At 70.1% G+C, this 227,088-nt stretch carries 202 protein-coding genes, 3 tRNA genes and 2 riboswitches (2 of these 207 running past the window's edge); of the genes, 98 read left to right on the top strand and 107 right to left on the bottom strand.

What is annotated here, in order from left to right:
* Positions 1-282: the 3' end of a tripartite tricarboxylate transporter substrate binding protein gene (locus ASF45_RS22370; RefSeq protein WP_056668119.1), read on the top strand. Its footprint begins 696 nt before the window's first position; the window shows 282 of its 978 coding nt (coding positions 697-978); its start codon lies beyond the left edge, outside the window; its stop codon occupies positions 280-282.
* A gap of 24 nt (positions 283-306) precedes the next feature.
* On the opposite strand, the gene ASF45_RS22375 is transcribed toward ASF45_RS22370, so the two are convergent.
* Positions 307-1,332 (bottom strand): sensor domain-containing diguanylate cyclase, encoded by a 1,026-nt coding sequence (locus ASF45_RS22375; protein WP_056668122.1) that lies wholly within the window; start codon positions 1,330-1,332, stop codon positions 307-309.
* A gap of 208 nt (positions 1,333-1,540) precedes the next feature.
* Positions 1,541-2,026: an Lrp/AsnC family transcriptional regulator gene (locus tag ASF45_RS22380; protein WP_056668125.1), complete on the bottom strand. Its 486-nt coding sequence runs from the start codon at positions 2,024-2,026 to the stop codon at positions 1,541-1,543.
* 76 nt (positions 2,027-2,102) lie between these two features.
* Between ASF45_RS22380 and ASF45_RS22385 the strand changes: the two genes are divergently transcribed.
* Positions 2,103-3,011, top strand: coding sequence for a DMT family transporter (locus ASF45_RS22385; protein ID WP_056668128.1), 909 nt, complete (start codon positions 2,103-2,105; stop codon positions 3,009-3,011).
* Positions 3,012-3,291: 280 nt separating this feature from the next.
* Here the strand turns inward: ASF45_RS22385 and ASF45_RS22390 are convergent, their stop codons facing one another.
* Entirely contained in the window at positions 3,292-4,230 is a 939-nt protein-coding gene (locus tag ASF45_RS22390; RefSeq protein WP_056668134.1) for a LysR family transcriptional regulator, read from the bottom strand.
* A 107-nt stretch (positions 4,231-4,337) separates the two neighbouring features.
* Between ASF45_RS22390 and ASF45_RS22395 the strand changes: the two genes are divergently transcribed.
* Positions 4,338-5,099: a sulfite exporter TauE/SafE family protein gene (locus ASF45_RS22395; RefSeq protein WP_056668136.1), complete on the top strand. Its 762-nt coding sequence runs from the start codon at positions 4,338-4,340 to the stop codon at positions 5,097-5,099.
* A gap of 10 nt (positions 5,100-5,109) precedes the next feature.
* On the opposite strand, the gene ASF45_RS22400 is transcribed toward ASF45_RS22395, so the two are convergent.
* From ASF45_RS22400 to ASF45_RS22420, 5 genes are all read right to left on the bottom strand, one after another.
* Positions 5,110-5,952 (bottom strand): dienelactone hydrolase family protein, encoded by an 843-nt coding sequence (locus tag ASF45_RS22400; protein WP_056668140.1) that lies wholly within the window; start codon positions 5,950-5,952, stop codon positions 5,110-5,112.
* A gap of 78 nt (positions 5,953-6,030) precedes the next feature.
* The gene (locus ASF45_RS22405; RefSeq protein ID WP_056668141.1) at positions 6,031-6,741 is read right to left on the bottom strand and encodes a DUF502 domain-containing protein; all 711 of its coding nucleotides are present in this window, start codon (positions 6,739-6,741) and stop codon (positions 6,031-6,033) included.
* Entirely contained in the window at positions 6,690-8,384 is a 1,695-nt protein-coding gene (locus ASF45_RS22410; protein ID WP_056668144.1) for a hypothetical protein, read from the bottom strand. The genes ASF45_RS22405 and ASF45_RS22410 overlap by 52 nt, the downstream gene beginning before the upstream one ends.
* Positions 8,381-8,974, bottom strand: coding sequence for a YceI family protein (locus tag ASF45_RS22415; protein ID WP_056668147.1), 594 nt, complete (start codon positions 8,972-8,974; stop codon positions 8,381-8,383). The genes ASF45_RS22410 and ASF45_RS22415 overlap by 4 nt, the downstream gene beginning before the upstream one ends.
* Positions 8,971-9,735, bottom strand: a complete 765-nt coding sequence (locus ASF45_RS22420) for a CDP-alcohol phosphatidyltransferase family protein (protein ID WP_200932191.1) — start codon at positions 9,733-9,735, stop codon at positions 8,971-8,973. Before ASF45_RS22420 ends, ASF45_RS22415 begins: the two co-directional genes overlap by 4 nt.
* 30 nt (positions 9,736-9,765) lie before the next feature.
* Between ASF45_RS22420 and ASF45_RS22425 the strand changes: the two genes are divergently transcribed.
* From ASF45_RS22425 to ASF45_RS22450, 6 genes are read left to right on the top strand one after another with little or no spacing between them, the layout of a single operon-like run.
* Positions 9,766-10,770 (top strand): zinc-binding alcohol dehydrogenase, encoded by a 1,005-nt coding sequence (locus ASF45_RS22425; protein WP_056668150.1) that lies wholly within the window; start codon positions 9,766-9,768, stop codon positions 10,768-10,770.
* On the top strand, positions 10,767-11,408 hold the full coding sequence (locus ASF45_RS22430; RefSeq protein WP_056668153.1) for a DUF938 domain-containing protein: 642 nt from the start codon (positions 10,767-10,769) through the stop codon (positions 11,406-11,408). The genes ASF45_RS22425 and ASF45_RS22430 overlap by 4 nt, the downstream gene beginning before the upstream one ends.
* A 4-nt stretch (positions 11,409-11,412) precedes the next feature.
* The gene (locus ASF45_RS22435) at positions 11,413-11,820 is read left to right on the top strand and encodes a 6-carboxytetrahydropterin synthase (protein ID WP_056668156.1); all 408 of its coding nucleotides are present in this window, start codon (positions 11,413-11,415) and stop codon (positions 11,818-11,820) included.
* Positions 11,820-12,866 (top strand): glycosyltransferase family 4 protein, encoded by a 1,047-nt coding sequence (locus ASF45_RS22440; RefSeq protein WP_056668159.1) that lies wholly within the window; start codon positions 11,820-11,822, stop codon positions 12,864-12,866. Before ASF45_RS22435 ends, ASF45_RS22440 begins: the two co-directional genes overlap by 1 nt.
* A complete protein-coding gene (locus ASF45_RS22445; RefSeq protein WP_056668162.1) occupies positions 12,863-13,732 on the top strand; it encodes a class I SAM-dependent methyltransferase in 870 nt (289 codons plus the stop codon). Before ASF45_RS22440 ends, ASF45_RS22445 begins: the two co-directional genes overlap by 4 nt.
* 5 nt (positions 13,733-13,737) lie before the next feature.
* A complete protein-coding gene (locus ASF45_RS22450; protein WP_056668165.1) occupies positions 13,738-14,307 on the top strand; it encodes an N-acetyltransferase in 570 nt (189 codons plus the stop codon).
* A 1-nt stretch (position 14,308) separates the two neighbouring features.
* Here ASF45_RS22450 and ASF45_RS22455 read toward each other — a convergent pair whose 3' ends face one another.
* Positions 14,309-15,241, bottom strand: coding sequence for a RibD family protein (locus ASF45_RS22455; protein ID WP_200932192.1), 933 nt, complete (start codon positions 15,239-15,241; stop codon positions 14,309-14,311).
* A 93-nt stretch (positions 15,242-15,334) separates the two neighbouring features.
* Between ASF45_RS22455 and ASF45_RS22460 the strand changes: the two genes are divergently transcribed.
* Positions 15,335-16,657, top strand: a complete 1,323-nt coding sequence (locus tag ASF45_RS22460) for a DUF4010 domain-containing protein (RefSeq protein WP_056668168.1) — start codon at positions 15,335-15,337, stop codon at positions 16,655-16,657.
* On the opposite strand, the gene ASF45_RS22465 is transcribed toward ASF45_RS22460, so the two are convergent.
* The 11 genes from ASF45_RS22465 to ASF45_RS22515 all read right to left on the bottom strand — a co-directional run bounded on the left by ASF45_RS22465 (position 16,654) and on the right by ASF45_RS22515 (position 31,640).
* On the bottom strand, positions 16,654-17,886 hold the full coding sequence (locus ASF45_RS22465) for an MFS transporter (protein WP_056668170.1): 1,233 nt from the start codon (positions 17,884-17,886) through the stop codon (positions 16,654-16,656). The two genes, ASF45_RS22460 and ASF45_RS22465, sit on opposite strands and share 4 nt — an antisense overlap.
* Positions 17,887-17,976: 90 nt before the next feature.
* The gene (locus ASF45_RS22470; RefSeq protein WP_082551213.1) at positions 17,977-18,621 is read right to left on the bottom strand and encodes an RluA family pseudouridine synthase; all 645 of its coding nucleotides are present in this window, start codon (positions 18,619-18,621) and stop codon (positions 17,977-17,979) included.
* The gene (locus ASF45_RS22475; RefSeq protein WP_056668176.1) at positions 18,618-20,705 is read right to left on the bottom strand and encodes an ATP-binding protein; all 2,088 of its coding nucleotides are present in this window, start codon (positions 20,703-20,705) and stop codon (positions 18,618-18,620) included. Before ASF45_RS22475 ends, ASF45_RS22470 begins: the two co-directional genes overlap by 4 nt.
* Before the next feature lie 22 nt (positions 20,706-20,727).
* Positions 20,728-23,604, bottom strand: a complete 2,877-nt coding sequence (gcvP, locus tag ASF45_RS22480; protein ID WP_056668179.1) for an aminomethyl-transferring glycine dehydrogenase — start codon at positions 23,602-23,604, stop codon at positions 20,728-20,730.
* 22 nt (positions 23,605-23,626) lie between these two features.
* Positions 23,627-23,995: a glycine cleavage system protein GcvH gene (gene gcvH / locus ASF45_RS22485; protein ID WP_056668182.1), complete on the bottom strand. Its 369-nt coding sequence runs from the start codon at positions 23,993-23,995 to the stop codon at positions 23,627-23,629.
* A gap of 28 nt (positions 23,996-24,023) precedes the next feature.
* The gene (gcvT, locus tag ASF45_RS22490) at positions 24,024-25,148 is read right to left on the bottom strand and encodes a glycine cleavage system aminomethyltransferase GcvT (RefSeq protein ID WP_056668185.1); all 1,125 of its coding nucleotides are present in this window, start codon (positions 25,146-25,148) and stop codon (positions 24,024-24,026) included.
* Between the two features lie 50 nt (positions 25,149-25,198).
* Positions 25,199-25,299, bottom strand: a riboswitch (glycine riboswitch).
* 7 nt (positions 25,300-25,306) lie between these two features.
* Positions 25,307-25,398, bottom strand: a riboswitch (glycine riboswitch).
* 20 nt (positions 25,399-25,418) lie between these two features.
* The gene (locus ASF45_RS22495) at positions 25,419-26,696 is read right to left on the bottom strand and encodes a TRAP transporter large permease (RefSeq protein ID WP_056668188.1); all 1,278 of its coding nucleotides are present in this window, start codon (positions 26,694-26,696) and stop codon (positions 25,419-25,421) included.
* A 25-nt stretch (positions 26,697-26,721) separates the two neighbouring features.
* Entirely contained in the window at positions 26,722-27,216 is a 495-nt protein-coding gene (locus ASF45_RS22500) for a TRAP transporter small permease (RefSeq protein ID WP_056668189.1), read from the bottom strand.
* A gap of 59 nt (positions 27,217-27,275) precedes the next feature.
* Positions 27,276-28,247: a TRAP transporter substrate-binding protein gene (locus ASF45_RS22505; protein ID WP_056668192.1), complete on the bottom strand. Its 972-nt coding sequence runs from the start codon at positions 28,245-28,247 to the stop codon at positions 27,276-27,278.
* Positions 28,248-28,356: 109 nt separating this feature from the next.
* Complete coding sequence (locus ASF45_RS22510) at positions 28,357-29,823, bottom strand: sodium:alanine symporter family protein (protein ID WP_056668195.1); 1,467 nt, start codon at positions 29,821-29,823, stop codon at positions 28,357-28,359.
* A gap of 116 nt (positions 29,824-29,939) precedes the next feature.
* A complete protein-coding gene (locus ASF45_RS22515) occupies positions 29,940-31,640 on the bottom strand; it encodes an electron transfer flavoprotein-ubiquinone oxidoreductase (RefSeq protein ID WP_056668198.1) in 1,701 nt (566 codons plus the stop codon).
* Positions 31,641-31,793: 153 nt separating this feature from the next.
* Here ASF45_RS22515 and ASF45_RS22520 point away from each other — a divergent pair, with 153 nt between their 5' ends.
* Positions 31,794-32,576, top strand: coding sequence for an SDR family oxidoreductase (locus tag ASF45_RS22520; protein WP_056668201.1), 783 nt, complete (start codon positions 31,794-31,796; stop codon positions 32,574-32,576).
* Positions 32,573-32,995: a thioesterase family protein gene (locus tag ASF45_RS22525; protein WP_056668204.1), complete on the top strand. Its 423-nt coding sequence runs from the start codon at positions 32,573-32,575 to the stop codon at positions 32,993-32,995. Before ASF45_RS22520 ends, ASF45_RS22525 begins: the two co-directional genes overlap by 4 nt.
* A 1-nt stretch (position 32,996) precedes the next feature.
* On the opposite strand, the gene ASF45_RS22530 is transcribed toward ASF45_RS22525, so the two are convergent.
* From ASF45_RS22530 to eat, 5 genes are all read right to left on the bottom strand, one after another.
* Positions 32,997-33,587, bottom strand: a complete 591-nt coding sequence (locus tag ASF45_RS22530; RefSeq protein ID WP_056668205.1) for a peroxidase-related enzyme — start codon at positions 33,585-33,587, stop codon at positions 32,997-32,999.
* Positions 33,588-33,659: 72 nt separating this feature from the next.
* Positions 33,660-34,922 (bottom strand): HAD family hydrolase, encoded by a 1,263-nt coding sequence (locus ASF45_RS22535; protein ID WP_056668211.1) that lies wholly within the window; start codon positions 34,920-34,922, stop codon positions 33,660-33,662.
* Positions 34,923-35,026: 104 nt separating this feature from the next.
* Positions 35,027-35,821, bottom strand: coding sequence for an ethanolamine ammonia-lyase subunit EutC (eutC, locus tag ASF45_RS22540; RefSeq protein ID WP_056668214.1), 795 nt, complete (start codon positions 35,819-35,821; stop codon positions 35,027-35,029).
* Positions 35,818-37,218, bottom strand: coding sequence for an ethanolamine ammonia-lyase subunit EutB (locus ASF45_RS22545; RefSeq protein WP_056668217.1), 1,401 nt, complete (start codon positions 37,216-37,218; stop codon positions 35,818-35,820). The genes eutC and ASF45_RS22545 overlap by 4 nt, the downstream gene beginning before the upstream one ends.
* A gap of 1 nt (position 37,219) precedes the next feature.
* Positions 37,220-38,629, bottom strand: coding sequence for an ethanolamine permease (gene eat, locus ASF45_RS22550; protein ID WP_056668221.1), 1,410 nt, complete (start codon positions 38,627-38,629; stop codon positions 37,220-37,222).
* A gap of 194 nt (positions 38,630-38,823) precedes the next feature.
* On the opposite strand from eat, the gene ASF45_RS36965 reads away from it, so the two are divergent.
* Positions 38,824-39,816, top strand: a complete 993-nt coding sequence (locus tag ASF45_RS36965; RefSeq protein ID WP_304440570.1) for a helix-turn-helix domain-containing protein — start codon at positions 38,824-38,826, stop codon at positions 39,814-39,816.
* Here ASF45_RS36965 and ASF45_RS22560 read toward each other — a convergent pair.
* Positions 39,806-40,360, bottom strand: coding sequence for a PAS and helix-turn-helix domain-containing protein (locus tag ASF45_RS22560; RefSeq protein ID WP_056668233.1), 555 nt, complete (start codon positions 40,358-40,360; stop codon positions 39,806-39,808). The genes ASF45_RS36965 and ASF45_RS22560 overlap by 11 nt on opposite strands.
* Positions 40,361-40,436: 76 nt before the next feature.
* Between ASF45_RS22560 and ASF45_RS22565 the strand changes: the two genes are divergently transcribed.
* From ASF45_RS22565 to ASF45_RS22585, 5 genes are all read left to right on the top strand, one after another.
* A complete protein-coding gene (locus ASF45_RS22565) occupies positions 40,437-41,234 on the top strand; it encodes a CoA transferase subunit A (protein WP_056668235.1) in 798 nt (265 codons plus the stop codon).
* 1 nt (position 41,235) lies between these two features.
* Entirely contained in the window at positions 41,236-41,874 is a 639-nt protein-coding gene (locus ASF45_RS22570; RefSeq protein ID WP_056668238.1) for a CoA transferase subunit B, read from the top strand.
* Positions 41,875-41,876: 2 nt separating this feature from the next.
* Positions 41,877-42,830, top strand: coding sequence for a tRNA lysidine(34) synthetase TilS (gene tilS / locus ASF45_RS22575; protein WP_369802157.1), 954 nt, complete (start codon positions 41,877-41,879; stop codon positions 42,828-42,830).
* Positions 42,831-42,893: 63 nt separating this feature from the next.
* Positions 42,894-44,165 (top strand): aspartate kinase, encoded by a 1,272-nt coding sequence (locus ASF45_RS22580; RefSeq protein WP_056668239.1) that lies wholly within the window; start codon positions 42,894-42,896, stop codon positions 44,163-44,165.
* Between the two features lie 38 nt (positions 44,166-44,203).
* Positions 44,204-44,296 (top strand) — tRNA-Ser (locus ASF45_RS22585).
* A 258-nt stretch (positions 44,297-44,554) separates the two neighbouring features.
* Here ASF45_RS22585 and ASF45_RS22590 read toward each other — a convergent pair.
* From ASF45_RS22590 to ASF45_RS22600, 3 genes are all read right to left on the bottom strand, one after another.
* A tRNA-Gly gene (locus ASF45_RS22590) sits at positions 44,555-44,628 on the bottom strand.
* A 279-nt stretch (positions 44,629-44,907) separates the two neighbouring features.
* Positions 44,908-45,216, bottom strand: coding sequence for an AzlD domain-containing protein (locus ASF45_RS22595; RefSeq protein ID WP_056668242.1), 309 nt, complete (start codon positions 45,214-45,216; stop codon positions 44,908-44,910).
* Positions 45,213-45,896 (bottom strand): AzlC family ABC transporter permease, encoded by a 684-nt coding sequence (locus ASF45_RS22600; protein WP_056668245.1) that lies wholly within the window; start codon positions 45,894-45,896, stop codon positions 45,213-45,215. The genes ASF45_RS22595 and ASF45_RS22600 overlap by 4 nt, the downstream gene beginning before the upstream one ends.
* Positions 45,897-46,004: 108 nt before the next feature.
* On the opposite strand from ASF45_RS22600, the gene ASF45_RS22605 reads away from it, so the two are divergent.
* Positions 46,005-47,573 (top strand): AMP-binding protein, encoded by a 1,569-nt coding sequence (locus ASF45_RS22605; protein WP_056668249.1) that lies wholly within the window; start codon positions 46,005-46,007, stop codon positions 47,571-47,573.
* A 20-nt stretch (positions 47,574-47,593) separates the two neighbouring features.
* Here the strand turns inward: ASF45_RS22605 and ASF45_RS22610 are convergent, their stop codons facing one another.
* Positions 47,594-48,499 carry a LysR family transcriptional regulator gene (locus ASF45_RS22610; RefSeq protein WP_056668252.1) on the bottom strand — a complete coding sequence of 302 codons (906 nt, stop codon included), beginning with the start codon at positions 48,497-48,499 and terminating at the stop codon, positions 47,594-47,596.
* 173 nt (positions 48,500-48,672) lie between these two features.
* Here ASF45_RS22610 and ASF45_RS22615 point away from each other — a divergent pair, with 173 nt between their 5' ends.
* Positions 48,673-49,767, top strand: coding sequence for an amidohydrolase (locus ASF45_RS22615; protein WP_056668255.1), 1,095 nt, complete (start codon positions 48,673-48,675; stop codon positions 49,765-49,767).
* Here the strand turns inward: ASF45_RS22615 and bktB are convergent, their stop codons facing one another.
* Together bktB and cadR are read right to left on the bottom strand one after the other, a co-directional pair.
* Entirely contained in the window at positions 49,768-50,952 is a 1,185-nt protein-coding gene (bktB, locus tag ASF45_RS22620) for a beta-ketothiolase BktB (protein WP_056668258.1), read from the bottom strand.
* 91 nt (positions 50,953-51,043) lie between these two features.
* Positions 51,044-51,484, bottom strand: a complete 441-nt coding sequence (gene cadR, locus ASF45_RS22625; RefSeq protein WP_056668262.1) for a Cd(II)/Pb(II)-responsive transcriptional regulator — start codon at positions 51,482-51,484, stop codon at positions 51,044-51,046.
* Between the two features lie 61 nt (positions 51,485-51,545).
* On the opposite strand from cadR, the gene ASF45_RS22630 reads away from it, so the two are divergent.
* Positions 51,546-53,558 (top strand): cation-translocating P-type ATPase, encoded by a 2,013-nt coding sequence (locus ASF45_RS22630; protein WP_235581002.1) that lies wholly within the window; start codon positions 51,546-51,548, stop codon positions 53,556-53,558.
* A 239-nt stretch (positions 53,559-53,797) separates the two neighbouring features.
* On the opposite strand, the gene ASF45_RS22635 is transcribed toward ASF45_RS22630, so the two are convergent.
* Entirely contained in the window at positions 53,798-54,601 is an 804-nt protein-coding gene (locus tag ASF45_RS22635) for a helix-turn-helix transcriptional regulator (protein ID WP_235581003.1), read from the bottom strand.
* 99 nt (positions 54,602-54,700) lie between these two features.
* Between ASF45_RS22635 and ASF45_RS22640 the strand changes: the two genes are divergently transcribed.
* From ASF45_RS22640 to ASF45_RS22665, 6 genes are all read left to right on the top strand, one after another.
* Positions 54,701-55,174 (top strand): DUF3237 domain-containing protein, encoded by a 474-nt coding sequence (locus tag ASF45_RS22640; RefSeq protein WP_056668265.1) that lies wholly within the window; start codon positions 54,701-54,703, stop codon positions 55,172-55,174.
* Positions 55,175-55,201: 27 nt separating this feature from the next.
* The gene (locus tag ASF45_RS22645) at positions 55,202-56,176 is read left to right on the top strand and encodes a tripartite tricarboxylate transporter substrate binding protein (protein WP_056668268.1); all 975 of its coding nucleotides are present in this window, start codon (positions 55,202-55,204) and stop codon (positions 56,174-56,176) included.
* A gap of 25 nt (positions 56,177-56,201) precedes the next feature.
* On the top strand, positions 56,202-57,860 hold the full coding sequence (locus ASF45_RS22650; protein ID WP_056668271.1) for a DUF6351 family protein: 1,659 nt from the start codon (positions 56,202-56,204) through the stop codon (positions 57,858-57,860).
* Between the two features lie 38 nt (positions 57,861-57,898).
* On the top strand, positions 57,899-58,585 hold the full coding sequence (locus ASF45_RS22655) for a TetR/AcrR family transcriptional regulator (protein ID WP_056668275.1): 687 nt from the start codon (positions 57,899-57,901) through the stop codon (positions 58,583-58,585).
* 85 nt (positions 58,586-58,670) lie between these two features.
* Complete coding sequence (locus ASF45_RS22660; protein WP_056668278.1) at positions 58,671-60,167, top strand: AMP-binding protein; 1,497 nt, start codon at positions 58,671-58,673, stop codon at positions 60,165-60,167.
* A 34-nt stretch (positions 60,168-60,201) separates the two neighbouring features.
* Positions 60,202-61,191, top strand: coding sequence for a nitronate monooxygenase family protein (locus tag ASF45_RS22665; protein WP_056668281.1), 990 nt, complete (start codon positions 60,202-60,204; stop codon positions 61,189-61,191).
* A 5-nt stretch (positions 61,192-61,196) separates the two neighbouring features.
* On the opposite strand, the gene ASF45_RS22670 is transcribed toward ASF45_RS22665, so the two are convergent.
* On the bottom strand, positions 61,197-61,742 hold the full coding sequence (locus tag ASF45_RS22670) for a hemerythrin domain-containing protein (protein WP_056668801.1): 546 nt from the start codon (positions 61,740-61,742) through the stop codon (positions 61,197-61,199).
* A 96-nt stretch (positions 61,743-61,838) separates the two neighbouring features.
* Positions 61,839-62,858 (bottom strand): zinc-binding alcohol dehydrogenase family protein, encoded by a 1,020-nt coding sequence (locus tag ASF45_RS22675; RefSeq protein ID WP_056668285.1) that lies wholly within the window; start codon positions 62,856-62,858, stop codon positions 61,839-61,841.
* Between the two features lie 101 nt (positions 62,859-62,959).
* Between ASF45_RS22675 and ASF45_RS22680 the strand changes: the two genes are divergently transcribed.
* Positions 62,960-63,874, top strand: coding sequence for a LysR family transcriptional regulator (locus tag ASF45_RS22680; RefSeq protein ID WP_056668288.1), 915 nt, complete (start codon positions 62,960-62,962; stop codon positions 63,872-63,874).
* On the opposite strand, the gene ASF45_RS22685 is transcribed toward ASF45_RS22680, so the two are convergent.
* Positions 63,864-64,316 (bottom strand): DUF192 domain-containing protein, encoded by a 453-nt coding sequence (locus ASF45_RS22685; protein ID WP_056668291.1) that lies wholly within the window; start codon positions 64,314-64,316, stop codon positions 63,864-63,866. The genes ASF45_RS22680 and ASF45_RS22685 overlap by 11 nt on opposite strands.
* Positions 64,317-64,492: 176 nt before the next feature.
* Here ASF45_RS22685 and icd point away from each other — a divergent pair, with 176 nt between their 5' ends.
* The 15 genes from icd (at position 64,493) to ASF45_RS22760 (ending at position 98,210) form a co-directional block, all read left to right on the top strand.
* Positions 64,493-65,746, top strand: a complete 1,254-nt coding sequence (gene icd / locus ASF45_RS22690) for an NADP-dependent isocitrate dehydrogenase (protein ID WP_056668294.1) — start codon at positions 64,493-64,495, stop codon at positions 65,744-65,746.
* Positions 65,747-66,419: 673 nt separating this feature from the next.
* The gene (locus tag ASF45_RS22695; protein WP_162244047.1) at positions 66,420-69,482 is read left to right on the top strand and encodes an EAL domain-containing protein; all 3,063 of its coding nucleotides are present in this window, start codon (positions 66,420-66,422) and stop codon (positions 69,480-69,482) included.
* A 4-nt stretch (positions 69,483-69,486) separates the two neighbouring features.
* Positions 69,487-69,810: a hypothetical protein gene (locus tag ASF45_RS22700; protein WP_056668300.1), complete on the top strand. Its 324-nt coding sequence runs from the start codon at positions 69,487-69,489 to the stop codon at positions 69,808-69,810.
* A 5-nt stretch (positions 69,811-69,815) separates the two neighbouring features.
* Positions 69,816-70,649: an HDOD domain-containing protein gene (locus tag ASF45_RS22705; protein WP_235581004.1), complete on the top strand. Its 834-nt coding sequence runs from the start codon at positions 69,816-69,818 to the stop codon at positions 70,647-70,649.
* A gap of 9 nt (positions 70,650-70,658) precedes the next feature.
* Entirely contained in the window at positions 70,659-71,618 is a 960-nt protein-coding gene (locus ASF45_RS22710) for an ATP-binding protein (RefSeq protein ID WP_235581005.1), read from the top strand.
* A 3-nt stretch (positions 71,619-71,621) separates the two neighbouring features.
* Positions 71,622-72,974 (top strand): HD domain-containing phosphohydrolase, encoded by a 1,353-nt coding sequence (locus ASF45_RS22715; RefSeq protein WP_063887747.1) that lies wholly within the window; start codon positions 71,622-71,624, stop codon positions 72,972-72,974.
* A 298-nt stretch (positions 72,975-73,272) separates the two neighbouring features.
* Positions 73,273-76,302 (top strand): EAL domain-containing protein, encoded by a 3,030-nt coding sequence (locus tag ASF45_RS22720; protein WP_056668312.1) that lies wholly within the window; start codon positions 73,273-73,275, stop codon positions 76,300-76,302.
* 55 nt (positions 76,303-76,357) lie between these two features.
* On the top strand, positions 76,358-77,791 hold the full coding sequence (locus ASF45_RS22725) for an ATP-binding protein (RefSeq protein ID WP_056668315.1): 1,434 nt from the start codon (positions 76,358-76,360) through the stop codon (positions 77,789-77,791).
* Between the two features lie 55 nt (positions 77,792-77,846).
* Positions 77,847-78,872, top strand: coding sequence for a cytochrome-c peroxidase (locus ASF45_RS22730; RefSeq protein ID WP_235581006.1), 1,026 nt, complete (start codon positions 77,847-77,849; stop codon positions 78,870-78,872).
* Positions 78,873-78,934: 62 nt separating this feature from the next.
* Positions 78,935-80,692: a DAHL domain-containing protein gene (locus tag ASF45_RS22735; RefSeq protein WP_235581007.1), complete on the top strand. Its 1,758-nt coding sequence runs from the start codon at positions 78,935-78,937 to the stop codon at positions 80,690-80,692.
* A 680-nt stretch (positions 80,693-81,372) separates the two neighbouring features.
* Positions 81,373-81,987, top strand: a complete 615-nt coding sequence (locus tag ASF45_RS22740; protein ID WP_056668321.1) for an STN domain-containing protein — start codon at positions 81,373-81,375, stop codon at positions 81,985-81,987.
* Positions 81,988-81,997: 10 nt separating this feature from the next.
* Positions 81,998-82,516: an RNA polymerase sigma factor gene (locus tag ASF45_RS22745; RefSeq protein ID WP_056668323.1), complete on the top strand. Its 519-nt coding sequence runs from the start codon at positions 81,998-82,000 to the stop codon at positions 82,514-82,516.
* Positions 82,517-82,602: 86 nt separating this feature from the next.
* Positions 82,603-83,577, top strand: a complete 975-nt coding sequence (locus ASF45_RS22750) for a FecR domain-containing protein (protein WP_056668326.1) — start codon at positions 82,603-82,605, stop codon at positions 83,575-83,577.
* Between the two features lie 185 nt (positions 83,578-83,762).
* Positions 83,763-97,358, top strand: coding sequence for a filamentous haemagglutinin family protein (locus tag ASF45_RS22755; protein ID WP_056668330.1), 13,596 nt, complete (start codon positions 83,763-83,765; stop codon positions 97,356-97,358).
* A 372-nt stretch (positions 97,359-97,730) separates the two neighbouring features.
* Entirely contained in the window at positions 97,731-98,210 is a 480-nt protein-coding gene (locus tag ASF45_RS22760) for a hypothetical protein (RefSeq protein WP_056668333.1), read from the top strand.
* An 88-nt stretch (positions 98,211-98,298) separates the two neighbouring features.
* On the opposite strand, the gene ASF45_RS22765 is transcribed toward ASF45_RS22760, so the two are convergent.
* Positions 98,299-99,246 carry a tripartite tricarboxylate transporter substrate binding protein gene (locus ASF45_RS22765; RefSeq protein ID WP_056668336.1) on the bottom strand — a complete coding sequence of 316 codons (948 nt, stop codon included), beginning with the start codon at positions 99,244-99,246 and terminating at the stop codon, positions 98,299-98,301.
* 157 nt (positions 99,247-99,403) lie between these two features.
* On the opposite strand from ASF45_RS22765, the gene ASF45_RS22770 reads away from it, so the two are divergent.
* The 4 genes from ASF45_RS22770 to ASF45_RS22785 all read left to right on the top strand — a co-directional run bounded on the left by ASF45_RS22770 (position 99,404) and on the right by ASF45_RS22785 (position 103,014).
* Complete coding sequence (locus ASF45_RS22770) at positions 99,404-100,375, top strand: LysR substrate-binding domain-containing protein (protein WP_056668339.1); 972 nt, start codon at positions 99,404-99,406, stop codon at positions 100,373-100,375.
* 61 nt (positions 100,376-100,436) lie between these two features.
* The gene (locus tag ASF45_RS22775) at positions 100,437-101,189 is read left to right on the top strand and encodes a glutaredoxin domain-containing protein (protein ID WP_056668342.1); all 753 of its coding nucleotides are present in this window, start codon (positions 100,437-100,439) and stop codon (positions 101,187-101,189) included.
* Positions 101,190-101,235: 46 nt separating this feature from the next.
* Complete coding sequence (gene trxB / locus ASF45_RS22780; protein ID WP_056668345.1) at positions 101,236-102,174, top strand: thioredoxin-disulfide reductase; 939 nt, start codon at positions 101,236-101,238, stop codon at positions 102,172-102,174.
* A 399-nt stretch (positions 102,175-102,573) separates the two neighbouring features.
* A complete protein-coding gene (locus ASF45_RS22785) occupies positions 102,574-103,014 on the top strand; it encodes a hypothetical protein (protein WP_056668348.1) in 441 nt (146 codons plus the stop codon).
* Positions 103,015-103,190: 176 nt separating this feature from the next.
* On the opposite strand, the gene ASF45_RS22790 is transcribed toward ASF45_RS22785, so the two are convergent.
* Entirely contained in the window at positions 103,191-103,541 is a 351-nt protein-coding gene (locus ASF45_RS22790; protein ID WP_063887748.1) for a hypothetical protein, read from the bottom strand.
* Positions 103,542-103,735: 194 nt separating this feature from the next.
* On the opposite strand from ASF45_RS22790, the gene ASF45_RS22795 reads away from it, so the two are divergent.
* The 9 genes from ASF45_RS22795 to ASF45_RS22835 are packed head-to-tail and all read left to right on the top strand — an operon-like array spanning position 103,736 to position 112,766.
* Positions 103,736-105,376, top strand: coding sequence for a ShlB/FhaC/HecB family hemolysin secretion/activation protein (locus tag ASF45_RS22795; RefSeq protein WP_056668351.1), 1,641 nt, complete (start codon positions 103,736-103,738; stop codon positions 105,374-105,376).
* Between the two features lie 59 nt (positions 105,377-105,435).
* Positions 105,436-107,214 carry a DUF2341 domain-containing protein gene (locus tag ASF45_RS22800; protein ID WP_056668355.1) on the top strand — a complete coding sequence of 593 codons (1,779 nt, stop codon included), beginning with the start codon at positions 105,436-105,438 and terminating at the stop codon, positions 107,212-107,214.
* Between the two features lie 3 nt (positions 107,215-107,217).
* A complete protein-coding gene (locus ASF45_RS22805) occupies positions 107,218-107,631 on the top strand; it encodes a biopolymer transporter ExbD (protein WP_056668358.1) in 414 nt (137 codons plus the stop codon).
* A 10-nt stretch (positions 107,632-107,641) separates the two neighbouring features.
* On the top strand, positions 107,642-108,367 hold the full coding sequence (locus tag ASF45_RS22810; protein ID WP_235581008.1) for a hypothetical protein: 726 nt from the start codon (positions 107,642-107,644) through the stop codon (positions 108,365-108,367).
* A gap of 39 nt (positions 108,368-108,406) precedes the next feature.
* Complete coding sequence (locus ASF45_RS22815) at positions 108,407-110,149, top strand: putative porin (RefSeq protein ID WP_200932194.1); 1,743 nt, start codon at positions 108,407-108,409, stop codon at positions 110,147-110,149.
* 10 nt (positions 110,150-110,159) lie between these two features.
* Positions 110,160-110,867, top strand: a complete 708-nt coding sequence (locus tag ASF45_RS22820) for a hypothetical protein (protein WP_056668363.1) — start codon at positions 110,160-110,162, stop codon at positions 110,865-110,867.
* 44 nt (positions 110,868-110,911) lie between these two features.
* Entirely contained in the window at positions 110,912-111,784 is an 873-nt protein-coding gene (locus tag ASF45_RS22825) for a peptidyl-prolyl cis-trans isomerase (RefSeq protein ID WP_235581009.1), read from the top strand.
* A gap of 17 nt (positions 111,785-111,801) precedes the next feature.
* Positions 111,802-112,317, top strand: a complete 516-nt coding sequence (locus ASF45_RS22830) for a YbjN domain-containing protein (protein WP_082551220.1) — start codon at positions 111,802-111,804, stop codon at positions 112,315-112,317.
* On the top strand, positions 112,314-112,766 hold the full coding sequence (locus ASF45_RS22835; RefSeq protein ID WP_056668367.1) for a hypothetical protein: 453 nt from the start codon (positions 112,314-112,316) through the stop codon (positions 112,764-112,766). Before ASF45_RS22830 ends, ASF45_RS22835 begins: the two co-directional genes overlap by 4 nt.
* A gap of 397 nt (positions 112,767-113,163) precedes the next feature.
* Here the strand turns inward: ASF45_RS22835 and ASF45_RS22845 are convergent, their stop codons facing one another.
* Positions 113,164-114,057 (bottom strand): LysR family transcriptional regulator, encoded by an 894-nt coding sequence (locus ASF45_RS22845; protein WP_056668372.1) that lies wholly within the window; start codon positions 114,055-114,057, stop codon positions 113,164-113,166.
* 137 nt (positions 114,058-114,194) lie between these two features.
* On the opposite strand from ASF45_RS22845, the gene ASF45_RS22850 reads away from it, so the two are divergent.
* Both ASF45_RS22850 and ASF45_RS22855 read left to right on the top strand, forming a co-directional pair.
* Positions 114,195-115,136 carry a tripartite tricarboxylate transporter substrate binding protein gene (locus tag ASF45_RS22850; protein WP_056668375.1) on the top strand — a complete coding sequence of 314 codons (942 nt, stop codon included), beginning with the start codon at positions 114,195-114,197 and terminating at the stop codon, positions 115,134-115,136.
* Positions 115,136-116,632 (top strand): amidase, encoded by a 1,497-nt coding sequence (locus tag ASF45_RS22855; RefSeq protein WP_063887752.1) that lies wholly within the window; start codon positions 115,136-115,138, stop codon positions 116,630-116,632. Before ASF45_RS22850 ends, ASF45_RS22855 begins: the two co-directional genes overlap by 1 nt.
* A 60-nt stretch (positions 116,633-116,692) precedes the next feature.
* Here ASF45_RS22855 and ASF45_RS22860 read toward each other — a convergent pair whose 3' ends face one another.
* The 11 genes from ASF45_RS22860 to ASF45_RS22910 all read right to left on the bottom strand — a co-directional run bounded on the left by ASF45_RS22860 (position 116,693) and on the right by ASF45_RS22910 (position 127,789).
* Positions 116,693-117,706: an AraC family transcriptional regulator gene (locus ASF45_RS22860; protein ID WP_056668381.1), complete on the bottom strand. Its 1,014-nt coding sequence runs from the start codon at positions 117,704-117,706 to the stop codon at positions 116,693-116,695.
* Positions 117,703-119,850, bottom strand: a complete 2,148-nt coding sequence (locus ASF45_RS22865; RefSeq protein ID WP_056668384.1) for a xanthine dehydrogenase family protein molybdopterin-binding subunit — start codon at positions 119,848-119,850, stop codon at positions 117,703-117,705. The genes ASF45_RS22860 and ASF45_RS22865 overlap by 4 nt, the downstream gene beginning before the upstream one ends.
* The gene (locus tag ASF45_RS22870) at positions 119,847-120,821 is read right to left on the bottom strand and encodes a xanthine dehydrogenase family protein subunit M (protein ID WP_056668386.1); all 975 of its coding nucleotides are present in this window, start codon (positions 120,819-120,821) and stop codon (positions 119,847-119,849) included. The genes ASF45_RS22865 and ASF45_RS22870 overlap by 4 nt, the downstream gene beginning before the upstream one ends.
* On the bottom strand, positions 120,818-121,453 hold the full coding sequence (gene paoA, locus ASF45_RS22875; protein ID WP_082551221.1) for an aldehyde dehydrogenase iron-sulfur subunit PaoA: 636 nt from the start codon (positions 121,451-121,453) through the stop codon (positions 120,818-120,820). Before paoA ends, ASF45_RS22870 begins: the two co-directional genes overlap by 4 nt.
* Before the next feature lie 133 nt (positions 121,454-121,586).
* Positions 121,587-122,276, bottom strand: coding sequence for an extensin family protein (locus ASF45_RS22880; protein WP_056668389.1), 690 nt, complete (start codon positions 122,274-122,276; stop codon positions 121,587-121,589).
* A 16-nt stretch (positions 122,277-122,292) separates the two neighbouring features.
* On the bottom strand, positions 122,293-122,877 hold the full coding sequence (locus ASF45_RS22885) for a rhomboid family intramembrane serine protease (protein WP_369802158.1): 585 nt from the start codon (positions 122,875-122,877) through the stop codon (positions 122,293-122,295).
* Between the two features lie 56 nt (positions 122,878-122,933).
* The gene (locus tag ASF45_RS22890; protein WP_056668395.1) at positions 122,934-123,755 is read right to left on the bottom strand and encodes an HpcH/HpaI aldolase/citrate lyase family protein; all 822 of its coding nucleotides are present in this window, start codon (positions 123,753-123,755) and stop codon (positions 122,934-122,936) included.
* A gap of 73 nt (positions 123,756-123,828) precedes the next feature.
* Positions 123,829-124,818 carry a tripartite tricarboxylate transporter substrate binding protein gene (locus tag ASF45_RS22895; protein WP_056668398.1) on the bottom strand — a complete coding sequence of 330 codons (990 nt, stop codon included), beginning with the start codon at positions 124,816-124,818 and terminating at the stop codon, positions 123,829-123,831.
* A 61-nt stretch (positions 124,819-124,879) separates the two neighbouring features.
* Positions 124,880-125,692 carry a TlpA disulfide reductase family protein gene (locus ASF45_RS22900; protein WP_056668401.1) on the bottom strand — a complete coding sequence of 271 codons (813 nt, stop codon included), beginning with the start codon at positions 125,690-125,692 and terminating at the stop codon, positions 124,880-124,882.
* Positions 125,683-127,062 (bottom strand): CoA transferase, encoded by a 1,380-nt coding sequence (locus ASF45_RS22905; protein ID WP_056668404.1) that lies wholly within the window; start codon positions 127,060-127,062, stop codon positions 125,683-125,685. The genes ASF45_RS22900 and ASF45_RS22905 overlap by 10 nt, the downstream gene beginning before the upstream one ends.
* Before the next feature lie 7 nt (positions 127,063-127,069).
* Positions 127,070-127,789, bottom strand: a complete 720-nt coding sequence (locus tag ASF45_RS22910; RefSeq protein WP_056668823.1) for an aldolase — start codon at positions 127,787-127,789, stop codon at positions 127,070-127,072.
* A 159-nt stretch (positions 127,790-127,948) separates the two neighbouring features.
* Here ASF45_RS22910 and ASF45_RS22915 point away from each other — a divergent pair, with 159 nt between their 5' ends.
* Together ASF45_RS22915 and ASF45_RS22920 are read left to right on the top strand one after the other, a co-directional pair.
* The gene (locus ASF45_RS22915) at positions 127,949-128,185 is read left to right on the top strand and encodes a hypothetical protein (RefSeq protein ID WP_056668407.1); all 237 of its coding nucleotides are present in this window, start codon (positions 127,949-127,951) and stop codon (positions 128,183-128,185) included.
* Positions 128,163-128,516, top strand: coding sequence for a hypothetical protein (locus ASF45_RS22920; protein WP_056668410.1), 354 nt, complete (start codon positions 128,163-128,165; stop codon positions 128,514-128,516). The genes ASF45_RS22915 and ASF45_RS22920 overlap by 23 nt, the downstream gene beginning before the upstream one ends.
* An 84-nt stretch (positions 128,517-128,600) precedes the next feature.
* Here ASF45_RS22920 and ASF45_RS35555 read toward each other — a convergent pair whose 3' ends face one another.
* Positions 128,601-128,777: a hypothetical protein gene (locus ASF45_RS35555; RefSeq protein ID WP_156473147.1), complete on the bottom strand. Its 177-nt coding sequence runs from the start codon at positions 128,775-128,777 to the stop codon at positions 128,601-128,603.
* Positions 128,778-128,780: 3 nt separating this feature from the next.
* Positions 128,781-128,984, bottom strand: coding sequence for a hypothetical protein (locus ASF45_RS35560; RefSeq protein WP_156473148.1), 204 nt, complete (start codon positions 128,982-128,984; stop codon positions 128,781-128,783).
* 276 nt (positions 128,985-129,260) lie between these two features.
* On the opposite strand from ASF45_RS35560, the gene ASF45_RS22925 reads away from it, so the two are divergent.
* Positions 129,261-131,633 (top strand): DNA polymerase II, encoded by a 2,373-nt coding sequence (locus ASF45_RS22925; RefSeq protein WP_056668413.1) that lies wholly within the window; start codon positions 129,261-129,263, stop codon positions 131,631-131,633.
* 84 nt (positions 131,634-131,717) lie between these two features.
* On the opposite strand, the gene ASF45_RS22930 is transcribed toward ASF45_RS22925, so the two are convergent.
* The 4 genes from ASF45_RS22930 to ASF45_RS22945 all read right to left on the bottom strand — a co-directional run bounded on the left by ASF45_RS22930 (position 131,718) and on the right by ASF45_RS22945 (position 133,602).
* Positions 131,718-131,808: transfer RNA gene (locus ASF45_RS22930), tRNA-Ser, on the bottom strand.
* 24 nt (positions 131,809-131,832) lie between these two features.
* Positions 131,833-132,222 (bottom strand): DUF2237 family protein, encoded by a 390-nt coding sequence (locus ASF45_RS22935; RefSeq protein WP_056668417.1) that lies wholly within the window; start codon positions 132,220-132,222, stop codon positions 131,833-131,835.
* A complete protein-coding gene (locus ASF45_RS22940; RefSeq protein WP_056668420.1) occupies positions 132,219-133,136 on the bottom strand; it encodes an SPFH domain-containing protein in 918 nt (305 codons plus the stop codon). Before ASF45_RS22940 ends, ASF45_RS22935 begins: the two co-directional genes overlap by 4 nt.
* A 34-nt stretch (positions 133,137-133,170) precedes the next feature.
* Positions 133,171-133,602, bottom strand: coding sequence for an NfeD family protein (locus ASF45_RS22945; protein WP_369802159.1), 432 nt, complete (start codon positions 133,600-133,602; stop codon positions 133,171-133,173).
* Positions 133,603-133,721: 119 nt separating this feature from the next.
* Here ASF45_RS22945 and ASF45_RS22950 point away from each other — a divergent pair, with 119 nt between their 5' ends.
* Positions 133,722-136,067, top strand: a complete 2,346-nt coding sequence (locus tag ASF45_RS22950) for an arginine/lysine/ornithine decarboxylase (RefSeq protein ID WP_056668423.1) — start codon at positions 133,722-133,724, stop codon at positions 136,065-136,067.
* A 3-nt stretch (positions 136,068-136,070) separates the two neighbouring features.
* On the opposite strand, the gene ASF45_RS22955 is transcribed toward ASF45_RS22950, so the two are convergent.
* Together ASF45_RS22955 and fabI are read right to left on the bottom strand one after the other, a co-directional pair.
* The gene (locus ASF45_RS22955; protein ID WP_235581010.1) at positions 136,071-136,829 is read right to left on the bottom strand and encodes a DNA ligase; all 759 of its coding nucleotides are present in this window, start codon (positions 136,827-136,829) and stop codon (positions 136,071-136,073) included.
* A gap of 70 nt (positions 136,830-136,899) precedes the next feature.
* Positions 136,900-137,685, bottom strand: a complete 786-nt coding sequence (gene fabI / locus ASF45_RS22960; RefSeq protein WP_056668830.1) for an enoyl-ACP reductase FabI — start codon at positions 137,683-137,685, stop codon at positions 136,900-136,902.
* 92 nt (positions 137,686-137,777) lie between these two features.
* On the opposite strand from fabI, the gene ASF45_RS22965 reads away from it, so the two are divergent.
* The 15 genes from ASF45_RS22965 to ASF45_RS23035 all read left to right on the top strand — a co-directional run bounded on the left by ASF45_RS22965 (position 137,778) and on the right by ASF45_RS23035 (position 159,222).
* Positions 137,778-139,619, top strand: a complete 1,842-nt coding sequence (locus ASF45_RS22965; RefSeq protein ID WP_056668428.1) for an extracellular solute-binding protein — start codon at positions 137,778-137,780, stop codon at positions 139,617-139,619.
* A 73-nt stretch (positions 139,620-139,692) separates the two neighbouring features.
* Positions 139,693-141,519, top strand: coding sequence for an extracellular solute-binding protein (locus ASF45_RS22970; protein WP_082551222.1), 1,827 nt, complete (start codon positions 139,693-139,695; stop codon positions 141,517-141,519).
* Positions 141,520-141,536: 17 nt separating this feature from the next.
* Positions 141,537-142,568, top strand: a complete 1,032-nt coding sequence (locus tag ASF45_RS22975) for a microcin C ABC transporter permease YejB (RefSeq protein ID WP_056668435.1) — start codon at positions 141,537-141,539, stop codon at positions 142,566-142,568.
* 7 nt (positions 142,569-142,575) lie between these two features.
* Positions 142,576-143,643 (top strand): ABC transporter permease, encoded by a 1,068-nt coding sequence (locus ASF45_RS22980; RefSeq protein WP_056668438.1) that lies wholly within the window; start codon positions 142,576-142,578, stop codon positions 143,641-143,643.
* On the top strand, positions 143,640-145,274 hold the full coding sequence (locus ASF45_RS22985) for an ABC transporter ATP-binding protein (protein WP_056668441.1): 1,635 nt from the start codon (positions 143,640-143,642) through the stop codon (positions 145,272-145,274). The genes ASF45_RS22980 and ASF45_RS22985 overlap by 4 nt, the downstream gene beginning before the upstream one ends.
* A gap of 145 nt (positions 145,275-145,419) precedes the next feature.
* Positions 145,420-146,019: a ribosome maturation factor RimP gene (gene rimP / locus ASF45_RS22990; protein WP_056668444.1), complete on the top strand. Its 600-nt coding sequence runs from the start codon at positions 145,420-145,422 to the stop codon at positions 146,017-146,019.
* 54 nt (positions 146,020-146,073) lie between these two features.
* On the top strand, positions 146,074-147,570 hold the full coding sequence (nusA, locus tag ASF45_RS22995; protein ID WP_056668448.1) for a transcription termination factor NusA: 1,497 nt from the start codon (positions 146,074-146,076) through the stop codon (positions 147,568-147,570).
* 24 nt (positions 147,571-147,594) lie between these two features.
* On the top strand, positions 147,595-150,546 hold the full coding sequence (gene infB, locus ASF45_RS23000) for a translation initiation factor IF-2 (protein ID WP_056668452.1): 2,952 nt from the start codon (positions 147,595-147,597) through the stop codon (positions 150,544-150,546).
* 21 nt (positions 150,547-150,567) lie between these two features.
* The gene (gene rbfA / locus ASF45_RS23005) at positions 150,568-150,939 is read left to right on the top strand and encodes a 30S ribosome-binding factor RbfA (RefSeq protein WP_056668454.1); all 372 of its coding nucleotides are present in this window, start codon (positions 150,568-150,570) and stop codon (positions 150,937-150,939) included.
* A gap of 3 nt (positions 150,940-150,942) precedes the next feature.
* A complete protein-coding gene (truB, locus tag ASF45_RS23010; protein WP_056668456.1) occupies positions 150,943-151,893 on the top strand; it encodes a tRNA pseudouridine(55) synthase TruB in 951 nt (316 codons plus the stop codon).
* Entirely contained in the window at positions 151,890-153,716 is a 1,827-nt protein-coding gene (typA, locus tag ASF45_RS23015) for a translational GTPase TypA (protein WP_056668459.1), read from the top strand. The genes truB and typA overlap by 4 nt, the downstream gene beginning before the upstream one ends.
* A gap of 191 nt (positions 153,717-153,907) precedes the next feature.
* A complete protein-coding gene (locus ASF45_RS23020; protein WP_056668463.1) occupies positions 153,908-155,269 on the top strand; it encodes a dicarboxylate/amino acid:cation symporter in 1,362 nt (453 codons plus the stop codon).
* 89 nt (positions 155,270-155,358) lie between these two features.
* Positions 155,359-156,057, top strand: a complete 699-nt coding sequence (locus tag ASF45_RS23025) for a DUF6781 family protein (protein ID WP_056668466.1) — start codon at positions 155,359-155,361, stop codon at positions 156,055-156,057.
* Between the two features lie 10 nt (positions 156,058-156,067).
* Positions 156,068-157,864, top strand: a complete 1,797-nt coding sequence (locus ASF45_RS23030; RefSeq protein ID WP_056668468.1) for an ATP-binding protein — start codon at positions 156,068-156,070, stop codon at positions 157,862-157,864.
* Positions 157,861-159,222, top strand: coding sequence for a sigma-54 dependent transcriptional regulator (locus ASF45_RS23035; RefSeq protein ID WP_056668471.1), 1,362 nt, complete (start codon positions 157,861-157,863; stop codon positions 159,220-159,222). Before ASF45_RS23030 ends, ASF45_RS23035 begins: the two co-directional genes overlap by 4 nt.
* A gap of 6 nt (positions 159,223-159,228) precedes the next feature.
* On the opposite strand, the gene ASF45_RS23040 is transcribed toward ASF45_RS23035, so the two are convergent.
* From ASF45_RS23040 to ASF45_RS23055, 4 genes are read right to left on the bottom strand one after another with little or no spacing between them, the layout of a single operon-like run.
* Entirely contained in the window at positions 159,229-160,041 is an 813-nt protein-coding gene (locus tag ASF45_RS23040) for an SDR family NAD(P)-dependent oxidoreductase (protein WP_056668474.1), read from the bottom strand.
* Positions 160,038-160,817 (bottom strand): citryl-CoA lyase, encoded by a 780-nt coding sequence (locus ASF45_RS23045; protein ID WP_056668477.1) that lies wholly within the window; start codon positions 160,815-160,817, stop codon positions 160,038-160,040. The genes ASF45_RS23040 and ASF45_RS23045 overlap by 4 nt, the downstream gene beginning before the upstream one ends.
* Before the next feature lie 21 nt (positions 160,818-160,838).
* Positions 160,839-162,344, bottom strand: coding sequence for a class I adenylate-forming enzyme family protein (locus ASF45_RS23050; RefSeq protein ID WP_056668480.1), 1,506 nt, complete (start codon positions 162,342-162,344; stop codon positions 160,839-160,841).
* A 27-nt stretch (positions 162,345-162,371) separates the two neighbouring features.
* Positions 162,372-163,355: a tripartite tricarboxylate transporter substrate binding protein gene (locus ASF45_RS23055; protein ID WP_056668483.1), complete on the bottom strand. Its 984-nt coding sequence runs from the start codon at positions 163,353-163,355 to the stop codon at positions 162,372-162,374.
* A gap of 80 nt (positions 163,356-163,435) precedes the next feature.
* On the opposite strand from ASF45_RS23055, the gene ASF45_RS23060 reads away from it, so the two are divergent.
* A complete protein-coding gene (locus ASF45_RS23060) occupies positions 163,436-164,230 on the top strand; it encodes an IclR family transcriptional regulator (RefSeq protein WP_056668485.1) in 795 nt (264 codons plus the stop codon).
* 9 nt (positions 164,231-164,239) lie between these two features.
* Here the strand turns inward: ASF45_RS23060 and ASF45_RS23065 are convergent, their stop codons facing one another.
* Positions 164,240-165,331, bottom strand: coding sequence for a DUF2855 family protein (locus tag ASF45_RS23065; RefSeq protein ID WP_056668488.1), 1,092 nt, complete (start codon positions 165,329-165,331; stop codon positions 164,240-164,242).
* A 163-nt stretch (positions 165,332-165,494) separates the two neighbouring features.
* On the opposite strand from ASF45_RS23065, the gene ASF45_RS23070 reads away from it, so the two are divergent.
* Positions 165,495-166,373: a DMT family transporter gene (locus tag ASF45_RS23070; protein ID WP_056668491.1), complete on the top strand. Its 879-nt coding sequence runs from the start codon at positions 165,495-165,497 to the stop codon at positions 166,371-166,373.
* A 23-nt stretch (positions 166,374-166,396) separates the two neighbouring features.
* Positions 166,397-166,780 carry a DUF2845 domain-containing protein gene (locus tag ASF45_RS23075; protein WP_082551235.1) on the top strand — a complete coding sequence of 128 codons (384 nt, stop codon included), beginning with the start codon at positions 166,397-166,399 and terminating at the stop codon, positions 166,778-166,780.
* On the opposite strand, the gene ASF45_RS23080 is transcribed toward ASF45_RS23075, so the two are convergent.
* Genes ASF45_RS23080 through ASF45_RS23090 form a run of 3 tightly spaced genes read right to left on the bottom strand, consistent with a single transcriptional unit; the run spans position 166,777 to position 169,222 of the window.
* Complete coding sequence (locus ASF45_RS23080; protein ID WP_056668494.1) at positions 166,777-167,187, bottom strand: diacylglycerol kinase; 411 nt, start codon at positions 167,185-167,187, stop codon at positions 166,777-166,779. The two genes, ASF45_RS23075 and ASF45_RS23080, sit on opposite strands and share 4 nt — an antisense overlap.
* Entirely contained in the window at positions 167,184-168,539 is a 1,356-nt protein-coding gene (locus ASF45_RS23085; protein ID WP_056668497.1) for a histidine kinase dimerization/phospho-acceptor domain-containing protein, read from the bottom strand. The genes ASF45_RS23080 and ASF45_RS23085 overlap by 4 nt, the downstream gene beginning before the upstream one ends.
* Positions 168,536-169,222, bottom strand: coding sequence for a response regulator transcription factor (locus ASF45_RS23090; RefSeq protein ID WP_056668837.1), 687 nt, complete (start codon positions 169,220-169,222; stop codon positions 168,536-168,538). Before ASF45_RS23090 ends, ASF45_RS23085 begins: the two co-directional genes overlap by 4 nt.
* 62 nt (positions 169,223-169,284) lie before the next feature.
* On the opposite strand from ASF45_RS23090, the gene ASF45_RS23095 reads away from it, so the two are divergent.
* The 3 genes from ASF45_RS23095 to ASF45_RS23105 are packed head-to-tail and all read left to right on the top strand — an operon-like array spanning position 169,285 to position 173,682.
* Positions 169,285-169,977 carry a phosphatase PAP2 family protein gene (locus ASF45_RS23095; RefSeq protein ID WP_082551223.1) on the top strand — a complete coding sequence of 231 codons (693 nt, stop codon included), beginning with the start codon at positions 169,285-169,287 and terminating at the stop codon, positions 169,975-169,977.
* A complete protein-coding gene (locus ASF45_RS23100) occupies positions 169,974-171,677 on the top strand; it encodes a phosphoethanolamine transferase (protein WP_063887753.1) in 1,704 nt (567 codons plus the stop codon). Before ASF45_RS23095 ends, ASF45_RS23100 begins: the two co-directional genes overlap by 4 nt.
* Before the next feature lie 49 nt (positions 171,678-171,726).
* Positions 171,727-173,682: a methyl-accepting chemotaxis protein gene (locus ASF45_RS23105; protein ID WP_056668503.1), complete on the top strand. Its 1,956-nt coding sequence runs from the start codon at positions 171,727-171,729 to the stop codon at positions 173,680-173,682.
* Between the two features lie 26 nt (positions 173,683-173,708).
* On the opposite strand, the gene argC is transcribed toward ASF45_RS23105, so the two are convergent.
* Positions 173,709-174,686, bottom strand: coding sequence for an N-acetyl-gamma-glutamyl-phosphate reductase (gene argC, locus ASF45_RS23110; RefSeq protein WP_056668505.1), 978 nt, complete (start codon positions 174,684-174,686; stop codon positions 173,709-173,711).
* 120 nt (positions 174,687-174,806) lie between these two features.
* Here argC and ASF45_RS23115 point away from each other — a divergent pair, with 120 nt between their 5' ends.
* Entirely contained in the window at positions 174,807-175,691 is an 885-nt protein-coding gene (locus tag ASF45_RS23115) for a LysR family transcriptional regulator (protein ID WP_056668508.1), read from the top strand.
* Between the two features lie 78 nt (positions 175,692-175,769).
* Here ASF45_RS23115 and ASF45_RS23120 read toward each other — a convergent pair whose 3' ends face one another.
* From ASF45_RS23120 to ASF45_RS23135, 4 genes are all read right to left on the bottom strand, one after another.
* Positions 175,770-177,731, bottom strand: coding sequence for a gamma-glutamyltransferase family protein (locus ASF45_RS23120; protein ID WP_056668510.1), 1,962 nt, complete (start codon positions 177,729-177,731; stop codon positions 175,770-175,772).
* Between the two features lie 150 nt (positions 177,732-177,881).
* A complete protein-coding gene (locus tag ASF45_RS23125) occupies positions 177,882-178,778 on the bottom strand; it encodes a DMT family transporter (protein WP_056668513.1) in 897 nt (298 codons plus the stop codon).
* Positions 178,775-179,284 (bottom strand): methylated-DNA--[protein]-cysteine S-methyltransferase, encoded by a 510-nt coding sequence (locus ASF45_RS23130; protein WP_056668516.1) that lies wholly within the window; start codon positions 179,282-179,284, stop codon positions 178,775-178,777. The genes ASF45_RS23125 and ASF45_RS23130 overlap by 4 nt, the downstream gene beginning before the upstream one ends.
* 2 nt (positions 179,285-179,286) lie before the next feature.
* Positions 179,287-180,822 carry a DNA-3-methyladenine glycosylase 2 family protein gene (locus tag ASF45_RS23135; RefSeq protein WP_156473150.1) on the bottom strand — a complete coding sequence of 512 codons (1,536 nt, stop codon included), beginning with the start codon at positions 180,820-180,822 and terminating at the stop codon, positions 179,287-179,289.
* Positions 180,823-180,969: 147 nt separating this feature from the next.
* On the opposite strand from ASF45_RS23135, the gene ASF45_RS23140 reads away from it, so the two are divergent.
* The 4 genes from ASF45_RS23140 to ASF45_RS23155 all read left to right on the top strand — a co-directional run bounded on the left by ASF45_RS23140 (position 180,970) and on the right by ASF45_RS23155 (position 182,521).
* Entirely contained in the window at positions 180,970-181,275 is a 306-nt protein-coding gene (locus ASF45_RS23140) for a hypothetical protein (protein WP_056668522.1), read from the top strand.
* A 2-nt stretch (positions 181,276-181,277) separates the two neighbouring features.
* Entirely contained in the window at positions 181,278-181,538 is a 261-nt protein-coding gene (locus tag ASF45_RS23145; protein ID WP_056668525.1) for a hypothetical protein, read from the top strand.
* Between the two features lie 65 nt (positions 181,539-181,603).
* A complete protein-coding gene (locus tag ASF45_RS23150; RefSeq protein ID WP_056668528.1) occupies positions 181,604-182,050 on the top strand; it encodes a universal stress protein in 447 nt (148 codons plus the stop codon).
* Positions 182,051-182,113: 63 nt separating this feature from the next.
* Positions 182,114-182,521, top strand: a complete 408-nt coding sequence (locus ASF45_RS23155; RefSeq protein WP_056668531.1) for an OsmC family protein — start codon at positions 182,114-182,116, stop codon at positions 182,519-182,521.
* A gap of 29 nt (positions 182,522-182,550) precedes the next feature.
* Here the strand turns inward: ASF45_RS23155 and ASF45_RS23160 are convergent, their stop codons facing one another.
* Entirely contained in the window at positions 182,551-183,465 is a 915-nt protein-coding gene (locus ASF45_RS23160) for a LysR family transcriptional regulator (RefSeq protein WP_056668534.1), read from the bottom strand.
* Positions 183,466-183,569: 104 nt separating this feature from the next.
* On the opposite strand from ASF45_RS23160, the gene ASF45_RS23165 reads away from it, so the two are divergent.
* From ASF45_RS23165 to ASF45_RS23175, 3 genes are all read left to right on the top strand, one after another.
* Positions 183,570-184,661 (top strand): alkene reductase, encoded by a 1,092-nt coding sequence (locus ASF45_RS23165; protein WP_056668537.1) that lies wholly within the window; start codon positions 183,570-183,572, stop codon positions 184,659-184,661.
* 26 nt (positions 184,662-184,687) lie between these two features.
* Positions 184,688-185,701, top strand: coding sequence for an aldo/keto reductase (locus ASF45_RS23170; RefSeq protein WP_056668540.1), 1,014 nt, complete (start codon positions 184,688-184,690; stop codon positions 185,699-185,701).
* Positions 185,702-185,951: 250 nt separating this feature from the next.
* Positions 185,952-186,179, top strand: a complete 228-nt coding sequence (locus ASF45_RS23175; RefSeq protein ID WP_056668545.1) for a DUF2934 domain-containing protein — start codon at positions 185,952-185,954, stop codon at positions 186,177-186,179.
* Between the two features lie 52 nt (positions 186,180-186,231).
* Here ASF45_RS23175 and ASF45_RS23180 read toward each other — a convergent pair whose 3' ends face one another.
* The 21 genes from ASF45_RS23180 to ASF45_RS35565 all read right to left on the bottom strand — a co-directional run bounded on the left by ASF45_RS23180 (position 186,232) and on the right by ASF45_RS35565 (position 205,856).
* On the bottom strand, positions 186,232-186,576 hold the full coding sequence (locus ASF45_RS23180; RefSeq protein WP_056668548.1) for a DUF3088 domain-containing protein: 345 nt from the start codon (positions 186,574-186,576) through the stop codon (positions 186,232-186,234).
* 10 nt (positions 186,577-186,586) lie between these two features.
* Positions 186,587-187,228 (bottom strand): peroxiredoxin, encoded by a 642-nt coding sequence (locus ASF45_RS23185; protein WP_056668551.1) that lies wholly within the window; start codon positions 187,226-187,228, stop codon positions 186,587-186,589.
* Positions 187,229-187,372: 144 nt separating this feature from the next.
* Positions 187,373-187,837, bottom strand: a complete 465-nt coding sequence (locus tag ASF45_RS23190) for a DUF2846 domain-containing protein (protein ID WP_056668554.1) — start codon at positions 187,835-187,837, stop codon at positions 187,373-187,375.
* 378 nt (positions 187,838-188,215) lie between these two features.
* The gene (locus ASF45_RS23195; protein ID WP_056668558.1) at positions 188,216-188,575 is read right to left on the bottom strand and encodes a DUF3325 domain-containing protein; all 360 of its coding nucleotides are present in this window, start codon (positions 188,573-188,575) and stop codon (positions 188,216-188,218) included.
* Positions 188,572-190,251, bottom strand: a complete 1,680-nt coding sequence (locus ASF45_RS23200; protein ID WP_056668561.1) for a PepSY-associated TM helix domain-containing protein — start codon at positions 190,249-190,251, stop codon at positions 188,572-188,574. Before ASF45_RS23200 ends, ASF45_RS23195 begins: the two co-directional genes overlap by 4 nt.
* On the bottom strand, positions 190,248-190,550 hold the full coding sequence (locus ASF45_RS23205) for a DUF3649 domain-containing protein (RefSeq protein ID WP_056668563.1): 303 nt from the start codon (positions 190,548-190,550) through the stop codon (positions 190,248-190,250). The genes ASF45_RS23200 and ASF45_RS23205 overlap by 4 nt, the downstream gene beginning before the upstream one ends.
* Positions 190,551-190,687: 137 nt before the next feature.
* Positions 190,688-192,154 (bottom strand): GGDEF domain-containing protein, encoded by a 1,467-nt coding sequence (locus ASF45_RS23210; protein WP_156473151.1) that lies wholly within the window; start codon positions 192,152-192,154, stop codon positions 190,688-190,690.
* A 197-nt stretch (positions 192,155-192,351) separates the two neighbouring features.
* The gene (locus tag ASF45_RS23215) at positions 192,352-193,320 is read right to left on the bottom strand and encodes a tripartite tricarboxylate transporter substrate binding protein (RefSeq protein ID WP_056668569.1); all 969 of its coding nucleotides are present in this window, start codon (positions 193,318-193,320) and stop codon (positions 192,352-192,354) included.
* 25 nt (positions 193,321-193,345) lie between these two features.
* Entirely contained in the window at positions 193,346-194,518 is a 1,173-nt protein-coding gene (locus ASF45_RS23220) for a CaiB/BaiF CoA-transferase family protein (protein WP_162244048.1), read from the bottom strand.
* Positions 194,518-195,483: a tripartite tricarboxylate transporter substrate binding protein gene (locus tag ASF45_RS23225; protein ID WP_056668575.1), complete on the bottom strand. Its 966-nt coding sequence runs from the start codon at positions 195,481-195,483 to the stop codon at positions 194,518-194,520. Before ASF45_RS23225 ends, ASF45_RS23220 begins: the two co-directional genes overlap by 1 nt.
* Positions 195,480-195,842, bottom strand: a complete 363-nt coding sequence (locus ASF45_RS23230) for a hypothetical protein (protein WP_056668578.1) — start codon at positions 195,840-195,842, stop codon at positions 195,480-195,482. The genes ASF45_RS23225 and ASF45_RS23230 overlap by 4 nt, the downstream gene beginning before the upstream one ends.
* Before the next feature lie 2 nt (positions 195,843-195,844).
* The gene (locus ASF45_RS23235) at positions 195,845-197,200 is read right to left on the bottom strand and encodes an acyclic terpene utilization AtuA family protein (RefSeq protein ID WP_056668582.1); all 1,356 of its coding nucleotides are present in this window, start codon (positions 197,198-197,200) and stop codon (positions 195,845-195,847) included.
* The gene (locus ASF45_RS23240) at positions 197,197-199,284 is read right to left on the bottom strand and encodes an acetate--CoA ligase family protein (RefSeq protein ID WP_056668586.1); all 2,088 of its coding nucleotides are present in this window, start codon (positions 199,282-199,284) and stop codon (positions 197,197-197,199) included. The genes ASF45_RS23235 and ASF45_RS23240 overlap by 4 nt, the downstream gene beginning before the upstream one ends.
* Positions 199,281-200,060: an oxepin-CoA hydrolase, alternative type gene (locus ASF45_RS23245; RefSeq protein WP_056668589.1), complete on the bottom strand. Its 780-nt coding sequence runs from the start codon at positions 200,058-200,060 to the stop codon at positions 199,281-199,283. Before ASF45_RS23245 ends, ASF45_RS23240 begins: the two co-directional genes overlap by 4 nt.
* 89 nt (positions 200,061-200,149) lie before the next feature.
* Positions 200,150-201,133, bottom strand: coding sequence for a tripartite tricarboxylate transporter substrate binding protein (locus ASF45_RS23250; RefSeq protein ID WP_056668592.1), 984 nt, complete (start codon positions 201,131-201,133; stop codon positions 200,150-200,152).
* A 23-nt stretch (positions 201,134-201,156) separates the two neighbouring features.
* Positions 201,157-202,041: a MaoC/PaaZ C-terminal domain-containing protein gene (locus ASF45_RS23255; RefSeq protein ID WP_056668595.1), complete on the bottom strand. Its 885-nt coding sequence runs from the start codon at positions 202,039-202,041 to the stop codon at positions 201,157-201,159.
* A 185-nt stretch (positions 202,042-202,226) separates the two neighbouring features.
* Complete coding sequence (locus ASF45_RS23260; RefSeq protein ID WP_082551226.1) at positions 202,227-203,201, bottom strand: tripartite tricarboxylate transporter substrate binding protein; 975 nt, start codon at positions 203,199-203,201, stop codon at positions 202,227-202,229.
* A gap of 26 nt (positions 203,202-203,227) precedes the next feature.
* Complete coding sequence (locus tag ASF45_RS23265; protein WP_056668598.1) at positions 203,228-203,587, bottom strand: Zn-ribbon domain-containing OB-fold protein; 360 nt, start codon at positions 203,585-203,587, stop codon at positions 203,228-203,230.
* A gap of 3 nt (positions 203,588-203,590) precedes the next feature.
* Entirely contained in the window at positions 203,591-204,733 is a 1,143-nt protein-coding gene (locus tag ASF45_RS23270; protein WP_056668601.1) for a thiolase family protein, read from the bottom strand.
* Positions 204,730-205,530, bottom strand: coding sequence for an IclR family transcriptional regulator (locus ASF45_RS23275; RefSeq protein WP_063887754.1), 801 nt, complete (start codon positions 205,528-205,530; stop codon positions 204,730-204,732). Before ASF45_RS23275 ends, ASF45_RS23270 begins: the two co-directional genes overlap by 4 nt.
* A gap of 167 nt (positions 205,531-205,697) precedes the next feature.
* Complete coding sequence (locus ASF45_RS35565) at positions 205,698-205,856, bottom strand: hypothetical protein (protein ID WP_156473152.1); 159 nt, start codon at positions 205,854-205,856, stop codon at positions 205,698-205,700.
* 342 nt (positions 205,857-206,198) lie between these two features.
* Here ASF45_RS35565 and alaS point away from each other — a divergent pair, with 342 nt between their 5' ends.
* Positions 206,199-208,832, top strand: a complete 2,634-nt coding sequence (gene alaS, locus ASF45_RS23280) for an alanine--tRNA ligase (RefSeq protein ID WP_056668604.1) — start codon at positions 206,199-206,201, stop codon at positions 208,830-208,832.
* A gap of 118 nt (positions 208,833-208,950) precedes the next feature.
* Here alaS and ASF45_RS23285 read toward each other — a convergent pair whose 3' ends face one another.
* On the bottom strand, positions 208,951-209,718 hold the full coding sequence (locus tag ASF45_RS23285) for a GntR family transcriptional regulator (RefSeq protein ID WP_063887755.1): 768 nt from the start codon (positions 209,716-209,718) through the stop codon (positions 208,951-208,953).
* A gap of 170 nt (positions 209,719-209,888) precedes the next feature.
* Here ASF45_RS23285 and ASF45_RS23290 point away from each other — a divergent pair, with 170 nt between their 5' ends.
* The 3 genes from ASF45_RS23290 to ASF45_RS23300 all read left to right on the top strand — a co-directional run bounded on the left by ASF45_RS23290 (position 209,889) and on the right by ASF45_RS23300 (position 213,052).
* Positions 209,889-210,668 carry an SDR family oxidoreductase gene (locus ASF45_RS23290; RefSeq protein WP_056668607.1) on the top strand — a complete coding sequence of 260 codons (780 nt, stop codon included), beginning with the start codon at positions 209,889-209,891 and terminating at the stop codon, positions 210,666-210,668.
* Positions 210,669-210,709: 41 nt separating this feature from the next.
* Complete coding sequence (locus tag ASF45_RS23295; protein WP_056668611.1) at positions 210,710-211,642, top strand: 3-keto-5-aminohexanoate cleavage protein; 933 nt, start codon at positions 210,710-210,712, stop codon at positions 211,640-211,642.
* Positions 211,643-211,744: 102 nt separating this feature from the next.
* Positions 211,745-213,052: an MFS transporter gene (locus ASF45_RS23300; RefSeq protein WP_056668614.1), complete on the top strand. Its 1,308-nt coding sequence runs from the start codon at positions 211,745-211,747 to the stop codon at positions 213,050-213,052.
* A 2-nt stretch (positions 213,053-213,054) separates the two neighbouring features.
* Here ASF45_RS23300 and ASF45_RS23305 read toward each other — a convergent pair whose 3' ends face one another.
* On the bottom strand, positions 213,055-213,927 hold the full coding sequence (locus ASF45_RS23305; RefSeq protein ID WP_056668617.1) for an alpha/beta fold hydrolase: 873 nt from the start codon (positions 213,925-213,927) through the stop codon (positions 213,055-213,057).
* A gap of 129 nt (positions 213,928-214,056) precedes the next feature.
* Between ASF45_RS23305 and ASF45_RS23310 the strand changes: the two genes are divergently transcribed.
* Entirely contained in the window at positions 214,057-214,581 is a 525-nt protein-coding gene (locus tag ASF45_RS23310; RefSeq protein ID WP_056668620.1) for a TlpA disulfide reductase family protein, read from the top strand.
* 32 nt (positions 214,582-214,613) lie between these two features.
* A complete protein-coding gene (locus ASF45_RS23315; protein WP_056668623.1) occupies positions 214,614-215,726 on the top strand; it encodes a transglutaminase-like domain-containing protein in 1,113 nt (370 codons plus the stop codon).
* On the opposite strand, the gene ASF45_RS23320 is transcribed toward ASF45_RS23315, so the two are convergent.
* On the bottom strand, positions 215,701-216,624 hold the full coding sequence (locus ASF45_RS23320; protein WP_056668625.1) for a pseudouridine synthase: 924 nt from the start codon (positions 216,622-216,624) through the stop codon (positions 215,701-215,703). The genes ASF45_RS23315 and ASF45_RS23320 overlap by 26 nt on opposite strands.
* Positions 216,625-216,772: 148 nt before the next feature.
* Here ASF45_RS23320 and ASF45_RS23325 point away from each other — a divergent pair, with 148 nt between their 5' ends.
* Positions 216,773-217,609, top strand: coding sequence for an undecaprenyl-diphosphate phosphatase (locus ASF45_RS23325; RefSeq protein WP_056668628.1), 837 nt, complete (start codon positions 216,773-216,775; stop codon positions 217,607-217,609).
* Positions 217,610-217,612: 3 nt separating this feature from the next.
* Here the strand turns inward: ASF45_RS23325 and trmB are convergent, their stop codons facing one another.
* The 11 genes in view from trmB to ASF45_RS23380 are tightly spaced (at most 34 nt apart) and all read right to left on the bottom strand, a layout consistent with a single transcriptional unit that may run on beyond the window.
* Complete coding sequence (trmB, locus tag ASF45_RS23330; protein WP_056668631.1) at positions 217,613-218,371, bottom strand: tRNA (guanosine(46)-N7)-methyltransferase TrmB; 759 nt, start codon at positions 218,369-218,371, stop codon at positions 217,613-217,615.
* 11 nt (positions 218,372-218,382) lie between these two features.
* Entirely contained in the window at positions 218,383-218,922 is a 540-nt protein-coding gene (locus ASF45_RS23335) for a nucleoside 2-deoxyribosyltransferase (protein ID WP_056668634.1), read from the bottom strand.
* 31 nt (positions 218,923-218,953) lie between these two features.
* Entirely contained in the window at positions 218,954-219,997 is a 1,044-nt protein-coding gene (locus ASF45_RS23340; protein WP_056668637.1) for a hypothetical protein, read from the bottom strand.
* Between the two features lie 17 nt (positions 219,998-220,014).
* Positions 220,015-220,926, bottom strand: a complete 912-nt coding sequence (gene flgL, locus ASF45_RS23345; protein ID WP_056668641.1) for a flagellar hook-associated protein FlgL — start codon at positions 220,924-220,926, stop codon at positions 220,015-220,017.
* 19 nt (positions 220,927-220,945) lie between these two features.
* Entirely contained in the window at positions 220,946-222,322 is a 1,377-nt protein-coding gene (flgK, locus tag ASF45_RS23350) for a flagellar hook-associated protein FlgK (RefSeq protein WP_056668644.1), read from the bottom strand.
* Positions 222,319-222,684 (bottom strand): hypothetical protein, encoded by a 366-nt coding sequence (locus ASF45_RS23355; RefSeq protein WP_056668647.1) that lies wholly within the window; start codon positions 222,682-222,684, stop codon positions 222,319-222,321. The genes flgK and ASF45_RS23355 overlap by 4 nt, the downstream gene beginning before the upstream one ends.
* Positions 222,684-223,799, bottom strand: coding sequence for a flagellar basal body P-ring protein FlgI (locus ASF45_RS23360; protein ID WP_056668650.1), 1,116 nt, complete (start codon positions 223,797-223,799; stop codon positions 222,684-222,686). Before ASF45_RS23360 ends, ASF45_RS23355 begins: the two co-directional genes overlap by 1 nt.
* 7 nt (positions 223,800-223,806) lie before the next feature.
* On the bottom strand, positions 223,807-224,475 hold the full coding sequence (locus ASF45_RS23365; protein ID WP_056668653.1) for a flagellar basal body L-ring protein FlgH: 669 nt from the start codon (positions 224,473-224,475) through the stop codon (positions 223,807-223,809).
* Positions 224,476-224,502: 27 nt separating this feature from the next.
* The gene (gene flgG / locus ASF45_RS23370; RefSeq protein WP_056668656.1) at positions 224,503-225,291 is read right to left on the bottom strand and encodes a flagellar basal-body rod protein FlgG; all 789 of its coding nucleotides are present in this window, start codon (positions 225,289-225,291) and stop codon (positions 224,503-224,505) included.
* A gap of 34 nt (positions 225,292-225,325) precedes the next feature.
* Entirely contained in the window at positions 225,326-226,051 is a 726-nt protein-coding gene (locus ASF45_RS23375; RefSeq protein WP_056668658.1) for a flagellar basal body rod protein FlgF, read from the bottom strand.
* Positions 226,052-226,058: 7 nt separating this feature from the next.
* Positions 226,059-227,088: the 3' portion of a flagellar hook protein FlgE gene (locus ASF45_RS23380; RefSeq protein WP_056668660.1), read on the bottom strand. 170 nt of this gene lie beyond the right edge of the window; 1,030 of the gene's 1,200 nt are visible here — the last part of the coding sequence; its start codon lies beyond the right edge, outside the window; its stop codon occupies positions 226,059-226,061.

Consider the following 227,088-nt stretch of genomic DNA (forward strand, 5'->3'; position numbering starts at 1 on the left):
ATGCTGCCGGAGGTGCCGACCATGCAGGAGCTCGGCGTGCCCCACTTCGTGGTGAACGGCTGGTACGCCATCCTCGCGCCAGCGGGCACGCCGGCCGAGATCACCGAGCGGCTGAGCCGCGAGATCGCCACCGTGGTGGCCCAGCCCGAGATCCGCGCCCAGCTGGAGGCCAGCGGTTACCAGCTGGTCGGGTCCACGCCAGCCGCGCTGGGCGCGCACATCGACGCCGAACTCACGCGCTGGGCGAAGGTGGTCAAGGACTCGGGCGCGCGTGTGGATTGAGGCCCGCGGCGGACAGGGGCAGGCTCAGCCCGGCCTCTTCTGCGCCGCGCCCCGGCGCGCCTGCTTGACCTCGTACATCAGCGCGTCGGCAGCCTGCAACGCTGCCTCGACATCCAGCGTGCCCGGCAGCACACCCAGCACGCCCACGCTGGCGCCGGGGTAGTGCAGCTTGAGCTTGTCGAGCCGGTACTCGCCCGCCGTGGCCTGCAGCACGCGCAGCTGGAAGGCGTCGCGCGCGGCGGGCAGGTCCTCGGGCCGGTCCGGCCCCAGGCCGACGACCACGAACTCGTCGCCGCCCCAGCGCGCGGCCAGGTCTTCCTTGCGCTGCACCGCGCGCAAACGGTCCGCCAGCGCCACGAGGAACTGGTCGCCGGCGTCGTGGCCATGCCGGTCGTTGATGGCCTTGAAGCCGTCCAGGTCGATGAAGGCCACCAGCACCGGCGTGCCCTGCCGTACGCCCAGCGCCAGCAGGCGCTTGAGTTCCTGCTTGAGCGCACGCCGGTTGGCCAGCTGGGTCAGCGGGTCGGTGGTGGCCAGCGCGGTCAGGCGGGCGTTGGCATGCAGGAGCTTTTGCAGCAGTTCCTCGCGTTCCACCTGCTGCGCGATCAGCTTGGAAAACAGTGCCAGCATGCGCTGCGCCTGGGGCGGCAGCTCGTGCCGTGTCGCGCTGGCGGCGCACAGGGTGCCGTACAGCGCCCCGTCGGCCTTGTGCACGGGCGTGCTGAGGTAGGTCTGGATGCCGAGCTCGCGCGCCGCGGCGGAGTCGCCCCAGCGTTGGTCCACGTCGTTGGCGAAGGGCTGGTTCGCGTCCAGCGCGCGCTTGCACAGCGTGTCGCCCCACGGCACGGACAGTCCCTCGGGCAGCTGCATCGTGCCGACGTTGCGCGCGTACAGGATCTCCTGCACGCTGTGCTGCAGGTCCACCGTCGTGAGGTAGGTCGACTCCATGCCCGTGACCGACTCCAGCATTTCCAGCAGCGGCCGCGTGAGCTCTTCCAGCGTGCGGGCCGAGGTGACGGTGACGGAAAGCTGGTCGATCAGGTTGTCCATGGGAACGTTCTTGGTTTGTTGTTGCGCACGGGCGCAGAGTCTAGACAAGCATGCCGGCGGCACGGAAACCGTGTGTGTCCATTCCTGTCAGCTTCTACAGGTGGATCGCCGCGGGCCTGCGCAACAGTTCCGTGCGACGGGAAGCCGGGGGCGGCGCATCGCAGCGCGTGCGCCCCTTCGCGCGGCCGTTCGGGTTGCCGGCCGGGTCTCAATCCTGCAGCACCGGCACCTGCAGCCCGAGCTTGAGGCACCCCAGTGCCACCGAGGTGCGAAAGCGGCGCACGTTCTCGTCGCCGCGCAGCAACCGCTCGACCAGCGCGTCGTAGTCGGCCATCGAGGCCGCGGTGACGACCAGCAGGTAGTCGGCCTCGCCCGTGATGGCGTAGCACTGCTGCACGGCGGGTTCGGCCGCGATGCGCGCATGCAAGCCGGCCGTGCGCCGCGGGTGCTCGTCGTGCACATGCACCTCCACCAGCAGCGTGAGCGGGCGGCCGAGCCTGGCGGCGTCGAGCTGGGCCGCCTCTGTGCGGATCACGCCGGTCTCGCGCAGGCGCTGGATGCGCCGCTGCACGGCCGGGGCCGACAGGTGCACCGCCTGCGCGATGAGGCGCTGCGGCACGGTGTTGTCGCGCTGCAGGATGTCCAGGATCGCGAGGTCGAAGCTGTCCAGGGCGTTGGCTGCTTTTGCGGGCATGGGTGTGAGCGAAAGTTGCGTTCGACGGGCCAAATCCAAGTCAGAACCAGAGGCCTGGCGCAATACATTCTCGCGAATGTCTTCGCACCGCCCCCTTGCCGCTTCCTCTTTCTGGTTTCCCTTCCTGGCCATCCTTGGCGCCGTCGGTTTCCTGGGCATCGGCACCTCCTGGGCCAAGACCAGCCTGTTCCCGCTGGTGGGCGCGCAGGGCACGACGGCCGTGCGCGTGGGCCTGTCGGCCGTGGTGCTGCTGCTGTTGTGGCGGCCCTGGCGGCGCCTGCCCGGCCGCGCCGACCTGCGCGTGATCGCTTGCTACGGCGTGGCGCTGGGCCTCATGAACCTGGCGTTCTACATGGCGCTGCGCACGCTGCCCTTCGGCGTGGCCGTGGCCATCGAGTTCTCGGGTCCGTTGGCGGTGGCGCTCTACGGCTCGCGCCGGCCGGTGGATTTCATCTGGGTGGCGCTGGCCGTGGCCGGGCTGGCGCTGCTGCTGCCGCTGGGGCACGGCGTCGACACGCTCGACCCGGTGGGGGTGGGCTTCGCGCTGCTGGCGGCGCTGTGCTGGGCCACCTACATCGTGTTCGGCAAGCGCGTGGGCCATGTGCCGGCGGGCCTGTCGGTGTCCCTGGGCCTGGCCGTGGCCGCACTGGTGGTGCTGCCGGTGGGCGTGGCGCATGCGGGCACGGCGCTGCTTTCGCTGCCGGTGCTGGGCATCGGCCTGGGCGTGGCCATCCTGTCCAGCGCGGTGCCGATCTCGCTGGAGATGCTGGCGCTGCAGCGGCTGCCCAAGCAGGCCTTCGGCATCATGATCAGCATGGAGCCGGCCGTGGCCGCCGTGCTGGCGCTGGTGCTCCTTGGCGAGCGGCTCAGCGCGGCGCAGTGGCTGGCGATCGCGCTGATCATGGCGGCCTCGATGGGCAGCGCCGCCACGGCCAGGCCGGCCGGCGCCAGGCGGGGAGCCCTGGCCGCGGCCAGCGCCCCGTGAACAGCGGCACGCGCCGTGACGCCATCGCAGCCACGCCTTCCTGGAAGTCCTCGGTGCCGAACTGGCGGTGCTGCTCGGCGCTCTCGGTCGCCACGGCCTGGCGGATCGCCTCGACCAGGCCGCTTCCTGCGCCATCAGCTGGTCGACCAGGCCCATGGCCAGCGCCTCCTCGCCGCCGACGCGCCCAAGCCCGGGTGGAAGCCGAGCCGGTGGGGGTGGGCCGAGATGGTGATGGCGCTGGGCACGCTGGGCGACTTCCAGCGCCGCGAGTCCGAGCGCTTCAGGCGGGTGGCCGACGCCGCCGGGATGGCGCCGCGCTGAGCGCGCCGGGGGCCACGCCGGCCAGCAGGTGCTGCACGAACAGCTGCGCGGCCGGTGCCAGCGCCTCGCCCGCCCGCAGGCACAGCACGAGCTGGCGCGCCGCCCAGTCCTCGGCCAGCGGCACGCGCTGCACGCCCGCGCTGCGGGCGCAGCGCACGGCCACCGCGCCCGGCACGATGCCCAGGCCGATGCCCTGGCCGACCAGCCGGCAGACCGATTCGAAGCTGCGCAGGCGCACGCGGTAGTCCAGGCGCCGGCCGATGCGGCGCGCATGCCGCGCCAGGTGGGCGTGGAAGGCGCTGTGCTCGGACAGGCCGACCAGCGGCGTGGCCGCCACCTCGGCCAGCGTGACACCGACCCGCCCGGCCCATGCATGGCCGCGCGGCACCACCAGCACCAACGGATCGGGCCACAGCGGATGCACCGAGAGCCCGACGAGGTCGGCCGCGTCCGAGGCCAGGCCGATGTCGCACAGGCCCAGGCGCAGCGCGTCGGCGATTTCCTCGCTGGGGCGCTCCTCCAGGTCCACCGAGATGCCGGGGTGGGCGGCCAGGAAGCCGCTCAGCACGCCGGGCAGGTGCTCGGCCATGGCCGAGGTGTTGCACAGCAGCCGCACCTGGCCCTGCAGGCCGGTGCCGTAGCGGCCCATGTCGGCCTGCAGCCGCTCGACCTGCAGCAGCAGCTGGCGCGCATGCAGCAGCAGGCTGTGGCCGGCCGGCGTGGGCTGCACGCCGCGCGGCACGCGCACCAGCAGTGGCACGCCCAGCGAATCCTCCATGGCGCGGATGCGCTCGCTGGCCGAGGCCAGCGTCATGTGGCTCGCCGCGGCGCCGCCCGTGATGGAGCCGGCCGCGTGCACGTGGGCGAACAGGCGCAGGTCGGTCAGGTCGAAGCGCATGCCCGCACGCTAGCACGCGGGCGCGGCCCGCGCCTCAGGCATTGCCTGAGCCGGGCTGCGCGCATGCCGGCTGGTGGGGCAGGGCGGCGCTGCGCAGAATCGGCGCCATGCTCCTGTCCGACAGCCTCGCCCGATCGCCGTTGCTGCTGCCCACGCTCGTGGCCGGCGTGTTCCTGCTGGCCGGCCTGGTCAAGGGCGTGGTGGGCATGGGACTGCCGACCGTGGCGCTGGGCCTGCTGGCGCTGTGGATGTCGCCGGCCGAGGCCGCGGCCCTGCTGATCTGGCCCTCGCTGCTCACCAACCTGTGGCAGATGCAGCCCTGGGGCCGGCTCGCCGCCATGCTGCGCCGGCTCTGGCCCATGCAGGCCGGCGTGGTGGCCGGCACGCTGAGTGGGGCCTGGGCTTTCGGTGGCTTGGGCGGTGCGTGGGCGCCGGTGGCGCTGGGTGGGGCGCTGGTGGTCTACGCGCTGTGGGGGCTGGCGGGGCGTCGGCTGTCGGTCGCACCCAGGGCCGAGCCGGTATGGGGCCCGCTGGTCGGCATCGCGACCGGCCTCGTGACCGCTGCCACGGGCGTGTTCGTGCTGCCGGCCGTGCCCTACCTGCAGGCGCTGCGCTGGAGCAGCGAGGAACTGATCCAGGCCATGGGCATCTCGTTCACGGTGTCCACGCTGGCACTGGCCGCGGGCCTGCGATTCGGCAGCGCCCAGGTGGACATGCCCTGGGGCCTGTCGCTGGCCATGCTGGTGCCGGCACTGGCGGGCATGGCCCTGGGCGCGGCGCTGCGGCGCCGGCTGTCACCGGCACTGTTCCGGCGCTGCTTCTTCCTGGGCCTGCTGGCGCTCGGCGCGCACATGCTGCTGCGCGGCTGAGCGCGCAGGATCAGGCCAGCGCCTTGCCGAAGGTCGCGAGCAATCGCGTCCAGGCGCGTTCGGACTGGGCCGCGTCGTAGACCCGCGTGTCGGGCGGGCACCAGCCATGGGCCGCCGGGTACACCTCCACTTCGGCCGGCAGCTTGGCGCTCTCGATCGCGGTGCGCAGCGTGGTCTTGGCCTCGGGTTCCTTGGCGTCGTCGTTCTCGGCCACCGCGATCAGGTAGTGCGCCTGCGTCTGGCCTACCAGGCGGTGCGGGCTGTCGGGCGCCTGCGTGACCATGGCCGCGCCATGGAAGCTCGCGACCGCGCCCACGCGGCCCGGCGCCACGGTGGCCGTGCGCACCGCGATGGGCCCGCCCATGCAGTAACCCGTGGTGCCGATCTTGCGCTTCTTGTCGACCTCGGGCTGGGCGTCGAGCCAGGCCACGAAGGTCTTGCCGTCGCTCAGGTGCATGGCCGGCGTCAGGGCCTGCATCAGCGGGCGCACTTCCTCGATCGGCGTCTGCCCACCCTGGGCCGCGGTGGGCGCCTTCTTCTGCCGGTAGAAGGGGTTGACCACCAGCACGCTGTAGCCCGACTCGGCCAGGCGCTTTCCCATCTGCCGGAAGGCGGGGCGCAGGCCGAACACGTCGGGCCAGACCAGCACGCCGGGCGCGCTGCCCGAGGTCGGGGCGACGAAGTACGCATCGCAGACACCATCGGGCGTGGTGATGCTGACCTCGCGTTCGGCCACGGCCGCGGCGTTGGCCACGGCGGGCAGCGCGGTCAGCAGGCCGGCGGAGGCGGCCCAGGCGCCGAAGTCGCGCCGGGTGTACTTGTGGAGCTCTTCCTGGTCGTTCAGATCGCACATGGTGGTTTCCTTTGCATTGGCTCGAAAAACAGCCGGGCTTATGCCACGGATCGGGATGACCGGCAACGCGGCAGGGCTTCAGGTCGGCGGCGTCGGCGCCTGCCGCCCGTTCATGTACTGGTTGGTCGTGAGTCCCATGGACACGTAGATGCTGGTCAGGCCCTCGATGCCCACGTCGGCCCGGCTGACCCAGTCCTCTGGCACGTAGAGCAGGCCGCCGCCCACGGGCACGGGCGCGGTCGGCACCAGCACGCCCAGGTAGCGACGGCCGCCGTCCATGACGACGGGCTCGGGCGTGCACAGCAGCGCCAGCACGGCGACCTTCTGGCTGTCGGCCGGCTGCGCCTCGGGATCCGGGCGGCCGCCGAAGTGCAGCCAGACCGGGCTCATGGAGCCCAGGCCGTCGCCGCTCTTGCGCGAGAACAGGTCGACCATGCGCTTGACCACGTCGTAGATGTTGCGCACCAGCGGAATGCGCTTCATGAGCCGGTCGACGATGCGCTGCAGGCCGCGTTGCAGCCCGGCCTCCACCAGCACCCCCAGCACGTAGATCGCAGCGCACAGCAGCAGCAGGCCCAGTGCGTAGCCGATGGATTCCGAGCGCGTGACGGAAAAGCCGATCGCCACCAGCACCGAGCCGAACAGGCTGGACGGGCCGAACCAGGCCGCCAGCAGCTGCCAGAACCAGCCCAGCAGCGTCAGCGTGGCGGCCAGCGGCAGCACGGCCAGCAGCCCGGTCAGGAACGGGCGGGCGAGGTGTTTGGACTGGGCCTGCAGGCGGGTGAGCATGGTGGTGTGGCGGCGACGGGTTGGTTGGCGGCGGGCGATGGTAAGCCCCCGGCGCTGCCGGCGAATGCCCGCAGCAGCAGCGGTGTCAGCCCGTGCATGTCGGCGAGCGCGGGGCCGCGCGGCGCCAGGCCCGCGCCGAAGCCGGCGTCCAGCAGGCGCTGGCGCAGCTGCGGATCGTGCGCGATCACGTGCACGGGCACGTCCCAGGAGCCCTGCTCGCCGCTCACGCCCGGGAAGGCCTGGTGGTCGCCCAGCACGATGGCGACCAGGCCTGGCGGTGCCAGCCGCTGCAGGTAGTCGCCCAGCCAGGCCCAGGTGCCGGCGATGGACTGCACATAGGCCGGCACCGGCGTGCGCAGCGAGACCGGCTCGTCCAGCGCCACGGCGAGCTGCGGCGCGGTGTAGGGCGCCGGGCCGGCGAGCCGCGTCCAGTCGGCCACGAAGGGCGCGAGCGGGCGGAACGGCGCGTGGCTGTCCAGCGTGGGAAAGACGACGAAGCGCGGTGCGCGCGGCTGGGGGGCGGCGAGTTCCTGCGCGTGCAGCAGCGCCATGGCGGCCTGGTCGGGCAGCCGCGCGGGGCCGAACAGCGGGCCGGTGTAGCCGATGCTGCGTGCATCAGCGATGCGGTCAAAGCCGAAGAAGCGGCCTTCGGGCCAGTCGCGCTGCAGACCCGGCATCCAGCCCACGGTGCGCCAGCCCTGGGCACCGAAGTGCTGCACCAGCGTGCGGCGCTGGCTGCTGAGCAGCAGCTCGTAGTCCAGCGGGTCGCGCGTGTCCACGCCCGTGAGCAAGGCGCCGTGGGCGAGCCAGGAGGCGCCCGCGAAGGTGGGCGAGCGCACGCGCGCCGACACGGCCCAGCGGCCGCTCGCGGCGATGGCATCGGCCAGCGCGGCACGCGGGGCGGCCAGCGCGGCGTCCTGCGCCGGCCGGTCCAGCGTGCTGACGCCGTAGGACTCGGAGAACAGCAGCAGCACGTCGGCGCCGTGCAGGCCTGCGAGGTCGCTGTCCCAGGCCGGGCTGGGCGTCAGGCGCTCGGCCGCAGCGTCGCGCGGCAGCAGCAGCGCCGTCAGTGCGAGCTGGCGCGCCAGCACGGGCGTGATGCTGCCGGCGAACCAGCGGTGCCGGTCCAGCCCCTGCACACCGTGCGCAGCGAACAAGGCCAGCAGCAGCACGCTGGCGCCCTGCGCCGCATGGCGCAGTGGCCGAACCGTGAGCGCGCTGGCCAGCATGCGCCAGCTGGCCAGCAGCAGCCGGTACAGCAGCCAGCAGGCCAGCGCGAGCGCCCCGGCGCCGGCCGCCACCTGCCAGCGCGCGGCGCCCTGGTCCGCCAGCACCTGGCCCAGGTGGCGGCCGTCCCAATAGACGTGCAGCGTGCGGCCGTACAGCGCGGCCGAGGTGATTTCGGCCAGCCGCACCACGGCCAGCACGGTGCAGGCCGCGGCCAGTGTGCGCAACAGGCGCGGCGGCAGGCGACCGCGCCAGGTGGCCCAGGCAGCGGCCAGCAGCAGCGCGATGCAGAGTTCGGGCGCGATGCGCGCCGTCAGCTGCGGCCAGGGCGAGGGCCCCGGATTGACCAGCGTCAGCAGCGCATTGAGCCCCAGCAGCGGGACGGCCAGCTGCAGCAGCGGCCAGGCCCGGCTCACTTGCGGACGGCCTCGAACTCGATCAGCAGCTGCACCTCGTCGCCGACCCAGCCGTTGGCCACGCCGTAGTCCATGCCGAAGGCGCTGCGCTTGAAGCTGCCGCGCGCCGACACGCCCATGGTGGGCACCTTGGTGATGGGCGAGGGTGCGCTCTTGTTCCAGGTGGCGGTGAGTGTGAGGGGCTGCCTGCGGCTCAGCAGTTCCAGCTCGCCGGCGATCTCGTACTGGCGTTCGCCCGTGCGCCTGCCGCCTGGCGCCGTGAAGACCATGCGCGGGAAGCTGGAGGCGTTGAGGAAGTCGCCGCCGCGCAAATGGCGGTCGCGGCCGTTGTGCTGGCTGGTCACGCTGTCGGTCTCGACCTCGATGCGCACCGCGCCGAGCTGGCCGCTGGCCTCGTCGAAGCTGTAGCTGCCGCTGGCCTTGCGGAACTGCCCCAGCACCTTGGCGTAGCCGATGTGCTCGACCAGGAAGGCCAGCGTCAGGTGGTCGGGGTCGATCTCGTAGCGCGCGCTCTGTGCGAAGGCTGGCAGGGCGGCGCAGAGCAGGCCGGCGCACAGGGCACGGCGCAGGCGGGCAGGGGCATGGGTCATGGGCGGGCCTCGGTGGTGTGCCGGCGTGCGAGCCAGGCGATGTCGACGGCAAAGGACCAGGCCAGCAAGGCCAGGCTGGCCGCGGCCAGCGCGGCCGACCAGTCGGGCGCGATGACCGGGCCCAGGCACACGATCAGCGCGACGATCTGCACCACGCAGACCGTCTTGCGCCGCCAGCTGGGCGGCAGCGGCGCCTCCAGCCAGGGCCACAGGCGCGCGGCCAGCACGAAGGCGTAGCGCATGCCGCCCGCGGCCAGCACCCAGGCGCCGGCCTTGCCGAACTGCAGCACCAGCGCGCTGAGCACGAGGATCAGCAGCGCGTCGGTCTCCATGTCGAAGCGCGCGCCGAAGGCGCTGGCCTGCCCGCGGGCGCGCGCCAGCGGCCCGTCGACGGCGTCGAGCACGGCTGTCAGCGTGGCCAGCAGCACGGCGCCCCAGGCCAGCGGGGGACGGGCCGCCAGCGGCTCGCCCAGCGCGGCGGCCAGCAAGGCGGCCAACGCCAGGCGCGCCAGCGTGATGGCATTGGCCGTGCCGAAGCGCCGGTGCGGCGCATGCTGGGCCAGGCCCTGCCAGACGCAGACCGCGCCGAGGCCGAACAGCACCAGCGCCTTGGGGATGTACCAGGCACCGAAACCGGCGAGCAGGCGCGCGGCGAGCGCTGCCGCCAGCAGCGCAAGCAGGGCACAGCCCAGCGCGAGCGCGGTGTCGCGCTGCAGGGCGGCACGGTCGGGTGCTGCGGCAAGGGCATGGGCGGGGGGCAAGGCACTCCTCGATAAGATGCCCGACCAAGCATGCCAGCAACGCATTCACCAAAGGTGTCCAAGGGTTACAGCGCCTGCTGGACCGAAGCGCCCGGCCGCGCCGCGCTGCGCGGTGGCACGCTTCCTGCGCTGCCCGAAGGCAGCGTGCAGGTGCGCACGCTGCACAGCGCCGTGAGCCGCGGCACCGAGCTGCTGGTGTTCCGTGGCGAGGTGCCCGACAGCGAACACCGCCGCATGCGCGCCCCGTTCCAGGAGGGCGATTTCCCCGGCCCCGTGAAGTACGGCTATGCCAGCGTCGGCGTGGTCGAGGAGGGTCCGGCCGACTGGCTCGGCCGCCCGGTGTTCTGCCTGCACCCGCACCAGACGCGCTACCAGGTGCCGGCGGCGGCCGTGCATGCGCTGCCCGCGGGCCTGCCGCCCGCCCGCGCGGTGCTGGCGGCCAACATGGAGACCGCCGTCAACGCGCTGTGGGACGCCGCACCGCGCCTGGGCGACCGCATCGCCGTGGTCGGCGGCGGCGTGGTGGGCCTGCTGGTGGCTTGGCTGGCCGCGCGCATGCCGGGCTGCGCGGTGGAGCTCGTCGACGTGCAGCCCGAACGCGCGGCCGTGGCCGCGCGGCTGGGCCTGGCCTTCGCGCTGCCGGCGGCGGCGCGGCCCGACGCCGATCTCGTGGTCCATGCCAGCGGGCAACCGCAGGGCCTGGTCACGGCGCTGGGCCTGGCCGGCTTCGAAGCCCAGGTGCTGGAGCTGAGCTGGTACGGCCGGCGCGCCGTGACGCTGCCGCTGGGCGAAGCTTTCCATGCCCAGCGCCTGAGCCTGCGCAGCTCGCAGGTCGGCCAGGTGGCCGCGGCCCAGCGCGGCCGCTGGAGCCATGGCCGGCGCATGGCGCTGGCGCTGGACCTGCTGCGCGATCCCGCGCTCGACGTGCTGCTGACCGACCATGCCCCGTTCGACGCATTGCCTGCCGTGCTGCAGCGCCTGTCGGATGGCGCGCCACAGACCCTTTGCCAACGCATCGACTACCCCCCACCATGACCATCGCTTCCACCCTGCGGCACCTGGCCCAGCACAGCCCGGCCAGCGAACGCAACCGCGAACCCATCCTCGAGCGGCTGCTGCAACTGCTGCCGCCTTCGGGCAATGCGCTGGAGATCGCCAGTGGCACGGGCCAGCACGTGGCCTTCTTCGCGGCACGCATGCCGGGCTGGATCTGGCAGCCCAGCGACCGCACGGACGGGGCCTTCGCCTCCATCGACGCCTGGTGCGCGCAGGAGGGCGCGGCCAAGGTCCATGGTCCGGTGCTGCTGGACGCCACCGCGCCGCGCTGGCCGGACGAGGGCCCGGCCTTCGAGCCCGGCAGCTTCGACCTCGTGCTGTGCGCCAACATGCTGCACATCGCGCCCTGGGCCGCCTGCGCCGGCCTCATGCAGGGCGCGGCGCGCTGCCTCGCGCCGGGCGGCCGTCTCGTGACCTACGGCCCCTACCTGGAGGCCGACGTGCCGACCGCGCCGAGCAACCTGGCCTTCGATGCCGACCTGCGCCAGCGCGATCCGCGGTGGGGCCTGCGCGCGCTGTCCGATGTGGTGGCCGAGGCCAACGCGGCCGGCCTGCGGCTCGCCGAGCGCCACGCCATGCCCGCCAACAACCTGCTGCTCGTCTTCCAACCCGCCTGAATCCATGTACAGCGTCAACGTCCGCGACCACTTCATGATCGCCCACAGCTTCCGCGGCGAAGCCTTCGGCCCAGCGCAGCGCCTGCACGGCGCGACCTACGTGGTCGATGCCACCTTCCGGCGCCGTGCGCTCGATGCCGACGGCATGGTGGTCGACATCGCGCTGGCCACCAGCGTGCTGCGCGAGGTGCTGGCCGAATTCAACTTCCGCAACCTGGACGACGAAAGCGCCTTTGCGGGCCAGAACACCACGACCGAATTCATGGCCCGTGTGGTGTTCGAGCGCATCGCTGCGCGTGCACAGGCCGGTGAACTGGGGCCACACGCCCATGGCCTGGCGTCGCTGCGCGTGCGGTTGCACGAGTCGCACGTGGCCTGGGCCGAATACGAGGGCCCGCTGGCGCCGGCCTGATGGCGCGCCGCTGCGTGTTCCTCGTGCCCGGCGATGCGCAGGCGCGCACCGGCGGCACGCTCTACGACCGCCGCATCGTCGCCGGCCTGCGTGCGCAGGGCTGGCGGGTCGACTGGTGCTCGCCCGGCGACGGCTTCCCCTGGCCCGACGCGGCAGCGCGTGCGCAGGCCGCGGCCTGTGTCGAAGCCTTGCCCGACGGTGCGCTGGTCGTGGCCGATGGCCTGGCCTTCGGCGCGCTGCCGGAACTGGCCGAGCGCCATGCGGCGCGCCTGCGCTGGGTGGCGCTCGTGCACCACCCGTTGGCGCTCGAAAGCGGGCTGTCGGCGCAGGCGCAGACCCAGCTGCAGGCCAGCGAGCGGCGTGCGCTGGCCTGCGCGCGCCAGGTGCTTGTGACCAGCCCGGCCACCGTGGGCGCGCTGCAGGCCTACGCCGTCCCGGCCGCGCGCATCGCGGTGGTCGAGCCGGGCACCGACCCGGTGGCGCCGGCGCGGGGCAGCGGGCAGGGCCTGTTCCTGCTCTGCGTCGCCACGGTCACGCCGCGCAAGGCCCATGCGCTGCTGCTGCAGGCGCTGGCCGGCCTGCGCGAGCGGCCCTGGCACCTGCACTGCGCGGGCAGCCTGGCGCGTGACGCAGACACCGCCGCCGCGGCCCGGGCCCTGGCGCAATCGCTGGGTCTCGCAGACCGGGTGACCTGGCACGGCGAAGTGGATGCGCAAGCGCTGCAGGCTCTGTATGCGCAGGCCGACCTGTTCGTGCTGCCCTCGCTGTACGAGGGCTATGGCATGGCCTTCGCCGAGGCGCTCGCGCACGGGCTGCCCGTGCTCGGCTGCGCGGCCGGCGCCGTGCCCGACACCGTGCCGGCCTCGGCCGGCGTGCTCGTGCCGCCCGGCGACGGCGTGGCGCTGCAGGCCGCGCTGCAGGCGCTGCTCGACGATGCGCCGCGGCGCCGGGCGCTGGCCGACGGCGCCCATGCGGCCGGCCAGCGGCTGCCGCGCTGGGAGCAGTCCGCCGCGCGCTTCGCGGCCGTGCTGGAGGCCGTGGCATGAGCGGATTCAGCCGCGGCTGGCTGGCCTTGCGCGAGCCCTTCGACCGGGCCGCGCGTGCCGCCAGCGACACCGCGCTGGCGGCCTGGCGCCCGGCCGGCCCGCTGCGCGTGCTGGACCTGGGTTGCGGCACGGGGGCCAGCCTGCGTGCACTGGCGCCGCGCCTGGGTGGAGTGCAGCACTGGCACCTGGTCGACCACGACCGCGCGCTGCTGGACGCGCTGCCCGACCAGCTGGCGGACTGGGCCGCGCAAGAGGGGCTGCGCCTGCGCACCGCGCCCGGGCTGCTGCAGCTCGAAGGCCCGCAGCTGCGGGTGGACATCGTGCGCACGCAGGCCGACCTTGCGACGCAATTGGACGGGCTGCCGTTCGCGGGCAGTGCGCTCGTGACGGCATCGGCCTTGCTCGACCTCGTGTCCGAGCCCTGGCTGGCCGCGCTGGTCGGCCACTGCCGGGCCGCGCGCGCCGCGGTGTGCTGGGCGCTCGACGTGGACGGCCGGATCGAATGGTGGCCGCACGATGCCGGCGACGCGCAGGTCCTGGCCTGGTTCGGCACCCACCAGCGCCGCGACAAGGGCTTCGGGCCCGCGCTGGGGCCCACGGCCACGGCGCGCGCCACCGCCTTGCTGCAGGCGGCCGGTTACCGCACGCAGGTGCTGGCCAGCGACTGGCTGGTCGAGGCCGGACGCAGTGCGCACGACGACGCCATGCTGCAGGCCCTGTTGGAGGGCATGGCCCTGGCCGCCACCGAGCAGGCGCCGCAGGCGGCGGCCACCGCGCAGGCCTGGCGCGCACGCCGCGCCGCGCCGCAAGCCGGCAGCCAACTGCGCGTGGGCCACGCCGACCTGCTGGCCTGGCCGGTGCCATGAACGCCATGCCGCCCCCGCTGCGGCTGCGCGAGGAGAGTGCCCTCGCGCTCGACGGCCACGCCAGCATTCCCAGCGTGTTCACCGCGCACACCGTCTGCACCGTGCACGCCGCGCCTGCGGGCTGGACGCTGCGCGAGCGGCCCGTCGCTGCCTTCAGCAAGGACTACGACGCCTTCGAAGATCCGCGCAGCTGGACGCGCGACTTCGACACGCGGGCCTGGGTCCTGCTCGCGGCCTACGACGGCCCGGTGCGCGCGGGCGGCGCGCTCGTGGCCGTCGCCACGCCCGGCGTCGACATGCTGGAAGGCCGCGACGACCTCGCGGTGCTGTGGGACCTGCGCGTCGCGCCCGCCTGGCGGGGGCGCGGGCTGGCCATGGCCTTGGTCGGCGCCACACAGGCCTGGGCCCGCCGCGCGGGCTGTAGCGAACTCAAGATCGAGACGCAGAACAACAACCCGGCCGCCTGTCGGCTCTACGCGCGCGCCGGCCTGCGGCTGGCCGTGGCCCGCCCGGGCGCCTATCCCGAGCTGCCGGACGAGGTGCAACTGATCTGGCGCATGCGCCTTGCGGGCTGATTCAGCCGCGCAGGTCCATGTCCCACAGCACGTCGCCGCCCATGGCGAAAGTGCGCGTGGGCGGGCGCAGCGCCTGGGCCATGGCGTCGGCGCGCCGCACCTGCAGGCCGGGCCGGCCCGCGCCGATGACCACGGGCGCCACGATCAGGTGCAGCCGGTCCAGGCAGCCCTGCTGCGCGAACTGCGAGACCGTGACACCGCCGCCCTCGACGAACAGCGTGCGCAGGCCGCGTTCGGCCAACGCCTGGCGCAGGGCCGGCAACGGCAGCCGGCCATCGGCCTCGGGCGCGAGCGCGATGACCTGGTCGGCACCGAGTCGCGCCTGCGCCTGCGCGCGGTGGGTGGCATCGCAGACCAGCAGCGTGGGCGCCGCGCCGTCGCGGAACACACGTGCGTCGGCGCGCACCCGCAGCCGCGGGTCCAGCACCACGCGCACGGGGTTGGGGCCAGCCACATGGCGCGTGGTCAGCTGCGGGTCGTCCAGGCTCGCGGTGCTGGCGCCCACGACCACGGCGTCGCACAGCGCGCGCAGGCGGTGCAGGTGCGTGAGGCCCTCGGGCCCGTTGACGTAGAACGCGTCGCCGCAGTGCGTGGCGATGCAGCCATCCAGGCTCTGGCCGAGCTGGGCGATGGTCCAGTCGGCACCGGCGCCCTGGCGGTCCAGCAGCGGCTTGAGCAGCGCGAACAGTTGCTGCGCTTCGGCGTCCCAGCCCGGGCGCAAGGCATAGCCGCCGGCTTCGGACCAGCGCAAGGGCGTGCCATCGGCCAGCGGCGGCCGGCCTTCGCGCCGGCGCTGCGCGAGCGCCAGGCAGATGGGCCACAGGGCATCGATGCCGGCCTGCGCGGTGGCGCCGGCATGCGGTAGGGGAACAGCGCTCAGGGTCATCTCCCGGGTCGGGCGCGCGCCGGGCTGGCGCGGGCGGCTGCGGGCCATGCTAGCAGTGCGCGGCCGGCTCCACTGTAGGCCATGAGGCCTTCGCCGGCCGCACGCCGACGGCTCCGAAACACGGTCTTACACTGGTCTGCGATGCCCGAACCGTCTTCCCCTTTGCCGGCCGAAAGCTGGCCCTATGTGCAGATCCTCGTGCGGCTGGCGCTGGCCCTCGCGCTGGGCCTGTTGATCGGCCTGGAGCGCGAGCGCCGCGGCAAGGAGGCGGGCCTGCGCACCTTCGGTTTCGTGGCCCTGCTCGGCGCGCTGGGCGGCTCGCTGGGCACGCCGTTCTCCCTGGCGACGCTGGCGTTGACCGGCATGCTGACCGTGGTGCTCAACGTGCAGACGCTGCGCGCGAACCAGGGCGCCGAACTCACGACCTCGGCGGCGATGCTGGTGACCTGCATGGCGGGCATCCTGTGCGGCCTGGGCCACACCATCTCGCCGGCCGCGGTGATGGTCATCGCCACCGCGCTGCTGGCCTGGAAGGAGCGGCTGGCCGGCTTCTCCATGGGCCTGTCGGAAGGCGAGCTGCGCTCGGCGCTGCTGCTGGCCATCCTGGCCATCGTGATCTACCCGGCGCTGCCGGCCGGCGCCATCGGGCCGCTGGGTCTGGTCGAGCCGCGCGCGGCCTGGGTCACGGTGATCCTGATCGCGGGCATCGGCTTCGTGAACTACATCCTCTGGAAGATGTATGGCACGCGCGGTGCCGAGCTGTCGGGCTTCCTGGGTGGCCTGGTCAACAGCAACTTCACGGTGATCGAGATGGCCTCGCGCGTGCGCCAGTCGGCCGGCGCGCTGCAGGGCACGGCGTTCCGCGGCATCCTGCTGGCCACGGCCGCCATGCTGCTGCGCAATGCCGCGCTGCTGGCCATCCTGGCGCCGCTGGCGCTGCTGGGCTCGCTGGGCGCCTTCGGCCTGATGCTGCTGTGCTGCGTGGCGCTCGTGCTGGCCAGCCTGCGCGGGCGCAGTGGCCTGCCGCCGGTGCAGGCGCCAGCCATCACGCTGGACCTGCCGTTCTCGCTGCCGCAGGCGCTCAAGTACGGCGTGGTGTTCCTGCTGCTGCACGTGGTGGGCGCGCTCACGCAGCGCCAGTTCGGCGATGCGGGCTTCTACTTCGTGAGCGTGGTCGGCGGGCTCATGTCCAGCGCCAGCGCGGTGGCCGCCGCGGCCACCCTGGCCGCGCAGGGGAGCCTGGCGCCCGGCGTGGCCGGCACGGGCGCGGTGCTGGCCTCGTTCACGAGCATGGCCTTCAGCCTGTCCTTCGTGCTGCGCACGCGCGAGCACGGGCTGATCCTGCGCCTGGGCGCGGCCATGCTGGGTGTGGCGGCCGCCGGACTGGCGGGCCTGCTGCTGGCGCGCCAGCTCGAACCCTGGCTCACGCAGTGGCTGCCGGCGCTGGGCCGGCTGCACTCCTAACCTGGTGCGGGCTGCGGCCCGGGCGGTCCCTTGGCCGCGAACGCAAAGGCGATCTGTGTGATGCCGGCCGCCAGCCCCATCGCGGCCGCCACCTGCCAGGCCAGCTGGTAGTTGCCGAGCAGGTCGTAGACCAGGCCGCCGCCGAAGGCGCCCAGGAAGCTGCCGAGCTGGTGGCTGCAGAAGGCCACGCCGGCCAGCATGGCCTGCCAGCGCAGACCGAAGGTGTCGGCGATCCAGCCCGAGACGAGGGGCGCGACGCCCAGCCACAGGAAGCCCATGATGGAGGCGAACACCAGGGTGCTTTCGACCGTGGGCAGGGTGTGGAAGTACCAGACCACGACGAAGGAGCGCAGCACGTAGATCATGCCCAGCAGCACCTGCTTGGGCCAGCGCCCGCCGGCCCAGCCGAAGAACAGGCTGCCCAGCACATTGAAGCCGCCGATCAGGCCCAGGGCCTGGGCGCTGAGCATGGGGTCCATGCCGCACAGGTCCAGGTAGGCCGGCAGGTGGGTGGTGAGGAACACCAGCTGCATGCCGCAGACGAAGTAGGCCAGCGCCATCACGACGAAGGGCCGGTGCGCCAGCGCCATCCGCAGCGCGTTGCCGGCACCTTCCTGCGCACCGCCGCCGGGCAGCGCCGGCGCGGGCAGGCGGTCGACGCGGCCGGCCCACCAGGCCGCCGGCAGCATGGCCAGGGCCAGCACGGCGAAGGCCACCACGCCCATGCGCCAGCCCGATTGCTGGCTGATGGCCTGGCCCAGCGGCGCGGCGACCAGCGCGCCCAGCGAGCCGGCGGCCGAGACCATGCCCAGCACGGTGCTGCGCAGCACGGGCGGCACCGAGCGCGCGGCCACGGCCATGGCCAGCGCGCTGCCGGTGCAGGCCATGGCGGCGCCGATCAGGATGCCGGCGCCCAGCAGCACGCCGACGAAGCCCTGCGCCATGGCCAGCAGCACCAGCCCGACGAGGTACAGCACCGCGCCGCCGAGCAGCAGCGGCCGGTAGCCCGCGCGCACGGCCAGTGCACCGGCGAAGGGCTGGAAGATGCCCCAGGCCAGGTTCTGCACCGAGATCGCGATCGTGAAGTCCGAGACCGAGATGCCGATGTCGCGCGTGAGCGGCGGCATGAACAGGCCCAGGCTCTGGCGCAGGCCCATGGCCAGGCTCAGCAGCAGCGAGGCGCCGAGGAGGATGGGGAGGACGGGGCGCACGGCGGTCCAGCGGGACATCGCTTGTCTCTTCTTGGTCGTGGGGAGCGGCCAAGCATAGTCCTGCGGCCTGGCTGCGGCCGGCAGGGCTGTCGCCTGCGCGTCTGGGCTTCAGAACGAAGCGGGACTCTCGAACTGCAGCGCGCGCCCGTCGGCCGGGTGCTGCAGCTGGAGCCAGCAGGCATGCAGCAGCAGCCTCGGCGCGCGCGCCTGCACGGCCGCGCTGGCGTACAGCGGATCGCCCAGGATGGCATGGCCTTGCGCGGCCAGGTGCAGCCGCAGCTGGTGCGAACGGCCCGTGACGGGCTCCAGCGCGAGGCGGCTGCTCTGCGCGTCGCACGTCAGCAGTCGCCAGCGCGTGCGGCTGGGCCGGCCGTCCACCGGGTCGACGATGGACAGCGGCCGGCGCGGCCAGTCCAGCCGGATCGGGAGGTCGATGCAGCCCCAGCCATCCGCCTCGGGCGGCAGGGTCCAGGCACCATCGACCACGGCCTCGTAGCGCTTGCCGATGCGGCGCTGCTCAAAAGCCATCGACAAGGCACGTTGCGCCGCCGTGCCGCGGCCCATGAGCACCAGGCCCGAGGTCGCCATGTCGAGCCGGTGCACGACCAGCGCGTCGGGGTAGCGCGCCTGCGCGCGCGCGGCCAGGCAGTCCTGCTTGTCCGGGCCGCGGCCCGGCACGCACAGCAGGCCGGCAGGCTTGTCGAGCACCAGCAGCGCCGCGTCCGCGTACACGACCTGCAGGTCTGCGCTCAAGCGTTCTCCTGCAGCAGCCGCTGCACCGTGGCGCACAGCTCCTGCACGTCGTTGGGCTTGTGGATCAGCGCGCGCGCGCCTTCGGCCATGGCTTCGCGCTCGATCTCGGCCGTGACGTAGCCCGAGGCCAGCGCCACGGGCAGGTCGGCGCGGATGCCGCGCGCCTCGCGCACCAGGTCCACGCCGCAGTAGCCGGGCATGTTGTAGTCGGTCACGACCAGGTCGTAGCCCTGGGGTTCGGCGCGCAGGGCCTCGGTGGCCGCGTGCGGGTCGGTGAAACCGCTGACGCGGAAACCGCGCCGGCGCAGCAGCCGCTCGACCAGGAACACCAGGGCCTGGTCGTCGTCCACGTACATCACGTGCTGGCCGCTGCCCTGCACGCTGGCCGGTGGGGGCGGTGCGCTGGCGGCGGCCTCGGCGGCTTCGCTCGTGGACGGGAAGTACAGCATGAAGTGGCTGCCGCGGCCGGGCTCGCTGTGCACGTCCACGGCGCCACCGTTGCTGCGCATGACGCCGTGCACCACCGCCAGCCCCAGGCCCGTGCCCTGGCCGACCTCCTTGGTCGTGAAAAAGGGCTCGAAGATGCGCTCGCGCGTGGCCGGGTCCATGCCCGGGCCGTTGTCGCGCACGCTGAGCCGCGCGTAGTGGCCGGGCGCGAGGCCCAGCCGGGCGCAGCGGGCGGGCGAGGGCGCCTCGCTCTGCAGCTCGATCCAGACCGTGCCGCGCGCCTCGGGCGTGGCCTGGATGGCCTGGACGGCGTTGGTGCACAGGTTCAGCACGGCCTGCTCGACCTGCGTGGGATCGGCCAGCACCGCGGGCACGCCGGGGTGCACGCGCAGCAGCAGTTCCACCTGCGGCGGCAGCGTCACGCGCAGCAGCCGCTCGGTCTCGCTGGTGACCTCGGCCAGGTCGGTGGGCACGCGCCGCGGCGCCTCGTTGCGGCTGAAGGTCAGGATCTGGCGCACCAGGTCGCGCGCGCGCCGGCCGGCCTTCTCGATTTCGCGCAGGCTTTCCTGCGCCGTGCTGTTCAGGCCACTGTCTTCCTTGGCCAGCTCCACGTTGCCCAGGATGGCGTGCAGGATGTTGTTGAAGTCGTGCGCGATGCCGCCGGCCATGGTGCCCACGGCCTGCATCTTCTGCGACTCGCGCAGCTGGGCCTCCAGCGCATTGCGCTGCGCCTCCTCGCGCTTGCGCGCGGTCAGGTCGCGCGCGAACACGGTGGTGGTGTCGCCGAAGGCCATGCTGACCTCCACCGGCACGGCCGTGCCCCGCGCGGTCAGGGCCTGCAGCTCGGTGGGCGGCAGCTCGGTGGAGATCTGGTGCATGGCCAGCACCTCGGCCGCATCAGGGAAAAAGCGCTCCAGCGGGCTGCCCAGCGCGTCGGCCGGCGGGCACTGGAACAGCGCGGCGGCCGTGGGGTTGAACACCGTGATGCGGCGCTCGCGGTCCACGCAGACGATGGCGTCCAGCGAGGAGTTGATGATGTCCGCCAGCCGCGCTTCGCTCAGGCGCAGCTGCTCGTTGCGCTGCTGCAGCTCGGCGCCGCTTTGCAGCAGCGCGCGGCGCTCGGCCAGCAGCGGGCCCTGGTCGATCACGGCGCAGATGAAGTGCGCCACGGGTTCGTGCGCGTTGTCCAGCCGCGCGATGTGCAGGTCGCCCGTGATGGCGCCGTCGTCGCCGATCTGGAACAGCACCTCCTTGGCCTCGGCATGGCCCTCGGTGCGGGCCTGGGCGAAAGCCGCCTGCACGGCCGCGGCGCTGGTGGCGCTCACGAAGGGCATCAGGAAGTTGAGCGGCCGGTCGCGCTCGGTCGGCTGGAACGAGCGCTGCGCCATCGAGTTGCTCTGCACCACGAGGTCGTGCTCGTCGATGACCATGAGCGCCAGCGGCACGCTGGAGAACAGTGTCTCGAAGCGCTCGGACGCGGCTTCGGCCATGGACTGGCTGTAGCGCAGGACCTTGTTCTGGCTCTCCAGCTCGGCCTGGTAGGTGCGCAGGTCGCGGATCAGCTGGGGCAGCTGGTAGCTCTCGATGGCCGGCGCGTCGGCCGGCATGTCCAGCGGTGGGCGGGCGGGCGTGTTCATCGCGCGCCGCCCGGGGCCATGCTCAGGCGTAGGCCTCGACGGGCACGCAGCTGCAGAACAGGTTGCGGTCGCCGTAGACGTTGTCCACGCGCGCCACCGGCGGCCAGTACTTGGCCAGGGCCTGGCCCGGCTTGGCGACGGCGCCGAGCTCGCGCGCATAGGGGCGCGCCCAGTCGGCCTGCAGCAGCGTGGCGGCGGTGTGGGGAGCGTTCTTGAGCGGGTTGTCGCCTGGGGGCCATGTTCCGTTTTCGACCTGCCGGATCTCGGCGCGGATGGCGATCATCGCATCGATGAAACGGTCCAGTTCGAACAGGGTTTCGCTCTCGGTCGGCTCGACCATCAGCGTGCCGGCCACCGGGAAGGACAGCGTGGGCGCGTGGAAGCCGTAGTCGATCAGGCGCTTGGCCACGTCCTCGGCCGTCACGCCGCTGGTCTTGGTGATGCCGCGCAGGTCCAGGATGCACTCGTGCGCCACATGGCCGTTGGCCGAGGCGTACAGCGTGGGGAAGTGCTCGCGCAGCCGCGCGCTGACGTAGTTGGCCGACAGGATGGCGGTCTCGGTGGCCTGGGTGAGGCCGGCGCCGCCCATCATGCGGATGTACATCCAGCTGATTGGCAGCACGGCCGCATTGCCCAAGGGGGCCGCCGAGACGGCGCCGACACCGCCATGGTCCAGGCCGGCCGTGTCGTGGCCAGGCAGGTAGGGCAGCAGGTCCTCGACCACGCAGACCGGGCCGACGCCGGGGCCTCCGCCGCCGTGCGGGATGCAGAAGGTCTTGTGCAGGTTCAGGTGGCTCACGTCGCCGCCGAACTCACCCGGTGCGGCCACGCCGACCAGCGCGTTCATGTTGGCGCCGTCCACGTAGACCCGGCCGCCGTGCCGGTGCACGAGGGCGCAGAGTTCCTTGACCTGGGTTTCGAACACGCCGTGCGTGCTGGGGTAGGTGATCATCACGCAGGCCAGCCGGTCGGCGTGCTTCTCGCACTTGGCGGCGAGGTCGCCCAGGTCCACGTTGCCCTGGGCGTCGCAGGCCGTCACGACCACCGTGAGGCCGACCATCTGCGCGCTGGCCGGGTTGGTGCCATGGGCGGAGGAGGGGATCAGGCAGATGTCGCGCTGGCCCTGGCCGCGCGCCTTGTGCCAGGCGCGGATGGCCAAGAGGCCCGCGTACTCGCCCTGCGAGCCCGCATTGGGCTGCAGGCTGATGCCGGCGTAGCCCGTGGCCTGGCTGAGCCAGTCGCAGAGCTGGCGGTTCAGCGTGGCATAGCCCTGCAGCTGGTCGGCGGGCGCGAACGGGTGGATCTCGGCGAAGCCCGGCCAGGTGATGGGGATCATCTCGCTGGTGGCGTTGAGCTTCATGGTGCAGCTGCCCAGCGGGATCATGCTGCGGTCCAGCGCGAGATCCTTGTCCGATAGCGCGCGGATGTAGCGCAGCATGCCGGTCTCGCTGTGGTGGGTGTTGAACACCGGGTGCGTGAGGAAGGGCGTGGCGCGGCGCAGGGCGGGCGGGATGCGGTCGGGCGCACCGGCTTCGAGCGCGGCGAAGGCCGGCACCTTGGATGCGTCGGCGGCGAACCAGGTCCACAGCGAGACGATGTCCTCGCGCGTGGTGGTCTCGTCCAGCGCCACACCCAGGCAGTCCTCGGCCAGCAGCCGCAGGTTGGCCTGGCCGCGCTGGGCGCGGTCGAGGATGGCCGAGGTCTCGCGACCCGTGCGCACGGCCAGCGTGTCGAAGCCGGCACCGTGCACGAGCGCGAAGCCCATGGCTTCCAGCCCGCGCGCCAGGATGGCGGCCAGGCGCGCGGTGCGCTGGGCGATGCGGGTCAGGCCCTGCGGGCCGTGGTAGACCGCGTACATGCTGGCCACGACGGCCGGCAGCACCTGGGCCGTGCAGATGTTGGAGGTGGCCTTCTCGCGGCGGATGTGCTGCTCGCGCGTCTGCAGCGCAAGCCGGTAGGCCGGGCGGCCTTCCACGTCCACGCTGACGCCGACGAGGCGGCCCGGCAGCGAGCGCTTGAAGGCGTCGCGACAGGCCATGTAGGCCGCGTGCGGGCCGCCGTTGCCCATGGGCATGCCGAAACGCTGCGTGGTGCCGACCACGATGTCGGCGCCCCAGCTGCCGGGCGGAGCGAGCAGCACCAGGGCCAGCAGGTCGGCTGCGACGCACAGCGCGGCGTCCTGCGCGTGCAGCGCGTCGGCCAGGCCTTGCACCTCGGGCAGCGCGCCGGCCGTGCCGGGGTACTGCAACAGCAGGCCGAAGCCGGCCTGCGTGCGCAGCTCGGCCAGCGGTGCGACCACGACTTCGATGCCCAGCGGTTCGGCCCGCGTGCGCACGACCTCGATGGTTTGCGGATGGCAGTCGCTGGCCACCAGGAACACATTGCTCTTGCTCTTGACGCTGCGTTTGGCCAGCGTCATGGCCTCGGCCGCGGCCGTGGCCTCGTCCAGCATGGAGGCGTTGGCGATGTCCATGCCGGTCAGGTCCGTGACCATGGTCTGGAAGTTGACCAGCGCTTCCATGCGGCCCTGGCTGATCTCGGCCTGGTAGGGCGTGTAGGCCGTGTACCAGGCGGGGTTCTCCAGGATGTTGCGCAGGATGACGCCCGGCGTCAGCGTGCGGTGGTAGCCCTGGCCGATGTAGCTCTTGAAGACCCGGTTCTGCGCGGCGATGGCGCGCAGCTCGGCCAATGCTGCCGCTTCGCTGGCGGCGGGTGGCAGTTGCATGGGCGCGGCGCGCGCGATGCTGGCCGGCACGATGCCGGCCACGAGTTCCTGGCGCGAGGCCGCTTCGACCACAGCCAGCATGCGGGCCTCGTCGGCCGGCGTGATGCCGATGTGGCGGGCGATGAACTCCGAGGGGTTCTCGAGTTCGGAGAGGGAGGGCGTGGTCTCGGCCATGGCGCGCGGAATCCGGTGAAGATCAGTTGTTGGCGGCGAAAGCGTTGTAGGCGGTCTCGTCGAGCAGGGCGTCGAGTTGCGACGCGTCCGACAGCTTGACCTTGAAGAACCAGCCGGCACCGAGCGGGTCGCTGTTGGCCAGGGCCGGGTCGGCGCGCAGGGCTTCGTTGACCTCGACGATCTCGCCGTCCACCGGCATGTAGACGTCGGCCGCGGCCTTGACCGACTCGACCACGCCGGCCACGTCCTTGTGTGCCAGCGTCTTGCCCACTTCGGGCAGGTCGACGAACACCACATCGCCCAGCGCATCCTGCGCGTGGACGGTGATGCCGACGGTGGCGGTGTCGCCCTCGACCTTCAGCCATTCGTGGTCTTCGGTGTACTTGATCATGGGTTGTCCTTGGGTTGGGGAAAGAGGTTCAGCCGCGGTGGTAGCGCGGCGGGGTGAAGGGCAGGGCGACGACTTCCATGGGCACGGCCTTGCCGCGCACGATGGCGTTGATCTTGGTACCCGGTGCAGCAAATTCCGTGCGCACGTAGGCCATGGCGACGGGCTTGTCGACGCTGGGGGCGAGCAGCCCGCTCGTCACTTCGCCGACGGCCTGGCCGTCGATGGACTGCAGAGCCGCGTGTTCGCGCACGGGCACACGCTCCAGCGCGACCAGGCCCACGCGCTTGCGTTCGACAGGCATGCTGCCGTCCAGCTGCGCCAGCACCTTGTCGGCGCCGGGGAAACCACCCGCCCGCGCGCCACCTGTGCGGCGCACCTTCTGCATGGCCCAATTCAGCTGGGCTTCCACGGGCGTGGTCGTGGTGTCGATGTCGTTGCCGTACAGGCACAGGCCGGCTTCCAGGCGCAGCGAGTTGCGCGCGCCCAGGCCGATGGGCAGCACCTCGGGCTGGGCCAGGAGCGCGCGGGCCAGCGACTCGGCCCAGGGGCCGGGCACGGAGATCTCGAAGCCGTCCTCGCCCGTGTAGCCGCTGCGCGTGATGTACAGCGCCGCGCCGTTCCAGTCGAAGGCGCCGCCGGTCATGAAGACGAGTTGGTCGACGCCCAGCACCACGCGGGCCAGCGCATCGACGGCCTTGGGACCTTGCAGCGCGAGCAAGCCATGGTCGGGCATGGGCACAACGCCGCAGCGCTGGCCGATGCGGGCCTGGATGTGCGCGATGTCCGCCACCTTGCAAGCCCCGTTGACGATCACGAACAGATGGTCGCCACGGTTCACGAACATCAGGTCGTCGAGGATGCCGCCGTCGTCCGCCAGCAGCAGGCCGTAGCGCTGCTTGTCGACGGCGAGGCCCAGCACGTCGACGGGAACCAGCGTCTCGAACGCGGCGGCCGCATCCGGGCCTTGCAGCCGGAGCTGGCCCATGTGCGAGACGTCGAACAGCCCCGCCGAGGCGCGCACCTGCAGGTGCTCGGCCATCAGGCCCTTGGGGTATTGCACCGGCATGCTGTAGCCGGCGAAAGGCACCATGCGCGCGCCCAGTTCGAGGTGCAGGGCGTGCAGCGGCGTGTGCAGCAAGGTGTCGGTAGACATGGCGGACTTCCTGGAGGCAGAAACACGGCATGGCGCCAACAAGCACCATGGGCTGCCTCGCTGTCCGCTTTACCTGAGAGATTCGCCGCTTGCGCGGTTTGCCCCTTCGGTGGACCCGCTCGCAGGCGGGTCTCTCTCCAGTGAGGAAGGTCTTCACAAGACCTGGATCAGTCCTTTTGCCTGAGCGTTCGGAGGGTTTCCTGCGCCGTCGGCGGCCCTCGCGAAAAAGGCTCTCTCCTGACCGGCGCGGATTCTAACCACGGGGCAGCGCTATTTGGCGAACGCCAGGTCGCGCAGCACCAGCGAGATGCCCGGCACATAGGTGATGACCATCAGGCAGCCCAGGATCACCAGCACGAAGGGGATCAGGTGCCCGATGATCCGGTCCAGCGGAATGCGGGCCACCGTGCAGGCCGCGAACAGGTTCACGCCGAAGGGCGGCGTGATCATGCCCAGCGCGAGGTTCACCACCATGATCAGGCCGAAGTGCACCGGGTCGATGCCGAAGTGCATGGCCACGGGCGCAAGAATGGGCGCCAGCACGATGATGGCGGCGCTGGTCTCGATGAACATGCCGATCACGAACAGCGCGGCGTTCACGCCCAGCAGGAACAGCGCGGGCGACTGCAGCACCGCCTCCAGCCAGCGGCCGATGGCGTCGGGCACGCCGGCGCGCGTGATCAGGAAGGCGAACAGGCCGGCGTTGGCAATGATGAACATGATCACGGCCGAGGAGATCACCGACTTGCGCAGGATGGGGAACAGGTCGCGCAGGCCGATCTCGCGGTAGATCAGCATGCCCACGACCAGTGCATAGAGCACCGCCACGGCCGAGGCCTCCGTGGGCGTGAACACGCCGCCGTAAATGCCGCCCAGGATGATGACGGGCATCAGCAAGGCCCAGCCGGCCTGCCAGGTGGCGGGCAGCAGCTTGAGCCGACCATCGCCGTCGTTCTTGCCCCAGCCCTTGTACTTGCAGTAGAGCCAGACGAACAGCATCAGCGCGCCGCTGATCAGGATACCGGGGCCGAAGCCGGCGATGAACAGCTCGCCGATGGACACCTCCGCGCTGACGCCGTACAGGATCAGCGGGATGGACGGCGGGATGATCACGCCGAGCTCGGCGCTCGTGGCCTGCAGCGCTGCGGCGTAGCTGGTCGGGTAGCCGTGCTTGATGAGGGCCGGGATCAGGATGGCGCCGATGGCGAAGGTGGTGGCCACGGAAGAGCCCGAGACCGCCGCGAAGATCATGCAGGTCAGCACGCATGTCATGGGCAGCCCGCCCTGCACGCCGCCCACGATGCTCTTGGCGAACTCGACCAGCCGGCGCGAGATGCCGCCGGTCTCCATGAGGTTGCCGGCGAGGATGAAGAACGGAATCGCGGCCAGCGGAAACTTGTTGATGGCGCCGAACATCTCCTTCACGGAGATCAGCATGTTGACGTTGGCCACCTGGATGCCCAGCACCGAGGCCAGGCCGATGGAAACGGCCACCGAGATGGTGAGTGCGAAGCACAGCACCATGGTGGAGATCATGACGGTGGTCATGGCGGTCCTCTCTCTGTTGTTCTAGTTATTGGGCGGTGTCGAGTTCGTTGCGCTGCGGATCGAGCCAGTTGGCCACGATGCCGAACACGCAGAACAGCCCGCCGACGGGCATGGCCAGGTAGGCCCAGAACATGGACAGGCTCTCCAGCCCGGCCATGGTCTGCACGCCACCGCGCTGCGCGTAGTCCCAGCCCCACCAGACGATCACGCCGATCAGCGACAGCGCTGCGATGGCGACCACGGCATCGAGCGCGCGGCGCACGCGTGGCGGGCTCCAGCGGTACAGCACGTCCACGCTGACCATGGCGCCTTGGCGGAAGGCCAGCGGAATGCCCAGGAACACCATCCAGATCAGCGAGAAGCGGATCAGCACCTCGGTCCACTCGGCCGGTTGCTCCAGCACGAAGCGGGTGAGGATCTGGAACACGCCCAGCGCGGCGGCCACGACCAGCATGGCGCAGGCGCCCACGAGGGCGGTGAAGGTGGTGACGCGTTCGACGCGCAGGAACAGTTGTCGCATGGCAGGGCCCGGAAAAACAAAAAGCCCGCGGAAAGCGGGCGTCGAGGCGGCGCGCGCGTTTATTGCACGGCGCGGATCTTGTCCAGGTTGGCCTTGCCGAAGTCCTTTTCGAACTGCGCATTGACCGTGGTCAGCGCATTGACGAACTTGGTCTTGTCCAGGCTGTCGATGACGGTCACGCCCTTGGCGCGCAGGTCGGCCACGCCCTTGGCGTCGTCCTCGTCCACGCGGGCGCGGTTGGCCTTCGTGCCTTCCTTGGCCGCATCGACGAAGGCCTGTTTGTCGGCCGCGCTGAGCTTGTCGAACGAAGCCTTGTTCATGACGAAGATGGCCGGCGAATAGACATGGCCGGTCAGCGACAGGTGCTTTTGCACCTGGTCGAACTTGGCCGAGATGATGACCGACAGCGGGTTCTCCTGGCCGTCCACCGTGCCCTGCTGCAGGGCGGTGAAGACCTCCGGGAAGGCCATGGGCGTGGTGATGATGCCGAAGCCCTTGTAGGCTGCGATGTGCACCGGGTTCTCCATGGTGCGCATCTTCAGGCCCTTCAGATCCTCGGGGGCCTTGATGTCGCGCTTGGAGTTGGTCATGTGCCGAAAGCCGTTCTCTGCCCAGGCCAGCGCCTTGAAGCCCTTGGCATCGAACTTGGCCAACAGGTCCTGCCCGATGGGGCCGTCGAGCACGGCGCGGGCATGGGCCTTGTCGCGGAACAGGAAGGGCACGTCCAGGATCTTGGTCTCGGGCACGAAGTTGGGGATCGGGCCGCTGGAGGAGAAGGCCAGCTCCTGCGTGCCGAGTTGCACGGCTTCGATCGACTCGCGTTCGCCGCCCAGCGCGCCGTTGTAGAAGGTCTGCACCTTGTAGCGGCCGCTGGTGCGCTTCTCGACTTCCTTGGCGAAGGTGTCGATGGCGATGCCCTGGTGCGAGTTCTGGGCCGTGGAGATGCTGATCTTCATGGTGGTCTGCGCCATGGCGGCGCAGGCCATGCCGAGGCCGAGCACGAGGCCGGCGGCGATGCGGGTGAGTTGCATGCTCTGGTGTCTTCCTGGGGTACAAAAAAATGCGGCGCCCCGATGGCGCCGCATTGCGAACCCTAGCGACTATGCCCGAAAAGCGGGCCAGTGCGCCTCAGGATTTGTACTACGACTTGTGCTGGCCTGCCGCGATCTGGCGCTGGCGGATCTCGCGCCACAGGTCGGCGTTCTTGATGCCCAGTGCATCGGGGTCGAAGATCGGATCCTTGCCTTCCTTCTTCTGCTTCTCGTAGTCGCGCAGGCAGGCCAGCGCGGGCTTTTGCAGGATCAGGATGGCGATGATGTTGAGCCAGGCCATGAGGCCCACGCCCAGGTCGCCCATGTCCCAGGCCACGCCGGCGCTGCGGATGGTGCCGTAGACCACCGCGACGATCAGCGCGATCTTGAGCACGAAGCTCATCCAGGGCTTGTGCGCCTTGCGGTTGATGTAGCTGAGGTTGGTCTCGGCCATGTAGTAGTAGGCGACGATGGTCGTGAATGCGAAGAAGGTCAGTGCCAGCGCCACGAAGCTGGCGCCGAAGCCCGGCATCACCGACTCGACCGCGGCCTGGGTGTAGCCCGCGCCTGCGGCCATGCCGGGCAGCTTGTTCACGAGCATCGCGCCATCGGGACCCTGTACGTTGTACATGCCCGTGGACAGCACCATGAAGGCGGTCGCGGAGCAGACGAACAGCGTGTCGATGTAGACCGAGAAGGCCTGCACGTAGCCTTGCTTGGCAGGGTGCGAGACCTCGGCCGCAGCGGCAGGGTGCGGGCCCGTGCCCTGGCCGGCTTCGTTGGAGTACACGCCGCGCTTGACGCCCCATTCCACGGCCAGGCCCAGCACCGCGCCGAAGCCGGCCTCCAGCCCGAAGGCGCTCTTGAAGATCAGCGCAATCATGGAGGGGACCTGGCCCACGTTGATGGCCACGATGACCAGCGCGATCAGGATGTAGCCCAGCGCCATGAAGGGCACCACGACCTCGGCGAAGGCCGCGATGCGCTTGACGCCGCCGAAGATGATGAAGCCCAGCGCGATGGCCAGCAGGCCGGCGGTGACGGCCGGCGCCACGCCCCAGGCGTTCTCGATCCCGGAGGCGATGCTGTTGGCCTGCACGCCCGGCAGCAGCAGGCCGGTGGCGATGACGGTGGCCACCGCGAAGATCCAGGCATACCACTTCTGGCCCATGGCCTTCTCGATGTAGTAAGCCGGGCCGCCGCGGTACTGGCCGTTGTCGTCGACCTCCTTGTAGATCTGGCCCAGTGTGGACTCCACATAGGCGGTGGAAGCGCCCAGGAAGGCCACCATCCACATCCAGAACACGGCACCGGGGCCGCCGAAGGTGATGGCGGTGGCGACGCCGGCGATGTTGCCCGTGCCGACCCGGCCCGACAGCGACATGGCCAACGCCTGGAACGAGGAGACGCCGGCCGGAGACTTCTCGCCCTTGAACATGAGCCGCAGCATTTCCTTGAAGCCGCGCACCTGCATGAAGCGCGTGCGGATCGAGAAATACAGGCCGACGCCCAGGCACAGGTAGATGAGGACCGGACTCCAGACGTAGCCGTTGAGCTTGCTGACGATTTCTGCCATGGCTTGTGCTTCTTGGTGATGGAAGCCAGACCTTAGCAAGCCAAGCGCCAGCGCGGTATACGCGTTTGCACCGGCTTGGTGTGCGGTGCAGATCTGTGCACCGCCGCCCCGTGCGCCTACATGCCTGCGTAGTTCGGCCCGCCACCGCCCTCGGGTGTGACCCAGACGATGTTCTGCGTCGGGTCCTTGATGTCGCAGGTCTTGCAGTGCACGCAGTTCTGCGCGTTGATCTGCAACCGGTCCTTTTGCGTGGCGTCGTCCTTCACGAACTCGTAGACGCCGGCCGGGCAGTAGCGTGCCTCCGGCCCGGCGTACTTGGCCAGGTTCACGTTCACGGGCACGCTGGCGTCCTTGAGCGTCAGGTGGGCCGGCTGGTGCTCGTTGTGGTTGGTGTTGCTGATGAACACGCTGGACAGCTTGTCGAAGGTCAGCTTGCCATCGGGCTTGGGGTAGACGATGGGCTTGCACTCGGCCGCCGGCTTGAGCATGGCGTGGTCGGGCTGGGTGCGGTGCAGCGTCCAGGGCATCCTGCCCTTGAGCACGAACTGCTCCAGGCCGTTCATGACGGTGGCCACCGTCAGGCCCTTCTTGAACCAGTTCTTGAAGTTGCGGTCCTTGTTGAGCTCGGTGTAGAGCCAGCTCTTCTCGAAGGCCTCGGGGTAGGCGCTCAGTTCGTCGTGCTGGCGGCCGGCCTGCACGGCGTCGTAGGCGGCCTCGGCCGCCAGCATGCCGGTCTTGATGGCGGCGTGGCTGCCCTTGATGCGGCCCACGTTCAGGTAGCCGGCCTCGCAGCCGATCAGCGCACCGCCCGGGAACACGGTCTTGGGCAGGGCCAGCAGGCCGCTGGCGTTGATCGCGCGCGCACCATAGGCCAGGCGCTTGCCATGCTTGATGCCGTGGGCTTCGTCGCCTTCCAGGTACCAGCGGATGTTGCGATGGGTCTTCCAGCGCTGGAATTCCTCGAAGGGGCTCAGATAGGGGTTGCTGTAGCCCAGGCCGGTGATGAAGCCCAGAGCGACCTGGTTGTTGTCCAGGTGGTAGAGGAAGGCGCCGCCGTAGGTGTCGTTGTCCAGCGGCCAGCCGGCGCTGTGCAGCACCAGGCCGGGCTGGTGGCGGGCAGGGTCGATCTCCCAGAGTTCCTTGACACCCAGGCCGAAGCTCTGGGGATCCTTGCCCGCATCGAGCTTGTAGCGCGCGATGAGCTGGCGGCCCAGGTGGCCGCGCGCGCCTTCGGCGAACACGGTGTACTTGCCGTGCAGTTCCATGCCGATCTGGAACTCGCCGGTCGGCTCGCCGTCCTTGCCCACGCCCAGGTTGCCGGTGGCCACGCCCTTGACCGAGCCGTCCTCGTTGTAGAGCACCTCGGCCGCCGCGAAGCCCGGGAAGATCTCCACGCCCAGGGCCTCGGCCTGCTCGGCCAGCCACTTGACCACGAAGCCCAGGCGCACGATGTAGTTGCCGTGGTTCTGGAAGCAGCCCGGCAGCAGGAAATTGGGCGTGCGCACGCCGCCTGTCTCGGACAGGAACATGAAGGCGTCGTCGGTGACAGGCTGCGTCAGCGGCGCGCCCTTGTCCTTCCAGTCGGGGATGAGTTCGGTCAGTGCGCGCGGGTCCATGATGGCGCCCGACAGGATGTGGGCGCCGGGTTCGGAGCCTTTCTCGAGCACCACGACGGAAATGTCGTTGCCTTTTTCTGCGGCCAGCTGCTTGAGCCGGATCGCCGTGGCCAGGCCGCCGGGGCCGCCGCCGACGACGACCACGTCGTATTCCATGGCCTCGCGCGGACCGTACTGGGCCAGGATTTCTTCGTTCGTCATGTATGGGCTGTCTCGTTCGTGGTGGGGGCACCCGCGCGCGGCCAGCCGCGCGCGGGAAAACCCGGGGATTCTATGCACAGGCCGGCGCGTGTCCGCTCACCTGCGCGACAGTCACAATGGGCGGCATCCAGCAGAGCATCACAAGAGGCAGCCATGGCATACAGCATCGATCTTTCGGGCCGCGTGGCCTTGGTCACCGGGGCGTCGAGCGGGCTCGGCATGCAGTTCGCGCAGGTGCTTGCGCGCGCCGGTGCTGCCGTGGTGCTGGCCAGCCGGCGCATGGAGCGGCTCAAGCAGCTGCGCGCACGCATCGAGGGGGAGGGCGGCGACGCGCACGTGGTTGCGCTCGACGTGACCGACCTGCACTCCATCCGCGCGGCCGTGGCGCATGCGGAGACCGAGGTCGGCTCCATCGACATCCTGGTGAACAACTCCGGCGTGAGCACCATGCAGCGGCTGCAGGATGTGCAGGAGGACGACTACGACGAGATGTTCGACACCAACGTCAAGGGCTCCTTCTTCGTCGCACAGGAGGTCGGCAGGCGCATGCTGGCCAGGGCGCGCGGCGCCGCGCCGGGCAGCTGGACGGGCGGGCGCATCATCAACGTGGCCTCGATGGCCGGCATCAAGGCCATGCCGCAGATCGGCGTGTACAGCATGACCAAGGCCGCGGTGGTGCACATGACGCGGGCCATGGCGCAGGAGTGGGGCCGCTTCGGCATCAACGTGAACGCGCTGTGCCCGGGCTACATCGACACCGAGCTCAACCACGCGCATTGGCAGACCGAGCAGGGCAAGAAGCTCGTGCAGACGCTGCCGCGCAAGCGCGTGGGCAAGCCACAGGACCTGGACGCGCTGATCGTGCTGCTGGCCAGCGACCAGAGCCACTTCATCAACGGGGCCGTGATCGCGGCCGACGACGGGTTCGCGGCATGAGGATCGCCATCCCCGAACGCAAGAAGCTGGTCTACGAGGCACGCATCGCGATGCGCTGGGGCGACATGGACGCCATGGGCCACCTGAACAACGCCAACTACTTCCGCTACATCGAGACCGCGCGCGTGGACTGGTTCCAGCAGCTGGGCTGCATGGCCAACGGCCGCGGCGCCGGGCCGCTGATCGTCAACGCCTTCTGCAACTTCTACGCGCAGCTGCAGTACCCGGGCGAGGTCATCGTGAAGCTCTACGCCAGCGACCCGGGGCGCACCACCTTCGAAACCTGGGCGACGCTGGCACGCGCCGATGCGCCCGAGGTGGTCTGCGCCGAAGGTGGCGGCACCACCATGTGGGTGGACTACGAGGTGGGCAAGGCCGCGGCGCTGCCGGACTGGCTGCGCGCCACCGTGGCGGACTGAGCTACTTCCTGGCCTTGGGCACCCGGCCCATCAGGTAGAACTCTTCGTTCGGCAGCATGCCGCTGAAGCTGGCCATGCGGTTGGACAGGCCGAAGAAGGCGGTGATGGCGCCAATGTCCCAGGCGTCCTCGTCGCTGAAGCCGTGCTCGGCCAGCGCGGCGAAGTCGGCATCGTCGATGGCGTGCGAGCGCTCGCAGACCTTCATCGCGAAGGCCAGCATGGCGCGCTGGCGCGGCGTGATGTCGGCCTTGCGCCAGTTCACGGCCACCTGGTCGGCCACCAGCGGCTTCTTCTCGTAGATGCGCAGCAGCGCGCCATGCGCGACCACGCAGTACAGGCACTGGTTGGCCGCGCTGGTGGCGGTGACGATCATCTCGCGGTCGCCCTTGGTCAGCGCGCTGCTGCGGCCCACGCTCTCGGGATCCATCAAGGCGTCGTGGTAGGCGAAGAAGGCGCGCCACTCGGCCGGTCGGCGCGCCAGCGCGAGGAACACGTTGGGGACGAAGCCGGCCTTCTCCTGCACTGCGAGGATCTTGGTGCGCAGGTCGTCGGGCAGGGTGTCGAGGTCGGGCAGGGGATAGCGTTCGGGCACCTGGTGTCTCCTTGGGCGTGGCTGGTGGATGGACGGGGTCGCCCCTTGTACCACCCCGCCCGACAGGGCCGGCTATTTGAGCGCCCGGCCGACGGTGCCGCCCAGCGGTGTCGCCAGCTGCGAGGGCACCCAATCGCCCGTGTTGTCGTTGCGCCCCTGCAGCAGGTAGCGCGCGTCGGCCTGGCCGTACTGGCGGACTGCCTGCGCCGAGAACTTGCCGATGTCGGTGGATGGGGCACGCAGGCGGTTGACGATCAGCACCTTCTTCGTTTCCGGGAAGTCGGCCATCATGTTCTGGTCTCCTTCGCTGTCGCCGGCCACGAAGGCCGGACCGTAGCCATAGCGCGGGACGAGGAAGCGCCGGATGTTCCTGGTCTTGCCGGCGCCCTGGGTCTGGTCGTAACCGCGGCGGAACTCGGGCTGGATGCGGCCATCGGCGTCGCGTTCGAGCTCCATGGCCAGCACGCGGTCGGCCGGGTTCCCGTAGCCGAATTCGGGGTTGGACGAGATCTCGCGGATCACGTCGACGAACGAGGCGGAGCACACCCAGACATCCCATCCGGCCTGGCGGAACCGCTGGTACAGCGCCTGCATCTCGGGCTGCAGGCGCAGGCCGTTCTTCCAGCTGACCGACACCACGCCGGCGCGGCCGGGCAAACCGGCGGGCGACGTCCAAGTGACCTTGGCGACCGGTTGGCCGAGTTGCCAGCGCACCGTCTTGACCGTCATGTCGCGCACCTGGTCCTGCGTCAGCCCGGCGAACAGGTAGGTGACCCAGGGGTAGGCCGTGTCGTGGTCGAAGGTGTCGCCGATGGCCTCGTAGAGGTAGCGCAGCTTGGTGGTGAAGGCGGCGTAGTGGGGGCTGGCCTTGACGGTTTCCAGCGGAAGATTGCCCTTCAGGCCGCCGTAGTTGGCATGGAGCCAGGTGTAGCTCGCCACGATGTCCTGCGCGATGGCGTCGATGGCCACGGACCGGCCCGCGGCATTGTTGTGCGCAGCGACGAAAGGCGTGGCCGGAATGTTGCGGCGGATCGCAGTGTCCAGTTGGGCAGGCGTCGCGCCGAAGGCCAGGTTTTCCAGCTGGTAGATCAGAACGGCTTCTTCGATGTCCAGGAAGATGCTGGTGTTGTCCCAGTCGAACACGGCATACGGGGGCTTGGCAGGCTGGTAGCCGGCACTGCGCTTGCCCAGTGCTTCGATGAGCGCCTCGACCTGGCTTCGATTGAAGGTGTCCCATTGGCCCGGCAGTGCGGCAGTGGCGGGCGCGACGCTGGCACAACCGGCGGTTGCGAGGGCAGCGGACAAGGTGCTGAGAAGGAAGATGCGGCGTTGCATGAGGCGAAGCTTTGGATGGTCGGGGTGTCGAGGGAACGGCGCGCGAGCGGCCCCCGGCGGGCGCAAGGCCCACCGCGCGCATGCCGGTGCAAGCAGGGGCGCTGTCAGTCGCGCTGGACGAGCGCAGGCGGAGTGGCGGAGTCCAGCACCGCCAGATCGCTTTCGTCCTTGAGTTCCACGCCCGTGAGCCCGCGGCGCAGAGACTCGCGCACGAGCCAGGCCAGCTTGAAGCCTGCTGCCGCATACGACAGGCCTTGCGGACGCACGTTGGAAATGCAGTTGCGCTGGGCGTCGTGGCGGCCACGGCGCGGGCCATGCGTGAGATAGATGCCCAGGCTGTCGGGCGAGGACAGGCCAGGGCGTTCGCCGATCAGGATGGCGGCCAGGCGTGCCCCGAATGCCTCGCCGATCTCGTCGGCGAGCGCGACGCGTGCCTGTGTGGCGATGACCACGGGCGCCAGCCGCAGCCCGGCTGCCAGCAACGGGCGCAGGGCAGCGAGCAGTGGCACGGCATGGCGCGCCACGGCCAGCGAGGACAGGCCGTCGCCGACCACGAGGCACAGGTCGCAGCCAGTGCCGGCTTCGGCGCGCAGGCGTTGCGCATCGTCCGCGTCCAGCTGGCGCCCGAGGTCGGGCCGGCGCAGGTAGGTGGCGCGGTCGCTGGCGCCGCTGTGCACGCTGCGGGTCTCCCAACCCTCGGCCCGCAATGCGCTGGCCAGGGCCTCGGTGTCCAGCGCGGCGTGGATGGCGTCGCGCGCCATCGCATGCGCCCAGCCGAAGCGCAGCGTCTCGTCCGTGGGCATGCCCTGGCCGGCCCGGCCCAGCGCGAGGCGTGCGGGCGTGGCGGCGCGCCATTCCTGCCAGGGGTCGTGGGTCACGCCGGTCGTGGGCGCGTTCATGCCTGCGCCTCCAGCGCCGCGAGGCCGCCCATGCCCTGCAGCAAGCGGGCGGCGGCGCCGGACAGGAGCCGCCCGTCGCCATCCGCCAGCTGCATGCGCGCGAGCCAGGCCTCGAACTCGGGTGCGCGCCTGAGGCCCATGGTCTCGCGCACGAACAGCGCGTCGTGGAAGGAGGTACTCTGGTAGTTCAGCATCACGTCGTCGGCGCCCGGCACGCCGATCACGAAGTTCACGCCGGCGGCGGCCAGCAGCACCAGCAGCGTGTCCATGTCGTCCTGGTCGGCTTCGGCGTGGTTGGTGTAGCAGATGTCGCAGCCCAGCGGCAGGCCCATGAGCTTGCCGCAGAAGTGGTCCTCCAGGCCGGCACGGATGATCTGCTTGCCGTCGTACAGGTACTCGGGGCCGATGAAGCCGACCACGGTGTTGACCAGCAGCGGCCGGTAGCGCCGCGCCAGTGCGTAGGCGCGGGCCTCGCAGGTCTGCTGGTCCACGCCGTGGTGGGCGTTGGCAGACAGCGCGCTGCCCTGGCCGGTCTCAAAGTACATGACGTTGTCCCCGAGCGTGCCGCGGCCCAGCGCGCGCGCGGCGGCGCAGGCCTCGTCCAGCAGTTCGGGCGTGACGCCGAAGGACAGGTTGGCCTGCTCGGTGCCGGCGATGGACTGGAACACGAGGTCGACCGGCGCGCCGGCTTCCATGAGCCGCAGCGTGTTGGTCACGTGCGTGAGCACGCAGCTTTGCGTGGGGATCTGGAAGCGCGCGATGACCTCGTCCAGCAGGTGCAGCAGGCGCCCCAGCACCGGCAGGCTGTCGGAGGCCGGGTTCAGGCCGATCACGGCGTCCCCGGCGCCGTAGAGCAGGCCGTCCAGCGTCGACGCCGCAACACCGCGCAGGTCGTCCGTGGGGTGGTTGGGTTGCAGCCGCACGGCCAGCCGGCCCGGCAAGCCGATGGTGTTGCGAAAGCGCGTGACGACGCGGCACTTGCGCGCCACGGCGATCAGGTCCTGGTTGCGCATGAGCTTGGAAACTGCCGCCACCATCTCGGGCGTGAGGCCGGGTGCCAGTGCCGCCAGGGTCGGGCCATCGACGGCGTCGGACAGCAGCCAGTCGCGCAGCGCGCCGACCGTGAGCGAGGCGACTGGCGCGAACGCCGCGGCATCGTGCGTGTCGATGATGAGCCGCGTGATGTTGTCGTCCTCGTAAGGGACCAGCGCTTCGTCGAGGAACTGCGTGAGCGGCGTGTCGGCCAGGACATGGCGCGCCGCCATGCGCTGCTGGGCCGTGGCCGCGCCGATGCCGGCCAGGTAGTCGCCCGAGCGCGCGGGGCTGGCGCAGGCCAGCACCTGGCGCAGGTCGTCGAACGCGAAGACCTGTTGGGCCAGCGTGGTGCGGTAGCGCATGTCAGTCGGTTCCGGAAAGCAGCTTATCGTGTGCCGCGGCGGCGCGCTGGTCGGCCGTCAGCCGGAAGTACGCGTAGGCCAAGGCCATCAGCACGCAGAACAGCACCGTCAGCAGGGTGTTGAACCAGACCATCGCGCCCAGGCAGACCAGGCCCAGCCCGAGCGCAATGGCCGGGAACACGGGATAGAACGGCGCACGGTAGGGCCGGTGCAGATGCGGCTCGCTGGTGCGCAGCTTGAACAGCGCGGCCATGGACACGAGGTACATGACGATGGCGCCCAGCACGGCCATGGTCACGATGTTGGCGGTCAGCGTCTGGCCGCCGAAGCTGATCCATTCGTCGCTGAAGATGGCGGCCACGCCGACCACGCCACCGGCGACAAGCGCGCGGTGCGGCGTGCCGAAGCGCGGGCTCAGTGCGGCGAAGTAGCGCGGCAGATAACCAGCGCGGGCCAGTGCGAAGATCTGGCGCGAGTAGCCCATGATGATGCCGTGGAAGGAGGCGATGAGCCCGAACAGCCCGATCCACACCATCATGTGCAGCCAGCCGCTGCTTGCGCCCACCACCACCTTCATGGCCTGCGGCAGCGGGTCGTTGATGTTGGCAAGCGTGCGCCAGTCGCCCACGCCGCCGGCGAACACCATCACGCCGAAGGCCAGCACGACCAGCGTGACGATGCCCGTGGTGTAGGCGACGGGAATCGTGCGGTGCGGGTCGCGCGCCTCCTCGGCGGCCATGGCCGCGCCCTCGATGGCCAGGAAGAACCAGATCGCGAACGGGATCGAGGCGAAGATGCCGGCGATGGCCTTGCCGTCCAGCACACTGCTGCCGGCCCAGCCATTGGCAACGAAGTTGGCCATGGACCAGCCTGGCGCAACCACACCCATGAACACCAGCAGCTCGAAGATGGCCAGCAGCGTGACGAACAGCTCGAAGGTGGCGGCGATGCTGACGCCCACCCAGTTCAGCGCGATGAAGACCACGTAGGCGCCCAGCGCGATCATCTTGGGGTCGACGCCCGGGAACTGCACGTTGAGGTAGGCGCCGATGGCCAGCGCGATGGCCGGCGGCGCGAACACGAACTCCACCAACGTGGCGAATCCGGCGATGAAGCCGGCGGTGGGACCGAATGCGCGCCGCGCATAGGCAAAGGGCCCGCCGGCGTGCGGGATGGCCGTGGACAGCTCGGTGAAGCTGAAGATGAAGGTGGTGTACATGGCTGCCACCAGCACCGTGGCGACCAGGAAGCCCAGCGTGCCGGCCGTGTTCCAGCCGTAGCTCCAGCCGAAGTACTCGCCAGAGATGACCAGCCCGACGGCGATGCCCCAGAGCTGCAGCGGTCCCAGGACCTTTTTGAGATGGCCCGAGGCGGGGGCGGCGGAGGAAGAGGAGGAGGGGATGGCACTCATCGCAGTGGCGCTCGACGCGGAGCAGGTGACGGGGATGCGCCGATTGCACCCGCGCCGCCGGGCAGCGGCTATCCGCTTTCGGAAAATCTGCGCCCTGCGGTCCGCAGCGCCGAGCGCTGGCGTGGCACCGGTCTTGCATATACGCTCGCATGGATCGCCTGGGAGAAGTGCGGATGCAGACAAGCCGACCCGCCATGGAGGCTGCCTACAGCGTGCGCCGCAGCGCCGATGTGGACGAGCACGCCGGTCACCTGTCCTCCTGGCGCCAGGAGTACGACCAGCTGTCGTGCGGCCATTTCACCGGAATGGTGCGCGAGCTCTGGCTGCATGCACCGCGCTTGCAGGTGTTCCACGAGTTCACGGACCAGCAGACCAGCCAGCGCTGCCGTCCCTGGTCGGGCTCCGTCTGGTTCGGCATTCCCGATGGGCTGGGCGAAGGCCTGGTGCATTTCTGCGGCCGGCTGCAGCCGGACGAGCGACCGCGCACCCTCATGGCCGCGCGGGCGGACGCCGGCTTTGCGCTGCGCACACCGCAGCGCTTCGGCATCTACGGCGTGGTGCTGGACGAAGAATGGCTCGCGGCCCGGTGCGACGCGCTGGGCCTGGCGCCGCTGCTGCAGGGGCGCCCCGAGGTCTGCGCAGCCCCGCTGTCGCCGCACCGGCATGTGGCGCTGTGCCAGACCATCGAGTCCATGCTGGCGCTGGGCGCCAGCGACGAGGCCGCCCAGCCCTGGGGGCTGCGCGCCATGCACATCCTGGGCGGGCAGTTGTTGCGGCTGCTGGGCCAGTGCTGCGACGACGCCGCCTTGCAGGGCCCGCCGGCCAGCGCGCAGCGGCGCCTGGCCCTGGTCATGGCCGCGCGCGACATGGCGGCCGAGCCGTTCAACCACCTGCTGTCGGTGGAGGATCTGTGCGCGCAGCTGCACCTGACGCCGCGCACGCTGCACAACCACTTCCTCGGCACCGTGGGCGTCTCGCCGGCGGAATTCCTGCGCTCGGTGCGGCTCAATGCCTGTCGGCGCCGGCTGCGCGGTACCTGCGCCGAGCAACTGCACGTGCAGGACGTGGCAGCGCAGTGGGGTTTCTTCCACATGGGCCGCTTTGCGCAGGCCTACAGGGAACTGTTCGGCGAGCTGCCTTCGCAGACGCTGCGCCTGTCGCGCCAGGCCGCGCCGCTCAGCGCGTGATGAGCCGATGCACCAGATCGGCCGTGGAGCCGGCGCCGTACTTGCGCATCACGCGCGCACGGTAGATCTCCACCGTGCGGTGGCTGATGCCAAGCACGCGGCCGATTTCCTTGGCCGTGAGGCCCTGCATGACCTGGGCCGCGATCTCGCGCTCGCGTGGCGTGAGACTGGCATGCACGCTGCGGCGCGCGCTCAGGTCCTCGAAGCTCCAGATGCCGGCGGCGTGCGGGGCCGTGCGGTCGAAGGCCCGGCCCGTCACGTGGCACCAGAAGGCCTCGCCCTTGAAGCGGCCGTCCACGCGCCGCATGATGCGGTCGTCTGCGTACAGGCCCTTGGCGTTCATGATGGGTGTGATGCGCTCGCCGGTGCGTTCGTACTCGTCGGCACTCGGGTAGAGCACGCGGAACGATTGGCCGACGAGCTGCTCGCGCGCCGCGCCGAACATCTCGCACAGGTGGCGGTTGCAGTCCACAATCGTCCGCTCGCGCGATACCACGAGCCCGATGGGCGCCAGATCGAAGGCCAGCCGGTAGTCGATGTCCATCGGGATTCTCATTAGGAAAAACTACGTACCTGGCTACGTAGTATCGTCCGCCCATCCGAATCCACAGGAGGCTCTCGTGAACAAAATCTATCCTTCCGCCGATGCGGCGCTGAAGGGCATCGTCCAGGACGGCCAGCTGCTGGCCGTGGGCGGTTTCGGCCTGTGCGGCATCCCCGAGGCGCTGATCGAGGCGCTCAAGGATTCCGGCGTCAAGAACCTGACCGTGATCTCCAACAACGCCGGTGTCGACGGCTTCGGCCTCGGCAAGCTGCTGGAGACGCGCCAGATCAAGAAGATGATCGCCAGCTACGTGGGCGAGAACAAGGAGTTCGAGCGCCAGTATCTGGCCGGCGAACTCGAGCTGGAATTCACGCCCCAGGGCACGCTGGCCGAGAAGCTGCGCGCCGGTGGCGCCGGCATCCCGGCCTTCTTCACCAAGACCGGTGTCGGCACCCAGGTGGCCGAAGGCAAGGAGCTGCGCGAGTTCGACGGCGAGACCTATGTGATGGAGCGCGCGCTGCTGCCCGAGGTCGCATTGGTCAAGGCCTATGCGGCCGACAAGTCCGGCAACCTGCAGTTCCGCCGCACCGCGCGCAACTTCAACCCGGCCGCCGCGATGGCCGGCAAGATCTGCGTGGTCGAGGTCGAGAAGATCGTCGAGACCGGCGAGATGGACCCGGACGCCGTGCACCTGCCCGGCATCTACGTGCACCGCATCGTGCTCAATGCCACGCCCGAGAAGCGCATCGAGAAGCGCACGCTGCGCGCCGCCGCGCCCGTCGATGTGGCAGCCGCCAAGGTCGAGGCCCAGGCCGTGATCGCCCAGGCCGCGGCCAGCGATGCACCCGTCAAGAACGAAAGCAAAGGAGCCTGACATGCCCTGGACCCAAGACCAGATGGCCGCGCGCGCGGCGCAAGAGCTCGAAGACGGCTTCTACGTGAACCTGGGCATCGGCATCCCGACCCTGGTGGCCAACTTCGTGCCGGCCGACAAGGAAGTCTGGCTGCAGAGCGAGAACGGCATGATGGGCATCGGCCCGTTCCCGACCGAGGACGAGGTCGACGCCGACCTCATCAACGCCGGCAAGCAAACCGTGACCACGCTGCCGGGCACTTCGATCTTCGGCAGCCACGAGAGCTTCGCGATGATCCGCGGCGGCAAGATCAACCTGTCCATCCTGGGTGCGATGCAGGTCAGCGAACGGGGCGACCTGGCCAACTGGATGATCCCGGGCAAGATGGTCAAGGGCATGGGCGGTGCCATGGACCTGGTGGCCGGCGTCAAGCGCGTGATCGTGTTGATGGAACACGTCGCGAAGAAGAAGGACGGCACCGAGGACCTCAAGATCCTGCCCAAGTGCACGCTGCCACTGACCGGCGTGGGCGTGGTCGACCGCATCATCACCGACCTGGCCGTCATGGACGTGACGCCCCAGGGCCTCAAGGTCGTGGAGATGGCGCCCGGCGTCACGCGCGAATCGCTGCAGGCCAAGACGGGCGTCAAGCTCATCTGAGCTTGTTCACCAAGGCGATCGCCGCCTTCGCGCCGCGGCTGCCGCTGGCCGTGGCCTACAGCGGCGGCGCCGATTCCTCCGCGCTGCTGCGCGCCTGCGTGGCGCGCTGGCCCGGCCAGGTGCGCGCCGTGCATGTGCACCATGGCTTGCAGGCCGCGGCCGACGACTTCGAAACCCATTGCCGAGACACCTGCGCCGCGCTCGGCGTGCCGCTGGCCGTGGCCCATGTGCAGGCGCGCCATGCACGCGGGCAGAGTCCGGAAGATGCTGCGCGGCGCGCCCGCTACACGGCGATCGCCGAAGTTGCCGCACGCGACTGGGGCGAGGGTGGCCCACGCGATGTGGCACTGGCCCAGCATGCCGACGACCAGGTCGAGACCATCGTGCTCGCGCTCTCGCGCGGTGCCGGCCTGCCGGGCCTGGCGGCCATGCCGGCGCAGTGGGAGCATGGCGGTCTGCGGTTTCACCGGCCGCTGCTGCAGGTGCCGGGCGCGGCACTGCGCGCCTGGCTGGCCGAGCAGGGCGCGGCCTGGATCGAAGACCCCAGCAATGCCGACACCGCTTACCTGCGCAACGGCATCCGCGCCGAGTTGCTGCCCGTGTTGGAGCGACTGTTCCCGGCTTTTCGCAGCACCTTCGCGCGCAGTGCGGCCCATGCGGCCGAGGCGCAGGAATTGCTGCGCGGCCTCGCCGAGCAGGACCTGCAGGCCACCGGCATGCCGCCCGCCATCGCCGCGCTGCAGGCGCTGCCGCGCGCGCGCCAGGCCAATGCACTGCGCCACTGGCTGGCCGAGGTGCATGGCACGGCGCCCAGTGCCGCGCAGCTGGCCGAGCTGCTGGACCAGATCGACGCCTGCCGCACGCGCGGCCACCGCCTGCATCTGAAGGTGGGGGCTGGTTTCGTGCGGCGCAGCGGCGCGTTGCTCGATTGGTACAATCCCGCGCTTTCGAGTTGACACACTGCAGGGGCGTCGCCGGCCGACAGCCGAGCCCGGACAAGGCGCCTCCTGCCACTATCCATGGCACTCATCGTTCATAAATACGGCGGCACGTCGATGGGCTCGACCGAGCGCATCCGCAACGTCGCCAAGCGCGTGGCCAAGTGGGCACGCGCCGGCCACCAGATGGTGGTGGTTCCCAGCGCCATGAGCGGGGAGACCAATCGGCTGCTGGGCCTGGCCAAGGAGCTGGCCCCGGCCAAGCCCGCCGACGCCTACCACCGCGAACTCGACATGCTGGCCGCCACCGGCGAGCAGGCCTCGTCCGCCCTGCTGGCGATCGCGTTGCAGTCCGAAGGCGTGCAGTCGGTCAGCTACGCGGGCTGGCAGGTGCCGATCCGCACCAACAGCGCCTATACCAAGGCCCGCATCGAGTCCATCGAGGACGACCGCGTGCGCGCCGACCTGCAGGCCGGCAAGGTCGTCATCGTCACGGGCTTCCAGGGCGTGGACGAGGACGACAACATCACCACGCTGGGCCGTGGCGGCAGCGACACCTCGGCCGTGGCCGTGGCCGCCGCGCTGAAGGCCCAGGAGTGCCTGATCTACACCGACGTGGACGGCGTCTACACCACCGACCCGCGTGTCGTGCCCGAGGCGCGCCGCCTGCAGACCGTCAGCTTCGAGGAGATGCTGGAGATGGCCTCCATGGGCTCCAAGGTGCTGCAGATCCGCTCCGTGGAGTTTGCCGGCAAGTACAAGGTGCCGCTGCGCGTGCTGTCCAGCTTCACGCCCTGGGACATCGATCTGGACGAGGAGTCCAAGTCGGGCACGCTGATCACTTTCGAGGAAGACGAACAAATGGAACAAGCCATCGTGTCGGGCATCGCGTTCAACCGCGACGAAGCCAAGATCTCCGTCCTGGGTGTGCCGGACAAGCCCGGCATCGCGTACCAGATCCTGGGCGCCGTGGCCGACGCCAACATCGAGGTCGACGTCATCATCCAGAACGTCAGCAAGGACGGCCGGACCGACTTCAGCTTCACCGTCCACCGCAACGACTATGCGAAGACGATCGACCTGCTGAAGGAAAAGGTCCTGCCCGGCCTGGGCGTGCAGGAAGTCGTGGGCGACGCCAAGATCTGCAAGGTCAGCATCGTGGGCATCGGCATGCGCAGCCATGTGGGCGTGGCCAGCAAGATGTTCCGCTGCCTGTCGGAAGAGGGCATCAACATCCAGATGATCTCCACCAGCGAGATCAAGACCTCGGTCGTGCTCGACGAGAAGTACATGGAACTCGCGGTGCGCGCATTGCACCGTGTTTTCGATCTGGACCAGCCCGCCGCGGCCTGATTCGCGCTGAATCCGTGCCATAATGGCGGGGTTTTCCAGGAAACGTGACCGAGTGGCCGAAGGTGCTCCCCTGCTAAGGGAGTATGGGGTGTAGAGCCTCATCGAGGGTTCGAATCCCTCCGTTTCCGCCAAACACCAAAAACGGGCCTTCAGGCCCGTTTTTCTTTGGTGCGTCCACATCACATCAACACCGCGTCGCGCGGCGCGCGCTACTCATCCGTGTTGAAGGGAAGGCCATGGCCGCGGCAGCGCTGTCGTCGACCCCCAGAGCAAACGCCGCAGAGATGGCGATCAGCGCGGCAGCGCCGAGCAGCGTGCGTTTGATGGATGGACTTCGGCTGGCTTGTCGCGCCGGCGGGCTTGGCGCGGCGAGCGCCTGCGCATTGCGTTGGAGCGGGTGAAGGGAATCGAACCCTCGTATGAAGCTTGGGAAGCTGCCGTTCTACCATTGAACTACACCCGCGCGGCGCGCATTCTACTGTGGCCGTTGGCCACTCCCGGCAGTGCGCCCGTCCAAAGGGCTGCCCAGATTCTCCAAGCCACTGTCCCAGCCAGAGTGGCCGGCGGCTTGCGCAGAACGCGCCGGCTGGGCGACGCCTCTGCGCCGCATGGCGACGGCGGAGCGTCAGCGACACACGGGCGACTGCGGTCAAGGCACTCTTGCGCAGCGGCAAGCGCCTGCAAGTCGACGAAGTGGCAGCGCATGCGCCGGGCGAGCAGAGCCGCGCGGCCGGTCGTGCGCTCATCCGAGCTGGCGCAAGGCCGCCGTCACCAGCACACCCAGCAGCACGCTGCCGAACTGGCCCGCGCGCAGCAACCAGGCCACCGCCACCGCGGCCAACCCGCCCAGCAGCGTGGGCTCCAGGCCGCGGCCGGCGGCGCCCACGACCGAGCTGGCCAGCATGCCCGCCAGCAGCGCTGCCGGCAGCGCGTCGATGAAGGCCGCCAGACCGGGCGGGAAGCTGCGCCCCTGCAGCAGCACCGGGCCGATAGCCTTGATCGCGTAGTTGATCGCCGCGAACGCCAGCACGGTCCACAGCATGCTGCTCATGGCGCGGCCCTACGGCGCAACAGGGCGGGCAGGGCGGCGGCGCTGGCGGCCATCACGGCCACGCCGGGCGGCACCAGCCAGCACATGCTGGCCGTGACAAGTACGGCCAGCACCACGGTGCCGCGACGCCTGGACTCGGTGCGCACGATGTCCAGCACGAACACCAGGAAGAAGCCCGGGAAGACCAGGTCCAGGCCGATTGCGCGCGCCAGAGCGGGTTCGGGCGCAAGGTAGGCGCCGATGGCGGTGCCGGCCACCCAGGCCGGCCACTGCACCAGCGTGGCGCCCAGCATCTTGGCGCGGTCCACGCTGCCGTCGGGTGCGCGCGCGGCGGCCCAGGATGCATCGACCACCGCCTGGGCCTCCAGCGAGCGGCGCCAGGCCCCGCCCTTGAATTCGGAGGTCAGCGCCATCGGGATGAAGCGCAGATTGATCAGCGTGGCGGCGCCGAGTGCGGCCGACATGCCGCCGCCGGCGAAGGCCATGACCAGCGCGAACTGCGCGCCGCCCGCGAACACGATGGCCGACATCAGCGTGGCCAGCCAGGCCGGCCAGCCCTGGGCGACAGCGGCGGCGCCAAAGCCCACGGCGAGCGCGAACGCGCCCACGCCGAAACCCGCACCCACCGCGAAACCCGCGCGCCAGCCGCCGCCGGATGCGGTGGTCCTGCCTGCCTCCATGCCTTCTCCCCCGAAATCTGGAGCCGCAAATCTAGCAGGGCGAGCACAGGCGACACGCCACGCGGCGCCCGGCCCGCAGAATGCGGCGCGCATTCCAGGGGAGACACCATGCACGTACCACCCGAGGCCTTGCGCGGCGGCACCGTCGCCGACCTCATCGTCACCGCCATCGCGAAGTACCCGGAGCGGGCGGCCTTCGCCAACGACGAGGCCACCGTCCACTATGCCGAACTGGGCCGGACGATCAGCCGCATCGCCCAGCATTTCGACCGCCTGGGACTGCGCCCCGGCGACACCGTGGCCCAACTGGCCGTGAACCGCTGGGAGGTGTTCGCGGTGGTCGCGGCCGTCTACCTGCGCGGGCTGCGCTCGGTCACGCTGCACGCGCTGGGCAGCGAGGCCGACCACGCCTACATCCTCGCCCACAGCGGGGCCCGCACCGTCGTCGTCGACAGCTACCACCAGGCGCGCGGCCAGGCGCTGCGCGCTCAGTGCGGCCGGGTGCAGACCTGGCTATCCATGGGCGCCATCGACGGTTTCGACGACCTGCTGCAGGCGGTGCAGGACTTCGCCCCGCAGCCGCTCGTGCCCTGCGGCGACGCCGAGACCATCGTGCGCCTGGCCTACACCGGCGGCACCACGGGCCGGCCCAAGGGCGTGATGCTGAGCAACCGCGCGCTGGCCACCAACGCGCTGCTGGACCTGGCCGTCAAGGACTGGCCGCATGAGGTGCGCTATGTGTGCCCGGCCCCGATCTCGCATGGCGGCGGCTCGCTCGTGGTGCCCACGCTGGTGCGCGGCGGCTGCGTGACGCTGCTGCGCGGCTTCTCGGCCAACGGCTTCGTGGACGCCGTGGCCAGGTACCGCTGCAACCTGTCCTGGTTGGTGCCGACCATGCTTTACGCACTGCTGGACAGCCCGCGCGTGCGCGAAGTGGACTGGGCCGCCTTTCACACGCTGATCTACAGCGCCGCGCCGGCCGCGCCGGCGCGCATCCGCCAGGCGCTGGACATCTGCGGCCCGGTGCCGGTGCAAAGCTATGGGCAGACCGAATCGCCCAACGACATCCTGCTGCTGGACCGGCACGACCATGCGCGGCTCACGGACGCCCAGCTCACGGCCGCGGGCCGGCCTTATCCGCTCATGCAGGTGGCGCTGCTCGACGCGCAGGGCGCGCCCGTGGCCGACGGCGCGCGTGGCGAGATCTGCGTGCGCGGCCCGCTCGTGATGGCGGGCTACCTGGACAACCCGGCCGAGACCGCCGCCGCGCTGGCCGGCGGTTGGCTGCACACGGGCGACGTGGCCTGCAAAGGGGCCGACGGCCTGTACTACATCGTCGACCGCATGAAGGACGTGATCATCTCGGGCGGCTTCAACGTCTACCCCAAGGAGATCGAGGATGCGCTGTGCGCGCAGCCCGGCGTGGCGGCGGCGGCGGTGATCGGCATTCCCGACGAGAAATGGGGCGAGCTGGTCATGGCCTATGTGCAGGCCAAGCCTGGCACGCAACCGTCGGCAGATGCGCTGGTGGCGGCCGTGCGCGAGGCCAAGGGGGCGGTGGCCGCGCCCAAGCGCGTGGACTTCATCGATGCGCTGCCGCAGACCGCATTGGGCAAGATCGACAAGAAGGCGCTGCGTGCCCGGCACTGGGCTGCCGCTGGGCGCGCGGTGGGCTGAGCTGGAGCGCGCCGGCCGCTTCAATCGTGCATGTGCTCCGTCACGAACTGGCGGAACAGCTGCAGGGATGGACTCTCGGTGCGCCCGGCCAGCGTGATCAGGGCGAACAGCCCCTTGGCACCAAAGACCGGGCGCACCGGCAGTTCCACCAGTTCCCCCGACACGAGGCCCTGCCGCGCCGCGGCAACGATGCCGAAGAAGACCACATCGGTCTGGCGCACCGTCGCGATCAGGCTGTCCATCTCCTCGCAGCGCAGGCCCACCGCCGTATTCGGGTTGGCGCGCGGCCCGTATTGCCGCATCAGCTGGTTGCCGATTTCGTCTGTCAACGTGGTCGACGCGATGGGGTAGGGCAGGATGTCGTCGAAGCTGTAGGCGTCCGCTCCGCGCGCCAGCAGCGGGTGGCCGCTGCGGCAGATGAAGCCGGCACGCAATTCAGCCACCATCTCGACCACCAGGTCGTCCGCCGGCGGGACGGCGCGCCGGTCGATCACGAGCGCGTCGGCCGCGCGCGCGCGCAAGTGGCCCAGTTGCAGATCCAGTGCGCCGCGCATGATGTTGACCGGTACCTGGGGGTGGAGCCTGGCCATGTGCACCATGAACGGCGTCATCAGCACGGCCGCAGGCCCTGAACCCAGGCCGATGCGGATCGGCCCGCCATTGCCCTTCTTGGCCATGTCCACGCTGCGCCGCAGCTCCTCGGCGCCGAAGAGCAGCTGGCGCGCGCGCGCCGCCACCGTCTCGCCCAGCGGCGTGAGCTCATTGCGCCGGCCCATGCGGTCGATCAGCTTGGCACCCAGCACTTCTTCGAGCAGCCGGATGCTGCGGCTCAGCGCCGGCTGCGTGATGTGCAGCCGCAGCGCGGCCCGGCTGAAGGAGCGCGCATCGGCAACGGCGAGCAAATGTTCGAGCTGCTTGAGGTTCATGCGCCAACTAGAAGTTTTTTTTCTGGGAAGGAGAAAAACAATGCATTGGACAGATGGGTGTGGGGATTTCTACCATGGTCTCATACCGTTATTTATGTGTACAAAATGTACATGAAGATGCAAGAATAAAAGTTGCATTCAATCCGTGGCGGTATGAAAAGGAGAAACCAGCCATGCCTCATCCCTTGATCGACAGCATCACAGCCCATGCCCAGATGTTCGTGAAGCTGCGCCGCGAGCTGCAGTCGTCCGGCGAACGCGCCCCGGCGGACCTGCACACCAGCGACCTCGTGGCGGGACGCCTGGAGCAGTGGGGTTACAAGGTGGACCGCGGGCTGGGCGGCAGCAGCATCGTGGCCCAGCTGCGGCGTGGCAAGGGCACCAAACGCCTGGGCCTGCGCGCGGACATGGGGGCGCTGCCGATGCAGCCCGGCTCGGCCGGAAGCCAGTTCGGCCACACCGCCATGCTGCTTGCTGCGGCCCACTACCTGGCGCGCCAGGGTGACTTCAGCGGCACGCTGAACCTGGTCTTCCAGAGCACAGACCAAACCGAGGGTGGGGCCCGCCGCATGGTGGCCGATGGCCTGTTCGACCAATTCCCCTGCGATGCCATCTTCGCGATGCACAGCGCGGCCCGCCATCCGCAAGGCCGGCTGCTGCTGCGCGACGGGCCGGCCATGGCCTCGCACGACGAGGTGTCCATCACGCTGCACGGCGACGCGCCGCATGGTGCGGCCGATCCTGTGGTGGCAGGTGCGGCCATCGTGATGGGACTGCAGAGCATTGCGGCGCACACCGACGCGCAGCAGCTGGTGGCGGTCCAGATCAGCGGCTTCGAAGCCAGGGCCGTTGCACAGGCCGTGGCGCCCAACGCGACGCTGCAACTCGGCGTGCGGGCGCTCGACCCGGCCGTGCGCGACAACCTGCAACGCCGCGTCACCGCGTTGACCGAACTGCAAGCGCTCAGCTACGGGGTGCAAGCCACGGTCGACTACCGGCGGCAAGCGCCGGTGCTGGTCAACAGCCCTCTGGAGACGGAGTTTGCGCGCCAGCTGGCCATGGAACTGCTCGGTCCAGGCCAGGTGGAACTGCAGGTGCCCGCGTTTGCAGGCCGCGACGACTTCGCGTTCATGCTGGAGCAGGTGCCGGGCAGCTACCTGCTGCTGGGCAACGGCGACGGCCCGGCGCAGGACTTCAACGAAGCCAACTTGCCGATCGGCGCCGCCTACTGGGCCATGCTGGCCCAGTGCTACCTGCACGGCAGCTGATCAGACCCGCTCGAACACGGCGGCGATGCCCTGGCCGCCGCCGATGCACATCGTGACCAGCGCATAGCGACCACCCACGCGCTGCAACTCGTACAGCGCCTTGACGGTGATCACGGCGCCGGTGGCGCCGATCGGGTGGCCCAGCGAGATGCCCGAGCCGTTCGGATTCACCTTGGCCGGGTCCAGGCCCAGGTCCTTGGTGACGGCGCAGGCCTGGGCCGCGAAGGCCTCGTTGGCCTCGATCACGTCCAGGTCCGAGACCTTCAGGCCCAGCTTCTCCAGCAGCTTCTTGCTGGCCGGCACCGGGCCGATGCCCATGTACTTGGGGTCCACGCCGGCATGGGCGTAGCCGACCAAACGTGCCAAGGGCACCAGGCCACGCGCCTTGGCCACCGAGGCTTCCATCAGCACCACGGCGGCGGCCGCATCGTTCAGGCCCGAAGCATTGCCGGCCGTGACCGTGCCGTTCTCCTTCACGAACACGGGCTTGAGCTTGGCCATGTCTTCCACGGTCGCGTCGGCGCGGAAGTGCTCGTCGGTGTCGAACACCACGTCGCCCTTGCGGCCCTTGGAGACCACCGGGACGATCTGCTCCTTGAAGTAGCCCGCGGCGCTCGCCTTTGCGGCGCGGCGGTGGCTTTCCACGGCCAGGCCGTCCTGGTCGGCGCGCGTGATGCCCCACTTGGCGGCGATGTTCTCGGCCGTCACGCCCATGTGGATGGTGTGGAAGGGGTCGTGCAGCGCGCCGACCATCATGTCCACGAGCTTGGTGTCGCCCATGCGGGCACCCCAGCGCGCGTTGAGCGAGGCGTAGGGTGCGCGGCTCATGCTCTCGGCCCCGGCGCCGATGGCGATGTCGGTATCGCCCAGCAGGATGGACTGCGCGGCCGAGACGATGGCCTGCAGGCCCGAGCCGCACAGGCGGTTGACGTTGAAAGCCGGCGTGTCCTCGCTGCAGCCGCCTTCGAGCGCGGCCACACGCGAGAGGTACATGTCGCGCGGCTCGGTGTTGACCACGTGGCCGAACACCACGTGGCCCACGTCCTTGCCTAGGGCGTTGGCGCGCGCCAGCGATTCGCGCACGACCAGCGCACCCAGCTGCGTGGGTGGCACGTCCTTGAGGCTGCCCCCGAAAGTACCGATGGCGGTGCGCACACCGCTGACGACGACGACTTCACGACCCATGTTGTTGCTCCTGAAGGGAAGAAAAAATTCGCCGGCAATCTTCCCATGCGGATCGCCGGCCCGGTGTCACCGAGCTGCCAAAGGTAACAATTCAGTGCACGCCGTGCACGTGCCGTCGCCGTGCCTGTACGGCGGGCAGCGGTTCTTCGGCCAGGCTTTTGAGGATGCCGCAGTCGCCCGTCGCCTGGGCCGCCTGGCACTGGCTGCGCAGCGCCTTGAGCTGACGCTCCAGCGCGCGCAACTCGCGGATGCGCTGCGCCACATGGCCGATGTGGGCGTCCAGCAGCGCATTGACGCCACCGCAGTCGCCGCCCGGCGCGTCCTGGAACTGCAGCAGCGTGCGGATCTCGTCCAGCGCCATGTCCAGTGCGCGGCAATGCCGGATGAAGGACAGGCGCTGCACATGGCTCTCGGCGTAGTCGCGGTAGTTGCCCTCGGTGCGTGGCGCGGTCGGCAGCAGCCCGGCGCGCTCGTAGTAACGGATGGTTTCCACCGGTGTGTCGGTGGCTGCGGCCAGTTGTCCGATCTTCATGGCGCTTGACTCTACAGTGGCTTCAGGGTTTCCAATGCCTGCAACCGAGGAAAGACACCGCATGAAGCATTGCTGTTCAGAACCCGTGCCGCAGGCGCAGACCGTCCACACAGGCCACCACCACACTCCTGGCCAGGCGCATGGCCACGAGGACCACGACCACCACGACGAGGGTGAGGGAGGCCACCTGCACGACCACGACCATGGCGCAGGCCCGGGCGTGGGCCGCCTGGGCGCAGCGCTGGCCCTGGCCATCGCGGCCGAGCTGGTGCATTTCATGGCCGGCGATGCGCTGTGGTCCAAAGGGCTGGGCCTGGCCGTGGCCGCTGCGGCCATCGGCCTGTCGGGCATGGAGACTTACACCCAGGGCTTCGCCGCGCTGCGCCGCGGCCGGCTCAACATCAACGCGCTCATGAGCGTGGCCGTCACAGGCGCCTTCCTGATCGGCCAATGGCCCGAGGCCGCCATGGTCATGGCGCTGTACGCGATCGCCGAACTCATCGAAGGCCGCGCGGCCGACCGTGCCCGCAACGCCATTGCCGGTCTGCTGGCGCTGGCGCCCGAGCAGGCCGACGTGCTCCAGGCCGATGGCAGCTGGCGCGCGCAACCCGCGGCCGAGGTGCCGCTCGGCGCCGTCGTGCGCATCCGCCCCGGCGAGCGCGTACCGCTGGACGGCACCGTCACCGAGGGCCGCAGCAGCATCGACCAGTCTCCGGTCACGGGCGAGAGCCTGCCGGTCGACAAGGGCCCGGGCGACACCGTGTTCGCCGGCACCGTCAACGCCGAGGGCGCACTGCAGTTCCGCGTGACGGCCGCGGCCGGCAACACCACGCTGTCCCGCATCATCCACGCGGTGGAGCAGGCCCAGGCCACGCGCGCGCCCACGCAGCGCTTCGTCGACCGCTTCGCCGCCGTCTACACGCCGGCCGTGTTCGTGCTGGCCCTGGCCGTTGCACTGGGCGGGCCCTTGCTGTTCGGCATCGCCTGGCTGGACGCCGTCTACAAGGCGCTGGTGCTGCTGGTCGTGGCCTGCCCCTGCGCGCTGGTGATCGCCACGCCCGTCACCGTGGTCAGCGCGCTGGCCGCGGCCGCGCGGCGCGGCATCCTGGTCAAGGGCGGCAGCCATCTGGAGAACGCGCGGCTCATCAAGGCCATCGCGCTGGACAAGACCGGCACCATCACGGCCGGCAAGCCGCAGCTGGTGCACTGGGAAGCCCTGGGTACGGACGGCGACGCGCTGGCCGGCCTGGCCGCCGCACTGGCTGCACGGTCGGACCACCCGGTCTCGCGCGCGATCGTGCAGGGGATCGACGCGGCGCAGCTGCCCGTCGATGGCTTCCGCGCATTGCCCGGCCGCGGCGTGCAGGGCCGCGTCAACGGTCGCGAACTCGTGCTGGGCAACCACCGGCTCATCGAAGAACGCGGCCAGTGCAGCGCGGAATTGGAAGCCCTGCTGCGCACGCACGAGGAGCAGGGCCGCACGCTCACGCTGCTGGCCGATGCCGGCGGCGTGCTGGCGCTGTTCGCCGTGGCCGACACCATCAAGGACAGCTCGCGCGAAGCGGTTGCCGAACTCCAGCGCCTGGGCGTGGTGCCCGTCATGCTGACCGGCGACAACCTCGCCACCGCGCAGACCGTGGCGCGCCAGGCCGGCATCGCCGAGGTGCAGGGCAACCTGCTGCCCGAGGACAAGCTGGCCGCCATCGAGGCCCTGCAACAGCGCCATGGCGCCACCGCCATGACGGGCGACGGCATCAACGATGCACCGGCGCTTGCGCGCGCCGAGATCGGCTTCGCCATGGGCGGCGCCGGCACCGACGTGGCCATGGAGGCGGCCGACGTCGTCATCATGAACGACGACCTGCGCCGCATTCCCGAGACCATCCGGCTGTCGCGCAGCACGCATGGCGTGCTGTGGCAGAACATCGTGCTCGCGCTGGGCATCAAGTCGGTGTTCATGGTGTTGGCGCTGCTGGGCACGGCGACGATGTGGATGGCCGTGTTCGCCGACATGGGGGCCACGCTGCTGGTGGTGGCCAACGGGCTGCGCCTGCTGCGCGCACGCCAGGGCTGATTCAACCTAGATTCGGCAGTTGGATGCGCCCGAGGGCGCCGTGATCGGCGTGCCATGCAAGGCGCGACGACGCCGCGCACTTCCGTGCGCAAGGAGGAGCAACGCCGCATGGCGCGGCGAGCGCAGTGCCGGCGGGGGCATAGCGTCCTCACCCGGAAGGTGCGGCTCGTCGAAGCCACAAATCCCGTGTCCACGCGGCCTGCATGGCGGCCGCGAGCGGTCAACTGCCCAATCTAGGTTCAACCGGCTTCGCGCTCCAGCACGAGCGCGAACAGCTCGTTGCGGAAGTGGATGCCCAGCCGCGCGAACGCGCGGTTGCGGTAGGTCTTGACGGTGGGCAGCGACAGCGCGAGGTCGGCCGCGATGCCGTCCTGCGTCATGCCGCGCAGGAGCCGCGTGCAGACGTCGAGCTCGCGCAGCGTGAGTTCGTCGTTGAGTTGCAGCAGGCGCTGGCGCAAGGCCTCGGGCGAGCGCTGCGGCTGCGGTGCCGGCCCGCGCAGCGCGACCTGTTTGCGCGCCAGCGCCAGCAGCGCGGGCGCCAGCTGCTCGAAGTCGCCGATCTGCGCATCGCTGAGAGCGCACTGGTGTGCGTGCCTGTAGAAGTTGACGGCGAACAGCGCATCGTCCTCGCCGTGCTGCACGATGGACACGCGCTCGGCCATGCCATGGGCCTCGTAGACGCGGGCGCGGTGCTCGTTCGGCACCTCGCGTGCCGTGATGTGGCACAGCTGGGTGCGCCGGCCCGGGCCGTCGTCGAAACGCAGGCTGCGGTCCTCGCGCACGGGCCCCGACAGGTAGGCGTTCCAGCAGGCGCGCGTGGTGTCGGGAATGCCCAGGCTGGCCGACAAGTACAGCCGCGGCGCGCAGCCCGGCCCCACCTGGTAGACCGACCACGAGGCGGCTGGCAGGGTGGGGTGCAGGCGCTCCAGCAGCCGTGCGCCGAAATCGTCCTCCCCCAGCAGCTCGACCATGGCGCCCACCGCCGGACCGATGCCGGCCGGCGGGCTGCCTGGTTGCCAGGCCGCGGGGGCCCATTTGCGCATGCGTGGTCTCCTGGTTCTCCCGTCATCCTCAGGGATGACAGCCGCCAACGCAGGGCGGATTTACGCTAGTCCGCGATTGTCACCGCTTTGACGCACACCATGGAACCCGACGCGATCCCCATTCCCCAACTGCGCTTCTTCGCCGGCTTGTCGGTCGAAGTGGCCGAGCCCCAGCAGGTCGGCGCCGTCCCGCACGGCGTGCGCCGCGTGATCCCCATCCTGGGCGGCCAGGCCCAGGGCGAGGGCTGGCGCGGCCGCGTGCTGCCCGGCGGCGCCGACTTCCAGCTCATCGTGCACGCCGGCTATGCCGAGCTCGACGCGCGCTACGTGCTGGAGATCGACGGCGGCGACCTCGTCTTCGTGCAGAACCAGGCCGTGCGCAGCGGCCCGCCGGAACTCATGCAGCGCATCGCGCGCGGCGAGCCGGTGGACCCGGGTCACATCTACTTCCGCTGCCAGCCGCGCTTCGAGACCGCGTCGAAGGCGCTGGGCTGGATCAACGAGCGCCTGTTCGTGGGCGCCGGCGCGCGCCACCCCGACAAGGTCGTGATGCGCTTCTTCGCGCTCGACTGAATCCCCACCATCCCCAGGAGACATGCCATGAACTTCACCCGCCGCCTGGCGCTGTGCGCCGCCGCGCTCGTTCCCTTCGCCGCCCCGGCGCAAGCGCCTTCCTATCCCAACAAGCCCGTGCGCATCATCGTCGGCTTTCCGGCCGGCACCGGCCCCGACATCGTGGCGCGGCTGCTCGCGCAGAAGCTGTCCGAGGGCTGGGGCAACCTGGGCGTGATCGTGGACAACAAGCCCGGCGCGGCCGGCCTGATCGCTGCGTCCGAGGCCGCGCGCGCCGCGCCCGACGGCTACACGCTGATGCTGGGCGAGACCGGCCAGCTCGCCATCGCGCCCAGCAGCTACAACAAGCTGCCTTACGACCCGGCCAAGGATTTCGTGCCGGTCTCGCAGGTCGTGACGGCCGACTTCATCCTGCTCGTGAACCCGCAAAAGGTGCCGGCGAAGAACGTCAAGGAGTATGTGGACTGGACGCGCCAGCAAAAGGGCATGTTCATGGCCACCTTCGGGGCCGGCACGCCAGGCCATTTCGGCGCCTTCATGTTCGGCGATGCGGTCGGCATCAAGCCCGAGCCTGTGCACTACAAGTCCACGGGCGACGCCATGAGCGGCATCTTCGGCGGCGACGTCTCTGGCGTGTTCGCCAGCGCGGGGCTGGCCGCGCCCAACGTCAAGTCCGGCAAGCTCGTCGCGTTGGCCAGCACCGGTGCGCAGCGCACGGCTGTCTTGCCCGAGGTGCCGACCTTCAAGGAGCAGGGCTACGCCAACCTGGAATTCAACTCCTGGTTCGGCATCGTCGCCCCGGCGAAGACGCCGCCCGAGATCGTTGCCAAGCTCAACGCCGACATCGTGCGCGCCATGCGCTCGCCGGACGGGCAAAAGAAGATGGAAGACGCGGGCTTCCATGTCACCGGCACGACGCAGCAGGACTTCGCCGCGCTGATCGCCGCGGACACGGCCAAGTGGGGCAAGGCGGTCGCCGCGACGGGCTTCAAGGCCGATTGACACACCACCAAGAGGAGACAAGCAGATGAAGAACACAGCCATCGTCTTTCCGACGTCCGCGCTCGCCCTGGCGGTGCTGGCCGGTTGCGGCAGCGGCGACGACAACGCGCGGCTCGAACTGGACGCCAAGGCGGCAGAGGCGGTCTGCGCCGAGATGGTCACCCAGTCCGGTCTGCCGGCCACGACGCTCACGACGCGCTACGTGCCAGCAGGCACGCGCCGTCCCGGCACGCTGACCACCGGCGACTTCCTGGGCGGCCACTGCGTGGTGACCGGCAGCCGCGACGCGCGCACCGGCGTCGATGGCAAACCCTATGCGATCGGCTTCGAGCTCAGCCTTCCGGACCGCTGGAACGGCCGCTTCCTGTACCTGGGCGGTGGCGGCAACGACGGCACGCTGCGCGACACCTCGTTGTCGTCCACCATCTCCAACGGCACGCCTTCGCCGCTGGGGCAGGGCTACGCGGTGGTGTCTGCCGATGCCGGTCACCAGGGCTCGAGCGCGAGCTTCGGTGCCGATCCACAGGCGCGCATCGACCATGCCTACAACGCGCACGACAAGACCGCGCAATCGGCCAAGGCCCTCACCGCATGGCGCTATGGCAAGGCGCCGAACTACGCCTACTTCTCGGGCTGCTCGGGCGGCGGGCGCCAGGGCATGATGTTCTCGCAGCGCTTCCCGAGCTACTTCGACGGCATCACGGCCGGCGCGCCGGCCATGCGCGTGTCCAGCGGCGCCACGGTGGCCGCCATGTGGAACAACCGCAAGTTCACCGACATCGCGCCGTTGGGCACCGACGGCAAGCCCGTGTTGTCGCAAGCCTTCTCCAATGGCGATCTGAACCTCGTGGCGGACGCGGTGCTGGCGGCCTGCGACGCCGGCGACGGCGTGGTCGACGGCATGGTGCAGAACACCCGGGCCTGCAGCTTCGACCCGGCCGTGCTGCAGTGCGCGGGCGCCAAGACCGACAGCTGTCTGAGCGCGGCCCAGGTTGGCGCGCTCAAGGACGTGTTCGGCGGCCCCAAGACCTCCGCCGGCCAGCCCCTGTACGTGACCCAGCCCTGGGACGCGGGCATCCGCAACGCCGGCTGGCGTGCCTGGACGCTGGGCAGCTCGACCACGTCCACGCCCAACTCGGCCTACAACACCTTGATGCTGGACGCGCTGCGCAACGAATTCTTCACGCCGCCCGCCCCGGGCTTCGATGCGCTGGCCTTCAACTTCGACACCGATCCAGCGCGCATGCAGGCCTTCTCCGAGGTCTACGACACCTACCGCGACGACCGGCTGACCGCTTTCAAGGCGCGCAAGGGCAAGCTGATGTTCATCCACGGCATGTCCGACCCGATCTTCTCGGCCGACGAGGTGGTGGAGTACTACGAACGCCTGGCGGCCAACAACGGCGGCATCGCGGCGACGCAGGACTTCGCACGCACCTACCTGGTGCCGGGCATGACCCACTGCTCGGGCGGCCCGGCCACCGACACCTACGACTCGCTGCAGGCCATGGTCGACTGGGTGGAGAAGGGCGTCGCGCCCGAGAGCATCGCCGCACGGGCCAACGCCAGCAACGCCTACTTCCCGAACCGCACACGGCCGCTGTGCGCCTATCCCAAGTTCGCCAGGTACAAGGGCACGGGCAGCATCGAGGACGCGGCCAACTTCAGCTGCGAGGCGAGCTGAGCCGGGCAGGGCGGCGCGTGCCCTAAGATGCGCCGCCCATGACAGCCGCCAAGCCCGCCATCCCCTCGCACCGCAAGAGCGTGCGTGCCGTCAAGCCCGAGGGCCAGTGGCACCACGGCAACCTGCGCGAATCGCTGATCCAGTGGGGCACGCACCTGCTGGACACCGAGGGCAGCGAGGCCATGAGCCTGCGCGCCACGGCCAAGCTCGCCGGCGTCTCGCAGGGCGCGCCGGCCCACCATTTCGGCGACAAGAACGGCCTGCTGGCCGCCATCGCGGCGCAAGGCTTCCGCGACCTGGTGGCGCAGCGCCAGCGCCGGCTCGCCACCGTCGACCCCTCCGATGGCCCTGGCCAGCTGCGCGCGGTGCTGCTGACCTACATCGCGTTCGCCCAGGCCCATCCGGCGCGCTTTCAGCTCATGTTCGGCCCGCTGCTGGGCCGGCGCGACGACTACCCCGAACTCGTGGAGGCCGGCACGGCCTCGTTCGCCATGCTGCGCAGCGTGGTGCTGCCGCTGCTGCCCTCGCCGCGTGCCGACACGCTGAGCGAGGACGAGGTGGCCAACATCGTCTGGGCCGCCGCGCACGGCCTGGCCACCCTGCGCATGCATGGGCGCGGCGCGCCCATCCGCACCGGCCCGCGTCAGAACACCGAGCAGATCGGCGAAGCCCTGGTGCGCTTTTGCCTGCTGGCCATCGCCGGCCTGGCGACCGAAGCCCGCTGACACCTTGGCGACTTGCGGCGCGGGCCGCGTGCTGCTAATCTCGCGCTCAACTAGACAGTGCCTAGTTCAGACAACGGAGACCCGCATGCATCCCACCTTGGTGTTCGCCGACCGGACGTGGTCGCCCGCGGCCATGGCCGAACTGGCCGACCGCATCTCGGCCGGCCTGCGCGCGCTCGGCGTGGGCGAGGGCGACACCGCGGCCGTGATGTTGCGCAACGGCCCGGCCTACGTGGCCACCACCATCGCCTGCCGACGCGCGGGCGTCTACCTGGTCTCCATCAACTGGCATTTCAAAGCGGCCGAGGCGGGCTTCCTGCTGGCCGACAGCGGTGCGCGCGTGCTGCTCTTGCACGAGGATCTGCAGGCGCAGATCGCCGGTGGCGTGCCCGAGGGCGTGGCCTTGCAGGCCGTGCCCGCCGACGAGGCGCACGGCGATGCCTGGGCCAGCGCCTTTGCACAGGGCCAGGCGCCGCTGCCGCCGGCCACGGCGGTGGCCTTCAACACCGTGGTCTACACCTCGGGCACCACGGGGCGGCCCAAGGGCGTGCGCCGCCTGCCCGTGCCATCCGAACGGCGGGCGGCGCTGGACGCCGCCAGCCAGCAGGTCGGCCGCACCGTCTATGGCGTCACGGCGGCCTCGCGCGCGCTGCTCAGCGCGCCCATGTACCACAGCGCCACCATGTCCTTCGTGCTGAGCTGCTGCGGCGCCGGTGCCACGCTGGTGCTGGAGCCGGGCTTCTCGGCCGAGCGCACGCTGGCGCTGATCGAACGCCACCGCGTCACCCACGCCTACCTGGTGCCGACCATGTACCAGCGCCTGCTGGCCTTGCCCGATGCCGAGCGCAGCCGCCACGACCTCTCGTCGCTGCAACAGGTCTCCTCCACGGGCTCGCCCTGCGCGCCCGAGCTCAAGCGCCGCATGATCGCGTGGTTCGGCCCCGTCATCACCGAGGCCTATGGCTCCAGCGAGGCTGGCTACACCACCTTCATCGACAGCGCGGGCTGGCTGCAGCGCCCCGGCTCGGCCGGGCGCGCGCTGGGCGACGCCCAGGTGCGCATCCTCGACGCCGAGGGCCAGCCGGTGCCCACGGGCCAGATGGGCCTGATCTACGTGCGCCAGCCTGCCATGCCCGACTTCAGCTACATCGGCCGCGACGATGCGCGCGCCGCGATCGACCAGGGCGGCCTGGTCACGCTGGGCGACATGGGCTACCTGGACGCCGACGGCTACCTGTTCATCTGCGACCGCCAGTCCGACATGGTGATCTCCGGCGGAGTGAACATCTACCCGGCCGAGATCGAGGCCGAGCTGCTGACCATGCCGGGCGTGGCCGACGCGGCCGTGTTCGGCATTCCCGACGCCGAGTTCGGCGAGGGCCTGGCCGCGGCCGTGCAGTTGCGCCCTGGTGCCGCCGTCGATGCGTCCGCGGTGCAGGCCTGGCTGCGCGAGCGCCTGGCCAACTACAAGGTGCCGCGCACCATCGCCTTCCACGACAGCCTGCCGCGCGAGGACACCGGCAAGATCTTCAAGCGCAGGCTGCGCGCGCCCTACTGGGAAGGCGTCGCGCGCCGCATCTGAGCCCTTTTCGTTCACACCCCGGAGACCTGCCGCCATGAGCCTGCCCCCCATCCTGTCCCAGCGCCTGCGCCTGCCCGTCGTGGCCTCGCCGCTGTTCATCATCTCCAACCCCGACCTGGTCATCGCCCAGTGCAAGGCCGGCATCGTGGGCTCGTTCCCCGCGCTCAACGCGCGGCCGGCCGATCAGCTGGAGGTCTGGCTGGAGCGCATCACGACCGAACTCGCCGAGCACGACCGGCTGCATCCCGAGGCACCCTCGGCCCCGTTCGCGGTCAACCAGATCGTGCACCGCTCCAACGACCGGCTCGAACACGACATGGCCGTCTGCGCAAAATTCAAGGTGCCCATCGTGATCACCTCGCTGGGTGCGCGCACCGAGATCAACGACGCCGTGCACGCCTGGGGCGGCATCGTGCTGCACGACGTGATCGACAACGCTTTCGCGCACAAGGCCATCGACAAGGGCGCCGACGGCCTGATCGCAGTGGCGGCCGGAGCCGGCGGCCACGCGGGCTTCCAGTCGCCGTTCGCGCTAGTGCAGGAGATCCGCGAATGGTTCGACGGCCCGCTGCTGCTGTCCGGCGCGATCGCCTCGGGCCGGGCCATCCTGTCGGCCCAGACGCTGGGCGCGGACCTGGCCTACATCGGCTCGGCCTTCATCGCCACGCAGGAGGCCAACGCCGCCCCGGACTACAAGCAGATGATCGTGGACAGCAGCGCCAAGGACATCGTGCACACCAACCTCATCACGGGCGTGCACGGCAACTACCTCAAGCCCTCGATCCGCAACGCCGGCATGGACCCGGATGCGCTGCCGACCAGCGATCCGTCCAAGATGGACTTCGGCTCCGACCGCCAGAAGCCCAAGGCCTGGAAGGAGATCTGGGGCTGCGGCCAGGGCATCGGCGTGCTGCGCGACGTGCCGCCGGCCGGCGAGCTGGTGGCGCGCCTGGCGCAGGAGTACAGCGCAGCCCGGCGCGAATGGGTGCAGCGTGTGCTGCCAGAGGTGGCGCAGGCGGCCTGAGCCGTTCAGCGCGGCGGGGTGGCGCCGCGCCTGGCGGCCATCTCGTTGCCCATGGCCTGCTGCTGCAGAGGCGTGAGCCCGCCGGTGACCACCGGGAAGGCCATGGCCTCTTCGGCCGCCAGGTGCCGGCGGTACAGCGCAGCGAACTGCCTCCAGCGCGCCACCGCGGCCGGTAGCGCCTGGGCATCCAGCCCACTGTCGACGACGGCCAGCAGGTCCGGCCGCAGCCGCGCCCAGTCGTGCTCCATGACCTGGTGGTCGGCGCGCAGCCGCGCGGCCAGGCCTGCCTTGCCGCGCTCGCGCAACAGCGGCAGCACGTGCAGTTCTTCGTCCTGGTGGTGCAGCGGCGCGGCGATGTCGAAGTAGCGCAGCACATCGGCCGCGGCGCTGCGGGCCTGGGCGTCGCAGCCCTGCGCGTGCAGGTGCCGGCCCAGGCGTCCGAGCAGGTCCAGCGAACGCTCCATGCGCGCGTGGCAGGCCGCCAGCATCTCGAAGGGCTGGTCGAAGCCGACGCTGGGGCCGGTGTGCAGCAGCGGGTGCGGGGAGTTCATGCGCACCGGCATTGTCCTCGCCGGTCCGCACGGACGCGCATGACCGCAGGCATGAAGAGGCCGGCGTTTGACCCGCATCAAACGCCGGCCGATTTCTCAGAAGCCTTCCAGCACGATCTTGCCGCGCGCCTGGCCGCTCTCGAGGTGGGCATGGGCACGACGCAGGTTCTCGGCGTCGATGCGGCCGTAGTGCTCGCCGATGGTGGAGCGCAGCAGGCCGGTGTCCACCAGGCGGGCCACCTCGGTCAGCAGCCGGTGCTGCTCGACCATGTCGGGCGTCTGGAACAGCGAACGCGTGAACATCAGCTCCCAGTGCAGCGAGACCGCCTTGCGCTTGAGCAGGGAGATGTCGATGCTGCCCGGCTTGGGGTCGTCGATCAGCCCGAAGCGGCCCTGCGGCGCGATCAGTTCGGCGATCTGCGCGAAGTGCTTGTCGGTCTGCGTGAGGCCGACCACGTAGCGCGGCGCGGGCAGGCCGGCGTCCTTCAGCGCCTGCGCCAGCGGCCGGCTGTGGTCGATCACGTGGTGGGCGCCGAGCTTGCGCACCCAGTCCTGCGTCTCGGGCCGCGAGGCCGTGGCGACCACGTTCAGGCCCGTCAGGCTGCGCGCGAGTTGCAGCAGGATGGAGCCGACACCACCGGCCGCGCCCACGACCAGCAGGCTGTCGTTGCTGGGGGCGGTGTCGCGCGCGATGCCGAGCCGGTCGAACAGCAGTTCCCAGGCCGTGATGGCGGTGAGCGGCAGCGCGGCGGCATCGGCGTCCGTGAGGCTGGTGGGTGCCAGCGCCGCGATGCGCTCGTCCACCAGGTGCAGTTCGGCATTGGCGCCGGGCCGGTTGATCGCCCCCGCATACCAGACGCGCTGCCCCGGCTGGAACAGCGTCACGGCGCTGCCCACCGCGCGCACGGTGCCCACGGCATCCCAGCCCAGCACCTTCCAGCCGCCGGGTTCGGCGCTGGTGCTGGCGCGCACCTTGGTGTCGACCGGGTTCACGGCGATGGCGCGCACCTCGACCAGCAGGTCGTGCGGGCCGGGCGTCGGGTCGGGCAGGGTCACGTCCTGCAGCGCGCGCGGGTCGCTGATCGGCAGGGCGTTCTGGTAGGCGATGGCTTGCATGGTGATCTTTCCGAAAAACAAGGGAGTGGCGTGAGTGTGGCGCGGCTTCACGCAGCAATACAGCGGCCAGGGCGCGAATCACTTTCAAAGAAAATGGAACGATGACCCGGATTGCCGACCTCGAACTGCTGGTGCGCGCGGCCGAACTCGGCAGCCTCACGGCCGCGGCCCGCGCGCTCGACTGGTCGCCGGCTGCCGCCAGCGCCGCCGTCAAGCGCATGGAGGCGCAATGGGGCGTGCCGCTGTTCGTGCGCAGCACGCGCAGCCTGCGCCCCTCGGCAGAGGGCGAACGGCTGCTGCCGCATGTGCGCCAGGCCCTGCAGGCCTTGCAGCAGGCGCGCGACGCCGCGCAGGCCCAGCACCAGGCGCTGCAGGGCGAGCTGCAGCTGGCCCTGCCGTCCGACCTGGGCCGCCATGTGCTGTTGCCCTGGCTGGAGGAATTCCAGCAGCGCCACCCGCAGCTGGCGCTGCGCCTGCACCTGGCCGACCGCAACAGCGACCTGCTGCGCACGCCGATCGACCTGGCCATCCGCTACGGCGCGCCCGATGCGGCCACGCAGGTGGCGCTGCCGCTGGCGCCCGACAACCGCCGTGTGCTGGTGGCTTCGCCCGGCTACCTGGCGCAGTTGGGCAGCCCGGCCACGCCCGAGGACCTGGGCACGCGCGAGGCGCTGCGCTTCATGCTGGGTGGCGAGGTGCCGGCCGCCTGGCCGCTGCAGGTCGATGGCCAATGGCGGCAGGTGGCCGTGCAGGGCCGCCGTTCGGCCAACGACGGCGAGGTCGTCAAGCGCTGGGCGCTGGCCGGCCTGGGCATCGCCTACAAGTCCTGGCTGGACGTGGCGGCCGAACTCGCGGCCGGCCGGCTCGTGCACGTGAACCCGCACTGGCTGGGCGAACCCTCGCCGCTGGCCCTGGTGGTGCCGGCGCGCCGGCAGCTGACACCGGCCGTGCGCAGCCTGCGCGACTGGCTGCATGCGCGCTTCGCCGCGATGGCGAAAGGAGAGCTCAGCGCTTGAATGGCTGGCCGGCCAACTGGTAGCCGGCCTTGATGCCCTTCTTGGCGAACCAGCCCACGTTCATCTCGAGCACGAAGCGCACGGGCTTGGCCGAGCAGTGCGAATCGGTGGTCTGCGGCTTCATGTCCACCAGGTTCACGATCACGCCGCCATCGTCGACGAAGGCCGCGGTCAGCGGCAGCAGCGTGTTCTTCATCCAGAAGCACTGCACGCCGGGTTCCTCGAAGATGAACAGCATGCCCTCGTGCTGCGGCATCTCCTTGCGGTTCATGAGACCGATCTGGCGCTGCAGCGGCGTGGTGGCCAGCTGCACGTCCAGGTGGTGCATGCCGGCTGCGAGCTGGGTGCGCGGCAGGTCCAGCTGCGGCCCTTCCTGGGCCAGGCCGGCGCCGGCGAAGCTGGCGAGAAGCAGGGGGGCGAGCAGGCGGAGCAACAGACGCATGACGGCGGTCTTTCGGTGGCGGCAAAGCGGCCATTCTTCCACGCTGTGCCGTCGCTTGCGCGGCAGGGCTTGCCGAGGGGCGAAGGCTAGAATCCGCGCGCTGTTCGTCCGGTGCGAAGCCGTGCCGCGCACCGCGTCCCAGATTACCCAAGCCTGCGCCGGAGTTTTCCCCCACCATGTCCCAGCACATCGCGCTGCCCGCCCGCGGCCAGAAGATCACGGTCAATGCCGACCATTCGCTGAACGTGCCCGACGAGCCCATCATCCCGTTCATCGAAGGCGATGGCGTGGGCCGCGACATCACGCCGGTCATGCGCAAGGTGGTCGATGCGGCCGTGGCCAAGGCCTACGGCGGCCAGCGCCAGATCCAGTGGATGGAGGTCTACGCCGGCGAGAAGGCCACGCGCCTGTACGGCGCCGACACCTGGCTGCCCGAGGAGACCGTGGCCGCCGTGCGCGAGCATGTGGTGGCCATCAAGGGCCCGCTGACCACGCCCGTGGGCGGCGGCATCCGCTCGCTCAACGTCAAGCTGCGCCAGTTGCTCGACCTGTACGTCTGCCTGCGCCCGGTGCGCTACTTCAAGGGCGTTCCTTCGCCGCTCAAGGAGCCCGAGAAGACCGACATGGTGACCTTCCGCGAGAACTCGGAGGACATCTACGCCAGCATCGAGTTCGCGGCCCAGACGCCCGAGGCAAAGAAGCTCATCGACTTCCTGGTGAAGGACATGGGCGTCACCACCATCCGCTTCCCCGAGACATCGGGCATCGGCGTCAAGCCGGTCTCGCGCGAAGGCACGGAGCGCCTGGTGCGCAGGGCCCTGCAGTACGCCATCGACCACCAGCGCGACAGCGTCACGCTGGTGCACAAGGGCAACATCATGAAGTTCACGGAAGGTGCCTTCCGTGACTGGGGCTATGCGCTGGCGCAGAAGGAATTCGGTGCCGAACGCATCGACGACGGCCTGTGGTGCCGCTTCAAGAACCCCGACACGGGCAAGTGGATCATGGTCAAGGACGTGATCGCCGACGCCTTCCTGCAGCAGATCCTGATGCGCCCGGCCGAGTACGACGTCATCGCCACGCTGAACCTCAACGGCGACTACATCTCCGACGCGCTGGCCGCGCAGGTTGGCGGCATGGGCATCGCGCCAGGCGCCAACATGTCCGACACCGTGGCTCTGTTCGAGGCCACGCACGGCACGGCGCCCAAGTACGCCGACAAGGACTACGTGAACCCCGGCTCGCTGATCCTGTCGGCCGAGATGATGTTGCGCCACATGGGCTGGAAGGAAGCCGCCGACCTCGTCATCCACGCGATGGAGCAGGCCGTGTTGTCCAAGAAAGTCACCTACGACTTCGCGCGGCTCATGGATGGGGCCACGCAGGTCTCGTGCTCGGGCTTCGGGCAGGTGATGGTCGATCAGATGTAGCGCAGCGTCACCTCATCCGATTGCGTCTCATCGGTTGTTGGATTTTTAGAAGATCCGCGGCCTTTGTGTTTCAAGGCGTCTCACGGTTTTTCGCGAAATCCCGCCGTTTGGGGGTCGAAATTGGCGTGAATTAAGGCCGGCGGTCGGAGCAGATGGGTCGAGCGCGGTTCGTGCGCGTTCCGTTCTGGAGCCCGCCCGTCGCACATTGCCGGATCTACCCCACGGGTTGTCGCTATGTGGAGTCGTTGTGGCTCAGAGCCAGGCCGTAGGCCCGAATGAACGTCCCCACCGTTGGGTCTCGACAGGCGTCAAAAGTTGGGAAGGGATGCGACACGACACACCCACTCGGCAGACGACGCATTTTGTTTCAGATTTGAAGTCTCGCCCCAGTTTCCAGGACCTGGTGGACACGGTCACAGTGCTGGCCCATGGCTCCCGCTCTCAGGTCGCACACGTTCGACGGTCCACCGATATGGTGACCGACACGACCGAGTCCGGCGGAGCAGATGGCGACGCATCAATGTCCACGCAGATGAAGAGCTCCGGTGGTTCGGGACGCGACAACCTCGAATCGCAGTAGTACAGTGGCAATCTGAATCCGTCTGTGTCGGGGCTGGTCCTGGGTCAACCAAAGGAGCCAAACTGGATGGGAGCGGGGACAACCAAGAGACCAGTGCTGGACCTTTCCAGCCATGGCGGGCCTTCCTTGGGACCGAAACGCCCGGTGCTCGCAACGCACGTGGAAGCGCCATCGATCGGGCAAGAGCAGGACGCCGAACTCACGGTGAACCAGGCGGCCGACCAGACTGCGCCGCTGCTGGACTCCCCGGCAAAAGGTTACAACTTGTCCCACGCCGACTTCCGCCTGCTTGTCGAGAAGATCCAGGCGGCGATATTCGTGATTCAGGACAATCGGTTTCTTTTTGTGAATCCGAAACTGGCGCAGTTGTTCGGCTACACCCGCCAGGAAATGCTGGGCGCCATGGACCCGGTCCTGTTGAGCGCCCCTGAAGACCGTGACCACGTCAGGCGCCAAGTGGAGCGGCGCATCACGGGTGTTCCCGGCGTGGCCTATGAGATCGACTGCGTGCGCAAGGACGGATCCCGCTTTTGCGCCCAAGTCTGGGGGATCCGGATCGGGATTGCCGGCAAGCCGGCCGATCTGGTCACCATGCACGATGTCAGCGAAATCAAGCGGGCTGCGCGTGTTGCCCAGCAAAGGGCAGCGTTGCTGAGCAATGCCGAAGAACTCGCCCGCATAGGCTCAGCCGAGGTCGATCTCGCGACCGGCGCGATGACCTTGTCCGCGGGCATGTTCAACATCTTCGGCGAGAGAGCGAGCGACGAACCTGTGACGAAGGCCTGGCTGCTGTCGCGTGTTCCGGCGGAAGACCGGCCTTACGTGGAGGCCATCAGCGAGGGCGTCTCACCTGGAGAAACCTGCGAATTCCAGCATCGGATCGTGCACGCCGATGGCAGCCTGCGGACCGTGGTGCACCGGGCGCTGGCGGAGGCCGACGACCAGGGCAGCATGGTGCGCACGGTGACCATCTTGCAGGACATCACGGTGCAGCGCGCCGCGGAGCAGAGGCTGGACGTCCTCGCCAATTCCGACGACATCACGGGCTTGCCCAACAGGAGCGCCCTGACCGACCGGCTCGACACAGCGCTGCGGCGGGCGCAGCGTGAGGACTGCCGGCTGGCCGTGCTGGGCATCGAGATCGACCAGTTGAAGCTGGTCAGCGAGTCGCTCGGCTTTGCGGGCGGCGACCAGTTGCTGCTGGATGTGGGGCTGCGCATGCGCAGCCGCTTGGGGCCAGACGATCTGCTGGCTCACTTCGGGGGCGGAGAGTTCGCCGTCTTGCTGGCACCCGCTGCGGGCTTGGATGAACGCGCCGCCCAGGCCACCGCCGCCCTGCTGATCGAAGCATTGGTGCCGCCGTTCATGGTGGGCGACAGCGAAGTCAAGGTCACTTGCGGTGTCGGTATTGCCTTGTTCCCCATGCATGGCGACGACCCCGACAAGCTGCTCCACCAGGCGCAGGCCGCGATGTACCGCGCGCACGAGACGGGCAAGAACCAGATCTGCATCTTCAGTGAGGACATGCATTCGAAGGCTGTCGCCCGCCTGGCCATGGAATCGGGTTTGCGCAGGGCGCTGGAGCGCGAAGAGTTCGAGCTGTACTACCAGCCCAAGCTCGATCTCGAGAAGGGCAGCGTCACCGGCATGGAGGCTCTGCTGCACTGGAACATTCCGGGGCAGGCCCCGCTCTCCGGTTCGGCGTTTGTCGGCGTGGCGGAGGAGACCGGCCTGATCGTGCCGATCGGCGAGTGGGCTTTGCGCACGGCATGCAGGCAGGCGCTTGCATGGCAGCGTTCTGGCGTAGCGCCGCTGCGGGTGGCGGTGAATCTGTCGGCCCGCGAGCTGCGCCAGCCGGACATCGTGCGGCGTGTCCATTCCATTCTGGTGGAGACCGGCCTGGACCCGCGCGGTCTGGGCCTGGAGATTTCCGAAGGCGTGCTGACCGACGAGAGCGCGCATGTGGCGCGGGTCCTGGGCGAGCTCAAAGCGCTCGGCGTCGAGATCTCGCTGGAGGACTTCGGCACCGGCCACTCGAACCTGAGCTACCTGCGCACGCTGCCGATCGACGTGGTCAAGGTCGACCGCTCCTTCGTGCACGACGTCACGGCGGCGCCGCAGGACGTGTCTATCACGCGCGCCATCATCACGATGGCACACAGCCTGCAGATGAAGGTGCTGGCCGAAGGGGTCGAGACCGAGGGGCAACTGGCGTTGCTGATCGCCAACCACTGCGACCAGATGCAAGGCAGGTATTTCAGCGCGCCCGTTCGAGCCGATGGCATGGCCACGATCCTGCGCGAGGGCAGGAAGCTGCCGAGCCACCTGCTGCTTCGGCGCGCCCACCAGCGCACCTTGCTGCTGGTCGACGATGAAGACAACATCGTCGCATCGCTCAAGCGGCTGCTGCGCCGCGATGGCTACCACGTGGTCACTGCCAACAGCGGCGCGCAGGGCCTGCAGCGGCTGGCCGAACACTCGGTGGACGTGATCGTCTCGGACCAGCGCATGCCAGGCATGACGGGCGTGGAGTTCCTGCGCCGGGCCAAGGAGCTGTATCCCGACACGGTGCGCATCGTGCTGTCGGGCTACACCGAACTGCAATCGATCACCGACGCCATCAACGAAGGCGCGATCTACAAGTTCCTGACCAAGCCGTGGGACGACGCGCGCCTGGCGGGCCACATCGCCGAGGCGTTCAACCACAAGGAAATGGCGGACGAGAACCGGCGCTTGGGCAGCGCCGTGATCGTGGCGAACCACGAGCTGAGCGAGGTGAACGAACGCCTGCAGAAGCTGCTGTCCACCCAGCGGGAGCAAATCAACCGGGAGGAGAGCAGCCTGACGGTGGCACGTGAGGTGCTGGACAACATTCCGGCGGCCGTGATGGGCATCGACATCGACGGCATGATCGCCTTCGTCAACGCCGACGCTGAGCAACTGTTCAACCACGCGGCACCGGTGCTGGGGCGGGACGCCGACGACACCCTGCCCGCTGAGCTGCGGCACATCTGGCGCGCCGCCGACGGGGCGCGGCACAGCGTGTCGGTGCTGAACCGGCGGTACAGCGTGGTGTGCCGCGCCATCAGCGGCAACCATGCGCGCGGCGCCCTCCTGGTCTTGACGCCGGTGGACCGCACGGACGAAGCCGGATAGCGCCATGCAGACCACGACCACGTCCCTGGATGCCGTCGAGGACGGCGCGGTACTTGCGGAGCCGGTGTGCGACGACCGCGGCCAACTGCTGCTGCCGGGGGGCACTCAGCTCACCGAAAGCCTGGTGGCCAGCTTGCGCAAGCGCGGCGTGCTGACGGTGGTCGTCTCCGCTGCGCCAGCGTCGCCTGAGCCCGCGATGGATCCGGTGGCGCGGCAGGCGCGGGTCGATGGGCGCATGAAGCACCTGTTCCGGCATGCGCTGAGCACCGGTCATGTCAACCCCTTGCTGCACATGGTGTCGCGCTATCGGTTGGAGGATCCACAGTGACTCCGTTGTCCACCGACGAAATCGCAGCCAGTGTGCGCGACCTGCCTGCACTGCCGGCGGTGGTGATGGAGCTGATCCAGTCCATCGGAGACGCCAACGCCAATGCCGAGTTGCTGGCGACCAAGATCTCGCATGACCAGGCACTGGCCGCGAAGACTCTGCGGCTGGCGAATTCCTCCTTCTACGGCTTGTCGCGCCGGGTCACGTCGATCTCAGAGGCCACCACCATCTTGGGCTTGCGGACGCTGCGCAGCATTGCGACTGCGGCGGGTCTGGTGAGCGGGTTTTCGGATGCGGCCTGCAAGGGCTTCCATTTCGATGCGTTCTGGCGCCATGCGATCGGCACGGCCCTGTGCGCCAGGTCGCTGGCCCAGGCGCTCCGGCTGGACGAAGATGCGGCCTTCACCCTGGGCCTGATGCACGACATCGGCCGCCTGGTATTGGTCAGCTGCTACCCCCAGCGCTACGCGGCGGCGCTCGCGTACCGAGGCGAAGTCGACTGCGTGGTCAGCGATGCAGAGCGGTTTGCGTTCGACACGGACCACGCGTCGGTGGGTGCCATGGTGGTGGAGCGCTGGCACTTTGCGCCCTCGGTCGTGGCGGCGATCGCCAGGCACCACGCCCCGCAGGCCGGCGCGGAAGAACGTCTCGTGGACTTGCTGCACGTCGCCGACAACATGGCGCACGCCCTGGATCTGTCGCACCTCGCAGACGACATGGTCCCGCCGTTGTCGATGGCGGCCTGGTCACGGCTCGCGCTGACCGAGAGTGTCTGCGTGCAGGTATTTCGCGCCACGGAGAGTCAGCACGACGCCGTGTGCCAGGCCCTGTTGACGTAGGAGCAGGTTGTGAGCATTCACATGAATCGGGGAGAGCCGCCATCGCCAGCCGCCGCGCCCCTGTCCCTGGATCCGCAGGGCATCACCGGTGACCAGGTGAAGGAGCTGCTGCGGGCCAATGATGAGTTGAAGCAACTCAATTCCCGGCTTTCGGACGCACAGGACAAGCTGATGCAATCGGAGAAGCTGGCCTCCATCGGCCAGCTCGCCGCGGGGGTGGCGCACGAGATCAACAACCCCATCGGCTTCATCTTCTCGAACTTCGGCACGCTCGAGCGCTACCTGGCCGACTTGTTTGAGATGCTCGGCGCCTACGAGGAAGCAGAAGCTGCGCTGGCAGGCACGCCGACGGGCGAGCGGCTGAAGGCCCTGCGCGACAAAGTCGAACTGGACTTCCTGAAAGAAGACATCCCCACCTTGATGAGCGAATCCAAGGACGGCATCACGCGCGTACGCAACATTGTGCAGAACCTGAAGGACTTCTCCCGCGTCGACACCTCCCAGGAATGGGTCGTCGCGGATCTGCACCACGGCCTCGACTCGACGCTCAACATCGTCAACAACGAGATCAAGTACAAGGCCGAGGTCGTGAAGGCGTATGGCGAGCTGCCCGACATCAAATGCCTGCCCTCCGAACTCAACCAGGTCTTCATGAACCTGCTGGTCAACGCGGCCCACGCGATCCAGTCCGAGCGCGGGACCATCACGATCCGCACCGGCACCGAGGGAGACCGGGTCTGGGTCGAGATCGAAGACAACGGCGCAGGCATCGCCAAGGAGAACCTGGGCCGCATCTTCGACCCGTTCTTCACCACCAAGCCCGTGGGCAAGGGCACGGGGCTGGGTTTGTCCCTGTCGTATGGCATCGTCAAGAAGCATTTCGGCCAGATCGATGTGTTCAGCGAAGTCGGCACGGGCACCCGTTTTCGCGTGACACTTCCGGTGCACCATCCGGACAAGGAGGCCTGAGGCGTGGATGCACAGCCCGGACCGGAACCGACATCCGGCGCCGCCAATGCCGCGCAGCCGGGGACCGACGAGGCCACGGCGGCGCCCTGGAAGATCCTGTGCGTGGACGACGAGCCGAACATCGTCGCGGCGTTGAGACGGCTGTTTCGCAGCAGCGGTTACCAGGTGCTGACAGCCACGAGCGGCGCCGAGGCGCTGGCACTGCTGGCGCAGGAGCCGGTGAACCTGATCATCTCCGATATGCGCATGCCGGGCATGGATGGCGCGCAGCTGCTGGAAAAGGTGCGCAACGGGTGGCCTCAGACGACCCGCGTGCTGCTGACCGGCTATGCGGACATGAAGTCGACCGTGGCAGCCATCAACAGCGGGGAGGTCTACCGCTACGTGACCAAGCCTTGGGATGATGCCGAGCTCCTTGCCACCGCGAGGCAGGTCTTCGAGCAGCAGGCGCTGCGGCGCGAGAAGGAGCGGCTCCAGGCCCAGGTGCACGCGAAGAATGCGGAGCTGGCCGAACTCAATGCCACGCTGGAGCAGAAGGTCGTGGCACGCACGGCGGAGCTGTCCGAACTGAGCCAGAAGCTGAAGAAGAACTACCTGACATCGATCAAGGTGTTCTCCAATCTGCTGGAGTGGCGCGGCGGGCAGCTGTCGGGGCACTCTCGGCGGGTGGCCGACCTGGCACGCCGCACTGCGCGTGCGATGGACATGAGCAATGCCGACCGGCAGGACCTGTTCATTGCCGGCCTGCTGCATGACATCGGGCAGATCGGCTTGTCCGACGGCGTGCTGGCGCGCCCGGTGCCCAGGCTGACCGAAGACGAAGTCACGACCTACCGCAAGCATGCCGCGCTGGGCGAGCAGGCCTTGATGGCGATGGACGACATGCAGACGGTGGCAGGGCTGATTCGCACGCACCACGAGCGCCACGATGGCCTCGGCTATCCGGAAGGGCTTGCCGGCGACAAAATTCCGTTGGGTGCGGCCATCCTTGCCGTCGCGGACACCTTCGACGACCTGCAGATTGGCCACCTCAGCACGACGCCGCTGAATGCGGCGGATGCACGGGCGATGATTGCGCGCGGCCGGGGAACCCAGTTCCATCCCGAAGTGGTCGACGTGTTCCTGCAGGTCCTGCTGGAAGCGGCGCCCGCCGCCGAGGAGCCTCCCGTCATGGTGGCGGCGATCGATCTGCGGGCGGAGATGGTATTGGCGCGCGACCTGGTCTCCAGCGATGGCGTGGTGTTGCTCGCGGCTGGCCACGTGCTCACGCCGGAGTTGATCCGGCGGCTGCACATTCGCCAGAACCGTGATGGCGCGACCATGCTGCTGGCGATCCGAAAGCGAAAGAAGCCATGATCCAGGCACTGGGCGGCGCCGGGCACACACACCAAGGAGGCCGGCTGGCGGCTGCGGGGCAACATTGGTGCGGCGAACTGACAGCCGAGGAGGCCGGGTGCCGCCGACCCGGTGCGCTCGCAGGGGGCATGCTTGTGCAATGGGCCCGAGCGGCGGGGTGCTGGTCCCGCTGCAGGGTAGGCATGAGTAGCGCCGGCCGACGATCCGACCGGCGGTGCATCGGGGCGCACGTGATCAGCGATTGCCATGCACGACAGCGCGGGCCCGAAGCGGCCGCCCACGGCCAGAGAGGCCTTGGGTGACACAAACGCTGGACGTCCTGCTGATCGAAGACCAGGCGAACGACGCCGAACTGGTCGTGCGCGCGCTCCGGTGCGGGGCTTTCGACTGCGCGCATCGCCGGGTCGCGACCGAAGCCGATTTTCGCCGGCAGATCGCGCACCGCCTGCCGCAGGTGATCCTGTCGGACTTCAGCGCGCCCCTGTTCGGCGGCATGCGGGCGCTGGCGGTCGCACGCGATATCTGCCCCGACGTTCCCTTTGTCTTCGTGTCAGGGGCGGTCGGCGAGGAGAACGCCATCAAGGCGCTGAAGGGCGGCGCGGCCGACTACATCCTCAAGCATGACCTGGGCCGGCTGGCGCCCGCGGTGGAACGCGCGCTCAACGATGCCCTGGCGCTCGACGAGCAGCGGCGCATGCAGGCCGCCGTGCTGCACAGCGAAGTCCGCTTCCGGCTCGCTGCCTCCGCCGGCGATGTGTGGGATTGGACCGTGGCGACCGGAGCGGCGGTCATCTCATCCCAGTGGAAGCAGCGCCTGGGCTATGCAGACCACGAGATCGAGAACACGGCACAGGCATGGCTTGCGCTGCTGGAGCCCGATGACCGGCAGATGGTGCTGCGGGCCTTCAGCGCGCACATCAAGTCGCAGGTGCCCTACGACGTGGAGTACCGGGCGCGTGCCCGGGACGGAAGCTACCGCTGGTCACATGCCAAGGGCCAGGCCCTGTGGGACGAGCGTGGACGTGCCATCTACATGGCAGGTACCGTCAGCGACATCACGGAGCGCAAACTGGCGGAACAGAAGGTCACGCGGCTGAACCGCGTGTACGCCGTGCTGAGCGGCATCAACGGGCTGATCGTGCGCGTGCAGAGCCGCCAGGAACTGTTTGCCGGGGCTTGCCAGATCGCGGTCGGCGCGGGGCAGTTCCGCCTGGCCTGGCTGGGCACCATCGGGCCGGGGAAGCGCCAGGTCGTGCCGGCCGCCTGGAGCGGCGTCGGCGACGACTACATAGGGCACATGCCGCTCAGCCTGGACGAGGCCGACAAAGGGCACTACGGCCTGGTCGGGCAGGCTATCGCCGCGCGCCAGCCCATGCTGGTGCAGGACATCGGGGCCGACCCCCGCATCGTGCTGAAGCAGGAGGCGTTGGCGCGCGGGCTGCACAGTTTCGTCATCCTGCCGCTGGAGGTCGCCAGCGAGGTCGTCGGTGCCATGGCCTTGTACACGGGCGAGACCGGCTTCTTCGACGACGAGGAGATGACCTTGCTGCGCGAGCTTGCCAGCGACATCGCGTTCGCCATCGACCATCTCGGCAAGTCCGAGCAGCTGAACCACCTTGCCTACTACGATGCGCTGACGGGTCTTCCCAACCGGAGCCTGTCGCATGACCGTCTCAGCCAGATTCTGCAGGCCCAGCGCCATGAAGGCGGCGAACGAGGCCAGGTCGCGTTGGCGCTGATCAACATCGACCGCTTCAAGCTGATCAACCACACGCTCGGACGCCACGTCGGTGACGCGCTGCTCAAGCAGACGGCGGAGCGGCTCGCGGTGATGCTGGGCTCGACCGATCGCCTGGCGCGGGTGGGCGGCGATCACTTCGCCGTCATCCTGAACTACCGCAGTGAGCCGGCCGAGGTGGCCCATTTCTGCGATGGCCAGATACTGCCGGTTCTGAGCAGGCCGTTCGAGGTAGACGGTCGGGAGCTGCGTCTCACCTGCCGGATCGGGATTGCCCTGTTTCCCAGCGACGGCGATGACGCCGAGACATTGCTCGCCAATGCGGAGATGGCCGCCCGTACCGCCGGTTCGGCGGAAGGCCGCTACCAGTTCTACGCGCCTCTGATGAACGCCAAGGTGACGGGCAAGCTCAACATCGAGAACAAGTTGTACCAGGCGTTGGGGAGGGGGGAGTTCGTCCTGCATTACCAGCCCAAGGTCAACCTGCAGGAAGGAACCGTGGTGGGCGTGGAAGCCCTCATCCGGTGGAACGATCCCGAAGCCGGACCGGTTTCGCCCAGCGTCTTCGTTCCCATTCTTGAAGAAACAGGCATGATCGTGGACGTGGGGCGATGGGTCCTCCAGCAGGCGATCGCGGACCTGCAGGCATGGCAAGGCGCCGGGCTGGACGCTCCGCGCGTTGCGGTCAATGTGTCGACGGTCCAGTTGCGCCGAAAGGACTTCTTCTCGGTGCTGGAGAAGGCCCTGGCAGTTGGCGGTGGCGGCAAGCCCCTGCTCGATCTGGAGTTGACGGAGAGCGTTCTGATGGAAGACATCGACGCCAATGTGGCGCTCTTCAGGGCGATCCGCGAACTCGGGGTGCGGATCTCCATCGACGACTTCGGGACAGGCTATTCGTCGCTCAGCTATTTGAAGCGCTTTCCCATCGACTATCTGAAGATCGACCAGAGTTTCGTGCGCGACATTGCGACCGATCCGGATGCGGCGGCGATCTGCGTCGCCGTCATCGATCTTGCCCACAACCTGAAGCTCAAGGTGATTGCGGAGGGCGTGGAAACCGAAGGCCAGATGAACTACCTGCGCCGGCGGCACTGCGACGAGATGCAGGGCTTCTTCTTCAGCCGGCCGGTGCCGGCCGCGGAGATCGCCACCATGCTGCGCGATCGCAGGACGCTGGCGCTTCCGGAAGCGGCAGATGCGGAGAAGAAGACCTTGTTGATCGTCGACGACGAGTCAAGCGTCCTGTCGGCCATGCGGCGCCTGTTGCGCCGCGATGGGTACGAGATCTTCGCGGTCGGCAGCGCGCGCGAAGGCTTCGAGGTGCTGGCGCGGCATGAGGTGCAGGTGATCATGTCCGACCAGCGCATGCCGGAGATGAACGGCACAGAATTCCTGTCGCGCGCGCGCGACCTTTACCCGGATACGATCCGCATCGTGTTGTCGGGCTACACCGATCTGGAGTCGATTGCCGGGGCGATCAATCGGGGAGCGATCTACAAGTTCCTGACCAAGCCCTGGGATGACGACCTGCTGCGCGAGAACGTCCGCGAAGCGTTCCGGCACCACGACGCGGCAAAGCGCCAGCACTGAACTTCGCGCGAGAAATACCTGCGGTCTTCGTGCCGCGTGAGCGGAAGGCAAGCCGATGAATGTTGAGCACAACCGGCGGATCCTGCTGGTCGACGATATGCCGGCGATCCACGAGGATTTTCGCAAGATCCTGTTGATGCCTGCCGCATGTGGCCTGGACCAGATGGAGGCTGCTCTCTTCGGCTCTTCCGCGGAGCAGCCCGCTCCAAGCACACTGCCTGGATTCATGCTCGACTCGGCCTACCAAGGGCAAGAGGCAGTCGCCATGGTCTGCGCGTCGCTGGAGGCCAAGCTTCCCTACGCCATGGCCTTCGTCGACATGCGCATGCCGCCTGGCTGGGATGGCGTGGAGACGATCGAACGGATCTGGCAGAAGGACCCGGAGTTGCAGGTCGTGATCTGCACCGCCTACGCGGACCACTCCTGGGCCGAGGTCCTGCAGCGGCTGGCGGCGCGCGACCGGCTGCTGGTCCTGAAGAAGCCCTTCGATCCAATCGAGGTCAGCCAGTTGGCCAGCACGCTGACAGCCAAGTGGGACACCACGCGGCAGGCCGTGTCGCAGCTGCACCGGCTTGAAGAGGCCGTGCTCGAACGCACCGCCGAGATCATCGAAGCCAACCGCTTGCTCCAACAAGAGATGGCCGAGCGCAAGCACCTGCAGAGCCAGCTGGTGCAATCGGAAAAATTGGCCTCGATCGGACAGCTGGCCGCAGGCGTGGCGCACGAGATCAACAACCCGATCGGATTCGTTCTTTCGAATTTCGGTGCGCTCGAACGGTACGTGAACAGCCTGTTCGAGATGCTGGCTGCCTATGAAGCGGCCGAAAAAGGCATGGGTGCATCGGATGCGACGGCTGCGCTCGAAGGCCTGCGCGATCGGCTGGAATTGCAGTACCTCAAGGAGGACATGCCGGTGCTGATGCGCGAGTCGAAGGAGGGGATCGCCCGGGTCTGCCGCATCGTGCGGGACCTCAAGGATTTCTCGCATGTGGATTGGCCCCAGGAGTGGGTGTGGGCCGACCTGCACCATGGCATCGATTCCACGTTGAACGTCGCCGCCAGCGAAATCCGGGGCCGTGCGCAGATCGACAAGGCCTACGGGAGCCTGCCCGAGATCGAATGCCTGCCCGCGCAATTGAACCAGGTGGTGCTGAACCTGTTGACCAATGCACTCCATGCGATGGAGTCCAGGTGCGGCAAGATCATCATCCGCACCGGCGCCGCCGACGGTTGGGTCTGGTTCGAGGTGGAAGACGAGGGCACCGGCATCGCCCCCGACATCGTGAACAGGATCTTCGATCCGTTCTTCACCACCAAGCCGATCGGGCAGGGCACGGGCCTTGGGCTGTCGCTGTCCTACGGCATCGTGCAGAAGCACAGGGGGCGCATCGAGGTACGGAGTGCCCTGGGGCAGGGCAGCATCTTCCGCGTGGTGCTGCCGGTGCGCCCGTCATCGGTGCAGACGCAGGCGGTGTCGGCCGGACCCTGAAGGCAGCGATCACCTGACCGGCTCCGCGCTTGCGCAGAACAACCGAGGATATGCCATGGACCAGCAAAAGGCTCGCTGCACAGGCGCGGGGAAGGGCGCCCGGGAGATGGCCGCAGTGCCGCGGTTGTCGCTGCGATGCGGGCTGCTGCTGGTCGCCATGTCGGCGTGGGCGCCAACGCTGGCGTTCTCGGCGCTGCTGGACGAGCCGATCCAGCCCATCCCTCTGAGCCTGAAGCAGGATCCTGCACGTGCCGAGATCGGGCGATCACTGTTCCACGATCCACGGTTGTCCATCAACAACCGCGTATCCTGCGCCAGCTGCCACGACCTGAAGAAGGGCGGTGCCGATGGGCGCGATCACTCGCTTGGCATGGACGGCAGGCCGACGGACGTCAACACGCCGACTGTATTGAACTCGGCCTTCAACTTCAGGCAGTTCTGGAATGGCCGCTCGCCCTCGCTGGAGGACCAGGTGGACCACGTGGTGCGCAACCCGACCGAGATGGGGTCGAAGTGGGACGAGATCATCCGAAGGGTGGCCGGCGACCCCAAGTACAAGTCAGCGTTCGCCGCTGCCTACAAGGACGGCGTCACCCAGGTGAACATCCAGAGTGCGCTTGCGACCTACGAGCGCACCCTGATCACACCCAACGCGCGCTTCGACAAGTATCTGCGTGGCGATGTGAACGCAATCTCCGCCGCCGAGAAGGCCGGCTACGCGAAGTTCAAGCAGTACGGTTGCGTCGCCTGCCACCAGGGTGTGAATGTCGGGGGCAACATGTTCCAGAAGTTCGGCATCATGGGAGACTATTTCGGGAAGCGCGGCAACCCGACCGAGGCCGATCTGGGCCGCTACCTCGTGACCCGGGTGGAGGCCGACAGGCATGTCTTCAAGGTGCCCAGCCTGCGCAACGTGGCGCTGACCGCGCCCTACTTTCACGACGCCTCGGCCAAGACGCTGGAAGACGCGGTCGATGTGATGTTCCGCTACCAGCTGGGACGTGTGGCATCGAAGGAGGACAAGGAAGCCATCGTGCGGTTCCTCCACACGCTCACCGGCGAGCTGGATGCCAAGCCATGAAGCTCCTGAGCCGTCCGCCGGCCTGGCTTGCGATGTCGCTCGCGGCCGCCGTGCTGGTCTCCATGCTGGTGTTCTTCTATGCCAGAACGCAGCGCAATGACGCGTTGAACTACGTCGAGCATGTGGCCGTGCTGCGGCACCTGAAGCAGCTGGATGCGCAATGGGAACTGGACGTCCTCAAGTCCAAGATCGGCCTCAACGCGCACTACGACCCGTTGGCCGGCTCGTTGGTGGAGATGATCGCGCTGCTGAATGGCATCGAGAGCGACCTCGGTGCCGAACAGCACGGGCAGGTCGCCGGCGTTGCGGAGGGCGTTGCAGCCTTGCGCCGCGCGATCGATGAAAAGGCTGCGCTGGTCGAGCGCTTCAAGTCGAACAACGCCGTGCTGCGCAACTCGCTCGCGTTCCTGCCGACGGCAGAGCAGGACGTACGACAGTCGCTTGGACGCCTCGGGGTGCACGAGTCGGCCGCAGCCGAACGAATGTCGGAGAACGTCAACAAGCTGCTGCTGGCCAGCATGCTGTACAGCCAGAGCGCGTCCGATGAACACGCCGCGGACATCCAGTCGGGCTTGCGCGGGCTCGACGCTGAAAAGCTCCTGCTGCGCTCCGAGACCACCGACAGGCTGGACATCTTCGGCGCCCACGTGCGAACCGTGCTGCGCGAGCAAAGAGGCGTCAACGAACTTCTCGGCCTCATTTCTGCCGTGCCGACCGCAGCGCGCGTCGAAGAGATCCAGAACGTGCTGAGCGCGGAGCAGCAGCGCGTGGCGGACCTGAGCCGGCAGTACCTGGGCTACCTGCTGGTGTTCTCGGCCTTGTTGCTGGGTCTGTTCCTGTATGCGGCCGCGCGCCTGATCCGCAGCCATGCCGTGATCAACCGGGTGAACAAGAAACTGCACAGCGTCAACGAGACGCTGGAGCAGCGCGTCGAGGAGCGCACACAGGAGCTGCGGCAGGTCCAGAGCGATCTGCTGACCACCGCGCGCCAGGCGGGCATGGCGGAGATCGCCACCAACGTGCTGCACAACGTGGGCAATGTGCTCAACAGCGTCAACGTGTCGGCCGGGCTGGTCGGCGCCAGCGTGCGGTCATCGAAGATCCTCGGGCTCACGCGGGCTGTGCAGATGCTCAACGAGCATGCGGACGATCTCGCCAGCTTCATGACGCTGGACGCCAAGGGCAAGATGCTGCCCGTCTACCTGACGCAACTGTCGCAGGTGCTGTTGGCCGAGCAGCAGTCCATCCTTGGCGAACTCACGTCCATGACCAAGAGCGTGGACCACATCAAGGAGATCATCGCCACACAGCAGGCCTATGCGGGCACCGCGAGCCTCATGGAGCCAGCGCGCATCGAGGAGTTGGTGGAGGATGCACTGCGCATGAACGCAGGGGCGCTGGCGCGGCACCAGGTCACGGTGGAAAAGGAGTTTGCGCCGGTTCCCGTGCTGCCGCTGGACAAGGGGCGGATCCTGCAGATCCTGGTGAACCTGATTGGCAATGCCAAGCAGGCGATGGAAGCCGCGACCGACCGGACACACCGGCTGACCCTGAGCGTGGGCATGGTGCGCGGACACACCTTGCGCGTCGCCGTGGCGGACACCGGCGTAGGGATCCCTCCGGAGAACCTGGTGCGGGTGTTCGCGCACGGATTCACGACCAAGGAGGACGGCCACGGCTTCGGCCTGCACAGCGCCGCGGTCGCCGCGCGCGAGATGGGAGGGGCGCTCACAGCCCACAGCAACGGTCCGGGGACCGGTGCGGTCTTCGTCCTAGAGCTGCCGGCCGGAGCCGCACCAAAGAATGAGGAGACGACATGAGGACTGGAACCGGCGCGTCTTGCTGGCGGACGACACGCCGGCGATCCCCGCACCGTGCGCTCGTTGCACGCCGCCACCGGTGCGCCGCCGCCGACCAGTCGGTTGTGGGCCGTTACGTTTTTAGTGCGTCTTGTTGGCGCCATCGCTTGGAGCGGCTGACACAACGAGGGAAGCGACCGCAGGCAGCTGACGCAACAGGCCAGCGAGAGCCAAGCGACGTGGATGTCGATGCGACGCCCGAAGTGGGTGCGCAGTTTGCCGAAGGCTGCCAGCCAAGCAGGCGACTGCGAGCCCGCCGTCCCACTGCAATCCATGCCATGGAGGATGAGACGGAGTGGGTCTTGCTACTCCATCGGATGAAACTCAATGGCGGTGCGGCGTGGCGCTCGACTTCTATCCGATGGTCGAGCAGATGTGGGGCCGCCGCCTTCCTCCGTGCCGTCGCGGGGCCGTCGGTTTCCGAGGAAGTCGACGGCCTTCGCCTTGGTAGGCACGGAGGCGCCATCCGCGCCGCGACGCCCCATGGAACCGTGCGAGACGGTGTAACGCCGTTGTAACGGCGGCCGGTGACCATCGCAGGCTCATCCAGGATGCCTGCACCTTGCCAAGTCGGTCGCTTTTCTCGTCGGTGTGCCCATGGCGCGGCTGCGGTCGCTGCCGCGCTGGCATGTGCCGCCGGCGTGGCGCAATCTCCGGCGCAGCCGGACGCGCAGGCCGCGGCACCGCAGGCCATCGACTTCGACATTCCAGCGCTGCCGCTCGAGCAGGCCTTGCAGCGCTACGGCCGGACCACGCGGCAGCCGGCGCTGTTCTCCAGTGACATGGTCGCCGGGCTGGTGTCGTCTCCGGTGCGCGGACGCCATTCCGCATCGCAGGCCCTGCGCCTGCTGCTCGAAGGCACGGGCTTGAGCTCCGACCGTGTGGAGACGCAGGCTGGCACCACCTTCCTGCTGCGGCCCGCGACCGGAACCGAGCCGGCCGTGCCGGCGCCCCGCCTGGCACTGGACGGCTTCGCCGGGCTGCTGCAGTCGCGCACCATGCAGGTCCTGTGCGCCGACCTGCGGACCCAGCCGGGCACCTTCCGTGTGCTGTTCCAGTTCGCGCTCGACGCCTCCGGCGCGGTCGAATCGGCCCGCCTGCTGGACTCCAGCGGCGATGCCGGCCGCGATGCGGTGCTGCTGGCCGCGTTGCGGCGCCTGCGCCTGGACGTCGCGCCGCCGGCCGGCTTCGTCGGCCAGCCTCTGACCATGGCCCTCGCGCCGACGCCGGCTGGTGCCGCGTCGCCGTGCGGTTAGGGAGCAGCCGGTGTCGCACAAGGCGGAACTCCCGCTGCTGGACTACCTCACGCAGTGCTATGCGAGCCTCAAGTCGCGGCTCACCCATGTGCTGGGCTGTGCGGACCTCGCCAGCGATGCCTTGCACGACACCTGGGTGCGCCTCAAGGACAAGGGCGAGCAGCGCGTCATGGACAGCCCGGGCGCCTACCTCATGCGCGTCGCGGTCAACATCGCGGTCGACATCCAGCGCCGACAGCGCCGCATCCTCGACGGCGACGAGGTCGAGGAACTGCTGGAGGCGCTGGCCGATCCGGAGCCAGGTCCGGCGCAGCTGGCCGAGTCGCGCTCGGAGCTGGCGCAGCTGACCCGAGCCATGGAAGCCCTGCCGGAACGGCGCCGGCTCATTCTCGTGCTGGTGCACTGGGACGGCGTGCCCCAGAAGGAAGTGGCCAGGCGCCTGGGCGTGTCGCTGCGCACCGTCGAGTACGAGCTCAAACGTGCCCACGATGCGCTGGACGCGCATTTCCTGGCGCTCGGGAAACCCTAGATGGCGGGTTTTGCATGGCTGGTTCGTTGTAGCTCCGGGCGCCCGCGTGCGCCCGCGGCGAACCCGTTCTGAGGAAGGCAGCAGCCATGGTCGAGCAAGAGGGGCCCCGTCCCGAACTCCAGCAGCAGGCTTGGGACTGGCTGCGCCTGCTCGCGTCGGGCCAGGCCAGCGACCTGGACGCGCGGGCCCTGGCGCGCTGGGTGGGCACCAGCCCGGCGCACCAGGCCGCCTACAACGAGGCCAGGCGCCGCTGGGGCGCCATGCACGCTGCCACCGGCAGCCTGCTGCGCGCCGATCCGGCCCTGGCTGCGGCGCGCGGGCGCGTGCAGCAACCGGCCCGGCTGCCGCGCCGCGCCGTGCTGGGTGCGGCGGTCGCAGCGGGCGTGGCCGGCATCGCGGTCGGTGTCCCATGGCTCGGCGCCTGGCCTGCCACCATGGCGGGCAGCGAGGACCGGACCGCCGCCGGCGAGCAGCGTGCGCTGGCGCAGGCCGGCCATGTGCAGGTCACGCTCAACACCCGCACGCGCGCACGCCGGCAGTCGGATGGCGGCGAGACCCTGGGGCTGGATCTGCTGGCCGGCGAGGCCGCCGTGGACTTCCAGCAGAGCGGCCGGCCGTTCTCCATCACCGCCGGCAACGGCATCAGCACCGCCGAGTCCGGCCGCTTCGAGGTGCGCCGCATGGACGACAAGGTCCGCGTGACCTGCATCGAAGGCACGGTGCGCATCCTGCACCCGTCCGCGCAGCGCCAGCTGCAGGCGCGCCAGCAGGCCGTGTACGACACGCAGGCCGTGAGCGGCGTGGCCGCCATCGATCCGGCCGTGGTCTCGGCCTGGCGCAGTGGCCAGCTGGTGTTCCGCCAGACCCGGCTCGCCGAGGCGCTGGACGAGATCGGCCGCTACCGGCCCGGCCGCATCGTGCTCATGAACGACTCCGTGCGCGACAAGGCCGTCACCGGCCACTTCGCCATCGCCTCGCTCGACCTGGCGCTCACGCAACTGCAGCATGTCTTCGGGCTCACGGCGCGCACGCTGCCAGGCGGCGTGCTGCTGCTCAGTTGAGTCGCCTTGTCCCCGTTTTTCGTGTCGTTGCGGTGACGCCGGAGCGCCCGCACAGGCCTTTGCGCAAGGCTTGCGGTTTTGCGCGAGGCCGTTCGTTGAAGTGCTGACGAGGCTCCCGGGCCGTGCCGCCATCGCGGCGCAGGCCGCGGAGACCCAGCCCAGTTTCAACCTTTGACGGACAGCCCATGACAGCTCGCGCGCGCACCCTCCGACGTCCTCTTTCCCCTGTCGCACGCAGGCGCGCATTCCGGCTCGCGCCGCTGGCTCGCGCGCTGGGCATCGCGCTGGCGACCGGCGGCCTGCTGGGGCAGGCGCACGCGCAGAAGGTCTTCGGCCCTTCGTGGTTCGCGGCCAAGGGCGCGGCCCAGGGCCAGGCCGCCACGCCGGGCGCACAGCCGGGTGGGGCGCTCCTGCCGCAGCCCGGAGCGCAGGAGCGCCAGTCGCAGGCCGCGCGCGACAAGCTGCAGACCTCCATCGCCAACCTGAGTCAGGCCGCCCAGGCCATCGCTGCACGCCAGTCGGCCCAGCTGGCGGCGCGCGCCGCTGCACAGGCCGCGGCCGGCACCGTCGCCGATGGCCTGGCCGAAGGCGGCCTCAAGGTCGACACCAACAGCCTCACGGCCGGCTGGATCGGCGCCAAGGGCCCGACGCAGAGCGTGGCCGATGGCCGCACCACGGTGCGCATCGAGCAGACCGACAGCAAGGCCATCCTGAACTGGGAGACCTTCAACGTCGGGCGCCAGACCACCGTCAAGTTCGAGCAGCAGGCTGGCGATGCCGTGCTGAACCGCGTCAACGACCCGCTGGCGCGGCCCTCGCAGATCCAGGGCCGGATCGAGGCGGCCGGCACGGTCATGGTGGTCAACCGCAACGGCATCGTGTTCGACGGCAGCAGCCAGGTCAACACGCGCAACCTGGCCGCCGCGGCCGTCGGCCTCAGCGACGCGCAGTTCAACAAGGGCCTGTACGGCGACGCCCAGGGGCAGGGCCGCATCCCCACCTTCGCCAACGAGCTGTCCACCACCGCCACCGGCTTCAGCCACGCCGCGGCCGAGGGCCAGGTCATCGTCAAGGAAGGCGCCAAGCTGCAGACCCACGCACCCGCCAGCGTGACCGAAGGCGGCGGCTACGTGATGCTGCTGGGCGGCCAGGTGCACAACGCCGGCGAGATCGCCACGCCCAACGGGCAGGCCATGCTGGCGGCCGGCGACGCCTTCACCATCCGCAAGGGCATGGGCACGGAGGAGAACACCACCTCCACCACGCGCGGCAACATCGTCGGCACATTGCGCGTGCAGGACAGCGAGGCCGGCCTCGTGCGCAACACCGGCCTGGTGCAGGCCGGCACCGGCGACATCACGCTGGCCGGCCACGACGTGCGCCAGGCCGGTGTGCTGCAGGCCACCACCAGCGTGCACACGCGCGGCACCGTGCACCTGCAGGCCAGCGGCGCGGACGCCCGCGTCACGCTGGAAGGCGGCAGCACCACCGCCATCGTGCTGGACGCCAGCGCCTCCACCGCACTGGACGTGCAGCGCGAGACCCTGGTCCAGGACAGCGACAAGGCCGACGCCGGCACCTACCACCGGCGCGACCAGTCGCTGGTGCAGATCACGAGCGCGGGCGGCGTCGACTTCATGGGCAACAGCCTGACGCTGGCCACCAGCGGCCAGGTGCTCGTGGACGCGGCCGGCACCAGCGCCGTGCACGCCGATGCGCGCATCGACGTGGCCGGCTACGTTGGCGTCAAGATCGCGATGGACGCCAACAACGTGCAGGTCAACGTGCAGGGCTTCGAGCAGCGCGACGCACCCGTGAACCGCGACGGCGACCAGCTGCGCAACAACAACATCTGGCTGGACCGGCGCGATCTGGTGCTGGTGCCGGCCGGCACCAACGGCGCGGAGACCGACCGCTGGTACACCGCGGGCGGCCTGCTCGAGGTCGGCGGCTACCTGGGCATCACCGGCCACGGCATCGGCGAATGGTCGGCGCAGGGCGGCACCGTGCAGTTCAGCGGCGCCAACCTGGTCACGCGCCAGGGCTCGTCCATCAACCTGTCCGGCGGCACGCTGGACGTGCAGACCGGGCAGATCCACCAGACCTGGCTCCAGGGCGTGGACGGCCAGCTCTACAACGCCTCCAACGCACCGGGCGACCTGCTGTACACCGGGCTGTACCAAGGCTTCGCGTCGGTGCATGCGCGCTGGGGCAGTACCGCCACCGAGCACTTCCGCAACCCCTTGATCGCCGCGCCGCAGCGGCTGGAGAACGGCTACACCGTAGGCCGTGACGGCGGGCGCATGGTGGTGGCCACCCGGGCCGCCACACTGCAGGGCGACATCGAGACCGCCAGCTTCCAGGGCGAGCGCCAGAACGGTGCGCGCGAGGCCGGCCTCGACGGCTACCGCCAGGCCCAGACCGCCGCGGCGCGCAACGGCGAACTCGTGATCGGCAACTACACGCCGGTCTACGACGCCACCACGCGCGACCTGCGCTACACCCCCGGTGCGGTGGCCGAGCAGATCACCATCGGCGCGGCCGGCAGCGTGCCCACGCCGCCGCAGCAGGACGACGCGACCGCCCAGCCCAGCCGCATCGCGCTGGATGCGCAGTGGCTGGGCGGCCTGGAACTCGGCGCGCTGCGTGCCTACGCCACCGGCAGCGTGGCGGTGGACCAGGCCCTGGCCGTGGCGCCGGGCGGCGAGATCGTGCTGCACGCCACGCAGGTGGACGTGCGCGCCGACCTCACGGCGCGCGGCGGCCGCATCGCGCTGGGCGACGTGGTCGAGCGCTACATCTCCGCCAGCCAGGGGTGGGGCCAGAGCACGCTGGTGGCGACGCCGCTGGCCGACGTTGTGGCCGGCACCCAGGTCGGCGCCGGCGTCACGCTGGATGCGCGCGGGATCTGGAACAACCTGCAGACCGACGCCGCCGCCATCGGCGGCCTGCCTTACGTCGACGGCGGCAGCATCACGCTGTGCAGCAGCGGCGACGTGGTGGTCGGCGCAGGCGCGTTGCTGGACACCTCCTCGGGCGCGACCCTGCGCGCCGACGACAGCCTGGCCGGCGGCAAGGGCGGCAACATCACGCTGGTCGCCGATGCCTACCCGCTGCAAGGCAGCAGCGCCGGCCGCCTGCAGCTGGACGGCGAACTGCGCGGCCACGGCGTCAAGGGCGGCGGCACGCTGCACCTGCAGACCGGCAATGCGGTCGTGCTCGGCGGCCAGGTGGCCGGCAGCGACGGCACGCTGGCCGCCGGCCAGGCCTCGCTGGTCGACCTCGTCACCGACGCGCCGTTCACGATCGCCGCCGGTGCCGTGCTGCCGGCGGACTACCACTTCACCCGCACCCATGCCGCAGCCGGCGAGGCGCTGGGCGGGGCACCGCAGGTCGTCGTTGGCGACCCGTCCAGCTGGATCACGGTGGGCGCGGCCTGGACGCCGCCCAAGCCGACCGACCAGAACCAGAGCTACATCCTGGTGCTGTCCAGCGGCCAGTGGCTCTCTGTCGACGGCTACAGCTGGACCACGCCGCCGACGGTGCCCGCCGGCAGCGTGATCACCAACATCATGTCGCCGGCCAACTTCCCGACCGGCTATGTGGTGAGTGCGGATGTGTTCCCCAACGGCATGCCCATCGCGCCCACGGCCGGCGTGCACAAGGCCGGCACGGTCGCGGCCAGCGACCTGACCTATGCGGCCGGCAGCCGCATCGTCGCCGGATCGCGCCTGCCGCAAGCGGTGGCCGTCCTGCCGACGCTGCACCTGGACGCAGCGCAGTTCCAGCAGGGTTTCTCGCGCTACGAGGTGGTCGGCGGCGGCGGCCTGGCGGTGGCCGGCGGTGCCGACCTGCAGGTGGCCATGCCGGTGCTGCAGGCCGAGCCCGCGCTGTTGCGCGGCCTGGCCACCGGGGGCGATCCGATGTCGGTCCTGGCGCCGCAGCTGGCGCCTCTGTTCACCGAAGACGCGGCCGCCGGCCGGCTGACCCAACGCGGCGGCGCCGATCTGCTGCTGAGCACCGCGTCCAGCCGCAACCTGGGCGCGCGCACCGGGCCCACGCTGTCCGTGGCCGAGACCGCGCGCGTGCAGGTTGATCCGGGCCGCTCGATCACGGTGCGCGGCAGCGGCCAGGCCAACATCGACGGCACGCTGCAGGCCGCAGGCGGCCGCATCGCGATCGGCGGCCTGGGCCAGGACGCCAGCGTCGACGCCGCCAACGCCCAGGGGCACGACGGCTCGGTCTGGATCGGCGAGCGTGCCGTGCTCGACGTCTCCGGCGTGGCGCACACGGCGCTCGATGCGCAGGGCCGGCGCTACGGCCTGGTGCAGGACGGCGGGCGCATCGAGATCGGCGGCGCCTACCGCGACCACGCCACCATCGCCGCGGCGATGGACAGCTTCCTCATCATCCGCCCCGGCGCGCTGCTGGATGCCTCGGGCGCGTCGGCCACGCTGGACCTGCCGGGCCTGGGTGCGACGCAGGTCGGCGGCGACGGCGGCCTGGTCCACCTGGCCAGCTTCAACGGCCTGTACCTGGACGGCGACCTGCGCGCTGCGGCCGGCGCCGCGGGCGCTGCCGGCGGTACGCTGTCGCTGGCGCTGGAGGCGCCGAACTACCCTACGGCCAGCGCCGCTGACCGGGTGCGCGTGCTGCGCGATCTGCAGCTGGTGCAACAGCAGCAGCCGGAGGCGCTGCCGGCCGATCTGCGGCCCGGTCAGGCCGACCCGGCCCTGGTCTACGGCCATGCCCGCATCGGTGTGGACCGCATCGAGGCCGGCGGCTTCGACAAGCTTTCGCTGCTGTCCAACGGCATGCTGACGCTGGGCGCCGGTGTCGACCTGACGCTGGGCCAGAGCCTGCACCTGGCCTCGCGTTCCATCGCCCAGGCGGCGGACGCCGGAGAGGGCGACCGGGCGCGCCTGTCCGCGCCGCACGTGCGGCTGGCGGGCACCGCGCGGATCGGCCGCGACAACCACGTCATGCCGTACCTCGCCGCCACGGCCTGGGGCACGCAAGGCCGGGTCGACGTGCTGGAGAACACCCAGCTGCTGATCGAAGCCGGCGTGCTCGACGTGCTGAACAAGGTGGAGTTCGGCGCCTACGGCCTGGCGCAGACCAGCGACGCCAGCCTGGTGTCGCGCAAGGGCTTCGAGCAGGTGGAGCTGCGCAGCCAGGGCGACCTGCGTTTCCTGCTGCACACCGTCAGCGACCGCACCCAGCTCGTCACCGAGGGCGACCTGGTGCTGGCCGCCAGCCAGATCTACCCCGCCACCGGCGCGCGCGCCGAGGTGATCGCCGGGCGCCACCAGGTGCAGGACCTGTACGGCAACTACGCGGTCGCCTACGACCCCGAGCGCACGCTGCGCGTGGAACGCATCGGCAGCGGTGCCATGCCGGCCGTGCCGTATTCGGCCTTCGGCGCGCTGTCGCTGTACGCGGCCGACATCGACCAGGGCGGCGTGTTGCGCGCGCCCCTGGGCAGCGTGACGCTGGGCTTCGGCCTGGCCAGCCCGGTCAACGGCCAGGAGCCCAGCCGGATCGTGCTGCGCCCGGGCAGCATCACCTCGGCCAGCGCGGCCGGCCTGGCCATGCCGTACGGCGGCACCGTCGACGGCCTGACCTACAACTACAACGGCCGGGACGTCATGTACCACGGCCTGGGCGGCGCGGCTGGCCAGGTCTCGCTGACCGCCGACGCAGTCCAGGTGCAAGCGGGTGCGCAGCTCGACCTGTCCGGCGGCGGCACGCTGACCGGCGCCGGCTTCCTGCCCGGCCGCGGCGGCTCGACCGATGTCCGCTTGAACCCGCTGGTGCAGATGGCGGCTGGCGGCGGCGGTTTCGTGCTGCCGGGCTTGGCCACCAACCCGGTCTATGCCATCGTGCCCGGCGTGCAGCAGGCGGCCGCGCCGGTGGCCGCCGAGAACGGCGCGGGCGATCCGGTGGTCGGCCGGCAGATCACGGTCGGCACCGGTGTGCCCGGCCTGCCGGCCGGCACCTACACGCTGCTGCCGTCCACCTATGCGCTGCTGCCCGGCGCCTTCCGGGTCGAGCTGAATGGCCTGGCGGCCGGTGGCGCCGCGTTCGGCGAGACCACGCAGATGCGCAACGGCTCCTACAGCACGGCCGCGCGCACGGGCATCGCCCGCACCGACATCGCCGACCCGCAGACCCTGCAGGCGGTGGTGACCCCGGCCGACACGGTGCGCCGCTACGCGCAGTACAACGAGACCAGCTACGCGCAGTTCGGCCTGGACTGGGCCGCGCGTGAAGGCGTGCCGCGCCCGCAACTCGAACGCGATGCGCGCCAGCTGTCCATCATGGTCAACGAGCAGCTCGAGGTGGCCCCGGGCGTGGCCAACTTCAAACCGGCCGAAGGCGGCCGTGGCGGCACCGTGGTACTGGGCGGCCAGCGCATCGAGATCCTGGCCGACGGCGCGGCCGCAACCGAGGGCTTCGAAGGCGTGTCGGTCCATGCCGGCATGCTGAACAACCTGGGTGCGGCCGGCATCAGCATCGGCGGCACGCCGGGCTCGCAGTTCTCCTCGGACGGCTACACCTCGGCCAAGAACGCCTGGCAGGTCACCCTGGGCTCGGGCAGCGCCGACGAGATCATCGTGCGCTCGGGCGCCACGCTGGAGGCTGCGCAGGTGGTCCTGGTGGTCAGCAACCGCGAGCAGGGGCTGATCGTGGAGCAGGGCGCCGGCATCAACACGCTGGGCAAGGGCAAGGCGCCCTGGGATTCGGCCGAAGGCTTCGTGCTCGTGCCGGGGGCCACCGCCGTGCTGGCGCTCAGCAACGGCTGGCTGGACATCATGCCCTCGGGCAACGACGAGAGCTGGGGCACGAAGGGCGCGGGCTACCTGCACATCGGCACCTGTGCCGCCGATGCCAGCTGCAGCGGCGAGACCCGCCTGTTTTCCGAAGGCACGATCACCGCGGCGACCAACAAGGCCTTCCTGCTCGACGATGCGGTGCGCTACGGCACGCGCAACCTCACGCTGGCCATGGCTGCGATCAACGTCGGCAGTGCCGACGCGCTGGCCCGGGCCGGTGCCGACGGCGTGGTGCCGGCCGGCCTGACGCTGAACCAGGGCGTGCTCGACCGCCTGCTGCGCGGCGACACCAGCACCGGTGCACCGGCGCTGGAGAACCTGGTGCTGAGCGCCCGCGATGCCGTCAACTTCTACGGCAGCGTGGACCTGTCCACGCTGGACGCCAGCGGCAAGTCCTCGCTCAAGCAGCTGGTGCTGTCCACGCCGGCCTTCTACGGCTATGGCGACAGCAGCGACGTGGCCCGCATCGCCACCGACACCCTGGTCTGGAACGGCGCGACGACGCCGGCCGGCGATGTCATCGCCGGCGGCGCCGGCACCGGCCGCGGCCGCCTGGTCGTCGATGCGCGCCAGATCGAGTTCGGCTATGGCGACAAGAGCCAGCCGAACAACGTGGCCACGCACGACCGCATGGCCCTGGGCTTCGCCACCGTCGACCTGAACGCCAGCGAGCGCATCACGGCCAACCACCTGGGCACGCTGGCGGTGCACCAATCGCAGGATGGCTGGGACGATGCGGCCCGGGCCTGGCGCTACAGCGGCGGCGACCTGAACATCACGACCCCGCTGCTGACCGGCCGCGCCGGCTCGGTGAACAGGATCAGCGCTGGCGGCAGCATCGCGGTGACCGGTGTGCAGGGCGCCACCGCGCCGCAGCCCGGCGCCGCCGCGCTGGCCGATGCGCTGGGGGCCGAGCTGGCGCTGGACGCCGGGCGCGGCCTGGCGCTGGACACCGCCGTGCTGCTGCCCAGCGGCAAGCTCACGCTCACGGCGCAGGACGACGTGCAGCTCGCAGCGGGTGCCCAGCTCGACCTGGCCGGCCGCAAGATCGATTTCTTCGACGTGCGCAAGTACAGCTGGGGCGGTGAGCTGGTGCTGGACAGCCGTGGCGGCAGCGTCGTGCAGCAGGCCGGCGGCCGGATCGACCTGTCGGCCGAGAACAACCGCGCCGGCCGCCTGACGGCGCTGGCGTCGCAGGGCACGGTCGCGCTGGCCGGTGCCATCGCTGGCGGCAGCAGCGGCCAGTTCGATGCCGGCGGCACGCTGGTGCCGTTCGCGGCTGGGTACGTGGACGTGCGCGCCCAGCAGATCGATGACTTCGCCGGCCTCAACGCACGGCTGACCGAGGGCAAGGTGTTCGGCGGGCGCAGCTTCCAGTTGAAGCAGGGCGACCTGGTCATCGGCAGCGAGCTGAAGGCGCGCGAGATCAATGTCTCGGTCGACAACGGCAGCCTGACGGTGAACGGCACGGTGGACGCCAGCGGCGCGCAGGCCGGCAGCATCCGGCTGGCCGCCAGCGATGGCCTGACGCTGGGCGCGGGCGCGGTGCTGGACGCCAGCGCCAGCGTGCTGCGCAAGGACAGCTACGGCCAGCCGATCGAAGCGCCCAACCGTGCCGTGGTCGAACTCGACTCGGGCCGCGGCCGGCTGACCCTCGGCAGCGGCGCGCGCATGGACCTCAGCGTGGACGGCGCCGGCACCGCCTACGGCACCGTGGCGCTGAACGCGCCGCGCCTGGGTGGCGGGCGCGGCAACGACGTGGACATCGACGCCAGCGGCGCCGTGGCCATCACCGGCGCCAAGTCGATCGCCGTCAACGCCTTCCAGCGCTACGACGACGCCGCGCTGGGCACCGACGCCGCTGCGGACGGCCGCAGCTACCAGGTCATCGACCAGGCCTACCTGGACGCCAAGCATGCCGACAGCGCCGCCTTCATCGGCAACGCGCTGGGCAACGGCGCGCTGATGGAGGGCAAGCTCGCGGGCCTGCGCGGCTACACCGCGCAGTTCCGGCTGCGCCCCGGCGTGGAGATCGCCAGCAATGCGGCGGTCAATCCCGATGGCGGCCTGCATGTGGACGGCGACCTCGACCTGTCGGGCCACCGCTACGCCAGCGTCAACCCTGCCAGCCAGCGCAGCACCGGCGTCTACGGCTCGGGCGAGGCCGGCGCGCTGGTGCTGCGCGCGGCCGGCGACCTGGTGCTGTTCGGCAGCATCAGCGACGGCTTCGACACCTCGCGCCTGAATGCGACGGCGGACGACCAGGGCTGGGTGCTGCCCGCCGGGCGCATGCCCTTCGGCGGCGACCTGGTGGTCCCGCACGGCGGCATGGCCACGCTGGATGCCGGCACCACCTTCGCCGCCGGCCGCACGCTGAACTACGCACTGCCGGTCGCCGGCCTGGACCTGCCCGCCGGCACCGCCTTGCCGGTGGCCATGCCGCTGGCCCAGGCGTTGGCCCTGCCGGCCGGCACCGTGCTGGGCGCCGCTGTGCGCGACGGCAACGGCGCCGTGCTGCATGCGGCCGGCACCGTGCTGCGCGAACCCGTGGTGCTGGAGGCCGGCACCCAGTTGGGCGCAGGCTTCCGCCTGCCGGTCGCCACGCAGATGGCGGCCACCGCCTGGCCGGCCGGCGTGCCGCTGCCGGTGGCGATGACGCTGTCGGCTCCCCTGCTGCTGGCCAAGGGGGCCATCGTGCCGTCGGAGACCGAGGTGGTGCTGCCCGGCGGCGCCAAGATGGTGAACCTGCGCCCGGCCGACGCCGACGGCAACCAGGGCCGCAACCTGGCCATCGCGCCCATGCTGGCAGCGGGCACGCAGTCCTGGGACCTGCGGCTGGTGGCCGGCGCCGACCTGGGCGCGGCCGACACCCGGCTGACCCTGCCGCATGCGCAGGCGCCTGCCACGCTGCGCCTGGCCGACACCCACTTCGGCATGGGGGCGGACGTCCAGACCGTCTACCAGATCAAGGCCGATGTGGACCCGGGCTTCATCGAGCTGCTCGGCCTGTACGGCGTCACGCTGGAGGCCGGGCAGATGTTGACGCCCGACGTCGTCCAGGTGCTGATCGACAACTACATCGTGTCGCGTGTCGAGGAGCTGGACCAGTTCGGTTTCGGCGCCGTGATCGACCCGGTCAGCAGCACGTTCACGCTGGGACTGGCGCGCCAGCAGCTCTACAGCGTGCTGCGCACCGGCACCGGCGACCTGGACCTGGTGGCCGGCGGCAACGTGGACATGCGTTCGCTCTTCGGCGTCTACACCGCCGGCACGGCCTCGGCCTCTCTGGGCCCGGCCTACGACCAGGCGCGCGGCCAGCTGTTCGACGGCACGGTGCTGCGGCCCGCGGGCGCGCGTTTCGAGAGCCTGGTCGACGGCGGCGCCGACAGCCTGTACGCGGCCTGGTACCCCGAGGCCGGCGGCAACGTGCTGGTGCGTGCCGGCGGCAACATCACGGGCGACCTGGTCGGCAACAACGACAGCCGCACCGACTTTGGCTACACCTTCAGCAACACGCGCCAGCAGATCGCCAGCGTGGCGGTGGGCAGCTGGCTGTGGCGCCAGGGTTCGGGCAGCATCGCCAGCGACGACGCGGCCGTGCCCACGGCCTGGTGGATCAACTTCGGCACCTACGTCGGCGGCGGGGCCAACGGCGCGCCCGACCCCTACGGCAGCTACCTGTACGGCAACGACCCTTTCCTGGTCGGCTTCACCGGCATCGGCACGCTGGGCGGCGGCAACCTCACGGTGCAGGCCGGCGGCAACGCCGGCATCACCGACCCGCGCGGCCAGCCGACGACCTGGGGCGGCACCGTGCACACGCCGCGCAGCCAGGGGCTGCACCTGGCGGTGGCCAGCAGCGGCCGCGTCACGCCGCAGGGCACGCTGGTGCAGACCGGCGGCGGCGACCTGGACCTGCGCCTGGGCGGCACGCTGAACCCCGACCCCGTACTGCGCATGGACAGCCATGACCTGAACAGCACCTTCGTCAACCTGCGCGGTGCCACGCAGATCGAGGCCGGTGCCGTGGGCGGCGTGCAGTTGCGCTACGGCCAGGGCGACGTGATGGACAGCCGCAGCATCAACCCGTTCGTGGCCGGCCGGGCCTTGTCCACCGGCGGGCCGATCCTGGTGCTGGGCGACTCCGGCGTGCGCATCGACACCCGCGGCGACCTGGTGCTGGGCGGCGTGGCCGACCCCGGCCGCACGGCGCTGCTGAACGGCACGCCGTTCTCCTACGACGGCCAGCATTACGCGGGCAATGGCTGGAGCTGGTTCTCGCTGTGGACACCTGCCACCGCGATCGACCTGTTCGCCGCCGGCGGCAACCTGACGCCGACCACGGCCTGGAGCGAGGGCGGCGGCCAGGAAGACGTGCGCTGGGCCGGCCCAGGCCGCAACCAGTCCGGCAACGGCGACGGCTACTTCTACCCCTCCATCCTGCGCGCCGTGGCGGCCAACGGCAGCATGTTCTACGGCCAGAGTGCCAGCGCCTTGACGAACTCCTACGGACAGACGCCCTTGCGCTACGGCGATGGCGTGACGCTGGCGCCGTCGCCGCTGGGCGCACAGTTCACCCAGGCCACCGGCAAGGGCGAACTGCAGCTGCTGGCGCATGGCAGCATCCAGGCCAGCGGCTTCATGCTGACGACCTCGACGGCCGACCCGCTGGGCCTGCCCAGCCCGCTGCGCCCAGGCTTCGTCGGCGTCATGGCCGAGACCGGCGGCGGGCGCATCGGCAATGAGCCGCTGCTGGTCTACGACGCGGCGGACGTGACGCTGAACCAGAACACCTGGATCCACGGCGGCTACGAGAACACGCCTGGGTCGGAAGGCGGCCGCACGAGCACCGCGCCGTTGTTCACCTTCGGCACCGCCGCCACCTCGGCCCATGCGGTGCCGGGCCAGGCACCGGCGCGCTACTACGCGCTGCAGGGCGACATCGTCGGCCTGCGCATGGGGCAGGAGGTGCTGCTGGGCTTCCCGGCCGGTGCCGCGGGTTCGCGCTACGAAGCCTCGGGGCCGGTGGCGATCCGCGCCGGCCGCGACATCACCGATTCGGGCACGCCGCTAGGCCAGGAGGACACCATGGCCGGCACCAAGTCGGCCACCGGCAACACCCGCGGCAACCTGGTCGCGCACGCCTTCGCCGACGACATCTCGGTGGTGCAGGCCGGGCGCGACCTGCGCAACAGCAGCTTCTACATCGTCGGCCCCGGCCTGCTGGATGTCAGCGCCGGCCGCGATGTCTACCTGGCCGACAACGGCGAGTTCAAGAGCCTGGGTCCTGTGGTGAACGTGAGGCCGGGCGACCGCAGCAGCGGCGCCGGCATCTCGGTCTCGGCCGGCATGGGCCCGGGCGCGCGCTGGGACGCCTTTGCCGCGCGCTACCTCGACCCGGAGAACCAGGCCGACCTGGAACTGCCGTTCGCCGACCAGCCGGGCAAGGTGCTGCAGGTGTACAGCGGCGCGCTGACGCAGGCGCAGTGGCTGCGGCGCGAATTCGGCTACAGCGGCGACGAGGCCGGCGCGCCGGACTTCCTGGCCGCCAAGCAGCGCGAACTGGACGCCGTGCGCCAGGCCGCGCTGGCCGAGGGCCGCACGGCGGCCAACCGCTCGCTGGCGCGCGAGTACCGGCTGGCCGGCCAGCTGCACCTGGTGAACTGGCTGACGCAGCGCTTCGGCGGCGAGCAGCCCAATGGCCTGGGTCTGACGTTCGACCCGGCGGCCAACGACGCCCGTGCGTTCTTCGCCGCGCTGCCGCCGGCGCAGCAGCAGGCCTACCTGCGCAACGTGTATTACGCCGAGCTGCGCGCCGCCGGCCGCGAATACAACGACGCCGATGGCCGCCGCTTCGGCAGCTACCTGCGCGGCCGCGAGGCCATCGCCACGCTGTTCCCCGAGCAGGACGCCGATGGCAAGAAGATCGCCTACGAAGGCGACCTGACGATGTACAGCAGCGCGCTGTACTTCAACGCGGACATCGTCAACGGCCAGCCGCCCGTGGCACGCCCGACCGTGGGCCGCGACTACCTGACCAAGGCCCAGTGGCAGGCGCTGGGCAGCCCGATGTACAACGTCTCGTACTACGACGTGCTGGACGCCGGCATCCACACCAACTTCGGTGGCGACATCAGCATCATGGTGCCGGGCGGGCGCACGCTGGTCGGCATCGACGGCGGCTTCAACCCGGGCCCCGGCTCGGGTGTGATGACGCAGGGCGAGGGCGACATCAGCATCTTCGCGCAGGGCGACATCCTGATGGGCCAGAGCCGGATCTTCACGACCTTCGGCGGCAACATCCTGGCCTGGTCGGCCGCGGGTGACATCAACGCCGGGCGCGGCAGCAAGACCACGGTGGTCTACACGCCGCAGCGGCGCGTCTACGACAGCATGGGCAATGTGTCGCTGTCGCCCAGCACGCCCAACACCGGCGCCGGCATCGCCACGCTGAACCCGGTGCCCGAGATCGCGCCGGGCGACATCGACCTGATCGCGCCGCTGGGCACCATCGACGCGGGCGAGGCCGGCATCCGGGTCTCGGGCAACGTGAACCTGGCCGCCATGCAGGTGCTCAACGCCGAGAACATCGCCGTGCAGGGCGAGGCCGTGGGCATTCCGGTCGTCGCGGCGGTGAACGTCGCGGCGCTGACCAACGCCAGCGCGGCGGCCTCGCAGGCCAGCGTGGCGGCGCAGGAGGTGGTACAGCGCGAACGCGCGGCGGCGCGTCAGGCGCTGCCCTCGGTGTTCCAGGTGCGCGTGATCGGCTTCGGCGACCAACCCGCCGGCGGCGCAGCGGCACCGGCCGGACGGCCGGCGCCGGGGGCGGTGTCGTACGACCGCACCAGCCCGCTGCAGCTGGTGGCTGTCGGCGCCAGCGTCGATGCCGGCCAGGCCAGGCACCTCACGGCGGCCCAGCGCGCGCAGTTGCAGCGCGGGGAATGAGGCAGGGGCTCCTGCACGCGGGCCGTGCGGGAGCCAGGCGGCCTTGTGCCATACAGTCTGGGCCGCGCGCGCCGCCGCGGCCCAACGCATCCAGGCATGTCAGATCCAGCACTCAACCCGTCAGCCCCACAACTGGGCGCCTGCGCCTGTTTGCGCCACAGGCTGTCGCAGTGCCTGGACATGGAGCGCCCTGGGGTTCTGGATGACTGCATCGGCGGTGTTTCCGAGAACCGGTGCCGAGATCGCCGATGAAGCGCTCGGCATGTTGTGCTTGCGCGACCAGCTTCGGTCGTCGCGGGGCTGGTGCCGCGCCATCGGCGGGCCCCGTTCGACAACGCAAACAGCCATACCGAAGCGGACACCCGACTCCCCATGCACATTGAAACCATCACCCTGGAACGTGTGTTCGACGTCCAGCGGCGCAAGGCATCGCGCTACGCCGCCCAGCGGACGGACTTTTCCTTCCAGTCCAAGGGTGTGAGGCGGTTCTCCGTCCAGGCTCCCGGCTGGCCCAGCATCGAGGCTGGCGCCACGCTGACCGTGGTGCTGGGTCAGGCAGGGCGTTGGAAGACCCTGGGCGGCTGGGTCAACCATGCCACGGGCGAAGTCGTCCTGCCGGAGACGGGGCGTTCAATGTCGGGTGCCCTGCAGAGCTTCGTGCTGGCGATGCTGGCCGTTGCCGGGTGTGTCAGGGCCGGTACACCGCTCAGCCGTGCGGCATTGGGGGGCGCGGCTGCATTGCTGGTTCTCCTGAGCATGCGGCTTGTGGCGCAGTGGCAGCGCAAGCGGGCGCTGTCGAAGGCGATTCTTGGGTTGGCGGCGAAGGGTGAAGCGGGGAGGGTGGATGGCTGAGAGCGGCGGCAGTAGCAGTCACTCAACTCCGACGGTGGCAATTGCACTTGCCACCAGAAGGCAGCTGTGCGTCGACCTTCGGCCGCGGTCAATCTATTTGCACGCCAATTGTTTTGACCAAGTCCCGATTCACGGCGGCGTCATGGATGAGTGCGGCCTTGAAGTCTGCGCGGCCTTTGTAGGCTTGGACGATCCCCTGCTTGTAAAGCCTTGAGCGCACGTCGGCGGTATCGGAAATCGCAAGCAACTGGCGCTCAAGATTCGCCAGTTCTGCCTCAGGCATGCCTTTGCGCCCAAGAACGCCCATCCATGCGCTGTACTCGTAGTTGGGAAAGCCGGACTCCTCAACCGTTGGGACCTTCGGAAGATCGGGCCAACGCTCTTTCGTGGTGACGGCCAAGCCGATCAATTGGCCGGACAGCACGAATGGCTGGGCCGCGACAACAGAGATGACGCCCACCGGCAATTGCCCGCCGACCAGGTCGGCCGTGAGCGGGCCAGTTCCCTTGTAAGGAATGTGCTGCATGGACACCTTGGCCAAGTCCTTGAGCAATTCGGTTGCCAGATGCGCAGGATGCCCATTTCCGCCGGTCCCGAAAGAGATGGAGCCGGGTTTCCTGCGCGCTGCGGTCAGCATGTCGGCGAGCGTTTTGAAGTTGGTCGACGGATGCGCCACGACGGCAAAGCCGGTGATGCCAATCTGCGCAATCGGCTCGAAATCGTCCAGCGTGTAGCCGGGCCTTTGATACAGGGACAGATTGATCGTGTGGTTGTTCGATGTCACCAGCACGCTGCTGCCGTCCGCTTCTGACTTGGCGACAAGGCCTGCCGCGATGTTGCCTCCGGCCCCTGGGCGGTTGTCGACGATGACTGTCCTGTCGTGGAGCGACGCTGGCAGTTTCTCCGCGAGAACCCTGGCAAGCGCGTCGACCGCGCCGCCTGGGGGATAGGGAACGACAAGGCGTAGTGCCTTGGCACTTTGGGCGCGCGCAGGCAGCGCGCACAATCCAGAGGCCGCAGCGAAGGCTGCGATCAAGGTGCGCCGGCGAAGTGGAGGAGCTTGTCTCATCTGTGGCCTTGGTGTCGTAGTGGCCGGAGTATCTGGTTCGCTTCGAGCGCGCGCCATTCAATCGACAGATGCGGGAATCGATTCGGAAGATGGCTCAACGCTGCCAACCTTCCGGCCAAGCACCATGGACTTTCGACAGCTCAAGTATTTCGTCAAGATCGTCGAACAGCGCAGCATGTCGCGCGCTTCGGTCGAGCTTCATGTGGCGCAGTCGGCGCTGAGCCTGCAAATTTCCAATCTCGAGACGCGCCTTCAGCAAAAGCTGTTGGTCAGGCGCTCCACCGGTGTCTTTCCTACCAAGGCGGGCGAGGCGCTCTACAAACACGCACAGGCCATTCTTCGACAGGTGGAGCGCGCAGCCTTGGACGTGGAGCGCTCTGCCGCCGAGGTCGGCGGACCCGCGTCGCTTGGCCTGCCTGTCGTCGTCCAAGACCTGCTCGCCATCGACCTGTTGACGGCTGCGCGCCAGCAACTCCCAGCGGTTCAACTCCACCTTGCCGAGGGAATGAGCTACCTGTTGAAGGAGATGGTGCTGCAAGGCAGGCTCGACATGACGGTCACCTACCAGTTCGAGCCCTCACCGGGAATCGTGGAACAACCCCTGTTCAGCGAAGCCATCTACCTCGTGTCCCCCGCTGCTTCTGCCGTCAAGGCCGGCGGCCGTGCCATGTCGATATCCGAAGTCGCCCACCTACCCTTGGTTCTTTCCAGCCGACAGACAGGAATGCGGCGGATCGTGGAAGCCGAACTCCGCGCACACGATGTCACCGTGGATGTGGTCGCCGAGGTGGATTCCCTCCGAACGCTGGTAGACGCGGTCGAGGCGGGATACGCCCACACGATCCTGCCGGCGTCGGCGCTGCAGAGGCAGTTTCGCAGTCCTGACGCATATCCCCTCGTGATCACGCCCCTGCAGATGGCCCGGACCGTGGTGCTTTGTACCTCCGAGCACCTTCCTCTTGGCGCAACCGCTGCAGCCGTCTACGAGCTGCTCGAACGGGTGGTTCGGCACGCGTTGGACCAAAAACGTTGGCTGGGCATCGGCGAGGCGAACGACGCGCCATCGACTGGAGCGAAGAGCCCCTCTGCAGATTGAATAGCGGCGCACCGCTGCTTTTTCTACAGTGCGGTCATTCCCACTCAAGCGAAGCAGCATCATGGAAGCCATCAGCGTTTACTGGACCACCGGGTGCTCCAGTTGTGTCAGGGTCAAAGAATTCCTGACCCGCAAGGGTGTTCCGTTCGAGTCGATCAACGTCGCCAAGGACCCCGCTGCGATGAAGTTCCTGGCCTCGCTCGGCGCGCGGTCGATCCCGGTCGTGGTCCGCGGCAGAGAATTTACGTTCGCTCAGTCGCTGGACGATGTCGCTGCATTCGTGGGCATCGAGCATGTCGTCGATGTGCTCGCGCCAGAGGTTCTGGTTGAGCGGTGGAAGGCCATCATGGACATTGCCGCGACAGCAATCTCCAAAATTCCCGACGCGATGCTCGAAGAGCTGCCTGCCCCGCCGCGTGCACGCACCGTGCGAGATGTGGCGTATCACATCTTCCAGGTGCCCGATGCCTTTCTTCAGGTGGTCAACGATGGGCTGGAAGACTGGACGGTCGTTGCCAATGTTGATGCGCCGCCGAGCCTCGATACAGCAGCCATCCTTGCATATGCAGACAGACAAAGGGCAGGCGTCGCTGCATGGTGGGACGCTTTGGAAGACAGGAGCTGCAAGAGGCCGCTGAAGATGTTCTATGGCGTCCATTCGATGCACTCGTTTCTGGAACGCTCCGTGTGGCATACCGCGCAACACACGCGCCAGTTGCTCTGGTGGAGCAACGAGAACGGCATCGCCATCGAGAAGCCGCTGACAGAGCAAATCCTCGAAGGTCTGCCCGTGCCGAAGGGCCTTTGGGAATGATCAGTGTCCTGACTGCCCTGAATGACCTGAATCACCGGCAACGACCATGGAACACGCCAAGCTGATCATCCTGGGCTCTGGCCCAGCCGGATACACCGCCGCCATCTATGCGGCACGGGCGAATCTGTCCCCGATGCTGATCACCGGCAGCGTCCAAGGTGGTCAACTCACGACGACGACCGATGTCGAGAACTGGCCTGCCGACGTGCAAGGCGTTCAGGGGCCCGATTTGATGGACCGATTCCTTCAGCACGCAGAACGCTTCAACACGCGTGTGGTGGCCGATCACATCCTGTCCGTCGATCTGAAGCGCCGTCCTTTCGTGCTCGAAGGGCAAACAGGCACCTATGCGTGCGACGCGCTCATCGTGGCGACGGGCGCTTCGGCCAAGTACCTCGGCCTGCCTTCGGAGGCAGCATTCATGGGACGTGGCGTCTCGGGTTGCGCCACATGCGATGGCTTTTTCTTTGTCGATCAGGACGTCTGCGTGGTGGGCGGGGGCAACAGTGCGGTGGAAGAGGCGCTGTACCTGGCCAATATCGCCAGGAAAGTGACGCTCGTGCACCGGCGTGAGAAGTTCCGTGCCGAGCCCATCCTTCTTGACCGACTGGGCAGGAAGGTGGACGACGGAAAGATCGCGCTCAGGGTCAATTGCGTCGTCGAGCAGGTCGTCGGTGACGCTGCTGGTGTCACAGGCGTAAGGCTGCGCGACCAGCTAAGCGAAGCCACCGAAACCATCGACGTGCAGGGGTGCTTCATCGCCATTGGCCACCAACCCAACACAAGGCTGTTCAACGGCCAACTGACGATGACGGACGGATACATCAAGACCAGATCGGGTACCGATGGCTATGCCACGATGACAAGCGTCCAGGGAGTCTTCGCAGCGGGCGATGTCCAGGATCACGTCTACAGACAGGCGATCACCAGCGCGGGTAGCGGCTGTATGGCAGCCCTCGACGCTCAAAGGTATCTCGGCCTCTAGCAGTGTGAGCAAAAGGAGCCCGGCTCGGTCCTGTCACGAGTGGGATCGACTTGGTACTGTCACGAGCGGGACTCGGTTTCCGGTGTAGTCGTCCTGGACATTCAAGAACTTGGCCGGTGCCAGTTTCCGACTCCGGAGACTGTCATGTGAACTACGCAGGTCGCTTTCAGACCGTGAAAGGCTGCTCCAGGCTGATAGGCGCCGTGCGAATCCGAGAGACTGTATGGCTGCACTCTCCAAGCGTAGTCATTGAAGGGTGGCCGCAGCCCCCGTCGGCGACCACCGCGCCCCAAGCCTTCCACGATGACGCACCGAGCCTCCAGGCAGAATCCAGACGAACGGGGCGGGCCCGGCATCAGGCCTGCCGGGAAGCCCATCTTGAGAAATGGAGCAGCATCGATGGCACTGACGAAGAAAGGCAAGTTCTGGTACGGGACGACGTCCGGCGACACCCAAGCCGAACTTCGCAGCTACAGCGCTGCGAATCGCCATGAGGCTGTCCGGTTTGCCGCGTCCAAATGCGATTGCGGATGCCGGACCTTCGCGCTGCGGACTGATGAAGAAGCCGGTGTGGCAATCCGCACCTGTACCGACTGCGGGCAGGAACACCCGATGGGCGACAGCGAGGCCTACATTGAAGAAGCCGCGCCTGAGGCGCACGCGTGCGTGTGCGAGAACGAGGTGTTCGAGCTGGTGTCCGGCGTCTCCGTGTACGAAGGCACGCATGACGTGCGCTGGTACTACATTGCTTGCCGCTGCGTGGAATGCAACCTGGTTGGGGTCTTCGCAGACTGGAAGTGCGAAGCAGGTGATGCAGCGGCCTTCCTCGCCAAGGTTTGAGCATGACGTCATCGGTGGACTTGGCTGCATCAATGAGCGCTAGCGCGGCGCCGCCGCTATCAACTTCGCCAGGCGACTGACAGCAGAGGGCGCACAGGGGCTACCCGCTGCACCCGCCACTTCACCCCAAACACCACCGCACCGTCCAAACAACCACCGGCAAGCACGCGCAGCCGTCAAGGCGCCACCCCAGGCCGCTGCGGCAACACCGAGGTGCCGAAGGTGTTGCCCATGCGCGTCTGCGTGGCTGCGCGGTTGAACACCCCGAGCTGGTTGGAGGACCGCTGCACGATGGCCTCGGCGCCTGAGGGCGGCCGGTCCGCGGCTGCGCGTGGCGCCGAAGGCCGCGGCTGTAGTTTGCGCTGCAGGCAGTCGTAGGCGGGCACGCGTTCGCCGTCGACCTCGACCTCGATGCAGGCCGGCGCATCGGTCGCATCAGCCTTGTCGGCCGCATGAACGCCCGCCGCCATCGCCAGCAGCAACGCGGCACCCCAGCGCGCGGCGCATAGACAGGCAGGTGCGTGCATCGGTCTGTTCTCCAACCACAAACCCGCCATCCTGCCTCGGCTTCATCGCAGCGCGATGACAGTTCCGCGCCGCGCCGCTTCATGAAGATTTGGTGACTTTTTGCGGGTTCCCCTGGGCAGGCTCGTCTAGGAAGCAGAACGTGACGCCGGTGCGGCCGGTGTCGTCATTTCCTGTAGGGATCGGAACTCATCACATGCGCAAAGTTTTCAGCAGCACGCCGCCCGCGCTCGCGCGCGGCATCTGCCTGTTGGTGCTGCAGTGCCTGGGCGCGGGCGTGGCGCTGGCACAGGGCGCCGGTGCGGCCGCGGAGGCGGCGACGACGGCGGCGGCGGCCGCGCCCGAGCGCACGGTGGACGTGCTCGAGTACGTGGTGCGCGGCAACACCGTGCTGGATGTGCGCGCCATCGAGCGCGCGGTGACGCCCTTCCTCGGCCCGCGCAAGACGCTCAAGGACCTGGAGGCGGCGCGCGAAGCGCTGAACCAGGCCTACCAGGCCGGCGGCTACCAGTCGGTGCACGTGGACCTGCCGGAGCAGCAGGTGACCGAGGGCATCGTCTACCTGCGCGTGAACGAGACGCGCGTGGGCCGGCTGCGCGTGACGGGTGCCGAATACACCTCGCCGCGCGACGTGCGCGAGCAGGTGCCGGCACTGCGCGAGGGCGCAGTGCCGAACTTCACGCAGGCCCAGGCCGAGCTGACCGACCTCAACCGCGGCGGCCAGCGCCAGGTGATGCCGCTGGTGCGCCAGGGCGCGGTGCCCGGCACCATGGACGTGGACCTCAAGGTCGAGGACAGCAGCCCCTGGCGCGCCAGCGTGGGGTTGAACAACGACAACAGCGCCGACACCAGCAAGCTGCGCCTGACCACCACGCTGGGCCACAACAATCTGTGGCAGCTGGGGCACAGCGCCTCGCTGAGCCTGTTCGTCACGCCGCAGGAACCCGACCAGACCAAGGTGCTCTCGGGCTCCTACACCGCGCCGCTGCGCGCCAGCCGCTGGAGCCTGGAAGCCTCGGGCTATGTGTCCGACAGCGATGTCTCCACCACCGGCGGCACGGCCGTGCTCAGCAAGGGCTATGCAGTCGGCCTGAAGGCCGTCTACGCGGTGCCGGCCAGCGACACCTGGTGGCACAGCTTCAGCGTGGGCATCGACCTCAAGAACAACAAGGAGTCGCTCACGCTGGGCACTGGCAGCGACGAGGTGCCGCTCAAGTACGCGCCGATCACGCTGGCCTACTCCGGCTACTACCAAGGCGAGCGCACGCAGGTCGGCCTGGGCCTGTCGCTGGTCTACGGCACGCGCTCGTTTTTCGGCTGGGGCAGCAACTGGGCGGCGTTCGACCGCAAGCGCTACAAGGCCACTTCGGGCTTCATGCTGGCCAAGGCCGATGTCAACGGCAGCCGTTCCTTCGCATCGGGCGCGCAGCTGGGCTTGCGGCTGAGCGGGCAGATGACCGATTCGCCACTGGTCTCGGGCGAGCAGCTGGCCTCGGGCGGCATGAACTCGGTGCGCGGCTACCTGGCGGCCGAAAGCGTGGGCGACGTGGGCCTGGTCGGCTCGCTGGAGCTGCGCAGCTGGCCGCTGGCGCTGCCGGCCATCGCGCTGGAGAACGCACGCCTGTACGTTTTCACCGATTTCGGCCACCTGCGCCTGCGCGATCCGCTACCCGAGCAGGCCGACCGCTTCACGCAGCTGGCCGTCGGCGCCGGTGCCAGCTTCCAGCTGGGCCGCCATGTCAGCGGCCGCCTCGACCTGGGCTACCCGCTGCGCCGGGGCGTGCGCACCGAACGGCACGACCCGCGCGCAACCTTCAGCCTGCAGGCCAGCTACTGATGCCATCCCCGCAGACCGCACCCGTCCCCCTTTTCTTGAATCTCCGGAGAACACAAGTCATGCGTCGACTTCTCGCTTTCGTGCTCGCCGTGCTGAGCACTGTGCTGCCTGGCCTGGCCCATGCCTGGTGGCAGGCCGAATGGTCCTACCGCAAGCCCATCACGCTGGATGGCGGCCCGCAGGGCGCGGCCATCGGCGGCGAGGCCGGCCGCGCGCCCGTGCTGGTGCGGCTGCACACCGGCAACTTCAGCTTCCAGGGCGTCTCGGACACCGGCGCCGACCTGCGCTTCGTGGCCGGCGACGACAAGACCGTGCTGAACCACCAGATCGAGCAGTTCGATCCGCTGCTGGGCATGGCCCTGGTCTGGGTCGACGTGCCGGCGCTGTCGGCCGGCGCGCCGCAGCAGATCTGGATGTACTACGGCAACCCCAAGGCCCCGGCCTCGGGCAACGGCCAGCGCAGCTTCGACCCGGACTACACGCTGGTCTACCACTTCGCCGAGACCGGTGCGCCGGCGCGCGACACCACGGCTTACGGAAACCACGCCCAGACCACCACCGTGACAGCCGAGGGCTCGGTGCTGGGCCGCGGCGCGCAGCTGGCGACCACGCCGCTGATGCTGCCGGCCAGCCCCTCGCTGCAGCTGGCCGCCGGCGGCGCATTCACCTTCAGCGCCTGGGTGCGGCCCGACGCCCTGGGCGTGCGCCAGGTGGTCTATGCGCGCCGCGACGGCGCCGGCGAGCTGGTGCTGGGCATCGACCAGGGCGTGCCCTTCGTGCAGGTCAACGGCCAGCGCAGCGCGCCCGGCCAGCCGGTGCAGGCCGGCCAGTGGTCGCACCTGGCGATCCAGGCCGATGCCCGCGGCGTCGCGCTGCTGGTCGGCGGCCGCGAGGCGGCCCGCCTGGCGCAGCCGCTGCCGGCGCTGAACACGGCGGCGGCGGTCGGTGCCGATCCCGGCGGCGACGCCAGCAGCACGGCCTTCAACGGCGTGATCGACGAGCTGCGCCTGTCCAAGGTCGCCCGGCCCGGTGCGCTGCTGCTGGCCGACGCCGTCTCGCAGGGCGCCGACTCGCGGCTCACGCAGTTCGGGCCGGACGAGCAGCAGGCCGGCAAGAGCCACTTCGGCTTCATCCTCGCGGCGATGCCGCTGGACGCCTGGATCGTGGTCGCGCTGCTGGCGCTCATGATGGTGGTGTCCTGGCTGATCATGATCGGCAAGGGCCGCAGCTTCAACGCGATGGCGCGGGCCAACGAAGCCTTCATCGGCCACTTTCGCGCCACCGCCGGCAACGCGCTCGAATCGCTGGCGCAGGACGACAAAGTGCCGGCCGCGGTGCGCGTGGACTCCTCGCTGTGGCGCCTATACGCGGTGGCCGTCGAGGAACTGCGCCGCCGCCGCGCCAACGGCTACGACACCAACGCGGTGTCGGCCTCCACCATCGGCGCGATCCGCGCGGCCATGGACGGCGTGCTGGTGCGCGAGACCGAGAAGATGGCCAGCCGCATGAACTGGCTGTCCACCACCATCGAGGGCGCGCCCTACGTGGGCCTGTTCGGCACCGTGATCGGCATCATGCTGGTGTTCGTGGTGGCGGCCATGGCCGGCGCCGTGGACATCAACTCGGTGGCCCCCGGCATGGCCGCGGCGCTGCTGTGCACGGCGGCCGGCCTGGGCGTCGCGATCCCGGCGCTGTTCGGCTACAACTGGCTGGCCGCGCGCTCGGACGCCATCGGCGCCGACATGGCGGTGTTCGTCGACGAGTTCTCGACGCGCCTGGCCGAAGAGCAGGGCGAGGGCAGCCGCCTGCGCGGCGCCGCGCCGGCCCGGAGCGCCTGAGCCATGGCCAGCAGTGCAACCCGGTTCCGCCCGAGAAGGCGCACCGGCGGCATCAACATCACGCCCTTCGTCGACGTGCTGCTGGTGGTGCTGGTGATCTTCATCCTGACCAGCAACGCCAGCATCCCCGGCATCAAGGTCGACCTGCCCAAGGCCAGTTCCTCGGTGCCGCTGGAAAAGCCCAAGACCAAGGCCATCACGGTGGACAACGGCGGGCGCCTGTTCCTGGACGCCTACCCGGTCACGCTGCCCGAGCTCGAGGAGCGGCTGCGCACCGAGAAGGCGCTGACGCCGGACTTCCCGGTCATCGTGCGCGGCGAGTCCTCGGTGCAGTACGCCCGCGTGGTCGAGGTGCTGGACCTGCTGCGCCGCATCGAGCTGAACCAGGTCGGCCTGGTCACCGGCAAGCAGCCGTGAGGGGCCCGGCGTGACCAAGAGTTCCGCACCAATGCTGCGGCAGGACGGCCTGTGGCGCCGCCATGGCGGCTGGGCCATCGGCGCCGCGCTGGTGCTCGGCCTGCTGCTGGGGCTGTGGCATCTGCTGTCCGACACGGCATCGCAGCGGCGCGAGACCGCGCCCACGGCGGTGCTGACATTGCCGCCGCCGCCCCCGCCGCCGCCCGAGCCCGAGAAGCTGCCCGAGCCCGAGCCGCAGAAGGTCGAGCCGCAGATCACCGAAGTGGCACCGCAGCCGGCCGAATCGAACGAGAAGCCGATGGACGACGCGCCCGAAAGCCCGTCGGATGCCGCCGCTGCACAGGCGGGCGACCCGGTGACCATGGACGCGACGGGCGAGGCCGGCTCCGATGCCTTCGCCGTGGGCGCCGGCCGCGGCGGCGGCATGTCCGGTGCGGGCGCTGGCGGTGGCGGCCTCGGTGCCGGCTCCTACAACCGCTACGTGGCCAGCATGCTGCAGAACGCACTGGCCCGCGATGCGCGCACGCGCCACCTGGTGTTCGCCGACATCCGCGTCGACCTGTGGCTGGACGCGGACGGCCGCACCGTGCGCGTGCAGCTGGTGCAAGGCACCGGCACCGAGCGCATCGACGACACCGTGCTGGCCTTCCTGCGCGAGCTCGACCGCCTGGACGAACGCCCGCCCGCATCGGCGCGCTTTCCGATCCGCGTCTCCATGAAGGGCAGCCGGCCCTGACCACGACATCCGACCTTCAAGAACCTCTCCATGCCCGTCATGACAACATCCTTCCGAATCCCCCGCCACAGCGTGCAGGCGCTCGCCTGCGCTTCGGCCCTCGCGCTGCTGGCCGCGGCCGGCACCGCCCATGCGCAGGCCGCCGCGCCGGTGGCCGGCGAGAGCGCCATGGTCCGTTTGATCCGCGGCCTGGTCCAGAGCGGCGCGCTCGCCAAGGACGTGGGCGAGGCGCTGCTCGCGCAGGCGCAGACCGAGGCCATGGCCGCGCAGCAGGCCCAGCGCCAGGCCGCGCTGGTGGCGCCCGCCGCACGCCCGGCCGCCGAGCCCGGCGAGGTGCGCGTTCCCTATGTGCCGCAGACCGTGCGCGACCAGATCCGCGACGAGATCAAGACCGAGGTCATGGCCCAGGCCCGCAGCGAGGGCTGGGCCGCGCCCAACGAGACGCCGGAATGGTCCAAGCGCGTCCGCCTGACCGGCGACGTGCGCGTGCGCAACGAATCGCGTTACTACGCCGGCGGCAACAGCAACGAGCAGATCAACTACGCCGCCATCAACGACGGCAGCGCCTACGACGTCAACCAGAACCTGAACGGTCCGCTGCCGCCGCTGCTCAACACGCGGCAGGACCGCAAGAACCAGTGGCGCGCGCGCGCCCGCATCGGCGTGGAGGCCGACATCTCCGAGCGCACGCAGGCCGGCGTGCGCCTGGCCACGGGTGGCGACGACGGCCCGGTGTCGACCACGCAGACGCTGGGCGGGGGCCTGGGCAAGAAGAGCGTCTGGCTCGACCAGGCCTGGCTGTCGCATGCGCCGCTGCCCGGCCTCACGCTGGTCGGCGGGCGCTTCGGCAACCCCTTCGTCTCGACCGACCTGCTGTACTCGTCCGACCTGAACTTCGACGGCGTGGCCGCGCGCTTCAGCCGCACGCTGCAGGGCAACCGCGATGTGGAGCTGTTCGGCACGCTGGGTGTGGTGCCGCTGGAGTACTCCAACAGCAACTTCCCGAACAACAGCCAGGAGAAGGCCGAGAGCGAGAACAAGTGGCTGCTCGGCGCCCAGGTCGGCGCGAACTGGAAACTCGACAGCGACAACCGCCTGCGCGCCGCGCTGGCCTACTACGACTTCCGCAACGTGAGCGGCGAGCTGTCGGCGCCGTGCGCGCTGTACGACGGCCGCACGCAGAGCTGCAGCACCGACTGGGCGCGTCCGGCCTTCATGCAGAAGGGCAACACGCTGATGCTGTTGCGCAACATCGCGCTGAACCCGAACGACCCGGCCGCCACCGCGATGCCGCAGTACTTCGGCCTGGCGTCCAAGTTCCGGCTGCTGGACGTGAACCTGCGCTGGGACACGCGCGTGGCCGGCGGCTACGGCCTGCGCCTGGACGGCAACTACATCCGCAACCTGGCCTATGGCGTGGACAAGATGGTCGCGCGCGCCGGCGGCGGCATCGTCAACAACTTCGACGCCAACGGCAGCTTGCGCAGCGGTGGCAACGCCTACCTGCTGCAGGCCACCTTCGGCATGCCGGCCCCGGCCGAGCGCGGCGACTGGAACGTCCTGGCCGGCTACAAGCGCATCGAGCCCGACGCCATGCCGGACGGCTACAACGACTCCAGCTTCCACGGCGGCGGCACCAATGCCAAGGGCTACTACGTCGGCGGCTCCTATGCGTTCGACAAGAACACCTGGTTCACGGGCCGCTGGAGTTCGTCCAAGCAGGTGTATGGCGCGCCTGTGTCGATGGACCTGCTGCAGCTGGAAATCAACACCCGGTTCTGAGGCCCACGCCATGCTGTCCACCCATTCCCGGCGCGTCTGCGCCATCGCCGCCGCCCTGGCGGCCTTCTGCGGTGCCGCCACGGCCCAGCAACCCTCGATGGAGGAGCGGCTGCGCGCGCAGCTGCGCGCCACGACCGAGCAGTTGCAGGCCGCGCAGAACGAACTTGCCACGCTGAAGGCGCGCGCCGTGCCGGCCCCCGTGGCGGCCGCGCCTGCCGCGCCGGCGGCCGACACCAGGGCGCTGGAGCGCGAGCTGGGCAGCAGCCGCGCGCAACTGGCGCGCGAGCGCGAGGTCCGTGGCCAGCAGGAGCAGCAGCTGGCCGCGTTGCGGCAGGAGGCGCAGGCCGGCATCGGCCGCGCCAATGCCCAGGCCGCGCAGTACAAGACCGCCTACGACGGCCTGCTCCAGATGGCGCGCGCCTCCGAGGCCGAACGCCAGCGCCTGGCCGGCGAGAGCCAGTTCCAGGCCGAGGCCATGGCGCAGTGCCAGGCCAAGAACCAGCAGCTGTACCGCGTGGGACAGGAGCTGCTGCGCGCCTACGAGGGCATCGACATGGGCACGCTCATGCGCGTGCGCCAGCCTTTCGCCGCGCAGGTGCGCGTGCAGTACGAGCAGATCGCCCAGCAGTACGGCGACCAGCTCTACGAGGGCCGCTTCGACCCGCGCGGCGTGAACGCGCCCGCTGCTGCTGCGGCCCCGGCCGCACCGCAGCCATGAGGGCGCGGCATTGGCGTGGCCTCGCCGTCGGCGCGGCCCTGGGCATGCTGGCATGGTCCGCCATGGCGCAGCAGCCAGCTCCGGCCGCACCCGCAGCCCGCATGGACGGTCTGTCGGTCTCGCAGCAGGAACTGGAGCAGATGTTGCGCGCGCTGCCCGCGTCCGAGCGGGCCGCCGTGCGCGACAACCGGGCAGCCCTGGAACTCTGGCTGCGCCAGCGCCTGGCGCGCGAGGCCTTGCTGCGCGAGGCCCGCGCGCACCAGTGGCCCGAGCGGCCCGAGGTCCGCAGCAGCATCGATGCCGCGGTGCAGGAGGCGACTGCCCGCATCGTCGGCAACAGCTACCTGGCCTCGGTGGCGCAGGTGCCGGCCGGCTACCCCTCGCCCGACGAGTTGCGCACCGCCTACGAAGAGGCCAGGCCCGGCCTGGCCGTGCCGGAGATGTTCCGCGTGGCCCAGATCTTCCTGGCGCTGCCGGCCGGTGCCGACGCCACCGCGGTGGCCGCGCTGCGCGCGCAGGCCGAGGCGCTGGCCCAGCAGGCCCGCCAGGGCGATTTCGCGGCGCTGGCGCGCCAGCACGCGCAGGACAGCGCCAGCGCGGCGCGCGGTGGCGAGATCGGCCTGCTGCCGCTGGACCGCCTGCTGCCGCAGGCGCGCGAGAGCGTGGCCGCCATGCAGCCCGGCCAGGTTGCTGCGCCCGTGCAGACGCCGACGGGCTTCCATGTGCTCAAGCTGCTGGAACGCCAGCCGGCCCGCACCGCGACCCTGGAAGAGGTGCAGCCGCGCCTGACGGCCGTGCTGCGCGCGCAGCGCCAACAGGCGCTGGCGCGTGCGCACCTGGAGAAGTTGGCGCCGGCGGCCTCGGTGGTGGTCGATGCGGCCACCGTCGATGCGGCCGTGCGCCATGTGTTCGAGTGAAGAGAAGGACGAAGACGATGACCGAAGTTTCCGAACAAGCCCGGGCCGAGGCCGGCCCCGACCTGCGCAAGACCGGCGAGCTGCTGCTCGCGCTTGGCGCAGAGGACATGTCCGAGGCGATCAAGGCCGCGGGCTGCGCCGTCACGCCGATCGAGCAGGACGGCGTGGTGCGCCTGCACAGCGCCAGCCACGGCGTGGGCTTCCAGGTGCTGTGGGGCAACCAGCTGGCCCCGGGCCGCTATGCGGACCTGACCTTCAGCTGCCCGCTGCGCGTGCAGGGCGGGGTGCTGCCCGAATCGGTGCTGGCCGACTGGCACCGCAGCAAGCGTTTCGCGCGCGTGGCCCTGCACGGGGACTTTGTGGTGCTGGAGATGGATGTGGTGGCAGCCGGCGGCATCGCGGCCACGCACCTGGCGGTGATGGTGCAGCTGTGGACCCAGATGATGGGCCAGTTCTTCGTGCACCTGCGCAACTTCAAGCCCGAGGCCGGCGATGCGGCGCAGGCCACGCCCGAAGCGGCCACGCCGGCGTGAGCGCCTGCGCTGGCTGGCGGGCGCGCCTGCGGCAGGGCCTGCGCACGCTGGGTTGGCTGGCGGCCGCGAGCACGGCAGCGCCCGCCGCCCAGGCCCAGCAGACGGCGCCGGCGCACTGGCTGCGCTATGCGCTGCAGGTCAGCGAGCAGCTGCAGCAGCGCCTGAGCGATCCCGCCGATGCGGCGGTGCAGCGCCTGCACGGCTGGATGCAGGAGCGCGTGCTGGCAGCGGACACGCCGCTGTCGCAGCAGCTGGTGGCGCGGTTGTGGATTGCCGCGGACGGCCGGGTGGAGCGCCTGGAGTTCACGCCGCTCGGCAAGGCCGAGGCAGATGCGGACCTGCGCGGGCTGCTGACCGCGCAGCCCTTGGAGGCCGGGCCGCCGGCCGACATGGGCCAGCCCTTGCTGCTGCAACTCGATCTGCAGCTGCTGGAGCGTGCACCGGGCTGAGGCGCCAGGGCGCCGCCCCGGTGCGCGCGTTGTGCTTGCCGTGGAGCGCTGGGACAGCGCGGGGGAATTTCTTGTGCCGACCGTACTCGACCACGTGGCTTACTTCCTGAGGGCCTGGCGATCGGCCCTGTGGGTGCTGGCGACCGGGCCCGTGGTCTTCGTCAGCCTGGTGGCGTACCGCGGTTTCCGGGCCCTGTGCGCCTGGGCGCAGCGGTCACGGCGAAGCCATCCGTCCTGAGGGGCCTGGCACCTCTCGGGGTGCCTTGGCATCGCCGGCCTGGTGGCAGGCGCCATGCGCGGGCGGGCCTCGTCGCGCCGCTGGGATACAGCGGACTGCCGAGAGCCGCGCTGTTCCTGCATGCGCTCTGGTGGCCGCCGGCCGCTGCGCTGAGCGGGCTCAGTCGTGCAGCAGCTCCGCGATGCAGCCGGCCAGCTCCTGCGCCACCGCACGCACCATCTCCTGCGCAGGCAGGCTGCGCGCGAAGTACAGGCTCAGCGTCATCCGCACCTCGGGCTCCACGAGCTTCAGGCAGCGCACGTCGTAGCTGCGCGCGATCTTCCTGGCGTAGCCCGCGCTGACCATGTAGCCGCCCTGGTTCTCCACCACCGACAGGGCCGTGGTGGCGCTGCCGATCACGCGCCAGTCGTCCAGCACGAAGCGGCGGTCCAGGTAGTGCATGACATGCAGCACGGCGCGCGAGTCCATGAAGATCAGCGGCTTGCCGATGACCTCGGCCCATGGGATGCAGGTGCGCTCGGCGAACTCCGCCTGTGGCGCGACAAAGTACAGCGGCACATCGCAGATGTCGATGGTCTCGATGCCGGCACCGGCCGCGCGCCGCGGGCCCACGGCCAGATCGAAGGCGCCGCGCAGCAGGGCGTCCTGCAGCGTCTCGGCATCGTTGTCGACGAGCGAGATCTGCACGCCGGGCCGGCGCTGCATGCAGGCGCGTACGGCCGGCAGCAGGAACGAGGCATTCGCGAGCTGCGTGCCGCCGATGCGCAGGGCGCCCAGGCGGTTGTCGCGGATCGCGCCAGCACTGTCGGTGCTGCGCTGGTGCGCCAGCACCACGTCGCGCGCGCAGCGGCCGAAGATCTCGCCCTGGGCCGTCGGTGCCACCGACTTGGGCGAACGGTCGAACAGCGCGAAGCCGACCAGCTCTTCGGCCTCGCGCACGGTCTTGCTCAGGGCCGGCACCGAGACACACAGCCGGTGCGCTGCCAGCGTGAAGCTGCGCAGCTCGGCGACCGCCACGATGGCCTTGTAGTGGCGCAGGGAGAGTTCCGGCATGGCGTGTTGCGCAGGGGTTAACAAGGCTTGCCGAATCGTCAATTGACCGATTCCTGGCGCTTTCTAGACTCGGCCGCTTCCCCATCCTTCCCTGCAGTTTTCGTATGAACAGTTCCAGAAGGCAGGCCGTCCGGGCCATGGCCGCACTCGCGGGCGCTGCCGCCCTGACCGGCACGGCACGGGCCGAGACCTTCCCTGCGCGGCCGGTCACTTTGATTGTGCCCTGGCCCGCCGGCGGCTCGACCGACGCCGTGCTGCGCGCGCTGGCCAAGGCCACCGAGCCGCACCTGGGCCAGCCCATCGTGATCGACAACAAGCCCGGCGCCGCCGGCACGCTGGGCCCGGCCGTCATGGGCAAGACGGCCAAGCCCGACGGCTACACCGTGAGCCAGGTGACGCAGACGCAGTTCCGGCTGCCGCACATGCAGAAGGTGTCGTTCGATCCGATCAAGGACTTCAGCTACATCATCCGCCTGACCGGGTACACCTTCGGCATGGTCGTCGACGCCAAGTCGCCCTGGAAGACGCTGCAGGACTTCATCGACCACGCGAAGAGGAACCCCGGCAAGCTGACCTATGGCTCGGGCGGCACGGGCACCTCGCACCACGTGGCACTGGCGGTGCTGGCCGAACGGCTCCAGCTGGATATCCAGCATGTGCCGTTCAAGGGCTCGTCGGAGAACCTCGTGGCGCTGCTGGGCGGCCATGTGGATGCAGCGTCGGACTCGACCGGCTGGGCCCCTTACCTGCAGTCCGGCCGCATGCGCCTGCTGGCGACCTATGGCCCCGAGCGCGCCAGGAAATGGCCCGAGGTGCCCACGCTCAACGAAGTCGCGCCGGGCCTGGTGTTCGACTCGCCGTACGGCCTGGCCGCCCCCGCCGGCACGCCGGCCGAGCGCATCAGGATCCTGCACGATGCCTTCAGGAAGGGCATGCAGGAAGTGGAGTTCCTGCGCGTGATGGAGAACTTCGACCAGACGCCGCGCTACATGAGCACTGCCGACTACACGGCCGACAACATCAAGACCTTCGCCGACGAGCGCGTCCTGATGCACAAGCTCGGATTGGCCAAGAAATGATGGACTTCGCAGAACAAGGCCTGGACGCCACGGCACTGGCGGCGGGCCTGGTGCAGGGCGCCTACAGCTGCACCGCGCTGATGCAGGACGTGCTGGCCCGCATCGCGGCGCGCAACCCCGACATCAACGCGGTCTGCCTGGTCGACGCGGACCATGCCGCCGAGCAGGCCGAGGGCAACGACCGCCTGCTGGCCGGGCTGGACACGACCGCGCGCGCGGCCCTGCTGCAGGCCCGGCCCTTCTTCGGCGTGCCCTCGCTGCTCAAGGACCTGGGCACGGCCGACCCGCGCCTGCCGAGCACCATGGGCTCGGCCTACTTCGGCCAGGTGCGCTTCGCGCAGGAAGGCGACCTCACCGCGCGCTACCGCCAGGCCGGCTTCTCGCTGATCGGGCGCAGCACCTCGTCGGAGCTGGGCCTGAGCCCGACCTCCGAGGGCCCGAGCTATGGCGGCCCCACGCGCAACCCCTGGAACCGCGCGCACAGCGCCGGTGGCTCCAGCGGCGGTGCCGCCGCCGCGGTGGCCGCGGGCATGGTGCCGATCGCGCACGGCGGCGACGGCGGCGGTTCGATTCGCATCCCGGCGGCCTGCTGCGGCCTGGTCGGCCTGAAGACCAGCCGCGGCATGACGCCGTTCGGCCCGGCCCGCGGCGAAAGCTGGGGCGGCATGGTGTCCGAGCACATGCTGACCGTGTCGGTGCGCGACTGCGCGCGCGCGCTCGACGTCGCGGCCGGCGCGTCACCGGGGGCGCCGTACGTGGCGCCGAGCTTCGCGCGCCGCTTCGCCGAGGTGGTCGAGCAGGTGCAGGCCGCAGGCACCGTCACACCGCTGCGCATCGGCATCGTGGTGCAGGACAGCCCGGCGCTGGACGATGCCGTGCGCGAGGCCTATGCGCAGTTCGGCCGGCGGCTGGCGCAGCTGGGCCATGTCTGCGTCGAGGTGCCGATGCCGGTGGCGCCGCGCGAGGTTATGCAGCACGTGGTGCCGGTCATCGCGCAGAACGCCTGGGCGGCGATCGAGGCCCATGGCCGGGCCTGCGGCAACACCGCGCTGGACGGCCTGCAGAAGACCGTGCAGTCCCTGGTCCGCTACGCGCAGCGCATGTCGGCCAGCGACTATGTGCGGCACATCAACGGTCTGCACGCACTGGGCCGGCGCTTTGCCGACTACCTGGCCGCCACCGGCATCGACCTGCTGGCACTGCCGGTGCTGGCACGCGAGCCGGCGCCGATCGGCCGCTTCGGGCTGGACTGGGACGACTACGAGGACTACCGCTTCGGCGACGACAGCCTGCTGCAGTACTCGCCGTTCTGCCCGTTGGCCAATGCCACGGGCTGCCCGGCGCTGGCGCTGCCGGCCGGGCTCTCGCCGCGCCGGTTGCCGCTGGGCATGCAGCTCGTCGCGCCGCTGGGCCATGACGACCGGCTGATCGCCGTCGGCGCCCAGTACGAGGCGGCGTTTCCCTGGCAGCGCTACGCGCCGGCGGCGCAACGCTGAGGCGCGGCGGCGCCGCCGCCGCACGGCATGGCGCATCGGTGCGCACAGCGGCCTGCGCCTTCAGCCAGCGCGCAGTTCGCGCGCATCGCGCGCCGGACTCTTTCCGAACGCGCGGGCGTACTCCCGGTTGAACTGCGAGGCGCTCTGGTAGCCGACGCTGTGGGCGGCCTGCTCGGCACTGACCGCCTCGGACAGCAGCATGCGGCGCGCTTCGAGCAGGCGCAACTGCTTTTGGTACTGCAACGGGCTCATGCGCGTCACGGCCTTGAAGTGGGCGTCCAGGGAGGAGCGGCTCATGTGGCCGGCCCGCGCCACGTCGTCCATGTCCAGCGGCTGGCGGTAGTGGCGGCGCAGCCAGTCGATGGCCAGCCCGATGCGCTGCGACTGCGTCCCGGGCGTCACGAGCTGTGCCAGCTTCCAGCCGTCGTCGGCCGCGAGCAGCCAGTACATGATCTCGCGCTGGACCAGCGGCGCCAGCTGCGCGATGTGCTGCGGCGTGTCGAGCAGCCGGCACAGCCGCAGCACCGCGTCGAGCAGCTGCTCGCTGGTGTGCGCGGCGTAGATGCCGCGCGGCACGGTGGTGCGCAGCTGCGCTGCGGGGGCTGCCGTGCCGCCGTCGAGCAGCAGCGAGGCCAGCACGGCCGGGTCCAGGTCGATCCAGACGCACAGGTACGGCCGCTGCGGCGATGCATCCACGATCTGGCCGGCCACCGGGATGTGGTGCGCCGCGACCACGTGGTGGGCCGTGTCGTATTCGACCCGCCCATCGCCCACCAGCAGCTGCTTGCGCCCCTGTGCGAGCAGGCACAGGGCCGGCTCGTACATCACGTGCGTGAGGGGCGACTCCCCGCAGGCGCGGATCAGCCGCAACTTGGGGATCGGCGTGGCGTGCACGCCGTCGTGCGGCGCGAACGCCTGGGCCCGCAGCGCCAGCTCGGCCAGGCAGGCAGAACGGCGCAGCGGATCACCATTGAAACGCGCGGGAGCGGGAAGGTCCGGCATCAGAAAAGCATAGCAGTCGGCCACGCGGTCGGGCGCGTATGGCGGGGTGTCGAGGGCGGCGGCGCGGTTCATGCAGCGCTTCCGGGAAGGGCATCGCGCTGCGCCAGCGAAGCCATCAGCAACTGGTCCGCCGTCACCGGGAAGCTGCGCAGCCGGATGCCCGTGGCGTGGAAGATGGCATTCGTCACCGCGGCGCCGCTGCCGCACACGCCGAGCTCGCCCACGCCCTTGATGCCCATGGGGTTGGCCGCGTCGTCGAAGTCGTCGAGCAGCACCGCCTCGATGGCAGGCACGTCGGCGTGGGTGGGCACCAGGTACTCGCCCAGGTCGCTGTTGAGCATGTGGCCGGAACGCGCATCGAGGTGCCCGGCCTCGTGCAGGGCCGAGCCGATGCCCCAGGCCATGCCGCCGATCAGCTGCGAGCGCGCGGTCTTGGGGTTCAGGATGCGGCCGGCCGCGAACACGCCGAGCATGCGCCGCACGCGGACCTCGCAGGTGTCCGCGTCCACGCCGACCTCGGCGAAGGTGGCGCCGTAGGTGTGCTGCGAGAACAGCCGGTAGCGTGGGTCGTCGCCCTGGCCGGCGATGCTGCCCTCGGCCTCCAGGCCGATGGCGTAGGGCGCGCTGCCCGGTTGCCGGGCGGCGGCCCGCGCCTTCACCTTCAGCGCCTCGCAGGCGCGCTGCAAGGCCACGCTGGTGTTGGCCGCGCCCCAGGAGCCGCCGGAGCCGCCGCTCACCGGCAGGTCGCTGCGGGCCAGTTGCACATCGATCTGCGCCAGCGGCAGGCCCAGGCTCTCGGCCGCCACCTGCGCGAGGATGGTGTAGGTGCCGGTGCCGATGTCGGTCATGTCGGACAGCACCTGGATGCGGCCGTCCGCACCCACCCGCACCACCACCCGCGTGGCGCCCTGGAAGTGGATGCGGATGGCCGAGGCCACGCCCCAGCCGACCTGCCAGCGGCCATCGCGCTGCGAGGCCGGCCGCGCCGGCCGCCGCGACCAGCCGAAGCGCTCGGCACCGGCGATCAGGCAGTCGGCCAGCTTGCGGCTGGACAGCGGCACGCCGCGTTCGGGATCGACGGCGGTGTCGTTGTAGAGGCGCAGCGCCACCGGATCGATGCCGAGCGCAAAGGCCAGTTCGTCCACCGCCGTCTCCACCGCCAGCAGGCCCGGCAGCTCGCCCGGGCCGCGCACCGGCTCGGGCAGCACGCGGTCGAGCACCACCACGCGGTGGCTGGTGGCGCGGTGGGGCGCTGCGTAGAGCGAGCGCGTCACGGTCGCGGTCTGCTCCGTGAACTCCTCGCCGGGGCTGCCCTGCATGCGCACGTCGTGGCCGATGCCGGTCAGCCGGCCGTTGGGGCTGGCGGCGATGCGCACGCGCTGCACCGTCTCCGGCCGCCCGCCGACCATGGACACCATCTGCCGGCGCGTCAGCGCCACACGCACCGGCCGCCCGAGCGCGCGCGTGGCGATGGCCGCGCAGACGACGTGGGCGTGGGTGGTCAGTTTGGAGCCGAAGCCGCCGCCGACGAAGGCGGCATCGATGTGGATGGAGGCCAGCGGGATGCGCAGCGTGGCGGCGATGGCCTGGCGCGTGGTGATGATGCGCTGCAGGCTGGCCCAGACATGCAGCGCCTCGTCGTGCCACGACGCGATGCAGGCATGCGGTTCCATGGCATGGGCCGCCTGGTAGGAGGTGCTGTAGTGCTGGTCCAGCCGCACCGGGGCATCGGCCATGGCCTGGTCCAGATCGCCGAGCGCCGTGTCGTTGGCAAAGCCGGCATTGGCGCGCGCCGGGGCATAGCCGGCCTGCTCGGCGAGCGCGAAGCTGCCGGGCGCGCTGGCGTAGTCCACGTCCAGCAGCGCCGCCGCGGCCTGCGCGTGCTCCAGCGTGTCGGCCACCACCAGCGCCACCGGCTGGCCGGCGTAGCGGACCTGGTCGCTGGCGAACACCGGCCGTGCCCGCGCGAACTGCGACGGCACCGTGGTGTCGACCGCGCCCTGCGCGGGCGCATTGCGGTGCGTCACGACCAGTGCGACGCCGGGCGCGCGCTCGGCACGCGCCGTGTCGATGCGCGCGATGCGGCCGCGGCCAATGGCGGCGCCCACCAAGACGCCGCTGAGCGGGGCGCCGGCCTCGCGGCGGTCCAGCGTGTAGCGCGCGCGGCCCGTGACCTTGAGGGGGCCGTCCGCGCGGTCGATGGCCTGGCCGATCATGGCTGTGCTCCCGCGGCCTGGGCGATGCCGGCTTGCAGCACGCGTTGCACGAGTGGCAGCTTGTAGGCGTTCTGCGCCGTGGGTCGGGCACCCTTGAGAACGACCTCGGCGAGGTCGCCGGCCGACGCGCCGGGTGCCAGCCGCTCTGAAGCCTCGACCCGCCATGGCGCGTGCGCGAGGCCGCCGAAGGCCATGCGCAAGGGCGTGGCCCGGCCGTCCCTGGCCTGTGCCACGAGCGCCAGCGATACGTTGGCGAAGGCGTACGAGGCCCGGTCGCGCACCTTGCGGTAGATGTGCACGCCGCCCAGCGGCGCGGGCAGGGTCACGGCGGTGATGAGTTCTCCGGGCAGCAGGGTGGTTTCCAGGTGGGGTGTGTCGCCGGGCGGTGCGTAGAGCGCGGCGATGGGGATGGTCCGCCGACGCCCATCGGCGTTCGCGGTTTCCACCTGCGCATCGAGCGCGCGCATGGCCACCGCCATGTCGGAGGGATGGGTGGCGATGCAGTGCGCACTCGCGCCCAGGATGGCCAGGTTGCGCGTCTGGCCGCCCATGGCCGCGCAGCCGCTGCCGGGGTGGCGCTTGTTGCAGGGCAGGGCGGGTTCGTAGAAGTAGGGGCAGCGCGTGCGCTGCAGCAGGTTGCCCGCGGTCGTGGCCTTGTTGCGCAGCTGGCCGGACGCGCCGGCCACGATGGCGCGGCTCAGCACCGCATAGTCGCGGCGCACGCGCGCATCGGCCGCCAGGTCGGTGTTGCGCACCAGCGCACCGATGCGCAGGCCGCCCGCTGGCGTGGGCGTGATCTGGTCCAGGCCGATGCGGTTGACGTCCACGAGATGGGCGGGCGTCTCGATGTGCAGCTTCATGAGGTCCAGCAGGTTGGTGCCGCCCGCGATGAACCTGGCGCCCGGCACCGCGGCGACGGCGGCGGCGGCTTCCTCGACCGAGCTGGCGCGCTGGTAGGTGAAGGCCTTCATGCGCGACCTCCCGCCACGTCGCGGATCGCGGCGACGATGTTGGGATAGGCCGCGCAGCGGCACAGGTTGCCGGCCATGCGCTCGCGCACTTCGGCGTCGGACAGCTGCAGCTGCATCAGGTCTGCCGTGGCATGGCTTGGCACGCCTTGCCGGATCTCCTGCAGCATGGCGACCGACGAGCAGATCTGCCCGGGCGTGCAGAAGCCGCACTGGAAGCCGTCGTGCCGCACGAACGCGGCCTGCATGGGATGCAGGGCCTCGGGCGTGCCGAGCCCCTCGATGGTGGTGACGGTGTCGCCCTCGTGCATGACGGCCAGCGACAGGCAGCTGTTGATGCGCCGGCCGTTGACGAGCACGGTGCAGGCGCCGCACTGGCCGTGGTCGCAGCCCTTCTTGGTGCCGGTCAGGTCGAGGTGGTCGCGCAGGGCATCGAGCAGCGTCACGCGCGGGTCCAGCGCCAGGCTGCGGCGGCTGCCGTTGACGGTCATGTGGACCGCCGCCGCCGCTGCGTCGGCGGGCCTGGCTGGAGTTGGAGCAGCGGCCTGTGCCGGCAGTGCGCCGGCCGCCGCGCTCGCGGCCAGGAAACTGCGGCGTGACAGGGCCGGACAGCCGGCGGCGGGGTCGCCGGGCATCGCGTGGGAGGGCTGTGTCCCGTGTTCCAGAGGGTGGTGTGGCATGGCCTTCAATGTAGGCAGCCGCCCCGCCCATGGGTTGCCCGATCCCGCGCGAGTCTTGCCTGATCGGCCGAGCGTGGCGGCGTCCGTGCTAGCGGCAGATGCCGAACGGCCCGCGGTCGAAGTGGAAGTGGTCGGCGTGGGCCTGGTTGTACGCAGGCCCCAGCGCCCCCGTGAACAGCCCGCAGGCGCCCTGGTGCACCGATTGCAGGAACTGCGCCGCGGGACCGGGCCGGCCCCAGTCGCGCGCCACGCTGACGCGCCGGCCGTCCTGCAGCACGAAGCCGGCCAGGTCCACCGCGTTGGCGGTGGCGTGTTCGCTGCGCCTGCCGGTGCTGCTGCCGGCCACGTTGCGGCAGGCGTAGCTGCCGTAGTGCTCGATGCTGCGCACCGGCATGCCGAACCACAGTTGCGCCTGCGGCTGCAGCACATGGCGTTCCCACAGCGCCAGCGACGCCGCCACCGCGCAGGTCATGGCCAGCGGCTGGCCGATCGACACCGCCGTGCGCTGGACCTGGATCGCGTCGTGCATGCCGCAGCCCGGGCCGGTGTCACGGTCGGCGATGGGCTGGAAGCGCCACGGCGTGCTGGCCATCAGCGCCAGGCAGGCCTCGGGCTGTGTGGCCAGCCGCTGCAGCTTGTGGCGCGTGAGCCAGTTCGGCGGCTCGGCGTAGTGCAGCGGCGCCCACGGGTTGTGGCGGTCGGGCAGCGTCCAGTGGTGCCCATGCGTCGCAACGGCAGCCAGGCCGGCCAAGGCCAGCACGACCAGCAGCCACTTCATGCGACCGGCCCGGTCTTCAGCGCCGCCCGAACGGCGCCTGCCCGCGCCAGTAACGGATCACCAGCCAGCCGCCCAGCAGCCCGCCCAGGTGCGCGAAATGCGCCACGCCGCTGGCGCTGCCGGTCACGCCCAGCGTGAGTTCGATCGCGCCGTACAGCATCACGAAGGCCCAGGCCGGCATCGGGATCGGCGGCAGCAGCGGCGTGATGCGGCGCTGCGGGAACACCATGGCAAAGCCCATCAGCAGGCCGAACAGGCCGCCCGAGGCACCCACGGTGGGCGCTGTGCTGCCCGCCATGCCGGTGACCAGCAGCTGCGCCAGCGCGGCCGTGAACACGCTGGCGGCGTAGAACACGGCCAGCCGGCGCGCGCCCCAGACGCGCTCCAGCTCGCCGCCGAACATCCACAGGCCGTACATGTTGAAGGCCAGGTGCATGAGGCTGCCGTGCAGGAAGGCGTAGCTGGCCACCTGCCAGGGCATGAACATGCCCGACTCCAGCGGCCACAGCGCGAACCAGGCGACGATGTCGCCGCCCAGCAGCATCTGGAGCACGAACACGCCGATGTTGGCGATGAGCAGGTTCTGGGTCAGTGGTGGCATGGCAGGGATGCTATGCGAGCCGGCTTGGCCGTCCGCCGGCTACGGGTTTGGCAGGCTCAGTAGCTGTCGGAGCGGCCGGCAGCGGCGCGCTGGTCGCGCCACTGGGCGGCGGTGCCGTCGGCACCGTTGCGCAGCAACAGCATGTCCATGGCCACGGCCACGAATTGCGCGCCCTGGGCGATGCAGGCACGCGCGCGCTCGGCGTCGGCCATCAGGATGCCGGGTGCCTTGCCGGCGCGGCGGATGCGCCGGATCGCGTCGTCGATGGCGGCGTCCACCTCGGGGTGGCGCGGCTTGCCGGGGTGGCCCATGCTGGCCGAGAGGTCGGCCGGGCCGATGAAGATGCCGTCGATGCCATCGATGGCGGCAATCGCCTCGATCTGCGCCAGCGCCTCGCGCGTTTCCACCTGCACCAGCAGGCAGATCTCCTCGTGCGCATGCTCCACGTAGCCGGCCGTGCGGCCGAAGTTGGTGGCGCGCGTGGAGCCGCCCATGCCGCGCACGCCGGCCGGCGCGTAGCGCGTGGCATGCACGGCGGCCTGGGCCTCGGCGGCGTTCTGCACGAAGGGCAGCAGCAGGCTGCGCGCGCCGATGTCCAGGTAGCGCTTGATCAGCACGGTGTCGTTCCAGGCCGGGCGCACCACGGCCTCCATGGGCACGGCGCCGGCGGCGGGCACGGCCGAGGCTGCGGCCTGCAGCTGGTTCAACATCAGCGGCACGTCGCTGGGCGTGTGCTCGGTGTCGAGCAGGCCCCAGTCGTAGCCGCTGCCGGCGATCAGTTCGGTGGCGTAGGGAGAGGCCAGCGTGGACCAGATGCCGATCTGCGTGCGGCCTTCGCGCAGCGCGCGTTTGAAGAGGTTGGGTTGCAAGGTGTTCATTTAAGTTTCAAAGATGCTGTGCCCCTGGAGGGGGATGGGATGTCTACACGACCTTCGACATCCAAACGGGGTGTCACTCGATCCGGATGTTGCCGGCCTTGACGACCTTGGACCATTTGGCGACCTCGTCGTCGACGAAGCGCTGGGCGTCGGCCGGGCTGCCGGGCACGGCGGTGTTGCCGGTGGCGGCGAAGCGCTCGCGCACCTCGGGCAGCGCGAGGATGGCCTGCAGCTCGCGGTTCAGGCGCTCGACCAGGGCGGCCGGCAGGCCCGCGGGGCCGGACAGGCCGGTCCAGGACTGGGCCACGACCTCGGGTTGGCCGGCCTCGGCCATCGTCGGCAGGTCGGGCAGCAGGCCGTTGCGCTCGGGGCTGGTCACGGCCAGGCCGCGCAGCTTGCCGCCGCGCACCTGGGCGCCGGCCGAGGTGGCGTTGACGAACAGCAGGTCCACCTGGCCGCCGATCAGGTCGGTGATGGCCGGCGCGTCGCCCTTGTAGGGCACGGCGTTGAAGTCGATGCCGGCGGCCTGCTTGAGCAGCTCCATCGACATGTGGCCCGAGGAGCCGATGCCGGTCAGCGCGAAGTTGATCGAGCGCGGCCTGGCCTTGGACAGCGCCACCACGTCGGCCACGCTCTTGCCCTGGAAGGCCGGCGAGGCCAGCAGCACGTTGCCGGCGCGCGTGAGCATGCCGATGTGGGTGAAGTCCTTGCGCGCGTCGTACTTCACGTTGGGATTCACGAGCTGGTTGATGGCATGCGTGCCCGGGCCCGTGACGACCAGCGTGTAGCCGTCGGCCGCGGTGCGCGCCACCTGCTCGGAGCCCAGCGAGCCGTTCACGCCGGGCCGGTTCTCCACCACCACGGGCTGGCCCAGCCGGCGCGCCAGCTGGTCGCAGACCAGGCGGCCGATCACGTCGGTCTGGCCGCCTGGCGGGAAGGGCACGATGACCGTGATGGGCTTGCTCGGCCAGGCGGCCTGGGCCCGCAGCGCGGGCGCGGCGGTGGCGGCGAGCAGCAGCGCGAGGGCCGTGCGGCGTGACGGGCGGGACGGACGTTGGTGCATGCAATGATCTCCTTTGTCGTTGTCGGCAGCGGTTGCCGCGCCGCGACCATACCCCAAGGGGTCAGGGCGCGATCCGGCGCAGCCGCTCGGCCAGCGTGGCGCGCGAGAGCTCGCCGATGCGCGCGTCCACGAGACGCCCTTCGCGGTCGAAGAAGTAGGTCGCCGGCAGCGCGCGGTGGCCGAAGGCCTGGCCGGCGCTGGCCCGGGGGTCGAACAGCAGGTGGTGCAGTGCCAGCTGCTGGCCCGCGAGGTACTGCAGCACGCGTGCCGGGCTCTCGCCCTGGTTGGCGAAGACCACATGCACGTCGGGCCGCTCGGCCTGCAGCTGCTGCAGCACCGGCATCTCGCGCCGGCAGGGCGGGCACCAGGTGGCCCACAGGTTCAGCACCACGGGCTGGCCCTTGAAACTGCGCAGGTCCACCGTGCGGCCGTCCACGGCCACGAGTTGCAGGGCCGGCAGGCTGCGCTGCTGTTGCAGGCCATGCCACTGCAACGCCAGCGTGCCCAGCAGCCAGAGCCCGGTGGCCGCCGCCAGCGCGCGCAGCACCGGGCGACGTTCGGGCCGGCGCACGGGCAGCAGCACGGCCGCCGCGAGCCAGCCGCCGACGATGCCGGCCACCGGGCTCCAGCCACCGTCGCGGATGTCCAGCACGGTCAGCGGTGCGGCCAGGTAGGCTTCGCGGTAGCTCCAGACGAAGGCCAGCCGTGCGCAGAGCAGCGCGGCCAGCAACACGCCCCACAGCCGCGGTTCGGTGTCCACGCCCAGCGGCCGCGCCAGCCGGCGGGCCAGCCAGAACGCCAGCAGCGCGCTGGCCAGCACCAGCAGCAGCGGGGCCGGCAGCACCATCGGCCCGAGCTGAAGGCTCAGGTCCATGCCGGCGGATGGCTGCCGGGCGGCATCGAGGGATGGCGGTAGCCGACGGTGGCGCGGCCCAGCTGCATGGCCGGGCGCACGGCGCAGAGTTCGCCGAAGCCGGACGCGCTGGTCTCGAGGAAGGGCGTGCGGTCCGGCACGCTCGCCTGCAGTCCGCCCGGCACGCGGCCCAGGCCGCGCAGCCAATGCGCGGTCTGCGCCAGCGAGACCTGCACATGCCAGCTGCCGCCTTCGCGCTGCTGGCGCCACAGCGCGGCCGCGGCGCCGAAGGCCATCAGGAAGCCCGATGCCTCGTCGAGGATCTGCATGGGCATGGGCCGGGGCTTGCCGTCGCCCGCGGCCTCGCCCTCGGCGTGGTTGAAGCCCATGGCCGTCTGCAGCAGCGAGTCGAAGCCGCGCCGCGCGGCCCAGGGGCCTTGCGCGCCATAGGCCGTCAGCGAGACGCAGACCAGGCCGGGGCGCAGCGCGGCCAGGGCCTCGGGGCCGAAGCCCAGCGCGGCCAGGCCGCCGGGCCGATAGCCCTGCGAGAACACATGGGCATCGGCCAGCAGCCCGCGCAGCCGGGCCTGGCCGGCGTCCGTGCGCAGGTCCACCTGGGCCGAGCGCTTGCCGCGGCTGGTGTCGGCAATGGCCGCGATGTTGGGCAGGTTCGGGCTGTTGACGAGCAGCACCTCGGCGCCCAGTGCGGCCAGCGCACGCCCGCCGACCGGACCGGCCAGGATGCGCGTGAGATCCAGCACACGCAGGCCGTCCAGCGGCAGCGCATTCGCCTGCAAGGGCGGCAGTGCGCGCGGCGGCGCGTCGCCGATGCGCGTGAACGTGAGCAGCGGTTGGGCCGCGACAGCCTGCGCTTGCGGCGTGGCATCCCACTGGTCGAAGCTGCGCAGCGCGGTGGCCACGAGGCCGCGTTCGGCCGTGGCCTGCTCGAAGTCCAGCGCGCGCCAGCCCAGCAGCGCGCGCTCGGCGTCGCTGCGCTGGGCCGTGGTCGGGTCCAGGCCCAGCAGACGCAGCGCGCCCTCGCGGTGGTGGGCGAAGTTGGCGTGCAGGCGCACATGGCCATCGGCGCAGCGGTACAGGCCCGAGAACGCGTCCCAGAGGTCCGGCGCCTGGCCGTCCAGGCTGAACCAGCCCGTGCATTCCAGGGCCGCGTGCGCCATGTCCACGGCCACGCGCTGGCGTGCCACGCCGCGCGCGTGGCCGAGTTCGGCCGCGGCCAGAGCCGCCACCGCCATGCTCGCCTGGGCGGCCTGGCCGACGGCGAAGGAGGAGGGTACGACCGGGTCCTGGCCCGTGAGCGCCAGTTCGGCCAGCGCGGCTTCGGGCAGGCCGGCCAGGGACCAGATCGCGGCGACGGTGCGGGTGTTGTCCATGGGGCCCTCAGAGCTGGCGCCGCAGCGCTTCGAAGAAGAGTTCGGATTGCAGGCGCTCGCCCAGTGTCTGTTCGCACACGCGCGCGACCAGCGCGGGATCGGCGCGACGCAGCGGCCGGCCCGTGGACTGGGCCAGCACCTGGGCCATGCAGGCGCGCTCCAGGTAGTAGAGGTCGTCGTAGGCGTGGTCGATGCGCGCGCCGCAGACCACCACGCCGTGGTTGGCGAGGAAGGCCACGTCGGCGCCCTGCATGGCGCGCGCGATGCGCTCGCCCTCGGCGTTGTCCAGCGCCAGGCCGTTGTACGCAGGGTCCAGCGCCACGCGGCCGTGGAAGCGCATGGCATTCTGCGACAGGCAGCTGTCCAGCATGCCGTCTTCGGTCAGCGTCAGCGCGGTGGCATAGGGCATGTGGGTGTGCAGCACCACGGCCTGGCCGCACAGGCGGTGGATGGCGGCGTGGATGAACATGGCCGTGGGCTCCACGGCATGGCGGCCGGCCAGGCGCTCGCCATGGGCATCGACCATGACCACGTCGTCGGCCTGCACCTCGGACCACAGCAGGCCGCGCGGATTGAGCAGGAAGCGGCCGCTGCCATCGGGCAGCTCCACGCTGAAATGGTTGCAGACCCCCTCGGCCAGGCCATGGTGGGCGGCGGCGCGCAGGGCCAGTGCCAGGTCGTCGCGCAGCGCGGCGACGGTGGGGCTGTTGAAATCGTGGGAATGCATCGGGAGCTCCAGGTGGATGGCGCCGGCCATTCTTGCAGGGCTGTGCGCCAGCTGCCGCAAGGACGCGCGAAGGCCGGTGCTTCCACGCGGATGGCCTGCCGTCCGACAGGGCCTTCGCCGGCCTGGCCGCCAGACTCGGCCCATCCACAGGAGGCCGCCATGAACATCCGCGAGAAACTGCAGGAACTCAGCATCTACGTGCCCGAAGCCGCGCAGCGCTACCGGGCCGGCAAGGGCTGCCTGGTCTGGCTGCCTGCCGAGGCCGAGGATGGATCGGCTGCGCTGTTCCTGATGCCCGTCACGCGCGAGCAGTACGAAGGGCTGATGGCGGCAGGCCTGGTCGGCAACGCCGGCTGGCATGTGGAGCAGCCCTATGTCGAGCCGCTGGCGCGCTGACCGCGGGCTGCGCCGGGCGCTACCCTGGGTGTTGGCGCTGGCGCTGGCTGGCTGCGGCAGTTGGAACAAGCCCGGCGCCACGCCCGACCAACTGGAGGCCGACAAGGCGGCCTGCGGCGCCGAGGCCGGCAAGGCCTGGCCGCCACGCCCGATGGCGGCGCCGACCTGGCCGACCGAGGCGGACCGCAAGTGCACCGACATCTACGGGCAGGGGCCCTGCGCCCCGCTGGTGCAGCCGCCCGGCACCTCCACCGACCTCAACGCCGGCGCGCGCAGCGCCGCCTTCGACCGCTGCCTGCAGTCCAGGGGCTACCGCTTCTCGTCCGGCTGAGCGCCTGTACAGCAGGCGCTGTCGGATGCGCATCCCCCGATGGAGAGTGTCCTTTCGCTCAGGAAGCCGTAGGCACAGGGCGGCTCAGACCACCATGCTGGCGTAGACCAGCAGCACCAGGGCGGTGAACGCCAACGGCAGCACGCGGCCGGCGCGGCTGGCCTGCACCGCCGCATGCCAGCGCTGCGGTGCCCAGGCCCAAGCGCCCATGGCGCCGAGCAGGAGGAGGAATGCGGCGACCTGCCAGGGCATCCAGGGCATGGCTCAGGCCTGCAGCGGGGCCGGGGCGCGTTCCAGGGGACGCGTCTCGATCCAGTGGCTGCCCTGGCCGTGGATGGCCAGCGCCTCGGCCAGCCGCGCCTTCAGGAACCAGCGGTTCATCTGGCAGGCTTCCATCCATTGGCAATCGAAACGCCGGCCGTCGGGGGCTGGGAGGGCCGCGGCGCGCGAGATCCGTATTTGTTGCATGGTGTGACGAGCGTAACGATGCTGTGACAGGTCGCCCTGTGCGGCGACTCCGATGCGCCAGGTAGGACAGCGCCGACAGGGCACGTGCCCAGCACGCTGCCCGGTTTGCAGGCACCGCGTGGCAGCCCGCGCCAGGCAAGGGTTTCAGGCAGATCCCACAAGGTTCTCCACAGGCTTGCCCACGGCCGCCGGGGACAAGTCGGCCGGCCACGGCGAGGCAGCGAGAATCGTGCCGCTCACCTTCCGCCTCACCGCCCCATCCATCCGCAGGCCCCCGTGGCGTCCACCGAACTCAAGGGCTTCATCCTCACGCGCCACTGGCGCGATGCGGCGCACGGCACCGACATCGAATACTGGCTGGCGACAGAGCAGGGCCCGCGCAGGCTGCTGCTGCGCGCGCAGACCTCGGTGGCCTTCGTCGCGGCCCGGCACCGGGCCGCCGTCGAGACCCAGCTGGCCACGCTGCCCGGCCTGGTGCTGCGCGAACTGGCGCTGCGCTCGTTCGGCCAGGAGCCTGTGCTCGGCGTCTATGCGCGGCAGTTCCGCCAGCTGCGCAAGCTGGCCCGGGCGCTGCAGCCGCTGCAGATCCCGCTCTACGAGGCCGACGTGCGTCCGCACGACCGCCACCTCATGGAACGCTTCATCACGGCGGGCGTGGTGGTGGAGGGCGGGCAGCACGAGGGCGACACCATCGTCGATGGCCGCCTGCGGCCCGCGCCGGGCTACCGTCCGGTGGTCAGGGTCGTGTCGCTGGACATCGAGACCAGCGCGACCGAAGAGCTGTACTCCATCGCGCTGGACGGCACCGGCCCGCGCGTGGTGTTCATGCTGGGCGAGGCGAGGGCTGCGGCGGCCACGCCGATGGACTTCACGCTGGTCCACTGCGCCAGCCGCCGCGAGATGATGGAGCGGCTCAACGCCTGGTTCGTGGAACACGATCCCGATGTGGTGATCGGCTGGAACGTGGTGCAGTTCGACCTGCGCGTGCTGCAGAAGGCGGCCGATGCCTGCGGCGTGCCGCTGCTGCCCGGCCGTGGGCGCACGCCCATCGCCTGGCGCACGCACCCGGGCCAGCAGGGCTACCTGTTCGCGCCGATGCCGGGGCGGCTGGTCATCGACGGCATCGAGGCGCTGCGCGCGGCGATGTGGAGCTTTCCGTCCTTCAGCCTGGAGTCCGTCGCGCAGGCCTTGCTGGGCGAGGGCAAGGACATCGGTGACGCCTACGACAAGATGGCCGAGATCGAGCGGCGCTACCAGGAGGACAAGCCGGCCCTGGCGGCCTACAACATCCAGGATTGCGCGCTGGTGCTGCGCATCTTCGAGAAGACCGCGCTGCTGCCGTTCGTGCTCGAGCGCGCACAGGTCACGGGCCTGCAGGCCGACCATTTCGGCGGCTCCATCGCCGCGTTCAGCCACCACTACCTGCCACGCATGCACCGCCTGGGCTATGTGGCGCCCAACGTGGGCGAGATCGCGGCCAAGGCCTACCCGGGCGGCTACGTGATGGACTCGCGACCGGGCTTCTACGACGCCGTCGTGGTGCTGGACTACAAGAGCCTGTACCCCTCCATCATCCGCACCTTCCTGGTCGACCCCGTGGGCCTGGTCGAGGGCACGCATGCCCGGGAGCCCGACGGCCTCGTGCACGGGCCGCAGGGCACGGTGTTCTCGCGCGAGCGGCACTGCCTGCCCGAGATCGTGACCACCTTCTGGCACGCGCGCGACGCCGCCAAGCGCGCTGGCAACGCGCCGCTGTCGCAGGCGCTCAAGCTGCTCATGAACTCCTTCGCGGGCGTGCTGGGCGCATCCGAATGCCGCTTCTTCAACCCCAAGCTGGTGTCGGCCGTCACGCTGCGCGGCCACGAGATCATGAAGCGCACGCGCGACTTCGTGGAGCAGCGCGGCTACCAGGCCATCTACGGCGACACCGATTCGATCTTCGTCTGGCTCCGGCGCGCCCATGGCAACGCCGAGGCGCATGCCGTCGCGGCCAGCCTGGTGCAGGACATCAATGCCTGGTGGACGCGCGAGCTGCGCGAGGCGCAGGGGCTGGAGAACTTCCTGGAGATCGAGTTTGACACCCACTACGCCAAGTTCTTCATGCCCACCATCCGCGGCTCGGACGTGGGCAGCAAAAAGCGCTATGCCGGCCTCAGCGTCGACGCCCAGGGCCGCGAGGAGATGGTCTACCGGGGCCTGGAGATGGCCCGCAGCGACTGGACGCCGCTGGCGCGCCAGTTCCAGGAAGGCCTGCTCTCGCGGATCTTCCGCGGCGAGCCTTACCGCGACTTCGTCACCGACTACGCGCAGGCCACGCTGGCCGGCCACAAGGACGAACTGCTGGTCTACCGCAAGCGGCTGCGCCACCGGCTCGATGCCTACCAGGTCAACGTGCCGCCGCAGGTGCGTGCCGCGCGCATCGCCGACGAACACAACCTGCGCATGAACCGCCCCCGGCAGTACCAGCATGGCGGCTGGATCCGCTATGTCATGACGCGCGGCGGACCGGAGCCGCTGGAGGTGCGCCAGGCGCGCATCGATTACGCGCACTACCTGGACAAGCAGCTGCTGCCGATCGCCGATGCCATCCTGCACCCCATGGGCGACAGCTTCGCGGCACTGACGGGCGCACAGCGCCGGCTGTTCTAGTCGGCGCCCATGCTGGGCGCCTCGCCGTCGGACCAGGCCAGGACAAATGAAAAACGGCCCATCAGGGCCGTTGTTCATTTGTCTTGGCGGAGCAGGCGGGATTCGAACCCGCGGTGGGCTATTAACCCACACACGCTTTCCAGGCGTGCGACTTAAACCACTCATCCACCGCTCCGTGGGAAGCCCGCGATTGTAGCAGTCAATTTGCGGCATTCCGCCGCGGCCAGGCGTGGCGCTGCAAATCTTCCAGCAAAACGAAATCCAGCGCGCTGATGTGCGTGGACTCCAGCACCACGTGCGGCGCGCAGCCGGCCTCGTGCGCCTCTTTCCAGCGCGCCGCGCACAGGCACCAGCGGTCGCCGGGCTGCAGGCCGGCGAAGCGGTGCTCCGGCCGGGGTGTCGAGAGGTCGTTGCCACGCAGCTTGGAGAAGGCCAGGAATGCGGCCGTCACGCGTGCGCAGATGACGTGCGCGCCCAGGTCGCTGTCGTCGGTGTTGCAGCAGCCGTCGCGGAAGTAGCCCGTCAGCGGCGCATAGGAGCAGGGCACCAGTTCGGAGCCCAGGACGTTGTGCGCCACCGGGTCGCTCATGGCCTGGGCGGCTGCAGCCGCACCATGTTCATGGCCGAGCTGATGAGGGCCGCGGTATCGGCCATGTTGCTCGGCACGATCAGGGTGGTCGTGGCGTCGGCCGCGACCTTGCCGTAGGCGTTGACGGCGGCCTCGGCCACCTTGAGCTGCACGGCCTCGTTGCCACCGGGCTGGCGGATCGCGGCGGCCACGCGCTCGATGGCCTGGGCCGTGGCATCGGCCACGGCGGTGATGGCCGCGGCCTCGCCCTGGGCCTGGTTGATGGCGGCCTGCTTCTCACCCTCGGAGCGCGCGATGAAGGCCTCGCGCTCGCCCGTGGCGATGTTGATCTGCTCCTGGCGCCGGCCTTCGGAGGCGGCGATCAGCGCGCGCTTCTCGCGCTCGGCCGTGATCTGCGCCTGCATGGAGCGCAGGATCTCAGCCGGCGGCGTGAGGTCCTTGATCTCGTAGCGCAGCACCTTGACGCCCCAGTTCAGCGCGGCCTCGTCGATGGCAGCGACGACCTGGGCGTTGATGATGTCGCGCTCCTCGAAGGTCTTGTCGAGCTCGAGCTTGCCGATCACGCTGCGCAGCGAGGTCTGCGCCAGCTGCGTGACGGCGACGATGTAGTTGGACGAGCCGTAGCTGGCGCGCATGGGGTCGGTCACCTGGAAGTACAGGATGCCGTCGACCTGCAGCTGCGTGTTGTCGCGTGTGATGCAGACCTGGCTGGGCACGTCCAGCGGGATTTCCTTCAGGCTGTGCTTGTAGGCCACCTTGTCGACAAAGGGCAGCAGGAAGTTCAGGCCCGGCGTCAGCGTGCTGTGGTATTTGCCGAGCCGCTCGACGACCCAGGCGTTCTGCTGCGGCACGACCTTGATCGACTGCGAAACGAACACCGCGGCAATGACCAATAGGACGAGTGCGACTTCCATCCGGGAACCTCCAGCGCGTTGAAAAGGAAAGCGTTCAGGCCTTGTCGACCATCAGCCGGTTGCCGACCACGCCGACCACGCGGTACAGACCGGCTTCGGCCGGCTGTGCGGCGCGCTGCACCACAGTCCAGCGCGCGCCGCGGTAGTGTACGGAGGCCGTGCCGTCCGGATTCCAGCTGTCCACGGAGAGCGTCTCGCCGATGTCCAGGTTCATGTCGGGGTTGGTCGTGGCGGCGGCCTGGCGGCCGCGCGCGCTGCGCACGGCGTACCAGATGGCCACTGCGCCACCGCCGGCGATCGCCGCCGTGGCGATCTGTCCGGTCAGCGCCAGGCCCAGGTAGGCGGCCAGCGCCGCGGCCACGAAGCCCAGCGCGAGCATCAACAGATAGAAGGTGCCGGTGACCAGCTCCAGCACGATGCAGGCGCCTGCCAGCAGCCACCAGAAGGTCGAATCTGCGATGCCCATGGATGCTGTCCTCCTGTGAATGCCGCGCATTGTGGGTCAAAAGCCGCCGTGCTCATCGGGGCGTCACGCATTGTCCGTACACTTCGCGCCTTTCCATTTCAGCCTGGCCGGAGCTGCCCATGAAGTTTCGCTTTCCCATCGTCATCATCGACGAGGACTACCGTTCGGAGAACACCTCCGGCCTGGGCATCCGTGCGCTCGCCCAGGCCATCGAGAGCGAAGGCTTTGAGGTGCTGGGCGTCACGAGCTACGGCGACCTGTCGCAGTTCGCGCAGCAGCAAAGCCGCGCCAGCGCCTTCATCCTGTCGATCGACGACGAGGAGTTCAGCGCCGGCCCGGACCTCGACCCCGCGGTGCTGAGCCTGCGCAAGTTCATCGAGGAAGTGCGCCGCAAGAACCTGGATGTGCCGATCTACGTGTACGGCGAGACCAAGACCTCGCGGCACATGCCCAACGACATCCTGCGCGAGCTGCACGGCTTCATCCACATGTTCGAGGACACGCCGGAGTTCGTGGCACGCCACATCATCCGCGAGGCCAAGAGCTACCTGGAAGGGGTGCAGCCGCCGTTCTTCAAGGCGCTGCTGGACTACGCCGAGGACGGCTCCTACTCCTGGCATTGCCCGGGCCACTCGGGCGGCGTGGCGTTCCTGAAGAGCCCGGTCGGGCAGATGTTCCACCAGTTCTTCGGCGAGAACATGCTGCGCGCGGACGTCTGCAACGCGGTGGAGGAACTGGGCCAGCTGCTGGACCACACCGGCCCGGTGGCCGAGAGCGAGCGCAACGCGGCGCGCATCTTCAATGCGGACCACTGCTTCTTCGTGACCAACGGCACGTCCACGTCCAACAAGATGGTCTGGCACCACACGGTGGCGCCAGGCGACGTGGTGGTGGTGGACCGCAACTGCCACAAGTCCATCCTGCACGCGATCATCATGACCGGCTCGATCCCGGTGTTCATGAAGCCCACGCGCAACCACTTCGGCATCATCGGCCCGATCCCGCAGAGCGAGTTCGAGCCCGAGGCGATCAAGGCCAAGATCCGCGCCAACCCGCTGCTGGCCGGCGTGGACGCCGAGACCGTCAAGCCGCGCGTGATGACCGTCACGCAATCGACCTACGACGGTGTGCTCTACAACACCGAGACCATCAAGCGCAAGCTCGACGGCTACGTGGACACGCTGCACTTCGACGAGGCCTGGCTGCCGCACGCGGCCTTCCACCCGTTCTACGGCTCCTACCACGCCATGGGCAAGCGCCGCGCGCGGCCCAAGGACGCGCTGGTGTTCGCCACGCAGTCCACCCACAAGCTGCTGGCCGGCATCAGCCAGGCCAGCCACGTGCTGGTGCAGGATTCGCAGGACCGCAAGCTGGACCGCCACCTGTTCAACGAGGCGTTCCTGATGCACACCTCGACCAGCCCGCAGTACGCCATCATCGCCAGTTGCGACGTGGCCGCCGCGATGATGGAGCCGCCCGGTGGCACCGCGCTGGTGGAAGAGAGCATCCTGGAGGCGCTGGACTTCCGCCGCGCCATGCGCCAGGTCGAGCGGGAGTTCGGCGCGGACGAATGGTGGTTCAAGGTGTGGGGGCCTGACGCGCTGGTCGAAGAGGGCGTGGGCACGGCCGACGACTGGATCATCAAGGACGCATCGGCGGCCAAGTGGCACGGCTTCGGCGACCTGGCCGACGGCTTCAACATGCTGGACCCGATCAAGTCCACCATCGTGACGCCAGGCCTGGACCTGGACGGCAAGTTCGCCGACGAAGGCATCCCGGCCAGCATCGTCACCAAGTACCTGGCCGAGCACGGCATCATCGTGGAGAAGACGGGGCTGTACAGCTTCTTCATCATGTTCACGATCGGCATCACCAAGGGCCGCTGGAACACCATGCTGGCCGCGCTGCAGCAGTTCAAGGACGACTACGCCAAGAACCAGCCGATGTGGCGCATCCTTCCGGAGTTCTGCCAGCAGCACAAGCGCTACGAGCGCATGGGCCTGCGCGATCTTTGCCAGCACGTGCACCAGCTGTACGCCAAGTACGACATCGCGCGGCTGACGACCGAGATGTACCTGTCGGACCTGCAACCGGCGATGAAGCCCAGCGATGCCTACGCCCACATCGCGCACCGCAAGACCCAGCGCGTGCCGATCGATGAGCTCGAAGGCCGCATCACCACCAGCCTGGTGACGCCGTACCCTCCCGGCATTCCGCTGCTGATCCCGGGCGAGGTCTTCAACAAGAAGATCGTCGACTACCTCAAGTTCTCGCGCGAGTTCAATCTCCTGTGTCCGGGTTTCGAGACCGACATCCACGGGCTCGTGGAGGTCGAGGACGACCACGGCAACGTGAGCTACTTCGCCGACTGCGTGGCCGAGGGCAAGCCGATGCCCGAGTCGCAGAAGGTCGGTGATGAACTGGTGCAGGTGGGCAGCGACGGGCCCTACGGCCGCACGATCTGAGTTTCAGCCGTCTTCGCGCACGCGCAGGAAGCGCGCGTGGCGCGGCAGGCCGCTCGCGTTCAGCCCGTTGTAGCGGTAGATGACGAGGCTGCCGATGGCGGGCGGATCGCGGCGCTGCGCGTCGCTGAAGCCGCCGCCGAGCCTGAAGCGCAGCCCCTCGCCGGCCTCCACGAGCAGCGCGCCCATGCGACCGGCGTGCTTGCCCTGGCCGGGCAGGTGCGCGATGACGCGGGCCTCGGCATCGTCGTAGGGCTTGAACTTGAGCAGGTCGTCGCTGCGCTCGCTGCGGTAGGAGGCGCTGCCCAGGTGCAGCATGAGGCCTTCGCCGCCGTCCTTCACGACCCGGTCGAGAAGCGCTTGCAAGGCCGTGTGCGTGGTGGCGCGCTGCTGCGGCACGGCGATGATCCAGGGTGCTGCGGCGATGGGCAGCAGTTGCTGCAGCCGCGTGAGCCGGTGGTCGAAGTCGCCGTGCTCGGCGGGCACATCGAACACCATGAAGCGCATGGCGCGCCAGGCCGCATCCATGCTCTGCTGGCTGCGCACGGTGGACAGCGCGTGTTCGAAGCGGCCCCGGCCAGCCCAGAGTTCGCCGTCCAGCGGCACGGCCGGCAGCGGGGCCGTGAACCACGCGGGTGCATGGACGCGCTCACCGCCGCGGGTCCAGAGTTGCTGGCCATCCCAGTAGCCGCGCAGTCCGTCGTACTTCTCGCTGACCCAGTAGCCGGCCAGCGGCATGCCGCGGCGGTAGACGTTGGCGAGCATGAGCCTGGGCGGTGCGGCCCAGGCGGGCAAGGCCGTGCCCAGCGCTGCGAGCAGCAGCGCGCGGCGGTGCTTACTCGGCGTCGATGCCGCCGACGACCTGGCTGAAGCCGCCGTCCACATAGGTGATCTCGGCCGTCACGCCGCCGGCCAGGTCCGACAGCAGGAAGGCGGCCACGTTGCCCACGTCCTCGATGGTCACGTTGCGGCGGATCGGCGAGACCGCGGCCACGGCCGGCAGCAGCTTGCCGAAGCCCTTGATGCCGCTGGCGGCCAGCGTCTTGATCGGGCCGGCGCTGACGCCGTTCACGCGGATGCCCTTGGGGCCCAGCGAGCCGGCCAGGTAGCGCACAGAGGCTTCGAGCGAAGCCTTGGCCAGGCCCATGGTGTTGTAGTTGGGCACGGTGCGCACGGCGCCCAGGTAGGTCAGCGTGAGCAGCGCCGCCTTGTCGTTGAGATAGGGCAGGGCCGCCTTCGCCATGGCCGGGAAGCTGTAGGCGCTGATGTCGTGCGCGATCTTGAACGCCTCGCGCGACAGGCCTTCGAGGAAGTCGCCCGCGATGGCTTCACGCGGCGCAAAGCCGATGCTGTGCACGAAGCCGTCGAACTTCGGCCAGGTCTGCGCCAGGTCGGCGAACAGTTTGTCGATCTGCGCATCGTCGCCCACGTCGCAGTCAAAGATCAGTTGGGAACCGAAGTCGGCTGCGAACTCGGTGATGCGGTCCTTGAAGCGCTCGCCCACATAGCTGAACGCCAGCTCGGCGCCCTGTTCGTGGCAGGCCTTGGCGATGCCGTAGGCGATGGAGCGGTTGGACAGCACGCCGGTGATCAGCAGCTTCTTGCCAGTCAGGAATCCCATGTGGTTCTTCTCGTTCGTTGCGATGAAGCCTGCCGGCGGCACCTGTTCAGGGTTTATCCGAGGCGGCAGGGCGATTGGTGCAGAATTGTCGCATGCGATACCGCGTGCTCCCGATGCTGGCTGTGCTGTCCACGGCAGCCTTGCTGGCGCTCCCGGTGGGTGCGGCGTCGGCGCTGGGCATGGGCTACACGCCCAAGTACGCGGCCACGTTTTCGCATTTCGACTATGTGAACCCGAACGCCCCCAAGGGCGGCGAGCTGGTGCTGTCGGCGGCCGGTGGCTTCGACAAGCTCAATCCGTTCACGCTGCGGGGCACGCCGCCGGCCGGCATGGGCTTTTCCAACGGCTTCGTGTTCGCCGAGTACGGCCTGCTGTTCGACTCGCTGACCACGCCGAGCGAGGACGAGCCGTTCTCCACCTATGGCCTGCTGGCCGAGGACATCGCGCTGGCGCCGGACGGCCTGAGCGTCGTGTTTCGCCTGCATCCCAAGGCCAGGTTCTCCGATGGCACGCCGGTGCTGGCGGCGGACGTCAAGTACTCCTTCGACACGCTGACGGGCCCGCAGGCCAGCCCCACCTTCCGCGCCTACTGGTCGGGCGTGAAGCAGGCCGTCGTCACCGGCGAGCGCAGCATCCGCTTCGACTTCAAGCAGCGCAATGCCGAGCTGCACATGATCCTCGGTCAGATGCCGGTGTTCTCGCGGGCCTGGGGCCAGGGCAAGCCGCTGGACAAGATCGTGACCGAGGCCCCCTTGGCCAGCGGGCCCTATGTGGTGGAGCGGGCGGAGTTCGGCCGCAGCATCAGCTACCGCCGCCGGGCCGACTACTGGGCCGCGGAGCTGCCGGTGCGGCGCGGCATGTTCAACTTCGACCGGGTGCGTTACGAGTATTTCAAGGACCGCCTGGGCGAGGAGGAGTCGCTCAAGGTCGGCGCGCTCGACGCCCTGGAAGAGGGGTCGATCAGTGCCTGGCTGCGCCGCTACCAGGGCGCCCGCTTCGCCAGCGGTGAACTGGTCAAGGAAGAGATCGCGCACCGGCGTTCCACCGGCATGCAGGCGCTGGTTTTCAACCTGCGCCAGGCGCGCTTTGCCGACCTGCGCGTGCGCCAGGCGTTTGCGCTGGCCTTCGATTTCGACTGGATGAACCAGCGCCTGTTCTACGGGCGCCGGGTGCGCACGCAGAGCTACTTCCAGAACAGCGACGACCTGATGGCCGGGCCGGCCATGACCGCGCAGGAGGAGGCCTTGCTGCAGCAGCTGCGCCTGCGCACGCGCTACGCCGACATGACACGTGGCGAACTCCCCCGGCCCGCCGCCACCGGCAGCACGGCCGATGCCCTGCGCCGCCAGTTGCTGCAGGCCAGGGGGTTGCTGAACGAAGCCGGCTGGCACTACCGCGACGGTGCGCTGCGCAACGCGGCGTCCGAACCCTTCGTGGTCGAGCTCGACATCGCCAGCCGCGCTTCGGAGGCGGTGCTGGCGGGCTATGTGCGCAACCTCGCCACGCTCGGCATCGAGTTGCGCCTGCGACTGCGCGATGCCAGCCTGATCAAGGCACGGCAGGATGCCTTCGAGTTCGACATGGCGGTCGACCTGCTGGCCGGGTCGTCCAGTCCCGGCAACGAACTCATCGACGACCTGGGTTCGGTGGCGGCTGCGCAGAAGGGCAGCCGCAACCTGGCCGGCATCAGCGATCCCGTGATCGACGAGCTGATCGAGCACATTGTGGCCAGCCATGACCGCACCACGCTGGCCGCGGGTGCGCGCCTGCTCGACCGGTTCCTGCTGCACCAGCACTACGGCGTGCCCATGTACTACGACAGCCGCTACTACGTCGCGCGCAAGGCCTGGCTGCAGCACCCGGAGGTGGCCCTGCCGCAGCGCCTGCTGGCGCGCTCCTGGCTGCTGACCATGTGGTGGGCGAAGCAGCCATGAGCGTCACCCGACCACCCGAAGGTGCGCCGGCGCGCCAGGACGTGCACCGCAGCGCATGGCACAGAATCGCCGCATGAAGATTCGGTGTCTGTGCATGGCCTGGCTGGCGGCCTTTCTTGCGTTGCCTGCCTGGGGGGCGCATGCCTATGCCCAGTTCGGCGACATCAAGTACGGGCCGGACTTCACCCACTTCTCCTATGTCAACCCGAATGCGCCCAAGGGCGGCGAGATCCGCATGGTCCCGCCGACGCGGCCCACCAATTTCGACAAGTTCAATCCGTTCACGCTGCGCGGATCGGCGCCCTACGGGCTGTCGCAGGCCGGACTGGGTTACTCCCTGGTATTCGAGTCGCTCCTGATCGGCAACGACGAGGAGCGCACGACCGCGTACGGGTTGCTGGCCGAGGACGTCGAGGTGGCTGCGGACTTCCTCTCCGCGACCTTCAGGCTGAACCCCAAGGCGCGCTTCAGCAATGGCGAGCCGGTGCTGGCCGCGGATGTGGTGCATTCCTTCGGGGTGTTCACCAGCAAGTACGTCGCGCCCACGTACCCCGCGGTGTATTCGCAGGTGCGCCGCGTGGTTGCCGTGGACCAGCGCACGGTGCGCTTCGAGTTCTCCACGCCGGACCGCTCCCTGCCGCTGATCGTGGGCAGCATGCCGGTCTTCAGCCGCGCCTGGGGGCGTGGCAAGCCCTTCGACCAGGTCGTTACGGACGTGCCCATCGGTTCGGGGCCGTACCGCATTCCCAGTGGGGCCCTGGGGCGCGACACGACCTACGTCCGCGATCCGGACTACTGGGGCGCCGAACTGCCCACCCGCAAAGGACAGTTCAACTTCGACCGGGTGACGTTCAAGATCTACCTGGACCAGACCGCCCAGTTCGAGGGCTTGAAGGCGGGCGAGGTGGACTTCATGCGCGAGTTCACCTCGCGCAACTGGGCACGCCAGTACTACGGACGGCCGTTCGACCGGGGCGACGTGGTGAAGCGCGCGTTCGAGAACCAGAACCCCGCGATGTTCCAGGCGACGCTGCTCAACCTGCGCCGCCCCAAGTTCCAGGACATCCGGGTGCGGCAGGCGCTGGGCCTGGCGCTGGACTTCCAGTGGCTGAACCGGCAACTGTTCTACGGCATCTACACGCGCACCGAGGACTACTTCCCGAACAGCGAGTTCCGCGCGCGCGGACTGCCGGATGCCGCGGAGCTGGCCTTGCTCGAGCCATTGCGCGCCAGCCTGCGGCCCGAGGTGTTCGGGCCGGCCGTGACCATGCCGACGACAGAGCCCCCCGCCAGCCTGCGCGACAACCTGCGCCAGGCGCGGGAGCTGCTGCAGCAAGCCGGCTGGACCTACCGCGACGGGGCGCTGCGCAATGCGCGCGGGGAAGCCTTCACGATCGAATACCTCAGCGACCAGCCCTCCCTGACGCGGGTGATCGGCCCCTACCAGGCGGCGCTGCGCAAGCTCGGCATCGCGCTGACGATCCGCAACGTGGACTTCGCGCTGGCGCAGCAGCGCATGGACACCTTCGACTACGAGATGAGCAGCATCAACATGTCGCCCCTCGTGGACCTGGCGGCCAGTGGCCTGCGCGAGGTGTTCGGCTCCAAGGCGGCGGCCACCCCCGGCTCGTCCAACTATGCAGGCATCGCCGACGCGGCGGTGGACGCCTTGATCGACAAGGTCGGCGCCGCGACCACCCACAAGGACCTGGTGGCCTCCAAGCGTGCGCTGGACCGGGTGCTGACCCATGGCCACTACATGATTCCGCAGTACCACGGCAAGGCCTTCCTGATCGGCTACAGGCCGCGCCCCTTCGTGCTGCCCGACAGCATTCCACCGTACTACGAGGCCGACGGCTGGGCCGTCTCGACCTGGTGGGCCTCACCGGAAAACCGCTGAATGCACCGATATCGACCATGCTGAACTACATCCTCAAGCGCCTGCTGCTGGTGGTTCCAACGCTGATCGGCGTGTTGACCCTCACCTTCGTGGTCATCCAGTTCGTGCCGGGCGGGCCGGTGGAGCAGATGCTGTCGGAGCTGCGCGGGCGCGGCGCGGGCGGGGAGGCCGGCGTGCTGGTCTCCGACACGCGCGGCATGCGCGATCTCGGCCCCGAGCGCATCGCCGAGATTCGGGCGCTCTACGGCTTCGACAAACCGGCCACGGAGCGCTTCTGGCAGATGCTCAAGTCCTTTGCGCAGTTCGACCTGGGCCAGAGCTTCTACCAGCGCAAGGGCGTCTGGGACCTCATCAAGGAGAAGATGCCGGTGTCCATCAGCCTCGGGCTGTGGACCTTCTTCATCAGCTACCTGATCGCCGTGCCGCTGGGCGTGGCCAAGGCCGTGCGCGCGGGCTCGCGCTTCGACTTCGTCACCACGCTGATCGTGCTGGTCGGCTACGCGATCCCGGGCTTCGTGCTGGGCGTGGCGCTGCTCGTGGTGTTCGGCGGGCAGCTGCAGTGGTTCCCGTTGCGCGGGCTGGTCTCGCCGAACTGGGAGCAGCTGTCCTGGGGTGCGCGCATCGTCGACTACCTCTGGCACATCACGTTGCCGGTGACGGCGATGGTGATGGGCAGCTTCGCGGTGACAGCCATGCTGACCAAGAACGCCTTCCTCGAAGAGATCCGCAAGCAGTACGTGCTGACGGCGCGCGCCAAGGGCCTGGACGAGCGCCGCGTGCTCTGGAAGCACGTGTTCCGCAATGCGCTGATTCCCATCATCACGGGCTTTCCAGCGGCCTTCATCGGTGCCTTCTTCACGGGCTCGCTGCTGATCGAGACGCTGTTCTCGCTCGATGGCCTGGGCCTTTTGAGCTATGAGAGCGTGATCCGGCGCGACTATCCGGTGGTGATGGGCACGCTGTTCCTGTTCACGCTGATCGGCCTCGTGACCAAGCTGATCAGCGACCTGTCCTATGTGCTGGTCGATCCACGGGTGAAATTTGACTAGCAACACCATGCCACCCACGACCGCGGCGCCAACGTCGGCGCCCGAGGCGCGTCACCTCTCGCCCGGCCGCCGCGCCTGGCAGCGCTTTCGTCGCAACAAGCTGGGCTTCTGGAGCCTGGTGGTCTTCACCACGCTGGTGGTGCTGAGCCTGTTCGCCGAGGTGCTGTCCACCGACAAGCCGCTGGTCGTGCGCTACGAGGGGCAGACCTACTACCCGCTGCTGCGCGACTACTCCGAGAAGGTTTTCGGCGGCGACTTCGAGACGCCGGCCGACTACCTCGATCCCTTCATCCGCGGGCGCATCACGGCCGGCGACAACTGGGCCGTCTATGCGCCCAACCCCTACGGCCCGCGCACGCTGAACTACTTCGCGGGCAAGCCGAATCCGGCCGCGCCCTCGGCGCAGAACTTCTTCGGCACCGACGACCGCGGCCGCGATTTGCTGGCCCAGCTGATCTACGGCTTTCGCGTGAGCGTGCTGTTCGCGCTCGCGCTGACCGTGATCGGCGTGGTGCTGGGCGTGGTGACGGGTGCCATCCAGGGCTACTTCGGCGGCAAGACCGACCTCGCGTTCCAGCGCTTCATCGAGATCTGGGGCTCCATGCCCGAGCTGTACCTGCTCATCATCTTCAGCGCCATCTTCGCGCCCAGCGTGGCGCTGCTGCTGGTGCTGCTGTCGCTGTTCGGCTGGATGGGGCTGTCGGACTACGTGCGGGCCGAGTTCCTGCGCAACCGGCAAATGGATTACGTGCGCTCCGCCCGCGCGCTGGGCGTTTCCAGTGTGCAGATCATGTGGCGCCACATCCTGCCCAACTCCATGGTGCCGGTCGTGACCTTCCTGCCGTTCCGCATGAGCGCGGCCATCCTGGCGCTGACCTCGCTCGACTTCCTGGGCCTGGGCGTGCCGCCCGGCACACCCTCGCTGGGCGAACTGCTGAGCCAGGGCAAGGCCAACATCGACGCCTGGTGGATCTCCATGTCCACCTTCGCCGTGCTGGTGCTGACCTTGCTGCTTCTGACCTTCATGGGCGACGCGCTGCGCGATGCGCTCGATCCGCGAAAGGCCGAGAAATGACCCAGCCTTTGTTGCTGAACGCCAAGCAGCTGCAGGTCTCCTTCGGCGGCCACACCGTGGTGCATGGCGTGGACTTCGCGCTGGCCCCCGGCGAGAAGCTCGCGCTGGTGGGCGAGTCCGGTTCCGGCAAGACCGTCACGGCGCTGAGCCTGCTGCGCCTGGTGCCGGATGCGCAGGTGGCCGGCCAGGCCCTGTTCCAGAGCCGCGCAGGCTGGATCGACCTCGTGAGCCTGCCCGAGCGCGATCTGCGCGCGATCCGCGGCCAGGAGATCGCGATGATCTTCCAGGAGCCGATGACGGCGCTGAACCCGCTCTACACCGTGGGCGAGCAGATCGCCGAGGTGCTGCAGCTCAAGCAGGGCCTGCTGCGCGGCGAGGCCTGGCGCGAGGCCGTGCGCCTGCTCGGCGACACCGGCATTCCCGAGCCCGAGCGCCGCGCCGGCACCTACCCGCACCAGCTCTCGGGCGGGCAGCGCCAGCGCGCCATGATCGCGATGGCGCTGGCCTGCAAGCCCGCGCTGCTGCTGGCCGACGAGCCCACCACCGCGCTGGACGTGACGCTGCGCGGCCAGATCCTGGATCTGCTCTCCGAGCTGCAGCGCAAGAACGGCATGGCCGTGCTCCTGATCACGCACGACCTGAACCTGGTGCGCCGCTTCGCCGACCGCGTGGCCGTCATGGAGGCCGGCCACATCGTGGAGCAGGGCGCAGTCGAGGAGGTCTTCGCCCAGCCCAAGCACCCCTACACGCGCCGGCTCATCGACAGCCGGCCGCAGCGTGACGTGCAGGAAGCGCCGGCCGAGGGCGCACCCGTGCTGCGCGCCGGCGGCATGCGCGTGAGCTACCCGGTCGTGCTGCCCGGCATCGCGGGCTGGTTCCGCAAGGGCCGCTTCGAAGCCGTCAAGGGCGCGGATTTCGCCGTGCCGCCGGGCCGCACGCTGGGCGTGATCGGCGAGTCCGGCTCGGGCAAGTCCACGCTGGCGCTCGCGGCGCTGGGCCTGCTGCCGTTCAAGGGGCAGCTGGAGGTGGCCGGCGGCGCCTGGGGCGGCGGGCGCCGCGCCGAACTCGCGTTGCGCCGGGCCGTGCAGGTGGTGTTCCAGGACCCGTTCTCCTCGCTCTCGCCACGCATGACCATCGAGGAGATCGTCGGCGAGGGCCTGCGCGTGCACGCACCCGAGCTCACGCCCGAGCAGCGCCGCCCGCGCGTGCAGGCCGCGCTGGCCGATGTGGGCATGCGGGCCGAGCGCTTCCCCGGCCTGCTGCAGCGCTACCCGCACGAGTTCTCGGGCGGCCAGCGCCAGCGCATCGCGATCGCGCGCGCGCTGATCGTCGAGCCCCAGCTGCTGGTGCTGGACGAGCCCACCAGCGCGCTGGACGTGACGATCCAGAAACAGGTGCTCGAGCTGCTACAGAAACTGCAGCGTTCGCGCGGCCTGGCCTACCTGCTCATCACGCACGATGTGGACGTGGTGCGGGCCATGGCGCACGAGGTCATCGTCATGAAGGACGGCGCCATCGTCGAATCCGGGCCGGCCGGCCGGCTGCTGGACCACCCGGAACACCCCTATACGCGCAGCCTCGTGGCAGCTGCCGCACCTGTGGGTGTACACAGCGTGACAAATCTGGGCTAGAATGCGCGCTTCACGACCAAATGGGCGGGTAGCTACCGGCCCATTTTTTTTGGTCGCTTGATTTTGAGACTTGCGCAAGCAAATACGTAAATCGTGTTTGGCGTGAGTCGTGTTTGGCGTTTGTCGTTTGGGTTGAAGGAGAGCCGTGGCATTGCAGGAGCTGGTGACCAAGACTGTCGAAGGTCTGGGATACGACTTGGTGGAGATCGAGCGCTCTGCCGGGGGCTTGCTGCGCATCACGATCGACCACCCCTGGACGCCTGGCACCGACAAGGGGGCCGAGCAATTCGTCACGGTGGAAGACTGCGAGAAGGTCACGCGCCAGCTGCAATTCGGCCTGGAGGTCGAGGGCGTGGAGTATCGCCGGCTCGAAGTGTCCTCCCCCGGCATCGATCGCCCGCTGCGCAACGAAGCCGATTTCGAGCGCTTTGCCGGCGAGCTGGTCGACCTCACGCTCAAGGCACCGCTGGGCGCCGCGGCCGATGGCCAGGTGTCCGCCAACCGCAAGAAGTTTCGCGGCCGGCTCGAACGTGGGGCGGCTGCCGCCGAGGGTCAGCCCTCGCAGTGGCAACTGCTGTGGAGCGAAGAGCCGCCCGCGGCCAAGCCGGGGCAGAGGCCTTCACGCAAGAAGCAGGAGCTGCCCGTGCACGTGCTGGGCTTCACGCTGGACGAGCTGCGCGACGCCCGCTTGGCGCCGGTGGTGAATTTCAAGGGCCGTGGCAACAGCGCGGCCGCCGAAGAATGAAGGGACGCCCCCGGATGTCCCCGCAACGAATGAAGACTGCAGGAGAAGCATGACATGAACCGCGAAATGCTGATGTTGGTCGACGCGATCTCGCGCGAGAAGAACGTGGAGCGCGATGTCGTGTTCGGCGCGGTCGAGGCCGCCCTGGCCCAGGCCACCAAGAAGCTGTACCAGGGCGAAGTGGACATCCGTGTGGCGGTGGACCGCGACAACGGGGTCTACGAGACCTTCCGCCGCTGGCTGGTCGTGCCCGATTCCGCCGGCCTGCAGAACCCCGAGGCCGAGGAGCTGTACTCCGACGTCAAGGAAGACATCGCCGACATCGAAGAGGGCGACTACATCGAAAAGCCGGTGGAGTCCGTGCCGATCGGCCGCATCGGTGCCATGGCCGCCAAGCAGGTGATCCTGCAGAAGATCCGTGACGCCGAGCGCGAGATGCTGCTCAACGACTTCATGAGCCGCGGCGACAAGATCTTCGTCGGCACCGTCAAGCGCATGGACAAGGGCGACATCATCGTGGAGAGCGGCCGTGTCGAAGGCCGGCTGCGCCGCAGCGAGATGATCCCCAAGGAAAACCTGCGCACGGGCGACCGCGTGCGGGCCATGATCATGGAGGTCGACCTCACGCTGCGCGGCGCGCCCATCATCCTGTCGCGCTCCTCGCCCGCTTACATGGTCGAGCTGTTCCGCCAGGAAGTGCCCGAGATCGAGCAAGGCCTGCTGGAGATCAAGTCGTGCGCCCGCGATGCCGGTTCGCGGGCCAAGATCGCCGTGGTCTCGCACGACAAGCGCGTCGACCCGATCGGCACCTGCGTCGGCGTGCGCGGCACGCGTGTCAATGCGGTCACCAACGAGCTGGCCGGCGAGCGCGTGGACATCGTGCTGTGGAGCGAAGACCCGGCACAGTTCGTGATCGGCGCGCTGGCCCCGGCCAATGTGTCCTCCATCGTCGTCGACGAGGAACGCCATGCCATGGACGTGGTGGTCGACGAGGAGAACCTCGCGATCGCCATCGGCCGCGGCGGCCAGAACGTGCGCCTGGCCGCCGAGCTGACCGGCTGGAAGATCAACATCATGGACGCCGCCGAATCGGCGCAGAAGCAGGCCGAGGAGACCGACTCCAGCCGCAAGCTGTTCATGGAAAAGCTCGATGTGGACGAAGAGATCGCCGACATCCTGATCTCCGAAGGCTTCACCAGCCTCGAAGAAGTGGCCTATGTGCCGCTGCAGGAAATGCTGGAGATCGAAAGCTTCGACGAAGAGACGGTCACCGAGCTGCGCTCGCGCGCCAAGGATGCGCTGCTGACCATGGAAATCGCCAAGGAAGAAGGCGCAGAAGGGGTGTCGCAGAACCTGCGCGACCTCGAAGGCCTGTCGGCCGAGATGATCGACAAGCTCCAAGCGAACGGGGTGAACACCCGCGACGATCTGGCCGATCTGGCCGTCGACGAACTCACAGATATCACAGGCCAGTCCGCGGACGAGGCCACGGCCCTGATCATGAAGGCGCGCGAGCACTGGTTCTCCAGCGACGCCGCTTCGCATGAGTAATGGCTATGAAAGGTTGCGCAGTACATGTCCACCACCACCGTCGCTGAATTCGCTACTGAGCTGAAGAAGCCCGCCGAAACCCTGCTGGAACAGCTCAAGGGTGCCGGCGTCGCCAAGACCTCATCCGCCGATACGCTGTCCGAGACCGACAAGCAAAAGCTGTTGAGCTACCTGCAGGCCAGCCATGGCACGCAGAGCGCCGACCGCAAGAAGATCACGCTGGTCAAGAAGTCGACTACCGAGATCAAGCAGGCCGATGCTTCGGGCCGTGCCCGCACGATCCAGGTCGAGGTGCGCAAGAAGCGCACCTTCATCAAGCGCGACGACGCCGCCGAAGGCGAAGTGCAGGTCGAAGGCAACGAGGAAGCCGAACGCGCCGCCGAGCGTGAAGAGGCCGAACTGGCCCGCCGCGAGGAAGAAGCGCGCGAGCAGGCTGAAGCCCTGCGCCGCCAGGAAGAAGAACTGGCCGAGCAGCGCCGGGCGCGTGAAGCGCAGGAGCGCCGCGACCGCGAAGCCGCCGAGAAGGCCGAGCGCGAAGCCGCTGCCGCGGCTGCTGCCGCCGAGGCCGCGCGCAAGAGCGCCGAGCAGGCCCAGGCCCAGGCTGACGCCGCCCGTGCGGCCGAGGCCAAGCTTGCCGGTGCACCGGCAGCAGCCACTCCTGCACCTGCAGCCGCCCCGGCGCCTGCAGCAGCCCCCACCGCCGCCGCCACGGCCCAGGCCGACAAGGCCGCCGCCGCCGCTGCCGCGTCCAAGGCCCGTGCCGAGGAAGAAGCTGCGCGTGCCAGCGAACTAGCCGAGCGCCGCCGCAAGGCCGAGGCCGAGGCGGCCGCCATCCGTTCCATGATGGCCGCGCCCAAGAAGGTGCTGATCGCCAAGAAGGAAGAGCCCAAGCCCGTCGCCAAGCCGGTCGAAGCCGCCAAGCCCGGCGTCAAGGGCACGCTGCACAAGCCAGCCACGCCCGGCGGCGTGCGCCCGGCCGTGGGCGCGCGCCCGGGTGCTCCGGCGCCAAGCGGCCCCGGCGGTGCCGGCAAGGAAATCAAGTCGGCCAAGACGTCTTCCGCCTGGGCCGGCGATCCGGCCAAGAAGAAGGCCATCCCGACGCGCGGCGACTCCAGCGGTGGCGTGGGCCGTGGCAACTGGCGCAGCGGCCCGCGTGGCCGCCGTGGCGACAGCCGCGACCAGCGCGACGACCATGGCCAGTCGGCACCGGCCGAGGCGCGCGTCATCGAAGTGCACGTGCCCGAGACCATCACGGTTTCCGAGCTCGCGCACAAGATGTCGATCAAGGCGTCCGAGGTCATCAAGCACCTCATGAAGCTGGGCCAGATGGCCACCATGAACCAGCCGCTGGACCAGGACACGGCCATGATCGTGGTCGAGGAGATGGGCCACAAGGCCGTCGTGGCGGCACTGGACGATCCGGAAGCCTTCACCGAAGACGAAGCGCAGGGCCAGCAGGCCGAAGCGCTGCCGCGCGCACCGGTGGTCACCGTCATGGGCCACGTGGACCACGGCAAGACCTCGCTGCTGGACCGCATCCGCACCGCCAAGGTGGCCGCGGGCGAAGCCGGCGGCATCACGCAGCACATCGGCGCCTACCACGTCGACACGCCGCGCGGCATGGTGACCTTCCTGGACACCCCGGGCCACGAGGCCTTCACGGCCATGCGTGCCCGTGGGGCCCAGGCCACCGACATCGTGATCCTGGTGGTGGCGGCCGACGACGGTGTCATGCCGCAGACCAAGGAAGCCATCAAGCACGCCAAGGCGGCGGGTGTTCCGATCGTGGTCGCGATCAACAAGATCGACAAGCCCGATGCCAACAGCGAGCGCGTGCGCAGCGAACTGGTCGGCGAGCAGGTCGTGCCTGAAGAGTTCGGCGGCGATTCGCCGTTCGTCGAAGTCTCGGCCAAGACCGGCAAGAACATCGACGCGCTGCTCGAGCAGGTACTGCTGCAGGCCGAAGTGCTGGAACTGAAGGCACCGGTGGCCGTGGCCGCCAAGGGCCTGGTCATCGAAGCCAAGCTGGACAAGGGCCGCGGCCCAGTCGCCACCGTGCTGGTGCAGTCCGGCACGCTCAAGATCGGCGACGTGGTGCTGGCCGGCTCGACCTCGGGCCGCGTGCGCGCCATGATCGACGAAGACGGCCGCCCCTCCAAGGAAGCCGGCCCGTCGATCCCGGTGGAGATCCAGGGCCTGACGGAAGTGCCGCAGGCCGGCGACGAGTTCATGGTCATGGCCGACGAGCGCCGTGCCCGCGAGATCGCCACCTACCGCGCCGGCAAGTTCCGCAACACCAAGCTGGCCAAGCAGCAGGCCGCCAAGCTGGAGAACATGTTCTCCGACCTGTCGGCTGGCGAAGTCAAGGTCCTGCCCATCATCCTCAAGGCCGATGTGCAGGGTTCGCAGGAAGCGCTGGCGCAGTCGCTGCTCAAGCTGTCGACCGACGAGGTCAAGGTGCAGATGGTCTACACCGGCGTGGGCGGCATCAGCGAGTCCGACATCAACCTGGCCATCGCTTCGAAGGCCGTGGTCATCGGCTTCAACGTGCGAGCCGACGTCGGTGCGCGCAAGCTGGCCGAAGGCAACGGCGTCGACCTCAAGTACTACAGCATCATCTACGACGCCGTGGACGAGCTGAAGACTGCGATGTCCGGCATGCTGGCGCCCGAGAAGCGCGAAGAGATCATCGGCCATGCCGAGATCCGCACCGTGTTCGTGGCCACCAAGATCGGCACGATCGCCGGTTCCTACGTGCTCGACGGCGTGGTGCAGCGCAATGCCCACTTCCGCCTGCTGCGCGACAACGTGGTCATCTACACGGGCGAGGTCGAGTCGGTCCGCCGCATGAAGGACGACGTCAAGGAAGTGCGCGAAGGCTTCGAGTGCGGTATCAAGCTGCGCAACTACAACGACATCCGCGAAGGCGACCAGCTCGAGCTGTTCGAAATCAAGGAGATCGCCCGTACCCTGTAAGGGGTCGGGGAGGAGTACGCCATGCCCGCGAAGAAATCCGCAGCACCCAACCGCAGCCTGAAGGTGGCCGACCAGATCCAGCGCGATCTGACGGAGATCATCGCGCGCGAGCTCAAGGATCCGCGCGTGGGCATGGTCACCGTGCAGGCCGTCGAGGTCACGCCGGACTACGCCCATGCCAAGGTGTTCTTCACCGTGCTGGTGGGTGATCCGGCCGAGAGCGAGGCAGCGCTGAACCAGGCTGCCGGCTTCCTGCGCAACCATTTGTTCAAGCGCCTGCACATCCACACCGTGCCGACGCTGCATTTCCAGTTCGACCGCACGACCGAGCGTGCGTCGGACATGAACGCGCTGATCGCGCGTGCCGTCGCTTCGCGCTCCAAAGACGACTAGCCCATGCAAGCGCCACGCACCAGGGTGCAGCGGCGCCCTGTGCATGGGGTGTTGCTGCTTGACAAGCCGCTGGGGTTCTCCAGCAACGACGCCTTGCAGAAGGCGAAGTGGCTGCTGCGCGCCGAAAAAGCCGGCCACACCGGCACGCTGGACCCGCTGGCCACCGGCGTGCTGCCGCTGTGCTTCGGCGCGGCCACCAAGTTCAGCCAGCTGCACCTGGACGCCGACAAGACCTACGAAACCACCGTGCGCCTGGGTGTCACGACGACCACGGCCGATGCCGAGGGCGATGTCATCCAGCAGCGGCCCGTGGCATGCAGCCTGGGCCAGGTGGTTGAGGTGCTGGACCGCTTCATGGGCCCGATTGCCCAGCTGCCGCCCATGCACAGCGCGCTCAAGAAGGACGGCAAGGCGCTGTACGAGTACGCGCGCGCCGGCGTGACCGTGGAACGCCAGCCGCGCAACGTGGTCATCCACGAGCTCGAGCTGCTGGACGCGCAATTGCAGGGCGATGCGCCGCAGTTGCGCCTGCGCGTGCAGTGCTCCAAGGGGACCTACATCCGCACGCTGGGCGAAGACATCGGCGAGGCATTGGGCTGCGGCGGCCATCTGGTGGCGCTGCGCCGCGTGGCCACCGGCCCGTTCGAGGCCGCGCAGTGCATCACGCTGGCCGAACTCGAAGCCCTGCCCGAGAACGAGCGCCTGGCACGGCTGCTGCTTTGCGAAGCCCTGTTGCCACAACACACGCGCGTCACCTTGTCCGAGCAGGATGCGGGGCGCTTTTTGTCGGGCATGCGCAGGCGCGGTGCCTGGCCCGACGCCGATGCCGCCGCGGTCTTCGGCGACCAACCGCACGCCCTCCTGGGCACCGCCCATGTCAAGGCCGGGGAGCTGATCCCCTCCCGGCTGCTGAGCCCGACCGAAATCCAACAGATCCTGGAAACCCAACCATGAGCAAACAGATCCGCAACATCGCCATCATCGCCCACGTCGACCATGGCAAGACCACCATGGTCGACCAGCTGCTGCGCCAGAGCGGCACCTTCGCCGAGCACGAGAAGGTCGTCGACACCGTGATGGACAACAACGCCATCGAAAAGGAACGCGGCATCACCATCCTGGCGAAGAACTGTGCCGTGACCTGGAAGGGCACGCACATCAACATCGTCGACACCCCGGGCCACGCGGACTTCGGCGGCGAGGTGGAACGCGCGCTGTCCATGGTCGACGGCGTCGTGCTGCTGATCGACGCGCAGGAAGGCCCGATGCCGCAGACGCGCTTCGTGACCAAGAAGGCGCTGGCGCTGGGCTTGAAGCCCATCCTGGTCGTGAACAAGGTCGACAAGCCGGGCGCGCGCCCGCAGCACGTGGTGAACGCCGCGTTCGACCTGTTCGACAAGCTCGGCGCCACCGACGAGCAGTTGGACTTCCCCGTGGTCTACGCCTCGGGCATCAATGGCTGGTCCTCGCTGGAAGAGGGCGCACCGGGCGAGCAGTGGGGCACCGACATGTCGGCCCTGTTCGACACCGTGCTCCAGCATGTGCCCTCGCAGAAGGGCGACCCGGCCGGGCCGCTGCAGCTGCAGATCTCGGCGCTGGACTTCTCCACCTTCGTCGGCCGCATCGGCGTGGGCCGCATCAGCCAGGGCACGATCAAGCCCATGATGGACGTGCTCGTCATGGAAGGTCCGGACGGCAAGTCCTACAAGGGCCGCGTGAACCAGGTGCTGACCTTCCAGGGCCTGGACCGCGTGCAGGCCACCGAGGCCGGCCCTGGCGAGATCGTGCTGATCAACGGCCTGGGCGACATCGGCATCGGCGTGACCATCACCGATCCGGCCAACCCCGCGCCGCTGCCCATGCTCAAGGTCGACGAGCCCACGCTGACCATGAACTTCTGCGTCAACACCAGCCCGCTGGCCGGCCGCGAAGGCAAGTTCGTGACCAGCCGCCAGATCTGGGACCGCCTGCAGAAGGAGCTGCAGCACAACGTGGCGCTGCGCGTGAACGAGACCGACGAGGAAGGCGTGTTCGAGGTCATGGGCCGCGGCGAACTGCACCTGACCATCCTCTTGGAGAACATGCGCCGCGAAGGCTACGAGATGGCCGTTTCCAAGCCGCGCGTGGTGTTCCGCACCATCGATGGCGAGAAGCACGAGCCGATCGAGCTGGTCACGGCCGACATCGAAGACCAGCACCAGGGCGGCGTGATGCAGGCCCTGGGCGAGCGCAAGGGCGAACTCGTGAACATGGAGCCGGACGGCCGTGGCCGCGTGCGCCTGGAGTACCGCATTCCGGCGCGTGGCCTGATCGGCTTCACCAACGAGTTCCTGAACCTGACGCGCGGCTCCGGCCTCATCAGCAACATCTTCGACAGCTACGAGCCGCACAAGGGCGAGATCGGCGGCCGCAAGAACGGCGTGCTGATCTCCATGGACGACGGTGAGATCTTCACCTACGCCCTGGGCAAGCTGGACGACCGCGGCCGCATGTTCGTGCGCGCCAACGACCCGGTGTACGAAGGCATGATCGTCGGCATCCACAGCCGCGACAACGACCTCGTGGTCAACGCCACGCGCACCAAGCAGCTGACCAACTTCCGCGTCTCCGGCAAGGAAGATGCCATCAAGATCACGCCGCCCATCGACCTCACGCTGGAGTACGGCGTCGAGTTCATCGAGGACGACGAACTGGTCGAGATCACGCCCAAGAGCGTGCGCCTGCGCAAGCGCCACCTGAAGGAACACGAGCGCAAGCGCGCCAGCCGCGAAGCCTGAGCGGCGCCCTAGGGTTAACCCTTGAAACGGCCTCCGGATCTCCGGAGGCCGTTTTGCTTGCGTGTCCGGAAGGCCGGAGAAGTGGCCTGCCGACGGGCCGGAATTTCTTTGGGGATCAACGACTTGCCGCGTTGTCCAGGGTGGCACGGGCATTGCGAAGTGGTTTCTTTCCTACCTCAAAGAGACAAGCCATGGACCCTGTCGCCAAGCCCCGCCCGTTCTACCGCTCGCTGTACTTCCAGGTCATCACCGCCATCGTGATCGGTGTGTTGCTCGGGCACTTCTATCCCGACACCGGCGCCGCCATGAAACCGCTGGGCGACGGCTTCATCAAGCTGATCAAGATGATCATCGCGCCCATCATCTTCTGCACGGTGGTGGTCGGCATCGCCGGCATGGAGGACATGAAGCGCGTCGGCAAGACCGGCGGCTACGCGCTGCTGTACTTTGAGATCGTCAGCTCCATCGCGCTGGTGGTGGGCCTGGTCATCATCAACATCGTCAAGCCCGGCGCGGGCATGAACGTGGACGTGAGCCAGCTCGACACCAAGGCGATCGCGGCCTACACCCAGCCCGGCCAGATGCAGGGCACGGTGGACTTCATCCTGCACGTGATCCCGAGCACCGTGGTCGATGCCTTCGCCAAGGGCGAGATCCTGCAGGTGCTGCTGTTCTCCGTCATGTTCGGTTTCGCGCTGCACCGCTTCGGCGGCCGCGGCACGCTGGTGTTCGACTTCATCGAGAAGTTCTCGCACGTGCTGTTCGTGATCGTCGGCTACATCATGAAGGTGGCCCCCATCGGCGCCTTCGGTGCCATGGCCTTCACGATCGGCAAGTACGGTGTGGGCTCGCTGGTCCAGCTGGGCCAGCTCATGGTCACCTTCTACGCCACCTGCCTGCTGTTCGTCTTCGGCGTGCTGGGTGCCATCGCCCGCGCGCATGGCTTCTCGGTCTGGAAGTTCATCAAGTACATCAAGGAAGAGCTGCTGATCGTGCTGGGCACCTCGTCCAGCGAATCGGTGCTGCCGCGCATCATGGCCAAGCTGGAGAACCTGGGCGTGCGCAAGTCCACCGTGGGCCTGGTCGTGCCCACGGGCTACTCGTTCAACCTGGACGGCACCTCGATCTACCTGACCATGGCCGCGGTGTTCATCGCCCAGGCCACCAACACGCCGCTGGACATCACGCACCAGATCACGCTGCTGCTGGTGTTGCTGCTCACGAGCAAGGGCGCCGCCGGCGTCACGGGTTCGGGCTTCATCGTGCTGGCGGCCACGCTGTCGGCCGTGGGCCATGTGCCGGTCGCGGGCCTGGCGCTGATCCTGGGCATCGACCGCTTCATGTCCGAGGCGCGTGCGCTGACCAACCTGATCGGCAATGGTGTGGCCACCGTGGTGGTGGGCAAGTGGACCGGCGATCTGGACACCGCCCGCATGCAGGCGGTGCTCAACAACGAAACGCCGGCCGAGTCGGACAGCCCCGAGGCCGTGCTCGACGCGGTGGACCACCACATGCCCGCATCGGCGCAGGCGACGGGCAACGCGCGGGCCTGATCGCAGGGCCCGATCGCAACTTGGTGCAAGATGGGGGCAGGGCGCCGGGGCCGGCGTCCGCATCCGTCCTTTGCACCAGGAGACAAGCCATGGCAAGCAGCAAGACCGGCATCGACACCGAAGCCTTGATCGCCCAGTACGAGCAGGCCACCAACAAGCAAAGCCAGGCCCTGCGCCAGGCCGTGCACGACACCACGCTCAAGGCCTTGCAGCAGCGCGAGCTCACGCTCAAGGCGATCAAGGAGGTGGTCAAGTCCGTGACCGAGGCCGCGGCCCAGGGTGCGGCGCGCAACACCCATGGCGTGGACGTCGACGCCATGCTCGCGCAGACCGTGGCCGGTGTCGACGACGCCGTGCGCCAGGCCGTGCAGGCCAGCCAGCGCGCCTTGCAGCAGCTGCTGGACCAGGGCCTCGATGTGCGCGAGAAGCAGGTCAAGAAGGCCATGGACGACATCGAGAAGATGGAGGACATGGTGTTCCAGACCATGCGCAAGGCCACCAGCAGCGCCGCGCTGGCGCCCATGCAGGGCGCCTGGGCCCAGGCCCTGATGCTGTTCGGCCAGGGCGACAGCGCCACCGGCCAGGCCGCGAGCGAAGCCGTGGAGCAGCTGCTGGCCAAGGCCCAGGCGGCAGCGCGCGAAGGCCGCGCCTTCAACCAGCGTGCGGCCCAGGCCATGATGGACCACTACGCCACGCTGGTCAGCGGCGTGCTGATCGGCATGTCCGAGGCCATGGGCGCGGCATCGGCCAGCGCGGCCAGGCCTGCGCCCGCGCGCAAGAGCCGCTGACGGGAGCGCGATGGCGGACAGTCCGGCCCAGCCCGCCCGCCCACTGCGCCTGAACGCGCGCCTGGCGGCGCGCACCGCCACCGCCGCGCTGCTGATCGGCCTGGCCGCCTGGGCCGGCAGCTGGCTCGCCATGCGCCAGGGCCTGGCCGCGCTGGAGCAGGTGGCGGCCCAGCGGCTGGAGGTGGCGGCCACGCGCCTCGACGCACAACTGGCACGCTTCGACTTTCTGCCCTCGCTGCTGGAGACCTCGCCCGAGGTCATGCAGTTCTTCATGCATCCCGGGGACGGCCAGCGCGCCTACGGCGTCAACCTGTACCTGCAGTCGCTCAACGCCATCGCGGGTTCCGACAACCTGTATCTGGTCGACCGCAGCGGCACCGCCATCGCCGCGGCCGACTTCGCGCTGCCCGGCACGCCGTACGGGCGCGACCTGTCGTACCGTCCCTATGTGCGCGACGCGCTGGCCTCCGGCCGCGGTCACTTCTACGGCCTGGGCGTGACGACGGCGCGCGCGGGCTACTACCTGTCGTATGCGCTGCCTTCGCAGGGCGCCGCTTTGGGCCTGGCCACGGTCAAGGTCGATCTGGCCGGCATGGAGCAGGAATGGCGCCAGCTGCCAGGGCCCGTGCTCGTGGTGGACGAGCACCAGGTCGCGATCCTGTCGAGCCGGGACGACTGGCGCTGGCGTCCGCTGGTCGCGCTGACGGACGCGGCCCGCGCCGAGGCCGCCGCCGCGCGGCGCTACGGGCCCAGTTCGCTGGCGCCGCTGGGCTGGCGCGACCGCGCCGAGGGCGACGGCCAGGCCCGCCGCGTCCAGGTCGACGGCCGGCGCTGGCTGGCCAGCACGCGCCAGGTGCACCAGGGCCGCTGGCAGCTGATCCTGCTCGACGACGAGGCGGCCGTGCGTGCCAGCGCGCGCAACTGGGCCTTCAGCGCCGCACTGGCGATGGCATTGCTGCTGGCCGCCGGCGCCTTGCTGGCCGCGCGCCGCCGCGCGATCCGCCAGCACCTGGCCAGCCGCGCCGCGCTGCAGCGGGCTCACGACGCGCTGGAGCGCAAGGTGGCCGAGCGCACGGCGGCCCTGCAGGCCGCGCAGGACGAACTGGTGCACGCCGGCAAGCTCGCCGTGCTGGGCCAGCTCTCGGCCGGCCTCGTGCACGAACTCAACCAGCCGCTGGCCGCGTTGCAGACCGTCTCGGACAACGCCGACCAGCTGATCCAGCGCAACCGGCTGGACGAGGCGCGCGACAACCTGGCCCGCATTGGCCGGCTGGTGGGCCGGCTCAAGCGCCTGTCCTCGCAGCTGCGCCTGTTCGCAAGCAAACCGGCCGACATCCTTGGCAGCGTGGAATTGCTGCGCCTGGTGCAGGAGTTGCAGCAGCAGCTTGCGCCGCGCCTGCAGGAGGGCGGCATCGTGCTGTCGCTGGAGGGCCTGCCCGCCACGTTGGCCGTGGCCGGCGACGAGAGCCGCATGGAGCAGGTGCTGGCCAACCTGCTGGGCAACGCCATCGACGCGCTGCAGGGCTGGCCCGGGCCGCGCCGCATCGAAGTGGTCGCCACGGTGGCGGACGGCCGCGCCCGCGTCGCGATCCGCAACAATGGGCCTTTGATTGCAGACACCGTCCTGGCCCGCATGTTCCAGCCCTTCATCACCACCAAGCCGGCCGGCAAGGGCATGGGCCTGGGCCTCATGGTCTCGGCCCACCTCGTGCGCGAGTTCGGCGGCACGCTCAGCGCGCACAACCTGGCGCCCACCGGCGCCGAATTCGTCATCGACCTGCCGCTGCGGCGCGCCGACCTGGCATGACGGCCGGGCTGCACCCGATCCGCGTCGTCTTCGTCGAGGACGACGAGGACGTGCGCGCCGGCAGCGCCCAGGCGCTGGAACTCGCGGGCTTCGCCGTGCAGGGCTATGAGTCGGTGGAAGCCGCGCGGCCCCATGTCGCGGCCGGCATGCCGGCCGTGGTGGTCAGCGACGTGCGCCTGCCCGGCACCAGCGGCGTGGAGTGGCAGGCCGAACTGCGCCGGCTCGACGCCGAACTGCCCGTGGTGCTGATCACCGGCCACGGCGACATCGCCATGGCCGTGCAGGCCATGCGCGAGGGCGCCTACGACTTCCTCGAAAAGCCCTGCAGCTCCGAGCAGCTGGCCGCCGTGGTGCGCCGCGCCGCCGACAAGCGCCAGCTGGCGCTGGAGGTGGCCTCGCTCAAGCGCCAGCTGGAAAGCTGGCCCGGCATCCAGGCCACGCTGCTGGGCCGCTCGGCCGCCATGCAGCGCGTGCGCGCGCTGGTGCGCACGCTGGCCGCCGCGCCGGCCGACGTGGTGCTCTATGGCGAGACCGGCACCGGCAAGGACCTGGTGGCGCGCTGCCTGCACGAACACAGCGCGCGCCGCCAGGCGCACTTCGTCCCTGTCAACTGCGCCGGCCTGCCCGAGTCGCTGGTGGACAGCGAGATCTTCGGCCACGAGGCCGGCGCCTTCACGGGCGCCACGCGCCGGCGCATCGGCAAGTTCGAGCATGCGCACGGCGGCACGCTGTTCCTGGACGAGATCGAGGGCATGCCGCTGCCCGTGCAGGCCAAGCTGCTGCGCGCGCTGCAGGACCGCAGCATCGAGCGCCTGGGCTCCAACCAGTCCGTACCGGTGGACTGCCGCGTGGTCGCCGCCAGCAAGGAAGACCTGCGCGTGGCCTCCGAGCAGGGCCGCTTTCGCAGCGACCTGTACTACCGGCTCGGCGTGGCCTTCATCGCGCTGCCGCCGCTGCGCGAGCGGCGCGAGGACATCCCGCTGCTGTTCGAGCACTTCGTGCTGCAGGCCGCGCGCCGCTACGAATTGCCGGCGCCGCTGGTCACGCCCGAGATCCTCACGGTGTTGATGGCCCACCGCTGGCCCGGCAACGTGCGCGAGCTGCGCAACGTGGCCGACCGCTACGTGCTGGGCCTCATGGACGAGGAGCAGGCGCGGCTGCTGGGCGAGGGCGCGCCCGCGAGCAGCCTGCCCGAGCAGCTCGAGCAGATCGAGCGCGTGCTGGTGTCCGAAGGCCTGCGCCGCGCGCATGGCGACGTGGGCGCCACGGCCAGCGCGCTGGGCATCGCCAAGCAGACGCTGTACGACAAGCTCAAGCGGCTGCGCCTGGACGCAGCCGCCTACCGCGCGGCCGAGTGAGCGCTGTCAGGCGTACTTGCCGGTCAGTCCGCCATCGACCACCAGCTCCGTGCCGGTCACGTAGGCGGCCGCGTCCGACAGCAGGAAAGCGCAGGCATGGGCCACGTCCCAGGCCGTGCCCATGCGCTGCATGGGCACCTGGCGCGCGCGGGCCGCGCGCGCTTCGTCCAGGCTGCTGTCCGAGAACATCTTCGCCACGGTGCCCGCGATGCGCGGCGTGTCGATCAGCCCGGGCACCACGGTGTTGGCGCGGATGCCCTGGCCCGCGTACTGCTGCGCCACCATGCGCGTGAACTGCGTGACGGCCGCCTTGGTCACGCTGTAGCCCAGGTGCGGGTAGCCCACGTAGCGCATGCCGGCCACCGAGGAGATGGCCACCAGCGCGCCGCGCCCGCGCGCGGCCATGGCCGGCAAGACCTGCCGCGCGCACAGCAGCAGGCTGCGCACGTTGACGGCGTGGATGCGGTCGAAGTCCTCGGCGCTGGTCTCCATCGGGCCGCCGGTCTTGCCGATGCCCACGTTGTGGTGCAGCGCATCGACGGGGCCGAAGCGGTCGCGTGCGGCCGCGAACAGGCGCGCCACGTCGGCCTCGACCGCCACGTCGCCGACCAGGGTCTCGGCCTCGCCACCCTCGGCGCGGATCAGCGCCGTGGTCTCGGCCGCGGAGTCGGCGTCGCGGTCGGCCACGCAGACGCGCGCACCCAGGCGCGCATAGGTCACGCACGAGGCGCGGCCGATGCTCCAGCCCGGGCCGGCCGAGCCGCCACCGGCGACGAAGACCACGCGGCCCGTCAGGTCCAGGGGCAGGGCTGCCGTCATGCCGCGGCGCCCGGCGCCTTGCCCACGAAGGGGATGGCGTGCTCCACCGTGTCCCAGATGAAGCGGCCCGAGGGGCTTTGCTGCTCCTCGACGATGTGGGCCACGAGGCCGGCCGCGCGCGAGACCACGGCGAAGCCGCGCATCACGTTGGTCGGCACGCCGATCTCGCCCAGCAGCGCGGCCACGGCGCCGGTCGCGTTGATGGTGATGGGCCGGCCGGCGACCTCGTCGACGGCTTGGGACAGGGTCTCCAGCGCGCGGATGCGGTCGCCCTTCAATTCAGGCTCGGCGCGGCCCAGCTCCAGCAGCTTGTAGGCGCGCGGGTCCACCGGCTTGTGCAGGTGGTGGCCGAAGCCCGGCACGGCGCCCTTGATCTCCTTGTAGTGGCGGGCGATCTGCAGCGCCTCGGCACCCGGGTCGGCCGCGGCGGCGATGCGTTCGAGCAGCGGCGCGCAGTTCTCCATGGTGCCGACGAAGGAGCTGCCCACGGCCAGCAGGCCCGCGGCCACGGCGCCCTGCAGGTTCTCGGGCGCACTCATGTAGATCAGGCGCGTGGCGATCGCGCTGGGCGTGAGGCCGTGCTCCATGAGCACGATCAGCACCACGTCGCAGATGCGCATGTCCACCGGGCGCGGCGGGCGCTGCAGGATCTGCATGAGCATGACCTCGGTGAAGCTGCGTTGGCCCATCAGGTCTTCGACGAGGTTGGCGTCGCCGTAGTGCAGGCTGGTCAGCGTGTGCGTGCACAAACGGGTCTCGGGGGTCTTGGTCTTCATGCGTGTCTCCTTGGAAATCAATCAATCGGCTGCCAGCGCAAGTTCGCGCACGGCGTTCTTGAGCACCTTGCCGACCGGCGAACGCGGCAGGCTGGCATGGAAATGGACGCGCTTGGGCGTGGCCACCGGGCCCAGCCGTTCGCGCACGAAGGCGGTCAGTTCGGCCTCGCTCGCCTGCTGGTCCGGGCGCAGCTGCACGGCGGCATGCACGGCCTCGCCCCATTTGTCGTCGGGCACGCCGAACACGGCGCACTCGTGCACGGCCGGGTGCTGGCCCAGCGCGTTCTCCACCTCGATCGGGTAGACGTTGAAGCCGCCCGTGATGACCATGTCCTTGAGCCGGTCCTTGAGGTAGAGCATGCCGCGTGCGTCGATGAGGCCGCGGTCGCCCGTGTGCAGCCAGCCGTCCACGATGGTCTCGGCGGTCTTCTCCGGCAGGCGCCAGTAGCCGCTCATGACGAGGTCGCCGCGCGCGACCACCTCGCCCACTTCCCCGCTGGGCAGCAGGCGGCCGTCCGGCGCCATGATGGCCACGTCGCTGAACCAGGCCGTGCGGCCGACCGAGGCCCAGTTGGCCTCGTCTTCGAAATCCTCGGGCTGCAGCACGGTCAGGATCTGCGGCGCCTCGGTCTGGCCGTAGGTCGTGGCCAGCACCGGGCCGAAGAAGGCGCGCACCTCGCGGATCTTCTCGGGTGGCATGGGCGCGCCGCCGTAGATCAGCCGGCGCAGCCGCGGGAAGTCGGCGCGGCTGGCACCGGGCTGGGCCATCAGCATGTAGACGAGCGTGGGCGGCATGAAGGCCACGGTGCCGCCGCGTTCGCGGAAGGCGGCGCGCACGGCCGCGGCGCCGCTGCCCTCCAGCAGCACATGGCAGCCGCCCTGGGCCAGGATGGGCAACAGGTAGGTGGAGGTGCCGTGCGTGACCGGCGCGGCCAGCACGTAGCGCTCGTCCTCGGTGAAACCCCAGCAGTGGATCTGGTTGGCGATGTTGGCCATCCAGGCGCGGTAGGGCTGCATCACGCCCTTGGGCGCGCCGGTGGTGCCGCCTGTGAACTTGATGGCCTGGATGGCGTCGTCGGGCAGATCGATGGTGGGAAGCGGCGCGCCCGCGTGGCGCGCCAGCAGGGTGGCCACGGTGTCGCCGCCGGCCGGGGCCTGGTCGGTCCACAGGCGCTGGCCGGGCGCGCCGTCGAGCAGGGCGGCGCAGTCGGCGTCCAGCACCAGGATGCTGGGCTCGGTCGCGTCCACCAGGCGGCGCAGCTCGGGCCGCGTGCTCTTGGGGTTCAGCGGCACCCACACCTTGCCGCAGGCCAGCACGGCCAGCAGCGCGGTGATGTGGGCCACGCTGTTGTGTGCGCAGATGCCCACGCGGCTCTGCGGCGCGGGGTCGATGGCGGTGAATGCGGCAGCCAGCGCGCGCACGCGTTCGGCCAGTTCGGCGTAGCGCAGGCTGCCCTCGGGGGCGTCGATGGCGGTGCGCGCAGGCCAGCGGGTGGCGGCACGCCAGAAGAAGTCGATCGGGTACATGGGGTTCTCAGTGGCGGTGGGAACGGGTCATTCGGCCGAGGCGCCCGAGGCCTTGACCACGGCCTGCCAGCGCGTGATCTCGGCCTCGGCGAAGGCGCGCATCTGCTCCGGCGTGCCCGGGGCCGGGCTGGCCGCCAGATCCTGCAGGCGCTTCTTCACCTCGGGCGTGTCCAGCGTCTGGTTCAGCGCCTTGTTGAGCTGGGCGATGACGGGCGCCGGCGTGCCCGCCGGTGCGGCGAGGCCGAACCAGGACTGCACGTCCAGGCCCGGGAAGCCCGACTCGGCCAGCGTCGGCACGTCGGGCAGCATGGGCAGACGCTGGGCGCTGGTCACGGCGATGGCGCGCAGCTTGCCGGACTGCACATGTGGCAGCGAGGAGGGTGCGTTGTCGAACATGGACTGCACCTGGCCACCCAGCAGGTCGGCCACGGCCGGCGCGCTGCCGCGGTAGGGCACGTGCAGCATGTTGAGCCCGGTCTGCATCTTGAACATCTCGCCCGACAGGTGGATGGACGAGCCGCTGCCCGAGGAGGCGAAGGTGATGCCGTTCTTCTCGGCCTTGGCGAAGCGCTGGTAGTCGGCCACCGTCTTCACGGGCAGGGACGGGTGCACGACCAGGATGTTCGGGATCTTGGCCATCAGCCCGATGGGCGCGAAGTCCTTGCGCGGGTCGTAGCCCAGCTTGCCGTACAGCGAGGCGTTGATGGTGTTGGCGATGGTGTAGACGTAGAGCGTGTAGCCATCCGCCGGCGCGCGCGCCACGAGTTCGGCGCCCACGTTGCTGTTGGCGCCCGTGCGGTTGTCCACGATGACCGGCTGGCCCAGCAACTCGCCCATCTTCTGGCCGACCAGCCGCGTGACCACGTCGGTGGCGCCGCCGGCCGCGTAGCCGACCACCAGGCGCACGGGCTTGGCGGGCCAGCTTTCGGCGTAGGCGGGCAAGGCGCTCGCACACGCCAGGCTGGCGACAAGGGCCAGCAGGCGGCGGCGGCAAGGGTGGTGGTCGGTCATGTCGTCTCCTGGTTGGGGTGGTGTGGCCGGGGCTGCGGCACACTGCGCGGCATCGCTCCCGACCGCCGGAATTCTTCGCCATGGCCCGCTCCAGCACGAACCAGAACGTCCACTCTGCGGACGATTCGTCCCTTGACGCCGGCGGCGCCCGCGCGCTGCGGCGCGGGCTGCAGTTGCTGGATGCGCTGCTCGATGCCGGCCCCGAAGGCCTGCGCGTGGTCGAGCTGTGCCGTGCCTGCGCGCTCGAACGGGCGACCGTGCACCGCCTGCTGGCCACGCTGCAGGCGGCCGGCTACGTGGCCACGGCGGGACGCTTCCGTTACGCGCCAGGGCCACGGCTGGGCCGCGCCGCTGCCGCCACGGGCCAGCCCAACATGGCAGTGCGGCTGCAACCGGTGCTGGCCCGGGTCAGCGCGGCCTTCGGCGACGCCGCCTTCGCCATCGTGCGCGACGGCCCGCATTCGCACTGCATCGCGCGCGAGGTCGGCACGCACCCGGTGCAGGTGCTCGTGATCCAGGTCGGCACGCGCCAGCCCCTGGGGGTCGGGGCCGCCGGGCTGGCGCTGCTGTCGGCGCTGCCGGATGCCCAGGTGCAGCAGATCGTGGCGGCCAACGCGCCGCAGCTCCCGGCCTACGGCGGCATGACGGCCGAGCGCATGCACCTCTTGGTGCGGGCCACGCGCGAGCGCGGCTGGTCGGTGATCGGCAACCACGCCACGCGCAACGTGCTGGCCGTGGGCATGGCGGTGCGCGACGCACGTGGCGAGCCGGTGGCTGCGATCAGCCTGGCCAGCACGCTGGCGCGCATGCCGCGCGAGCGCCAGCAACTGGTGGCGCGCACCATGCGCGAGGCGCTGGCGCCGCTGGCCGTGTGAGCCGGTCGCTCAGGCCGTGGCCATCGACACCATGTGGCCGCTGCGCGGATCGCCCGCGCCGGCCAGCAGCTGCAGGTACAGCGCCTGCGTGGCCGCGGCGCCCTGGTGGTGTTGCGGCACCAGCCAGGGCCGGACCGGGGCGCCCACGCGGACCAGCAGCGCCTGCCAGGCCTGCGCTTGGCGCGCGTTGAAGCCCTGGCGGCCCCAGTCCTGCGTGCGCTTCCTGATCTGCGCGGGTGCGAAGAACGGCACGGCGGGCGGCCCCGGCAGCTGCACGTCCATGCCCAGCTGTGCGAGGTGGGTGGCGCCCACCGTGCAGCTGTGGCGCAGCTGCGCGAAGCGCGCGTGCACGGCCTGCCGCAAGGCGCTGTTGCCGGAGAAGTCCACGTACACGCAGGCGGTCTCGGCCGGCAGCGCGTCGAGTGCATCGTAGGCCAGCACGCGGTCGTAGCAGCCGAGGCTGGTGCAGAACGCCATGTTCGCGGGCGAGGTCAGGCCGACCACCGTGAGGCCGGCGCGCTGCGCCAGCTGGAACGCGCAGCCGAAGGCCGTCTTGCTCGACGCGCTGGACAGCAGCACGGTGCCGGCACCGAAGAAGCCCTGGTCGGCCAGGAAGTCGTCGATCAGCCAGGAGGTGATGAACAGCGGCCGCAGCAGGGCCTGCAGGTCCTCGCTGCCGGCGGTGTAGAGCGGGTCGGCCGCGCAGCGGCTGTAGTGGTTGTAGACCGGGTGCAGCGGCACGCGGTGCGGGGCCGCGTCGACGAAGCTGTCGGGCCGCAGCCGCTGCGGCTGCAGCACGGCCTGGTCCGCCATCGGCCACAAGCCGTACAGGCGCTCGCCGACCGCCACACCGGGCAGCGCGGACTGGACCACCGTGGCGAAGCCCCAGGCCGGCACGATGCCCCAGCCGGCCTCGCCGCTCGGGAAGAACTCCCAGTAGCGCAGGGACTGGCCCAGCGCGGCATAGGTCAGGTTGTTGGACGTCAGCGCGAACGGTCCGATGCGCACGCGGATCTGCCCCGCGGCGAGCGCGGCGTCCGGCAGGGTCTGCAGCCGGGTCTGGTCCAGGGCGTCCTGGCGGATGAGCAGGGTGGTGGGCATGGTGGCCTCCTTCAAGCATCGACGAAACACCTTAGCCCTGCGGCATGACGGACGGCATCGCCTGCGCGGCGCGGCTGTCACACCGGTGACGCGCGCCTTGGCGCTGGCCAGCGCGCACAGGCCGCACAATCGCCGCCCATCGGAGACAAGACAAACACGGTCCATGCATCTCACACACACACGCGCGCTGTTCCTGATGGTGCTGGTCACACTGATGTGGTCGATCGCCGGCGTCGTCACGCGGCAGCTGCAGGCGGCCGAGGGCTTCGAGGTCACCTTCTGGCGCAGCTTCTTCACGCTGGTGGCGCTGGCCGTGCTGCTGCCGCTGCTGCAGGGCCGCACGCTGTGGGCGCGCATGCGCGCCGCGGGCTGGGCGCTGTGGATCTCGGGCCTGTGCTGGAGCGTGATGTTCACGGCCTTCATGCTCGCGCTGACGCTGACCAGCGTGGCCAACGTGCTCGTGACCATGGCGCTGGGGCCGCTGTTCACGGCGCTGGTGGCGCGCTTCGCGCTGGGCCACCGGCTGGCGCCGCGCACCTGGGGCGCCATCGTGCTGGCCGGCATCGGCATCGCCTGGATGTACGGCACGCAGCTCGGTGGGGGCAGCGGGGTGCTGACCGGAACGCTGGTCGCGCTGTGCGTGCCCGTGGCCGCCGCCGTGAACTGGACCGTGGTGCAGCGCAGCCATGCGGCCGGCCGCGACCTCGACCTGGTGCCGGCCGTGCTCGTGGGTGCGCTGCTGTCGTCGCTGACCACGCTGCCGGCGGCGCTGCCGCTCACCGCCACGCCGCACGACATCGGTCTGCTGGCCCTGCTGGGCGTGGTGCAGCTGGCCATCCCCTGCGTGCTGGCGGTGCGCTGTGCGCGTGTGCTGGCCGCGCCGGAGGTCTCGCTGCTGGCGCTGCTGGAGGTGATTTTCGGCATCGCGCTGGCCTGGCTGGGCGCGGGCGAGCAGCCCGGGCCGTCGGTGCTGGTGGGGGGCTCGCTGGTGATCGTGGCCCTGGTCGGCAACGAGCTGCTGGGCTGGCGGGCGCGGCACTGAGCGGCAGGCGTATGCTCGCGGCCATGCTGTGCCCGCACGTCCTGCACCCTGTCCGCCTGGCGGCGGCCTGCTTCGGCCTGGTCGCCGCGACGCTGGCGGCACCGGACGCCGAGGCCTCACAGTCGCTGCGCTGCAACGGCCAACTCGTGGGCAAAGGCGACTCGCCCGTGGCGCTGCTGCACAAGTGCGGCGACCCGGTGTACCGCCAGCCAGTCTGCGTGTCCATGCTGCAGCTGGGCTGGATCGTCACGCCCTACCGCGGCGACGGCCCCGGCGCCGTGCTGGCCAACCAGTGCGTGCCCATGGAGGAGTGGACCTACGACCGCGGCCCCGGCAACTTCCTGGGCATCGTGCGCCTGTACAACGGCGCCATCGAATCGGTGCGCGACGGCGCGCGCCTGCGTTAGCCGAAGCGCGCCAGCAGCGCCGCCACCCAGACCCCGCCGCAGAACAGCAGGGCCAGCAGCACCGCCGCGCTGCCCAGGTCCTTGGCGCGCTTGGACAGCGCATGCCACTGCGGGCCGACGCGGTCGATGGCCGACTCCACGGCCGTGTTGAGCAGCTCCACCACCATCACCGCGACCACGCTGCCGACCAGCAGCGCCACCTCGACCCAGCCGCGGCCCAGCCAGAAGGCCAGCGGCAGCAGCACCAGCGCGAGCTGGGCTTCGAGCCGGAAGGCCTTCTCGGCCCAGCCGGCGCGCAGGCCCTCGAACGAATGGCGCAGCGCATGCCACAGGCGCACGAGGCCGTGGCGCCGCTTGTGCGGGTTGTCGAACGTGGGATCGGACGGGGTGGGGCGGTCTTGGGTCACGGTGGGGAAGTGTTGTGGCCGGGCGTGCTGCCCAGCGTGAGGGTGTCGCAGCGCCAGCCGTCGGCGTCCGGCCCGGTGGTGCCGAAGCCGCCACCGTGCACGGCGGCCACGCGCCGCACGACCTGGTGGCCCAGCCCCAGGCCCAGCACGGCGCCGCCGCGGCGGTGATCGCCCGGGCGCAGCAGGCTGGCGGCGTTGTCGCGCACCTGCAGCGTGGGTGGATCGGCCAGCACCCGGATCTCCACGGCGGTGCCGGGCGGCGTGTGGCCCAGCGCGTTGGCGATCAGGTTGCGCAGCGCGATCTCCAGCAGCACGGGGTGGCCGTTGGCCGTGCACTCGGCCGGCGCGTCCACCGCCAGCTCGTGGGCGCTCTCGAACGCGTCCTGGGCCTGTTCGGCCGCGATCCGGCGCGCCAGCGCCGCGAGGTCCAGCGGCTGCGCGGTTTCGGCCAGCTGGGCCCGGCTGGCCCGGGCCAGGGCCAGCAGGTCGTCCATGATGGCCGCGGTGCGCGCGGCGTCGGTTTCGACCTGCGCCACCGCGGCCTGGCGCTCCTCGGCTGTCAGCGTGCCGTGCAGCGAGGTGGCGTGCAGGCGCAGCGAGGCCAGCGGCGTACGCAGCTCGTGCGCGAAGGTGTCGGCCAGCTCGCGCTCGTGCGCCAGCGCGGTCTGGTAGCGTGTGCCCAGCGTCTCGATGGCCGCCACCATGGCCTGGAACTCGGCGTGCGGCGGTGCCTGCAGCCTGCCGGCCTGGTGGATGTCCATGGCACGCACACGCGCGCTCAGGTCCAGCAGCGGCCGCAGGCCGCGCCGCACGGCCAGCGTGAGCACCAGCGTGACGATGGGCAGCAGCCACAGGCCGGGTGTGGCGACCTGCTCGGCGATGTCCTCGGCCAGGTCGTCGCGCTCCTGCACGCTCAGCAGCACGGCGACCTTGCGCGCCTGGCCCACGTCGTCACTGCGCACGAAGACGCGCCAGGCCTGGGCCGGCTGGCCCAGCTGCAGCGTGGCGAATCCCTCGGGCGTCTCGAAGGCCAGCAGGGGCGCCGGGCCGGTGCGGGTGAGCAGCTTGCCGCTCTCGTCCCAGATGGCCACGCTCAGCGACTGCTGGTAGTCGTGCGCTTTCAGGTTCGGCGCCACGCCCAGGGTGGCAGCATCGGGGCGCTGCTCCTCGAAGGCCGTGCCGGACTGCGCCAGCAGCAGCGAGGCCACGCTGGCCAGGTGGCCGTCGGTCAGCTCGTCGGACTCTTCCACGCCGGTGTGGTAGCCGACCAGCATGAACACCGTCCAGACCGCGACCAGCGCGCCCAGCGTCCAGGCCAGCAGCTGGCGCTGCAGCGAGGGCCGGCCCGTCACCGGCGTGCTTCCTCGGGCACGAAGTAGCCGACGCCGCGCATGGTCTGGATCAGGCCGTCGCCGAGCTTGCGGCGCAGATGGTGCACGTGGACCTCGATGGCGTTGCTCTCCAGCGCCTGGTCGAAGTTGTACAGGCTGGCTTCGATCTGCTGGCGCGACAGCACGCGCGGGCTGGCCTGCAGCAGCGTGAGCAACACGCCGAACTCGCGCGTGGACAGCTCCACGACGCGGCCGTCCTGGCGCACCTGGCGCGCCGCCGGGTCCACTTCGAGCGTGCCGCGGCGCAGCAGCGGCTGCGGCCGGCCGGCCGCGCGGCGGCACACGGCGCGCAGCCGCGCCGCGAGTTCGTGCGCGTCGAAGGGCTTGCTCAGGTAGTCGTCGGCCCCCATGTCCAGGCCCGTGATGCGCGAGGCCACCTGGTCGCGCGCGGTCATGATGAGCACGGGCGTGGCCGGGTCGGGCAGGGCGTTCGGCACCGCCTGGCGCAGGCGCTGCAACAGCGTGGCGCCGTCGCCGTCGGGCAGGCCCAGGTCGAGCAGCACCGCGTCGAAGGCTTCCACGCGCAGCGCCGACCAGGCGGCCTCCAGGCCGTCCACGCAATCGACCGCCCAGCCATGCTGGCCCAGCGTCAGGCGCAGGCCCTGGGCGATGCCCGGATCGTCTTCCACCACAAGAACACGCATGGCCGCCATTGTGCCGAGCGCTCTTAAGGGTTCCTTAAGTGAGGCGCCCGAAGCTCGCCGGCATGCAAGATCGACAAGGACTCCGAGGACCGGGCACCGTGGTGCTGGCCCTGCTCGCGCTGCCGCTGCTGTGGGACGCCGGCGGCTGGGACATGGCGCTGGCCGAGCACATGGGCGGCCCGACCGGCTTCGCGCTGAAGGGCAATTGGTGGCTGACCCATGTGCTGCACGACCGGGCGCGCCAGCTGGCCTGGGCGCTGGGCCTGCTGCTGTGCCTGGGCGTGGCCTGGCCGGTCGGACCGCTGCGCCGGATGCCCTTTGCGCGGCGGCTGCAGCTGGCGCTGTCGGGCCTGCTGGCCACGGGCATGGTCGCGCTGGTCAAGTCGGGCAGCCACACCAGCTGCCCCTGGGACCTCGCGGCCTTCGGCGGCGTGGCCCGCTACCAGTCGCACTGGCTGGGCTGGCTGCAGGCGGACGGCGGGGCCGGGCGCTGCTTTCCGGCCGGCCATGCCAGCGCCGGCTTCGCCTTCGTCGCGGGCTGGTTCGCGCTGCGGCGCGACCTGCCGCGCCTGGCCACGCTCTGGCTGGTGCTGGCCGTCGTCGCCGGCCTGGTGCTGGGCCTGGCGCAGCAGCTGCGCGGCGCCCACTTCATGAGCCACACGCTGTGGACAGCCTGGATCTGCGCCGCCGTGGGCTGGGCGGTCGACTTTGCTTTCGCGCACATGCGCATGAACCTCCAAGGAGCCGCCGCATGATGCGCCGCCCGATGTCCCCGCTCTGGCTGGTGCTGGCCGCCAGCCTCTGGATGACCCTGGTGGGCAACGGTGCGCTGTGGCAGCGCCTGTCCGGGTTGAACCTGCTCGCGGGCGGCCGGGGCCTGGCCTTCGGCGTCGCGCTGTGGCTGGCCATCTGGGCGTTGCTGGCCGCGCTGCTGGGCCTGTTCGCCTGGCGGCCCACGCTCAAGCCGCTGCTCGTGGTGCTGCTGTTCAGCACGGCGCTGGCGCGGCACTTCATGGGCAGCTACGGCGTGCTGATCGACCCCGGCATGCTGGTCAACGCCATGCAGACCGACTGGCGCGAAGCCGGTGCACTGCTGAACTGGCAACTGCTGGCCGGCGTGCTGGTGCTGGCCGCGCTGCCGGCCTGGCTCGTCTGGCGCCAGCCCGTGGCCTATGGCGGCATGCGCCGCCAGCTCTGGCGCAACCCGGCGTTCTCGCTGGCGGCGCTGCTGGCACTGGCGGCACTGGTGTTGGCCATGTTCCAGCCGCTCGCTTCGGCCAGCCGCAACAACAAGGACCTGCGCTACCTCGTCAACCCGGTGTCCAGCGTGGTCTCGGTCGTGCGGCTGGCGGCGCGGCCGTTCCAGCACGAGGCCGGTCCGCTGCAGCCACTGGCCGAAGACGCCCGGCTGGCCTTGTCCACGCCCGCTGGCGGCACGGCACGGCCGCGCCTTTTGCTGCTGGTGCTGGGCGAGACCGCGCGCAGCGACCATTTCAGCCTGAACGGCTATGCGCGGCCGACCTCGCCGGCGCTGGAGCGCGAGAACGTGCTGAGCTTTCGCAACGCCTGGTCCTGCGGCACCAGCACGGCCGAGTCGCTGCCCTGCATGTTCTCGCACCTGACGCGCGAGGAGTACCTGCGCCGCGATGGCAACTACGAGAACCTGCTCGACGTGCTGCAGCGCGCCGGACTGGCCGTGCTGTGGCTGGACAACCAGTCCGGCTGCAAGGGCGTGTGCGACCGCGTGCCCAACGACGCCATGGACCAGGGCGCCAGGAGCCCGCTGTGCAGCGGCGGCGAGTGCCTGGACGGCGTCATGCTGGAGCAGCTGGAAGCGCGCCTGGCGACGCTGGACCCGGCACGCCGCGCGCGCGGCACCGTCGTCGTGCTGCACCAGATGGGCAGCCACGGCCCGGCCTATGCAAAGCGCTCGCCGGCCTCGGCCAAGCGCTTCCTGCCCGAATGCACGAGCAATGCACTGCAGGACTGCGACCCGCAGCAGCTGCGCAATGCCTACGACAACTCCATCGCCTACACCGACCAGTTCCTGGGCGAAGCCATCGCCTGGCTGCGGCGCAACCCCACGGGCACCGACAACGCGTTGATGTACGTGTCCGACCACGGTGAATCGCTGGGCGAGAAGAACCTGTACCTGCACGGCATGCCCTATGCCATCGCGCCCGATGTGCAAAAGCACGTGCCCTGGATCACCTGGCTGTCGCCCGGCTTCGCGCAGGCCACGGCGCTGTCGGACAGCTGCCTGCGCGGCCGTGCCGACGAGAAGGTCTCGCACGACGATTACTTCCATTCCGTGCTGGGTCTGATGGACGTCTCCACGCGCATCTACCGCATCGCGCAGGACGCCTACGCCCCCTGCCGGCAGGACGCCACCTGGGCTGGCCGGCTGCCGCGCCAGGCCGCAGCCCTGGCCGGTGCGCCGACAGCCGGTTCCTGATCCGCCCTGTGCGGCGTGCCCGTGGTGTGGAACTTGCGGTGCTCGCCGCATGCTCCAACGCCTGTCCCTGTTCCACAAATTCGCCATCCTCGCGCTGATCGGCGTGCTCATGTGCCTGTTGCCGGCCTGGCTCTACACGCGCGGCGCGCTGCAGACGCTGGCGCAGGCCCGCCATGAAGCCCGCGGCGCCGCGCCGCTGGCCGCGCTCCACCAGGCCGTGCAGGGAATGCAGGTGCACCGTGGCCTGTCGGCCAGCATGCTGAGCGGCAACGAGGTGCTGGCGGCGCGCCGCCCGGCCGCGCGCGACGCGGTGGCCAAGGCGCTGGAGGCCGCGGACGCGCGCTTCGCCGAAGCCGAGGTGCCGGCCGCGGAACGCCAGGCCTGGACCCAGCTGCGCCAGAGCTGGCAGCAGCTGGAGTCCGAGGTGGCCGCGCGCAGCCTGCAGGCGCCGCAGAGCACGGCCCGGCACACCGCACTGATCGGCACCACCATGCGCGTCGGCGAGGAACTGCTGCAGAGCTTCCGGCTCACGGTGGAGCCGGAGCCGGCGCTGCAGGCGCTGATCCAGGCCGCGCTCGTGCAATCGCCCATGCTGGGCGAAAAGCTGGGCGTGATGCGGGCCCAGGGCGCGTCCTTCCTCGCGCGCGGCGAGCTGCCGCCGCCGGGCCGTGCGCTGCTGCAGTCGCTGCGCGAGCGCGCGCTGGAGCTGCAGGGCGAAGCCTTCCGCAACATCGCGCGTGCCAGCGCCGCCGACCCCGCGCTGCGGCAAGCGCTGGAGGCGCCTGCGCGCCAGCAGAGCGAGCGCATCGCCGCCACGCTGCAACTGGCGGAGCGCGAACTGCTGCAGGTCGCCACGCTCACCTTGCCCGGTCAGGCCTATTTCGACGACTTCACGCGAACCATCGACGGCCTGTACGAACTCAACGCGCTGGCCATGGCCAGCCTGGATGCGGCCCTGCAGCAGCGCATCGTGGACCAGCGCCGCGCGTTGCTGTGGACCGGCCTGGCTCTGGGCCTGGCCCTGCTGCTCGCGGGCGGCCTGATGGCTGCGTTCGTGCGCTCCATCACACGGCCGCTGGCGCAGGCCGTGGCGCTGGCGGGTGCCGTGGCGCAGGGCGACCTGGCCGGCCCGGGGATTGCGCATGGCACGGACGAGGTCGGCCGCCTGATCGCCGCACTGCTGCGCATGCGCGAACAGCTGACGCAGGTGGTGCTGCGTGTGCGCGGCAATGCCGACGGCGTGGCCACCGCCAGCGCCGAGATCGCGCAGGGCAACAACGACCTGTCGGCACGCACCGAGAGCCAGGCCAGCGCGCTGCAGCAGACGGCGGCCTCGATGGAGCAGATGACGGCCGCGGTGCGCCAGAACGCCGACACGGCGCGCCAGGCCAGTGCGCTTGCCGCCAGCGCCAGCGGCGTGGCCGAGCAGGGCGGCGCGGTGGTCGCGCAGATGGTGCAGACCATGCAGGGCATCCATGCCGCCTCGGGCCGGATCGCCGACATCATCGGCGTGATCGACGCCATCGCGTTCCAGACGAACATCCTGGCGCTCAACGCGGCGGTGGAGGCCGCGCGCGCCGGCGAGCACGGCCGCGGCTTCGCCGTCGTGGCCAGCGAGGTGCGCGTCCTGGCCAAGCGCAGCGCCGACGCGGCCAAGGAGATCAAGGCCCTGATCACCGACAGCGTGCAGGGCGTGGACGCCGGCAACGCGCTGGCCGGCCGGGCCGGCACGACCATGCAGGAGTTGCTGGCCGCCGTGCGCCGCGTGTCCGACCTGATCGGCGCGATCAGCGCCGCCAGCCAGGAGCAGTCGCAGGGCGTGGCCCAGGTCGGCGAGGCCGTCACGCAGATGGACCAGACCACGCAGCAGAACGCCGCGCTGGTCGAGCAGATGGCAGCGGCCGCGGGCAGCCTGCGCAGCCAGGCGGGCGAACTGGTCGAGGGCGTGGCGGTGTTCCGCACGCAGGGCGCGCGGAACGATGCCTGGCGGCTGGAGGCGGCCTGACTGGCCTGGCCGGAGGAAGAACGCTCTCACGCAGCCCGCAGGGCCGGCACGCCGGTGAAAGGCCCCTGCGTGTGGGCTGCCGACAGCCCGAGCATCAGGTCCAGGTTCTGCACGGCCGCGCCCGCCGCACCCTTGCCCAGGTTGTCGAACACCGCGGCCAGCAACACCTGGCCGGTGCGCTCCTGTCCGAACACCGCGAGCCGGATGCGGTTGCTGCCGTTGAGCGCCCGCGGGTCGAGCCGCTGCGCATCGACGTCCCCGCCCAGCGGCTGCAGCGCGATGCAGGGCTGGCCCGCGTAGCGCATGGCAAGCGCGGCATGCAGGTGCGCCGCGGTCACGCCCGCGGGCAGCAGGCGCTGGTGCAGCGCGATCGTGAGCACGATGCCTTGCCGGTAGTGGCCGTAGGCCGGCACGAACGCGGGGGCATGCGCCAGGCCGGCGTGCTGCTGGATCTCGGGCACGTGCTTGTGCTGCAGGCCCAGGCCGTAGACCTGCAAGGGCGGCGCGCTGGCTGCAGCGGCGCCTTCGTGCGCCTCCAGCCCGGCCCGGCCTTGGCCCGAGTAGCCCGAGATGGCGTGGATGGCCAGCGGATGGTCGGCCGGCACCAGGTCGGCCTCGACCAGGGGCTTGAGCAGGAGCAGTGCGCCGGTCGGGTAGCAGCCGGGGTTGCTGACCCGCGCGGCAGCGGCGATGCGCGCGGCCTGCGCCGGCTCCAGCTCGGGCAGGCCGTAGACCCAGCCGGGCGCCGTGCGGTGGGCCGAACTGGCATCGATCACGCGCACGCCGGGACGGCGCACCAGGGCCAGGGCCCCGCGCGCGGCGTCATCCGGCAGGCACAGCAAGGCCAGGTCGCAGTCGTTCAAGGCCTCGGCGCGGTGGGCCGTGCTCTTGCGGTGTTCGGGCGGCAACTGCAGCACGCGCAGGTCGGTCCGGCCGGACAGCCATTGGCGCACCTGCAGGCCGGTCGTGCCTTGGTCGCCATCGATGAAAACGAGAGGGGTCATGGAGTGCTCCAACAGGGATCGGAGCGCATCGTGCCGCGCCTGGCGCATGCAGGCCAGTTGAATCTGACAAACTTGCGATTCACCATTCCTGAATCACCCAGCGACCACGGGGCCTGCTCCATGCGCGAACTCAATCTCGACCGGCTGCGCACGCTGCTGACGGTGGCCGACCTCGGCTCCTTCGCCGCCGCCGCCAAGGCGCTGCACCTGGCACCGCCCACGGTGACGCTGCACGTCGCGCAGCTCGAGGCCCGGCTCGGCGCGCGGCTGCTGCACCGTGCGTCCTCGGGCGTGACGGCCACGTCCGCCGGCAGCCTGTTGATCGACAAGGCCCGGCGGCTGCTGGTCGAAGCCGATGAGCTGCTGCAGGCCGTGCAGGCCCAGATCGCCGCGCGCGGCGGCCGTGTGCGCCTGGGCGCCTCCACCGGCGCGCTGGCGCACCTGCTGCCGCAGGCACTGCAGGCCCTGTCGGCCCGGCATCCGGACATCGATGTACAGGTCGCGGTGGTGACCAGCGTGGAGGCACTCGCGCGGCTGGCGGCCGGCAGCCTGGACATCGGCATCGTCGCGCTGCCGCAGCCCGCGCAACGGGGCCTGCGCGTGCGGGCCTGGCGCCAGGATCCCGTGCTGGCCTTCGTTCCCGCGGACTGGAATCCGCCGCGGCAGGTGACGCCCGCCTGGCTCGCGGCCCGGCCCCTGATCGCCAACGACCGCGGCACCCGGCTGTCGCGCCAGACCGCCGAGTGGTTCGCAGCGGCCGGGGAGCGGCCGCAGGCGCGCATCGAACTGAACTACAACGACGCGATGAAGAGCCTGGTGGCGGCCGGCTACGGCGCCGCGCTGTTGCCGCACGAGGCCGGCGCGCCGCTGCCCGATGCACGCATCAACATGCGGCCGTTGCGGCCGGCGCTGTCGCGTGCGCTGGGCATCGCGCACCGGGCCAGGCTGGACGACGGGCCGACGGAGGTGACGCTGCGGGCCTTGCTGGAGATGCCGACGCACTGACGCGCAGCACAAAAAAAGCGCAAGGCCCGTTGCCGGGCCTTGCGCGTCGGGGCGGGGCTGTGCAAGGGCCCCGGAGCGTTACAGCGCGCCGTCGCCCAGCACGATGCCTTCGCGGCGCGGGTCCACGCCGCCTTGCAGCACCCACTTGCCGTCCTTCTGAACGCGCATCACGGTGGAGATGCCGCTGGACTGGGCGCCGGTGCTGACCGTGTGGCCCATGGCGCGCAGGCCGGCGACGAGCGCCGAGGTGTCCAGCGTCGTGTTGGCGCCATCGACGTTGGTCGTCGGGCTGTTGGCTGCACCGAAGTCGACCATCGAGGTGGCCTGCTGCGCGTCCAGGCCCCAGTCGAGCGCACCGACCACGGTCTTCAGCACGTACTGGATGATGGTGCCGCCGCCGGGAGAACCGGTGGCCATCACGAATTCGCCGGGCTCGGCGCCGCGGAACACCAGCGTGGGTGCCATCGTGCTGCGGGGGCGCTTGCCCGGTGCGACACGGTTGGCGATCGGCGTACCGGTGCTGTCCGCCGGCTGGGCCGAGAAGTCGGTCAACTGGTTGGTCAGCAGGAAGCCGTTGGTCATGTGGAACGAGCCCATCGACGACTCGACCGTGGAGGTGACCGAAGCCACGTTGCCATAGGCATCGACGATGGAGAAGTGCGTGGTGCCGGCTTCCTGCGAGGTGTCGCGGCCCAGCGGCACATCACCCAGGTTGCCGGCCTGTGCCGTGCCCATGCTCTTGGTCATGTCGATCAGCGCGGCGCGGCTCTTCAGGTAGTTCTTGTCGAGCATGGTCGCCAGGCCGCTGCCAGGCAGCGGGATGTAATCCGTGTCGGCCACGTACTTGTCGCGGTCGGCGTAGGCCAGGCGCGATGCTTCGCTGACCAGGTGCACGCCCATCACGCTGGGCACACCGCCTTCGTTCGACGGGTTGGTCGGCGGGTAGAACGACAGCGGGAAGTTCTCCAGGATGCCCAGGGCCTGCGTGATCGCGATGCCGCCGGAGGACGGTGGCGCCATCGAGCAGATGTAGTAGGTGCTGCGGTAGGTGGTGCAGGCCGGTTCGCGCTTCTTGGGCTTGTAGCCGGACAGATCGGCCAAGGTCATGAGGCCTGGGGTGATCGGCGTGCGGGCGGTGTCGTCACCGACGCTCTGGCCGACCTTGGCCACGATGGCCTTGGCGATGTCGCCGGTGTGCAGCGCGTCGGCGCCCTGTGCGGCAATGGCCTTCAGCGTGTCGGCGTACGGCTGGTTCTTGGCGGTGTCGCCGGCCTGCTTCGGCGTGCCGTCGGCATTGAAGTAGGCGGTCACGGCGTTGGCATCCAGCCGCAGGCTGGCGGCGCTGCCGCCGATCGCCGCACCCATGCGCGCCGGAATGATGTAGCCGTTGGTCGCCAGGTCGATGCCTTCGTCGAACAACTGGTTCCACTTGAGCTTGCCATGTTCCTTGTGCGCCATTTCCATCATGCGCATCACGCCCGGCACGCCGATCGAGCGGCCGCTGCGGCGTGCGGAAGGAACGGGTGCGGCAGAGGCGGGGTCGGCCTGGTCCTGGCGCGCCAGGTAGTAGCCGGTCGCTGCGGCGGGGGCCGTCTCGCGGCCGTCGTAGGCGGTGACCTTCTTGCTGGCCGCGTCGTAGTACATCATGAACGCGCTGCCCGCGATGGTGCTGGACTGCGGCTCGACCAGGCCCAGCACGGCCTGCACGGCGATCGCCGCATCGGCCGCCGTTCCGCCGGCCTTCAGCACTTCACAACCGGCCTTGGTTGCCAGGGGCGTATTGGCAACGACCATGTAGCTGCTGGAGTGCTTGGCCTTGTAGCCCAGGCGGTATCCGGAAGCAGCCTCTGGCGCAGCCGGGTCGCCAGCAACCCCGGAGCCCACGACGACGGACGCGCCGCTGCTGGACAGCACGGAGCAGCTGTCGGCCTTGGTGTCGACGATCAGGTCATCGCCATCGCTACCGCCACAGGCAACGACAGTGAGCGCAATGGCAATGGGGGTGGCGATCCAGAGAGGGGTGCGTGTTTTGAATTTCATTTGAAAGGGGTGGACCTCGGAACGGGGAAGCTGTGCACCAAGGCTGGGCACAGGGCGACGTGGGAAGCAGCTACTGTGCCAGCGGCGTTTCTGTTTCGGCCATTGCGGCAAACCAGCAATTTGTTGCTATGTGTTACAGACGTTCTGCTTTCACTTCCGCGCCGGCAAGCGCACCACTCCCGTCGCCAGCGCCGTCCCGCACAGGATCACCACGCCACACCCCAGCATCGCCGGCGTCAGCGCCTCGCCCAGCAGCAGCGTGCCGTACAGCACGCCGAACACCGGCACCACGAAGGTCACGGTCAGCGTGCGGGCCGGTCCCACGTTCGCGATCAGCCGGAAGAACAGGATGTAGGCCAGCGCCGTGCACAGCACGCCGACGGCGAGCAGGCTTGCGAGGGCCGTGAGGCTGGGCGCCTGGCCGGGCCACAGCCACAGCGCCGGAAGCGCCAGGCCCAGCGTGGCGCCCAGCTGGCTGCCGGCGGCCAGCACCAGCGGCTTGACCTCGCCCAGGTAGCGCTTGGTGAAGGTGGCGGCCAGCGCATAGCAGACGCAGGCCAGCAGGCAGGCCAGCACCGCCCAGCCGGTGGCAGCCGCGCCGGCCTTGGGTGTGAAGCTGGCCTTGTTCCAGGCCAGCAGCGCCACGCCCACGAATCCCAGCGCCAGGCCGAGGCTGCGCGAGGCGCCGGGCCGCTCGCGCAGCCAGGCCCAGGCCACGACCGCGCCGAACAGCGGCACGGTGGCGTTCAGGATGGCCGACAGGCCGGTGGAGATCGACAGCACCGCGTACGAGTACAGCGCGAACGGAATGCCGGAGTTGAGCAGGCCGACGAACAGCACGAGCCGGTGGTGGCGCACGAACTCGGGCAGCAGGCCGCGCCGCCACAGCAGCGGCAGCAGGCACAGCGCCGCGATGCCCACGCGCGCGGCGGCCGTCGGCAGCGGGCCCAGTTCCATCGCGGCATTGCGCATGAACAGGAAGGAGGCGCCCCACAGCGCCGAGAGCAGGAAAAAGTCGCCGAGCCAGGCGCTGCGCGGCTGGCTCATGCGGCCAGCTCCAGCAACGCGCTCTCGCGCCGCAACAACGCGCTCTTGCGCGGCAGCCCGCCGGCATAGCCCGTCAGCGCACCGGCGTGGCCCAGCACGCGGTGGCAGGGCACGATCACGCTGATCGGATTGCGGCCCACGGCCGCGCCCACGGCGCGCACCGCGGCCGGGCGCGCGAGCCGGTGCGCGAGCGCGCCGTAGCTGCAGGTGGCGCCGGGCGCGATCGCCAGCAAGGCCTGCCAGACCGCGCGCTGGAAGGCGGTGCCGCCTGACAGGTCCAGCGGCAGCGCGAAGCGCTCGCGCGCCCCGGCGAAGTAGGCCAGCAGCTGCTCCTGCGCGGCCAGCAGCACCGGGTGCTGCGTGGCCCGGGGCCAGGCATCGGGCGTGGGCTGGTGGCGCTGGCCGTCGAACCAGGCGCCGTTCAGGCCCGCCTCGGAAGCGGACAGCACCATGGCGCCCAGTGGCGTGTCGATGCGGGTGTGGACGGTGGACGGATGGAATTGCATGCTCACTCCTTGGGCGTCTTCTTGGTGGGGCGCGCCGGCAGCAGCGCCCAGGCGCGCAGCACGGCATAGCTGCGCCAGGGTTTCCAGGGTTCGGACGCAGCCTCGGCCGCACGCGCGGGCTGCGGCGCATCGCGCACGCCCAGCGCGTTGTGCAGCGCCACGTCGCCGGCCGGGAAGGCGTCGGGCCAGCGCAGCGCGCGCATGGCGATGTACTGCGCCGTCCAGTCGCCGATGCCTGGCAGGGCCTTGAGCGCGGCGATGGCGGCCGGCACGTCGCCGCCGGGCTGCAGGTTCAGCCCACCGGCCACGGCTTGGGACAGCGCCACGATGGCGGCCTGGCGCTGGCGCACGATGCCCAGGCCGCCCAGGGCGTCGCCGGCGGCATCGCCGAGATCGGCCAGCGCCTGCGGCGCGGGGAACAGGTGGGTGAGGCCGGGTTCCGGCGTGGCGATGGGCTGGCCAAAGCGCGTGACCAGGCGGCTGGCCAGCGTGCGCGCGGCCGCCACCGTGATCTGCTGGCCCAGCACGGCGCGCACGGCCAGCTCGTAGCCGTCCATGCAGCCGGGCACGCGCAGGCCGGCGCCATCCGGAAAGCGGCCGCCCAGCACGGCGTGGATGGCCTCGGGGTCGGCGTCCAGGTCGAGCAGCACGCGCACGCGCCGGATCACCAGCGGCAGCATGGCACGCAGGCTGTCGGACACGCGCAGCAGCAGCTGGTGGCGCTCGGGCGCGAAGGCCATGTGCAGCCAGCCCTCGTGCCGCTGCCCGCCGGCCTGCAAGGCCAGCGTGCGCGCGATGCCGGGGGCCGCGGCATCGGGGCCGGCCACCGTCTCCATGCCCGGGATCTGCCGCGCCGCGAAGAAGGCCAGCATGGCCTGCCAGTCGTAGGGCGGGCGGTAGCCCAGCCGCACCTGGCTGCCCTGGCCTTCGCGCTGGCCGCCGGCGCGGCGCAGGGCGGCCGGGTTGAGCCCGTAGTGCGCGACGAAAGCCGCATTGAAGCGGCGCAGGCTGTGGAAGCCGCTGGCCTGGGCCACCTGGGCGACGGGCAGGTCGGTGTCGGCCAGCAACTGCTTGGCCGCGAGCAGCCGGCGCGTCTGCAGGTACTGCAGCGGCGACACGCCGAACTGCGCCTCGAAGATGCGGCGCACGTGCCGGTCGGACACGCCGAGCCGCTCGGCCAGCGCCTGCACCGTGGGGCCGGCCTCGGGCCAGGCGTCGGGCGCGTCCAGCAGCCGCGCGGCCTGTTGCGCGAGGATGCTCGACGCGTCCTGCGTGGACCAGGGCAGCGCCTGCGGCGCCAGTTCGGGCCGGCAGCGCAGGCAGGGCCGAAAGCCTGCCCGCTCGGCCTGGGCGGCGTGCTCGAAGAAGCGGCAGTTCTCGCGCCGCGGCGTCTTCACGCTGCACACCGGCCGGCAGTAGATGCCGGTGCTGGTCACGCCGGTGAAGAAGCGGCCGTCGAAGCGCGCGTCGCGGGCCACCAGCGCGCGGTAGCGGGCGGTGTCGAGCGGGTCGCCGGGGGAGGGGGTGGACGGGGCCATGGCCGGGATCATAGGGGGCGGGCGCTCACTCGACTCGCCGTTTTCGGACATGTGCCTCGACAGGGACCGACAGCGCCGCGGGAAGCCGGCCGACAGCCGAGGTGGCGGCGCGGCGGCACCATGGCGGCCGAAGGAAGGATGCCTGCCATGACCACCGACAACCACTATTGCGTGACCGCCGTGCGCTACCAGAACCAGCAACTGACCGCCGTGCAGCTCGGGCATGGCGACGGCAGCGGTCCCTGGCAGCAGGAGCCGCATGCGGTCACGGTCGACCAGGTGGTCGCCCGCATCGACGCGGGCGACCGGGTCCACGCCTTGCTGCGCGATGGTGCGCAGGTGACGCTCGGCCCGCGCCTGAAGGTCCTGGAGGGTGGGGGCGGCGGCCGCTCGCTGGCCCTGGACAACAGCCCCAGCGACTGCCTGGAGCTGGCCGACCTGGAGCGCTTCTGACCATGCAGCGCAAGCCCCTGAACCATGTGCAGTACCTGGCCGAACTGAACCAGCGGCTGTGGGCCGATCCGGAGTTCTCCGAGGGCATGGCCTTCCGGATCTACCCCGACGGCAAGATCGCGGGCCATTTGCGCGATGCCTGCGACGTGGGCAGCTGCTGCATTCCTGCGGTGTTCGCCCGCATCGAGCAGTCCGTGGCGCGCGAGTTCACGCTCGCGGCGCCGGCGGTGGCACCGCCCGTCGCCGAAAGCATGCTGGCATAGCGGGCGCCACGCGCCGCCGGGCGCCTAGACTCGGGGCCTTCGCTTCGCTCGCCAAGGAGACCCGCATGTACAAGCAGATCCTGGTTCCCGTGGATGGCTCGCAGACCGCCCTGGCCGCGCTGCGCCATGCCGTGGAACTGGCCCGCGCATTCCAGGCCGAACTGTTCGTCGTCCACGTGATCGACATCTACCCCTTTTTGGGCATGGCCACGGACACCGCCGTGGGCCAGGCCGAGTACCTGTCTGCCGCCAACGCCAATGCCGAAGGTGCATTGCGCGCGGCGGTGGCCGTGGTCGAGGCCGCCGGCGTGCCCTGCGAGTCGGCCACCATCGAAGGCCATGCGGCCGAAGAAGGCATCCTGCAGGCGGCCGGCACCTGCGGCGCCGATCTCATCGTGATGGGCTCGCACGGCCGGCGCGGCATCGAGAAGCTGCTGCTGGGCAGCGTCACGCAGCGGGTGCTGCAGAACGCGCGTGTGCCGGTGATGGTGGTGCGCGGCAGCGAGGCCTGACACCGCGGGCCGGGCCAGCGGCCGTGGCACCATCGGCGCCCCACCACCTGCCAGAGGAGCGCCATGTCCGCCGATGTCACCCTGCATGCCACCCTGGGCGCCACGCCCTACGCTGTCGAATTCCGCGACGAGGCCGGCCACCGCTGGAGCGGCGACGAGCCCGCGGTGCAGGGCGGCGGCGACACCGGCCCCACGCCGCACGCGCTGCTGCTGTCCAGCCTGGGCGCCTGCACGGCCATCACGCTGAAGATGTTCGCGGCGCGCAAGCAGTGGCCGCTGGAGGGCGTCGAGGTCGCCCTGACACTGCGTGCCGCCACGCCGGCCTCGCCCGGCACCGACATCGCGCGCAGCATCACGCTGCAGGGCCCGCTCGATGCGGCCCAGCGCGAGCGCCTGCTGGCCGTGGCCAATGCCTGCCCGATCCACAAGGTGCTGACGGGCGAGGTGCGCATCGCGACGGCGCTGGCCTAGCCGGTCCCGGGCCGCCCGGGAGTGCGCCACTAGCCCGCAGCGGCCTGCGCCAGTTCCCCCGCCACGGCCACGACCAGCTCGCGCAGCCAGCGGTGCGCAGGATCGTCGCGGTAGCGCACATGCCAGGCCATCTGCACCGGAAAGCTGCCCAGGTCCACGGGCGCGGGAAGCACCTTGAGCCGCGCGTCGCCGGCCAGGCGGCGGCAGATCTGGCGCGGCAGCGTGGCGCAGTAGTCGGTCACGGCCACGAGCTCGGGGATGGCCAGAAAGTGCGTCACCGAGACCGCCACCTCGCGCTTGAGCTGCGCACGCTCGAGCCTCTGGAACAGCCCGGCGCGCAGCCGGCCCGGCGGCAGCATGTTCACGTGCTTGAGCCGCTCGTACTGTCGGCGCGTGATGCGCGCGCCGACCTCGGGGTGGTCGGCCCGCACCACGCAGGCCAGGCCGTCGTCCATGAGGTGCTGCACGACCAGGTTGTCGGGCGGGTCGGTGATGCGGCCGAACACCATGGCGGTGGCGCCCGAGACCACGCCGGTCTCGGCCAGGTCGGCGCCGTAGGGCGTGAGTCGCAGCCGGATGCCGGGCGCCAGCGCGCGCAGCCGCGCCACCAGCGCGGGCACCAGCACGTACTCCACATAGCTGTTCGGCGCGATGGTGACCAGGCGCTGCGCGCTGGCCGGGTCGAAGGCCTGTTGGCCGCGCACCAGGCCGTCGACCGTGGCCAGCGCCTCGGCGATGGCCGGGGCCAGTTCTTCGGCCTTGGGCGTGGGCTGCATGCCGTAACGCTCGCGGATGAACAAGGGGTCCTGCAGCAGCGCGCGCAGCCGCGTGAGCGCGTTCGACAGCGCCGGCTGCGTGATGCCCAGGCGCTCGGCCGCGCGTGTCACGCTGCGCTCTTCCATGAGGGCCAGGAAGACGGGCAGCAGGTTCAGGTCGTAGCGCATCCAGATATGTTGCTTGAAGAATATCTGGAATTCAACGAATAAATTGGATGAATGTGCTACGGCGCTCCAAACTTCGCTCCATCCCATTTCAACGGAGCTGCACCATGACCACCGACACCCTGTTCACCCCCACCCGCCTGGGCGCCATCGCCGTGAAGAACCGCATCGCCATGGCCCCGCTGACGCGCTCGCGCGCCGGCATGGACGGCGTGCCCTCGCCGCTGGCCGCCCGCTACTACGCCCAGCGTGCCTCGGCCGGCCTGCTGATCGCCGAGGCCACCAACATCTCGCGCCAGGCGCGCGGCTATGCCTTCACGCCCGGGCTGTACACCGACGCACAGGTGGCCGGCTGGAAGCAGGTGACCGAGGCCGTGCACGCGGCCGGCGGCCGCATCGTGGTGCAGCTGTGGCACGTGGGCCGCATGTCGCACACCAGCCTGCAGGAAGACGGCGCCGCGCCCGTGGCGCCCTCGGCCTTGCAGGCCGGCGGCAAGGTCTTCACCGAAGCCGGCTTCGAGACACCCTCGGCGCCGCGCGCGCTCGAACTGCACGAGATCGCCGCCATCGTCGAGGACTACCGCCAGGCCGCCGTGCGTGCCAAGGCGGCCGGCTTCGACGGCGTGGAGGTGCACGCCGCCAACGGCTACCTGCTCGAGCAGTTCCTGCGCGACAGCACCAACCGGCGTACCGACCGCTACGGCGGCTCCATCGAGAACCGTGCCCGCCTCACGCTGGAAGTGGTCGAGGCGGTGGCCGGCGTGTGGGGCGCGGACCGCGTGGGCCTGCGCCTGTCGCCGCTGTCCACCGCCATCGGCGAGACGCCGCTGGACAGCCAGCCGCAGCAGACGCACGGCTACCTCGCCAGCCGCCTTGGCGCACTGGGCATGGCCTACCTGCATGTGGTGGAAGGCCAGATGCATGCCGAAGATGGCACCAGCCGCTTCGACAACGCGGCCCTGCGCCAGGCCTTCGGCGGCGCCTACATCGCCAACAACGGCTACGACCGCGAGCGCGCCATCGCCGCCACGGCCTCGGGCCATGCCGACATGGTGGCCTTCGGCCGCGATTACATCGGCAACCCGGATCTGGTGGAACGGCTGCAGCACGGCCTGCCGCTGTTCAACGCCCCGGCCGCGGGGTACTTCGGCGGCGGCGCCGAGGGCTATACCGAGTTCAGCGTGGCCCAGGCCGCGTGAAGCGCCCCCATTCCCTGGAGAACACCATGGCACTCAAGGACCTTCTGCCCGGCCCGCTGGGCTTCGGCACCGCCCCGCTGGGCAACATGTTCCGCGCCATCCCCGAGGCCGAGGCGCGCGCCACCGTGGACGCGGCCTGGGACGACGGCATCCGCTACTTCGACAACGCGCCGTTCTACGGCGCGGGCCTCGCGGAGATCCGCATGGGCGAAGCGCTGGCCGGGCGGCCGCGCGGCGAGTACGTGGTCAGCACCAAGGTGGGCCGTCTGGTGCTCGACGAGCTGGAGAACGTGGCCGCGCGCGACCAGGGCGAGAAAGGCGGCGTGTTCCTGCACGGCCGGCCGAACCGCGTCGTCAATGACTACTCCGAGGACGCCACGCTGCGCTCCATCGAGGACAGCTTGAAGCGCCTGAAGACCGACCGCATCGAGATCGCCTGGGTGCACGACGTTGCGCAGGACTTCTACGGCGACGAATGGCTCAGCGTGTTCGAGACCGCGCGCAAGGGCGCCTTCAAGGCCCTGGACCGGCTGCGCGACGAGGGCGTCATCCAGGCCTGGGGCCTGGGCGTGAACCGCGTCGAGCCGATCGAGTTGCTGCTGGAGCTGCAGGGCCCGCGGCCGGACGGCTTCCTGCTCGCGGGCCGCTACACGCTGCTGGACCACGGCCGCGCGCTGCAGCGCGTGATGCCCAGGGTGGCCGAGCGCGGCCTGTCCATCGTGGTCGGCGGGCCCTACAGTTCGGGCGCGCTGGTCGGTGGGCCGAACTTCGAGTACGCGCCGGCCACGCCCGCCATTCTCGCCAAGGTCGCCGCGATCAAGGCCGTCGCCGACCGCCATGGCGTGTCCATGAAGGCGGCGGGCCTGCAGTTCGCGCTGGCCCATCCGGCCGTGGCCGCGGTGATCCCGGGCGCGAGCCGGCCCGAGCGCATCGCCGAGGACCGCGCTGCGCTGCAACTGGCCGTGCCGGTGGATTTCTGGCGTGCGCTGCGTGCGGGTGGGCTGGTGCATGCCGATGCGCCGCTGCCGTCGGGCGCCTGACGCCTCAGGGTGGCGTGCGGCTCGGCGGCTTGTCCCGACCTGCTGTGGACATCCCTGGGGACAGCGGCTGGACGGCGCCGCCAAAGCAAGGCCCCATGCGGCCCGGCGCTGCGCTGCCTCTTTTTCGAGCAGCGACCGGCGGCCGGCCGGACAGCGTGCTGTCCCACACACGCGGATGCCGACGGCGAGTAGTCTGCCGCTCTGCAGGCGGAAGAGCCCGCCGTCCACCCGATCTCTCAAGGAGCAGCGCATGACCCGATCCAGACAGCACACCGAGGCGGAGCCCGCCGCAGCCACGCCCGGCGCGGACGCGCCGGCGCAGCAGCAACAGCAGCAGGGCGTGCCCGCCGATGCGTCGCGCGAGCAACGCATCCGCGAGGCCGCCTATGCTGCCGCCGAGCGCCGCGGCTTCGCGCCTGGCCACGAGGTCGACGACTGGCTCGAAGCCGAGCGGCAGACGGGCGCGTCGGCGCCGTAGCCTCCCGCAGCGAGGGCGCGCCGGGCGGCAGGCCGCAGCCGCCTCGCGCAGCTCAATGGAGCTTGAAAAAGCCGTGCCGCTCAGCCAGCAGCGTGAGGATGCGGCGCGGGTCGGACACGAAGTGCCTGCCGTTCACGGTCTGCGCATCCGCCGGCGGTGGCAGGCCGTCGCCGAAGATCAGCACGGGCAGGCTCTGGTGGTCGGCATCGAGCGCGGCCACCACGGCGGCGCGCGGCCGGGTGAAGGCCACACGCTCCACGTCCAGCTGCGCGCCGCGCGTCGGGTCGGTGGACAGCAGGCCCTCGATGGGCAGGCAGTCGATGCAGACGAACTGCTCGCCCGGGTACTTGGCGTCGCTGAAGCCGGGCTGCAGCAGGATCAGGCGGTCGTTGGCCATGGCGTGCGCCTCAGCGGTTGGGCTGCGGCGTGGTGCGCAGGTAGGGCCGCACGGCGGTGTAGCCCTTGGGGAAGCGCTCGGCCAGCTCCTGGGGGTCCTGCAGGCTGGGCAGGATGACCACGTCGTCGCCATCCTTCCAGTTGGCCGGCGTGGCGACCTTGTGGCTGTCGGTCAGCTGCAGCGAGTCGATCACACGCAGGATCTCGTCGAAGTTGCGACCGGTGCTGGCCGGGTAGGTGATGGTGGCGCGCACCACCTTCTTCGGGTCGATGATGAACACGCTGCGCACGGTCGCCGTGGCCGAGGCGTTGGGGTGGATCAGGTCGTAGAGTTCGGACACCTTGCGATCGGCATCGGCCAGGATCGGGAACTGCACCGAGGTCTTCTGCGTCTCGTCGATGTCGGCGATCCACTGCCGGTGCTTGTCGACCGGGTCGACGCTGATGGCGATGGGCTTGACGCCGCGCCTGGCGAACTCGCCCGACAGCGCGGCGGTCTTGCCGAGTTCGGTGGTGCACACCGGTGTGAAGTCGGCCGGGTGCGAGAACAGCACGACCCAGTCGTTGCCGGCCCAGTGATGGAACTGGATGGTGCCCAGGCTGGATTGCTGTTCGAAGTCGGGGGCGGTGTCGCCCAATCGAAGGGTGGCCAAGGGGGATGCTCCTGAAGATGGGGAATCCATTCTGGGGAGCGGGGCGGCGGTGGCCAACGAAGCTTTGTTTGGATGCTTAGCTGCGGCGCGCATATGGCGGGGAGAGCGCGCGCGGCCGTTGCGGACGCGCGCCGTCAAGGCCGTTTACTTGCCGCAGCTGCCCGGTTGTGCCAAGCCTAGCTTGACCACATCGTCCTTGGCTTGCTCTTCCGGGATTTGTTCCAGGTCGGCCCCGCCCACGAACGCGCCAAGCTTGATGTACTGGCGGATAAAGTAGTTCTTGCCAGCTTCCATGAACACTTCCAGGGCGTTGGGCGAGAACTCCGATTCCGTTTCGATCTTGTGCTTCTGGCCGCCTTCGACCTGCGTATAGAAGAACACATCGGATGCGCTCTCGCCCAGGCACTTGCCATCCACCCAAATGTCCTTCTTGAGTGCCTTGCCGACGAAGCTGTTGCGGTAAACGTAGAGCCCGGAGTTGCCGGCGCTCGGGGCATTGAACTGCTTGGCCTTGTCGGATGCCTCCTTGCTGGCCATGTTGACGGAAGCGCATCCTGTCAACGCCAGGGCGGACAGTGCAAGCACGGTGATGTTGTGGTTGATCTTCATTGTGTGGATCTTGTGAAGGCCCATGGGCTGTGGGCAGCCCGATGGCGAGCCGTCTCGTTTGCTGCATCGCGTGGTGCGTGAGCGGGCGCGATTGTGCACGTTGTTTCGACACGTAACTGCACAGAACGCCTGGAGGATTCGACCCGCCCGCCATTCTGATCAAGCTGTCCAAAAGACCGCCGGGGCAACGAGGTATGCGGTGGGGGTCATTGGTGTCGCGGGGACCCCGCCTCGTGCCTTCGGAAGAAGCGAGCGCCATGTCCGCGCTGCGACGCGCGCGCCAGCGAAGAACGGGAGGCGTTGAACCGGAGCGCACACGTGGTGGTGTTCGATCCGGCATCCGTCGATGCCGGCCGCCGCGCGTGCCGCCAGCGTTGCCTACGAGCGTCCAGCCTGCGATGCAAGCGTGCCCAGCACACTCAAGGCCAACAGCACGCCACCGGCCCGCAGCAGCCGCACGATGCGCGTGGGCGCATAGGTCAGCGTGAGCACCACGGCCAGCGCCGCCACCGTCATCGCGCCGAACCAGAACACCCAGCCCTGGGCGCTGCCGTAGCCCGCGATGGCGGCCCACAGCGACAGCGCCAGGCCGAGCGCCCCACCCAGCTGCATCCAGCGCCGCAGCGCCACCGACGGCGTGTTGCCGCGGCCTTTGTAGTCCTCGTAGTGTCGGTCCATCGCCAGGCTCAGCGCCGAGAAGCCCGTCAGCGCGGCCGAGAAGGCCAGCAGCGTCTTCATCGGCCGGCTCTCGCGGTCTCGAGCCGCGGCTCGACCGCCAGCACGCTGGCCTCGGCCTTGGCAGCCGCCGCGCGCGGCTTGGCGGCCGGCTTGCGCTTGCCCACGTACCACGCGGCCGCCAGCAGGCCCGCGCCCAGCGCGAACGCGGTCAGGTCGAATCCGGCGATGCGCCATTCGCCTGCCGGCAGGCTCGCGAGCAGGCCCATGCCGCCGCTCAAAGGGTTCAGCACCGGTAGCAGCGCGAACAGCAGGCCGCCCAGCGCCAGCTGGACCTGCCACATGCGCCTGGCCGGCCAGGCCAGGCCGGCCACGGCCGCCAGGCCCCAGGCCCAGAAGAAGCAGGCGATCTCGGTGGCGGGGCGCTCCGCGATGCCCACGGGCACGAAGCGGTTGGCCCAGAAGAACACGGCCATGGCCAGCGGCAGGCCGGCAATGGCGCCCAGGTTGAGGCCATCGACCAGGCCCAGGCCGAAGCCCACGCGGCCGCCCTTGGCGAGCGCCTTGGCGTATTTCTGGCGCTCCTTGACGGACCACAGCAGCAGGCCCGTTGCCACCATCACGCAGCCGGCCACGCCCGAGGCGAAGAACAGCCAGCGCAGGAGCGGGTGCGCGAAGCGGCCGATGTGCAGGCCGTAGAGCACGCCGCGCGTGTCCGAGGCCGGCGCGATGTCCTCGCCGGCACGGCCCAGCAGCTGGCCGCTGGCGCCATCGAAGGTGACCGAGCTCTGGTTGGCCGAGAGCTTGCCACTCTCCTGCCGGTACAGCGTCACGCGGGCCGTGGCGTCACCGGGGTTGCTGATGACGACGCGGCTGACGGCCGCGCCATGCCAGGCCGTGCTGGCCTCGCGCATGAGGGCGTCCACGGGCACCAGCGGCGCCGCCACGCCGGCGGGCTTCTGGTTGCTGAAACCCGCGGACGAGGGGAAGACCTCCGCGATGAAGGCCTGGCGGTCGTTCTTGTAGACGGCCTCCTGGCCCCAGGGCATGTACAGGAACATCAGCGTGACCAGCCCGGTGTAGGTGATCATGAGGTGGTAGGGCAGGGCCAGCACGGCGGTGGCGTTGTGCGCATCGAGCCAGGAGCGCTGGCCCTTCTTCGGCCGGAAGGTGAAGAAGTCCTTGAAGATGCGCTTGTGCGTGACGATGCCGCTGACGATGGCCACCAGCATGAACATGGCGCAGCAGCCCACGATCCAGCGGCCCCAGATCGCCGACATGTAGTGCAGGTCGAAGTGCAGGCGGTAGAAGAAGTCGCCGCCGCGCGTCTCGCGCGGGGCCGCCACGGGCCGGCCCGTCGCCGGATCCAGCGTGGCCGATGCGAAGCGGGCACGGCGCGGGCGCTCGTCCGCGCGCGGCGCGGAGGCGGCCGTGGCCGGCGGCGGCACCGTCCATCCCGTGCGCAGCAGTGGCTCGCGCTCGCTGGGCAGCTCGATGGTCCAGCGCGGGCTGCCGGCCGCCTTGTCCTGCAGATGCTGCAGCGCCAATGCCACGGCTTGTTCGGGTACGGCCGGCGGGGCCGCGGTGCCCGCGTGCAGCTCGGGCTTCATCCACAGGCTGATCTCGTCGCGGAAGTAGGCCGAGGTGCCGGCGGCGAACACCATGAACAGCACCCAGCCGACCAAGAGGCCCGACCAGGTGTGCAGCCAGGCCATGGATTGGCGAAAGCCTTCCTTCATGCCGCGGCTCCCGCGCGTTGCGCCAGCCACAGGCCGCTGGCCAGCAGCAGCGCGGGCAGGGCCAGGCCGCCCCAGGCGCGCCAGGCGCTGCGCGCCGCGAAGGCCCACAGCACGGCGCAGGTATAGACGACGAAAGAGGCCAATGTGCCCGTGATCACCGCCTCGGCGCGGTGCAGCGGCAGGTACAGCGCCACGGCCGTGGCGGCCAGGGCCGACAGCGCGTAGCCGCCGCCGACGGCGGCCAGGGCACGCGAGGCCACCGCGAGGCGGTAGCGCGCGCCGATCTTTTCCTTCGACATCCCTCGTCTTCCTTCGGCCTCGGTCGGGCCGGATGGGCCCGGCACGGCGGGCTGGCGGGGAACAGGTTTCCCCGGAAGCGGGCGATGTTAAATGAAAACTACTCGCAACTGAGGGGTTGCGCTGGTAAAGATACTGCTCACACCGCGTCGGTCAGCACCACGCGGTTGCGTCCGCCGTGCTTGGCCTCGTACAGCGCGCGGTCGGCCGCTTGCAGCAGGTGGTCCAGGCTGGCGTTGGCCGGCTGGCTCACGCTGGCGCCGATGCTGACCGTGAACCCGGTGGTGCGGCCCTGGCCGAGGTCCACGGCGGCCTCGGCGCAGGCCTGGCGCACGCGCTCGGCGACCTCGCGCGTGCGCGCGGGGTCGGCATCGGGCAGCAGCACGGCGAACTCCTCGCCGCCCAGCCGCCCGAGCAGCAGGGGCCCTTCGGGCAGGCGGTCGGCGACGAGGTTGGCTGCCAGGATGATGACCTGGTCGCCCACGGCATGGCCGTAGGTATCGTTCACGCTTTTGAAGCGGTCGATGTCCAGCACCAGCAGACCCACGCTGCGGCGTGCCGCGCGGGCGCTCCGCAGTGCCTTGCCGGCCTGTTCGGCAAAGGCGCGGCGGTTCATGGTGCCGGTCATCGGGTCGTGCTCGGCCATGTGACGCAGCTGCGCCATCAGGATGCGGTTGGCGGCCATGGCACTGGCCACGGCCAGCGGCGAGATGGCGATCAGCGTCACGCCCAGGCGCACCGACATCAGCATGGCCGGTGATTCGATCTGCACCGCGGTGTCGAGCACGCCCTTGGAGATCGCCACCAGCGTCCAGGCGGTGGTCAGCAGGGACAGCACCGCGGTGGGAAAGACGCCATAGCGCATGCCGCACCACAGCAGTGCCGGCACCGGGAAGGCCACGGCCCCGGGCCCGCCGACGAGCAAGGCGGCCGCCATCGAGGCCAGCAGGGCCAGCAGCGGCGCAGCCCGGCGCAGCGGCGGCATGCTCTTGCGCCACTGGCGCACCACCTCGCGGTGCTGCGCGGTGGGGATGCTCAGCACGGCCGGCAGGATGGTGAAGTAGTTCAGCAGTTCGCTGGCAAACCAGGCCAGGCCGGACTCCAGGGCCGTGCCGCCGAAGGCCACCGGCCCGACGAGGCTGCCGGCCAGGCCGCCCGCCACAGAGGCCAGGGCCGCGATCGCCAGCAGCTGCAGCACGCCGGCCGCGCCGAGGAGCTTGCGTGCGTCGGCACCGAAGGGCTGTGCCAGCATCAGGTAGCCGGTCAGCACGCTGGCGAAATTGGTGAGCGTCAGCAGCACGGAAATCGGCAGCGCGTCGCCGACGATGAAGCCGGCCAACAGGTGGCCGACGCAGGCACCGACCCAGCCGGCCGCCGTGTCCAGCCGCGGAAAGCGGATGAACAGGCCCAACAGCAACGCATTGGCGGGCCAGAACACGGCCAGCTGGCCGGCCAGGCGGGTCCAGACGCCGAACACGCAGACTGTCGCCATGATGGCCGCGACCAGCGCCCCCCCCGCCAGCAGCTGCGCCGGGGTCGCAGGCACAGCCGGGATGCTCGACTCCAGCTTTTGCGGACGGGTCAGCTTGTCGCGTTGGGAGTTCATGGTCTGCATTGCGTCTCCCTGCTTTTGTGGGGGCGGGTAGGCGCGCAAGCGTGCCAGTCAACGCAAATTGTTGCAGATGTCAGCGCCTGTCCGGTCGGGAATTTGTGAATATCGGACATCGAATCGGCCGACGATGGCCCTTGACCGGCCGAAATGCTGCGCGCCGGGCAGCGTTGGGCCGTCCGTCACCCCGTCACTCAGTCCACCGTGGCCCCTGAAGCCTTGACGATGCGCTCCCATTTGGCGAGCTCGCTGCGCGCGTAGTCGGCGAACGCGGCGGGGGTGTTGCCCACGGGCTCGGCGCCCAGCCCGGCCAGGCGCTCGCGCACGGCCGGCTGGCGCACGATCTGGGCGATCTCCTGCGACACGCGCTGGACGATCTCGGCCGGCGTGTGCGGCGGCGCCCAGACGCCGTACCAGGTGCTGATGGCGTAGCCGGGCACGCCCGACTCGGCGATGGTCGGCACGTCCGGCAGCGCGCTCGCGCGCTTGGCCGTGGTCACGGCGATGGCGCGCAGCTTGCCGGCGCGGATCTGGCCGATGCTGGAGGGCATGGAGTCGAACATCAGCTGCGTCTGCCCGCCGATCACGTCGGCCAGCGCCGGGCCGCTGCCCTTGTACGGCACGTGCTGCATCTGCACGCCGGTGGCGATCTTGAAGGCCTCGCCGGCCAGGTGCGGCGCGGCGGCGTTGCCCGAGGACGCGAAGTTGAGCCGGTTCGGATCGGCCTTGGCTGCGGCGACCACGTCCTGCACGGTGTTGAATCCCAGCGAGGGCGCGGCCACCAGCACCAGCGGCACGTCGGCGATCAGGCTCACGGGCGCGAAATCGCGGATCGCGTCGTAGGGTGGCTTCTTGTACAGGCTGGGGTTGATGACGTGGATGGACGCGTTGACCAGCAGCGTGTAGCCGTCGGGCGGCGCCTTGGCCACGATGTCGGCGCCGATCATGCCGCTGGCGCCGGGCTTGTTGTCCACCACCACGCTCTGGCCGAGCCGGCCCTCGAGCTGCTGGGCCACGATGCGGCCCAGGATGTCGGTCGGCCCGCCCGGCGGGTACGGGATGACCATGCGGATGGGCTTGCTGGGCCAGGCCTGGGCCTGTGCCTGGGGCGCCATGCCGCTGGCCGTGGCCAGCAGCAGTGCGGACAGCGTGCGACGGTTCATGCGTTGTCTCCTCGTTGTGGGCTGTTCAGCCTTGCACGGCGATGCCGTCTTGCTCCAGCGCGGCGATCTCGTCGGCCGCGTAGCCGATGTCATGGAGCACAGCCCGCGTGTGCTGGCCCGTCGCCGGTGCGGGCGGGATCGGGCCGCCGCGCGGCGTGCCGGGCAGGTAGGGCATGGGCAGCGGCTCATAGGGCGGCTGCGCGAGCCGGCCGAAGGTGCCCTGGTGCCGCATCTGCGGGTGGTCGCGGAACTGCGCGTAGTCCTGCACTTCGGCGCACAGCACGTCGGCCGCCTCCAGCGTGGCGATCCAGTGCGCACTGGGCTGCTGCGCGAGCTGCTCGGCGATGGCCGCATTGAGGGCCGCGGCGTTGCGGCCGCGCGCGGGGTTGTCGCGGTAGTCCGGGTCGCCGCGCCAGCCGTCGCGGCCCAGCGCGGTGCACAGCCGCTCCCACATGTCCTGGCGCAGCACCAGCAGCGTGATGAAGCCGTCCTGCGTGCGGAACACGCCCGAAGGCACGGCCGTCGGCGGCGCCTGCCGGCCCGCGAACAGCGCGCTCTCGTAGAGTGGTGCGGCCTGGAAGGCGGCGCAGCATTCGGCCAACGAGATCCGCACATGGCGCCCGCGGCCCGTGCGGCTGCGCGCGTAGAGCGCGGCGCCCAGGGCCTGGGTGGCGTACAGCGCCGAGACCGTGTCGGGCACCAGCATGCCGATGCGGCGCGGCCGGCCGTCGGCCTCGCGGTTGAGCATGGCCAGGCCCGTGTAGGCCTGCAGCACGGAGTCGGTGCCGGGCTTGTCGACCCAGGGGCCGCTGGCGCCGAAGCCCGAGATCGACAGATAGACCAGGCCCGGGTGGCGCGTGCAGAGCGAGGCCGCATCCAGCCTCAGCCGGGCCATCACGCCCGGCCGGAAGTTCTCGACCAGCACATCGGCCTGCGCGGCGAGGCGCTCGATGGCAGCGCGGCCGGGCGGCTTGCGCGCATCGATGCACAGCGAGCGCTTGCCCAGGTTGCTGGCCACGGCGAGCGGTGTCATGCCGCCTTCGCCGCCGCCCATCACGCGGATCCAGTCGCCGCCGGGCGGCTCGACCTTGACCACTTCCGCACCCTGCAGGGCGAGCAGCGCGGCGCAGTAGGGGCCGGCCACGCCCTGGCTCATGTCGAGCACGCGCAGGCCGGTGTATGCCTGTTCTTCCAACATCATTCGACCTTCACGCCGGTGGCCGCGACCACCTTCTTCCACTTGGCGATCTCGGCCGCGATCTGGCGGCCGAACGCGTCGGGCGCATTCGCCACGGGTGCTGCACCCATCTCCTGCAGGCGCTGTGCCGCGGCGCTCTGGCGCAGCAACTCGGCCACGCCGCGTTGCAACTGTTCGACGATGGGTGAGGGCGTGCCGGCCGGCGCCAGCAGGCCGAACCAGGCGCTGGCCTCGTAGCCCGGCACGCCGCTCTCGGCCACGGTGGGGATGTCGGGCGTGCCGGGCCAGCGCTGCGCCGTGGTGACGGCCAGCGCGCGGATGCGGCCGGACTGGATGTGGGCCATGGACGAGGGCAGGTTGTCCACGCCCACCGGGATCTGGCCGCCGATCAAATCGGTCAGCATGGGGCCGCCGCCCTTGTACGGGATGTGGACCATGTCGACGCCGGCCATCATCTTGAGCAGCTCCACGCTCATGTGCGGCGAGCCACCCGCGCTCGTGGAGCCGAAGCTCAGCTTGCCAGGCTGCGCGCGTGCCATGGCCAGCAGCTCGGCCAGGGTCTTGACCGGCAGGGCCGCGTTGACGGTGATGACGTTGGGCGTGCTGGCCACGCAGGTGATGGGCGCGAAGTCGGCCAGCGGGTCGTAGGGCAGGGCCTTGTTCAGCGCGCTGTTGATGCCGTGCGAGCTGATCGTGGCCATGACCAGCGTGTAGCCGTCGGCCGGCGACTTGGCCACGGCCAGCGAACCGATGGCGCCGCTCGCGCCGGCCCGGTTCTCGACCGTGAAGCTCTGGCCGAGCCTCTCGCCCAGGCCGGCGGCGACCAGGCGGGCCAGCAGGTCGGTCGTGCCGCCGGGCGGATAGGGCACGATCAGGCGCACGGGCTTGCTGGGATAGGCCGCCTGGGCCAGCGCGGGCGCGGCCGCCAGCGCGGCCAGGCCGTGCAGGGCGGTGCGGCGCTTCATGCGGGTGCCCCTTCGGAGTGGTTGCGCAGCGTGCCCATCAGCGTCTCCGGCACCGTGATCGGAAAGCGCAGCAGCGCAGCCGACATGGCCTTGCCGTACTGGTCCAGCGCGAGGCTGCGAGAAACGCCGCCGCCCAGCGCGCCGTGCGCGACGAAGTTGATCGCATGCAGGCCGTCGACCGGGTAGCGCAGCACCTCGCCCGTGATGGCGCCTTGGTAAAAGGCCTTCACCTTCTCGGCGGTCAACTGCTCGACCAGCAGCGGGTACAGCGCGGGCTCGTAGGCGAACACGCCGATGTTGACGGTGTTGCCCTTGTCGCCGGAGCGGCAGTGGGCCAAGTGTTGGAGCATCACATCCATGGTCAGCTTTCGATGTAGGTGATGACGGGCTGGATCGCCTCGCGCGGCACCAGCGTGGACCACACGCCGATGACCTCGCGCGTGCGGTCCTGGTGCGGCACGCGCTTGCCCGTGTGGGCGATGCCCGAGACGGCCATGCCGTCGACCTCGCGGCCGACCTTGAGCGCCTCTTCCTTGGTCCGCGTGCGCGCGGCCACGCGCACTGCGATCTCGTAGGGCTCGGGCCAGTCCGCGGGCGTGGCCTTGCCATGCACCGCATTGAGCCCCAGGAAGTCGATGCGCAGGTCCTCGGCCTTCAGGCCCACGATGCGAAAGCGCTCCTCGAGGATGCGCTTGGCCAGTTGTGCGCGGCGCAGCGCGCCGGAGCCGGCGTAGAAGAACATGTCCTCGCCGATGAAGCCCTCGGTGCAGCCGACCGAGGCCTTGAGCGTGGGCGTGCGCGGCTTGCCACCGATGCCGGACACGCGCACGCGGTCGGGGCCAATCTGCTCCAGCCGGGTGGTCGTGAAGTCCACCACCACGTCGGGTGTGATGTAGTTGGCCGGGTCGTGCACCTCGTACAGCAGCTGTTCCTTGACCGTGCGCAGGTCGATCGCGCCGCCGGTGCCGGCGACCTTCTCGATCACGGCGCTGCCGTCGGCCGACACCTCGGCGATCGGGAAGCCGAAGTTCCAGGGGTCGGGCACTTCCTTGAAGCCGGGGTCGCTGAAGTAGCCGCCCGTGACCTGGGCGCCGCATTCGAGCAGGTGGCCGATGCCGTTGCCTGCGCCCAGGCGCGCATGGTCCAGCGCGTCCCAGCCGAACGCGGCCATCATGGGCGCCATGAACACCGAGGGGTCGGCCACGCGGCCCGTGACCACGATCTGCGCGCCCGCGCGCAGGGCCTCGGCGATGGGTTCCGCGCCCTGGTAGACCTCGGCCGAGATGATGCTGTCGGCCAGCGACGCGAGCGGCGCGCCGGTCTCCATGACGGTGTCGGCCAGCTGCGCGATGCGCTCGGTCACGAGGCTGCCGTCCACGGCCGCGATCTTCACGCCCTGGTGGCCCATTTCCCTGAGCAGCTCGGCGATGCGCGCCGCCGCGCCGCGTGGGTTGATCCAGCCCTGGTTGGAGACGATGCGCACGCCCTGCGCGATGCAGGCCGGCAGCACGGCGCGCATGCGGTCGTCCAGATAGGTGTCGTAGCCCGGGAAGGACGGATCGCGCCGCGCGCGCACCTGGGCCGCCGAGACCGTGGCCTCGGCCATGGTCTCGAAGCACAGGTAGTCGAGCCGGCCCTGTTCGGCGTTCAGCTGAGCCGGCTCGATGCGGTCGCCCCACCAGGCCGAGCCGGAGCCGATGCGGATGGTCTTGGTCATTCGGAATCCTTCAGTTCGATGAGCGCGTCGACGACGGTGGCGCCTTCGCCTGCAGGCGCCAGCAGCACGGGGTTGAGGTCGATGGACGCGATGCGGCCCTGGGCCGTCACGATGGTCTGGCCCACCTGCACGGCGATGCGCGCGAGCGCCTGCACGTCCAGCGGCGGGTCGCCGCGCGTGCCGGCCAGCAGCGGCGCGATGCGCAGCTTGCCCAGCGCGGCCACCACCTCGGCCTCGGTGAAGGGCGGCACCAGCAGTGCCACGTCGCGCATGGCCTCCACGTACTTGCCGCCGTCGCCCACGGCCACGACGGGGCCGAACTGCGGGTCGATGTGGGCGCCGACCATGGTCTCGTGCCGGCCGCGCTGCATGCGGGCGACCAGCACGCCGTCCTGCGCGGCGCCCATGGCGGCGAGCTTGTTCCATTGTTGCGTGAAGGTGGTGGCGACCGCGTCGGCGTCGATGAGGTTCAGCGCGACCAGGCCATGCTCGGACTTGTGCGGCACGTCGCGCGAGCAGGCCTTCACGGCGACCGGGCCGCCGAGTTCGGCGAAGGCGGCACGCGCTGCATCGGCCGTGCGGCACAGGCGGTGCGCGACCACCGGCACGCCTTGGGCGGCCAGCAGCGCAAGGCTGTCGGCTTCGTTGAGCAGACCGCTGGCGCCAGGCAGCGCAGGCGCGGGCAGTGCTTCAGCCTGCGGCTCCGGTTCGCGCAGCAGCGCCATGTGGTCGGCCACGTGCGCCAGCGCGCCCAGTGCTTCGTCTTCGTTCGCATAGGTCGCTACGCCCGCCGCACGAAACACAGCGGCCACGTTCTCCTGCCAGGCCGCCACGGCCACGGGCTTGCCGCTGGCCTGGGCAAACGCCGCGGTGTCGCGCGCGAAGCGTTCCACGTCGTAGCCCGCGCCCGAGACCGGGATGTGGATGAACACCATGTCGGCCGCATCGTCCTGCGCGAGCACGGGCAGCACCTCGCTGAACAGGCCGCTGTTGGACAGCAGCGCGGCCGTGATGTCGATCGGGTTGGTGGTGGTGGCGAAGCCCGGCAGCCGCGCCGCGAGTTCGCGCCGCGTGGTGTCCGACAGCGTGGCGATCTGCAGGCCATGCTGCTCGGCCGCGTCGGCCCCCATCACGCAGCTGGCGCCCGAGTTGCTGACGATGACCAAGCGCCTGCCGCGTGGCTGCCAGCCCTGCAGGTAGCCCGGTGCGGCCAGTGCCAGCGCATGGGGGTCTCTGACGCGCCAGATGCCGTGGCGGCGCAGGAAGGCATCGACCACGCGGTCTTCGTTGGCCAGCGATCCCGTGTGCGAGGACGCGGCCAGCGCGCCGCCTGCCGTGCGCCCGGCCTTCACGGCCACGATGGGCAGGCCGCGTTGGCGCGCATGGGCGGCGGTGGCGGCCAGCAGGGCAGGGCTGGCGATGTGCTCCAGGTACAGCAGCAGCAGCTTGACCTGCGGATCCTGCGCCACGGCCCAGGCCAGGTCGGCCACGCCCACGTCGGCCTCGTTGCCGGTGGCGTGCACGTGGCGCACGCCCAGGCCGCGCGCACGCAGCAGGCCGTAGACCATGGCGGCCATGCCACCGCTCTGGCTCACCACGGCGACGGGGCCATCGGCCGGCGGCATCTCGGTGAACAGCGTGGAGAAGCTCGCGATGGCGCCCGTGCCGAAGTTGGCCAGGCCCTGGGTGTTCGGGCCGACCAGGCGCATGCCGGCGGCGCGCGCCACGTCGCGCATGTGGTCCTGCTGGGCCTTGCCGGCCGTGCCGGTCTCGCCGAAGCCCGAGGCGATCACGACCGCGCAACGCACGCCGCGCGCGGCGCAATCTTCCACCGCGGCGATGGCCTGCTCGCCGGCCACGATGACGATGGCCATCTCGGGCACCTCGGGCAGCTCGGCCAGAGAGGAATAGCAGGCCAGGCCCTGCAGCTCGCGCCGGGCCGGGTTGATGGGGTAGAGCTTGCCGCGGTAACCCATGCGCTGCATGTAGGCGATGGGCCGGCCGCCGATCTTGTGCGGGTTCTCCGAGGCGCCGATGACGGCGATGGAAGCGGGGTTCAGCGCGGCGTGCAGGTGGTCAGTCATGGGAAGCTGGGCGGGCGTTTGTCGAGGAAGGCGGCGATGCCTTCGCCGCATTCGGGGCTGTACAGGCTGGCGACGAAGGCGTCGCGCTCGGCATCGAGCTGGGCGCGCTGCGTGCGGCCACGGGTGGCGTGCACGAGCTGCTTGATCTGGCGCTGCGCGGTGCGCGGGCCGGCCGCGAGGCGACTGGCCCATGCCAGCGCCTGCGCCACGGCGGTGCCGGGCGGCACGACGCGGTTGACCAGGCCCAGCGCATGCAGTCGCGCGGCCGTGGCCGGCTCGCCGTCCAGCAGCAGTTCCAGCGCGGCCTGGGACGGCAGTGCGCGGGCCAGGGCGTCCGAGCCGCCGCCGTCGGGGGACAAACCGATGCGCACATAGGACATCACGAAGCGCGCGTTCTCGGCGGCCACGAGCAGGTCGCAGCCCAGCGCGAGCGAGAAGCCGCCACCGGCCGCCGCGCCCTCGACCGCGGCGATCACGGGCAGCGGGCAGGCGCGCATGGCCTCGACCCAGTCGTGCAACGCGTCGAGGATCTGCAGCTGGCCTTCGGCCGGCTGCGCGCGCTGCTGCTGCAGCCGGCGCAGATCGCCGCCGCCGCAGAAGTGCGCGCCGTCGCCGCACAGCACGATGGCGCCCAGGCCTGCGTCCTGCGCCGCATCGCGGAAATGCTGGGTGGCCTGCGGGTACAGGCTGGGATGCAGCGCGTTGCGGGCCTCGGGCTGGCTGATGGTCAGCAGCAGCACGCGGCCGCGGCGCTCGGACAGCAGTTGCGCCGCCATGTCAGTGGCGCCCGGCCGCCAGCAGGCACTGACGTGCCCCCTCGGGGGGCAGCGGGCCGCGCGAAGCGGGGAAGCGTGGGAGCCGCATCTCAATCCATCCGGATGTTGGCGGTCTTCACGACCTTGCCCCACTTCTCGATCTCGCCGCGCAGCATCTGCGCGAACTTCTCGGGCGTGGTGGGCATGGCCTCGGCGCCGGCGTCGTACAGGCGCTGCTTGACGTCGGGCTGGGTCATGACCTTTTGCAGGTCGGCGCTGATCTTGGCCACGATCTCGGGCGGCGTGCCCTTGGGCGCCACGAGGCCGGCCCAGGAGTAGGCCTCGTAGCCGGGCACGCCGGCTTCGGCGATGGTCGGCAGCTCGGGCAGCAGGGCCGAGCGCTGGGCGCTGGCCACGCCCAGCGCGCGCACCTTGCCCGCGCGGATCTGCGGCAGCGCGGTCGGCGCGTCGGCGAACATGAGCTGCACCTGGCCGCCCAGCAGGTCGGTCATGGCCGGTGCGCTGCCCTTGTAGGGGATGTGCTGCAGCTGCACGCCGGCCTGCATGTTGAACAGCTCGCCGGCCAGGTGCGTGCCGCCGCCGTTGCCCGAGGAGCTGAAGGCGATCTTGCCGGGCTCCTTCTTGGCCAGCGCCACGAGTTCGGCCACGTTCTTCGCCGGCAGAGAAGGGTGGGCCACCAGGATGATGGGGAACATCGCGCCGAAGCTCACGGGCACGAAGTCCTTCTCGATGTCGTAGGTGAGGCCGGGCTTGAGCGCGGGCAGCACCGAGTGGTGGATCGCGCAGACGAACAGGTTGTAGCCGTCCGCCGGCTGCTTGGCCGCAATCTCGGCACCGACGATGCCGCCAGCCCCGGCGCGGTTGTCGACGATGCCGGGGTGGCCCCAGAGCTCGCCGAGCTTTTGCGCCATGGCGCGGGCCGTCACATCGACCGGGCCGCCGGCCGGGAAGGGCACGGTGAACTTGACGGGGCGGGTCGGGTAGCCGCTCGGATTGCCGGTTTGCGCGAAGGCCGGCAGCGTGCCGAGCGCGGCCGTGGCCAGCACGAGCTGGCGGCGGGTGGGGTGGGCCATGGGTGTCTCCTCCGTTGGGTATGTCAGGTGGTCAGCAGCGCGCGGCCGGCGTCGAGCACGGTCACGCTGCGCTCCACGGCGATGGCGCGGAACGCAACCTCGCCCGGCGCGGCGCCGCGGTACATCTCGAAGCGCAGCGTCTCGCCCGGGTAGACCGGCGAGGAGAAGCGCGCGAACAGGCTCTTGAGCGCCCCGGGATTGCCGCCGCCCCAGGCCGTCAGCAACGCGCGGCCGGCGATGCCATAGGTGCACAGGCCGTGCAGGATGGGCCGCGCGAAGCCCGCCGCCTGGGCCGTGGCCGGGTCCGAGTGCAGGGGGTTGCGGTCGGCGCAGAGCCGGTACAGCAGCGCCTGTTGCGGCAAGGTGCGGATCTCCAGCACCTGGTCGGGCGTGCCGGCGGGCGGCTTGGGCGGGGCGGGCGGCGCGCTGTCGGTCTTGCCGCCGTTGGCCGAGAAGCCGCCGTTTCCGCGCGCGAAGGTGGTGTGGCGCACGGTGGCCAGCAACTGGCCGGTGGCGACGTCGTGCAGTTCCTTGTCGTAGGTCACGGTGGCGCCGCGGCCTTCGCCCTTGTCGACGATGGACACCACGCGGTGTTCGGCGCGCACCGTGCCGGCGGCCGGCAGCGGCGCGTGCAGCGTGATCTCTTCCTCGCCGTGCACGATCTTGGTGAAGTCGATGCCGGTGGCCGGGTCCTGCATCCACGAACCGGGGAAGCCCAGCACCACGGCCATGGTGGGCAGTGCCAGCGGCTGGCCGTTCAGCGTGTCGTTGACGAACTGCAGCTGCAGCGGGTCCATCGGGTCTTCGCCCAGGCCCAGCGCGAGCGCGTAGCGCATGCTGTCGTCCGCGGTGTAGCGGTGCTCGATGGACGGGAAGGCCCAGTTCTTGAGGGTGTCGTAGTCGATCATGTCGGTTCAGTCTGTTGCGTGACTTGCGTTTGCAAATCACGCCGTCGGCTCGCGGGCCACGGTTCGAAAGGGCGCGGAGCAGGCCATGCCAGCAGACGCCGCGGAACTGGCTCTGCCAGGCCGCTGGCGGCGCCCCTGGAAGGGGATGGGATGGCTACACGAAGTGAGCCAGCCAAACGGGGTGCTCATTCGATCGTGGCGCCCGAGACCTGGACCACCTTGGCCCATTTGTCGATCTCGGCATGGATGAAGCCCGCGAAGGCCTCGGGTGGGGTCCAGGCGCCGGCGAAGCCCTGCGCCTCGAAGCGCTCGCGCACCTCGGGTTGCTCCATGGCAGTGCGCAGCTCGGCGCTGAGCTTGGCGACGATCTCGCGCGGCGTGTTGGCTGGCGCCAGCAACCCGTTCCAGGCGATGGCCTCGAAGCCGGGCAGGCTCTCTGCCACGGTGGGCAAGTCCGGCGCGGCTGGCGAGCGCTGGGCGCTCGTGACCGCGATGGCGCGCAGCTTGCCGCCCTTCACGTGCGGCATGGCCGACAGCATGGTGTCGAACATCAACTGGGTCTGGCCGCCCATGGTGTCCGTCAGGGCCGGGGCGCTGCCCTTGTAGGGCACGTGTCGGATCTTCGTGCCGGCCGTGGCGTTGAAGAGCTCGCCGGCCAGGTGCGTGGACTGGCCATTGCCCGAGGAGGCGAAGTTCAGCTCGCCGGGCTTGGCCTTGGCCAGGTTGATCAACTCACCCACTGTCTTCACTGGCAAGGCGGGGTTGACCACGATCACCAGGGGGCCGGCCGTCAACTGCGTGATCGGCGCGAAGTCCTTGCCGAACTGGTAGCTCAGGTTCTTGAACAACGAGGGGTTGATCGCATGCGCCGTGGTCGCCACGAGCAGCGTGTAGCCGTCGGGCGCCGCGCGGGCCACGGCGGCCGCACCCGTGTTGCCGCCGGCACCGGGCAGGTTCTCGACGACGAAGGCCTGGCCGGTCTGCGTCTGCAGGCGCTGGGCGACCACGCGCGCGACGATGTCCGTCGGCCCGCCGGGCGGGTAGGGCACGACGAGCTTGACGGGCTTGCTCGGGTAGGCCTGCGCGAACGCCTGGCCCACCGCCAGTCCGAGGCCCAGTGCGCACAGGGCCGCGGCGAGGCGACGTCGGGTCTTCTGCATGCTTTGTCTCCTTGGTTTCGAGGTGCTCAGGCGGCCGGCGCAAAGCGCAGCAGGCTGCGCCGCTCGTGCGCGAAGGTGCCAGCGCGCACGCGGTCGCCGACGCCGGTGCCGGGCAGCGCATGGCCCACCACGCGCGGGCCCTCGGCCAGCTCGACCAGCACCAGCGTGTAGGGCACGAGCGGGTGGAAGGCGTCCGAGGGCGCGCGGCTGACCACGCTGGCGGCCAGCACAGTGCCCTGGCCGCTGGCCTGCTGCCAGGCCAGGCGCTGGCTGCCGCAGACCGCGCAGGCCAGGCGTGACAGGGTCTGCGGCGCGCCGCAGTCCTCGCAGCATTGGTAGCGCAGCTGGCCCTGGGCCAGGCCTTCGGTGTAGGGGTGCATGTGCATGGTTCAGGTTCGGGACAGGATCAGGCTCACATGGGACGACAGCACGCCGCCGTCGGCGTGCACGAAGGCGCTTTGGGGCACGCGGGCCAGCTGGCGTGCGCCGGCCTGGCCACGCATCTGGCGCACGGCCTCCACCGCGTGGCCCATGCCGCCCGCCACGCCGCAGTGGCCGAACGAAAGCAGGCCGCCATGGGTGTTGAGCGGCAGCGCGCCGCCGGGTGCGAACGTGCCGTCGCGCACGCGCGAGGCGGCCTGGCCGCGCGGCGCGAAGCCGGTTTCCTCCAGCAGCATGGCCAGCGTGATCGTGAAGGAGTCGTAGATGCCCAGGTAGTCGATGTCGGCGTGCGACAGCCCGGCCTCGGCGAAGGCGCGGCCCGCGGCGGCCGAGGCGCCCGTGGCCAGCACGTCGGCGATGGCCGACAGGTGCTGGTGCTGGTGCGCCTGGCCTGCGCCGACGAGGGCGACCGGGGCGCCGGGCCCGGGCTCGGCGGACACCACGAGCGCCATGGCGCCGTCCGAGATCGGGCAGCAGTCCAAGAGGCGCAGCGGCGTGGCGATGGGCTTGGACGCAGCCACGTCGGCGGCCGTGACGGGCTCGCGCAGGTGGGCGTCGGGATGGCGCGCAGCGTTGGCACGCATCAGCACCGCAAACTCGGCGAGATCCTGCTGCGTGGTGCCGGTGGTGTGCATGTAGCGCGAGGCCAGCAGCGCGTAGTAGGCCGGCACGGAGGCCCCGTTGGGCACCTCCATCTCGGCGTCGCCGACCTGGGCCAGGGTCTGGATCGCGCTGTCGCGGGCCTGGCCCGAGAGCCGGTTCTCGCCGGCCACGACCAGCACGCGCTTGCAGCGGCCCACGCGCACGAGGTCGCGCGCCAGCATCAGCATGGCTGCGCCCGTGGCGCCACCCAGCGCCATGCCGTGGCCGTATTGCACGGACAGGCCGAAGCGCTCGGCGAACAGCGTGGACAGCATCAGGTGCGGCAGCGTGGTGGCGTAGCCGCAGAGCAGGCCATCGATGTCGCTGCGTTGCAGCTGGGCGTCGGCCAGGGCCTGGTTGGCGGCCTGGGCCATGAGTTCGATCGGGCCCTGGCCCTCCAGGCGGCCGAAGGCGGTGTTGCCGACGCCGGCGATGTGTGCAGTGTTCATGGGTTGGCGTGGAGAAGGTTCTGGCACAGCGCGGCCTCGCGCTGCAGGCCGGCTGCGAGTTCGGCCTCGCGCTCGGTGATGCGTTCGTTGAGCGCGGCGATGCTGAGCGCGGCCACGGGCCGGCCGTCGGCACCGAGGATGGGCGCGGCGATGCCGCCCATGCGTTCGACCACCACGTCCAGCAGCACCGCGAAGCCGCGTGCGCGCGCCTCGGTGCAGCGCTCGACCAGCAGCGCGCGGGTGATGCGCGGGTAGCGGCCCTCGCGTGCCAGCTGGGCGGCCACCACGTCGAGCGCGGCCTCCTGCTCGCGCGGGGGCAGCCAGGCCAGCAGCGCGAGGCTGCCGGCGCCCACGCCGAGCAGGCGGCGGCTGCCGACCTCCAGGTAGTTGGCGCGGATCGGGTAGCGGCCCAGTTCCAGGTCCAGGCACAGCGATTCGGTGCCGCTGGGCACGGACAGGATGGCCGTGTCCTCGAACTGGCCAGCCAGCCGCAGCAGGCTGGGCCGGGCCAGCGCGCGCGGGTCGAACTGCGTGAGCGCGGCGGCACCGGCCCGTTGCAGCTCGGGTCCGCCGCGGTAGAGCTTGGAGGTCTCGTCGCGACGCACGAAGCCTTCGCGCACGAGCATCTCGGCCAGGCGCAGCACGGTGGCCTTGTCCAGGTTGGTGGCCTGGGCGATGTCGGTCAGGCGCAGTGCGCCGCCTGTGGCGAGCGCGCGCAGGATGCGGCAGGCCTTGGCGACCGAAGAGGGCGCCTCGAGGGTTTCAGATGGGGCCAGGACGGCCGATTCAGATTTCATGGAGCGAAAGCCTAGTGGCGGTGCGCATCCTAGGCTTTCGTCGATTCAAAGGAATCTAGGGTTTTCTCTGGTTTTGTAGAGTGAAATCAATCGAACGCGCCGTTGGCCGAGATCCGGAAGGTGCGGCCCGCCCTGGTGGTGCCCGAGACCGAAGAGCCGCCCTGGAACTATTCGCTGACCCAGGTCGGCGTGCCGCTCCATGGCAGCAGCCGGTACTTGCGGAGGTCCTTGTCGAACAGGTTGAAGATGTTGGCGTTGAAGCTCACGCGCTCGTCGAGCTGGTCGCTGCCGCCCCAGGTGGAACAGTTCGCAGGCCTGGAGGTCACCGACGGCCCGGTAGGTCGCTGGGTTGTTGCCGGTCCGCCTGGCCGGGTCGCCCGAGAAGCGCGGGTTCTGCCACGGTACTCGCCGCGCAGCCACAGGAACGTTCTGCGCAGCGGGCAGGCGCAGTTGCGGGACGGGTGCAGCGACGGGTCGAATCCAAGGTTGTTGTTCGCGCGAATGTCGGCATCTGCCCCGCTGGCGGGCGCTGGCTAAAATCCCGCGCCGATTCCAGCAAAGTTTCCGAAGGCCTGCGTGCGCGCAGCCTCCTGACCGCGCGCCGGGACGCCGGGTGCCGCGTGGTGCGGACCGACCTTCGAGACCTCCTTTCGTAACCGATCGCCCCCATGAGCTCCAACGCCAAGCCGCCCGCCACCGTCGCTGAGATCCGCAAGTCCTTCCTGGACTTCTTCGCGTCCAAGGGCCACACCGTCGTCGCGTCCAGCCCGCTGGTGCCGGGCAACGACCCTACGCTGATGTTCACGAACTCCGGCATGGTGCAGTTCAAGGACGTGTTCCTGGGCAGCGACAAGCGCAACTATGTGCGCGCGGCCTCGGTGCAGGCCTGCCTGCGCGCGGGCGGCAAGCACAACGACCTGGAGAACGTGGGCTACACGGCGCGCCACCACACCTTCTTCGAGATGCTGGGCAACTGGAGCTTCGGCGACTACTTCAAGCGCGAGTCGCTCAAGTGGGGCTGGGAGCTGCTGACGCAGGTTTACAAGCTGCCGCCTGAGAAGCTCCTGGCCACCGTCTACATCGACGACGACGAGGCCTACGACATCTGGCACAAGGAGATCGGCCTGCCGGCCGAGCGCATCGTGCGCATCGGTGACAACAAGGGCGGCAAGTACAAGAGCGACAACTTCTGGATGATGGCCGACACCGGCCCCTGCGGCCCCTGCTCGGAGATCTTCTACGACCACGGCGCGCACATCCCCGGCGGCCCCCCGGGCAGCCCCGAGGAAGACGGCGACCGCTTCATCGAGATCTGGAACCACGTGTTCATGCAGTTCGACATGCAGGAAGACGGCAGCCTGGTGAAGCTGCCCGCCCCCTGCGTGGACACCGGCATGGGCCTGGAGCGCCTGGCCGCGATCCTGCAGCACGTGCACAGCAACTACGAGATCGACATCTTCGACCGGCTGATCAAGGCCGCGGCGCAGGCCACCGGCTGCGAAGACCTGGCCAACCCCTCGCTCAAGGTCATCGCCGACCACGTGCGTGCCACGTCCTTCCTGGTCAGCGACGGCGTGATCCCGAGCAACGAAGGCCGCGGCTACGTGCAGCGCCGCATCATCCGCCGCGCCATCCGCCACGGCTACAAGCTGGGCAAGAAGACGCCGTTCTTCCACAAGCTGGTGCCCGAACTCGTGGCGCTGATGGGCGATGCCTATCCCAACCTCAAGGCCTCGGAGCAGCGCATCGTCGACGTGCTCAAGGCCGAGGAAGAGCGCTTTTTCGAGACGCTGGAAAACGGCATGGAGATCCTGGACGCAGCCCTGGCCGACGGCGCCAAGGTGCTGCCGGGCGAGGTCGCGTTCAAGCTGCACGACACCTTCGGCTTCCCGCTGGACCTCTCCAACGACGTGGCACGCGAGCGCGGCGTGACGGTGGACGAGGCCGGTTTCGCGGCCGCGATGGAGAAGCAGAAGGCCGCCGGCCGCGCCGCCGGCAAATTCAAGATGGACCGTGCGCTGGAGTACGGCGGCGCCGGCAACGTCTTCACGGGCTACGAGCACCTGGAAGCAGCGGCCAAGGTCGTGGCGCTGTACCACGAGGGCACCTCTGTGCAGCAACTGGCCGAGGGGCAGAGCGGCATCGTGGTGCTGGACACCACGCCCTTCTATTCGGAAAGCGGCGGCCAGGTTGGCGACAGCGGCATCCTCGCAGCCGAGGGTGTGCAGTTCGGCGTGGAAGACACGCAGAAGATCAAGGCCGACGTGTTCGGCCACCACGGCGTGTTGACGCAGGGCGTGCTCAAGGTCGGCGATGCGGTCAAGGCCCAGGTCGACGTGGCGCGCCGCCAGGCCACCATGCGCAACCACAGCGTCACCCACCTGATGCACAAGGCGCTGCGCGAAGTGCTGGGCGACCATGTGCAGCAAAAGGGTTCGCTGGTCGACGCCGACAAGACGCGCTTCGACTTCACGCACAACGCGCCCATCACCGATGCCCAGGTCACCGAGATCGAGAAGCGCGTGAACGCCGAGATCCTGGCCAACGCCGAGACGCTGGCCCGCGTGATGGACATCGAGGCCGCCAAGGCCACGGGCGCCATGATGCTGTTCGGCGAGAAGTACGGCGACAGCGTGCGCGTGCTGGACATCGGCAGCAGCCGCGAGCTGTGCGGCGGCACCCACGTGGGCCGCACGGGCGACATCGGCCTGTTCAAGATCGTCTCCGAGAGCGGTGTCGCCGCCGGCATCCGCCGCGTCGAGGCCATCACGGGCGAGAACGCGCTGGCCTACCTGCAGCAGCTCGAATCCAGCGTGCACCAGGCCGCCGCCAGCCTCAAGGTGCCCGTGGCCGAGCTGCAGACCCGCATCGCGCAGACGCTGGAGCAGATCCGCGCGCTCGACAAGGAAGTCGCCGCGCTCAAGGGTAAGCTGGCGTCCAGCCAGGGCGACGAACTCATGGCCCAGGCCATCGACGTCAAGGGCCTGAAGGTGCTGGCCGCGCGCCTGGACGGCGCCGACGTGAAGACCCTGCGCGAGGCCATGGACAAGCTCAAGGACAAGCTCAAGACCGGCGCCATCGTGCTCGCCGTGGTCGATGGCGCCAAGGTGCAGCTGGCCGCCGGCGTGACGGCCGACAGCGTGGGCAAGCTCAAGGCCGGCGATCTCGTCAACTTCGTGGCCCAGCAGGTCGGCGGCAAGGGCGGCGGCAAGCCGGACCTGGCCATGGCCGGCGGCACCGACGCGAGCGGCCTGGCCAAGGCGCTGGCCTCGGTGCAGGGCTGGGTGGCCGAGCGGGTGTAAGCCGTCTGCTGCAGGGTGCCGTCCTGCGGCACCTTCGTGCGGCACGCTTCGCCGGCCAGGGCCCCAGGCAGGGAAGGGCGCCGACGCTGAGTGATGAAGCGGCGCCCAGGCCGCATGCCTACGCCGTCGGCGATCCCGCACGCGGGCGCCTGGCGGCCTTGGCGGGGGCGGGCTGCGCGCCTGCCGCCACCAGATCCGCCGTCACCAGCACGCCCTGCGAGATGATGAAATCCGCCGCGCCCTGGATGTCGCAGCGCAGCGCTTCGACGGCTCCGGCCGCGTCTTTCTCTTTCAGCGCATCCACCAGCCGGTCGTGCTGGTCGTCCGGTTCGCGCTCCCTGACCCTCTCCGTACCGGATCGAAGGTCGTAATTCAGGATCGGCCCGATGCGCAGCCACAGCGATTCGATCATCTGCAACAGCATCGGCATGCCCGCCTGGGCGTAGATCGCGAAGTGCAGCTCCTTGTTGAAGGCGATCAAGCGGTTCTTGTCCGGTCGCTTGGACGCGATCTCGCGTGAAAACCGCTCGTGCAGCGACGCGATGGCCTGGCAGGCGGCCTCGTCCACGCGTGCAGCGGCGCGGGCCGTGGCCAGCCCCTCGAGGTTGATCCGGATGGCGGTGATCTCCTGGAACTGGCTCACGGTCATCAGCGGGACGCGCAGCGCGCGGTTGGACGACAGCTCCAGCGCCTGCTCGGCCACCAGCCGATGCACCGCTTCGCGCACGGGCATCACGCTCACGCCCAGGGCCTGCGCGATGGTCCGCAGCGACAGCTGCTCCCCTGGCATCGCGCGCCCGTAGAGCAGCAGGTCGCGCAGCTGGTTGTAGACGTCGCTGCTCAACGTCTGGCGGGTCAAAGGGGTCACGAGTCCGGCGAAGTCCATCGGAAAAGTATAGGGATGTTCCGCCGTTCACTGTGATCACCCAGCACAGACGGACCGCCAGGCGCGCATGCCGGAAAGCTCGCGAACGCAGCTCTCTATCGGGGTTATCCCTTATAAATATCTGTGATCACAGCTATAAGATCACAACATTGACCTAGTTGGAGAAACCCATGACTGCCGTCCTTTCTGGTCGTAGAACCCTGGTCACCGCCGGTGCCTCCGGTATCGGCTTGGCGATCGCCAATGCACTCCACGAGGCGGGCGCCCAGGTCGTGGTCTGCGACGTGGACGAGGCCGCGCTGGCCCGCGTCCGCAACCTGCGTCCCGCGTGGGGCGTGCTGGCCTGCGATGTGTCCAGGCGCGAGCAGGTCGATGCGCTGTTCGCCGCCGTTTCGCAGCGCTACGGCCAGGCACTGGACGTGCTGGTCAACAACGCGGGCATCGCCGGCCCCACGGCCAGCATCGAGACGCTCGAGCCCGAGGAATGGGACCGCACGGTCGCGGTCAACCTGACCGGCGTGTTCCTGGTCACGCGCCGTGCCGTGCCGCTGCTGAAGGCGGCGCAGGGCGGGGCCATCATCAACATCTCCTCGGCGGCCGGCAAGTTCGGCTTTCCCATGCGCACGCCGTATTCGGCCACCAAGTTCGGCGTCATTGGCATGACGGAAACGCTGGCGATGGAACTGGGCCCCGACCGCATCCGCGTCAACGCCATCCTGCCGGGCGTCGTCGCCGGCGAGCGCCAGGACCGCGTGCTCTCGGCCAAGGCGCTGGCCAACGGCATCGACCTGGACGAGCAGCGTCGGCGCGCCGTCGCGCGCGTGTCGATGCGCACCATGGTCGAGGCCGAGGACATCGCCCAGGCCGCCGTCTTCCTGGCCAGCCCGGCTGGCCGGTTTGTCAGCGGAGAGCGCCTCAGCGTCGGTGGCAACGTCGAGTCGCTCAGCTGAGCGCTTCCCCCCCCTCCATTCCCTCACCGAGAAAGTCCTCCATGGCCATCCGTTCCAAAGCCATCATCACCTGCGCCGTGACCGGTGCGATCCATACGCCCTCGATGTCGCCGCACCTGCCGGTGACCGCCGACGAGATCGCGACCGCCGCGGTCGACGCCGCCAAGGCCGGCGCAGCCATTCTGCATCTGCACGCCCGCGACCCCAAGGATGGCCGCCCATCGCAGGATCCGGAACTCTTTCGCCCCTTCCTGTCGGCGATCAAGGCGGCCACCAACGCGGTGATCAACATCACCACCGGCGGCAGTCCGCACATGTCGGTCGAGGAGCGCATGCGGCCGGCCACCACGTTCAAGCCGGAACTGGCGTCGCTGAACATGGGGTCGATGAACTTCGGCCTGTTCCCGATGCTGGATCGGTTCAAGGAGTTCAAGCACCCGTGGGAGCGCGAGAACCTGGAGAACAGCCGCGATCTGGTGTTCAAGAACACGTTCCAGGACATCGAGAACATCCTGAAGCTGGGCAAGGTCAACGGCACGCGCTTCGAGTTCGAGTGCTATGACATCAGCCACCTGAACAACCTCAGGCACTTCCTGGACCGCGGCCTGGTGCAGGCGCCGCTGTTCGTGCAGTCCGTCTTCGGCATCCTGGGCGGCATCGGCGGCGACCCGGAGGATCTGATGCACATGCACCGGACTGCGGCGCGCCTGTTCGGCGACCAATTCCGCTGGTCCATCCTCGGCGCGGGGCGCAGCCAGATCCCCTTGGCGACCATGGGCGCGGCCATGGGGGCCAACGTGCGCGTCGGCCTGGAGGATTCGCTGTGGATCGGGCCGGGCCGTCTCGCCGCTTCCAGTGCGGAACAGGTGGCGCGCATCCGCGTGATCCTGGAGGCGCTGAACATCGATGTCGCAACGCCCGACGAGGCTCGCGAAATCCTCCAGCTCAAGGGCGCGCAGAACGTGGCGTTCTAGGGCTTTGCGGCCTGCGCGATGCCGCACCAGGACGGCGTCACGCGGGCCCACCATCCGCATCTGGCGGCCACCTGACCGGATGCACAACAGGAGACTCGGATCATGTCGTCAACTCTCTCGCAGAACATTCGCGCCGTGCCGGCGGAGGAGCAGAAAGCGCTGACCTCGCTGCTGTTTCGCAAGCTCATGCCCTTGCTCGTGCTGGCCTACATCATCAGCTTCCTCGACCGCACCAACATCGCCCTGGCGAAGAGTCACATGGTGGTGGACATCGGCATCTCCGCCGCGGCCTACGGGCTCGGTGCCGGGCTGTTCTTCCTCAGCTATGCGGCGCTCGAGATTCCGAGCAACCTGATCATGCACCGGGTCGGCGCGCGTCTGTGGATCACGCGCATCATGGTCACCTGGGGGCTGCTCTCGGCGGGCATGGCCTTCGTCACCGGCGAGACCTCGTTCTACGTGATGCGCCTGCTGCTGGGCGCAGCCGAGGCCGGGCTGTTCCCGGGCGTGATGCTCTACCTGACCTACTGGTTCGGCCGCAAGGAGCGGGCGCGGGCGATCGGCTTGTTCCTGCTCGGCGTGTGCGTGGCCAACATTGTCAGCGGCCCGCTCGCGGGCGCCTTGCTGGAGATGGATGGGGTGCTGGGCTGGCGCGGCTGGCAGTGGATGTTCGTGCTGGAAGGGCTGCCCGCGACCTTCTTCGCGCTGGTGGTCTGGAAGAAGCTGCCGGACGGCCCGGCGAGCGCGCCCTGGCTGACCAAGGCCCAGGCGCAGCAGATCCAGCGCCAACTCGACGCAGAGCAGGCCGAGCAGTCCGGCCATGTCGGCCACTCGTTCAAGGCAGCCCTGGTCGACCGGCAGATCTGGCTCGCGATCTTCGTCTACTTCTGCCACCAAATCAGCATCTACACGGTGATCTTCTTCCTGCCCGGCATCATCGGCACCTACGGCAAGCTCACGCCGCTGCAGATCGGGCTGCTGAACTCCGTGCCGTGGATCGCGGCATCGATCGGTGCGGCGACCCTGCCCAAGCTGGCGGTCACGCCGCAGAGTTGCCGCAAGATGCTGCTGGGCGGGCTGTTGCTGATGGCGGCGGGCCTGGTCACGGCCGCGGTCGCCGGCCCGGTGGTCGCGCTCGTCGGCTTCAGCATGACGGCGTTCATGTTCTTCGTCGTGCAGTCGGTGGTGTTCCTGTTCCCCGCGTCACGGCTGAGCGGGGCGGCGCTGGCGGGCGGGCTCGCGCTGGTCAACACCTGCGGCCTGATCGGTGGCTTCATCGGACCTTCGGTGATGGGCCTGATCGAGCAATCGACGGGCCGCACCACCAATGGCCTGTTGATCATCGCCGTGCTGCTGGTGGTCGCCGCGCTTGCCAGCACGAGGCTGCGGCAAGGGCAGGAGAAGTCCTGAGTTCAGAGCGCCGCCGAGGCCACCGCCTCGATGGCGTTCACCACCGCCTGCGGCGCATCGCGCTGGATCCGGTGGCCGCTGCCCGGCACGCGGGCCAGCGTGGCGCCGCTGCGGCGCAGCCAATCCTGGCGCAGGTTCTCCAGCATGCCGCGCAGGCCGTCGCCCATGTAGACGGGCGTTTCGGTCGAGGCCAGCAGCACCGTGGGCGCCTTCAGCTGCGGCAGCAGTTCCACCTGTTGCAGGCAGTCGGCCTGGGCGTCGAATTCCTGGGCCATGGCGGAGCTGAACACGGTCTGGCGGGCCAGCTGCAGCAGCGCAGCTGCAGCGGGCTGCGCCTGCTCCAGCGTGGCCTGCAACTGCGGATGCGTGGGGTCCAACAGCACCAGGCCGGCCACGTCCTGCGGGTACATGCGGGCATAGACGTACTGGTAGAGGCCGCCGAGCGAATGCCCGACCAGCACATAGGGCGGCTGCAGCCCCGCCTGGCGCAGCAGCGCGTGCTGCTCCTCGGCGACGCGGCAGGCGCTGCGGGTGCCCGCGCGCCCGGGGCTGGCGCCATAGCCCGGCCGGTCTGGCACCACGGCCTCGTGCTGCGCCGGCAATTGGCGCAACACGGCCGCCCAGGTGGCGTGGTCATCGCCCAGGCCGCTCTGGAACACCACCACGGGGCCCTGGGCCTGCGGTGTCGCGTGGTGCACGAAGGTGATCGGGGCGCCCGCGACCATGGCCACCACGGGGGCCGCTGCCCGGCCGTCCGCTTCCACGCGCGGGGCAGTGCCGGAACAGGCGGCCAGCGCCAGGCCCAGCAGAGCCAGGGTGGTACGGCGCCACGGCAGGAGGCGGTCGGGGATCGGGTTGCGTTGATCGTGCGGCACCCACGAATTTTCCGTGGCGGATGGTGCGGAATGCGGTCGAATTGCCCGAACATCCCGCCAGAGATCCGCACGGCTGCTTGTACGCCGTGAGCGCTTGCTGCAGTGCGACATGGCCGACAATCGCGGCCCATGGACCGCCGCACCCTGCTGCGCTCGCTGGCACCGGTGGCGTGGCTGGCGGCCGGCTCTTCCCACGCCCAGCATGCCGTCACGGACTGGCCCGCCGGCCAGGCTTTGCCCGCCATCGAGGCGCTGGACCTGCAGGGCCGGCCGTGGCGGCTGGCCGATCTGCGCGGCCGGGCCGTGCTGCTGAACTTCTGGGCCAGCTGGTGCGAGCCCTGCCGCGCCGAGATGCCCACGCTGCAGGTGCTGGCCGACCTGTACGGCCCCGAGCAACTGGCTGTGCTGGCGCTCAACTTCAAGGAGGCGCCGGCCACGGTCGCGCGCTTCGTGCAGCGCACCGGCCTGCGTCTGCCGGTGCTGCTGGACCGCGACGGCGCGATCGCGCGGGCCTGCGCCGTCAAGGTGTTTCCCTCCACGCTGCTGATCGCGCCGGACGGCCGCGCGCGCCAGCGGCTGCGCGGCGAGCTGGATTGGACCGGTGCCGAGGCCGAGCGCCTCGTGCAGGGCCTGTTTGCCACGCCGGGCCGATAATGCGCGCCCTTCGCCTTCAGGAAAGCACCGCCATGCCGGCCAGCCGCCGCCAGTTCCTCGCCCATTGCACTGCCGCCGCAGCTGCCACCGCCGCCCCCGTTTTCGCCCAGACGCAGGCCGTGCCGGCAGCCCGCCGTTTCGACCCCCAGCCCCAGGGCTGGCGCAGCTTCGAGGTCACCACGCGCGTGGACCTCGCGCCGTTGCAGGGAGTGACCAAGGTCTGGATCCCGCTGCCCTCGCTCGACACCGGCTGGCAACGCACGCTGACGCACGGGTTTGCGAGCAATGGCCAGGCCCGCCTCACCGAGGATGGCCGCGAAGGTGCGCGCATGCTGGCGGTGGAGTTCGCGCCGGGCCAGGCCCAGCCCTTCGCCGAGGTCACGAGCCGCGTGGCCACGCAGAACCGCGCGGTCGACTGGTCGCGCCGCACGGGCGCCACCGAATCGGCCGACACGCTGCGCTTCTACACGCGTGCCACGGCGCTGCTGCCCACCGACGGCATCGTGCGCGAGACCGCGCTGAAGGCCACGCAGGGCGCCCGCACCGATGCGCAGAAGGCCCGCGCCATCTACGACTGGGTCGTGGCCAACACCTACCGCGAGCCCAAGGTGCGCGGCTGCGGCGAGGGCGACATCGCCACCTTGCTGGAGACGGGCGACCTGGGCGGCAAGTGCGCCGACCTCAACGCGCTGTTCGTGGGCCTGTGCCGCGCCGTCGGCGTGCCGGCGCGCGACGTCTACGGCCTGCGGCTGGCGCCCTCGGCCTTCGGCTACAAGGAGCTCGGCGGCAACCCGGCCAGCCTCAAGGGCGCGCAGCACTGCCGTGCCGAGGTCCATCTGGCCGGTCACGGCTGGGTGGCGATGGACCCGGCCGATGTCGCGAAAGTCATGCGCCTGGAGACACCCGCGTGGATCAAGACCGTGCAGGACCCCGTGGTCGCACCGGTCAACCGCGCCCTGTTCGGCGGCTGGGAAGGCAACTGGATGGCCTACAACACCGCACACGACCTGCAGCTGCCGGGCGCGCGCGGCGAGCCGCTGGGCTTCTTCATGTATCCGATGGCCGAGAACGCCCAGGGCCGGTTCGATCCCTACGCGCCGGACGACTTCAAGTACCAGATCACGGCGCGCGAGACCACCAGCTGAGCCGGCGCTCGCTCTCGAAGCGCCGCCGCTGGCCCGTCACCGGATCGCTGAACGCGATGCCCCGCGCCAGCAGCTGCAGCGGCTGCGCGTGGTCGTCGTCCTCGTCGGGCCCGCGTGTCACCTCGGGGTAGAACGCATCGCCGCGGATCGGGATGCCCAGCGCCGCCATGTGCACGCGCAGCTGGTGGCGCTGGCCCGTGCGCGGCGCGAGCCGGTAACGGCCCCAGCCGCCGGCCTGGTCCACCAGCGCCAGCCGCGTGCTGGCGTTCGGTTCGCCCTCCACCTCGCACTGTCGAAAGAACGGCGTGCCCTGCACGATGCGGCTCTCGCGCGTGCAGGGCAGCGCCAGGCCGGCCCGCAGCGGCGCAACCGCCTCGTAGTCCTTCTCGACCACCCGCTCGCGGAACAGCGCGTGGTAGGCGTCGCGGTCCTGGCGGCGGATGCTGAACAGCACCACGCCGGCCGTCTCGCGGTCGATGCGGTGCAGCGGCTGCAAATCCACCAGCCCCGTCTCGCGTCGCAGACGCGCCAGCAAGGTTTCGTGCAGGTAGCGCCCGCCTGGCGTCACGGCCAGGAAGTGCGGCTTGTCGGCCACCAGCAGGTGCGCGTCCATGGACAGGATGGCGGCCTCGAACGGCACGCGCGGCTCGTCGTGCAGGCTGCGGTAGTACCAGGCCTTGCCGTGCGCACGGTAGGGCGCGTCCGGCGACAGCGGCCGGCCCTGCGCATCCCAGATGTCGCCACCGCGCAGGCGCGCCTGCCACTCGTCGCGCGGCACATGGGGAAAGCGCTCGGTGAAGAAGTCCAGCCAGGTCGCCCAGGGGCCCGCCGGCAGGCCGACGGCGCTGGCCGCCACGCCGCCGCGCAGGGGCAGGGCAGGCGGGGTGGGGGCGGGCATGGCGCGGAATTGTCGCTGAGCTGTCATGCCTCTTGGTGGAAACCCTGGGCCGCTATCATCGGCCGGCCTTTTCACAGCCCCAACATCCCATGCACCTGCACAGCTCCGCATCGCCATCGTCCACCGTCACGACCCAGGGAGCTGCGCGATGAGTTCGGTGGGTTGGGGCGAGGCCGCCGTCCTCGGGCTGATCCAGGGCCTCACCGAGTTCCTGCCGGTGTCCTCGAGCGCGCACCTGCGCATCTTCGGTCCGCTGCTGCCCTCGGGCGGCGACCCGGGCGCGGCCTTCACGGCGATCACGCAGATCGGCACCGAGGCCGCCGTGCTGCTGTTCTTCCGCCACGACATCGTGCGCATCTTCCTGGCCTGGTGGGCCTCGCTCACGCAGCGCGGCCGGCCGATGGACCCGGACGCCCGCATGGGCTGGCTCGTGATCCTGGGCACCGCGCCCATCGCCGTGCTGGGCCTGCTGTTCAAGAACGCGATCGAGGGCTCGCTGCGCAACCTGTACATCACGGCCACCATGCTGATCGTGTTCGCGCTGGTGCTGGCCGTGGCCGACCGCCTGGGCCGCAAGCAGCGCACGCTCGACCGGCTGACCTGGGGCCACGGCATCCTGTTCGGCTTCGCCCAGGCCATGGCGCTGATCCCGGGCGTCTCGCGCTCGGGCGGCACCATCACCATGGGCCTGATCCTCGGTTACACGCGCGAGGCGGCGGCGCGCTACTCGTTCCTGCTGGCCATCCCCGCCGTGCTGCTGTCGGGCTTCTACCAGCTCTACAAGACCTGGGGCACGGAGAACACCGTGGGCGGCGGCCAGACGCTGCTGGCCACGGTGATCGCCTTCTTCGTCGGCTATGCCGTGATCGTGGGCTTCCTGAAGCTGGTGTCCACGCGCAGCTACATGCCTTTCGTCTACTACCGTGTGCTGTTGGGCATCGCCGTGTTCGTGGCGCTGGGAATGGGTGTGCTGCAGCCCCTGTGAGCTTCAGCGGCGCCGGAACACCAGGTCCCAGACGCCGTGCCCCAGCTTGAGGCCGCGGCGCTCGAACTTGGTGTCGGGCCGGTAGTGCGGCCGCGGCGCGAAATCCGCCGCCGTGTTGGCCAGCAGCGGCTCGCCGGAGAGCACCTGCAGCATCTGCTGCGCATAGGGCTCCCAGTCGGTCGCGCAGTGCAGGTAGCCGCCCGGCGCCAGGCGCTGTGCCAGCCGTGCCACGAAGGGCGGCTGGATCAGGCGGCGCTTGTGGTGGCGCGACTTGTGCCAGGGATCGGGAAAGAAGATGTGGATGCCGGCCAGGCCCTGCGGATTCTGCTGCGCGTCCCAGGCCGGCAGCATGTGGTCCAGCACCTCCACGGCGTCGTGCGCGAGGATGCGGATGTTCGAGAGGCCACGTTCGCCGATCTGCTTGAGCAACGCGCCCACGCCGGGCTCGTGCACCTCGCAGCACAGGAAATTGGTCTCGGGCAGCAGTTCGGCGATGTGGGCCGTGGCATCGCCCATGCCGAAGCCGATCTCCAGCACCGTGGGCGCAGCGCGGCCGAAGGCTTCGGCCAGGTTCAGCGGCGCGACGCTGTAGGGCAGCACGAAGCGCGGACCGAGATCGGCCATGGCCTTGGCCTGGCCCAGCGTGGTGCGGCCGGCGCGCTTGACGAAGCTGCGGATGGCGCGCGGATGGGCGACGTCGGAAGGGGCGAGGCCGGTGGCCTGGTCCGGCGTTTCGCCGGGTGGGGAAGAGGGCGTGTTCACGCGGCGGGATTCTATGTGCGCAGGCCCAGCCGCTCGGCCAGCAGCCGCAACGCATCCTCTGGCGAATCGGCCAGGCCGACCGAGCGGGCCAACATCAGATTGAGCCGCTGGCCCAGCCCTTCGACCATGGTCCCGTCGCCCCGCTCGCGCAGCACGCCCTGGCCATCGGGTGCGCAGTCGCGGGCCGCGCCCACGCGCGCCGCGTAGCTGCCCGGCGGCACGCCGTAGGCCGCGACGGGCTTGCCCAGCGCGATCGCGTAGCCGACCTCGAACACTGTGCCCGAATCGGGCTCCAGCCCGCGGAAATCGGCCAGGTTGGCGAGCACGCCGTCGGCCGCCCGGATGCGCGCGACATTGCCTTCGTAGATGCGCTGGGCCAGTGCGTCGCCCTGCAGCGCCGCCGTGCCGGGCGCCGCGTCGTCCGCCGGCTCCAGGCCGGCCAGGCCCAGGCGCGCGCAGGCGGCCTTGAGCCGTGCGAACACCTGCGCGCTGTCGGGCCGGAACACGTCCGGGCCGGCGAGGTAGATGCGGGGCAGGGTGTCTGGAGGCATCCGCGCATTGTCGCTGCGCGCTCGGTCGGGTTCAGCCAGCGTCCAGCAGGCGTTCGACGCGCTGGCGCCCCAGTCCCCACAGCGCCGCGCCCAGCGTGGCCTGCCGGCTGTAGCTGTCGCGCGGGCCGGTCTCGCCGCGCAGGCGCGCGGCGAACGCGGTACCGAAATCCTGGGCCCAGGCCGCGTCCCGTGCGGGGGCGGCGTCGGCCAGGGCCGCGCGGTCCTCGTCGAGCACGGTGCGCGCGCCTTCGCGCGCCGCCTCGGTGCGCTGCAAGGCCGTGCCGAGTTGCTGCAAGGCCTGGCGGGCACCGCCCTCGTCCTGCAGCGTCCATTGCGCCGGCGTCAGCACGTCCGGTTGCGGATCGGCCGCCACGCGGTGCAGCCGGCCGGACGCGAACTGGCGGCCTTCGCCCTGCAGGGCCAGGCCATCGCGCACCTGCGGCCAGCGCGGTTCGGCGACCGAGAAGCGCAGGCCGCCGCCCGCATCGGCCCGGGCCTGCAGGCCCAGCGGCGCGAGCGCCTGGGCGAAGGCATCGGCACGCGCCTGCGGCGTGGCTTCGGGATCGAGCTGCACGCGCACGGCGGGCCGGGCTGCCGAAGGCAGGCCGAGCGCCAGCGTCAACGTCTCGCGCGCCTGCGGTGGCTGGTCCAGCCCGCGCACCGAGAAGCTGCGCCGGGCGGGCTGCTCGGCGCTGAAGTTCAGCTGCGGGTCCAGCGCCGTGCCGGCCGCCGTGGCGCGCTCGGCCCAGAGCTGGTCCAGGCGCGCGCGCTGGCTTTCCAGCCGGTCGGCCGGCACGGGCTGGCCGGCCGCCGCGCGGGAGAGGTCGCTCTGCAGGTTGCGCAGCCGCGGGGCCAGCCGGTCCAGGTAGGCCAGGGCTTGCTGGGCGCCGGCCACCCGCTGGTTGCGCTGGGCGTCCAGGCCACGCAGGCCGGCATGCACCACCGGCAGTGCCGACGGGGCCGGTGCTGGCGCGGCGGCCGGCGTCTCGCCCGTGCGTGGCACGGCTGCCACGCTGTCGGACGCATGCGACCGGTCCAGCCCAAGGCCGCCGGGACGCAGGGGAGTGATCTGCATCGTTGCTCAGCCGGCCTTCACAGTTGCGAGAACAGCGACAGGGTGGCCACGCGCACATAGGCCTTCTGCGTGGCCTGCAGCGCCGTCTGGTAGCCGGTCAGCCGGATCGCCGCCTCGCCGTAGTCGAGCTGGCTCAGCGTGATCTTGGCCTGGTCGGCCGCCAGGCCGACGTTGCCATGGGTCTCGTCCAGCGTGGACAGGATGTTCTGCGCGCCGCCCAGGCCGGCGATCCTGGCGCTGACCGAGGCCATGGCCTCGTCCGTGCCGTTCAGCGCGTCCTCGAGCACCGCGCGCACGGCCGGGTCGTTGTTGTTCACGCCAGGGGTCTGCAGCTGCGCCACCGCCAGATCCAGCCGGTTCAGCAGGGCCGCCATCTCGGGCAGGCTCACATTGGCCGACTGGGTGATGTTGTTGCCCACCACCACCTGCTGCTTTTCTTCGTTGCCGCTGAAGCTGTAGCGGCTGCCGGCCGCGGCCGTGCTGTCCAGTGCGATGGTGGCCGTGGTGCTCAGCGTGCCCGAGAACAGGTAGCGGCCTTCCTGGTCGCGGCTGTTGGCCGTGTAGTACAGACTGTCGCGCAGGCTCACGAGCGCGCCGGCCATGGCGTTCAGGTCGTCGCCGGTGTTGGCGCCGTCGCTGGCCCAGACCATCAGGTCGCGCACCTGCTGCATGTCCTTCAGGCTGCTGTCCAGCGCCGTCTCGTTCTGCGTGAGGCGCACCGACAGCGCGCCGATGTTGTCACGGTACTGCGACAACGCGGCCTGCTCGCGCTCCATGCGCGACAGGCGCACGGTAGTGACCGGGTCGTCCGAGGGCAGCAGCAGGCGCTGGCCGGTGGACATCTGCTGCATGACCTGCTCCAGCCGCGCCTGGGCGCTGGCCAGCGTCTGGCTCATGGTCATGTGGTATTGGCTGGTGGCGACGCGCATGGTGGGCCGATCAGGAAGGCTATCGGAGGATGGCGAGTGTCGCCTCGAACAGCGTGTTGGCCGTGCTGAAGACCTTCATGTTGGCCTGGTACATCTGTTGGTACTGCACCAGGTTCACGGCCTCCTCGTCTTCGTTGACGCCGCTGGTGGAAGCCCAGTTGGCCTTGGCATAGGAGCGCACCGTGTCCGCCACGCTCAATGCGGCCTTGTTCTGCTGGCTGGTCGTGCCCAGGTTGCTGACGAGCTGCGTGTAGGCGTCGCCGAGCTGCACCGTGCCCAGCGAGGCGATCGGCACCGACTGGTCCTTCAGGCCGATCAGGGCCAGCAGGTTGGCGCTGTCCCCCGGCTTGGTCGGATCGCTGGAGAAGCCCAGGTCCTGGGCGGTGATTCCCGGCGTGATCGTCAGCAGCGCCGAGACGCTGGAGGTGTCGAGCTGGAACAGCGGCTTGCCGGGCGTGCCGTCCAGGCCGTAGCCGGCGGCCAGCTGGTTGTTGAACAGCGTGGTCAGGCCGGTCGCCATGTCGCTGATCGACTGCGTGAGCGGCTGCAGCGTCTTGGCCTGGTAGTCGTCCAGACCGCCGAGCTGGCCGCCCATGTTGCGGCTGGCGATCGTGAAGACCTCCTTGGCGAAGCGCACCGTCAGCGCGGGCGTGCCGTCGGCTAGCGGCGCGGCCGCCTCGAGCTTGCCGACCGTGGTGCCCACCACCAGCGGTGTGCCGTTCTTCAGCGCCACGCTGCGCGAGCCGTCGGCCTGGTCGACCACGTTGACGCCGACCAGCGCGGCCAGTTCGTCGATGCGGTTGTCGCGCTCGTCGATCAGGGCCGACGGGTTGGCACCCGCGGCCCCGGCGCTGGCGATCTTGCCGTTCAGCGTGGAGACCTCGGCCGACAGCACGTTGACCTGGTCCAGCACCGCCGAGCGCTGCTGCGTGATGGCCGTGCGCTGGTTGGCCAGCACCTGGTTCATGCTGTTGAAGCGCACCGTCAGCGCTTCGGCCGAGGCGATCACCTGCTGGCGCAGCGGGGCCGAGGTCGGCTCCACGCTGGCCGCGTTCAGCGCCGCATAGAAGCCGTCCAGCCCGGCGTTGATGGTCGACACGTCGTCGCCCATGACCTGCTCGAGCTGGGTCAGGTAGCCCTGCACGGCCGCGTGCCGGCCCTGGGTGGAGGCCGATTCCCAGAGCTGCTGGCTCTTGTAGGCGTCGGCGAAGCGGATCAGCTGCGGCGTCTGCACACCGTTGCCGGGCGACATGCCGCCCGTGGGCGCGGCGGCGCGCAGCAAGATGCCCTGGCGCGTGTAGCCCGGCGTCTGCAGGTTGGCGATGTTCTGGCTGGTGGCGGCCAGGGCGGCCTGGGCCGCCATGGCGCCCGACAGCGCGTTGTTGATCATGCTCATGGCTGGGGTTCCGGCGGATTCGTCTGGGGCATCTGTACAGACAAGGCGGCGCCATCGGCGGCCGGCTTAAGCGGCTTGGCCGGATACAGCTGGCGCAGCAGCATGTCGGCGATGCCGAAGGCACGCTGGCCGGCCAGCTGGTCGGCCATGAGCTGGTCCGCCAGGCCCAGCAGCGGGTTGTCCGGATCCTGCCGCAGCAAGCCGTCCTCGCCGGCCAGCGCGCCGGTGCCCGCGCGCATGGTCTTCAGCATCTGCTGGATGAACATGCCTTCGAACTTCAGCGCGGCATCCTCGATGCGGGCGCGCACGGCGTCCTCGGGTGTGGCGCCCAGAGCACTGTTGGAGATCGGGGAGGTCTGCATCAGATCACAACGAGTTCGCCATCGATGGCACCGGCCTGGTCCAGCGCCTGCAGGATGGCCATGATGTCGTCGGGCGAGGCGCCGATGCTGTTCACGGTGTCGATGATGGTCTGCAGCTTGGCGCCGGCCGGCCAGGCGAACATGCGGCCGTTGCCCTGCTCGACCTGCACCTGCGACTGCGGCGTGACCACGGTCTGCCCCTGGCTGAAGGGCTGGGGCTGGCTCACGCGCGGGTTCTCGCTGATGACCACCTTGAGTGCGCCGTGCGAGACCGCCGCCGGCCGCACCGTCACGCCCTCGGCGATCACCACGGTGCCGGTGCGCGAGTTGAATACCACGCGCGGCGTCTCCAGGCCCACGTCCACGCGCAAGGCCTGCAGCTGGGCCACGAAGGCCACGCGCTGGGTGGGGTTCATCGGCGCCTGCACCTCCACCGTGGTCGCGTCGCGCGTGCTGGCCACGCTGCCGAAGCTGCGGTTGATGGTGTTGACGATGTTGGTGGCGGTCTCGAAGTTGGGCCGGCGCAGCGACAGGCGCACGTTGGGCGCGGTGTCGAAGTCGGTCTCGATCTCGCGCTCGATGCTGGCGCCGTTGGGGATGCGCCCGCCCGTCGGGGTGTTCACGGTCACGCTGGAGCCGCTGGCCCCCTGGGCCGACAGGCCGCCGATCACCACGTTGCCCTGGGCCAGCGCATAGACCTCGCCGTTGGCCGCGCGCAGCGGCGTCAGCAGCAGCGTGCCGCCGCGCAGGCTCTTGGCGTCGCCCAGCGAGGACACCGTCACGTCGATGGTCTGGCCCTTGCGGTAGCCCGGCGGAAAGCTCGCGCTGACCATCACCGTGGCAGTGTTCTTGCTCTTGGCCTCGACACGCTCGGGCATCTTGAGGTCGAACTGCTTGAGCATGTTGTTGATCGACTGCCCGGCCGACTTGACCTGGGTGCTGTCGCCCGAGCCGTGCAGGCCGACCACGAGGCCATAGCCGATCAGCTGGTTCTCGCGCACGCCCTCGACATGGGCCAGGTTGCGCAGGGCCTGGGCCGCGGCCAGGGCCGGGGCGGGCAGGGCGGCCAGCAGCAGGGCCGCCGCGGCGCAGAAGGAGAGGGAGATCTTGCGCATGGTGGCCTCAGAACGGCATCCAGGGGCTGTTGAAGAAGGCGGTCAGCCAGCCCTGGCGCTGGCTTTCCGCGAGCGTGCCGCGGCCCGAGTAGGTGATGCGCGCATTGGCGATGCGCTGGGACGACAGCCGGTTGTCGGTGTCGATGTCGGCCACGCGCGCGAAGCCCGTCACGCGGATGAACTCCTCGCCCAGGTTCAGCGTGAGGCTCTTCTCGCCGCGGATGGCCAGGAGACCATTGGGCAGCACCTCGGTGACGACCACGGTGATCGCGCCCTGCAGCGCGTTCTGCTGCGTGGCGGTGTTGCCCGCGTCCGAGCTGCGCTGCGCGTCGATGCCGATGTCGGTCTTCAGGCTGCGGCCGCGGAACAGGAAGGGCGTGATCGAGGTGCTGCTGTTCTTGTCGCTGGTCACGCCGCTGCGCTTGCTGGCCTGGGTGGTCTCCTGCAGCACCACGGTCAGCACGTCGCCGGCGCGGAAGGCGCGGCTGTCGGACGTCAGCGCGGTCACGGTGTCCATGGGCAGCACGCCGCCGGACACGCCGCGGCGCGGCGCGGCGACGATGATCAGCGGCTCCTCGGGCTGGGCCGCGGCCTTGGGGATGGGCGGCAGGGTCTCGCAGCCGGCCAGCAGCACGGCGGCCAACACCAGCAGGAACGACCGGGGCGACTTGTTCATTTCGGACCTCCGCAATCCACCCGGGGCTTACCTCGCCACCTGCGCCAGGTTCTGCAGCATGTTGTCGGCGGCGGACAGCACCTTGGTGTTCATCTCGTAGGTGCGCTGGGCCGCGATCATGTCCACCATCTCCTCGGCCACCTGCACGTTGGAGCCCTCCAGCGCGCCCTGCTTGAGCTTGCCGCGGCCGTCCTCGCCCGGGTTGCCCTCGGCCGGCTCGCCGCTGGACTGGGTCTGCTGGTACAGGTTGTCGCCGATGGCCAGGAGGCCCGTCGGGTTGACGAAGGTCACCATGGTCAGCTGGCCCAGCTCGGTCGGCGTGGTGGCCGTGCCCACCATGGCCGAGACGATGCCGTTCTCGCCGATGGTGATGCCCGTGGCGTTGGCCGGCACCGTGATCTGCGGGTTGATCGGCAGGCCCTGCGCATTGGTCAACCGGCCTTCCAGCGACAGGCCGAGCTGGCCGGCGCGCGTGTAGGCGGTCTCGCCGCTGGGCAGCTCCACCTGCAGGAAACCGTTGCCGATGATGGCCACGTCCAGTTCGCGGCCGGTGGTCTGCAGGCTGCCCGCCGTGAACACCTTCTGCGTGCCGGCCACGCGCGTGCCGTTGCCCAGCTGCACGCCGCCGTCGGCATTGCGGTTGGCGGCCATCTGTGCGCCGGGCTGCTGCTCCACGGTGTAGAACAGGTCCTCGAACACCACGCGGTCGCGCTTGTAGCCCACGGTGTTCACGTTGGCCAGGTTGTTGGCGATGGCCTGCAGCTTGGCGTCCTGGGCCTGCACGCCTGTCTTGCTCACCCACAGTGCGGGATTCATGTCGTTTCTCCTTGTCGTTCGGGGTTGCCGCGCGTCACTCGCGCAGCAGCCGGTTGCCGTTGGCCGCCATCTCGTCGGCGGCCTTGAACAGCTTCATCTGCATCTCGAAATCGCGGTTGATCTGCAGCGTCGCGACCATCTCCTCGATGGGCGAGACGTTGCTGCCTTCCAGGTAGCCGCCGCGCACCTGCACCTCCTCGCTGGGTTCCAGCGGCCCGCCGTCGCGGCCGACCAGCAGGCCGACCTCGTTCTTGCGCAGCGCGCCGGGCTCGGGCTTGACCAGCTTGAGCCTGTCGATGACCTGCATCTCCTGCGTGCCCTCTGGCAGCACCAGCACCGTGCCGTCGGCGGCGATCTCGATGTGGTTGGTGGCCGGCAGCACGATGGGGCCGCCCTCGCCGAGCACGGCGCGGCCGTCCAGCCGCAGCAGGCCTTCGGCGTCGAGCGTGAAGGCGCCAGCGCGCGTGTAGGCCTCGCCGTCGCCATAGGCCACCGCGAACAGGCCCTCGCCGACGATGGCGGCATCGAGTTCGCGGCCCGTGGGCGTCAGCGTGCCGCTGCGTGTCTGCACCGCGTCGGCGTCGATGCGCGCCATGTGGCGCGCGTCGTAGCCGTAGCCCTGCACGGCCTGGTGCGCGGCGGTCTCCATGTCGGCACGGAAACCCGTGGTGCCGGCATTGGCCAGATTGTTGGCGCGCACCTGCTGGGCCTTGAGCGCACGCTCGGCCCCGGCCATGGCGGAGTAGATCAGCGCGTCCATCGCGGCCTCAGACGGCTTGCATGAGCGACTGCATCATGTCGTCGGCGGTCGAGATCACCTTGGTGTTGGCCTGGTAGTTGCGTTGCGAGGTCATCAGGTTCACGAGCTCGGAGGTCATGTCCACGTTGGACTGCTCGATCGCGCCCACGGTCAGCTCGCCGGCCATGCCGGTGCCCGGCGTGGCGTACAGCGGCGTGCCGGAGTTCGAGGTGGTGGTCCAGCTGGTGTCGCTGATGGCCTGCAGGGCCTGCTCGTTCGGGAAGGTGGCCAGCGCCACGGTGCCGACCTTCTGCTTCTGGCCATTGCTGTACTCGGCGATGACCGAGCCGTCCTCGGACAGCGTGACGTTCACGCGCGTGCCCGAGGCGTAGCCGTTGGGCGCGTTGACCGAGGGGCGTGAATCGCCCGCGTACTGCGTGGTGCCGGTGTAGTCCAGCGCGATGCTCATGGGCGTGGCGCCGGCCGGCGTGGCCGTCAGCGTCACGGCCGGCACGGTGGCGAGCTGGCCGCCGGGGCCGAAATTCAGCGCCTGCGGCGTGCCGTTGGCCACGCCATCGAAGGTGTAGTGCACCGTCACCTGGTTGGTCGCGGTCTTCACGAAGTACTGCGTGACGGTGTGCTGGCTGCCCAGCGAGTCGTAGACCACCGAGACGTCCGAGCTGTTGTAGGTCAGCGGGTTGGTGGGGTCGAAGGCGGCCGTGGGCGCCACCCAGTCGGACGACAGGTTGCTCACGTACTGCATGCGCGAGGTGGCCAGGGCCGCCACCTGGCCGCTGGGCACCTGCAGGTCGCCCATGGCACCCAGGCCGGCGCCGTCCACCGGCACGCCGTTGGCATCGCGCATCACGGCATAGCCCTGCACGCGGCGGTTGGAGGCGTCCACCAGGTAGCCGTCCTGGTCGGTGCCGAAGATGCCCACGCGGGTGTAGACCTCCACGCCGCTGGATTCCTTGGTCACGAAGAAGCCGCGGCCCTGCACCATGGCGTCCAGCCCGCGGCCGGTGGTCATGGCGCCGCCGCCGATGTCGATGCTCTGC

The sequence above is a fragment of the Pseudorhodoferax sp. Leaf265 genome (assembly GCF_001422365.1).
Classification (GTDB): domain Bacteria; phylum Pseudomonadota; class Gammaproteobacteria; order Burkholderiales; family Burkholderiaceae_C; genus Pseudorhodoferax.

Bases quoted from the DNA above. Each gene is read 5' to 3' on its own strand.
- ASF45_RS23035 (WP_056668471.1), top strand. From the start codon at position 157,861: ATGACGGCCGGGCTGCACCCGATCCGCGTCGTCTTCGTCGAGGACGAC.
- fabI (WP_056668830.1), bottom strand. From the start codon at position 137,685: ATGGGATTCCTGACTGGCAAGAAGCTGCTGATCACCGGCGTGCTGTCC.
- ASF45_RS22805 (WP_056668358.1), top strand. From the start codon at position 107,218: ATGGCCAGCAGTGCAACCCGGTTCCGCCCGAGAAGGCGCACCGGCGGC.
- ASF45_RS22940 (WP_056668420.1), bottom strand. From the start codon at position 133,136: ATGGAAGTCGCACTCGTCCTATTGGTCATTGCCGCGGTGTTCGTTTCG.
- ASF45_RS35560 (WP_156473148.1), bottom strand. From the start codon at position 128,984: ATGCAACAAATACGGATCTCGCGCGCCGCGGCCCTCCCAGCCCCCGAC.
- ASF45_RS23225 (WP_056668575.1), bottom strand. From the start codon at position 195,483: ATGAAGCGCCGCACCGCCCTGCACGGCCTGGCCGCGCTGGCGGCCGCG.
- typA (WP_056668459.1), top strand. From the start codon at position 151,890: ATGAGCAAACAGATCCGCAACATCGCCATCATCGCCCACGTCGACCAT.
- ASF45_RS22795 (WP_056668351.1), top strand. From the start codon at position 103,736: ATGCGCAAAGTTTTCAGCAGCACGCCGCCCGCGCTCGCGCGCGGCATC.
- ASF45_RS22955 (WP_235581010.1), bottom strand. From the start codon at position 136,829: ATGCTCGCCAACGTCTACCGCCGCGGCATGCCGCTGGCCGGCTACTGG.
- cadR (WP_056668262.1), bottom strand. From the start codon at position 51,484: ATGAAGATCGGACAACTGGCCGCAGCCACCGACACACCGGTGGAAACC.
- ASF45_RS22935 (WP_056668417.1), bottom strand. From the start codon at position 132,222: ATGAGCGACCCGGTGGCGCACAACGTCCTGGGCTCCGAACTGGTGCCC.
- ASF45_RS23155 (WP_056668531.1), top strand. From the start codon at position 182,114: ATGTCCGCCGATGTCACCCTGCATGCCACCCTGGGCGCCACGCCCTAC.
- ASF45_RS23245 (WP_056668589.1), bottom strand. From the start codon at position 200,060: ATGGCGGCGCAACTGCTGTCCGAGCGCCGCGGCCGCGTGCTGCTGCTG.
- ASF45_RS22905 (WP_056668404.1), bottom strand. From the start codon at position 127,062: ATGGACAACACCCGCACCGTCGCCGCGATCTGGTCCCTGGCCGGCCTG.
- ASF45_RS23340 (WP_056668637.1), bottom strand. From the start codon at position 219,997: ATGCAGATCACTCCCCTGCGTCCCGGCGGCCTTGGGCTGGACCGGTCG.
- ASF45_RS23065 (WP_056668488.1), bottom strand. From the start codon at position 165,331: ATGCCCACCACCCTGCTCATCCGCCAGGACGCCCTGGACCAGACCCGG.
- ASF45_RS23355 (WP_056668647.1), bottom strand. From the start codon at position 222,684: ATGCAGACCTCCCCGATCTCCAACAGTGCTCTGGGCGCCACACCCGAG.
- ASF45_RS22725 (WP_056668315.1), top strand. From the start codon at position 76,358: ATGAATGTTGAGCACAACCGGCGGATCCTGCTGGTCGACGATATGCCG.
- ASF45_RS22815 (WP_200932194.1), top strand. From the start codon at position 108,407: ATGACAACATCCTTCCGAATCCCCCGCCACAGCGTGCAGGCGCTCGCC.
- ASF45_RS22395 (WP_056668136.1), top strand. From the start codon at position 4,338: ATGCTCCTGTCCGACAGCCTCGCCCGATCGCCGTTGCTGCTGCCCACG.
- ASF45_RS23220 (WP_162244048.1), bottom strand. From the start codon at position 194,518: ATGTTGGAAGAACAGGCATACACCGGCCTGCGCGTGCTCGACATGAGC.
- ASF45_RS22450 (WP_056668165.1), top strand. From the start codon at position 13,738: ATGCCGCCCCCGCTGCGGCTGCGCGAGGAGAGTGCCCTCGCGCTCGAC.
- ASF45_RS22465 (WP_056668170.1), bottom strand. From the start codon at position 17,886: ATGTCCCGCTGGACCGCCGTGCGCCCCGTCCTCCCCATCCTCCTCGGC.
- ASF45_RS23275 (WP_063887754.1), bottom strand. From the start codon at position 205,530: ATGAAATCTGAATCGGCCGTCCTGGCCCCATCTGAAACCCTCGAGGCG.
- ASF45_RS22435 (WP_056668156.1), top strand. From the start codon at position 11,413: ATGTACAGCGTCAACGTCCGCGACCACTTCATGATCGCCCACAGCTTC.
- eat (WP_056668221.1), bottom strand. From the start codon at position 38,629: ATGAGTGCCATCCCCTCCTCCTCTTCCTCCGCCGCCCCCGCCTCGGGC.
- gcvT (WP_056668185.1), bottom strand. From the start codon at position 25,148: ATGTCTACCGACACCTTGCTGCACACGCCGCTGCACGCCCTGCACCTC.
- ASF45_RS23290 (WP_056668607.1), top strand. From the start codon at position 209,889: ATGACTGCCGTCCTTTCTGGTCGTAGAACCCTGGTCACCGCCGGTGCC.
- ASF45_RS23320 (WP_056668625.1), bottom strand. From the start codon at position 216,624: ATGCCCGCCCCCACCCCGCCTGCCCTGCCCCTGCGCGGCGGCGTGGCG.
- ASF45_RS22460 (WP_056668168.1), top strand. From the start codon at position 15,335: ATGCCCGAACCGTCTTCCCCTTTGCCGGCCGAAAGCTGGCCCTATGTG.
- ASF45_RS22545 (WP_056668217.1), bottom strand. From the start codon at position 37,218: ATGCGCTACCGCACCACGCTGGCCCAACAGGTCTTCGCGTTCGACGAC.
- ASF45_RS22950 (WP_056668423.1), top strand. From the start codon at position 133,722: ATGAAGTTTCGCTTTCCCATCGTCATCATCGACGAGGACTACCGTTCG.
- ASF45_RS22755 (WP_056668330.1), top strand. From the start codon at position 83,763: ATGACAGCTCGCGCGCGCACCCTCCGACGTCCTCTTTCCCCTGTCGCA.
- ASF45_RS22860 (WP_056668381.1), bottom strand. From the start codon at position 117,706: ATGAACCGCGCCGCCGCCCTCGACACCCCGCCATACGCGCCCGACCGC.
- nusA (WP_056668448.1), top strand. From the start codon at position 146,074: ATGAACCGCGAAATGCTGATGTTGGTCGACGCGATCTCGCGCGAGAAG.
- ASF45_RS23140 (WP_056668522.1), top strand. From the start codon at position 180,970: ATGACCACCGACAACCACTATTGCGTGACCGCCGTGCGCTACCAGAAC.
- ASF45_RS22655 (WP_056668275.1), top strand. From the start codon at position 57,899: ATGACAGCCGCCAAGCCCGCCATCCCCTCGCACCGCAAGAGCGTGCGT.
- ASF45_RS22445 (WP_056668162.1), top strand. From the start codon at position 12,863: ATGAGCGGATTCAGCCGCGGCTGGCTGGCCTTGCGCGAGCCCTTCGAC.
- ASF45_RS23300 (WP_056668614.1), top strand. From the start codon at position 211,745: ATGTCGTCAACTCTCTCGCAGAACATTCGCGCCGTGCCGGCGGAGGAG.
- ASF45_RS22775 (WP_056668342.1), top strand. From the start codon at position 100,437: ATGGAAGCCATCAGCGTTTACTGGACCACCGGGTGCTCCAGTTGTGTC.
- ASF45_RS23360 (WP_056668650.1), bottom strand. From the start codon at position 223,799: ATGCGCAAGATCTCCCTCTCCTTCTGCGCCGCGGCGGCCCTGCTGCTG.
- ASF45_RS23180 (WP_056668548.1), bottom strand. From the start codon at position 186,576: ATGGCCAACGACCGCCTGATCCTGCTGCAGCCCGGCTTCAGCGACGCC.
- ASF45_RS23165 (WP_056668537.1), top strand. From the start codon at position 183,570: ATGACCACCGACACCCTGTTCACCCCCACCCGCCTGGGCGCCATCGCC.
- ASF45_RS22595 (WP_056668242.1), bottom strand. From the start codon at position 45,216: ATGAGCAGCATGCTGTGGACCGTGCTGGCGTTCGCGGCGATCAACTAC.
- ASF45_RS23230 (WP_056668578.1), bottom strand. From the start codon at position 195,842: ATGGATGTGATGCTCCAACACTTGGCCCACTGCCGCTCCGGCGACAAG.
- ASF45_RS22570 (WP_056668238.1), top strand. From the start codon at position 41,236: ATGCCCTGGACCCAAGACCAGATGGCCGCGCGCGCGGCGCAAGAGCTC.
- ASF45_RS23090 (WP_056668837.1), bottom strand. From the start codon at position 169,222: ATGCGTGTTCTTGTGGTGGAAGACGATCCGGGCATCGCCCAGGGCCTG.
- ASF45_RS23020 (WP_056668463.1), top strand. From the start codon at position 153,908: ATGGACCCTGTCGCCAAGCCCCGCCCGTTCTACCGCTCGCTGTACTTC.
- ASF45_RS23160 (WP_056668534.1), bottom strand. From the start codon at position 183,465: ATGCGCTACGACCTGAACCTGCTGCCCGTCTTCCTGGCCCTCATGGAA.
- paoA (WP_082551221.1), bottom strand. From the start codon at position 121,453: ATGCCCGGCGACCCCGCCGCCGGCTGTCCGGCCCTGTCACGCCGCAGT.
- ASF45_RS22685 (WP_056668291.1), bottom strand. From the start codon at position 64,316: ATGCGTCTGTTGCTCCGCCTGCTCGCCCCCCTGCTTCTCGCCAGCTTC.
- ASF45_RS22855 (WP_063887752.1), top strand. From the start codon at position 115,136: ATGGACTTCGCAGAACAAGGCCTGGACGCCACGGCACTGGCGGCGGGC.
- ASF45_RS23265 (WP_056668598.1), bottom strand. From the start codon at position 203,587: ATGCACATGCACCCCTACACCGAAGGCCTGGCCCAGGGCCAGCTGCGC.
- ASF45_RS23255 (WP_056668595.1), bottom strand. From the start codon at position 202,041: ATGATCGACTACGACACCCTCAAGAACTGGGCCTTCCCGTCCATCGAG.
- ASF45_RS22880 (WP_056668389.1), bottom strand. From the start codon at position 122,276: ATGAAGTGGCTGCTGGTCGTGCTGGCCTTGGCCGGCCTGGCTGCCGTT.
- ASF45_RS22920 (WP_056668410.1), top strand. From the start codon at position 128,163: ATGTCGAGCCGCTGGCGCGCTGACCGCGGGCTGCGCCGGGCGCTACCC.
- ASF45_RS23100 (WP_063887753.1), top strand. From the start codon at position 169,974: ATGATGCGCCGCCCGATGTCCCCGCTCTGGCTGGTGCTGGCCGCCAGC.
- ASF45_RS23190 (WP_056668554.1), bottom strand. From the start codon at position 187,837: ATGAAGATCAACCACAACATCACCGTGCTTGCACTGTCCGCCCTGGCG.
- ASF45_RS36965 (WP_304440570.1), top strand. From the start codon at position 38,824: ATGGAGGCTGCCTACAGCGTGCGCCGCAGCGCCGATGTGGACGAGCAC.
- ASF45_RS22675 (WP_056668285.1), bottom strand. From the start codon at position 62,858: ATGCAAGCCATCGCCTACCAGAACGCCCTGCCGATCAGCGACCCGCGC.
- ASF45_RS22820 (WP_056668363.1), top strand. From the start codon at position 110,160: ATGCTGTCCACCCATTCCCGGCGCGTCTGCGCCATCGCCGCCGCCCTG.
- ASF45_RS22500 (WP_056668189.1), bottom strand. From the start codon at position 27,216: ATGCGACAACTGTTCCTGCGCGTCGAACGCGTCACCACCTTCACCGCC.
- ASF45_RS22970 (WP_082551222.1), top strand. From the start codon at position 139,693: ATGAAGATTCGGTGTCTGTGCATGGCCTGGCTGGCGGCCTTTCTTGCG.
- ASF45_RS22735 (WP_235581007.1), top strand. From the start codon at position 78,935: ATGCTGGTGTTCTTCTATGCCAGAACGCAGCGCAATGACGCGTTGAAC.
- ASF45_RS22425 (WP_056668150.1), top strand. From the start codon at position 9,766: ATGCCAGCAACGCATTCACCAAAGGTGTCCAAGGGTTACAGCGCCTGC.
- ASF45_RS23170 (WP_056668540.1), top strand. From the start codon at position 184,688: ATGGCACTCAAGGACCTTCTGCCCGGCCCGCTGGGCTTCGGCACCGCC.
- ASF45_RS22850 (WP_056668375.1), top strand. From the start codon at position 114,195: ATGGCCGCACTCGCGGGCGCTGCCGCCCTGACCGGCACGGCACGGGCC.
- ASF45_RS22800 (WP_056668355.1), top strand. From the start codon at position 105,436: ATGCGTCGACTTCTCGCTTTCGTGCTCGCCGTGCTGAGCACTGTGCTG.
- ASF45_RS23050 (WP_056668480.1), bottom strand. From the start codon at position 162,344: ATGTACCCGATCGACTTCTTCTGGCGTGCCGCCACCCGCTGGCCTGCG.
- ASF45_RS23270 (WP_056668601.1), bottom strand. From the start codon at position 204,733: ATGAACACTGCACACATCGCCGGCGTCGGCAACACCGCCTTCGGCCGC.
- ASF45_RS22785 (WP_056668348.1), top strand. From the start codon at position 102,574: ATGGCACTGACGAAGAAAGGCAAGTTCTGGTACGGGACGACGTCCGGC.
- bktB (WP_056668258.1), bottom strand. From the start codon at position 50,952: ATGGGTCGTGAAGTCGTCGTCGTCAGCGGTGTGCGCACCGCCATCGGT.
- ASF45_RS23310 (WP_056668620.1), top strand. From the start codon at position 214,057: ATGGACCGCCGCACCCTGCTGCGCTCGCTGGCACCGGTGGCGTGGCTG.
- ASF45_RS22640 (WP_056668265.1), top strand. From the start codon at position 54,701: ATGGAACCCGACGCGATCCCCATTCCCCAACTGCGCTTCTTCGCCGGC.
- ASF45_RS22440 (WP_056668159.1), top strand. From the start codon at position 11,820: ATGGCGCGCCGCTGCGTGTTCCTCGTGCCCGGCGATGCGCAGGCGCGC.
- ASF45_RS22980 (WP_056668438.1), top strand. From the start codon at position 142,576: ATGCCACCCACGACCGCGGCGCCAACGTCGGCGCCCGAGGCGCGTCAC.
- ASF45_RS23115 (WP_056668508.1), top strand. From the start codon at position 174,807: ATGCGCGAACTCAATCTCGACCGGCTGCGCACGCTGCTGACGGTGGCC.
- ASF45_RS22790 (WP_063887748.1), bottom strand. From the start codon at position 103,541: ATGCACGCACCTGCCTGTCTATGCGCCGCGCGCTGGGGTGCCGCGTTG.
- ASF45_RS35555 (WP_156473147.1), bottom strand. From the start codon at position 128,777: ATGCCCTGGATGCCCTGGCAGGTCGCCGCATTCCTCCTCCTGCTCGGC.
- ASF45_RS23235 (WP_056668582.1), bottom strand. From the start codon at position 197,200: ATGACCAAGACCATCCGCATCGGCTCCGGCTCGGCCTGGTGGGGCGAC.
- ASF45_RS22610 (WP_056668252.1), bottom strand. From the start codon at position 48,499: ATGAACCTCAAGCAGCTCGAACATTTGCTCGCCGTTGCCGATGCGCGC.
- ASF45_RS23145 (WP_056668525.1), top strand. From the start codon at position 181,278: ATGCAGCGCAAGCCCCTGAACCATGTGCAGTACCTGGCCGAACTGAAC.
- ASF45_RS22505 (WP_056668192.1), bottom strand. From the start codon at position 28,247: ATGCAACTCACCCGCATCGCCGCCGGCCTCGTGCTCGGCCTCGGCATG.
- gcvH (WP_056668182.1), bottom strand. From the start codon at position 23,995: ATGATCAAGTACACCGAAGACCACGAATGGCTGAAGGTCGAGGGCGAC.
- ASF45_RS22510 (WP_056668195.1), bottom strand. From the start codon at position 29,823: ATGGCAGAAATCGTCAGCAAGCTCAACGGCTACGTCTGGAGTCCGGTC.
- ASF45_RS23030 (WP_056668468.1), top strand. From the start codon at position 156,068: ATGGCGGACAGTCCGGCCCAGCCCGCCCGCCCACTGCGCCTGAACGCG.
- ASF45_RS23075 (WP_082551235.1), top strand. From the start codon at position 166,397: ATGCTGTGCCCGCACGTCCTGCACCCTGTCCGCCTGGCGGCGGCCTGC.
- ASF45_RS22390 (WP_056668134.1), bottom strand. From the start codon at position 4,230: ATGCGCTTCGACCTGACCGACCTGCGCCTGTTCGCCCACGTGCACGCG.
- ASF45_RS23095 (WP_082551223.1), top strand. From the start codon at position 169,285: ATGCAAGATCGACAAGGACTCCGAGGACCGGGCACCGTGGTGCTGGCC.
- flgG (WP_056668656.1), bottom strand. From the start codon at position 225,291: ATGAATCCCGCACTGTGGGTGAGCAAGACAGGCGTGCAGGCCCAGGAC.
- ASF45_RS22760 (WP_056668333.1), top strand. From the start codon at position 97,731: ATGCACATTGAAACCATCACCCTGGAACGTGTGTTCGACGTCCAGCGG.
- ASF45_RS22535 (WP_056668211.1), bottom strand. From the start codon at position 34,922: ATGCAACGCCGCATCTTCCTTCTCAGCACCTTGTCCGCTGCCCTCGCA.
- ASF45_RS22375 (WP_056668122.1), bottom strand. From the start codon at position 1,332: ATGGACAACCTGATCGACCAGCTTTCCGTCACCGTCACCTCGGCCCGC.
- ASF45_RS23200 (WP_056668561.1), bottom strand. From the start codon at position 190,251: ATGAAGGAAGGCTTTCGCCAATCCATGGCCTGGCTGCACACCTGGTCG.
- ASF45_RS22730 (WP_235581006.1), top strand. From the start codon at position 77,847: ATGGACCAGCAAAAGGCTCGCTGCACAGGCGCGGGGAAGGGCGCCCGG.
- ASF45_RS22560 (WP_056668233.1), bottom strand. From the start codon at position 40,360: ATGGACATCGACTACCGGCTGGCCTTCGATCTGGCGCCCATCGGGCTC.
- ASF45_RS23250 (WP_056668592.1), bottom strand. From the start codon at position 201,133: ATGGCCCACCCCACCCGCCGCCAGCTCGTGCTGGCCACGGCCGCGCTC.
- ASF45_RS22455 (WP_200932192.1), bottom strand. From the start codon at position 15,241: ATGGCCCGCAGCCGCCCGCGCCAGCCCGGCGCGCGCCCGACCCGGGAG.
- ASF45_RS23285 (WP_063887755.1), bottom strand. From the start codon at position 209,718: ATGGACTTCGCCGGACTCGTGACCCCTTTGACCCGCCAGACGTTGAGC.
- ASF45_RS23325 (WP_056668628.1), top strand. From the start codon at position 216,773: ATGAGTTCGGTGGGTTGGGGCGAGGCCGCCGTCCTCGGGCTGATCCAG.
- ASF45_RS22830 (WP_082551220.1), top strand. From the start codon at position 111,802: ATGACCGAAGTTTCCGAACAAGCCCGGGCCGAGGCCGGCCCCGACCTG.
- truB (WP_056668456.1), top strand. From the start codon at position 150,943: ATGCAAGCGCCACGCACCAGGGTGCAGCGGCGCCCTGTGCATGGGGTG.
- ASF45_RS22910 (WP_056668823.1), bottom strand. From the start codon at position 127,789: ATGCATTCCCACGATTTCAACAGCCCCACCGTCGCCGCGCTGCGCGAC.
- ASF45_RS23135 (WP_156473150.1), bottom strand. From the start codon at position 180,822: ATGGCCCCGTCCACCCCCTCCCCCGGCGACCCGCTCGACACCGCCCGC.
- ASF45_RS22405 (WP_056668141.1), bottom strand. From the start codon at position 6,741: ATGCTCACCCGCCTGCAGGCCCAGTCCAAACACCTCGCCCGCCCGTTC.
- ASF45_RS22525 (WP_056668204.1), top strand. From the start codon at position 32,573: ATGAGGATCGCCATCCCCGAACGCAAGAAGCTGGTCTACGAGGCACGC.
- ASF45_RS23240 (WP_056668586.1), bottom strand. From the start codon at position 199,284: ATGACTGACCACCTGCACGCCGCGCTGAACCCCGCTTCCATCGCCGTC.
- ASF45_RS23045 (WP_056668477.1), bottom strand. From the start codon at position 160,817: ATGAAGACCAAGACCCCCGAGACCCGTTTGTGCACGCACACGCTGACC.
- flgL (WP_056668641.1), bottom strand. From the start codon at position 220,926: ATGCGCGTCGCCACCAGCCAATACCACATGACCATGAGCCAGACGCTG.
- ASF45_RS22890 (WP_056668395.1), bottom strand. From the start codon at position 123,755: ATGAACACCTTGCAACCCAACCTCTTCAAACGCGCGCTGCGCGAAGGC.
- ASF45_RS23315 (WP_056668623.1), top strand. From the start codon at position 214,614: ATGCCGGCCAGCCGCCGCCAGTTCCTCGCCCATTGCACTGCCGCCGCA.
- infB (WP_056668452.1), top strand. From the start codon at position 147,595: ATGTCCACCACCACCGTCGCTGAATTCGCTACTGAGCTGAAGAAGCCC.
- ASF45_RS22495 (WP_056668188.1), bottom strand. From the start codon at position 26,696: ATGACCACCGTCATGATCTCCACCATGGTGCTGTGCTTCGCACTCACC.
- ASF45_RS22895 (WP_056668398.1), bottom strand. From the start codon at position 124,818: ATGCACCAACGTCCGTCCCGCCCGTCACGCCGCACGGCCCTCGCGCTG.
- ASF45_RS22630 (WP_235581002.1), top strand. From the start codon at position 51,546: ATGAAGCATTGCTGTTCAGAACCCGTGCCGCAGGCGCAGACCGTCCAC.
- ASF45_RS23040 (WP_056668474.1), bottom strand. From the start codon at position 160,041: ATGACGGCAGCCCTGCCCCTGGACCTGACGGGCCGCGTGGTCTTCGTC.
- ASF45_RS22430 (WP_056668153.1), top strand. From the start codon at position 10,767: ATGACCATCGCTTCCACCCTGCGGCACCTGGCCCAGCACAGCCCGGCC.
- ASF45_RS22700 (WP_056668300.1), top strand. From the start codon at position 69,487: ATGCAGACCACGACCACGTCCCTGGATGCCGTCGAGGACGGCGCGGTA.
- ASF45_RS22580 (WP_056668239.1), top strand. From the start codon at position 42,894: ATGGCACTCATCGTTCATAAATACGGCGGCACGTCGATGGGCTCGACC.
- ASF45_RS22885 (WP_369802158.1), bottom strand. From the start codon at position 122,877: ATGCCACCACTGACCCAGAACCTGCTCATCGCCAACATCGGCGTGTTC.
- ASF45_RS23210 (WP_156473151.1), bottom strand. From the start codon at position 192,154: ATGAACTCCCAACGCGACAAGCTGACCCGTCCGCAAAAGCTGGAGTCG.
- ASF45_RS22680 (WP_056668288.1), top strand. From the start codon at position 62,960: ATGACCCGGATTGCCGACCTCGAACTGCTGGTGCGCGCGGCCGAACTC.
- ASF45_RS23120 (WP_056668510.1), bottom strand. From the start codon at position 177,731: ATGAAATTCAAAACACGCACCCCTCTCTGGATCGCCACCCCCATTGCC.
- ASF45_RS23150 (WP_056668528.1), top strand. From the start codon at position 181,604: ATGTACAAGCAGATCCTGGTTCCCGTGGATGGCTCGCAGACCGCCCTG.
- ASF45_RS23070 (WP_056668491.1), top strand. From the start codon at position 165,495: ATGCATCTCACACACACACGCGCGCTGTTCCTGATGGTGCTGGTCACA.
- ASF45_RS23365 (WP_056668653.1), bottom strand. From the start codon at position 224,475: ATGAACAAGTCGCCCCGGTCGTTCCTGCTGGTGTTGGCCGCCGTGCTG.
- ASF45_RS22865 (WP_056668384.1), bottom strand. From the start codon at position 119,850: ATGATCGGCCAGGCCATCGACCGCGCGGACGGCCCCCTCAAGGTCACG.
- ASF45_RS22600 (WP_056668245.1), bottom strand. From the start codon at position 45,896: ATGGAGGCAGGCAGGACCACCGCATCCGGCGGCGGCTGGCGCGCGGGT.
- ASF45_RS22985 (WP_056668441.1), top strand. From the start codon at position 143,640: ATGACCCAGCCTTTGTTGCTGAACGCCAAGCAGCTGCAGGTCTCCTTC.
- ASF45_RS23105 (WP_056668503.1), top strand. From the start codon at position 171,727: ATGCTCCAACGCCTGTCCCTGTTCCACAAATTCGCCATCCTCGCGCTG.
- ASF45_RS23335 (WP_056668634.1), bottom strand. From the start codon at position 218,922: ATGCCTCCAGACACCCTGCCCCGCATCTACCTCGCCGGCCCGGACGTG.
- argC (WP_056668505.1), bottom strand. From the start codon at position 174,686: ATGACCCCTCTCGTTTTCATCGATGGCGACCAAGGCACGACCGGCCTG.
- eutC (WP_056668214.1), bottom strand. From the start codon at position 35,821: ATGAACGCGCCCACGACCGGCGTGACCCACGACCCCTGGCAGGAATGG.
- ASF45_RS22385 (WP_056668128.1), top strand. From the start codon at position 2,103: ATGTCTTCGCACCGCCCCCTTGCCGCTTCCTCTTTCTGGTTTCCCTTC.
- ASF45_RS22975 (WP_056668435.1), top strand. From the start codon at position 141,537: ATGCTGAACTACATCCTCAAGCGCCTGCTGCTGGTGGTTCCAACGCTG.
- ASF45_RS23195 (WP_056668558.1), bottom strand. From the start codon at position 188,575: ATGAAGACGCTGCTGGCCTTCTCGGCCGCGCTGACGGGCTTCTCGGCG.
- ASF45_RS23055 (WP_056668483.1), bottom strand. From the start codon at position 163,355: ATGACCGACCACCACCCTTGCCGCCGCCGCCTGCTGGCCCTTGTCGCC.
- ASF45_RS22415 (WP_056668147.1), bottom strand. From the start codon at position 8,974: ATGACCCATGCCCCTGCCCGCCTGCGCCGTGCCCTGTGCGCCGGCCTG.
- rbfA (WP_056668454.1), top strand. From the start codon at position 150,568: ATGCCCGCGAAGAAATCCGCAGCACCCAACCGCAGCCTGAAGGTGGCC.
- ASF45_RS23375 (WP_056668658.1), bottom strand. From the start codon at position 226,051: ATGGACGCGCTGATCTACTCCGCCATGGCCGGGGCCGAGCGTGCGCTC.
- ASF45_RS23215 (WP_056668569.1), bottom strand. From the start codon at position 193,320: ATGAACCGTCGCACGCTGTCCGCACTGCTGCTGGCCACGGCCAGCGGC.
- ASF45_RS22965 (WP_056668428.1), top strand. From the start codon at position 137,778: ATGCGATACCGCGTGCTCCCGATGCTGGCTGTGCTGTCCACGGCAGCC.
- ASF45_RS22605 (WP_056668249.1), top strand. From the start codon at position 46,005: ATGCACGTACCACCCGAGGCCTTGCGCGGCGGCACCGTCGCCGACCTC.
- ASF45_RS22915 (WP_056668407.1), top strand. From the start codon at position 127,949: ATGAACATCCGCGAGAAACTGCAGGAACTCAGCATCTACGTGCCCGAA.
- icd (WP_056668294.1), top strand. From the start codon at position 64,493: ATGTCCCAGCACATCGCGCTGCCCGCCCGCGGCCAGAAGATCACGGTC.
- ASF45_RS22645 (WP_056668268.1), top strand. From the start codon at position 55,202: ATGAACTTCACCCGCCGCCTGGCGCTGTGCGCCGCCGCGCTCGTTCCC.
- ASF45_RS23130 (WP_056668516.1), bottom strand. From the start codon at position 179,284: ATGCAATTCCATCCGTCCACCGTCCACACCCGCATCGACACGCCACTG.
- ASF45_RS22825 (WP_235581009.1), top strand. From the start codon at position 110,912: ATGCTGGCATGGTCCGCCATGGCGCAGCAGCCAGCTCCGGCCGCACCC.
- ASF45_RS22650 (WP_056668271.1), top strand. From the start codon at position 56,202: ATGAAGAACACAGCCATCGTCTTTCCGACGTCCGCGCTCGCCCTGGCG.
- ASF45_RS22670 (WP_056668801.1), bottom strand. From the start codon at position 61,742: ATGAACTCCCCGCACCCGCTGCTGCACACCGGCCCCAGCGTCGGCTTC.
- alaS (WP_056668604.1), top strand. From the start codon at position 206,199: ATGAGCTCCAACGCCAAGCCGCCCGCCACCGTCGCTGAGATCCGCAAG.
- ASF45_RS22515 (WP_056668198.1), bottom strand. From the start codon at position 31,640: ATGACGAACGAAGAAATCCTGGCCCAGTACGGTCCGCGCGAGGCCATG.
- ASF45_RS22770 (WP_056668339.1), top strand. From the start codon at position 99,404: ATGGACTTTCGACAGCTCAAGTATTTCGTCAAGATCGTCGAACAGCGC.
- ASF45_RS22870 (WP_056668386.1), bottom strand. From the start codon at position 120,821: ATGAAGGCCTTCACCTACCAGCGCGCCAGCTCGGTCGAGGAAGCCGCC.
- ASF45_RS22750 (WP_056668326.1), top strand. From the start codon at position 82,603: ATGGTCGAGCAAGAGGGGCCCCGTCCCGAACTCCAGCAGCAGGCTTGG.
- ASF45_RS22380 (WP_056668125.1), bottom strand. From the start codon at position 2,026: ATGCCCGCAAAAGCAGCCAACGCCCTGGACAGCTTCGACCTCGCGATC.
- ASF45_RS23175 (WP_056668545.1), top strand. From the start codon at position 185,952: ATGACCCGATCCAGACAGCACACCGAGGCGGAGCCCGCCGCAGCCACG.
- ASF45_RS22845 (WP_056668372.1), bottom strand. From the start codon at position 114,057: ATGCCGGAACTCTCCCTGCGCCACTACAAGGCCATCGTGGCGGTCGCC.
- ASF45_RS22665 (WP_056668281.1), top strand. From the start codon at position 60,202: ATGAGCCTGCCCCCCATCCTGTCCCAGCGCCTGCGCCTGCCCGTCGTG.
- ASF45_RS22475 (WP_056668176.1), bottom strand. From the start codon at position 20,705: ATGAACACGCCCGCCCGCCCACCGCTGGACATGCCGGCCGACGCGCCG.
- ASF45_RS22520 (WP_056668201.1), top strand. From the start codon at position 31,794: ATGGCATACAGCATCGATCTTTCGGGCCGCGTGGCCTTGGTCACCGGG.
- gcvP (WP_056668179.1), bottom strand. From the start codon at position 23,604: ATGGCCGAGACCACGCCCTCCCTCTCCGAACTCGAGAACCCCTCGGAG.
- ASF45_RS23060 (WP_056668485.1), top strand. From the start codon at position 163,436: ATGGCCCGCTCCAGCACGAACCAGAACGTCCACTCTGCGGACGATTCG.
- ASF45_RS22400 (WP_056668140.1), bottom strand. From the start codon at position 5,952: ATGTGCGATCTGAACGACCAGGAAGAGCTCCACAAGTACACCCGGCGC.
- trxB (WP_056668345.1), top strand. From the start codon at position 101,236: ATGGAACACGCCAAGCTGATCATCCTGGGCTCTGGCCCAGCCGGATAC.
- ASF45_RS22635 (WP_235581003.1), bottom strand. From the start codon at position 54,601: ATGCGCAAATGGGCCCCCGCGGCCTGGCAACCAGGCAGCCCGCCGGCC.
- ASF45_RS22660 (WP_056668278.1), top strand. From the start codon at position 58,671: ATGCATCCCACCTTGGTGTTCGCCGACCGGACGTGGTCGCCCGCGGCC.
- ASF45_RS22900 (WP_056668401.1), bottom strand. From the start codon at position 125,692: ATGGACCTGAGCCTTCAGCTCGGGCCGATGGTGCTGCCGGCCCCGCTG.
- ASF45_RS23025 (WP_056668466.1), top strand. From the start codon at position 155,359: ATGGCAAGCAGCAAGACCGGCATCGACACCGAAGCCTTGATCGCCCAG.
- ASF45_RS23295 (WP_056668611.1), top strand. From the start codon at position 210,710: ATGGCCATCCGTTCCAAAGCCATCATCACCTGCGCCGTGACCGGTGCG.
- ASF45_RS23125 (WP_056668513.1), bottom strand. From the start codon at position 178,778: ATGAGCCAGCCGCGCAGCGCCTGGCTCGGCGACTTTTTCCTGCTCTCG.
- ASF45_RS23205 (WP_056668563.1), bottom strand. From the start codon at position 190,550: ATGTCGAAGGAAAAGATCGGCGCGCGCTACCGCCTCGCGGTGGCCTCG.
- ASF45_RS23260 (WP_082551226.1), bottom strand. From the start codon at position 203,201: ATGCAGAAGACCCGACGTCGCCTCGCCGCGGCCCTGTGCGCACTGGGC.
- flgK (WP_056668644.1), bottom strand. From the start codon at position 222,322: ATGAGCATGATCAACAACGCGCTGTCGGGCGCCATGGCGGCCCAGGCC.
- ASF45_RS22945 (WP_369802159.1), bottom strand. From the start codon at position 133,602: ATGGGCATCGCAGATTCGACCTTCTGGTGGCTGCTGGCAGGCGCCTGC.
- ASF45_RS22615 (WP_056668255.1), top strand. From the start codon at position 48,673: ATGCCTCATCCCTTGATCGACAGCATCACAGCCCATGCCCAGATGTTC.